Source organism: Cyanobium sp. NIES-981 (assembly GCF_900088535.1).
GTDB lineage: Bacteria > Cyanobacteriota > Cyanobacteriia > PCC-6307 > Cyanobiaceae > NIES-981.
Genome location: NZ_LT578417.1, coordinates 2,700,754 through 2,921,040, shown reverse-complemented (window position 1 = coordinate 2,921,040; position 220,287 = coordinate 2,700,754). Strand labels below are relative to the sequence as shown.

The 220,287-nt window shown below is 68.0% G+C and carries 219 protein-coding genes, 4 tRNA genes, 3 rRNA genes and 7 pseudogenes (2 of these 233 cut by a window edge); 113 read left to right on the top strand and 120 right to left on the bottom strand.

What is annotated here, in order from left to right; genetic code table 11:
• Positions 1-213, bottom strand: the beginning of a protein-coding gene (locus tag CBM981_RS14650; RefSeq protein WP_087068999.1) for a glycosyltransferase family 2 protein. Its footprint begins 1,800 nt before the window's first position; 213 of the gene's 2,013 nt are visible here — the first part of the coding sequence; the start codon lies at positions 211-213; its stop codon lies off the left edge, out of view.
• A gap of 183 nt (positions 214-396) precedes the next feature.
• Positions 397-1,203 carry a hypothetical protein gene (locus tag CBM981_RS15510; protein ID WP_157665488.1) on the bottom strand — a complete coding sequence of 269 codons (807 nt, stop codon included), beginning with the start codon at positions 1,201-1,203 and terminating at the stop codon, positions 397-399.
• Between the two features lie 591 nt (positions 1,204-1,794).
• Here CBM981_RS15510 and CBM981_RS14640 point away from each other — a divergent pair.
• From CBM981_RS14640 to CBM981_RS14625, 4 genes are read left to right on the top strand one after another with little or no spacing between them, the layout of a single operon-like run.
• Positions 1,795-3,369, top strand: a complete 1,575-nt coding sequence (locus tag CBM981_RS14640; RefSeq protein ID WP_087068997.1) for a glycosyltransferase — start codon at positions 1,795-1,797, stop codon at positions 3,367-3,369.
• Positions 3,370-3,373: 4 nt separating this feature from the next.
• Complete coding sequence (locus CBM981_RS14635) at positions 3,374-4,231, top strand: polysaccharide deacetylase family protein (RefSeq protein WP_087068996.1); 858 nt, start codon at positions 3,374-3,376, stop codon at positions 4,229-4,231.
• 4 nt (positions 4,232-4,235) lie between these two features.
• Positions 4,236-4,961, top strand: a complete 726-nt coding sequence (locus CBM981_RS14630; protein WP_087068995.1) for a hypothetical protein — start codon at positions 4,236-4,238, stop codon at positions 4,959-4,961.
• A gap of 36 nt (positions 4,962-4,997) precedes the next feature.
• The gene (locus CBM981_RS14625; RefSeq protein WP_087068994.1) at positions 4,998-5,942 is read left to right on the top strand and encodes a glycosyltransferase family 2 protein; all 945 of its coding nucleotides are present in this window, start codon (positions 4,998-5,000) and stop codon (positions 5,940-5,942) included.
• 56 nt (positions 5,943-5,998) lie between these two features.
• On the opposite strand, the gene cysC is transcribed toward CBM981_RS14625, so the two are convergent.
• Positions 5,999-6,658 carry an adenylyl-sulfate kinase gene (cysC, locus tag CBM981_RS14620; protein WP_087068993.1) on the bottom strand — a complete coding sequence of 220 codons (660 nt, stop codon included), beginning with the start codon at positions 6,656-6,658 and terminating at the stop codon, positions 5,999-6,001.
• Between the two features lie 122 nt (positions 6,659-6,780).
• On the opposite strand from cysC, the gene CBM981_RS14615 reads away from it, so the two are divergent.
• The 4 genes from CBM981_RS14615 (at position 6,781) to CBM981_RS14600 (ending at position 9,881) form a co-directional block, all read left to right on the top strand.
• A complete protein-coding gene (locus tag CBM981_RS14615) occupies positions 6,781-6,975 on the top strand; it encodes a hypothetical protein (protein WP_087068992.1) in 195 nt (64 codons plus the stop codon).
• A gap of 4 nt (positions 6,976-6,979) precedes the next feature.
• Positions 6,980-7,465 carry an aromatic acid exporter family protein gene (locus tag CBM981_RS14610; protein WP_087068991.1) on the top strand — a complete coding sequence of 162 codons (486 nt, stop codon included), beginning with the start codon at positions 6,980-6,982 and terminating at the stop codon, positions 7,463-7,465.
• A 223-nt stretch (positions 7,466-7,688) separates the two neighbouring features.
• Positions 7,689-9,017 (top strand): chloride channel protein, encoded by a 1,329-nt coding sequence (locus CBM981_RS14605; RefSeq protein ID WP_087068990.1) that lies wholly within the window; start codon positions 7,689-7,691, stop codon positions 9,015-9,017.
• A 30-nt stretch (positions 9,018-9,047) separates the two neighbouring features.
• Positions 9,048-9,881, top strand: a complete 834-nt coding sequence (locus CBM981_RS14600; RefSeq protein ID WP_087068989.1) for a sterol desaturase family protein — start codon at positions 9,048-9,050, stop codon at positions 9,879-9,881.
• A 157-nt stretch (positions 9,882-10,038) separates the two neighbouring features.
• Here CBM981_RS14600 and CBM981_RS14595 read toward each other — a convergent pair whose 3' ends face one another.
• A complete protein-coding gene (locus CBM981_RS14595) occupies positions 10,039-11,076 on the bottom strand; it encodes an NAD(P)-dependent alcohol dehydrogenase (protein ID WP_225867427.1) in 1,038 nt (345 codons plus the stop codon).
• Positions 11,077-11,479: 403 nt separating this feature from the next.
• Here CBM981_RS14595 and CBM981_RS14590 point away from each other — a divergent pair, with 403 nt between their 5' ends.
• From CBM981_RS14590 to CBM981_RS14585, 3 genes are all read left to right on the top strand, one after another.
• The gene (locus tag CBM981_RS14590) at positions 11,480-11,755 is read left to right on the top strand and encodes a hypothetical protein (RefSeq protein ID WP_087068987.1); all 276 of its coding nucleotides are present in this window, start codon (positions 11,480-11,482) and stop codon (positions 11,753-11,755) included.
• 122 nt (positions 11,756-11,877) lie between these two features.
• Positions 11,878-12,063: a hypothetical protein gene (locus CBM981_RS15505; RefSeq protein WP_157665487.1), complete on the top strand. Its 186-nt coding sequence runs from the start codon at positions 11,878-11,880 to the stop codon at positions 12,061-12,063.
• A 65-nt stretch (positions 12,064-12,128) separates the two neighbouring features.
• A complete protein-coding gene (locus CBM981_RS14585) occupies positions 12,129-12,614 on the top strand; it encodes a DM13 domain-containing protein (RefSeq protein ID WP_225867426.1) in 486 nt (161 codons plus the stop codon).
• Positions 12,615-12,629: 15 nt separating this feature from the next.
• Here the strand turns inward: CBM981_RS14585 and CBM981_RS14580 are convergent, their stop codons facing one another.
• Together CBM981_RS14580 and CBM981_RS14575 are read right to left on the bottom strand one after the other, a co-directional pair.
• Positions 12,630-13,733: an META domain-containing protein gene (locus CBM981_RS14580; RefSeq protein ID WP_087068986.1), complete on the bottom strand. Its 1,104-nt coding sequence runs from the start codon at positions 13,731-13,733 to the stop codon at positions 12,630-12,632.
• Positions 13,734-13,765: 32 nt separating this feature from the next.
• Positions 13,766-14,404, bottom strand: a complete 639-nt coding sequence (locus CBM981_RS14575; RefSeq protein ID WP_225867425.1) for a phosphate-starvation-inducible PsiE family protein — start codon at positions 14,402-14,404, stop codon at positions 13,766-13,768.
• A gap of 156 nt (positions 14,405-14,560) precedes the next feature.
• Here CBM981_RS14575 and CBM981_RS14570 point away from each other — a divergent pair, with 156 nt between their 5' ends.
• The gene (locus CBM981_RS14570) at positions 14,561-15,514 is read left to right on the top strand and encodes a glutathione S-transferase family protein (RefSeq protein WP_087069473.1); all 954 of its coding nucleotides are present in this window, start codon (positions 14,561-14,563) and stop codon (positions 15,512-15,514) included.
• Position 15,515: 1 nt separating this feature from the next.
• Here the strand turns inward: CBM981_RS14570 and CBM981_RS14565 are convergent, their stop codons facing one another.
• Positions 15,516-16,421: an ion channel gene (locus CBM981_RS14565; RefSeq protein WP_087068985.1), complete on the bottom strand. Its 906-nt coding sequence runs from the start codon at positions 16,419-16,421 to the stop codon at positions 15,516-15,518.
• A 40-nt stretch (positions 16,422-16,461) separates the two neighbouring features.
• On the opposite strand from CBM981_RS14565, the gene CBM981_RS14560 reads away from it, so the two are divergent.
• On the top strand, positions 16,462-17,292 hold the full coding sequence (locus CBM981_RS14560; protein ID WP_087068984.1) for a DUF3598 family protein: 831 nt from the start codon (positions 16,462-16,464) through the stop codon (positions 17,290-17,292).
• A 36-nt stretch (positions 17,293-17,328) separates the two neighbouring features.
• On the opposite strand, the gene CBM981_RS14555 is transcribed toward CBM981_RS14560, so the two are convergent.
• Positions 17,329-17,658: a translation initiation factor gene (locus tag CBM981_RS14555; protein WP_087068983.1), complete on the bottom strand. Its 330-nt coding sequence runs from the start codon at positions 17,656-17,658 to the stop codon at positions 17,329-17,331.
• A gap of 85 nt (positions 17,659-17,743) precedes the next feature.
• Between CBM981_RS14555 and trpB the strand changes: the two genes are divergently transcribed.
• Positions 17,744-19,009, top strand: coding sequence for a tryptophan synthase subunit beta (gene trpB / locus CBM981_RS14550; RefSeq protein ID WP_087068982.1), 1,266 nt, complete (start codon positions 17,744-17,746; stop codon positions 19,007-19,009).
• Between the two features lie 15 nt (positions 19,010-19,024).
• Here the strand turns inward: trpB and CBM981_RS15990 are convergent, their stop codons facing one another.
• The 3 genes from CBM981_RS15990 to CBM981_RS14535 all read right to left on the bottom strand — a co-directional run bounded on the left by CBM981_RS15990 (position 19,025) and on the right by CBM981_RS14535 (position 21,558).
• A complete protein-coding gene (locus CBM981_RS15990; protein WP_087068981.1) occupies positions 19,025-19,990 on the bottom strand; it encodes a 20S proteasome subunit A/B in 966 nt (321 codons plus the stop codon).
• A gap of 85 nt (positions 19,991-20,075) precedes the next feature.
• Complete coding sequence (locus tag CBM981_RS14540; RefSeq protein WP_225867673.1) at positions 20,076-20,996, bottom strand: heat-inducible transcriptional repressor HrcA; 921 nt, start codon at positions 20,994-20,996, stop codon at positions 20,076-20,078.
• A 217-nt stretch (positions 20,997-21,213) separates the two neighbouring features.
• Complete coding sequence (locus CBM981_RS14535; RefSeq protein ID WP_087069472.1) at positions 21,214-21,558, bottom strand: rhodanese-like domain-containing protein; 345 nt, start codon at positions 21,556-21,558, stop codon at positions 21,214-21,216.
• A 76-nt stretch (positions 21,559-21,634) separates the two neighbouring features.
• Between CBM981_RS14535 and CBM981_RS14530 the strand changes: the two genes are divergently transcribed.
• The 10 genes from CBM981_RS14530 (at position 21,635) to CBM981_RS15660 (ending at position 29,749) form a co-directional block, all read left to right on the top strand.
• Entirely contained in the window at positions 21,635-23,332 is a 1,698-nt protein-coding gene (locus CBM981_RS14530) for a DUF3352 domain-containing protein (RefSeq protein WP_087068979.1), read from the top strand.
• Between the two features lie 7 nt (positions 23,333-23,339).
• On the top strand, positions 23,340-23,828 hold the full coding sequence (gene sixA / locus CBM981_RS14525; RefSeq protein WP_087068978.1) for a phosphohistidine phosphatase SixA: 489 nt from the start codon (positions 23,340-23,342) through the stop codon (positions 23,826-23,828).
• A 93-nt stretch (positions 23,829-23,921) separates the two neighbouring features.
• A complete protein-coding gene (locus CBM981_RS14520; RefSeq protein ID WP_087068977.1) occupies positions 23,922-25,106 on the top strand; it encodes a citrate synthase in 1,185 nt (394 codons plus the stop codon).
• Between the two features lie 24 nt (positions 25,107-25,130).
• A complete protein-coding gene (gene nuoH / locus CBM981_RS14515; protein WP_087068976.1) occupies positions 25,131-26,276 on the top strand; it encodes an NADH-quinone oxidoreductase subunit NuoH in 1,146 nt (381 codons plus the stop codon).
• A gap of 82 nt (positions 26,277-26,358) precedes the next feature.
• Positions 26,359-26,982, top strand: a complete 624-nt coding sequence (gene ndhI, locus CBM981_RS14510) for an NAD(P)H-quinone oxidoreductase subunit I (protein ID WP_087068975.1) — start codon at positions 26,359-26,361, stop codon at positions 26,980-26,982.
• The gene (locus CBM981_RS14505; protein ID WP_087068974.1) at positions 26,979-27,581 is read left to right on the top strand and encodes an NADH-quinone oxidoreductase subunit J; all 603 of its coding nucleotides are present in this window, start codon (positions 26,979-26,981) and stop codon (positions 27,579-27,581) included. The genes ndhI and CBM981_RS14505 overlap by 4 nt, the downstream gene beginning before the upstream one ends.
• A 39-nt stretch (positions 27,582-27,620) precedes the next feature.
• On the top strand, positions 27,621-27,950 hold the full coding sequence (gene nuoK / locus CBM981_RS14500; RefSeq protein WP_087068973.1) for an NADH-quinone oxidoreductase subunit NuoK: 330 nt from the start codon (positions 27,621-27,623) through the stop codon (positions 27,948-27,950).
• Positions 27,951-27,968: 18 nt separating this feature from the next.
• A complete protein-coding gene (locus CBM981_RS14495; protein WP_087068972.1) occupies positions 27,969-28,922 on the top strand; it encodes an NAD(+) kinase in 954 nt (317 codons plus the stop codon).
• Positions 28,923-28,970: 48 nt separating this feature from the next.
• Positions 28,971-29,555 carry a CYTH domain-containing protein gene (locus tag CBM981_RS14490; protein ID WP_087068971.1) on the top strand — a complete coding sequence of 195 codons (585 nt, stop codon included), beginning with the start codon at positions 28,971-28,973 and terminating at the stop codon, positions 29,553-29,555.
• Between the two features lie 17 nt (positions 29,556-29,572).
• Positions 29,573-29,749: a hypothetical protein gene (locus tag CBM981_RS15660; protein ID WP_172820906.1), complete on the top strand. Its 177-nt coding sequence runs from the start codon at positions 29,573-29,575 to the stop codon at positions 29,747-29,749.
• Positions 29,750-29,782: 33 nt separating this feature from the next.
• Here CBM981_RS15660 and CBM981_RS14485 read toward each other — a convergent pair whose 3' ends face one another.
• On the bottom strand, positions 29,783-30,052 hold the full coding sequence (locus tag CBM981_RS14485; protein ID WP_087069471.1) for a response regulator transcription factor: 270 nt from the start codon (positions 30,050-30,052) through the stop codon (positions 29,783-29,785).
• A 78-nt stretch (positions 30,053-30,130) separates the two neighbouring features.
• On the opposite strand from CBM981_RS14485, the gene CBM981_RS14480 reads away from it, so the two are divergent.
• Positions 30,131-31,063, top strand: coding sequence for a methylenetetrahydrofolate reductase (locus CBM981_RS14480; protein WP_087068970.1), 933 nt, complete (start codon positions 30,131-30,133; stop codon positions 31,061-31,063).
• Positions 31,064-31,085: 22 nt separating this feature from the next.
• On the opposite strand, the gene CBM981_RS14475 is transcribed toward CBM981_RS14480, so the two are convergent.
• The 6 genes from CBM981_RS14475 to CBM981_RS14450 all read right to left on the bottom strand — a co-directional run bounded on the left by CBM981_RS14475 (position 31,086) and on the right by CBM981_RS14450 (position 38,356).
• Positions 31,086-32,258, bottom strand: a complete 1,173-nt coding sequence (locus CBM981_RS14475; protein ID WP_087068969.1) for an NDP-sugar synthase — start codon at positions 32,256-32,258, stop codon at positions 31,086-31,088.
• A 45-nt stretch (positions 32,259-32,303) separates the two neighbouring features.
• The gene (locus CBM981_RS14470; RefSeq protein WP_087068968.1) at positions 32,304-33,230 is read right to left on the bottom strand and encodes a segregation/condensation protein A; all 927 of its coding nucleotides are present in this window, start codon (positions 33,228-33,230) and stop codon (positions 32,304-32,306) included.
• A 78-nt stretch (positions 33,231-33,308) separates the two neighbouring features.
• Complete coding sequence (locus CBM981_RS14465) at positions 33,309-33,710, bottom strand: LapA family protein (protein ID WP_087068967.1); 402 nt, start codon at positions 33,708-33,710, stop codon at positions 33,309-33,311.
• A gap of 100 nt (positions 33,711-33,810) precedes the next feature.
• The gene (locus CBM981_RS14460; RefSeq protein ID WP_172820962.1) at positions 33,811-35,388 is read right to left on the bottom strand and encodes an NAD(P)H-quinone oxidoreductase subunit 4; all 1,578 of its coding nucleotides are present in this window, start codon (positions 35,386-35,388) and stop codon (positions 33,811-33,813) included.
• 181 nt (positions 35,389-35,569) lie between these two features.
• Positions 35,570-37,573, bottom strand: coding sequence for an NAD(P)H-quinone oxidoreductase subunit 5 (locus CBM981_RS14455; protein WP_087068965.1), 2,004 nt, complete (start codon positions 37,571-37,573; stop codon positions 35,570-35,572).
• An 81-nt stretch (positions 37,574-37,654) separates the two neighbouring features.
• The gene (locus CBM981_RS14450; RefSeq protein ID WP_087069470.1) at positions 37,655-38,356 is read right to left on the bottom strand and encodes an NnrU family protein; all 702 of its coding nucleotides are present in this window, start codon (positions 38,354-38,356) and stop codon (positions 37,655-37,657) included.
• Between the two features lie 125 nt (positions 38,357-38,481).
• On the opposite strand from CBM981_RS14450, the gene CBM981_RS14445 reads away from it, so the two are divergent.
• Positions 38,482-39,465, top strand: coding sequence for a LysR family transcriptional regulator (locus CBM981_RS14445; protein WP_087068964.1), 984 nt, complete (start codon positions 38,482-38,484; stop codon positions 39,463-39,465).
• Positions 39,466-39,504: 39 nt separating this feature from the next.
• Here the strand turns inward: CBM981_RS14445 and CBM981_RS14440 are convergent, their stop codons facing one another.
• Positions 39,505-40,227, bottom strand: a complete 723-nt coding sequence (locus CBM981_RS14440) for a DUF3172 domain-containing protein (protein WP_087068963.1) — start codon at positions 40,225-40,227, stop codon at positions 39,505-39,507.
• Positions 40,224-40,586 carry an NAD(P)H-quinone oxidoreductase subunit M gene (locus CBM981_RS14435; RefSeq protein ID WP_087068962.1) on the bottom strand — a complete coding sequence of 121 codons (363 nt, stop codon included), beginning with the start codon at positions 40,584-40,586 and terminating at the stop codon, positions 40,224-40,226. Before CBM981_RS14435 ends, CBM981_RS14440 begins: the two co-directional genes overlap by 4 nt.
• A gap of 135 nt (positions 40,587-40,721) precedes the next feature.
• On the opposite strand from CBM981_RS14435, the gene pds reads away from it, so the two are divergent.
• Positions 40,722-42,143, top strand: a complete 1,422-nt coding sequence (gene pds / locus CBM981_RS14430) for a 15-cis-phytoene desaturase (RefSeq protein WP_087068961.1) — start codon at positions 40,722-40,724, stop codon at positions 42,141-42,143.
• Positions 42,144-42,324: 181 nt separating this feature from the next.
• On the top strand, positions 42,325-43,275 hold the full coding sequence (locus tag CBM981_RS14425; protein ID WP_369801641.1) for a phytoene synthase: 951 nt from the start codon (positions 42,325-42,327) through the stop codon (positions 43,273-43,275).
• Here CBM981_RS14425 and CBM981_RS14420 read toward each other — a convergent pair.
• The 3 genes from CBM981_RS14420 to CBM981_RS14410 all read right to left on the bottom strand — a co-directional run bounded on the left by CBM981_RS14420 (position 43,263) and on the right by CBM981_RS14410 (position 45,961).
• Positions 43,263-44,207, bottom strand: a complete 945-nt coding sequence (locus CBM981_RS14420; protein WP_087068960.1) for an alpha/beta fold hydrolase — start codon at positions 44,205-44,207, stop codon at positions 43,263-43,265. The two genes, CBM981_RS14425 and CBM981_RS14420, sit on opposite strands and share 13 nt — an antisense overlap.
• A gap of 26 nt (positions 44,208-44,233) precedes the next feature.
• Positions 44,234-44,656, bottom strand: coding sequence for an RNA-binding protein (locus tag CBM981_RS14415; protein ID WP_087068959.1), 423 nt, complete (start codon positions 44,654-44,656; stop codon positions 44,234-44,236).
• 69 nt (positions 44,657-44,725) lie between these two features.
• On the bottom strand, positions 44,726-45,961 hold the full coding sequence (locus tag CBM981_RS14410) for a CCA tRNA nucleotidyltransferase (protein WP_225867424.1): 1,236 nt from the start codon (positions 45,959-45,961) through the stop codon (positions 44,726-44,728).
• Between the two features lie 28 nt (positions 45,962-45,989).
• On the opposite strand from CBM981_RS14410, the gene CBM981_RS14405 reads away from it, so the two are divergent.
• The 3 genes from CBM981_RS14405 to CBM981_RS14395 are packed head-to-tail and all read left to right on the top strand — an operon-like array spanning position 45,990 to position 47,577.
• A complete protein-coding gene (locus CBM981_RS14405) occupies positions 45,990-46,241 on the top strand; it encodes a Ycf34 family protein (RefSeq protein ID WP_087069468.1) in 252 nt (83 codons plus the stop codon).
• On the top strand, positions 46,238-46,879 hold the full coding sequence (tsaB, locus tag CBM981_RS14400) for a tRNA (adenosine(37)-N6)-threonylcarbamoyltransferase complex dimerization subunit type 1 TsaB (RefSeq protein WP_087068957.1): 642 nt from the start codon (positions 46,238-46,240) through the stop codon (positions 46,877-46,879). The genes CBM981_RS14405 and tsaB overlap by 4 nt, the downstream gene beginning before the upstream one ends.
• Before the next feature lie 44 nt (positions 46,880-46,923).
• Positions 46,924-47,577 (top strand): YdcF family protein, encoded by a 654-nt coding sequence (locus CBM981_RS14395; protein ID WP_369801639.1) that lies wholly within the window; start codon positions 46,924-46,926, stop codon positions 47,575-47,577.
• Here the strand turns inward: CBM981_RS14395 and CBM981_RS14390 are convergent.
• The 5 genes from CBM981_RS14390 to rpaB all read right to left on the bottom strand — a co-directional run bounded on the left by CBM981_RS14390 (position 47,477) and on the right by rpaB (position 52,350).
• Positions 47,477-48,211: a 1-acyl-sn-glycerol-3-phosphate acyltransferase gene (locus CBM981_RS14390; RefSeq protein WP_172820961.1), complete on the bottom strand. Its 735-nt coding sequence runs from the start codon at positions 48,209-48,211 to the stop codon at positions 47,477-47,479. The genes CBM981_RS14395 and CBM981_RS14390 overlap by 101 nt on opposite strands.
• Positions 48,212-48,264: 53 nt before the next feature.
• On the bottom strand, positions 48,265-49,155 hold the full coding sequence (gene fabD, locus CBM981_RS14385; protein WP_087068954.1) for an ACP S-malonyltransferase: 891 nt from the start codon (positions 49,153-49,155) through the stop codon (positions 48,265-48,267).
• 55 nt (positions 49,156-49,210) lie between these two features.
• Positions 49,211-50,215 carry a beta-ketoacyl-ACP synthase III gene (locus tag CBM981_RS14380; RefSeq protein WP_087068953.1) on the bottom strand — a complete coding sequence of 335 codons (1,005 nt, stop codon included), beginning with the start codon at positions 50,213-50,215 and terminating at the stop codon, positions 49,211-49,213.
• Between the two features lie 85 nt (positions 50,216-50,300).
• Positions 50,301-51,611 (bottom strand): phosphate acyltransferase PlsX, encoded by a 1,311-nt coding sequence (plsX, locus tag CBM981_RS14375; RefSeq protein WP_087068952.1) that lies wholly within the window; start codon positions 51,609-51,611, stop codon positions 50,301-50,303.
• On the bottom strand, positions 51,592-52,350 hold the full coding sequence (gene rpaB / locus CBM981_RS14370) for a response regulator transcription factor RpaB (protein WP_087068951.1): 759 nt from the start codon (positions 52,348-52,350) through the stop codon (positions 51,592-51,594). The genes plsX and rpaB overlap by 20 nt, the downstream gene beginning before the upstream one ends.
• A gap of 129 nt (positions 52,351-52,479) precedes the next feature.
• Between rpaB and radA the strand changes: the two genes are divergently transcribed.
• Positions 52,480-53,925: a DNA repair protein RadA gene (gene radA / locus CBM981_RS14365; RefSeq protein WP_087068950.1), complete on the top strand. Its 1,446-nt coding sequence runs from the start codon at positions 52,480-52,482 to the stop codon at positions 53,923-53,925.
• On the opposite strand, the gene CBM981_RS14360 is transcribed toward radA, so the two are convergent.
• From CBM981_RS14360 to CBM981_RS14350, 3 genes are all read right to left on the bottom strand, one after another.
• Complete coding sequence (locus tag CBM981_RS14360) at positions 53,926-54,207, bottom strand: hypothetical protein (protein ID WP_087068949.1); 282 nt, start codon at positions 54,205-54,207, stop codon at positions 53,926-53,928.
• The gene (locus CBM981_RS14355; protein WP_087068948.1) at positions 54,208-54,420 is read right to left on the bottom strand and encodes a hypothetical protein; all 213 of its coding nucleotides are present in this window, start codon (positions 54,418-54,420) and stop codon (positions 54,208-54,210) included. It lies immediately after the preceding gene.
• A gap of 67 nt (positions 54,421-54,487) precedes the next feature.
• Entirely contained in the window at positions 54,488-55,009 is a 522-nt protein-coding gene (locus tag CBM981_RS14350) for a photosystem I assembly protein Ycf3 (RefSeq protein ID WP_006910180.1), read from the bottom strand.
• A 155-nt stretch (positions 55,010-55,164) separates the two neighbouring features.
• Between CBM981_RS14350 and CBM981_RS14345 the strand changes: the two genes are divergently transcribed.
• From CBM981_RS14345 to CBM981_RS14335, 3 genes are read left to right on the top strand one after another with little or no spacing between them, the layout of a single operon-like run.
• Entirely contained in the window at positions 55,165-57,567 is a 2,403-nt protein-coding gene (locus CBM981_RS14345) for a cation-translocating P-type ATPase (protein ID WP_225867423.1), read from the top strand.
• Complete coding sequence (tmk, locus tag CBM981_RS14340) at positions 57,557-58,216, top strand: dTMP kinase (protein WP_225867422.1); 660 nt, start codon at positions 57,557-57,559, stop codon at positions 58,214-58,216. Before CBM981_RS14345 ends, tmk begins: the two co-directional genes overlap by 11 nt.
• Positions 58,213-59,166, top strand: coding sequence for a DNA polymerase III subunit delta' (locus CBM981_RS14335; protein WP_087068945.1), 954 nt, complete (start codon positions 58,213-58,215; stop codon positions 59,164-59,166). Before tmk ends, CBM981_RS14335 begins: the two co-directional genes overlap by 4 nt.
• Before the next feature lie 14 nt (positions 59,167-59,180).
• On the opposite strand, the gene CBM981_RS14330 is transcribed toward CBM981_RS14335, so the two are convergent.
• The 4 genes from CBM981_RS14330 to CBM981_RS14315 all read right to left on the bottom strand — a co-directional run bounded on the left by CBM981_RS14330 (position 59,181) and on the right by CBM981_RS14315 (position 61,482).
• On the bottom strand, positions 59,181-59,945 hold the full coding sequence (locus tag CBM981_RS14330; RefSeq protein WP_087068944.1) for a response regulator transcription factor: 765 nt from the start codon (positions 59,943-59,945) through the stop codon (positions 59,181-59,183).
• Between the two features lie 405 nt (positions 59,946-60,350).
• Positions 60,351-60,422 (bottom strand) — tRNA-Asn (locus tag CBM981_RS14325).
• 69 nt (positions 60,423-60,491) lie between these two features.
• A complete protein-coding gene (locus CBM981_RS14320; protein ID WP_087068943.1) occupies positions 60,492-61,208 on the bottom strand; it encodes an ABC transporter ATP-binding protein in 717 nt (238 codons plus the stop codon).
• A gap of 10 nt (positions 61,209-61,218) precedes the next feature.
• Positions 61,219-61,482, bottom strand: a complete 264-nt coding sequence (locus CBM981_RS14315) for a hypothetical protein (protein ID WP_087068942.1) — start codon at positions 61,480-61,482, stop codon at positions 61,219-61,221.
• A 162-nt stretch (positions 61,483-61,644) separates the two neighbouring features.
• Here CBM981_RS14315 and psbD point away from each other — a divergent pair, with 162 nt between their 5' ends.
• Entirely contained in the window at positions 61,645-62,703 is a 1,059-nt protein-coding gene (gene psbD / locus CBM981_RS14310; RefSeq protein ID WP_006909677.1) for a photosystem II D2 protein (photosystem q(a) protein), read from the top strand.
• Positions 62,704-62,746: 43 nt separating this feature from the next.
• On the opposite strand, the gene CBM981_RS14305 is transcribed toward psbD, so the two are convergent.
• On the bottom strand, positions 62,747-63,580 hold the full coding sequence (locus tag CBM981_RS14305; RefSeq protein WP_087068941.1) for an aspartyl/asparaginyl beta-hydroxylase domain-containing protein: 834 nt from the start codon (positions 63,578-63,580) through the stop codon (positions 62,747-62,749).
• Positions 63,581-64,091: 511 nt separating this feature from the next.
• Between CBM981_RS14305 and CBM981_RS14300 the strand changes: the two genes are divergently transcribed.
• Together CBM981_RS14300 and CBM981_RS14295 are read left to right on the top strand one after the other, a co-directional pair.
• Positions 64,092-65,525, top strand: a complete 1,434-nt coding sequence (locus tag CBM981_RS14300) for an iron uptake porin (protein WP_087068940.1) — start codon at positions 64,092-64,094, stop codon at positions 65,523-65,525.
• Between the two features lie 218 nt (positions 65,526-65,743).
• Positions 65,744-66,415, top strand: coding sequence for a J domain-containing protein (locus CBM981_RS14295; protein ID WP_087068939.1), 672 nt, complete (start codon positions 65,744-65,746; stop codon positions 66,413-66,415).
• Between the two features lie 65 nt (positions 66,416-66,480).
• On the opposite strand, the gene CBM981_RS14290 is transcribed toward CBM981_RS14295, so the two are convergent.
• The gene (locus tag CBM981_RS14290) at positions 66,481-66,735 is read right to left on the bottom strand and encodes an NAD(P)H-quinone oxidoreductase subunit O (RefSeq protein WP_087068938.1); all 255 of its coding nucleotides are present in this window, start codon (positions 66,733-66,735) and stop codon (positions 66,481-66,483) included.
• A gap of 89 nt (positions 66,736-66,824) precedes the next feature.
• Here CBM981_RS14290 and CBM981_RS14285 point away from each other — a divergent pair, with 89 nt between their 5' ends.
• Positions 66,825-67,760: a TIGR01777 family oxidoreductase gene (locus CBM981_RS14285; protein WP_087068937.1), complete on the top strand. Its 936-nt coding sequence runs from the start codon at positions 66,825-66,827 to the stop codon at positions 67,758-67,760.
• On the opposite strand, the gene CBM981_RS14280 is transcribed toward CBM981_RS14285, so the two are convergent.
• The 4 genes from CBM981_RS14280 to CBM981_RS14265 form a co-directional block, all read right to left on the bottom strand.
• Positions 67,696-67,974: a hypothetical protein gene (locus CBM981_RS14280; protein ID WP_087068936.1), complete on the bottom strand. Its 279-nt coding sequence runs from the start codon at positions 67,972-67,974 to the stop codon at positions 67,696-67,698. The genes CBM981_RS14285 and CBM981_RS14280 overlap by 65 nt on opposite strands.
• Positions 67,967-69,211 carry a lipid-A-disaccharide synthase-related protein gene (locus tag CBM981_RS14275; RefSeq protein WP_087068935.1) on the bottom strand — a complete coding sequence of 415 codons (1,245 nt, stop codon included), beginning with the start codon at positions 69,209-69,211 and terminating at the stop codon, positions 67,967-67,969. The genes CBM981_RS14280 and CBM981_RS14275 overlap by 8 nt, the downstream gene beginning before the upstream one ends.
• Positions 69,212-69,251: 40 nt before the next feature.
• The gene (locus tag CBM981_RS14270; RefSeq protein WP_087068934.1) at positions 69,252-69,689 is read right to left on the bottom strand and encodes a hypothetical protein; all 438 of its coding nucleotides are present in this window, start codon (positions 69,687-69,689) and stop codon (positions 69,252-69,254) included.
• A 74-nt stretch (positions 69,690-69,763) separates the two neighbouring features.
• A complete protein-coding gene (locus CBM981_RS14265) occupies positions 69,764-70,189 on the bottom strand; it encodes an iron-sulfur cluster assembly accessory protein (RefSeq protein ID WP_087068933.1) in 426 nt (141 codons plus the stop codon).
• Positions 70,190-70,283: 94 nt separating this feature from the next.
• Here CBM981_RS14265 and zds point away from each other — a divergent pair, with 94 nt between their 5' ends.
• From zds to CBM981_RS14250, 3 genes and pseudogenes are all read left to right on the top strand, one after another.
• Positions 70,284-71,792, top strand: a complete 1,509-nt coding sequence (gene zds / locus CBM981_RS14260; RefSeq protein WP_087069467.1) for a 9,9'-di-cis-zeta-carotene desaturase — start codon at positions 70,284-70,286, stop codon at positions 71,790-71,792.
• Between the two features lie 60 nt (positions 71,793-71,852).
• A pseudogene (locus CBM981_RS14255) lies at positions 71,853-72,295 on the top strand (SRPBCC family protein).
• Positions 72,273-72,797 carry a hypothetical protein gene (locus tag CBM981_RS14250; protein WP_087068932.1) on the top strand — a complete coding sequence of 175 codons (525 nt, stop codon included), beginning with the start codon at positions 72,273-72,275 and terminating at the stop codon, positions 72,795-72,797. Before CBM981_RS14255 ends, CBM981_RS14250 begins: the two are co-directional and overlap by 23 nt.
• Here CBM981_RS14250 and CBM981_RS14245 read toward each other — a convergent pair.
• Genes CBM981_RS14245 through CBM981_RS14225 form a run of 5 tightly spaced genes read right to left on the bottom strand, consistent with a single transcriptional unit; the run spans position 72,733 to position 77,068 of the window.
• Positions 72,733-73,581: a uroporphyrinogen-III synthase gene (locus CBM981_RS14245; RefSeq protein ID WP_087068931.1), complete on the bottom strand. Its 849-nt coding sequence runs from the start codon at positions 73,579-73,581 to the stop codon at positions 72,733-72,735. The two genes, CBM981_RS14250 and CBM981_RS14245, sit on opposite strands and share 65 nt — an antisense overlap.
• Before the next feature lie 41 nt (positions 73,582-73,622).
• Positions 73,623-74,816 carry a glycosyltransferase gene (locus tag CBM981_RS14240; protein WP_087068930.1) on the bottom strand — a complete coding sequence of 398 codons (1,194 nt, stop codon included), beginning with the start codon at positions 74,814-74,816 and terminating at the stop codon, positions 73,623-73,625.
• Positions 74,817-74,830: 14 nt separating this feature from the next.
• Entirely contained in the window at positions 74,831-76,483 is a 1,653-nt protein-coding gene (locus CBM981_RS14235; RefSeq protein ID WP_087068929.1) for a glycoside hydrolase family 3 N-terminal domain-containing protein, read from the bottom strand.
• The gene (rbfA, locus tag CBM981_RS14230) at positions 76,440-76,859 is read right to left on the bottom strand and encodes a 30S ribosome-binding factor RbfA (protein WP_087068928.1); all 420 of its coding nucleotides are present in this window, start codon (positions 76,857-76,859) and stop codon (positions 76,440-76,442) included. Before rbfA ends, CBM981_RS14235 begins: the two co-directional genes overlap by 44 nt.
• A gap of 2 nt (positions 76,860-76,861) precedes the next feature.
• Positions 76,862-77,068 carry a DUF751 family protein gene (locus CBM981_RS14225; RefSeq protein ID WP_087068927.1) on the bottom strand — a complete coding sequence of 69 codons (207 nt, stop codon included), beginning with the start codon at positions 77,066-77,068 and terminating at the stop codon, positions 76,862-76,864.
• Between the two features lie 66 nt (positions 77,069-77,134).
• Here CBM981_RS14225 and CBM981_RS14220 point away from each other — a divergent pair, with 66 nt between their 5' ends.
• Positions 77,135-77,854 (top strand): glutathione S-transferase family protein, encoded by a 720-nt coding sequence (locus CBM981_RS14220; protein WP_087068926.1) that lies wholly within the window; start codon positions 77,135-77,137, stop codon positions 77,852-77,854.
• A 75-nt stretch (positions 77,855-77,929) separates the two neighbouring features.
• On the opposite strand, the pseudogene CBM981_RS16280 reads toward CBM981_RS14220, so the two are convergent.
• A pseudogene (locus tag CBM981_RS16280) lies at positions 77,930-78,421 on the bottom strand (DUF6816 family protein); the annotation flags it as partial.
• Positions 78,422-78,524: 103 nt separating this feature from the next.
• Here CBM981_RS16280 and CBM981_RS14210 point away from each other — a divergent pair.
• On the top strand, positions 78,525-78,791 hold the full coding sequence (locus tag CBM981_RS14210; protein ID WP_087068925.1) for a chlororespiratory reduction protein 7: 267 nt from the start codon (positions 78,525-78,527) through the stop codon (positions 78,789-78,791).
• Here CBM981_RS14210 and CBM981_RS14205 read toward each other — a convergent pair.
• The gene (locus CBM981_RS14205; protein WP_087068924.1) at positions 78,745-79,413 is read right to left on the bottom strand and encodes a shikimate kinase; all 669 of its coding nucleotides are present in this window, start codon (positions 79,411-79,413) and stop codon (positions 78,745-78,747) included. The two genes, CBM981_RS14210 and CBM981_RS14205, sit on opposite strands and share 47 nt — an antisense overlap.
• Before the next feature lie 59 nt (positions 79,414-79,472).
• On the opposite strand from CBM981_RS14205, the gene CBM981_RS14200 reads away from it, so the two are divergent.
• The 4 genes from CBM981_RS14200 to CBM981_RS14185 are packed head-to-tail and all read left to right on the top strand — an operon-like array spanning position 79,473 to position 82,856.
• A complete protein-coding gene (locus CBM981_RS14200) occupies positions 79,473-80,507 on the top strand; it encodes a 6-carboxytetrahydropterin synthase (RefSeq protein WP_225867420.1) in 1,035 nt (344 codons plus the stop codon).
• A gap of 30 nt (positions 80,508-80,537) precedes the next feature.
• On the top strand, positions 80,538-81,245 hold the full coding sequence (locus CBM981_RS14195; RefSeq protein WP_087068923.1) for a dihydrofolate reductase family protein: 708 nt from the start codon (positions 80,538-80,540) through the stop codon (positions 81,243-81,245).
• Between the two features lie 26 nt (positions 81,246-81,271).
• Positions 81,272-82,498 carry a GNAT family N-acetyltransferase gene (locus CBM981_RS14190; RefSeq protein WP_087068922.1) on the top strand — a complete coding sequence of 409 codons (1,227 nt, stop codon included), beginning with the start codon at positions 81,272-81,274 and terminating at the stop codon, positions 82,496-82,498.
• Complete coding sequence (locus CBM981_RS14185; RefSeq protein ID WP_087068921.1) at positions 82,443-82,856, top strand: DUF4346 domain-containing protein; 414 nt, start codon at positions 82,443-82,445, stop codon at positions 82,854-82,856. Before CBM981_RS14190 ends, CBM981_RS14185 begins: the two co-directional genes overlap by 56 nt.
• Positions 82,857-82,892: 36 nt before the next feature.
• Here CBM981_RS14185 and CBM981_RS14180 read toward each other — a convergent pair whose 3' ends face one another.
• Complete coding sequence (locus tag CBM981_RS14180; protein WP_087068920.1) at positions 82,893-84,515, bottom strand: B12-binding domain-containing radical SAM protein; 1,623 nt, start codon at positions 84,513-84,515, stop codon at positions 82,893-82,895.
• Between the two features lie 277 nt (positions 84,516-84,792).
• Here CBM981_RS14180 and CBM981_RS14175 point away from each other — a divergent pair, with 277 nt between their 5' ends.
• Complete coding sequence (locus CBM981_RS14175; RefSeq protein WP_087068919.1) at positions 84,793-84,885, top strand: cytochrome B6; 93 nt, start codon at positions 84,793-84,795, stop codon at positions 84,883-84,885.
• Here CBM981_RS14175 and rimO read toward each other — a convergent pair.
• Complete coding sequence (rimO, locus tag CBM981_RS14170; RefSeq protein ID WP_087068918.1) at positions 84,872-86,275, bottom strand: 30S ribosomal protein S12 methylthiotransferase RimO; 1,404 nt, start codon at positions 86,273-86,275, stop codon at positions 84,872-84,874. The two genes, CBM981_RS14175 and rimO, sit on opposite strands and share 14 nt — an antisense overlap.
• Before the next feature lie 88 nt (positions 86,276-86,363).
• Here rimO and CBM981_RS14165 point away from each other — a divergent pair, with 88 nt between their 5' ends.
• A complete protein-coding gene (locus CBM981_RS14165) occupies positions 86,364-87,290 on the top strand; it encodes a vitamin K epoxide reductase family protein (RefSeq protein ID WP_087068917.1) in 927 nt (308 codons plus the stop codon).
• Here CBM981_RS14165 and nadB read toward each other — a convergent pair.
• From nadB to CBM981_RS14150, 3 genes are all read right to left on the bottom strand, one after another.
• Entirely contained in the window at positions 87,287-88,963 is a 1,677-nt protein-coding gene (gene nadB, locus CBM981_RS14160) for an L-aspartate oxidase (protein ID WP_087068916.1), read from the bottom strand. The genes CBM981_RS14165 and nadB overlap by 4 nt on opposite strands.
• Before the next feature lie 93 nt (positions 88,964-89,056).
• Positions 89,057-89,434, bottom strand: coding sequence for a photosystem II complex extrinsic protein PsbU (gene psbU, locus CBM981_RS14155; RefSeq protein WP_087069465.1), 378 nt, complete (start codon positions 89,432-89,434; stop codon positions 89,057-89,059).
• Between the two features lie 114 nt (positions 89,435-89,548).
• Entirely contained in the window at positions 89,549-90,220 is a 672-nt protein-coding gene (locus CBM981_RS14150) for a DUF3120 domain-containing protein (RefSeq protein WP_225867419.1), read from the bottom strand.
• A gap of 172 nt (positions 90,221-90,392) precedes the next feature.
• Here CBM981_RS14150 and CBM981_RS14145 point away from each other — a divergent pair, with 172 nt between their 5' ends.
• The 12 genes from CBM981_RS14145 (at position 90,393) to CBM981_RS14090 (ending at position 104,756) form a co-directional block, all read left to right on the top strand.
• A complete protein-coding gene (locus CBM981_RS14145) occupies positions 90,393-91,259 on the top strand; it encodes an undecaprenyl-diphosphate phosphatase (protein ID WP_172820905.1) in 867 nt (288 codons plus the stop codon).
• A 26-nt stretch (positions 91,260-91,285) separates the two neighbouring features.
• Positions 91,286-92,680, top strand: a complete 1,395-nt coding sequence (locus tag CBM981_RS14140; RefSeq protein ID WP_087068915.1) for a TIGR03279 family radical SAM protein — start codon at positions 91,286-91,288, stop codon at positions 92,678-92,680.
• 146 nt (positions 92,681-92,826) lie between these two features.
• Positions 92,827-94,470, top strand: a complete 1,644-nt coding sequence (locus CBM981_RS14135; RefSeq protein ID WP_225867418.1) for a TolC family protein — start codon at positions 92,827-92,829, stop codon at positions 94,468-94,470.
• Positions 94,467-95,897 carry a BCD family MFS transporter gene (locus tag CBM981_RS14130; RefSeq protein WP_369801705.1) on the top strand — a complete coding sequence of 477 codons (1,431 nt, stop codon included), beginning with the start codon at positions 94,467-94,469 and terminating at the stop codon, positions 95,895-95,897. The genes CBM981_RS14135 and CBM981_RS14130 overlap by 4 nt, the downstream gene beginning before the upstream one ends.
• A complete protein-coding gene (locus tag CBM981_RS14125; protein WP_087068912.1) occupies positions 95,894-96,724 on the top strand; it encodes an inositol monophosphatase family protein in 831 nt (276 codons plus the stop codon). The genes CBM981_RS14130 and CBM981_RS14125 overlap by 4 nt, the downstream gene beginning before the upstream one ends.
• A 701-nt stretch (positions 96,725-97,425) precedes the next feature.
• Positions 97,426-98,911 (top strand): 16S ribosomal RNA (locus tag CBM981_RS14120).
• 324 nt (positions 98,912-99,235) lie between these two features.
• Positions 99,236-99,309: transfer RNA gene (locus CBM981_RS14115), tRNA-Ile, on the top strand.
• A 35-nt stretch (positions 99,310-99,344) separates the two neighbouring features.
• A tRNA-Ala gene (locus CBM981_RS14110) sits at positions 99,345-99,417 on the top strand.
• Positions 99,418-100,015: 598 nt separating this feature from the next.
• Positions 100,016-102,903 (top strand): 23S ribosomal RNA (locus CBM981_RS14105).
• A gap of 142 nt (positions 102,904-103,045) precedes the next feature.
• A 5S ribosomal RNA gene (rrf, locus tag CBM981_RS14100) occupies positions 103,046-103,162 on the top strand.
• The 16S, 23S and 5S rRNA genes sit together here with 2 tRNA genes alongside, the layout of an rRNA operon.
• A 143-nt stretch (positions 103,163-103,305) precedes the next feature.
• Positions 103,306-104,238 carry a YihY/virulence factor BrkB family protein gene (locus CBM981_RS14095; RefSeq protein WP_225867417.1) on the top strand — a complete coding sequence of 311 codons (933 nt, stop codon included), beginning with the start codon at positions 103,306-103,308 and terminating at the stop codon, positions 104,236-104,238.
• Positions 104,239-104,384: 146 nt separating this feature from the next.
• Entirely contained in the window at positions 104,385-104,756 is a 372-nt protein-coding gene (locus tag CBM981_RS14090) for a hypothetical protein (protein WP_087069461.1), read from the top strand.
• Between the two features lie 59 nt (positions 104,757-104,815).
• Here CBM981_RS14090 and CBM981_RS14085 read toward each other — a convergent pair whose 3' ends face one another.
• The 6 genes from CBM981_RS14085 to CBM981_RS14060 all read right to left on the bottom strand — a co-directional run bounded on the left by CBM981_RS14085 (position 104,816) and on the right by CBM981_RS14060 (position 110,196).
• Entirely contained in the window at positions 104,816-105,196 is a 381-nt protein-coding gene (locus CBM981_RS14085) for a DUF2834 domain-containing protein (protein WP_087068911.1), read from the bottom strand.
• Positions 105,193-105,552, bottom strand: a complete 360-nt coding sequence (gene xseB, locus CBM981_RS14080; RefSeq protein WP_087068910.1) for an exodeoxyribonuclease VII small subunit — start codon at positions 105,550-105,552, stop codon at positions 105,193-105,195. The genes CBM981_RS14085 and xseB overlap by 4 nt, the downstream gene beginning before the upstream one ends.
• A 2-nt stretch (positions 105,553-105,554) precedes the next feature.
• The gene (gene xseA, locus CBM981_RS14075; protein ID WP_087068909.1) at positions 105,555-106,769 is read right to left on the bottom strand and encodes an exodeoxyribonuclease VII large subunit; all 1,215 of its coding nucleotides are present in this window, start codon (positions 106,767-106,769) and stop codon (positions 105,555-105,557) included.
• 69 nt (positions 106,770-106,838) lie between these two features.
• Positions 106,839-109,385, bottom strand: coding sequence for an ATP-dependent helicase HrpB (gene hrpB, locus CBM981_RS14070; protein ID WP_087068908.1), 2,547 nt, complete (start codon positions 109,383-109,385; stop codon positions 106,839-106,841).
• A gap of 59 nt (positions 109,386-109,444) precedes the next feature.
• Positions 109,445-109,828 (bottom strand): hypothetical protein, encoded by a 384-nt coding sequence (locus CBM981_RS14065; protein ID WP_087068907.1) that lies wholly within the window; start codon positions 109,826-109,828, stop codon positions 109,445-109,447.
• 59 nt (positions 109,829-109,887) lie between these two features.
• Positions 109,888-110,196 (bottom strand): DUF2973 domain-containing protein, encoded by a 309-nt coding sequence (locus CBM981_RS14060; RefSeq protein WP_087068906.1) that lies wholly within the window; start codon positions 110,194-110,196, stop codon positions 109,888-109,890.
• 282 nt (positions 110,197-110,478) lie between these two features.
• Here CBM981_RS14060 and CBM981_RS14055 point away from each other — a divergent pair, with 282 nt between their 5' ends.
• Positions 110,479-111,618 carry a trypsin-like peptidase domain-containing protein gene (locus CBM981_RS14055; RefSeq protein ID WP_225867416.1) on the top strand — a complete coding sequence of 380 codons (1,140 nt, stop codon included), beginning with the start codon at positions 110,479-110,481 and terminating at the stop codon, positions 111,616-111,618.
• A gap of 25 nt (positions 111,619-111,643) precedes the next feature.
• Here CBM981_RS14055 and CBM981_RS14050 read toward each other — a convergent pair whose 3' ends face one another.
• The 4 genes from CBM981_RS14050 to CBM981_RS14035 all read right to left on the bottom strand — a co-directional run bounded on the left by CBM981_RS14050 (position 111,644) and on the right by CBM981_RS14035 (position 114,734).
• Positions 111,644-111,871 (bottom strand): hypothetical protein, encoded by a 228-nt coding sequence (locus CBM981_RS14050; protein ID WP_087068904.1) that lies wholly within the window; start codon positions 111,869-111,871, stop codon positions 111,644-111,646.
• 121 nt (positions 111,872-111,992) lie between these two features.
• Positions 111,993-113,720 (bottom strand): ABC-F family ATP-binding cassette domain-containing protein, encoded by a 1,728-nt coding sequence (locus CBM981_RS14045; protein ID WP_087068903.1) that lies wholly within the window; start codon positions 113,718-113,720, stop codon positions 111,993-111,995.
• Between the two features lie 383 nt (positions 113,721-114,103).
• Positions 114,104-114,301, bottom strand: a complete 198-nt coding sequence (locus CBM981_RS14040) for a hypothetical protein (protein ID WP_087069460.1) — start codon at positions 114,299-114,301, stop codon at positions 114,104-114,106.
• Positions 114,302-114,482: 181 nt separating this feature from the next.
• The gene (locus tag CBM981_RS14035; protein ID WP_087068902.1) at positions 114,483-114,734 is read right to left on the bottom strand and encodes a hypothetical protein; all 252 of its coding nucleotides are present in this window, start codon (positions 114,732-114,734) and stop codon (positions 114,483-114,485) included.
• A 130-nt stretch (positions 114,735-114,864) separates the two neighbouring features.
• Here CBM981_RS14035 and CBM981_RS14030 point away from each other — a divergent pair, with 130 nt between their 5' ends.
• Positions 114,865-115,224 carry a hypothetical protein gene (locus tag CBM981_RS14030; protein WP_087068901.1) on the top strand — a complete coding sequence of 120 codons (360 nt, stop codon included), beginning with the start codon at positions 114,865-114,867 and terminating at the stop codon, positions 115,222-115,224.
• Between the two features lie 36 nt (positions 115,225-115,260).
• On the opposite strand, the gene CBM981_RS14025 is transcribed toward CBM981_RS14030, so the two are convergent.
• The 5 genes and pseudogenes from CBM981_RS14025 to CBM981_RS14010 form a co-directional block, all read right to left on the bottom strand.
• Positions 115,261-116,445: an anhydro-N-acetylmuramic acid kinase gene (locus tag CBM981_RS14025; RefSeq protein ID WP_087068900.1), complete on the bottom strand. Its 1,185-nt coding sequence runs from the start codon at positions 116,443-116,445 to the stop codon at positions 115,261-115,263.
• 58 nt (positions 116,446-116,503) lie between these two features.
• Positions 116,504-117,139 (bottom strand): peroxiredoxin, encoded by a 636-nt coding sequence (locus CBM981_RS15985; protein ID WP_225867670.1) that lies wholly within the window; start codon positions 117,137-117,139, stop codon positions 116,504-116,506.
• A gap of 105 nt (positions 117,140-117,244) precedes the next feature.
• Positions 117,245-118,291 (bottom strand): annotated as a pseudogene (gene hflX / locus CBM981_RS16275) (GTPase HflX); the annotation flags it as partial.
• A gap of 575 nt (positions 118,292-118,866) precedes the next feature.
• A complete protein-coding gene (locus tag CBM981_RS14015) occupies positions 118,867-119,517 on the bottom strand; it encodes an HAD-IA family hydrolase (RefSeq protein WP_087068898.1) in 651 nt (216 codons plus the stop codon).
• On the bottom strand, positions 119,514-120,701 hold the full coding sequence (locus tag CBM981_RS14010) for an NAD(P)/FAD-dependent oxidoreductase (RefSeq protein WP_369801636.1): 1,188 nt from the start codon (positions 120,699-120,701) through the stop codon (positions 119,514-119,516). Before CBM981_RS14010 ends, CBM981_RS14015 begins: the two co-directional genes overlap by 4 nt.
• Positions 120,702-120,784: 83 nt before the next feature.
• Here CBM981_RS14010 and CBM981_RS14005 point away from each other — a divergent pair, with 83 nt between their 5' ends.
• Both CBM981_RS14005 and CBM981_RS14000 read left to right on the top strand, forming a co-directional pair.
• Positions 120,785-121,552 (top strand): phosphoadenylyl-sulfate reductase, encoded by a 768-nt coding sequence (locus CBM981_RS14005; protein ID WP_087068896.1) that lies wholly within the window; start codon positions 120,785-120,787, stop codon positions 121,550-121,552.
• The gene (locus CBM981_RS14000) at positions 121,539-122,267 is read left to right on the top strand and encodes a type III pantothenate kinase (protein ID WP_087068895.1); all 729 of its coding nucleotides are present in this window, start codon (positions 121,539-121,541) and stop codon (positions 122,265-122,267) included. The genes CBM981_RS14005 and CBM981_RS14000 overlap by 14 nt, the downstream gene beginning before the upstream one ends.
• Here CBM981_RS14000 and bcp read toward each other — a convergent pair.
• Positions 122,245-122,712 (bottom strand): thioredoxin-dependent thiol peroxidase, encoded by a 468-nt coding sequence (gene bcp / locus CBM981_RS13995; protein ID WP_087068894.1) that lies wholly within the window; start codon positions 122,710-122,712, stop codon positions 122,245-122,247. The genes CBM981_RS14000 and bcp overlap by 23 nt on opposite strands.
• Before the next feature lie 164 nt (positions 122,713-122,876).
• Between bcp and CBM981_RS13990 the strand changes: the two genes are divergently transcribed.
• Positions 122,877-123,548, top strand: coding sequence for an alpha/beta hydrolase (locus tag CBM981_RS13990; protein ID WP_087068893.1), 672 nt, complete (start codon positions 122,877-122,879; stop codon positions 123,546-123,548).
• Positions 123,549-123,647: 99 nt separating this feature from the next.
• Here CBM981_RS13990 and CBM981_RS13985 read toward each other — a convergent pair whose 3' ends face one another.
• The gene (locus CBM981_RS13985; protein WP_087068892.1) at positions 123,648-125,879 is read right to left on the bottom strand and encodes an AAA family ATPase; all 2,232 of its coding nucleotides are present in this window, start codon (positions 125,877-125,879) and stop codon (positions 123,648-123,650) included.
• Between the two features lie 110 nt (positions 125,880-125,989).
• On the opposite strand from CBM981_RS13985, the gene CBM981_RS13980 reads away from it, so the two are divergent.
• From CBM981_RS13980 to CBM981_RS13955, 6 genes are all read left to right on the top strand, one after another.
• Entirely contained in the window at positions 125,990-127,108 is a 1,119-nt protein-coding gene (locus CBM981_RS13980; protein ID WP_087068891.1) for an efflux RND transporter periplasmic adaptor subunit, read from the top strand.
• Between the two features lie 36 nt (positions 127,109-127,144).
• Positions 127,145-130,573 carry an efflux RND transporter permease subunit gene (locus CBM981_RS13975; protein WP_087068890.1) on the top strand — a complete coding sequence of 1,143 codons (3,429 nt, stop codon included), beginning with the start codon at positions 127,145-127,147 and terminating at the stop codon, positions 130,571-130,573.
• On the top strand, positions 130,570-130,884 hold the full coding sequence (locus CBM981_RS13970; RefSeq protein ID WP_157665486.1) for a hypothetical protein: 315 nt from the start codon (positions 130,570-130,572) through the stop codon (positions 130,882-130,884). The genes CBM981_RS13975 and CBM981_RS13970 overlap by 4 nt, the downstream gene beginning before the upstream one ends.
• A gap of 72 nt (positions 130,885-130,956) precedes the next feature.
• Positions 130,957-132,063 (top strand): efflux RND transporter periplasmic adaptor subunit, encoded by a 1,107-nt coding sequence (locus CBM981_RS13965; protein WP_087068888.1) that lies wholly within the window; start codon positions 130,957-130,959, stop codon positions 132,061-132,063.
• Positions 132,060-135,335 carry an efflux RND transporter permease subunit gene (locus CBM981_RS13960; RefSeq protein WP_087068887.1) on the top strand — a complete coding sequence of 1,092 codons (3,276 nt, stop codon included), beginning with the start codon at positions 132,060-132,062 and terminating at the stop codon, positions 135,333-135,335. The genes CBM981_RS13965 and CBM981_RS13960 overlap by 4 nt, the downstream gene beginning before the upstream one ends.
• A gap of 1 nt (position 135,336) precedes the next feature.
• On the top strand, positions 135,337-135,624 hold the full coding sequence (locus tag CBM981_RS13955) for a hypothetical protein (RefSeq protein ID WP_087068886.1): 288 nt from the start codon (positions 135,337-135,339) through the stop codon (positions 135,622-135,624).
• Between the two features lie 22 nt (positions 135,625-135,646).
• Here the strand turns inward: CBM981_RS13955 and CBM981_RS13950 are convergent, their stop codons facing one another.
• Positions 135,647-137,308 carry an alpha-D-glucose phosphate-specific phosphoglucomutase gene (locus CBM981_RS13950; RefSeq protein ID WP_087068885.1) on the bottom strand — a complete coding sequence of 554 codons (1,662 nt, stop codon included), beginning with the start codon at positions 137,306-137,308 and terminating at the stop codon, positions 135,647-135,649.
• 140 nt (positions 137,309-137,448) lie between these two features.
• Here CBM981_RS13950 and CBM981_RS13945 point away from each other — a divergent pair, with 140 nt between their 5' ends.
• Positions 137,449-137,937, top strand: a complete 489-nt coding sequence (locus CBM981_RS13945; RefSeq protein WP_225867415.1) for a hypothetical protein — start codon at positions 137,449-137,451, stop codon at positions 137,935-137,937.
• Between the two features lie 43 nt (positions 137,938-137,980).
• Here the strand turns inward: CBM981_RS13945 and CBM981_RS13940 are convergent, their stop codons facing one another.
• The 8 genes from CBM981_RS13940 to CBM981_RS13905 all read right to left on the bottom strand — a co-directional run bounded on the left by CBM981_RS13940 (position 137,981) and on the right by CBM981_RS13905 (position 144,541).
• Positions 137,981-138,391 carry a hypothetical protein gene (locus tag CBM981_RS13940; protein WP_157665485.1) on the bottom strand — a complete coding sequence of 137 codons (411 nt, stop codon included), beginning with the start codon at positions 138,389-138,391 and terminating at the stop codon, positions 137,981-137,983.
• A 23-nt stretch (positions 138,392-138,414) separates the two neighbouring features.
• A complete protein-coding gene (locus CBM981_RS13935; protein ID WP_087068883.1) occupies positions 138,415-139,635 on the bottom strand; it encodes an FAD-dependent monooxygenase in 1,221 nt (406 codons plus the stop codon).
• 73 nt (positions 139,636-139,708) lie between these two features.
• Positions 139,709-139,894 (bottom strand): hypothetical protein, encoded by a 186-nt coding sequence (locus tag CBM981_RS13930; protein WP_225867414.1) that lies wholly within the window; start codon positions 139,892-139,894, stop codon positions 139,709-139,711.
• Positions 139,895-139,922: 28 nt separating this feature from the next.
• Positions 139,923-141,419, bottom strand: coding sequence for a phosphatidylserine/phosphatidylglycerophosphate/cardiolipin synthase family protein (locus CBM981_RS13925; protein ID WP_087068882.1), 1,497 nt, complete (start codon positions 141,417-141,419; stop codon positions 139,923-139,925).
• Positions 141,420-141,475: 56 nt separating this feature from the next.
• Positions 141,476-141,649 (bottom strand): hypothetical protein, encoded by a 174-nt coding sequence (locus CBM981_RS15655; protein ID WP_087068881.1) that lies wholly within the window; start codon positions 141,647-141,649, stop codon positions 141,476-141,478.
• 17 nt (positions 141,650-141,666) lie between these two features.
• On the bottom strand, positions 141,667-142,770 hold the full coding sequence (locus CBM981_RS13915; RefSeq protein WP_225867669.1) for a DUF4912 domain-containing protein: 1,104 nt from the start codon (positions 142,768-142,770) through the stop codon (positions 141,667-141,669).
• Between the two features lie 274 nt (positions 142,771-143,044).
• Positions 143,045-143,803: a phycobilisome rod-core linker polypeptide gene (locus CBM981_RS13910; RefSeq protein ID WP_087068879.1), complete on the bottom strand. Its 759-nt coding sequence runs from the start codon at positions 143,801-143,803 to the stop codon at positions 143,045-143,047.
• A gap of 135 nt (positions 143,804-143,938) precedes the next feature.
• On the bottom strand, positions 143,939-144,541 hold the full coding sequence (locus CBM981_RS13905; RefSeq protein WP_087068878.1) for a phycobiliprotein lyase: 603 nt from the start codon (positions 144,539-144,541) through the stop codon (positions 143,939-143,941).
• 52 nt (positions 144,542-144,593) lie between these two features.
• Here CBM981_RS13905 and CBM981_RS13900 point away from each other — a divergent pair, with 52 nt between their 5' ends.
• Positions 144,594-145,490 carry a DMT family transporter gene (locus CBM981_RS13900; protein ID WP_087068877.1) on the top strand — a complete coding sequence of 299 codons (897 nt, stop codon included), beginning with the start codon at positions 144,594-144,596 and terminating at the stop codon, positions 145,488-145,490.
• Here the strand turns inward: CBM981_RS13900 and CBM981_RS13895 are convergent.
• Together CBM981_RS13895 and sufR are read right to left on the bottom strand one after the other, a co-directional pair.
• Positions 145,453-145,842 (bottom strand): hypothetical protein, encoded by a 390-nt coding sequence (locus CBM981_RS13895; protein ID WP_087068876.1) that lies wholly within the window; start codon positions 145,840-145,842, stop codon positions 145,453-145,455. The two genes, CBM981_RS13900 and CBM981_RS13895, sit on opposite strands and share 38 nt — an antisense overlap.
• 26 nt (positions 145,843-145,868) lie before the next feature.
• Entirely contained in the window at positions 145,869-146,570 is a 702-nt protein-coding gene (gene sufR, locus CBM981_RS13890) for an iron-sulfur cluster biosynthesis transcriptional regulator SufR (RefSeq protein WP_087069457.1), read from the bottom strand.
• A gap of 461 nt (positions 146,571-147,031) precedes the next feature.
• Here sufR and CBM981_RS13885 point away from each other — a divergent pair, with 461 nt between their 5' ends.
• Genes CBM981_RS13885 through CBM981_RS13860 form a run of 6 tightly spaced genes read left to right on the top strand, consistent with a single transcriptional unit; the run spans position 147,032 to position 152,750 of the window.
• Positions 147,032-147,394, top strand: a complete 363-nt coding sequence (locus CBM981_RS13885) for a ferredoxin-thioredoxin reductase catalytic domain-containing protein (protein ID WP_087068875.1) — start codon at positions 147,032-147,034, stop codon at positions 147,392-147,394.
• A gap of 16 nt (positions 147,395-147,410) precedes the next feature.
• Complete coding sequence (gene sufB / locus CBM981_RS13880) at positions 147,411-148,850, top strand: Fe-S cluster assembly protein SufB (RefSeq protein ID WP_087068874.1); 1,440 nt, start codon at positions 147,411-147,413, stop codon at positions 148,848-148,850.
• A gap of 57 nt (positions 148,851-148,907) precedes the next feature.
• Positions 148,908-149,723 carry a Fe-S cluster assembly ATPase SufC gene (sufC, locus tag CBM981_RS13875; RefSeq protein WP_087068873.1) on the top strand — a complete coding sequence of 272 codons (816 nt, stop codon included), beginning with the start codon at positions 148,908-148,910 and terminating at the stop codon, positions 149,721-149,723.
• Positions 149,723-150,853 carry a Fe-S cluster assembly protein SufD gene (gene sufD, locus CBM981_RS13870; protein ID WP_087068872.1) on the top strand — a complete coding sequence of 377 codons (1,131 nt, stop codon included), beginning with the start codon at positions 149,723-149,725 and terminating at the stop codon, positions 150,851-150,853. The genes sufC and sufD overlap by 1 nt, the downstream gene beginning before the upstream one ends.
• 5 nt (positions 150,854-150,858) lie before the next feature.
• Entirely contained in the window at positions 150,859-152,187 is a 1,329-nt protein-coding gene (locus CBM981_RS13865; protein ID WP_225867413.1) for a SufS family cysteine desulfurase, read from the top strand.
• Between the two features lie 8 nt (positions 152,188-152,195).
• A complete protein-coding gene (locus CBM981_RS13860) occupies positions 152,196-152,750 on the top strand; it encodes a DUF1543 domain-containing protein (RefSeq protein ID WP_225867412.1) in 555 nt (184 codons plus the stop codon).
• 18 nt (positions 152,751-152,768) lie between these two features.
• Here CBM981_RS13860 and CBM981_RS13855 read toward each other — a convergent pair whose 3' ends face one another.
• Positions 152,769-153,494 (bottom strand): STAS/SEC14 domain-containing protein, encoded by a 726-nt coding sequence (locus CBM981_RS13855; RefSeq protein ID WP_087068871.1) that lies wholly within the window; start codon positions 153,492-153,494, stop codon positions 152,769-152,771.
• Positions 153,495-153,574: 80 nt separating this feature from the next.
• Between CBM981_RS13855 and mtnA the strand changes: the two genes are divergently transcribed.
• Positions 153,575-154,708: an S-methyl-5-thioribose-1-phosphate isomerase gene (gene mtnA / locus CBM981_RS13850; protein ID WP_087068870.1), complete on the top strand. Its 1,134-nt coding sequence runs from the start codon at positions 153,575-153,577 to the stop codon at positions 154,706-154,708.
• Between the two features lie 25 nt (positions 154,709-154,733).
• Positions 154,734-155,342: a MarC family protein gene (locus CBM981_RS13845; RefSeq protein ID WP_157665484.1), complete on the top strand. Its 609-nt coding sequence runs from the start codon at positions 154,734-154,736 to the stop codon at positions 155,340-155,342.
• Between the two features lie 53 nt (positions 155,343-155,395).
• Here the strand turns inward: CBM981_RS13845 and CBM981_RS13840 are convergent, their stop codons facing one another.
• Positions 155,396-155,581 (bottom strand): hypothetical protein, encoded by a 186-nt coding sequence (locus CBM981_RS13840; protein WP_087068868.1) that lies wholly within the window; start codon positions 155,579-155,581, stop codon positions 155,396-155,398.
• Between the two features lie 283 nt (positions 155,582-155,864).
• On the opposite strand from CBM981_RS13840, the gene CBM981_RS13835 reads away from it, so the two are divergent.
• The gene (locus CBM981_RS13835; protein WP_087068867.1) at positions 155,865-157,388 is read left to right on the top strand and encodes an IS1182 family transposase; all 1,524 of its coding nucleotides are present in this window, start codon (positions 155,865-155,867) and stop codon (positions 157,386-157,388) included.
• A gap of 441 nt (positions 157,389-157,829) precedes the next feature.
• Here the strand turns inward: CBM981_RS13835 and CBM981_RS13830 are convergent, their stop codons facing one another.
• Positions 157,830-159,236: a peptidoglycan-binding protein gene (locus CBM981_RS13830; RefSeq protein ID WP_157665483.1), complete on the bottom strand. Its 1,407-nt coding sequence runs from the start codon at positions 159,234-159,236 to the stop codon at positions 157,830-157,832.
• Positions 159,237-160,111: 875 nt separating this feature from the next.
• Between CBM981_RS13830 and CBM981_RS15495 the strand changes: the two genes are divergently transcribed.
• A complete protein-coding gene (locus CBM981_RS15495) occupies positions 160,112-161,434 on the top strand; it encodes a C39 family peptidase (RefSeq protein ID WP_172820904.1) in 1,323 nt (440 codons plus the stop codon).
• Between the two features lie 300 nt (positions 161,435-161,734).
• On the opposite strand, the gene CBM981_RS13820 is transcribed toward CBM981_RS15495, so the two are convergent.
• Complete coding sequence (locus CBM981_RS13820; RefSeq protein WP_225867411.1) at positions 161,735-162,568, bottom strand: IS481 family transposase; 834 nt, start codon at positions 162,566-162,568, stop codon at positions 161,735-161,737.
• A 92-nt stretch (positions 162,569-162,660) separates the two neighbouring features.
• Here CBM981_RS13820 and CBM981_RS13815 point away from each other — a divergent pair, with 92 nt between their 5' ends.
• On the top strand, positions 162,661-164,187 hold the full coding sequence (locus CBM981_RS13815) for an IS5 family transposase (protein WP_225867339.1): 1,527 nt from the start codon (positions 162,661-162,663) through the stop codon (positions 164,185-164,187).
• 54 nt (positions 164,188-164,241) lie between these two features.
• Here the strand turns inward: CBM981_RS13815 and CBM981_RS13810 are convergent, their stop codons facing one another.
• Positions 164,242-164,394 carry a leucine zipper domain-containing protein gene (locus CBM981_RS13810; protein ID WP_087068865.1) on the bottom strand — a complete coding sequence of 51 codons (153 nt, stop codon included), beginning with the start codon at positions 164,392-164,394 and terminating at the stop codon, positions 164,242-164,244.
• Between the two features lie 341 nt (positions 164,395-164,735).
• On the opposite strand from CBM981_RS13810, the gene CBM981_RS13805 reads away from it, so the two are divergent.
• Together CBM981_RS13805 and CBM981_RS13800 are read left to right on the top strand one after the other, a co-directional pair.
• Entirely contained in the window at positions 164,736-164,861 is a 126-nt protein-coding gene (locus tag CBM981_RS13805; RefSeq protein WP_255376830.1) for a hypothetical protein, read from the top strand.
• 115 nt (positions 164,862-164,976) lie between these two features.
• Positions 164,977-165,297, top strand: coding sequence for a transposase (locus CBM981_RS13800; RefSeq protein WP_157665481.1), 321 nt, complete (start codon positions 164,977-164,979; stop codon positions 165,295-165,297).
• Positions 165,298-166,538: 1,241 nt separating this feature from the next.
• Here the strand turns inward: CBM981_RS13800 and CBM981_RS13795 are convergent.
• The 5 genes from CBM981_RS13795 to CBM981_RS13785 form a co-directional block, all read right to left on the bottom strand.
• Positions 166,539-167,051: a peptidoglycan-binding protein gene (locus CBM981_RS13795; protein ID WP_087068862.1), complete on the bottom strand. Its 513-nt coding sequence runs from the start codon at positions 167,049-167,051 to the stop codon at positions 166,539-166,541.
• A 298-nt stretch (positions 167,052-167,349) separates the two neighbouring features.
• Positions 167,350-168,330 carry an IS5 family transposase gene (locus tag CBM981_RS13790; RefSeq protein WP_087068861.1) on the bottom strand — a complete coding sequence of 327 codons (981 nt, stop codon included), beginning with the start codon at positions 168,328-168,330 and terminating at the stop codon, positions 167,350-167,352.
• 422 nt (positions 168,331-168,752) lie between these two features.
• Entirely contained in the window at positions 168,753-169,781 is a 1,029-nt protein-coding gene (locus CBM981_RS15490; protein ID WP_157665480.1) for an alpha/beta hydrolase, read from the bottom strand.
• Between the two features lie 596 nt (positions 169,782-170,377).
• Positions 170,378-170,875 (bottom strand): hypothetical protein, encoded by a 498-nt coding sequence (locus CBM981_RS15485; RefSeq protein WP_157665479.1) that lies wholly within the window; start codon positions 170,873-170,875, stop codon positions 170,378-170,380.
• Between the two features lie 241 nt (positions 170,876-171,116).
• Positions 171,117-171,500: a nuclear transport factor 2 family protein gene (locus CBM981_RS13785; RefSeq protein ID WP_197686657.1), complete on the bottom strand. Its 384-nt coding sequence runs from the start codon at positions 171,498-171,500 to the stop codon at positions 171,117-171,119.
• Positions 171,501-171,658: 158 nt separating this feature from the next.
• Between CBM981_RS13785 and CBM981_RS13780 the strand changes: the two genes are divergently transcribed.
• On the top strand, positions 171,659-173,185 hold the full coding sequence (locus CBM981_RS13780) for an IS5 family transposase (protein ID WP_225867339.1): 1,527 nt from the start codon (positions 171,659-171,661) through the stop codon (positions 173,183-173,185).
• Positions 173,186-173,370: 185 nt separating this feature from the next.
• Positions 173,371-174,309 (top strand): IS481 family transposase, encoded by a 939-nt coding sequence (locus CBM981_RS13775; RefSeq protein WP_087067884.1) that lies wholly within the window; start codon positions 173,371-173,373, stop codon positions 174,307-174,309.
• 193 nt (positions 174,310-174,502) lie between these two features.
• Here CBM981_RS13775 and CBM981_RS16270 read toward each other — a convergent pair whose 3' ends face one another.
• From CBM981_RS16270 to CBM981_RS13765, 4 genes and pseudogenes are all read right to left on the bottom strand, one after another.
• Positions 174,503-174,688 carry a tyrosine-type recombinase/integrase gene (locus tag CBM981_RS16270; RefSeq protein ID WP_369801634.1) on the bottom strand — a complete coding sequence of 62 codons (186 nt, stop codon included), beginning with the start codon at positions 174,686-174,688 and terminating at the stop codon, positions 174,503-174,505.
• Positions 174,689-174,920: 232 nt separating this feature from the next.
• Positions 174,921-175,007 (bottom strand): annotated as a pseudogene (locus CBM981_RS16265) (hypothetical protein); the annotation flags it as partial.
• Positions 175,008-175,055: 48 nt separating this feature from the next.
• Complete coding sequence (locus CBM981_RS16065) at positions 175,056-175,238, bottom strand: phage integrase N-terminal SAM-like domain-containing protein (RefSeq protein ID WP_255376829.1); 183 nt, start codon at positions 175,236-175,238, stop codon at positions 175,056-175,058.
• Positions 175,235-175,609 carry a hypothetical protein gene (locus CBM981_RS13765; RefSeq protein WP_087068860.1) on the bottom strand — a complete coding sequence of 125 codons (375 nt, stop codon included), beginning with the start codon at positions 175,607-175,609 and terminating at the stop codon, positions 175,235-175,237. Before CBM981_RS13765 ends, CBM981_RS16065 begins: the two co-directional genes overlap by 4 nt.
• Positions 175,610-175,662: 53 nt before the next feature.
• Between CBM981_RS13765 and CBM981_RS13760 the strand changes: the two genes are divergently transcribed.
• The gene (locus CBM981_RS13760; protein ID WP_087068859.1) at positions 175,663-176,322 is read left to right on the top strand and encodes a class II aldolase/adducin family protein; all 660 of its coding nucleotides are present in this window, start codon (positions 175,663-175,665) and stop codon (positions 176,320-176,322) included.
• Positions 176,323-176,343: 21 nt separating this feature from the next.
• Here CBM981_RS13760 and CBM981_RS13755 read toward each other — a convergent pair whose 3' ends face one another.
• From CBM981_RS13755 to CBM981_RS13740, 4 genes are all read right to left on the bottom strand, one after another.
• Positions 176,344-177,714, bottom strand: coding sequence for a sodium:solute symporter (locus CBM981_RS13755; RefSeq protein WP_087068858.1), 1,371 nt, complete (start codon positions 177,712-177,714; stop codon positions 176,344-176,346).
• A 77-nt stretch (positions 177,715-177,791) separates the two neighbouring features.
• Entirely contained in the window at positions 177,792-178,679 is an 888-nt protein-coding gene (locus tag CBM981_RS13750; RefSeq protein ID WP_087068857.1) for a hypothetical protein, read from the bottom strand.
• The gene (locus CBM981_RS13745; protein ID WP_197686656.1) at positions 178,676-179,245 is read right to left on the bottom strand and encodes a hypothetical protein; all 570 of its coding nucleotides are present in this window, start codon (positions 179,243-179,245) and stop codon (positions 178,676-178,678) included. The genes CBM981_RS13750 and CBM981_RS13745 overlap by 4 nt, the downstream gene beginning before the upstream one ends.
• 62 nt (positions 179,246-179,307) lie before the next feature.
• Positions 179,308-181,221 (bottom strand): prolyl oligopeptidase family serine peptidase, encoded by a 1,914-nt coding sequence (locus CBM981_RS13740; protein WP_369801633.1) that lies wholly within the window; start codon positions 181,219-181,221, stop codon positions 179,308-179,310.
• A gap of 55 nt (positions 181,222-181,276) precedes the next feature.
• Here CBM981_RS13740 and def point away from each other — a divergent pair, with 55 nt between their 5' ends.
• The 5 genes from def (at position 181,277) to CBM981_RS13715 (ending at position 183,400) form a co-directional block, all read left to right on the top strand.
• Positions 181,277-181,882 carry a peptide deformylase gene (def, locus tag CBM981_RS13735; protein ID WP_087068856.1) on the top strand — a complete coding sequence of 202 codons (606 nt, stop codon included), beginning with the start codon at positions 181,277-181,279 and terminating at the stop codon, positions 181,880-181,882.
• 4 nt (positions 181,883-181,886) lie between these two features.
• Entirely contained in the window at positions 181,887-182,087 is a 201-nt protein-coding gene (locus CBM981_RS13730; protein WP_006909426.1) for a hypothetical protein, read from the top strand.
• Between the two features lie 68 nt (positions 182,088-182,155).
• Positions 182,156-182,860 (top strand): DUF3747 domain-containing protein, encoded by a 705-nt coding sequence (locus tag CBM981_RS13725; RefSeq protein WP_087068855.1) that lies wholly within the window; start codon positions 182,156-182,158, stop codon positions 182,858-182,860.
• A gap of 62 nt (positions 182,861-182,922) precedes the next feature.
• Positions 182,923-183,093, top strand: a complete 171-nt coding sequence (rpsU, locus tag CBM981_RS13720; RefSeq protein WP_006172073.1) for a 30S ribosomal protein S21 — start codon at positions 182,923-182,925, stop codon at positions 183,091-183,093.
• Positions 183,094-183,202: 109 nt separating this feature from the next.
• The gene (locus CBM981_RS13715; protein ID WP_087068854.1) at positions 183,203-183,400 is read left to right on the top strand and encodes a hypothetical protein; all 198 of its coding nucleotides are present in this window, start codon (positions 183,203-183,205) and stop codon (positions 183,398-183,400) included.
• Between the two features lie 24 nt (positions 183,401-183,424).
• Here CBM981_RS13715 and CBM981_RS13710 read toward each other — a convergent pair whose 3' ends face one another.
• Complete coding sequence (locus CBM981_RS13710) at positions 183,425-184,966, bottom strand: YifB family Mg chelatase-like AAA ATPase (RefSeq protein WP_087069452.1); 1,542 nt, start codon at positions 184,964-184,966, stop codon at positions 183,425-183,427.
• A 103-nt stretch (positions 184,967-185,069) separates the two neighbouring features.
• Here CBM981_RS13710 and CBM981_RS13705 point away from each other — a divergent pair, with 103 nt between their 5' ends.
• From CBM981_RS13705 to CBM981_RS13695, 3 genes are read left to right on the top strand one after another with little or no spacing between them, the layout of a single operon-like run.
• The gene (locus tag CBM981_RS13705) at positions 185,070-185,432 is read left to right on the top strand and encodes a histidine triad nucleotide-binding protein (protein ID WP_087068853.1); all 363 of its coding nucleotides are present in this window, start codon (positions 185,070-185,072) and stop codon (positions 185,430-185,432) included.
• 40 nt (positions 185,433-185,472) lie between these two features.
• A complete protein-coding gene (locus tag CBM981_RS13700; protein ID WP_087068852.1) occupies positions 185,473-187,503 on the top strand; it encodes an ABC transporter ATP-binding protein/permease in 2,031 nt (676 codons plus the stop codon).
• A 26-nt stretch (positions 187,504-187,529) separates the two neighbouring features.
• The gene (locus CBM981_RS13695; protein ID WP_087068851.1) at positions 187,530-187,742 is read left to right on the top strand and encodes a chlorophyll a/b-binding protein; all 213 of its coding nucleotides are present in this window, start codon (positions 187,530-187,532) and stop codon (positions 187,740-187,742) included.
• A gap of 13 nt (positions 187,743-187,755) precedes the next feature.
• Here the strand turns inward: CBM981_RS13695 and CBM981_RS13690 are convergent, their stop codons facing one another.
• The 4 genes from CBM981_RS13690 to psbX all read right to left on the bottom strand — a co-directional run bounded on the left by CBM981_RS13690 (position 187,756) and on the right by psbX (position 189,963).
• Positions 187,756-188,262, bottom strand: coding sequence for a hypothetical protein (locus tag CBM981_RS13690; RefSeq protein WP_087068850.1), 507 nt, complete (start codon positions 188,260-188,262; stop codon positions 187,756-187,758).
• Complete coding sequence (locus tag CBM981_RS13685) at positions 188,262-188,726, bottom strand: Tol biopolymer transporter periplasmic protein (protein WP_225867410.1); 465 nt, start codon at positions 188,724-188,726, stop codon at positions 188,262-188,264. Before CBM981_RS13685 ends, CBM981_RS13690 begins: the two co-directional genes overlap by 1 nt.
• 95 nt (positions 188,727-188,821) lie before the next feature.
• Entirely contained in the window at positions 188,822-189,733 is a 912-nt protein-coding gene (locus CBM981_RS13680; RefSeq protein ID WP_087068848.1) for a Ycf66 family protein, read from the bottom strand.
• Positions 189,734-189,840: 107 nt separating this feature from the next.
• Positions 189,841-189,963, bottom strand: coding sequence for a photosystem II reaction center X protein (psbX, locus tag CBM981_RS13675; protein WP_087068847.1), 123 nt, complete (start codon positions 189,961-189,963; stop codon positions 189,841-189,843).
• Positions 189,964-190,052: 89 nt separating this feature from the next.
• Here psbX and CBM981_RS13670 point away from each other — a divergent pair, with 89 nt between their 5' ends.
• Complete coding sequence (locus CBM981_RS13670; protein WP_087068846.1) at positions 190,053-190,370, top strand: YggT family protein; 318 nt, start codon at positions 190,053-190,055, stop codon at positions 190,368-190,370.
• Between the two features lie 5 nt (positions 190,371-190,375).
• On the opposite strand, the gene accC is transcribed toward CBM981_RS13670, so the two are convergent.
• The gene (gene accC, locus CBM981_RS13665) at positions 190,376-191,728 is read right to left on the bottom strand and encodes an acetyl-CoA carboxylase biotin carboxylase subunit (RefSeq protein WP_087068845.1); all 1,353 of its coding nucleotides are present in this window, start codon (positions 191,726-191,728) and stop codon (positions 190,376-190,378) included.
• Positions 191,729-191,901: 173 nt separating this feature from the next.
• Here accC and CBM981_RS13660 point away from each other — a divergent pair.
• From CBM981_RS13660 to msrB, 3 genes are all read left to right on the top strand, one after another.
• Positions 191,902-191,983 (top strand) — tRNA-Leu (locus CBM981_RS13660).
• Positions 191,984-192,012: 29 nt separating this feature from the next.
• Positions 192,013-193,317 carry a glycosyl transferase gene (locus CBM981_RS13655; RefSeq protein WP_087068844.1) on the top strand — a complete coding sequence of 435 codons (1,305 nt, stop codon included), beginning with the start codon at positions 192,013-192,015 and terminating at the stop codon, positions 193,315-193,317.
• A gap of 24 nt (positions 193,318-193,341) precedes the next feature.
• The gene (gene msrB, locus CBM981_RS13650; RefSeq protein ID WP_225867409.1) at positions 193,342-193,782 is read left to right on the top strand and encodes a peptide-methionine (R)-S-oxide reductase MsrB; all 441 of its coding nucleotides are present in this window, start codon (positions 193,342-193,344) and stop codon (positions 193,780-193,782) included.
• A 24-nt stretch (positions 193,783-193,806) separates the two neighbouring features.
• Here msrB and CBM981_RS13645 read toward each other — a convergent pair whose 3' ends face one another.
• On the bottom strand, positions 193,807-194,907 hold the full coding sequence (locus CBM981_RS13645) for a PRC-barrel domain-containing protein (protein WP_087068843.1): 1,101 nt from the start codon (positions 194,905-194,907) through the stop codon (positions 193,807-193,809).
• Positions 194,908-194,949: 42 nt separating this feature from the next.
• Entirely contained in the window at positions 194,950-198,570 is a 3,621-nt protein-coding gene (gene smc / locus CBM981_RS13640) for a chromosome segregation protein SMC (protein WP_087068842.1), read from the bottom strand.
• 111 nt (positions 198,571-198,681) lie between these two features.
• Between smc and CBM981_RS13635 the strand changes: the two genes are divergently transcribed.
• Positions 198,682-199,134 carry a DUF883 family protein gene (locus CBM981_RS13635; RefSeq protein WP_087068841.1) on the top strand — a complete coding sequence of 151 codons (453 nt, stop codon included), beginning with the start codon at positions 198,682-198,684 and terminating at the stop codon, positions 199,132-199,134.
• A complete protein-coding gene (locus tag CBM981_RS13630; protein WP_087068840.1) occupies positions 199,131-199,523 on the top strand; it encodes a phage holin family protein in 393 nt (130 codons plus the stop codon). The genes CBM981_RS13635 and CBM981_RS13630 overlap by 4 nt, the downstream gene beginning before the upstream one ends.
• A gap of 26 nt (positions 199,524-199,549) precedes the next feature.
• On the opposite strand, the gene CBM981_RS13625 is transcribed toward CBM981_RS13630, so the two are convergent.
• Positions 199,550-200,740: a class I SAM-dependent RNA methyltransferase gene (locus tag CBM981_RS13625; RefSeq protein WP_369801704.1), complete on the bottom strand. Its 1,191-nt coding sequence runs from the start codon at positions 200,738-200,740 to the stop codon at positions 199,550-199,552.
• Between the two features lie 1,007 nt (positions 200,741-201,747).
• On the opposite strand from CBM981_RS13625, the gene CBM981_RS13615 reads away from it, so the two are divergent.
• Both CBM981_RS13615 and CBM981_RS15480 read left to right on the top strand, forming a co-directional pair.
• Positions 201,748-202,041, top strand: coding sequence for a hypothetical protein (locus CBM981_RS13615; RefSeq protein WP_087068838.1), 294 nt, complete (start codon positions 201,748-201,750; stop codon positions 202,039-202,041).
• A 279-nt stretch (positions 202,042-202,320) separates the two neighbouring features.
• Positions 202,321-203,217: a hypothetical protein gene (locus tag CBM981_RS15480; RefSeq protein ID WP_157665478.1), complete on the top strand. Its 897-nt coding sequence runs from the start codon at positions 202,321-202,323 to the stop codon at positions 203,215-203,217.
• 216 nt (positions 203,218-203,433) lie between these two features.
• On the opposite strand, the pseudogene CBM981_RS13610 reads toward CBM981_RS15480, so the two are convergent.
• The 9 genes and pseudogenes from CBM981_RS13610 to CBM981_RS13560 form a co-directional block, all read right to left on the bottom strand.
• Positions 203,434-204,279 (bottom strand): annotated as a pseudogene (locus CBM981_RS13610) (transposase); the annotation flags it as partial.
• Between the two features lie 74 nt (positions 204,280-204,353).
• Positions 204,354-205,880 carry an IS5 family transposase gene (locus tag CBM981_RS13605; protein WP_225867339.1) on the bottom strand — a complete coding sequence of 509 codons (1,527 nt, stop codon included), beginning with the start codon at positions 205,878-205,880 and terminating at the stop codon, positions 204,354-204,356.
• Positions 205,881-205,997: 117 nt separating this feature from the next.
• Positions 205,998-206,618 (bottom strand): annotated as a pseudogene (locus tag CBM981_RS13600) (transposase); the annotation flags it as partial.
• Between the two features lie 451 nt (positions 206,619-207,069).
• Positions 207,070-208,247: pseudogene (grrM, locus tag CBM981_RS13585) on the bottom strand (cyclophane-forming radical SAM/SPASM peptide maturase GrrM/OscB).
• Positions 208,248-208,257: 10 nt separating this feature from the next.
• Complete coding sequence (gene grrA, locus CBM981_RS13580; RefSeq protein WP_087068835.1) at positions 208,258-208,632, bottom strand: GrrA/OscA1 family cyclophane-containing rSAM-modified RiPP; 375 nt, start codon at positions 208,630-208,632, stop codon at positions 208,258-208,260.
• 50 nt (positions 208,633-208,682) lie between these two features.
• Positions 208,683-209,636, bottom strand: a complete 954-nt coding sequence (grrP, locus tag CBM981_RS13575; RefSeq protein ID WP_087068834.1) for an extracellular substrate binding-like orphan protein GrrP — start codon at positions 209,634-209,636, stop codon at positions 208,683-208,685.
• Positions 209,637-209,743: 107 nt separating this feature from the next.
• On the bottom strand, positions 209,744-209,956 hold the full coding sequence (locus tag CBM981_RS13570; RefSeq protein WP_369801632.1) for a hypothetical protein: 213 nt from the start codon (positions 209,954-209,956) through the stop codon (positions 209,744-209,746).
• 120 nt (positions 209,957-210,076) lie between these two features.
• Complete coding sequence (locus CBM981_RS13565) at positions 210,077-210,460, bottom strand: hypothetical protein (protein ID WP_157665477.1); 384 nt, start codon at positions 210,458-210,460, stop codon at positions 210,077-210,079.
• A 101-nt stretch (positions 210,461-210,561) separates the two neighbouring features.
• Positions 210,562-211,011, bottom strand: coding sequence for a hypothetical protein (locus CBM981_RS13560; protein WP_087068831.1), 450 nt, complete (start codon positions 211,009-211,011; stop codon positions 210,562-210,564).
• Between the two features lie 229 nt (positions 211,012-211,240).
• On the opposite strand from CBM981_RS13560, the gene CBM981_RS13555 reads away from it, so the two are divergent.
• The 4 genes from CBM981_RS13555 to CBM981_RS13540 all read left to right on the top strand — a co-directional run bounded on the left by CBM981_RS13555 (position 211,241) and on the right by CBM981_RS13540 (position 216,220).
• Complete coding sequence (locus CBM981_RS13555; RefSeq protein WP_087068830.1) at positions 211,241-212,224, top strand: DnaJ C-terminal domain-containing protein; 984 nt, start codon at positions 211,241-211,243, stop codon at positions 212,222-212,224.
• A 77-nt stretch (positions 212,225-212,301) separates the two neighbouring features.
• A complete protein-coding gene (hemB, locus tag CBM981_RS13550) occupies positions 212,302-213,303 on the top strand; it encodes a porphobilinogen synthase (RefSeq protein ID WP_087068829.1) in 1,002 nt (333 codons plus the stop codon).
• Between the two features lie 56 nt (positions 213,304-213,359).
• A complete protein-coding gene (locus CBM981_RS13545) occupies positions 213,360-213,812 on the top strand; it encodes a VOC family protein (protein WP_225867407.1) in 453 nt (150 codons plus the stop codon).
• Positions 213,809-216,220 carry an endonuclease MutS2 gene (locus CBM981_RS13540; RefSeq protein ID WP_087068827.1) on the top strand — a complete coding sequence of 804 codons (2,412 nt, stop codon included), beginning with the start codon at positions 213,809-213,811 and terminating at the stop codon, positions 216,218-216,220. The genes CBM981_RS13545 and CBM981_RS13540 overlap by 4 nt, the downstream gene beginning before the upstream one ends.
• A gap of 40 nt (positions 216,221-216,260) precedes the next feature.
• Here the strand turns inward: CBM981_RS13540 and CBM981_RS13535 are convergent, their stop codons facing one another.
• Positions 216,261-217,481 carry an ABC transporter ATP-binding protein gene (locus CBM981_RS13535; RefSeq protein ID WP_087068826.1) on the bottom strand — a complete coding sequence of 407 codons (1,221 nt, stop codon included), beginning with the start codon at positions 217,479-217,481 and terminating at the stop codon, positions 216,261-216,263.
• A 49-nt stretch (positions 217,482-217,530) separates the two neighbouring features.
• On the opposite strand from CBM981_RS13535, the gene obgE reads away from it, so the two are divergent.
• Positions 217,531-218,664: a GTPase ObgE gene (gene obgE / locus CBM981_RS13530; RefSeq protein WP_225867406.1), complete on the top strand. Its 1,134-nt coding sequence runs from the start codon at positions 217,531-217,533 to the stop codon at positions 218,662-218,664.
• A 54-nt stretch (positions 218,665-218,718) separates the two neighbouring features.
• On the opposite strand, the gene CBM981_RS13525 is transcribed toward obgE, so the two are convergent.
• Positions 218,719-218,937: a Calvin cycle protein CP12 gene (locus CBM981_RS13525; RefSeq protein WP_087069450.1), complete on the bottom strand. Its 219-nt coding sequence runs from the start codon at positions 218,935-218,937 to the stop codon at positions 218,719-218,721.
• A 154-nt stretch (positions 218,938-219,091) separates the two neighbouring features.
• On the opposite strand from CBM981_RS13525, the gene CBM981_RS13520 reads away from it, so the two are divergent.
• Positions 219,092-219,622: a hypothetical protein gene (locus tag CBM981_RS13520; protein WP_087068825.1), complete on the top strand. Its 531-nt coding sequence runs from the start codon at positions 219,092-219,094 to the stop codon at positions 219,620-219,622.
• On the opposite strand, the gene CBM981_RS13515 is transcribed toward CBM981_RS13520, so the two are convergent.
• Positions 219,554-220,287 carry the 3' portion of an ABC-F family ATP-binding cassette domain-containing protein gene (locus CBM981_RS13515; RefSeq protein WP_087068824.1) on the bottom strand. It continues 1,198 nt past the right edge of the window, so only the last 734 of its 1,932 coding nucleotides appear in the window; its start codon lies off the right edge, out of view; the stop codon is at positions 219,554-219,556. The genes CBM981_RS13520 and CBM981_RS13515 overlap by 69 nt on opposite strands.

The following is a 220,287-nucleotide window of genomic DNA, read 5'->3' as shown; positions in this document are numbered from 1 at the left end:
CTGCAGTCTGGCTTCCAGCCAGGCGCTCCGCTCCTGGGAAGTTGCCGAAGGGATCTCCTGGGTGCAGAGGATGAAATGGGGCCGGATCTGCGCCGGAATGAGGGGGAGGATGCGGCTGTAGGTATCTGCACTCGCAACGATCAGGCAGGCAGAAATCTTTTGCCGTTCGCAAAAGTAGTGAATGATTTCCGCGAGGCTGCTTTCAGTTGGCATGGAGCGATGCCTGAGCTGGCGAAGATGATCGTTGCGATGGAAGGGAGACCACCGAATCTCGCACGAAACGAGTGTTGTTGACGCGCAATAAAATCGACCACTTTGTGGCCTGCCGGCCAGTGTACTGCGCCTCGGTGGAACGGCTGGCCCATCTGACCCTCATTCCCCCTGGGCTGTGGCTGCTCATGGGCCACAGCTGCGCTCTGCGAGGGCATCCATCGCCTTCCTGCAGAGCGCCTTGGCATGGTGCCGCACTGCTGGGGCGACCTCCTGGGGGAGTGGTGGTTCCGTTGGCACCGCAGGGTTGCAGATCAAGGCAATGCGCAGGGCATGGAGGCTTGCCGATGCTCTCACCTGTCGGGGGTCGAGGTGGAGTCGTGAGGCATAAAGGGATGTGATGGCCCTGAATCTTTCCATCTCTTCGTTGCTTCGTTGTGCTGCCGATGCAAAGTGGTGCCACTCTGCTCCTGCTGGCAGATACGAGACCCAGGCAAAGTCGTGGAACTTCAGCGTATTGAAGTCACCGGGTATTCTCAGCCTGATGTTGTGCCAGTAGATGTCTCCATGGGTGCATATCAGCGGGAGGTCTTCGAGGCTTTGCTGAATGGAAAGGAGATTCTCGAGGATCTCTTTGTCGTTAGGGCTCAAGGCGGCTTCAAGGATGGCCAGGTCGTTTGGTCGCAGCGATGTCGTTTCCGAGGTGAGGGTTGTTTTGGCCAGGATCTGCGACAGGGCTGTCTGCAGCTTGACACTGCTGACCACGAGCTTATTCAGCAGCTCTGAGGTGATTGGGGCGTCAATTGGAGCTGGTAAATACTCCATGAAAATACGATGCACTGGCCCCTCAGGGCCTTGGGTTGTGTCTGCCCCGTAGAGATAAGGAAAAACCGAAGACCTGGCCTTCTTTGCTCCTGCAGGCTGAGCCGCTAACATTTTTGTTGCCATCTCATGCTCTTGCCGGTAGCCCGTTTGCTTTTCAATCACCGGCAACCTGCTCCTGCGGTGACGCCGTAAAGAGAGCCTGTGAAGGTAGATCCCCAGGTTATCGGATCCCTCCGGGAGCAACTTCGTTGGGTGTGGTTCCCTCAGAGCCTCCTCCAGGCTGCGTGGTAGCAGCCTGTCCTGCTGCAAGTCCCGGCCGACTGACTCCATGGAAACGCACATTAGAAGTTGACGATAGAAATTGACGATAGAAAGGGTCGTTAGAAAAGGGCGTTAGAAATGCTCGGCCTGGTCCGTTGGCTCAGCGGACGGGCCGGCGTCTTTTCTTTCAGTTTAGGGAGCTTCCTCAGAACCTCTCCTGCAGATGGCCATGGTTTGCTTTGAGGCCTCCCGTGCCTGCTCCCGTGGGTTGATGGCGTGGGCCGCCCCTGCTCACCAGGCCATTCCCCGCCCCATGGCGGCGCCTTGCGGTGATCTGCCCGGGCGCTGCCGGATGGCTCAGCTCAGAAATCCTGGCCGTGTCAGGAGCCGCGTCAGGAGCCCCTCCGGAGCAGGGGCCAAGCCGGTGGTCTGGGTTCGTGCTGCGGCTACGTTGGTCTGGCAGCAGGTGCCTGCAGCAGGTGCCGGCGGAGGCTTCCCATGGCGACATCGGTACTGGACAGCTGGCGGGCAACGGGCTTGCCTCTCTTTTCGATCATCATCACGTGCTTCAACAAGAAGGCTTATATCGAGGAATCCATCCAGAGTGCTCTTGCCCAGAAGCATGACTCCTTCGAGGTGATCGTGGTGGATGACGGATCTCAGGATGGATCCTGGGATGTCATTCAATCTCTGGCGTCCCAGAATTCCAGGCTCACGGCAGTGCGCCATGCCCAGGCTCGCAACCTTGGCGAAGGAGCCACCCGGCAATGGGGCCTGGAAGTCAGTCGTGGCTGTTACAGCCTCTACCTCGATGGTGATGACCGGCTTCTGCCGGGCAGGCTTCAGCACGATGAGGCGGTAATCGCGCGGCACCCGGAGTGCACGTCCATTGTTTCTCGGACACGTTACTTTCATCAAGACATCACCGCGGGAACGCAGATTCTCTGCGAGGAAGAGGAGTCTGTGGATTGCATTGCGCCACTGACCGATCACCTCTATGGGTTGTATGAATTCTTTCTGGCCTGTTTCTTCGATTACGAGCAAGGGCAGCCGGCTTTCAAGGGCCTGCCTTGCGTCGGCGCTGTCACCACGCGGCGGGAGGTGGCGTTGGCTGTGCCATGGCAGCGTGAGTTCAGTTGTGCCGCGGACATCTGCTACTTCGCCGAAGTGCTGATGCGCGAAGGGGTCTACTTTTCGAGTCAGTGCCTGGCGGAATACCGCCTCACGGCAGAGGGCGCCTGGTTCCAGTCCCGTCAGGATGAGTCGGAAGGTTTCTGGCAGCACCTCACCAAACGGCACATCCGCTTTCTTGCCTTGGGCGCCGATCCAGTCCTGCTGGAGGCGGCGCATCAGAGCTTTGCCTCCAAGCTGGCGGGCCGCTTGCCCGAGCCGCTGCCCAATCCGGATCCGCTGCCTGCCGCCGCTGAGTCCATCGCGGCCATTCCCTCCCAGCCCTTCTGCCCCACCTGGGGTCTCAGTCGGGGGTTGCCCGTGGATCGTTACTACGTAGACCGCTTTCTCTCCCGTCATGCAGGGGATATCCGCGGTGATGTGCTGGAGGTGGGCGATGACGGCTACAGCCGCCGTTTTGGCACAGCCGAGCTGGTGAATGTGGATATCCTTGACATCAATCAGAACAACGGGTTGGCCACGGTCATCGCCGATCTCTGCGACCCTCCACCAGACCTTCTGCCTGATCATTATGACTGCATCGTGATCACCCAGGTTCTGCAGAACACCAAGGATCCACTGGCGGCCATCCGAACGCTGCGCGCGATCACCAGGCCCGGGGGTGTGATCCTCTGCACCTGTCCCGCCATCAGTCGGGTGAGCCCGGTGGCTGAGGAGCAGGAGCACTGGTATTGGTCGTTCTACATCCCTACGGTGCGCCTGCTGTTCCAGCAGGCGGGTTTCCGGCCTGCCGATCTGCTGATCGACACCTGGGGCAATCTGCGTGTGACCACGGCCTTCCTCTGGGGCCTGGCCCAAGAAGACCTCACGGAGGCCGATTATCGGGTCCAGGATCCGGGATTCCCTCTCATCACCACGATCCGGGCCACGAAGGCCCTGTGACCTGATGCTGCATGTTCTCTGCTACCACCGTGTGGTGGATGGTCCCATCGGTTTCGACCGCTGGGATCTGTCGGTAAGCCGTGCACGTTTCGAGAGGCAGCTGCGTGTGCTGTCCAACAGGATGCCACTGCTGAATCTCTCCACCATGAGCCTGGATGAGGCTCTTTCCGCACCCGAAAGCTATGCGCTGATCACCTTCGATGACATCTATGCCGATGTTGTCACCGGGGCCCTGCCCCTGATCGAGGCCTGCGGCGCCACTGCCCTGCTGTTTGTCTCCGGGGCCTTTCTCGATCGTGCTTCGTTCTGGTGGGATGACCTTGAAGCCCTCCACCAGCATCTTCCTGAGCCTGAGCGCAGTCAGGCCATCGATACCCTGTGGCTGTGGCTGCGTGATCGCCCCCTCGAGGAGAAGGAGCAGACCCTCCGCCACATGGCCCGGCTTGCTGGCCCAGAACCCTTGTCCCGCCGCAGCCGCCCCCTGCGCCGCGACGAACTGGAGCAGCTGGCGCACCACCCGGCGGTGCGGTTCGGTGGTCACACCATGACCCACCCCTGGCTTCCCTCGCTCTCCCCTGCGGCGGTGGAAGAGGAGATCCAGGCGGGCACCGACCTGCTGCGCCGGGTCACGGGCCAGGAACCGCTGGCGTTCGCCTACCCCTATGGGGCCTGGAGTGATCCGTCCCGGGACGCGGTGGGCCGGCTGGGGTACGGCTTCGCCTTCACCACCCAAGCACCCCCATCCCCCCCCACGCTGCCGGAGCAGGCGGACAAACTGGCCTATCCACGCCTCTGCGTGGGGAACTGGACCGGAAAGGGCCTGGCTTCTAGGTTGACGCGGAACCGGCATCCTTCCTGCTGACTTCATGCTGAATTCCGTCTCCGGCCTCACGCAGGCGCTGACTGCCCTGCCGCGGGATGCCGGTGGGGAGGATTCAGCCTTGCCCAGGATCACGGTGATCCTCTTCCTGCGGCGGCAGGATCAGGCCGCTGCCGCCCTGTCCCTCGCCTCCCTGGAGGTTCAGCACCTGCAGCCCAGCAACGTGCTCCTGGTCAGCCCGCCCCAGCCCGATGCGCAGGAGGAGCCGGCCCGGCACCTGGCCGGCGCAGCACGGCTGACCCGCTGCACCCTGGTGTCCTATGGCGAGCTGGCCCAGACCCTGCTTCGCGACGCGGCCGATGCGCTGGTGTTCCTGCATGCCGGCACGTGCGCGCACCCCTTCCGCCTTGACCATGATGCGCGCATGCTGCAGCGCCATCCCGCGGCCGGCGTGCTGACGCTGCCGATCCTGCACGCGGCGGCCGGGGACTATCCGAGCGTTCCGCCGCTTCCGTTTCCCGAGGATCGCATCCCGGGCCAGCCGCCCCAGCTGGCGGGGAGGGATCTCCTGTCGGGGGGAGGGGGTGTGGCTGACAGCCCATGGCTGCTCGACTGCCTCACGCTGCGGGCGGCTCAGCTGCGGGAGCAGCTCATGCCGGGCGATCTCTCGATCCTGCCGGCGCTGCACCGCTGCCTGCAGCAGGCCGGGCCCATCCTGGTGCTGGAGCGTTGTCTCACGACCTGCCCGCTCCGGCTGGATGGCCAGGGCTGAGCTGGTTCTCCCTCAACCGGTGTTCCCCTTGTGCTTATGCAACCAAAAATCAGCATTGTGGTTCCTTGTTTCAATGTTGAGACCTATCTCGGTGTTTGTCTTGATTCCATTCTCGAGCAAACATTCTCTGATTTCGAATTGATCTGTGTTGACGACTGCAGCACGGACTCCACGGCTGATCTGTTGCGCCGCTACCTCGGCAGGTTCGATGGGCGGATGAAGATCGTCACCCATGCGGCCAACCGTGGTCTTGGCGCGGCGCGTAACAGCGGCCTGGAGGCAGCAAGCTGCGAGTGGATCGCGTCCGTGGATTCCGATGATTGGGTGGATCCGCCCATGCTGGAGCAGCTCTACGGCGCGGCGCTCCGGTACGGCGCAGACATCGTGAATACCGGCTACAAGAAGGTTTCCGCCGATGGCATCGTTGAGGCCGAGTATGGCTATCCAGAGCGCGTGCATCAGCTCACGTCAGGCGACGATCTGTTCACGCTCTGTTGGCCGGCCTTCTGGAACAAGCTCTGGAGGAAGCGTCTGTTCGTGGAGCACGGAATCACTTTTCCGCCCACCCTCCACGATGATCTGGCGACCACTCCACGGGTTCTGTCTTACGCGCAAACCATCGCGTTTGTGCCCGGAGCTCCCTACAACTATCGGCAGCGACCAGGCTCGGAAACCTTCAGTGCCTCATTCAGGCACATCGCGAGCTACATGAGCGTGTTCGGATTGCTCGAGCGCCATTTCGCCACCAGGTTGGCCTCCGACCGTGAGCTGCGGCGACAGTTCTGCACAATGGTGGAGAGCAACATCAGTTATCACGTTGGCAATGCGGGTGCTTTGGCTGCCGCAGAGTCCTATGCTGATGTTGCCTATCTTGCGGCGATGGGATACCTCACCCATGTGGAGAGAACCTACGGTCCGATTGACCGTGAGCATCCCTTCTTCGAGCACTGTTATCCCCCTTCCCCCTCTGCAGTGGGTTGATGGCCTCACGGGATCGTGGCGAGGCCTTCCATCCGCTCCGCCAGGCAGGGATTCGTTCAGCTGCTCTGGGGAACGACCTGCCTGGCTTCGAGCTGCGCCAGCACCTCAGCCACACAGGCTTCCAGGCTCTGGGCACCGGTTTCCACCCGCAGCTCGGGGGTTTCCGGTTCCTCGTAGGGGCTGGAGATGCCGGTGAACTCCTTGATCTCGCCGCTGCGGGCCTTGGCATAGAGCCCTTTGGTGTCGCGCCCCTCGCAGACGCTGAGGTCGGCGGCGCAGTGGATCTCGATGAAGTCGCCCTCGGGCACCAGGGCGCGCACCCGATCCCGGTCGGCCTTGAACGGGGAGACGAAGGCGGTGAGCACCACCACGCCGGCATCGAGGAAGAGCTTCGCCACCTCGCCGATGCGGCGGATGTTCTCCTCCCGGTCGGCATCGGAGAAGCCGAGGTCCTTGCAGAGGCCATGGCGGATGTTGTCGCCATCGAGCACATAGCAGGCCAGCCCCTGCTCGAACAGGGCCGAGTTCACCGCATTGGCGAGGGTGCTCTTCCCCGAGCCGCTCAAGCCCGTGAACCAGAGAATGGCACTGCGATGGCCCCGCTGGTGTGCCCTGGCGGCCCGGGTCACGGTGCTGTGGTGCCACACGATGTTGGTGGACTTCCCCTCATTGGTGAGTGCGCCGTAGGCGGGATTGGAGGCGGGGGAAGGAGCCATGGAACTGGGTGGCGGCGAGGTTCGCAGGCCCATCCTCCCAGGAGGGGTCCTGTGGACTCCCCTGGCCAGAGGGATCGCGGCCGGCGAAGCTGTGGTGGCGCATTGTGGCAGCGTTCCGCGTCATGGCTGCAGATCTGATCCTGGCCCTCGGGCTGCCGCTGGTCCTGCTGCTGCTGGGTGGCTGGCTGCTGCTGCAGAGCCGGGGCCGGCTGCCCGCGTGGCTGGAGCGGCTGCGCCGGCACCAGGGCACGATCTGGAACACCGGGATCGGGCTGCTGATCGGCCTGTCGGCCCTGCGCTGGCTGCTGGGTCGCTGAGGCGATGACCGGGGAGCCACCGCGCAGGACCTGGACCCTCCACGCCGTCCGAACGGCACTGGCGGCGGGACTGTCGATGGCCGTGGCCACGGCGCTGGGGGTGCCGGATCCCTACTGGTCGCCCATCACCACGCTCATCGTGACCCAGTCGGGTGTGGCCGACTCCTGGCTGATCTCCCGCCGGCGCCTGCTCGGCACCCTGCTCGGGGTGAGCTTCGGTGCCCTGCAGGTGCTGCTCCTGCCGAAGGGGATCCTCTCCTACGCCCTGGCCATCCTGGTGCTGGGGTTGGTGTGCGGAGTCAGCCGCATCCACCAGAGCGCGTACCGCTTCGGGGGCATCGCCCTCACGATCGTGATCACGGCGGCACCATCGGATGCGCTGTGGCGCGTGGCGCTGTTCCGGTTCGTGGATGTGGCGATCGGCATCGGCGTGGCCCTGGCGATCACGCGTCTGTGGCCGGAGGCCGTGCCTCCGGACGAGCCCCGTTGACGCCCCGGGCCTGGCGGCGGCTGCCGGGCGGGGCGGGCGCGGATAGCGTTGGACGGCCTGAGGCTGCGATCGGCCCGATGTCTCCCAGGGGTGGCGCAGCCGAAGGGCGGCGCGCGGCAACAGGCGGCAACGGGATGAAGGCGGCTGCGCCGGTTCCCCGGCTCGCCCTCGCTGGGGCGTTCGCGGCGCTGCCGGCGCCGGGACGGAGGGAGCCGCGTACGGCATGAGTGCCCTGGCCCTGGCCCTGTCGCTGCTGCTCGCCGGGCTGCTCATCGGCCTGGCGGAGCTGCCCTACCAGGCCCTCTCCGAGCTCGGTTTCCACCTCCAGGCTCTCTGGCCCCTGGGCTCGGGCCGGATGCCTGATCCGCGGCTGGTGCTGGCCACGGCGCTCGGCACCGCCCTGTTCGTGGGCCTGGCCTGGAAACCCCTGGCGGCCGGCAGGGGCGGGGGCGTCACCGGCGTGCTGCTGCTCCAGGACGCCGGCGGCGATGGCGAGCGGCGCTCGGCCCTGGCCAGCCTGGGGCTGGGCCGCCAGCTGGTGCGTCTGCCCCTGGTGGCCCTCACCCATCTGGCCGGGCTGAGTGTGGGCACCGAATCCCCCTCGGCGGCCCTGGGGGCCTCGATCCTGCTGGCCCTGCGGGCCCGGCTGGCGCCGCTGCAGCGCCTCTCGCTTCCCCTCACCGCTGCCATCGGTGGCGGTGCCGGCCTGGGGGCGGCCTTCCGTGCCCCGCTGCTCGGTGCCGCCTACGCCCTGGAGGAGCTCAGCGCAGAGCGGGGCTTCAGCCTGGTGGCGCCCACCCTCGCCCTGGGGGGCATCGGCACCCTGCTCACCTCGGAGCTGGGGCAGCCGGCCCGCCAGGCCGTGCCTCCGCCGGTGCTGGTGCCCCCCGCCCTGCTGCCGCTGGCCCTGGGGATCACGGTGGCCGCCGCCCTGGCCGGCGTGGGGTTGGTGCGGCTGCTGCTTCCCCTGGCCCGCTGTCTGGGGCCCCTGTTGCGCCGCCGCACTGCACCCATGGCGCTGGCGATCGCTGCGGCGTTCGCGCTGCTGGCGCTGGCCAGCGGCGGCATCAGCCTCAATGACGGTTCCCTCGCCCTCGGGCCTGCCCTGGCGGGGGCTGCCGCCCCCAGCCCCTGGTGGGCACCGCTGCCGCGGCTGCTCGGGCCGCTGCTGAGCCTTGCGATCGGCGCCCCGGGGGGGTTGATGCACGATTCGATGAGCCTGGGGGCGGTGCTGGTCAGTCCCTGGCTCGCGGCACTGCCGGAGGAGCAACGGGCCGCCCTGGCGGCGATCGCGGCGGCGGCGACCTTCAGCGGCGCCTGCCGCACCCCCCTGTTCTGTGCCCTGTTCGTGTTCACCCTGCAGGGTCAGCCCAGCGGCCTGCCCCTGCTGCTCACGGCTGCCGCGATCGCTGCGGCGCTCGGACGCTGGCTCGGGGGAGAGAGCTGGAACGGGGTTCAGCTGGCGGCGGCGAGGGCAGCGGCCCCGGGGCTGAAGGGTGCCGGGGGGGCGGTTGGGGGGGCGGTTGAGGGCGGTCCACCCTCCCTAGGGTGAGACCGGACGCAGACAGGGAGTTCGACCGCCATGGGCCCAGCACCGACCGAGCCCGTGGCCCTGCTCCCCGGGCTGGGCATGCATGGCATTGCGGAGTACGGCGTCAGCGCCTTTGCGATCATCCTGGCCCGCTATTTCCTCGTGGCCGGGTGCGTCTGGTGGCTGCTCTACGCCCGCGGGGGCCCGCAGGGGGGGAGGTCGGGCGACGTCCGGCGCCCCGATCGTCCGGGGGAGATCCGTCGGGACATCCGTCTCTCCGTGCTTTCGGCGGTGGTGTTCGCCCTGGCCACCACCGCGTTGATGACCCTGCATGGCCTGGGCTTGACGCGGCTCTACAGCCAGCCCCAGCACTACGGATGGTGGTATCTGCCGGCGAGCTATCTGGCGGTGCTGCTGCTGCAGGACGGCTTCTTCTACGCCACGCACCGCCTGTTTCACCACCCTGCCCTCTACCGCTGGTTCCACCAGGGCCACCACCGCTCGCGTCAGCCCACCCCCTGGACGTCCTTCGCCTTCGATCCGCTCGAGGCCGGTGTGCAGGCCCTCTTCCTGATGGCGTTGGTGCTGGTGGTGCCGCTCCATCTGGGCACCCTGCTGGCCGTGCTGAGCACGATGACGGTGTGGGCGATGGTGAACCATCTGGGGCTGGATCACCTGCCGCTGCGCTTCCCCCACCACTGGCTGGGCCGCTGGGTGATCGGTCCGGCGCACCATTCGGTGCACCACCGCCGCCAGCAGGTGCACTACGGGCTCTACTTCACCTTCTGGGACCGGGTGTTCGGCACCCAGGACGCGGCCTACAGCGAACGCATCCGCATTGGAGCGCCCGCAACCCCGGCTACGGCCGGGCCAGGGCATCGCTGACCTGCCCGGCCGTACTGATCACCGCGTTCACCGGGCCGCCCGGGGACTGCAGACTCCGGCAGACCCCCGACCGAAGCGGACCTGGAGCACCTCAGCGGGCTCGAGCGCGGTGACGGCACGGATCCCCGGGCTCCCGAGGCAGCGGCCAACACGGTGCTCACGCTTCGCTGGCCGGGAGCAACGCCTCCAGGCTGATCACCACGTTGCCGCGCTTGTGCCCCGCATCGACATGGCGATGGGCGGCGATGATCTGGTCAAAGGGGTAGATCCGGTCGATCACCGGCCGGAACACACCGCTCTCCGCCAGGGCCGCAAGGACCGCCAGATCCTCGGCGCTGCCGCCGGCGGTGCCGGCCACCAGGCGCCGGCCGCTGAGACGCGATCGCAACGGAGCGAGCAGCATCGCCGGCAGGCTGGCCACCACCAGCAGCAGACGCCCTCCCGGGGGCAGGCAGCGCCGGCAGCGCTTCAGCGGGGCATTGCCCACGGCGTCGAGGATCACATCGAAGCTCTGCCCGAGAAGGCTGAAGTCCGTCCTGGTGTGGTCGATCACCTGGGCCGCCCCCAGGGAGCGCACCAGCTCGGCGTTGGCGGGCCCGCAGACTGCCGTGACCTCCGCTCCGGCGTGCACCGCCAGCTGCACGGCGGCCGTGCCGACCGCCCCGGCGGCACCGTTCACCAGCAGCCGTTCCCCGCTGCGCAGCCCGGCGCGCCGCAGGAAATGCAGGGCCGTGGTGCCGCCGAAGCTGAGGGCGGCGGCCTGCGCGAAGGAGAGGTTCGCCGGCTTGGCGGTGATGGCCCCATCCTCCGGCAGGCAGGCGTACTCCGCATGGCACCCCATGGCCATGTCGCTGAAGGCCACCACCGCATCCCCCACCCGAAACCGGCGCACCCGCGGGCCCACCGCCGCCACGGTGCCCGCCAGTTCGGTGCCCAGGATCGGCTGCCGCGGGCGGCGCAGGCCGGCCACCAGGCGCACCAGCACGCCGAAGCCCGCCGGCACCTCCAGGCTGCGCATCCTCCAGTCACCCGAACTCACCGTGGAGGCGTGGATCCGGATCAGCACATCGCGCTCGCCCGGCACCGGCCGGGGGACATCCCGGAACCGGAGCACCTCGGGCGGGCCATAGCGCTCGTAGACCACGGCCCGCATCAGGGTCGGGGTCGCTTGCGGGTCAGGGTGGTGCAGCGTCATGGCAGGCAGATATGGCAGGCAGACATGGCAGGGAGATCGGCTGAAGGGTTGCCGCACCCGCCGACGCGGCGCCACGCCCCCGGCCGCCGGCCCAGGCCGCCTGTCCGCGGGCCGGGAAGTCCGCCTGGGGGATCGCCACCCGCCAGGGAGCGGCGTGCTGGCGTGTGGTCGTGGTCGGTCTGGACACGGGCCGGAAGGATGGTGGACCTGTGGCTCCGCTCGCGTGCTGCATCATCTGCCCGGATGCCACCCCCGAGCCGCAGAGCCGCGATATCGCGACACTGCGATCCGGTATCGGGCCGCACCTGCTGGAACGCAGGCGGACCGCCGGGTCTGTGAAGGCGTGTGAAGGCACGTTCCGGATCCAGCGTGCAGGATGGAATCAAGAGCCAAGGGAACGACCATGGACTCCAGCAGGCCTGCCGCGACGCCCACGGCCACCGGGACGAACCCGGCGGGCACGCCCTCCAGCGAGCGCGTCTCCCACCGCGGCTACGGGCTGGTGATCGAGCCGGGCGCCGAGGGCTGGGAAGCCCGCATCGAAGACCCTGCGGGGCACGTGGCCGACGTGGTGCTGCAGGAGCAGCTGGCCGTGGACCCCTTCCCCAGTGCCGAGCTGGCCCAGGAGGCGGCCGAGCAGTTCGTGGATGACCTCCTCGCGCAGGAGAGTTCCTACTGAAGGGTGGGTTCCAGGCGGCTGGTTCCCGCCCGCGCGGTGCGCTGCGGCACAGCCCCAGGGCGATCCAGCTGACCGCCGCGGCTCCAGGTGGCGTGCAGCCTGGCGCTGTGGCTGTTCCGCCGATGCACGACGTTTCTTCCGCCCCGCGTCCCGTGGTGCTCACCGAGCTCACTGAGGGGGGCCAGCGTCCCGCCTCGCGCCCCCGCTGCAGCCCGGAGCTGCCGCCGTCGCCGCCCCTGTCCTTCACGATCCGCCGCCTGCCGGAAGCCTCGCCACCCAGCTGGGAGGACCTGCTCGGCGAGCGCTGAGCCGGCCGCCCCGGCATCCAGGCACGGGCCTCAGTGGTACTCGGTGTGTCCCCCGCCGATCTGCGGTGTCTTTTCCTTCCCGTCCCGCTGCGCTGCTGGCCCTGCTCCTCGCCCTGGGTGGGGCGGGCTGCGCCCAGGCCTCCCAGCCCACCCCTGCGCCGGCTCCGCCCAAGACCATGGCCGCGAGGAACGACGCGGTGCTGCACAGCGGCGTGTTCCGCCAGGCGGAAGCGCCGGTGAAGGGCGGCTTCACGATCCGCCGTGACGGCGGCCGCACGCTGCTGGTGCTGAGCGACGACTTCAGCACCAATCCCCAGGCCCCGGACCTCAAGGTCGCGATCGGCCGTGCCGCCAATCCCATCGCCGGCAGCAAGGCCCCCGCCTACCCCCTGCAGGAAGGCAGCTACACGGTGATCGCCCCCCTGAAGGCGGCGAGCGGAGGGCAGGTGTATGAACTCCCCACCGGCCTCGATCTGGGCGCTCAGGGTTCGGTGATCATCTGGTGCGAGCAGTTCAACGCCACCATGGCCTGGGCTCCCCTGGCGAGGTGAGCCTCCGCCCCGGATTCAGCCGCCCAGCACCACGGCATCGGGGATCTCGAAGCGCTCGTCGCCGATCTGGATGCGGGTGAGATCCCCCTCCCGGCTGGCCTGGAACGGGCCCGTGGGCGCAGCCTCGGCCGACGCGTTGCCGATGGCCTGGCCCAGGCGGAAGTACACCGTGCGTCTGCGCCCGTCCGGCAGGCTGATCACCACCGTGGCGTAGCCCCCGCCGGCCCGGGCCACCTGGAAACCGCAGCGCCCCATGGGCTGGCCAGACCCCAGGCTGCACGGCAGCTCACCGCTGGCGTCGAACTCTCCCTGGCCGGCCCTGAGCGCTGAGCCATCCTCGCCGTAGTGCACGGTGCCATCCGGGGAGATGGCCGCCTCCAGGTCGTTGCGGAGCAGGTAGCCCCGCGGCCCGCCGCCCAGGCGCTGCACGTCGCACCAGAGGCCAGCGGGCCCCTTGCCGCAGCCCAGGTTGTCCAGCAGCGTGCCGGCGGGGTAGCGGGCCGCCACGGAGGCGGTGGCCGAGGGCACCCGCCGCAGGGCGGCGGTCTGGGCGGTCACCCGCCAGTTGCGCGGCCCGCCCTCCAGACGCTCCCAGAGCAGGATGCCGCCATCGGCGAACAGGCTGAGGGCGAGGCGGTCGCCCTCCAGCCGGTAGCCCCGCACGAAGGCCAGGTCCCGTCCCAGCTGGCTGTCCAGGCTGGGGGGAGGGCAGAGGGCGCGGGTCATCGCCAGGGGGCTGAACCGGAGGCTGCCGCTGCTGCCATCACCGGCCGGCATCGCCGTCCAGGTGCCCGTGGCCCGGTTGCAGTTGAGGCGCAGGGAGGCACGGCCGTCGGCGCCGAGCTCCAGGGTGTAGAGCCGCGGGTGCTCAGGCCTGCGGCTGCCGATGGCGTCGTCCATCGACCGGATGTCCAGCAGCTGCCAATGGGTTGGGGCCAGATTGATCGGTGCCGCTGCCGCCCCCTGCCTCGGCTCGGCTCGGGAAGGGGCGCCTGGCCCCGGCAGGAGGGGCAGGCTCAGCAGCAGGGCGGCGGCAAGCTGAAGCGGGCGCCGCTTCGATCCATGCCCCCGGGCTCGCCAGGGATCGGCACAGGACCTTCGCTGGCGTTGCTGCCCCATGGAGGACCGACGGCAATGGCTGCTGCAGCAACCTACAGACCCTGTTCAGGTGTGGTCAGGGCGAGGCGTGGCGCCTTCATCCGGGCCGACACCTGGGCTTCGGGGTCCACCCCCTCGAAGGTGGGGGGCAGCCACACCCGCACCACCATCAGCACGGCCATGGTGGTGAGGAAGAGGCACACGGCCAGGATCTGGTGCCAGTCGGTTTCGAGAACGCCGTTCACGATCACTTCCCGCAGCACCGACACGATCGCGATCTCCACCGACACCCCGATCGACACCCGCTGTTCCTGCAGATAGATGATCAGCAGGCGGAACAGCTCCACCAGGATGAGGATGAAGAGGATGTCCGAGGTGATGGCGTGGAACTTCGGCTCTGAGAGCAGGGTGGAAAACATCACCTTCATCTGCAGCACCATCACGCCGAACAGGCCCACGCAGAGCGAGATCGCAATCAGGTCCTGAATCGCCTCCAGCGTCTGGACGATCTGCACCCGCCTGAGCTGCTTGTACCAGGGAACGGATCGGGCCCGGGCCGCGTCCCCGCCGGACTGCGGCGCTGGGGTGGCTTCCGTCGCCTGCGGGGGGTGGCTGGTCGTTGCCTGCGGGCGGTCCTCACCGTCGGCGCCGGCGGCAGGCATGGGGAGAAAGGGGGAGAGGCTGGTGGTCATTGCATCGGCTGCGGCAGGACTCCCACGACGGCGTCGGGGGCGAATGAAGAAACATTAAGGGGGCTTTTCCTTATGGGTCAATCTTGCATCGATCAGTCTGGCTGATGACCTCCATAGCGGAGCGCCGCCTACGGTGTGCGCCGCCGGGTCAAGCGCTTGGGTCTGCTCGTCGACGGCATCTGGCACGACCGCTGGTACGACACCGCCGCCAGCGGAGGCCGCTTCGTGCGCTCCGCCTCCCGCTTCCGTCACTGGATCACCCCCGACGGCCGGCCGGGCCCCAGCGGCGACGGGGGCTTCCGGGCCGCAGCGGGCCGCTATCACCTCTACATCTCCCACGCCTGTCCCTGGGCCCACCGCACGGCGATCTTCCGGGTGATCAAGGGGCTCGAGGAGCTGGTGTCGCTCTCGGTGGTGCACTGGCACATGGGCGCCGAGGGCTGGACCTTCCAGCCCGGAGACGGGGTCATTGCCGATCCCATCCATCAGGCCCGCTGTCTGCACAGCGTGTACACCCGGGCCGATCCGCACTACAGCGGCCGCGTCACGGTGCCCGTGCTCTGGGACAGGGAATCGGGCCGGATCGTGAACAACGAGTCTGCCGACATCATCCGCATGTTCAACAGCGCCTTCGAGGCCGTTGGTGCCGCTCCGGGTGACTTCTACCCCGAACCCCTGCGCTCCGAGATCGACGCCCTCAACCAGCGCATCTACGACACCGTGAACAACGGCGTGTACCGCTGCGGCTTCGCCACCAGCCAGAGCGCCTACGACGAAGCGATCGGCCCCCTGTTCGCCACGCTGGATGCCCTCGAGGAGCGTCTGGCCGATCAGCCCTTTCTGCTCGGATCCACCCTCACCGAGGCCGACTGGCGTCTGTTCACCACCCTCGTGCGTTTCGATGCGGTGTATGTGGGGCACTTCAAGTGCAACCTGCGCCGCCTGATCGATTACCCCCACCTCTGGCGGTATGTGCGCCAGCTCTACCGCGTCCCGGGCGTCGCCGGCACCGTGAACCTGCACCACATCAAGGCGCATTACTACCAGAGCCACCCCACCATCAATCCCTCCGGGGTGGTGCCGGCGGGTCCGCTGCTGAGCTTCGCCTGATTCAGCCCTGGCGGTGGGGCACCCGGCGCGGCTCGAGCGGGCAGGGACGGGTGCGATCGAAGGCCGACCAGTCGATGCGGTGCAGGTTCCCCTCGGTTTCCACCATGTCGAGAAAACAGAGGCCGTAACCGATCTGCTCCACCGCCCAGCTCCAGCGGCTGTGCACGGGGCGCTCGATCGTCTCGTCGATGCCGCTGAAGGCCACCACCAGTTCGGCGTTGCGGGCGGTCAGATCGTCCGGCGTGAGGCCGTGCAGCGGGCTGGCGGCATCGATGCGGTGCTGGGCCGTCCACACCAGCAGGAAGGCGATCCCCTGGTCGCGCTCCAGGGGCAGGGCCCGCAGCCGGCGCATCCGGTGCCCTTCCTGGCTGATCTCATCCACGGCCAGAAAGGCCCGCACCCGGGCTTCGAGGATGTGGTTGCCCCGCTCGTTGGCCAGCCGGAAGCTGAGCATCGGCGTGCCGTTGTAGGGGTGCACCACCGCCAGCCGGGAGAAGCGGATGCGGGCGCTGCTGCGCGAGAAGCGGGCGAAGGCCAGGCCGGTGCTGAGGGCGAGGAACAGCACACCGCTGAAGGATTCCGCCGTCACCAGCAGGTTGGTCACCAGGCTCACCGGGTGCAGGGCGCCGTAGCCGATCGAGCCCAGGGTCTGCACGCTGAAGAAGAACGCTTCGGCGAAGCTGGCCCTGCCGCCGGCGGTGCCCGCCAGTCCGCCGGGGTCGAGCCGGTAGAGCCCGGCGAACACCAGGTTGATCGCCAGATACACCAGCGCCAGCAGGCCCAGGAACAGGGGCCAGGAGATCGAGAGGGCCAGGAGGTAGGGCTCCCGCCAGTGGCGCCACCAGCGCGGTTTCCCCTGGGTGGTGAGGAGGCCCTGCTGGCGCCGCAGGTGCTGGACCCTGGCCATCGGCTCCGTTGCCGCTCTGCGCCATCGTTAGCATCCGGTGATGGGCAACCAGTGGGAGAACTTCCGCCGCAACCTCGGTGAGTGGCGCGGCAGCTTCGCCAATCTCGACCGTGAGGGCAATCTGCTGGGCTCCACGGCCTCGATCCTCACGCTGGAGAGCCGGGAGGAGGGCCGCTGCGTGCTGTTCCGTCTGCGCCGCTACGGCGATGGCGGCTACGACACCCCGCCCCTGCAGGACCACCAGCAGGAGTACCGCTCCCTGGGGAAACAGGTGGTGTTCTTCGAGAACGGCAGCTTCTCCAAGGGCTCGCTCCAGGTGGCTCCCGCCACCCGTTCCGGAGCCGAGTTCGGCTTCGTGGGCCACGACCGCCGCTGGCGGCTGGTGCAGCTCCACGGCGAGAGCGGTGCCTTCGAATCCCTCGTGCTGATCCGGGAATTCCGCGCCGGCAGTCAGGCCGTCGAGCGTCCTGCCCTCAGCCCGGAGCAGCTGGTGGGCACGTGGGTGGGCCAGGCGGCCACGGTGGAGGCCGACTGGCCCGTGCCGAGCCAGGCGGAGTGCCGCACCAGCATCGAGGCACTGCCGGGGCAGGGGCTGCGCTTCACCACCGAGCTGGGTGGGACGCCGGAGGTGCTGGAAGGAAGGCTGCAGGGCTCCGTCGTGGCGATCGGAGGTTCCCGGCCCCGGCAGCTCAATCTTCTGCCCGATGGCGGCTCCAGCCTGGTGCCGCTGCAGGTGAGCCACCGGGAGGGTTTCACGGTGGAGGCGGGCTGGCTCAGCTCCCCCACCGAACGGCAGCGCCTGATCCGCCGCTACAACGATCGCGGTGAATGGGTGTCCGCCAGCCACCTGATCGAGACCCGGGTGGCCTGAAACCGATGTCCCCCTGACCGGGGGGCAGGGCTGGGATCAGCCTCCGGCCTGCTTCGGCCGATACCCCGCCTGCTGCAGGGCAGCGAGCGCCACGCTCACCTGATCCCCCTGGAGTTCGATCCCACCGGCCTTGAGGGTGCCGCCGGTGCCGGCGGCCGCCTTGAGCTGCTTCAGCAGGGCCTTGAGCTCGGCCTCCCCGGCCTCGAGGCCGGTGATGGCCGTCACCAGCTTGCCGCCCTTGCCCGCCCTGGTGCGTTGCACCCGCACGCGCTGCTGGACCTTCGGGAGGGGAGCGGAGTCAGGGCGTTCGAGGCTGGCCGGCTGGCTGAGGCTGCCGAACTCCTGCCAGCCCCCCTTGGTGCCCATCGCATCCCGCCCCCGCTTGCGCGCCCATCTTCTCTCAGCCCTGCTGCCTACGCTGAGGCGATCCGATGATTCCGGTGGCCCGCGCGTGACCAGCACCGTTCCTTCTGCCGCCTCCTCGCTCACCGCCGCCTCCCTGCAGCCCGAGGTGCGTCCGAACCCGGCCGGCCGCTTCGGCCGCTTCGGCGGGCAGTACGTGCCCGAAACCCTGATGCCGGCCCTGGCGGAGCTGGAGGCCGCCGCCGCCGAGGCCTGGGCCGATCCCGCCTTCACCGGCCGGCTGGATCACCTGCTGCGCACCTACGTGGGCCGGCCCACGCCGCTCTACGAGGCCGAGCGGCTCACCGCCCACTACGCCCGCCCCGAAGGAGGGCCGCGTCTCTGGCTGAAGCGCGAGGACCTCAACCACACCGGCGCCCACAAGATCAACAATGCCCTGGGCCAGGCCCTGCTCGCCCTGCGCATGGGCAAGAAGCGGGTGATCGCCGAGACCGGCGCCGGCCAGCACGGCGTGGCCACCGCCACGGTGTGCGCCCGTTTCGGTCTCGAGTGCGTGGTGTACATGGGCGCCGAGGACATGCGCCGCCAGGCCCTCAACGTGTTCCGCATGCGGCTGCTGGGCGCCACGGTGCAGCCCGTCACGGCCGGCACCGCCACCCTCAAGGACGCCACCAGCGAGGCCATCCGCGACTGGGTGACCAACGTGGAGTCCACCCACTACATCCTCGGTTCGGTGGCCGGCCCCCACCCCTACCCGATGCTGGTGCGCGACTTCCATGCCTGCATCGGCAAGGAGGCCAAGGCCCAGTGCCAGGACGCCTTCGGCCGGCTCCCGGATGTGCTGGTGGCCTGCGTGGGCGGGGGCTCCAACGCCATGGGCCTCTTCCATCCCTTCGTGCAGGACACCGCCGTGCGGCTGGTGGGCGTGGAGGCCGCCGGCGAGGGGGTGGCCAGCGGCCGCCATGCCGCCACCATCACCGAGGGGCGGATCGGGGTGCTGCACGGCGCCATGAGCCTGCTGCTCCAGGACGGCGAGGGCCAGGTGCAGGAGGCCCACTCGATCAGCGCCGGCCTCGACTACCCGGGAGTGGGCCCCGAGCACAGCTATCTGCGGGAGATCGGCCGGGCCGAGTACCTGGCCGTCACCGACGAGCAGGCCCTTCAGGCCCTGCGCCTGGTGAGCGAACTGGAGGGCATCATCCCGGCCCTGGAAACCGCCCACGCCTTCGCCGCCCTCGATGCCCTCTGCCCCACCCTGGCGCCGGGCACCGAGGTGGTGCTCAACCTCTCCGGCCGCGGCGACAAGGACGTGAACACCGTGGCCGATCGCCTCGGCGCCCAGCTGGGCGGCTGAGCGCGGCCGCTGCGCTCAGAGCGGGTCCTCCTCCCAGGCGAAGCGCGGCAGCCGGCGCAGGCCCTCCTGCATGCAGGCCGCCCACACCTGCATCGAGCGGCCGATCTCCGGTGCCCCCTTGGCCAGCTTGATCCGGCGGGTGATCTTCAGGCCATTGGCCGGCATCAGCGCCAGCTCGAAGGGCGGGCCCACCGAGAGGTTCGAGCGGCGGGTGATCACCTGGGAGATCAGGCAGAGCCGGGCCGCATCCTCCAGCGACAGGCCGCAATGGCCCACGAAATCGAGCGGCGGCTTGCCGTACTTGCTCTCGCCGATCTGCAGGAAGGGAGTTTCCCGCGTGGCCATCACCGCATTGCCCTGGGGGTAGATCAGGTAGAGGCCATGCCGATCGCCCTCGATCTGGCCGCCGAGGATGAAGCTGGCCTCGGCACTGGCTCCGGACTGGTGCAGCGAGGCCTTGTGCTGGTCCTGCACGGCCACGCTCATGCGGCCCACGTAGTCGGCGGCTTCGAACAGGTAGCGGGCCGTCACCAGATTGGCGGGTTCGCCGTCCTCCTCCGGCGGGGGGATGGCCGCAGGCGGCCGGCAAGGCGGCGTGCTGGTGCCCATGGGCTGGCCGGCTTCCGGTGCCACGGTCACGGCCGCGGGCGCCGGATCGCTCAGCCCCACGAACACGGAGGTCTGCAGTGGCGGGTCCCCCGCCTCGCCGCTGATGCCAGGGCCGCTGCCCACCGGCATGCCCGGGACGGCGTTGCCCATCGGTCCGACACCATGGCGGCGCAGATCCCGCTGGATCTGGTTGAGCACCGCCTGGGTGGTGGCGAGATTGCCGGCCGCCAGCAGCACGAACAGCCGGTCCGGGGCCGGCTGGAACACGTGCATCTTGCTGTAGGTGGAGATGTAGTCGACCCCGGCGTTGGTGCGCGAATCCGAGGCGAACACCAGTCCGGCATCCAGCAGGAATGCGACGCAATAAGTCATGCCTGGAACCTGGAAGGAAACCTGCGGTCCTTGATGATCGCCCCTCCCGGTCTCCGGATCACAGGACGGCCAGGTGCTGCCCGGGTCAGCTGAGCAGTCGCGACAGGGTGGAGGCCACCGACTGCACCGCCGCCCGGGCCGTGGCGTAGGCCATCCGCATCGGTCCCACCAGCGCCACGTGGCCATGGGCGCCATCGCCGGTGGCGTAGGCGGCCTGCACCACCGCGCAGCGCTCCAGGGCACCGTGGGGATGCTCCTGACCGATCCAGATCGCATCGGCCCGGGGGCCGAGCAGCTGCTGCGGAGTGTCCTCCACCAGTTGCACCAGGGGGCGCAGGCTGGCGGTCTGGCTGAATTCCGGCTGGGCCAGCAGACCGCCGAGGCCGCTCGCCACGGCGGAGCCGCCCTCCCTGTGCAGCGGTTTCTGCACGTCCAGGGCCTGGCGCAGCAGATCGCCGCTGCGGCGCAGCTCCGCCGGCAGCAGGTGCCAGGGGATGGGGGCCTCGGGATGGGCGCGCAGCTGGCGGTTGGTCCAGGATTCCAGCCGGCTGAGCTGGGTCGCGGCCTCCGGGGGGAGCCGCAGATTCAGGCTGCCGCCGCTGGCCGGACCTTCCACCAGAAACACCAGCAGACGATCGCCACTGGGCACCAGGCGGAGTTCCTGCAGCCGCTGCTGGGGGCGTTGGGGCCGGGTGATCAGGCTCAGCAGGCCCGTGAAGTCCGCCAGACGGCGGCTGAGGTGCAGCAGCAGATCGTCGAGCGCCGTCCAGGTGAGGCTCAGCCCGGCCAGCTCCCGTTCGAGCTGCTGCGCCGCCACCCCCGGGGCCGGCAGCAACCGGTCCACGTATTCCCGGTAGCCCTGCTGACTCGGCACCCTGCCGGCCGACGTGTGCGGCTGGGTGAGCAGCCCCCGCTGCTCGAGAGCCCCCATGGCGGAACGCACGGTGGCCGAGCTGGCGGGCAGACCGAAGCGACGCACCAGGGTCTTGCTGCCCACGGGCTCCATGGTGTCCACGTAGTGACGCACGGCGAGCTGCAGCACTTCCTGCTGGCGTCGGGAGAGCTGTCGGGGGGAGTGGTTCCGGGTCAACCCAGCCGCCCGCGGGGGGTTGCCGGATGGTAGGGAGGGGCAGGGGCCGTCGGGCCAGAGCGTGTGGGGTCAGTAACGCGGCGCACACCCCGCTTCAGCCCCGAGCTTCACTCCTGCGCTTCGCTCCTGCGGGTCAGTACCGCGGCACGGTCGGATCCACCTGGTTGCTCCAGGCGTCGATCCCGCCCACCAGATTCCAGACGTGGGGATAGTGGTGCTGCTCCATCAGCCAGCAGGCGAACTGCCAGCTGCGGATGCCGGCGTGGCAGAGCACGGCCACGGGCCTGTCGCGCTCGAGCGTCTGCTCCAGCCGGCTCAGCCAGAGGTCCGACTGGCTCAGTGGCAGGTGGATCACCGGGTGGGGCAGCCTCGCCAGCTCCAGCTCCGCCGTCTCGCGCACGTCCACCAGCTGGATGGCCTCTCCGGCCTCGAGGCGCTGGTGCAGCGCAGGGGCCGTGATGCTGACGGGCGTGGGCACGGGCGTGGGTTCGGTGCAGGATGGGGCCATCCTGCTTTGGGCGCATGTCCGGGCGCATCCATGCCCGCTTGAACGGATGAGGACCCGCCCCTTCCTGGCGGTGGTGCTGGCCGTGACCCTGTCGCTGCTGGGGCTGGCCCTGACGGCCGGCTGGCTGCTCTGGCAGCGATCCCCACTGCAGCTCCAGGTCCAGGCGCCCAGCCTGCCCCGCTCGGCTCGCTTCGTGCCGCGGGATGCGGCCCTGGGGCTCTTCCTGCAGGCGGATGCCGAGCTGCCGGTCGACTACGCCAGGGCCCTGGCGCCCACCCGCCAACGCCGCCAGGCCGCCGAGGCCGTGGCACGGCTGCGGGATGGAGCCTTCGCCGCCGCGGGACTCGACTACCGCGGCGAGCTGGCCGGCTGGCTGGGGGGGGAAACCGGCGTGGCCCTGCTCGCCAGCGAGCCTGGCCAACCCCCGGACGGCTGGCTGCTGGCCCTGCAGAGCCGGGACGGGGATGGAGCCCGCCGCTTTCTGCAGCGCTTCTGGCAGACCCGCAGCCTCGCCGGCACTGGTCTCCAGGTGTCGAGCTACCGCGGCATGGGCCTGATCAGCGGCCAGGGCGCCCTGGTGGGCCGTGAGCCCGTGCCGATCGCCACGGCCCTGATCGATGACGACCTGGTTCTGCTGGCCTCCGGGCGTGGGGTGCTGGAGCAGGCCCTGGACGTGTCCCAGATCGATGAGCTGAATCTCGCCGCCGATCCGGCATTCCGGCAGGCACTGGGGCGCCTTGCCCGTGGTGCCGTGCTGCTGCATGTCCGTCCTGCAGGTCTGGAATCCTGGCTGGGGCTTCCCCCGCCAGCACCGCAGGGGGGGGCTGGCGGGGGCATCCAGTCGGTGGTGGCGGCCCTCTCGCCCCGGGGCCGCCAGCTCCAGCTGGAGGCCCTGGTGGCGCTGGCGGCCGATCCGCAGGAGTCCACGACCCCCTCGGCATCTTCGCTGGATCCCTCCCTGGATTCCCCGCCGGATCCCTCCCCGGCTTCCCTGCCCGGGCCTCCGCGCGCCTGGTCGTCGCGCCTGGATCCGGAGCATGCCGCCGCCTTCACCGCAGGGCTGCATGGGGAGCTGCACACGGTGGCCCTGCTGCAGGATCCCGCCCACTGGCCCGCCCCCTGGCGCGCCCTGCTGCAGCGGAGCCTGGATCCCGACACCGACGGCCCCCTGCCGGCCCTGCTGGCCGCTGAGGATTCCGGCCCCCTGCTGTGGAGCCGTGGTCCCCTGGGCTGGTTGATCGCCACACCGGCCGGGGATCCCGATCCCACCGTGCTGGAGCCGGCCCTCGGGCCCCTGGGCCTGGTGACCTCCAGCCTTGATGGACCCAGCCACCAGAGCCTGCAGGTGTGGACCCATCTCGACGCGCTTCCCCGTCCCCGCCGCCGGCGCGATGCCACCACCCAGCTGGCGGTGAGCGTTGCCGGTGCCCGGCAGGTTGAGGGCGCCCAGGCCTGGTGGGGCCAGACCCTGGCCGTGCTGGAGGAGCGGCAGGCGGGTGGCGCGGGCCCCCGCCCGCAGTGGCGGGCCCTGGAGGGCCTGGGGCTTCCCGGCGCTCCGCTGCAGTGGGCCTCCGATGGGGGCCCGGCCCAGGCGGCCCTGCGCCGGTGGCCGGCCTGGCGCCTGCTCGCCGGCCTCGCCGGTCAGCCCCTCGAAACCCCGGTGACGGGGCTGGCCCTGGCGCTGGAGCCCGCAGCGGGCCCCGGCCCTGGCGTCCATCTGGTGGCCGCCCTGCGCTACGCCTGAGCGCAGGATGAACCTCTTCCTGCTGCGCCATGGCCTCGCCGAGGAACGCCGAGCGGATCGTCCCGACGCCCTGCGGCCGCTCACGGCCGAGGGTGTCGAGCGCACCAGGGCTGTGGTGGAGAGGCTGGTGGCGCTGGATCTCCGGGCCGATCGCCTGCTCACCAGCCCCCTGGTGCGGGCCCGCCAGACCGCGGCGCTGGCCGTCGAGGCGGGGCTGGCGCCCTCCCTGGAGGAGGCTGCCGCCCTGGAGCCGGGAGGGTCTGGCCTGGCCGGCCTGCGGGGCCAGCTGGCCGGGCTCCCCGCGGAGGCGCGGCTGGTCCTGGTGGGCCATGAGCCGGATCTCGGGGATCTGGCGGCCCACCTGATCGGGGCGGCGCCAGGGACTCTCCTGCTCAAGAAGGCGGGTCTGGCCTGGCTGCAGTCCTCGTCCGCCTCGCTGGAGGGTCCCTGGCGCCTGCGTCTGCTGATTGGGCCGCGGCAGCTGCTGGGGACCTAGGCGGGCGCCGGGCCGCTGCCACTCCGGTGTGGCCGGGCACGGCGGGGCCACCGGTCCCAGCCGTAGGTTCTGGCCACTTGTGTTCCTCCCGGCATGGCAGGCAGCGTCAGCGACAGTGTCCCCGGCAGCACCGCTGGTGCCGCTGCCGCACCGCCGTTCCGGCCTGGGTTGGAGGGGGTGCCGGCCACCCAGTCGGCCATCTGTGACATCGACGGCCAGAAGGGGCGGCTCACCTACCGGGGCTACGACGCCGGCCTGCTGGCGGCCCACAGCACCTTCCTGGAAACCACCTACCTGCTGATCTGGGGTGAGCTCCCCACCGCCGAGCGGTTGCGCCAGTTCGAGCACGAGGTGCAGATGCACCGCCGGGTGAGCTTCCGCATCCGGGACATGATGAAGTGCTTCCCGGCCACCGGCCACCCGATGGATGCGCTCCAGAGCAGCGCCGCCTCGCTGGGGCTGTTCTATTCGAGGCGCGCCCTCGACAACCCGGAGTACATCGCCGAGGCGGTGGTGCGGCTGATCGCCAAGATCCCCACGATGGTGGCGGCGTTCCAGCTGATCCGCAAAGGGCAGGATCCGATCCAGCCCCGCGACGATCTGGCGTTCGCCTCGAACTTCCTGTACATGCTCACCGAACAGGAGCCCGACCCCCTGGCGGCCCGCATCTTCGATGCCTGCCTGATCCTGCACGCCGAGCACAGCCTCAACGCCAGCACCTTCAGCGCCCGCGTCACGGCCAGCACCCTCACCGATCCCTATGCGGTGGTGGCCTCGGCCGTGGGCACCCTGGCCGGTCCCCTGCACGGCGGCGCCAATGAGGATGTGCTGGCCATGCTGGAGGCGATCGGCAGCGACGACCAGGTGGAACCCTGGCTCGACCAGGCCATCGCCCAGAAGCAGAAAATCATGGGCTTCGGTCACCGCGAATACAAGGTGAAGGATCCGCGGGCCGTGATCCTGCAGGGGCTGGCCGAGCAGCTGTTCGACCGCTTCGGCCACGATCCCCTCTACGACCTGGCCCGCAAGCTGGAGGAGGTGGCCGCTGAACGCCTGGGGCCGAAAGGGATCTATCCCAATGTCGACTTCTACTCGGGCCTGGTGTACCGCAAGCTCGGCATCCCCCGCGACCTGTTCACCCCCATCTTCGCCATCGCCCGCACGGCCGGCTGGCTGGCCCACTGGAAGGAGCAGCTTGGTGCCAACCGCATCTTCCGGCCGTCGCAGATTTACACCGGCGCTGATCCCCGCGACTGGGTTCCGCTGGAAGCCCGCTAAGTTGCTGCGATCCGAGCCAATCCGATGCTGAGCTCTGCAACCGGCCTGGACACGGCCGTGGGCCTGGACCTGGAGTCCAGTTTCGTGTCAGCCCTGCAGGGGCTGGGGCTGAGCCCGGGGGCGGCCCATCTGCTCTGGCTGCCCCTGCCCATGGTGCTGGTGCTGGTGGCCGCCGTGGTGGGCGTGCTGGTGAACGTGTGGCTGGAGCGCAAGATCTCGGCTGCCGTGCAGCAGCGCATCGGCCCTGAGTACGCCGGCGCCCTCGGGGTGCTGCAGCCGATGGCCGATGGCCTCAAGCTGCTGTTCAAGGAGGACGTGATTCCGGCCCGGGCCGATGGGCTGCTGTTCACCCTGGGGCCGGTGCTGGTGCTGATCCCTGTGATCCTCAGCTGGCTGGTGGTGCCCTTCGGCCAGCACCTGCTGATCAGCAACGTGGGCATCGGCATCTTCCTCTGGATCGCCCTGAGCTCGATCCAGCCGATCGGCCTGCTGATGAGCGGCTATGCCTCCAACAACAAGTACTCCCTGCTCGGTGGTCTGCGGGCGGCCGCGCAGTCGATCAGCTACGAGATACCCCTCGCCCTGGCGGTGCTGGCGGTGGTGATGATGAGCAACTCGCTCAGCACCGTCGACATCGTCGATCAGCAGACGGGCGCCGGCATCCTCAGCTGGAACATCTGGCGCCAGCCGGTGGGCTTCGTGATCTTCTGGATCTGTGCCCTTGCGGAATGCGAGCGCCTGCCGTTCGACCTCCCCGAAGCCGAGGAGGAGCTGGTGGCCGGCTACCAGACCGAGTACGCCGGCATGAAGTTCGCCCTGTTCTATCTGGGCAGCTACATCAACCTGGTGCTCTCGGCCCTGCTGGTGTCGGTGCTCTACCTGGGGGGCTGGGGTTTCCCCCTGCCGGTGGAATGGCTGGCCGGCTGGCTGGGCCAGCCCATCGATGCTCCCGCGGTGCAGGTGATCACCGCGTCCGTGGGCATCGTGATGACCGTATTGAAGGCCTACCTGCTGGTGTTCCTGGCGATCCTGCTGCGCTGGACGACGCCCCGGGTGCGCATCGACCAGCTCCTTGATCTGGGCTGGAAATTCCTGCTGCCGATCGCGCTGGTGAACCTGCTGGTCACCGCCGGCCTCAAGCTGGCCTTCCCCGCCTTCTTCGGCGGCTGACCCTCCAGGCCAAGGACGCCTGGGCCATCATGGCCCGGGTGGCGCCAACCTCTCGCCTCTCCCCGTTACCTGCCTTCCGCTCATGTTCGGGTTCCTCAAGAAAGTCGGTGACTACACCCGCGATGCCGTGGGTGCTGCCCAGTACATGACCCAGGGGCTGGCGGTCACCTTCGATCACCTGCGCCGCCGCCCCGTCACCGTCCAGTACCCCTACGAGAAGTTGATCCCCTCGGAGCGGTACCGGGGCCGGATTCACTACGAGTTCGACAAGTGCATCGCCTGCGAGGTGTGCGTGCGCGTCTGCCCCATCAACCTGCCGGTGGTGGATTGGGTGATGAACAAGGCCACCAAGAAGAAGGAGCTGCGCAACTACTCCATTGATTTCGGGGTCTGCATCTTCTGCGGCAACTGTGTGGAGTACTGCCCCACCAACTGCCTTTCCATGACGGAGGAGTATGAGCTGGCGGCATTCGATCGCCACAGCCTCAACTACGACAACATCGCCCTCGGCCGCCTCCCCACCAGCGTCACCAGCGACCCGGCCGTGGTGGCCCTGCGGGAACTGGCCTACCTGCCCAAGGGCGCGATGGATCCCCATGGCGTGCCCGACACCACACCCCGGGCCGGCCAGTTGCCCGAGCAGGTTCTGGCCGGCATGCAGGCGGCCGAGCCTTCCGCCCCCAGCTCCGAGGGAGACGCACGATGACCATCGCTTCCACCACCCAGTTCATCTGTTTCGCGGTGCTCTCCACCACCCTCGTGCTGGGCGCCCTGGGCGTGGTGCTGCTGCCCAACATCGTCTATTCCGCCTTCCTGCTGGCCGGTGTGTTTCTCTCGGTGGCCGGTCTCTACCTGATGCTCAACGCCAGCTTCGTGGCCGCGGCCCAGGTGCTGGTCTATGTCGGCGCCGTCAACGTGCTGATCCTGTTCGCGATCATGCTGGTCAACAAGCGGGAAGACCTCTCGGTGATCAAGGGGCTGGCCCTGAGACGCGCCCTCTCCGGACTGGTGTGTGGCGGGTTGTTCGTGCTGCTGATCCGGGTGGCCGTCACCACCCCCTGGGCCCTGCCGGGGCCGCTGCCCGTGGGCGAGGAGGCCACCATCCGCATCGGCGAGCACCTGTTCTCCGATTACCTGCTTCCCTTCGAGCTCGCGTCGGTGCTGCTGCTGATGGCCATGATCGGTGCCATCGTGCTGGCCCGTCGGGACGTCTTCAGTGCGGACATCGTCACTGGGGAAGCCGTGGATCAGGGCCTGATCGAGAAGGCCCGCACCCCCCTGTTGCTGGATCAGTCCGGCCGCTGATCCTCTCCCACCTTCGCTGTTCCGCCCCGTCTGCGCCCCATGGAGCTGAGTCTTCCCGCCGCCATCCCGCTTCAGGCCTACCTGGTGCTTGCCGCCGTGCTGTTCTGCACCGGGGTGTGGGGCCTGATCAACAGCCGCAACGCCGTGCGGGTGCTGATGAGCATCGAGCTGATGCTCAATGCCGTGAACATCAACCTGATGGCCTTCTCCAGCTACCTCGATGGTGCCCTGGTGCGCGGCCAGGTGTTCGCGATCTTCGTGATCACGGTCGCCGCAGCGGAGGCGGCGGTCGGCCTCGCCATCCTTCTCTCCCTGTATCGCAACCGCGAGACCGTGGATATGGAGCGGTTCAACCTCCTGCGCTGGTGATCCGGCCCCCCAGGTTTCATGCGGCTGGATCGCGTCTGGCTCATCGCCCGTTCCGGCAGCCAGGCTGCCCAGCGTCAGGCCCAGCGCTGCGCCGCTGACCTCCGCTCCCAGGGGGTGGCCGTGGTCACGGCCACCAGCGGACAGGCCCAGGATCCCTTTCCCGGCCTGCTGGCCACGGAGGGGGAGCTGCCCGACGTGGCCCTGGTGCTCGGTGGGGACGGCACCGTGCTGGGGGCGGCCCGCCATCTGGGCCCCCTGGCCGTGCCCATCCTCTGCTTCAACGTGGGCGGCCACCTTGGCTTTCTCACCCACCACCGCAGCCTGCTGCGCCTCAGTGGCGAGCAGCCGCGGCGACGGTCGGACGATGACGACCAGCGCAGCCTCTGGCAGCGGCTGCGGGACGACAGCTTCGCCATCGAGAGCCGCATGATGCTGGAGGCCCGGGTGGACCGCGGCGATGGGGTCGGACCGGCCTCCCAGCCCCGCCATCTGGCCCTCAACGACGTCTACTTCCGGCCGGGGCTGGATGAACGCTCCCCCACCTGCGTGCTGGAGCTGGAGATCGACGGCGAAGTGGTGGACCAGTTCCGCGGCGATGGTCTGATCATCGCCACCCCCACCGGCTCCACGGGCTATGCCATGGCGGCGGGCGGCCCGATCCTGCACCCGGGCATCGAGGCGATCGTGGTCACGCCGATCTGCCCGATCAGCCTCTCCAGCCGCGCCCTGGTGGTGCCGCCCCGGGCCCAGCTGTCGGTGTGGCCCCTGGGGGAGTCGAGCCGTCGGGTGAATCTCTGGCAGGACGGCGCCCATGCCACCACGCTGGAACCGGGAGACCGGGCCATCGTGCAGCGCTGCGGCCATCCGGCCAAGATGCTCATCCTGGAGCGCAGCCCCTCCTACTACCGCACGCTCACCCACAAGCTGCACTGGGCCGGCAGCCTGGTGGCGGCCGAGCCCTCCCATAACTGAGCCCCACGCCACTGGGTTCCACAATGGGGACCTCCCTCAAGTTCACCGATGGGCCTGGAGATCGAGCGCCGGTTCCTGGTGGATGGCGACGGCTGGCAGCCCCATGTGTGCTGGCGGGCCCGGCTGGACCAGGGTTACCTGGTGGCCCGCCCCGACGGGATGACCCTGCGGGTGCGCCGTACGGTCTTCGACACGCCCGGGGCCAGCGATGGGGCCTGGTTGACGCTCAAGGCCCGTCCCCCGCAGTCGATGCCGGCCGCCCCGGCGAGGGAGGGCATCGTGCGCCAGGAGTTCGAGTACGCCATTCCGGCTGAGGATGCCCTGGCCCTGATGGCCATGGCGAGCGAGCGGATCAGCAAGTGGCGCCATGGCCTCGATCTGCCGGGGGGGGCCTGGGTCGTGGATGTGTTCGAGGGGGAGAACGCCCCGCTGGTGGTGGCGGAGGTGGAACTGGAGAGCCACGATCAGCACGTGAGCGTGCCGTGCTGGTGCCGTGAGGAGGTGACGGGCCGGCACGAACTCAGCAACGCGGCGCTGGCGCGGCAGCCGCTGCTGCGGTGGAGTTCGTTGCAGCGGGCGCGGTTGCCGGCGTGGTTCGCCGTTCCCCCCGTTGCATCGGATACAATCAGCTGAGTTTCTTAAGGATCGTCTTGGTCGGCCTCTACGACAGCCAGGGAGTGCTGCGCTTCTCCGGGCGCGATCGGGACGACTGTCTGGCCTACGCCGAGCTGTTCGCTCTGCCTGAGGACAGCTTCAGTCTGGAGAGTGTCGCTGTGGTGGTTCATCCCCTCGATGCAAGGGCCGAGGGCGCCCCGGCCATCGCCTGACGTCCTGTCGCCTGGGGTCCTGGCTGTCCGGACTCACTCGTCCTCTGGCTGGTCCAGCGCACAGCAGTTGAACCCGTCCCGGCAGATCTTGCCGTGGTCCATGGCCCAGTTCAGCAGGGCCACCCGGTTCTTCGCGCCGGTCTTGGTGAAGATGTTGCTCACGTGGTTGTCCACGGTGCGCTTGCTGATGGTGAGCGAGCTGGCAATTTCCTGGTTGGTGAGCCCCTCGGCCACCAGCCCAATGATCTCGAGCTCCCGCTCCGAGAGGTCCCGCTCCTGAGACTGCTGGAGCTCTCTGCCCATCGACCAGGCTCCGCACAGGCGCAAGCCCACTCTAGGCAGTGCCCTGCCGCATGATGGGCCTGCAACGCGAAGCTTGGCTTGCTGCTCCAACAGGCCCTCACCCGTGGTTTGCCGGCGATCACGGCTGAGGTCACTCCGCCCCGCGGCGCTGATCCCGCGCGCACCCTGGCGGCGGCGGCCTCGCTGCGTCCCTGGGTGCATGCCGTCAATGTCACCGATGGCAGCAGGGCGGTGATGCGGATGAGCAGCCTGGCCATGTGCCGCCTGCTCCTGGAGGCCGGCATCGAGCCGGTGCTGCAGATGGCCTGCCGCGATCGCAACCGCATTGCGCTGCAGGCGGATCTTCTGGGCGCCCATGCCCTCGGCCTGCGCAATCTGCTCTGTCTCACGGGCGATCCGGTGCGCGCCGGCGACCAGCCCGATGCCCGGCCCGTGAACGAGCTGGAGTCGGTGCGGCTGCTGCAACTGGTGGCCAGCCTCAACGCCGGTCAGGACCCGGTGAAGGGCTCCCTGCCGGATGGCGGCACAGCCTTCTTCGCGGGGGCGGCGGCGGATCCCCAGAGCCCCAGCTGGAGTGGGCTCAAGGCACGGATGCGCCGCAAGCAGCGGGCCGGGGCCCGCTTCGTGCAGACCCAGATGGTCACCGATGCCGAGGCCCTGCGCCGCTTTGTGGAGGAGATCGCCGCTCCGCTGGGCCTGCCCGTTCTGGCTGGGGTGTTCCTGCTGAAGTCCGCCAAGAACGCGCTGTTCATCAACCGGGTGGTGCCTGGGGCCAACATTCCCCAGACCCTGATCGATCGGCTGGCAGCCGCCTCTGACCCCGCCGCGGAGGGCGTGGCGATCGCGGCGGAGCAGGTGGCCCGTTACCTGGAGATCGCCCAGGGGGTGCACGTGATGGCGATCAAGGCGGAGGAGCGCATCCCCCTGATCCTGGCCAGGGCGGGCTTGGCCCCGTTGCCAGAGACAGCGGGCGGCACCGGGATTCCCGCCCGTGCTCCCCAGCTTCTCTGAGTGAGGCTGGGCGCCACGGTGACTAGGTGAGGCTGAGGTCGCTGCCGAGCAGTTCGGCCATCGCCTTCTGCTGCGGACTTGGCGACACCACGTCCAGCCGGCGTGCGTCGGTGATCAGCCAGTCGAGGGCGGCTTCCTGAAGGTCGAAGTGATCCCCGTTGCGGTCCACGCAGTAGCGGCCGAACACCAGCTTCTCCACCAGGCGCACACCGGGACCGATGCGGGAGTAATCAAAGATGATGGAGTTGTCGATCGTGGCGCCCTCACAGATCTGGCAGCTGGGGCCGATCATGGCTGGCCCGATGATCGTGACGCCGTTCTCGATCTTGGTCATGCCGCCCACGTAGATCGGGCCTTCCACGTGAATCTTGTCCCAGTCGGCAGCCACGTTCAGCCCGGTGAAGATGCCTGGCCTCACCTCTTTCCCTGGAATCTGCACCTGGCGCACCTGGCCCTGCAGCACGCTGCGGATCGCTTGCCAGTAGTCGGGCACCTTGCCGATGTCCACCCATTCGAACTCCATCGGCAGGGCGTAGAAGGGGGCCCCCGCCGCCACCAGCTTGGGGAACAGGTCGGAACCGATGTCGAACGGTACGTTGCTGGGGATGAAGTCCAGCACCTCCGGCTCGAAGATGTAGATGCCGGTGTTGATCATGTCGCTGGCGGCCTCTGCCACCGAGGGCTTCTCCTGGAAGGAACGCACCCGTCCATCGGCATCGGTCACCACCACGCCGTAGCTGCTCACCTGGTCGGGCGGCACCCGCTTGGTGATCAGACTGGCCATGGCGCCCTTCTCGCGGTGGCGCCGCACGGCCTCGGTGAGATCCAGATCGATCAGGGCGTCACCGCAGAGCACCACGAAGGTGTCGTCGAAGAACGTCTGGAAGTTCTGAATCTTCTTGAGACCTCCAGCCGAACCGATGGCATCGCCGATCAGTTCACCGTCTTCGATGCGGCCCTCGAAGCTGTAGGCAATCTCCACGCCAAAGCGTTGGCCATCCCTGAAGTAGTTCTCGATCTCTTCGGCAAGGTGGGAGACATTCACCATGATCTCGGTGAAGCCGTGCTGCCGCAGAAGCTCCAGCAGAAACTCCATCACGGGTTTCTGCAGAATGGGGATCATGGGCTTGGGAATCGTGTGCGTGATCGGACGCACCCGGGTTCCCTTGCCAGCCGCCAGGATCATCGCCTTCATCGGCGCGTACTCTCATTGGTCGGAGGCCCCACCTTAGGCGCCGGTTCATGCCACGAGCTGTTCAGCGGCCGGCCGGGGAGCTGACCCGGATGCGGCCAGGTGGGACAGGCCTGCTCCGGTCTGGGCGTCCACCAGGGGCTCCGCCCGGGTCTCCGCGCATCGCCTCAGGCTGAGGCGGCCAAACAGGCCGCCCTGCTGCTCCAGGTCCACCTTGCCCTGATGGCAGAGGAACAGCAGGGCCCAGAACACCCCCACCCGGTCCCTGTCCAGATCGTCCTCACCGGCCTGGGCGGGCTCCAGCGCGGCCTGGCTCCAGGCTCCCACCAGCCGCTCGAAATCCACCCACTCCTGGGCCGGAGGCCAGCGCAGCAGGAAGCGGCTGAGGGCCGCGGTGGTTTCCGGCAGCTTTTCGCGGTGGGCCAGGGCGGCCACCTGGGCAATCGCCGCCCGCTCGCTGTAGCGGCGCTGGCGCTGGCGCTGCCGCGGGCGGCCTGCATCCTGTTCGAGCCGTTCGGCGATGTCCTCAAGCTGGCGGATCAGCTCGCCCAGGGTCACCGGTCGCTGCAGGGGGGGCGGTGCCACGGGCCGCCGCCACAGGTGCCGTTCCGGCCGGCGCGGCAGCTGCAGGGCGGGATCGATGATCCAACCCTGGCCCTCCGCTTCGAAGCCGAGGTCGAAGTCCGCCTCCGGTGGCGCTTCCTGGGGGAAGGTGCTGGCCTCCAGCACTTCAGCCTTGAGGCTCACCAGCACGGAAGCGGCCAGGAAGGCCTCGCTGGTTTCCGCCAGATCCTGCTCGTAGCTGCCGCCCCTGGCGGTAGCCGCCACCAGGCGCGGCACGGCGATGCGCTGGCGCAACTGGTCGAGAAAACCGTCGATCACGGCAATCACGTCCACGTCCCAGGGGTCGAGATCCCCCCGTTCGGCCGCATCCTGCAGCAGCCGGATGGCCAGCCTGGCGCCCCCGTCGGTCAATCCTGTGCCGCTGTCGCAAGGGTGAGCCGCCTCAAGCTACCGGTGCTGGAGCCGGGGGACCACCCCTGGCAGGCAGGCTCAGCCTCTGCTGCTCCCGTCGTCCGTGGAGCTCGGCTCGCCATCGCGGCCAGCCGCCTGGGCGGAGCTCTGGCCCGCCGCCGGCAGCAGCCCCAGCTGGGCATCCACCGTGGCGCGGTAGCGCTGCAGGTCGTTCTCCAGCTCCTGGATGCGCACCTGCTGGGCGTCGAAGTCGCTCTGGTTCTGCATCGCCTCCACCTTGCGCACCACGCCGGTCCACACCGCGAACACCCAGGCGGCCGTGGCCCCGATGCCGCCCACCACCAGCAGCAGGGCCGCCAGGGGCATGGTGGCGGACAGGCCCGGCAGGAAGTGCACGGTGGTGGCCGCCGTGTTCTCCAGGGTGAACATCACGGTCGCCAGACCGAAGCTGAAGATCAGCAGGAAGTTCAGCTGTTTCATGCGGGCACACCCCACGCACTGGGATCAGGAGCGTACGCAGTTGGGCTGCCAGCCGAAAGGGGGGCAGGGCAACCGCAGGGTTCTGTTACGCCGGCAGGGGTCATCCCGGCAGGCCCGGGGCCTGCAGCAGGGGCTGGCGGATCAGGCTGCTGGCCGGAGGGTGAATCACCCGGCCCATGGCCAGGGTTTCCCGTTGCACGAGGGCCTCGATCGACGCCCGGTAGCTGTCCGTCATGATCCGGGGGTAGAGGCCGATGCCCACGATCGGCACCAGCAGGCAGCTGATCACGTAGATCTCGCGCGGTTCGGCATCCACCAGATGGGTGTGGGAGGAGAGTTCGGCGTTCTCCTTGCCGAAGAAGATCTCCCGCAGCATCGAGAGCAGGTAGATCGGCGTGAGGATCACGCCAACGGCGGCCAGAATCGCCATCACCACCCGGAAGCTGAGGGTGTAGGCCTCGCTGGTGACGAAGCCCACGAACACCATCAGCTCCGACACGAAGCCGCTCATGCCGGGCAGGGCCAGGGAGGCCAGTGAGCAGATGGTCCAGAGGGCGAACATCTTGCGCATCTTCTGGCCCACGCCGCCCATCTCATCGAGCTGCAGGGTGTGGGTGCGGTCGTAGGTGGCGCCCACCAGGAAGAAGAGGCTGGCGCCGATCAGGCCGTGGCTGATCATCTGCAGCATTGCTCCGCTGGTGCCCAGGTCGCTGAAGCTGCCGATGCCGATCAGCACGAAGCCCATGTGACTGATCGAGCTGTAGGCGATCTTGCGCTTGAGGTTGCGCTGGGCGAAGGAGGTGAGCGCGGCGTAGATGATGTTCACCACCCCCAGCACCACCAGCAGCGGGGCGAACTGGGCGTGGGCTTCCGGCAGCAGCTGCACGTTGAAGCGCAGCAGGGCATAGCCGCCCATCTTGAGCAGGATGCCGGCCAGCAGCATGTGCACCGGCGCCGTGGCCTCGCCGTGGGCGTCCGGCAGCCAGGTGTGGAGCGGCACGATCGGCAGTTTCACGCCGAAGGCGATCAGCAGGCCGGCGTAGCAGAGCACCTGGAACCTGGTGCCGAACTCCTTGGCCATCAGCGTCGTGTACTCGAAGCTGGTGTCGCCGCCGTAGAAGGCCATCGCCAGCCCCACGATCAGGATGAACAGGGAGCTGCCGGCCGTGTAGAGGATGAACTTGGTGGCGGCGTACTGGCGCTTCTTGCCCCCCCAGATCGCCAGCAGCAGATACACGGGGATCAGCTCCAGCTCCCAGGCCAGGAAGAAGAGCAGCATGTCCTGCACGGCGAACACCGCGATCTGGCCGCCGTCCATGGCCAGCAGCAGGAAATAGAAGAGCTTGGGCTTGAAGCTCACCGGCCAGGCCGCCAGCGCCGCCAGGGCGGTGATGAAGCTGGTGAGCAGGATCAGCGGCATCGAGAGGCCGTCGGCCCCCACCGACCAGGCCAGCCCCAGGTCGGGCAGCCACTCCACCCGCTCCACCAGCTGCAGACCCTCCACCGCGGGGTCATAGCCGGTGAGGTAGCCCGCCACCGTGAACAGGAAGGTGGTGAGGGCGATGCCGAGGGCGTACCAGCGCACCTGCTTGCCGTCGCCCTTGTCGGGCACGAAGGGGATGAGCAGGGCCGCACCGATCGGGAACAGGATCGCGGCGCTCAGCCAGGGGAAAGGCACTGAATCCAAAGGGCTCCGTTGGCCGGAGTGTAGAAATGCCGGCTAGGTGATCACTCCTACGGTGGGGGGAGGCACACAGTCCGTAGGCTCCTGCTGAGGGTGCGCTCGCTGCGGCGCGAGGCTCGCTGGGCAGAGGCACTGAGTGCGTGTGGCGCGCCCCGCGCGCTCTCGGCCGAAGCCCTCAGCCCAGCGAGCCGAACAGCACCACCAGGGCGATCACCCCCCCGAACACGATCAGGGCATAGAACTGGGCCCGGCCGGTCTCGAAGTACTTGAGCCCCTCGCCACTGCCCAGGGTCACCAGGCCGGTGAGGTTCACCACGCCATCCACCACCTTGGAATCCACCTCCAGCACCGAGCGGGCCAGCTTGCGGCTGCCCTGCACGAAGAGCTTCTCGTTGATGGCGTCGAGATACCACTTGTTGGCGAGGAAGGCGTTCACGGCCGGGAAGCGCCCGGCCACGGCCTGGCCCAGATCGATCCGGCGGAGGGCGTAGGCCAGCACCGCCAGGCCGATGCCGGCGGTGGAGATCGCCACCGAAGTGCCGGCCAGGGGAAGGAATTCCCCCCAGCTGAAATGGGCTGCCATGTGTGCCGCCTCCTCCGGGTCGAGCAGGGTGGCGAAGCGGTTGTTCCAGGGCGTGCCCAGCAGCCCGATCAGCACCGACGGCACGGCCAGCACGGCCAGGGGCATGGCCATCTGCCAGCCCGATTCATGGGGATGGTCGGCGTGGCCGTCGTGGTGGGCTTCCTCGGCGCTGCGGCCCGCGGCCAGCATGAGCTGGGCCTGGATGGCCTTGTCGCCCCCGCGGAACGGGCCCTCGAAGGTGAGGAAGTAGAGCCGGAACATGTAGAAGGCGGTCATGCCGGCGGTGATGAACCCCATCGCCCACAGGATCGGGAAGCTGTTGAACGCCTGGCCGAGGATCTCGTCCTTGCTCCAGAAGCCAGCCAGGGGCGGGATGCCGCTGATCGCCACGCAGCCGATCAGGAAGGTGGCGCTGGTCACGGGCATGTAGCGGCGCAGGCCGCCCATCAGGCGCATGTCCTGGGCCAGCACCGGCTCATGGCCCACCACCTCCTCCATGGCGTGGATCACCGAGCCGGATCCCAGGAAGAGCATCGCCTTGAAGAAGGCGTGGGTCACAAGGTGGAACATGCCGGCCACGGGGGCGCCGCAGCCCATCGCCAGCATCATGTAACCGAGCTGGCTCACGGTGCTGTAGGCGAGGCCCTTCTTGAGGTCCATCTGGGTGAGGGCGATGGAGGCCCCCAGGAACAGGGTGATGGTGCCCACCACGGCGATCACCAGGTTCACCGCCGGGAAGGCGTCGTACACCGGCTGCAGCCGGGCCACCAGGAACACCCCGGCGGCCACCATGGTGGCGGCGTGGATCAGGGCCGAGATCGGGGTGGGGCCCTCCATGGCATCGGGCAACCACACGTGCAGCGGGAACTGGGCCGACTTGGCCATCGGACCCATGAACACCAGCAGGCAGAGCACCACCGCCACAGCGGTGCTGAGGCTGCCGGCGTTCACGGCCTCGGCGAGGCGGGAGCCGATCTCCTCGAAGCCAAAGCTGCCGGTGGCCCAGAACAGGCCCAGGATGCCCAGCAGCAGGCCGAAGTCCCCCACCCGGTTCACCACGAAGGCCTTCTGGGCGGCGTTGGCGGCGCCGTCGCGGTCGTACCAGAAGCCCACCAGCAGGTAGGAGCACATGCCCACCAGCTCCCAGAACACGTAGATCTCGAGCAGGTTGGGGCTGATCACCAGACCCAGCATCGAGCTGCTGAACAGGGCCAGGTAGGTGAAGAAACGCACATAGCCCTTGTCGTGGGCCATGTAGCCATCGGAGTACACCATCACCAGCAGGGCGATGGTGGTGACCAGGGCCAGCATCACGGCGCCGAGGGCATCCACGCGGAAGCCCATCTGCAGGTTGAACGTGCCGGCGCTCGCCCAGTTGAACAGCACCTCGGTGGGGCCGGCACCGGCGAGCTGCTCGGCCAGCAGCGCGAAGCTGAGCACAGCCGCGGCCCCCACACAGCTGATCAGCAGCAGGGCCACGGGCTTGCGCAGCCGGTTCACGGTGCGGTTGAAGCTGATCAGCCCAAGGCCCACAAGGCAGGCCCCCGCCAGGGGCAGCACCGGGATCAACCAGGCGAGTTCAGCGGTTGAAGGCATCCGGCGGGCTCGGGCTTGGCAGAGTGTAGGCAGCGCGCCGGTGCCCGCCGCTCCCTGTGGGCGATTACGAGCAGGCCGCCCTCACCCGAGCCAGTGGGCCAGGCCGGTGCGCGAGAAGGCGGTGGCCCCCAGTCCGATGTAGCGGTGGGCCCACCAGAACACGCCCACGGCGATGGCGATCCCCAGCTGGGCCGGCCGCAGGAATTCGGTGGCCACCAGCTGCTGGCGGCCATCCAGCACGGCCCGGAAGGGCAGAACGGAGGTGTGGGCTTCCAGCTCCTCGAAGGCGGCGCCGAAGCGGTTGCGCAGGCGGCGATCCCCGTTCCATACCGCGAAGAGGTGATGGGCGATCAGCCCGGCGCAGGTGACCACCATGAAGCTGGTGCCGAGCCAGAGCAGGTGGGTGGCGCACCAGAGCACCTGTCCCACGGCCTGGGGGTGGCGGCTGATGCGGATGATGCCGGTGGCGTACAGCCTCACCTGGGGTTTGAGCACCGCCGGGATCTCCAGCAGGTTGTAGGTGGCGGGGTAGAGAAAGAGAAAGCTGATGGCGGTGCCCGTCCACACCACGGGAATGATCCAGGGCTGCTCCTGCAGGTTCCACAGGCGCACACCGTCGTAGCGGTGCGCCAGGAAGTAGCCCACCACCACCACGGCGGCGGGGATGCTCACCCCAGCGAAGAGCAGCCGCCAGGCCCGCTCCCCGATCCGGGCCACGCCCCAGAACCGCAGGGAGGCGCCCCCGCTGTGCAGCACGGCGAAGGTGAGCAGCAGGGCGAGCATCACCCAGCTGCTGTGGTGGAGGGGGCTGGAGGGCAAGGGGGAGATGGATGTGAAGTTGGCGATTCTGCCGCCGGGAAGGCCACCTAGAGTTCCGGCTTGCACCCTGGTGCTGGCCGGCGGGCCCTATGGCAGATCTGCCCTTCACCCTTGACCAGCTCCGGATCCTGCGGGCGATCGCCAGCGAGGGCAGTTTCAAGAAGGCTGCGGACAGCCTCTACGTGACCCAGCCCGCCGTGAGCCTGCAGATCCAGAACCTGGAGAAGCAGCTGAGTGTCTCCCTGTTCGACCGGGGCGGCCGCAAGGCCCAGCTTACCGAGGCGGGCCATCTGCTGCTGAGCTACTGCGACCGCATCCTCAGCCAGTGCCAGGAGGCCTGCCGGGCGCTGGAAGACCTCCACAACCTCAAGGGAGGCTCGCTGCTCGTGGGCGCCAGCCAGACCACCGGCACCTACCTCATGCCCCGCATGATCGGGCTCTTCCGCCAGAAGTATCCCGATGTGGCCGTGCAGCTCCAGGTGCACAGCACCCGGCGCACCAGCTGGAGCGTGGCCAACGGCCAGCTCGACCTGGCGATCATCGGTGGGGAGCTGCCGCCCGAGCTGGCCGAGCTCCTTCAGGTGGTGCCCTACGCGAGCGACGAGCTGGCTCTGGTGCTGCCCACCAAGCACCCCCTGGCCCGCCTGGCTGAACTCACCAAGGAGGATCTCTACCGCCTCTCCTTCGTCTGCCTCGACGCCCAGTCCACCACCCGCAAGATGGTGGACCAGTTGCTGGCCCGCTCCGGACTCGATCTGGCCCGGCTCAAGATCGAGATGGAGCTCAACTCCTTCGAGGCCATCAAGAACGCCGTGCAGTCCGGCCTGGGCGCGGCGTTCCTGCCAGTCGTCTCCATCGAGCGGGAGCTGGCCGCCGGCACCCTCTACCGCCCCCAGGTGGCCGATCTGCTGGTGCGGCGCCAGCTGAAGCTGATCAGCCACCCCGCCCGCTACTGCTCCAGGGCTTCGGACGCCTTCCGCCGGGAGGTGCTGCCGGTGTTCGCCAGCCCGGACAGCCCCCTGCGTCGCCCGCTGCAGGCCGCTGTGCCCGAGCCGGCACCCGCCGCCGGCTGAGCGGCGAGGGCCAGGCTCCCGATCAGGCCTGATCCAGGGTCAGAACTGGCCGGCCTCCGGCGTGATGCCCACCGTGTCGTCGGCCACGCCCTTGGTGACGAACTTGTTCTCCGTGATGTCGGTCTGGTAGACGCAGCGCACGATCGGCTTGTCCTTCACCGAGCCGATGTAGGCGAAGGTGTTCATGCGTTGTTTGCACTGACGCATCTGCTCGGAGGTCACGGCTCCCTCCTTCTGCAGCACGCTCCAGTTCTCCCGGCGAATCACGCAGCCCGGTTTGAGGGATGGCTGGGTCACGAAGCTCGAGCTCGGGTTCATGGTCGTGTAGAGCTCGATGTCCATCACGAAGGCGCTCGCACCCCACTGGCGGCAGAATTCCGGGTCGGGCACTGCCATGTCGAGCTGCTGGGAGCTGGCGATGTTCCCCTGGTTGCCCTGGGTGGTGCTGGAGATGGCGGTGCCGATGCCGATGCCCACCACCAGCACGCCGGCCAGAACGGCCAGGGTGCCCACGTTGAACTGAATCGGACCGCCCCCCTGGCCATTGCCCCCGGGGCCTCCGGGAGCACCACCTCCCGGACCGCCCCCTCCGCCGCGGCGCCGGCTGGGTTCGGCGTAGCGGCCGTAGCGATCGGCGCCCCGCTCGGCCCCCCGCTCGGAACTGCGGCCCGCATAACCCCGGTCGTAGGCATCGGCGTCGGCACGACCGCCGCGGCGGTAACCGCTGGGGCGCTCGTCGTAGCGGCTGGGCGAGCGGCTCACAGGGTTTCGGGGGTACGGGGCAGGCCCATGGAGTAGTTCTGCACCCGGCAATCCGGGTTGTAGCGGAGTTCGCCGGCCTGCAGCAGCTGGCGGATGAACCCCTCGAGCTCGGAGCCGATGCGGCGCAGGTTGTACTCGCTCAGATCGGCGCCGGCCTGGGCGTCCACAAGAGTGCGGAAGTGCTGCTGCACCTTCTCGAGCACAGGCTGATCCCAGAGGAATTCATTGTCCGGGTCCACATCCAGGGTGAGCTGGCCCGGATCGGGCACCAGGTCGGCCCCCTCCACGCGGGCGGTGAACAGGCGCACGTGGCGGGTGGTGGACTTGAGCAGGGTCGCGGCAGGACCGGAATCAGCCATGGATCGGCGAGGACATCTCCATGGCCCCGACTCTAGGAACACCCGCGCGGGGCAGAGCCCAAGCCTTCGCGCCCGCGGCCGGCCGCGTCCGCCGCGGAGCCACCCCTAAGGTTGACCTTCCCTTCATGCGTGGCTATGCGCGTCGCGATCGCCGGTGCCGGACTGGCGGGCCTGTCCTGTGCCAAGTATCTGAGCGATGCCGGCCACACCCCGATCGTGGTGGAAGCCCGCGACGTGCTCGGCGGCAAGGTGGCCGCCTGGCAGGACGAGGACGGCGACTGGTACGAGACCGGCCTGCACATCTTCTTCGGGGCCTACCGCAACATGCGCCAGCTGTTCAAGGAGCTGGACATCGAGGACAGGCTGCAGTGGAAGAGCCATTCGATGATCTTCAACCAGAAGGAGACGCCCGGCACCTACAGCCGCTTCGACTTCCCCGAGATCCCAGCCCCCTTCAACGGGGTGGCGGCGATCCTGGGCAACAACGACATGCTCACCTGGCCCGAGAAGATCGCCTTCGGGCTGGGTCTGGTGCCCGCCATGCTGCGGGGGCAGGGTTACGTGGAGGAGTGCGACAAGTATTCCTGGACGGAGTGGTTGCGGATTCACAACATCCCGGAGCGGGTGAACGATGAGGTGTTCATCGCCATGGCCAAGGCGCTGAACTTCATCGATCCCGATGAGATCTCCAGCACCGTGGTGCTCACGGCGCTCAATCGCTTCCTGCAGGAGAGCGATGGCTCGAAGATGGCCTTCCTCGATGGCAACCCCCCCCAGCGGCTCTGCCAGCCGATCGTGGACCACATCACCGCCCGCGGCGGTGAGGTGCACCTCGAGGCTCCCCTGCGGGAGATCGCCCTTGGCGCCGACGGCAGCGTGGCCGGCTTCAGGATCGGCGGCATCAAGGGGCGGGAGGGCTACACCCTGGAAGCCGACGCCTACGTGAGCGCCCTGCCGGTGGATCCGCTCAAGCTGCTGCTGCCGGAGCCCTGGAAGACCCTCCCCTACTTCAGCAAGCTGGAGGGGCTCAACGGGGTGCCGGTGATCAACATCCACCTCTGGTTCGACCGCAAGCTCACCACCATCGACCACCTGCTGTTCAGCCGCAGCCCCCTGCTCAGCGTCTATGCCGACATGAGCAACACCTGCCGGGAATACGAGGATCCGGATCGCTCGATGCTGGAGCTGGTGTTCGCGCCGGCGAAGGACTGGATCGGCCGGCCGGATGCCGAGATCGTGGCCGCCACCATGGAGGAGCTCAAGCGCCTCTTCCCCATGCACTTCACCGGCGACGATCAGGCGAAGCTGCGCAAGTCGATCGTGGTGAAGACCCCGCGTTCGGTGTACAAGACCGTGCCCGGCTGCCAGCAGCTGCGGCCGGACCAGACCTCCCCCATCGCCAACTTCTTCCTGGCCGGGGACTACACCATGCAGCGCTACCTGGCGTCCATGGAGGGGGCCGTGCTCAGCGGCAAGCAGTGTGCCCAGGCCATTGCCGCCCAGGCCGCGCGTCTGGAGGCGGAATCCCAGGGGCGCCTCCTGAGCCCTGTGGCATGAGCGGGGGGGGGGCCGACGGCGCTGGGTCAGGATGGGAGCCACTGGTTGGCCCGGAGGGCTTCCACCCTGCCCGATGTTTTCCGCTTGAGGCTCTCCGCCCCCTGCCCTTGCCCCTCTGCTTCCGGCAGCCCCAGGGGCCCGGCCGCATTGCGCAGGGTTTCCGTCCATGGCGGGTAGCGCTTTGAACGACACCCGGCTCTGCCACCATGGCCAGCGCCCCGGTGCTCCTGTGGTGCTTCCCAGCCTCGACCAGGCCTACGAGGATTGCCGCCAGGAGACAGCCCTCTGGGCCAAGACCTTCTACCTCGGCACCCTGCTGATGCCGCCCGCCAAGCGCCGGGCGATCTGGGCCATCTACGTGTGGTGCCGCCGCACCGATGAGCTCATGGACAGCGCAGAGGCCCAGGCGCTGCCCCCCGAGCAGCTGGAGCGGCGGCTGGATGCCTGGGAGCAGCGCACCCGGGGGTTCTTCCGCGGTGAGGTGCACGATGGCCTCGATCTGGTGATGTGCGACACGCTGGAGCGCTATCCCCAGCCGCTGCAGCCCTACCTGGACATGATCGAGGGGCAGCGCATGGATCTGCGCCAGCACCGGTACTCCACCTTTTCCGAGCTGGCTCTGTACTGCTACCGGGTGGCGGGCACCGTGGGCCTGATGACCCAGGAGGTGATGGGGCGCGACACGGCGTACACCTCGGCACCCTGGAGTGATGCCCCCGATACGTCGGAGGCGGCGGTGGCCCTCGGCATTGCCAACCAGCTGACCAACATCCTGCGTGATGTGGGCGAAGACCGCTCCCGGGGGCGCATCTATCTTCCCCAGGACGACCTGGTTCGCTTCGGCTATGGCGAAGACCAGCTGATGACCGGTGTGGTGAATGACAACTGGCGTGCCCTGATGCGCTTTCAGGTGGACCGGGCCCGGCAGTGGTTCGCCCGATCCGAAGCGGGCGTGCGCTGGCTGGCGCCCGACGCCCGCTGGCCGGTGTGGGCCTCCCTGCGTCTGTACCGCGGCATCCTCGATGTGATCGAGCAGCACGATTACGACGTGTTCAACAAGCGCGCCTACGTGCCGCGCACCGGCAAGCTGCTGGATCTGCCGCTTTCCTTTGTGGTGGCTCAGGTGCGCTGAGGGTTCCCGCTCAGGGCGGCCAGAAGCAGGGGATTGGTTGCATCCGGTGCCTCGTCATGGGGACAGTGACCGCACCCTTCCAGTTCAAGAAATGCTTTCACGCACGCAAATCTTTGCCATGTTCGTGCTTCCTGGATGGGCTCCCAAGGGTCATCCACTCCAGCGATCAGGGTCACGGGTGTTGACAGCCGAGCAAGCAGATCAGGGGCAAGAATGTCGTTGAACAGATTGATGAATCCCCGAAAGGCCTCGCTTGCCCCCGGTTGTTGTGCGGGAGCCAGCAACAGCCCCACCAGCTGGTCGTCAATGTTCTGTCCGGATGGATAGGCCTGCTTCAGCACGCTGCGGATCATCCCTGCTGTGGCAAAGGACTGGAACAACCGCCTGGTCAGCCAGCGTTGACGCACGACGGCCTTGAGCAGCGGCCGCAGCGTGCGCAGTGCCTGTGGCTGATCCCGCAGCCGTTTGTCATCCAGCGCGCGCTGAGCGCAATTCAGAACCATGACCCCCCGGGCGGGGCGCCCGGCCTGTTCGAGCCGTTCGACCGCCGCCAGGGCGACCACGCCGCCGATCGAATTGCCCACCAGGTGCACAGCCTCGAGCCCCTGGCTGACGATGAAATCGACCACCTGGTCGGCCCACAGATCCATGCCGTAACGGACGGATCCCGGGGTCAGGGGCTCCTGCGGGAGGGTGGAACGGGGCTTGTCGCTGGCCCCGAAGCCGAGCAGGTCGAGCGCGAAGACTGAATGCTGCCGGCGCAGCGGATCCACGTTGTGGCGCCAGTGTTCCTTGCAGGCCCCGAAACCATGGATCAGGAGCACGGCGCCCGCGGGCCGTTCAGCCAGGGAGGGGGCCGCCAGATAGCTGACGCGCCAGTCCCTCCAGACAAGGGTCCTGATCCAGGTTGAGGGGTAGATGGGGTTGCCCATGCAGGCGGGCGGAAGGGAGCCCGGGCTCAGACGGTCGCCTTCTGGGTGTCGAGCAGCTGCTTGAGCTTGGCCAGCTCGCCGGCCCAGCGGGGATCGGGGGCCTCGCTGTCCACCTGGTCGGCATGCACCACCTTGTCGGCGGCCTTGCGCAGGGGGGCGGCGGTGCTGCCGCGGCGCTCGGCCGCTGCGGTGGGGCGGGCATCCCGGCGCTCCGACAGCTCGATGCGGAGGGTGTTGCCGCCGAAATCCCTGCCGTTCAGCTGCTCGATCACGGCATCGGCCAGCTTCTGATCCTCCACGTTGGCGAAACCGAAGCCCCGGCAGGCCCCCGTTTCACGGTCGTTGACGGCTTTGAAGCGCACGCCCTCCCCAACAGCCGTGAACAGAGCCTCGAGCTCTTGGGCATCAAAGGACTGCGGCAGGTTGCCGACGTAGAGACGGATGCTCATGGATGGGGAGGGGAGAAGAAAGCTCAGCAGGCGAGGAACAACCTCTGATTCACGCCTTACATCAGAAAGTTAATCACGTCGTCGGCTCAGCCAGGCTCGGGCGGTGTGAATCGCGACAGCGCCGGCAGCCGGATCCGCTACTGGAATGCGGCCAAAAGCCCGCTCCAGGGTGAGGTGACGGATCAGTTCTCCCAGCAGGGGGCCAGGCGGCAGGTTCAGAGCCTGCTGCAGCTGCCGCCCATCCAGCGGCGATCTGGGGTGAAACAGGCAGTCCTCCGGTTGTCGCCAGCGGGCCATCCAAGGGCGGGCCACGGCGGGGGGAAGCCGCAGCAGCAGGGCGGGCAGGTCGGCCTCCAGCTCACCATGCAGCTGCAGCCGCCTCGGCTCCGCCAGCGCCTCGGGGCCGGGCCGGGCCTCCAGCTCCTGCCACCAGCAGCGCAGCCTGGCGCTGCGCTGCTGCCACTGCCTGCTGGCGCGCAACCGCCCCAGCGCGGCCGGTGGCAGCAGGGTGGCGAGCCTGGCCAGCGGCAGTGCCCAGGCCCGTTCCGAGGCGTCGAGGCCGCAGGCGCCGGCCTGCTCGGGGCCCAGACCCGTCAGGGGCCGTCCGGCGTTCGGGTCAGCCCCCCAGGCGGCCAGCAGGTTGTGCCGCAGGCTCCAGGCCAGCCCCTGGTGGCCTCTGGGGTCCGCGGCGAGCTTCTCGAGCTCGGTGAACACCCGCTCGCCCGCGACCTGCCCCAGGGTCTGGGCGTGATGGCGGATCCAGTCCTGGCTGAGCGCCGCGAGCGGCAGGTCCAGGGTGTGGCTCAGCCGCACGCCCCGCAGCAGCCGCAGGGGGTCGGCCAGCAGGTTGGCCTCGCTCACGGCGGCCAGGCGGCCCGCGGCCAGATCGGCCAGCCCGCCGGTGGGGTCGACCAGCACCGTGGGGTTGTCCAGGCGAAGGGCGATCGCGTTGGCGGTGTAGTCGCGCCGCTGCAGGTCGCTCTCCAGGCTCGGGCCGTCCCGGCCTGCCAGATCGAGCGTCCAGCCGTTCACCACCAGGCGTGCGATGTCGCGGGGCTGGTCGAGCACCACACAGGTGCCCCCGAGGCGTTGGGCCAGGCGCCGGCAGAGGCCGATGGCGCCGGCGGGCACCACCAGGTCGAGATCCGGCCGGGAGCCCAGGCGTCCCAGCAGCGCATCCCGCACCGCGCCCCCCACCAGGGCACTGCCGGGGGGCAGCGCATCCGGGGATACGGGCCAGCCTTCAGGCGCCAGGCGATGCCAGACCCGCCGCGCCAGCTCGTCAGGCGGCAGTTCGCCCGTCACAATGGGCCCCTGGCGCGGCCTGGCCGGAATGTGCATCTGTGTGGACTGCCGCTGGGTCGACCGCTGTCAGGCCTATCACGCGGTGGAGCGCCAGCACGGCGCCCCCCATCTCACCCCCCACCCGGACTTCCGGCCGGTTGAGCCGCGCATCCACGTGCAGGTGCTGGATCTGGCCGCTGGAGGGGTGGGCGTGGAATGGGATGTGCGCGCCTGCGCGTCGTTCGCGCCCGATCCGGGGCGGTGGCAGCGGCTGCGTCCCGGTGAGGCCTGCCCCCGATGAGCTGGCTCCTGGCCCTGCACAGTTCCAGCTCCGCGCTCGGCGTGGGCCTGCGGGATCTCGACGCTGACCCTGGCTCCGCGGGCAGCGGAGCCGGTGCCGGCGATCAGCTGAAGGAGTTTCCCCTCGGCCGGGACCTTTCCGGAGCGCTTCTGGACTGCGTGGAGGCCGTGCTGCCCGCCCGCCAGTGGCCCCGCCTGGCGCGGCTCGCCGTCGCCACCGGCCCGGGGGGATTCACCGGCACCCGCCTCAGCGTGGTGATGGCCCGTTCCCTGGCCCAGCAGTTGCAGATCCCCCTCGACGGCGCGGGGAGCTTTCTGCTCATCGCCCGGCGCCTGGGGGTGGATCGACCCACCTGGCTGGTGCAGGAGCTTCCCCGCCGCGGGGTCGTGGCCGGTCTCTACGGGCCTGACGCCGCGGCCCTGGGGGGAATGGGGGAGTGGCGGGCGCCGCGGCTGTACGCTGATCGCCAGGCCGTGCAGGCCCTGGAGCCCCAGGCCCCCCTGGCTCCGGCCGAGGTGGCGGTGATCCAGGACGTGGCCCAGCTGCTGGAGCTGTCCGCCCTTGCCCATCGCCAGGCCCTGCCAGGCCCCTGGGAACCCGTGCTGCCCCAGTACCCCACCGCGCCGGTGGCCGTCTGATGCCCACCGGAGCCCGCCCTCGCCGGCCTGTCGGCCACCCTCCCGTGCCGGCCGGCACGGGCACGGGCCGGCGACGGGTCCGGCGCCCCCGCCGGAGCTGGCGCCGCTGTCTGGTGCTGACCGGCGGTATCGGCCTGCTGTGGTTGTCGCGCGGCTGGTGGTGGCCGGCGCCTCCTCCTCCCCAGATGATCCTCGTGCTGGGGGGCGATGTGGAGCGGGAACGCCGGGCCGCCGAACTCGCCGCCGAGCGGGGTCTGCCCGTGGTGGTGAGCGGCGGCAGCAACCCGGAGTACGCCCATTGGCTGTTCGAGCAGCGGCAGGGTCTGGCACCGGATCAGGTGCGCCTGGACTACCGCGCCAGCGACACCCTCAGCAACTTCACCTCGCTGGTGGACGATCTGCGGCGGGCCCGCATCCGCCATGCCCTGCTGGTCACCAGTCAGGACCACATGGACCGGGCGCTGCTGGTGGGCCGGATCGTGGCCGGCAGCCGCGGCATCCATCTCACCCCCGAGCCGGTGGCCTGTGGCGAGCGCTGCCACCCCGAGAGCCGCAGCAAGATCTGGGGGGATGGCCTGCGGGCGGCCGTGTGGGTGCTCAGCGGCCGGGATCTGAAGCGCTGGGTGGCAGAGCGGCTGAGCCTGGCGGAGGCGGCAGGGCCTGTCGCCCGATCAGGCCCTGGTCCAGCAGGGCGTTGATCTGGGCCTGGCAGGCGGCGGTGGCGGCCTCCAGGTCGGGGCGGCGGCGGGAGGCGGGGGGCGGGATCGGCGTGCCGATGCGGATGTGCACGGGCACCAGGCGCAGGCCCTTGCTGCCCGGGCCCAGGGCCCGGTGGCTGTTGAGGATCGCCACGGGCAGCAGGGGAACGCCGGCCCTGGCGGCCAGCAGGGCCGCTCCCGGCAACGGCCTGTTCACCCGGCCGTTCTCCTGGCGGGTGCCGTCGATGAACACGCCGGTGGCCCAGCCTTCCTCCAGCCGGTCGGTGGCGGTGCGGATGGCCTCCCGGTCGCTGGCCCCGCGGGACACCGGATAGGCCCCGCAGGCCCGGATGATCGGGCCCAGGATCGGCACCTTGAACAGCTCGGCCTTGGCCATGAAGGCCACGGGCCGTCCCAGGGCATGGCCCAGGAGCGGCGGGTCGAGGTGGGAGCCGTGGTTGGCCACCACCACCAGCGCCCCGTCCTGGGGCACCTGGGCATTGCCGGCGGTGCGGCCCCGGAACAGCAGCCGGTAGACCGGAAACACCAGCAGGTAGCTGATCAGCCGGTACACCAGGCTGGGTTTCGGCGTGCGGATCAGGGCCGGGGGTTCGCTGCGCTTGCGGCGCCGCAGCACCCGCTTCACCGCATTCACCGGCCGGCTGCCGGGTCGCCGTCCCGAGCCGCTCACAGCCCCAGGTCGGCAGTGCCGGCGATCTGGGCGGTGGTGAAGCCCGGGCAGCTGCGTTTGAACAGGCCGCTCAGCACCGAGCCGGGCCCGATCTCCACGGTGGTGTCGATGCCTTCGGCCTGACAACGCTGCATCGTTTCGCGCCAGCGCACCCCGGTGGTCATCTGCTGGCGCAGGCGTGCCTTGAGGGCCTCGCCGCGGGTTTCAGGTGTCGGGTCGGTGTTGCTCAGCACGGGTACGCGGGCCTCGGCGAAGGGCACGGCCTCCAGTTGCCGCGCGAACGCATCGGCGGCCTCGGCCATGCAGGGGGAATGGAAGGCGCCGCTCACCGCCAGGGGGATCGCCCGCTTGCAGGTGAGGGCTCCGCTCACCTCGGCCACGGCCTCGGGGGTGCCGGAGAGCACCACCTGGGCGCTGCTGTTGTCGTTGGCGATCACCACCCCCTCAGTGGCCGCCACCAGCTGCTCCAGCTCGGAACGCTCGAACCCCATCACCGCCGTCATCGCGCCGCCGCCGCTGGCCGCCATCAGGGTGCTGCGGCTCTGAACCAGCTCCAGCCCGGTGGCGGCATCGAACACCCCCGCGGCGTAGAGGGCCACCAGCTCCCCGAGGCTGTGGCCCGCCACCAGATCCGGCTGCCGCCCCTGGGCGTGCAGGGCATCCACCAGCAGGCTTTCCACCACGAAGAGAGCCGGCTGGGTGTTGCGGGTGTCGTTGAGGTCAGCCAGGTCGCCTTCGGCCTCGCCCGCACAGATGGCCAGCAGGTCGCGGCCCAGCTGGGCCGAAGCCTGGGCGAAGCGCTGCCGGCCCCCCGGCAGCTCCAGCACCCCGGCAGCCATGCCCACCTTCTGCGAACCCTGGCCGGGAAACACCCAGGCAATCCCCATCCCGCTGGCACCGATCACTGCGGCAGGAGGCTACGGCGGCAGCTCTCCGCGGCTGTCAGCCAGCGGCCGGGGTGCCGGGGCCGCTCCAGCGCAGCAGGGCCGCGCCCCAGCTGAGCCCGGCGCCGAAACCGCTGCTGGCAAGCAGATGGCCCGGCTGCACCCGGCCATCGCGCACGGCCTCATCCAGCATCAGGGGAATCGTGGCGGCTGAGGTGTTGCCGTAGGCGGCGAGGTTGCTCAGCACCCGTTCCCTGGGCATGGCGAACCGCTCGGCCACCGCGTCGAGGATCCGCTGGTTGGCCTGATGCAGCAGCAGCCAGTCGAGCTGGTCGGCACGGAGGCCCGTCGCTTCCAGCAGGTCGCCCAGCACCGCCGGCACCTCCCGCACGGCGAACTTGTACACCTCCTGGCCGTTCATGTGGATGGCTCCGAAGCCGCCGCGCTGGGTGGTCAGCCCCCCGAGCAAAGGCACGTGCTCGGCGCTCTGGGCCAGGGTGAGACAGCCGTTGCGACGCCCGTCGGAGAGCATGCGGAAGCCGAGCAGCCCGCTGGCGGCGGCCTCGCAGGCCTCCACGGCCACGGCTCCTGCCCCGTCGCCGAACAGCACACAGGTGCTGCGGTCGTCCCAGTCCACCCAGCGGCTGAGCTGGTCGGCACCGATCACCAGGGCCCGGCGCACGGCGCCGGAGGCGATGTACTGCCCGGCGGTGATCAGGGCGAAGAGAAAGCCGCTGCAGGCGGCCGTGAGATCGAAGGCCACGGCGTTGTCGGCCCCCAGACAGCCCTGCACCAGCGGGGCCGTGCCGAAGAGATCGTCGGGGCTCGAGGTGGCCAGCAGGATCAGGTCCACGTCCTCCGGCTGCCAGCCCGCATGGGCAAGGGCGGCCGCGGCGGCCCCTGTGGCCATGGCGGTGAGCGGTTCGTCGGGTCCGGCGACACGGCGCGCCGCGATCCCGGTACGGGAGCGGATCCAGGCATCGCTGGTGTCGACCCGCTCGCTCAGCTGGTCGTTGCTGATGCTGGCCGTCGGCACCGCGCTGCCGCACCCCACCAAGGCCATGCCGAAGGCGGGCCCCGGCCGGGTTGTTGCCAGGCTGAGCGAAACGCCGAGCGCCAAGAGGGGATCAGCCCGCGGGTGGGCTCAGTCAACCACAGGCAACGACCCCGGTTTCCTCGCTCAGGGCATGGAGGTTGTCCATCACACCATGGTTGGCGGCGGAGTGGGCCAGGCGCAGGGCGCTCAGCACGGAGAGCGCCTTGCTGCTGCCGTGGCCGATCACGCACACGCCATCCACCCCGAGCAGCAGCGCGCCGCCATGTTCGGCGTGGTCGAGGCGTTTCTTGATGCGCCGCAGGTTGTTGATCAGGAAGGCGGAGCCCACCTTGCCGCGCCGGCCGCGGGGCAGTTCCACCTTGATCACATCCAGCAGCACGCTGCCCACGCTCTCGAGGAACTTCAGCAGCACGTTGCCGGTGAAGCCGTCGCACACCACCACATCGAACTGGCCCGAGAGGATGTCGCGCCCCTCGCAGTTGCCGGTGAAGCGGAAGCGGCTCTCGGCCGCCAGCAGGCTGTGGGTACGCAGGCACAGCTCGTTGCCCTTGCATTCCTCCTCGCCGATGTTCACCAGGCCGATGCGGGGCCGGGCCACCTGCAGCACGTCGCGGCTGTAGATGTTGCCGAGCAGGGCGAACTGCAGCAGCCACTCGGGTTTGCAGTCCATGTTGGCCCCCACATCGAGCACCAGCACCTGCTGCTCGGGGTCCTTGGTGGGGAAGAGGGCGCCGATGGCCGGCCGGTCGATGCCCTTCAGCCGGCCGAGACGGAAGATCGCCGCGGCCATCACGGCGCCGGAGTTGCCGGCGGAGTACACCGCGGTGGCCCGGCCCTGCTTCACCAGGTCCATGGCCATGTTGATGCTGGCGTCGCGCTTGCGCCGCACCACCGTGGCCTCCTCGTGCATCCCCACCGAGGGGCCACTGGCCACGAGCTCGATCAGGCCGCTGGCGAGGGCGGCATCGAGCTTCTCCTGCAGCCCCAGTGCGGCGACGGCCGCCCGCAGCGGCACGGTTTCCGCCACGAACCGGATCCGCAGCGGCAGCCGCTCCACCGCCTGGAGGCAGCCCTCCAGGATCGGCCCGGGGGCGTGGTCCCCGCCCATGCCGTCCACGGCCACCCAGAGCCGATCGGCGTCGTTGATGGGCGTGTTTTCATCCGGGCCCCCCAGCCCCCGCTGCAAGCGCCGCAGGGGATCGAACACCAGGGGCTGCAGCACCGTGTTGGCCGCCGTGGTGGCCACCCCGGCCACGCTCCCCGCCCCGGACAGGGCGGTGCTGGCCGCAGTGCTGGCGGTCCCCACCAGGCTGGTCACGGCCGCATTGCGGCGGTACCAGATCACCAGCCGGCGGACCGCCCGACGGGGCTTGGTGCGCTTGTCAGGCTCCTTCGGGGGCAACGGGATCCACGATGCGTTGGAACAGATAGCCGGTGCCCCGAGCCGTGAGGATCAGCTCGGGGTTGGCCGGATCATCCTCCAGTTTGGAGCGCAGCCGGGAGATGTGGACATCCACCACCCTGGTGTCGACGTGACGCTCCGGGGTGTAGCCCCATACCTCCTTGAGGATCTCGCCGCGGCTGAAGGGCTCGCCGCTGCGGCTCACCAGCAGCTCCAGCAGGCTGAACTCCATGCCGGTGAGGCGGATGCGCTCGTCGCCGCGGTACACCTGGCGCTTGTTGGTGTCGATGCGCAGGTCGCCCACGGTGATCACTCCCGAGTTGGGGATGCCGGCCACCTGCTCCTTCTCCACCCGCCGCAGCACGCAGCGGATGCGGGCCTCCAGCTCCTTCGGGCTGAAGGGCTTCACCACGTAGTCGTCGGCGCCGAGCTCCAGCCCCGTGATCCGGTCGGCCACATCGCCCAGGGCGGTGAGCATCACGATCGGCACGTCCGATTCCTTGCGGAGCTCCTGGCACACGCCGTAGCCGTCGAGCTTCGGCATCATCACGTCGAGCACCACCAGGTCGGGGTGGCTCTCGCGGAAGCAGTCGAGGGCCTCCATGCCATCGGAAGCGGTCACCACCTGGTAGCCGATCATGGACAGCCTGGTCTCAAGGATGCGGCGGATACTGGCCTCGTCGTCGACGACCAGGATCGTCTCCTTCTCCTTGGCTGGACTGATTGGGGACGCTGTCATCGCCTCCTGGGGCCTCCCTGGGGCAGCTACATCGGATCGCCCTACTGAAAAGGCCCGAGGGGTCAACATTTCATGCAAAGCCACCTTTCTTCATAGTCCTAACCGAATCGCCCTCCCCGATCCGCTCCCTTGGCCAGGCCCGCTTCCCTCTTCGTGTGCAACAGCTGCGGGGCCCAGACCCGCCAGTTCTTCGGGCGCTGCAGCAGCTGCGGCAGCTGGAACACGCTGGTGGAACAGGCCGGGGCGGTGGACGGCCGCAGGTTGCGCGCCCAGCCCTCCAGCTCCGGTGCCCGCGCCGAGCCGGCGCCGCGACGCTCCGCCCTGATCCGGGATGGGGGGGAACGTCCCCTGCAGCGGCTGGCCAGTGGCTACGCCGAACTCGATCGGGTGCTGGGCGGTGGCCTGGTGCCGGGCTCCCTGGTGCTGGTGGGCGGTGATCCCGGCATCGGCAAGAGCACCCTGCTGCTGCAGAGCGCCCAGGCCATGGCCGAGCGGGCCTCGGTGCTCTACGTGAGTGCCGAGGAGTCGGCCCAGCAGGTGAGGCTGCGCTGGCAGCGGCTCGGGCCTGCGGGGGCCGCGGCCCCGGAGCGCGAGGCCGAGGCCGATCTGCGGCTGCTCGCCGAAACGGATCTGGAGCTGGTGCTGCAGGAACTCGAGGCCCTGCGCCCGGCGGTGGCCATCATCGACAGCATCCAGGCCCTCCACGACGCGGAGCTGAGCAGCGCTCCCGGCTCGGTGGCCCAGGTGCGGGAGTGCGCCGCCGCCCTCGCCCGGATCGCCAAACGGCAGAACACCGCCCTGCTGCTGGTGGGCCACGTGACCAAGGAGGGGGCAATCGCGGGGCCCAAGGTGCTGGAGCACTTGGTGGATGCGGTGCTCACCTTCGAGGGCGATCGCTTCGCCAGCCACCGGCTGCTGCGGGCGGTGAAGAACCGCTTCGGCGCCACCCACGAGCTGGGGGTGTTCGAGATGCGGGACCGGGGCCTGGCGGAGGTGACCAACCCCAGCGAGCTCTTCCTCGGTGGTGAGGAGCCCAGCAGCGGCAGCGCCACGATCGTGGCCTGCGAGGGCACCCGGCCGCTGCTGGTGGAGCTCCAGGCCCTGGTGAGCACCACCAGCTACGCCAGCCCCCGGCGCAGTGCCACCGGCCTGGCGGTGAATCGGCTGCACCAGATCCTGGCCGTGCTGGAGAAGCACCTGGGCCTGCCCCTCTCCCGCTTCGACTGCTACCTCGCGGTGGCCGGCGGGCTGGAGGTGGAGGAACCCGCCGCTGACCTGGGCGTGGCCGCCGCCGTGGTGGCCAGCTTCCGCGATCTCACCCTCCCGGCGGGCACGGTGCTGGTGGGGGAGCTGGGGCTGGGGGGGCAGCTGCGGCCCGTGGGCCAGCTGGAGCTGCGCCTGCAGGAAGCGGCGCGGCTGGGTTTCGTGCGGGCGGTGGTGCCGCGGGCCAGTGGCCTGGGGGGAGCCGCCCGCGCCCTCGGGCTGGAGCTGCACGAGGCCGGGGATGTGGCCCAGGCCCTGGTGGCGGCCCTGGGGGTGGAGCTGGCGGAGGATCCAGGCGGTCCGGGGGGCTGATCAGCCGGGTCCCCCCCGGCGCTGCGGTCGGGAGAGGAGCAGCCGGCGGCGGTGCAGCAGCGCTGCGAACGCCACCAGGGCTTCGCCGGCCAGTTCGAGATTCTCCTCCAGTCGCATGCTGTGGTGCTTCTCCGCGATTGATCCGGCGATCAGCAGGGTGATGGCGGCCGTCCAGGTGATCAGCAGCGGCCCGTGGACCCAGGCCTTCACAGCCAGGGGGTGATGCCGCAGCCCGGCCAGCAGGCAGAGCACGGCGGCGGCGATCGCGATCCTGTAGGTCACCTACCGCCCCAGCCAGCTCCACCACACGAGGCTCGGGTCGGTCATCAGATCGGGATCGAGTTCGCGGCAGAACCCAGCCAGGACGGCCATCGCCAGCAGCAGGCTCCAGGGTCTGTCTTCCCTCCTGCCGCGTCGGGCCGTATCGAGGTGGATGAGTCCGGCGGCACCCAGGAGCAGCAGCTGCAGCAGTTCCTGGGGGAGGGTGTCCTGCAACAGGTTCAGAGGATGGGGAAGACGCCGCCATCCTGTGGGACTGCGCCGCGCCAGCCCAGCAGGGAGCTCAGAAGTAGACGTCGACGCTGCCCCGGCCGCTCGTCTTGAGCCAGTTCTGGGCCTCGATGTAGTTGTTGGGTGCCAGGCGGATCGCCTTGCCCCAGCAGTCCGCCGCCAGGTCGTAGCAGCGGTCGGCCTCGTCGGCGTCGCCGTTCTCCTCGGCGATCGAGCCCAGGTGGTGGTGGATCACCGCCATGTTGTTGAGCACCTGGGGCATCTTGCTGTTGAGCTCCAGGGCCCGGCCGTAGAAGTCGAGCGCCTTCTGGTGCTCGCCGTTGGAGGCGAACACCAGGGCCATGTTGTAGAGGATGAAGGCCTTGTCGTTGGGGTCATCCTCGAGCTTGAGCGCCTCCTCGTAGTTCTCCAGCGCTTCGGCGTATTCCCCGTCGGCCTGGGCGCTCATGCCGTCGCGGTAGTACGCGAAGGCCTCCTTGGCCCGGCGGTTGGTGGGCAGCACCTTGAGGATCAGGTCCGCCATCACCGTGAAGCTCTTGTCGATGAAGTTGTCGTTGCGTTGGGAGCGGGGCACCGGCGGTTAAGCGAGCTTCAGGGTTTCCCATCCTGGCCGATCCCTCCCGGGGTGGCCTGCCTAGCCTCGGGAGCGACATGCGCCAGTCCCTGGCTCTGACAGCCCAACCCCAGTCCCCTGCCTGCGGGCCAGCCCAGGCCCGGCCGGAACCACCGATGCCGCGGAGCGGGCCGTTGGAGCCCCTGCTGCTCGACATCGAGGGCATGAAGTGCGGCGGCTGCGTGCGGGCTGTCGAGCAGCGTCTGCTCGCCCTGCCGGCTGTGCGCCAGGCCAGCGTGAATCTGGTCACCCGCACCGCCTGGGTCGCGCTCGACCCGCCGGTGGCCCAGGGCGAAGGCGCTCCCGATCCCCTGCCAGAGTTGCAGCAGTCCCTGGCCGGGCTGGGTTTCCAGGCCAGCCTGCGGGACACCTCCGGCCCTGGGCTCTCCCTGGCCAGCCGGCAGCGGGAGCGGCATTGGTGGAACCACTGGCAGCAGCTCGTGCTGGCCCTGCTGCTGCTGCTGGTGTCCGGGGTGAGCCATCTGGCTCCCCAGCCCGGCTCGTTCTGGCCCCATGCCCTGGTGGCCACCCTGGCCCTGGCCGCTCCCGGCCGCCCCATTCTGGTGGCGGGCTGGCGCGCCGCCTGGGCCGGGCTGCCCTCGATGGACACCCTGGTGGCTCTGGGGGTCGGCAGCGCCTACCTGGCCAGCCTGGTGGGCCTGCTCTGGCCGGCCAGTGGGCTGCCCTGCTTCTTCAACGAGCCGGTGATGCTGCTCGGCTTCGTGCTGCTGGGGCGCTTCCTGGAGGAGCGGGCCCGCTACCGGACGGGCCTGGCGCTGGAGCAGCTGGCGGCCCTCCAGCCCGACACCGCACTGCTGGTGATGGACGGTGGTCCGCCGCGGGACGTGCGGGTCGGCGGCCTGCGCCGCGGCGACAGGATCCGGCTGCTGCCGGGCGACCGGGTGCCGGTGGATGCGGTGGTGCTGGAGGGTGTCTCGGCTCTCGATGTCTCGAGCCTCACCGGCGAACCGCTGCCCCAGCTGGCCGACCCGGGGGTGGAAGTCGGGGCCGGCGCCCTGAACCTGCAGGGGCCGCTGCTGCTGGAGGTGCTCCGGCCCGGCTCGGAGAGCGCCATCGCCCGGATCATCCAGCTGGTGGAGCAGGCCATGGCGCGCAAGGCACCGATCCAGGGCCTCGCCGACCGGGTGGCGGGCCGGTTCACCCTGGCGGTGCTGGCCCTGGCCCTGGCCACCTTCCTCTTCTGGTGGCTGTGGGGCGCCCATCTGTGGCCGGCCGTGCTCCAGCCCGTCGTGCCGGCCGAGCGGGCCATCCATGGCAGCCATGGGTTGCTGGGGGCCGGAGCCCCCAGCCCGCTCTCTCTTGCCCTCGAGCTCGCCATTGCCGTGCTGGTGGTGGCCTGTCCCTGTGCCCTCGGCCTGGCCACCCCCACGGCCATCACGGTGGGCACCGGCCTGGCGGCCCGGCACGGCTGGCTGTTCCGGGGTGGCGGGGCCATCGAGACCGCCGCGGCCCTGCGCACCGTGCTGTTCGACAAGACCGGCACCCTCACCCGGGGGCGGCCCCTGGTCACCGCCGTGGTGCCGCTGCAGGGCCAGGAATCCACTCCCGAGGCACCTGCGCCCCAGGCACCTGCTCCAGAGGGAGCCGGTGAGGGGCTCACACCGGCGGATCAGCTGGTGCAGTGGGCCGCCAGCCTGGAGGCCAGCACACGCCATCCCCTGGCCTTTGCCCTGTTGCAGCAGGCCGAGGCCCGCGGCCTGCCGCTCCTGCCGCTCGAGACGGCGGACACCCTGGCCGGAGCCGGTGTGCGCGGAGTGATCGCGGGGGAGGCCTTCCGGCTCGGGCGGCTCGACTGGGTGCTTCCCGGCGCCAGTGCGCAGGCCCGCTCACGCCAGCAGGAGCTCGAAAGCCAGGGGGCCACGGTACTGGCCCTGGCCCGTGGCCCGGAGCTGCTCGGGCTGATCGCCGTGGAGGACGAGTCCCGGCCTGATGCGGCGCTGGTGCTGCAGCAGCTGCGGCAGCTGGGGTTCCATGTGGGGCTGCTGAGCGGTGATCGGGCCGAGCCGGTGCGGCGTCTGGGTGCCCGTCTGGGGCTGCGGCCCGCCGAGCTGGCCTGGGAGCAGACCCCGGAACAGAAGCTGGCCGCGATCGTGCAGCGGCAGGAGGAAGCCGGCCCCGTGGCCATGGTGGGCGATGGCATCAACGACGCCCCGGCCCTGGCGGCCGCCGATCTGGGCATCGCCGTGGGCACGGGCACCGGGGTGGCCCGCGACAGTGCCGATCTGGTGATCCTCGGCGACCGTCTGGAGGGCATCCCCCAGGCCCTGGAGCTGGCCTCGCGCACCATGGCCAAGGTGCGCCAGAACCTCTTCTGGGCCTTCGGCTACAACCTGATCGTGCTGCCGATCGCCGCCGGTGCCCTGCTCCCCAGCCGTGGCGTGCTGCTCAACCCCCCCCTGGCGGCCCTGCTGATGGCCCTGAGCTCGATCACTGTGGTGGTCAATGCGCTGCTGCTGCAGGATGGCCTCAGGCTGCGGGGGGGCAGCAGTGGCGGTTGATCACGTCCAGCCCGGTCGTTTCGTGGTGCTGGAGGGCATCGACGGCTGCGGCAAGACGACCCAGCTGCAGGCGGTGAGCCGCTGGCTGGAGAGCCCCGAGGCGGGTTGCCTGCCCCCGGACCGGCAGCTGATCGTGACGCGGGAACCGGGGGGGACGCCCCTGGGCCTGGCGTTGCGGGAGCTCCTGCTTCACCCCCCGGGCGGCGCGGCCCCGGGCAGCACCGCCGAGCTGCTGCTCTATGCCGCGGACCGGGCCCAGCATGTGGAGCGCACGATCCGCCCGGCCCTGGCGGCGGGCCACTGGGTGCTGAGTGACCGCTTCAGTGGTTCCACCGCGGCGTACCAGGGCCATGGCCGCGGCCTCGACCTGGCCCTCATCCAGCAGCTCGAGGCGGTGGCGACCGCCGGGCTGCAGCCCGATCTCACCCTCTGGCTGGATCTGCCCCTGGCGGAGTCCCTGCGCCGTCGTGGCGGCCGGGCGGCCGATCGGATCGAGGCCGAGGGAGCATCCTTTCTGGAGCGCGTCGCCGAGGGCTTCGCCACCCTCGCCGGCCAGCGGGGTTGGGTGAGGATTGATGCCATGGCCCCCGTGGACCGGGTCACCGCCGCCTGCTGCGCGGCCCTGCGCGGTCTGGTGGACGTGCCATGACCGCCCTGTTCGCCGATGTGCTTGGCCAGCAGCGGGCTGTTGCCCTGCTGGAGGCCTCCCTGCGCTGCCGGCGCCTGGCCCCGGCTTACCTGCTGAGCGGGCCGGAAGGGGTGGGGCGTCGGCTGGCGGCGCTCCGCTTTCTCGAAGGGGTGATCGCCGGTCCAGAGGGATCCTCCCTGCTGCGCCGGCGGCTGGAGGCGGGGAACCACCCGGATCTGCTCTGGGTGGAGCCCACCTACCTGGACAAGGGCCAGTTGGTGCCGGCGTCCCAGGCCCTCGACCGCGGCATCAGCCGCCGCAGCCCACCCCAGCTGCGTCTGGAACAGATCCGGGAACTCACCAGGTTCCTGGCCCGTCGTCCGGTGGAGGCCGCCGGTTGCCTGGTGGTGCTGGAGGGAGCCGAGGCGATGGCCGAAGCGGCCGCCAATGCCCTGCTCAAGACGCTGGAGGAGCCGGGGCGGGGGATGGTGCTGCTGATCTGCTCGGCGCCCGAGCAGCTGCTGAGCACCATCCGCTCCCGCTGCCAGCAGATCCGATTCGGCCGCCTGGGCGCGGACTCCATGGCCCGGGTGCTGGCGGCAGCGCCACCGCCTCCTTGCCCCGATCCCCCTGAGCTGCTGGAACTGGCGGCGGGATCGCCAGGCGCCCTGCTGGCCCACCGGCTGCAGTGGCAGGGGCTGCCGCAGGGGCTGGTGGATCGTCTCCAGCACCTGCCGGGGGGCTCGGACCCGATTGAGGCGCTCAGCCTGGCCCGCGACCTCACCGATGCCCTTGATGGGGAGCAGCAGCTCTGGCTGCTGCAGTGGTGGCAACTGGTGTTGTGGCGGCGCCGGCCGGACGCGGCGGTGGCGCACCGCCTGGAACGGCTGCGCAGGCAGCTGCTGGCCTATGTGCAGCCGCGTCTGGCCTGGGAGGTGGCTCTGCTGGACCTGGCCGGCCTGGCGGCCTGAGGGCCCGGGCCCTGCTAGCTGGCCTGGGCGGTGCGTGCCTCCTGAACCACGGGAGTCAGGGCGGCCAGCTGGTCACCATTGGGAAGTTCGAGGCAGTAGCCCGCGCCATACACCGTTTTGATGAAGCGCGGTTTGCGCGGATCAGGCTCGAGCTTGGTGCGCAGATGGCGCACGTGCACCCGGATGGTCTCGATGTCGTCGTCGGGCTCGTAGCCCCACACCTCCTTGAGAATGAGGGAGGGGGATACGGTCTGGCCGTGACGCTGCAGCAGGCAGTGGAGCAGTTCGAACTCCAGGTGGGTGAGCCGCACCGGCTGGTCGAACCAGATGGCCTCGAAGCGCTCCGGCACCAGGGTGATCGGCCCGAAGCTCAGGATCTCGTTGTGCTGGGTGGAAAGCGGCGCGTATTCGGTACGGCGCAGCAGTGCCTTGACCCGCACGGTGAGCTCTTCGAGATCGAAGGGTTTGGTGAGGTAGTCATCGGCGCCGGAGTTGAATCCGCTCACCTTGTCCTTGGTGTCGGCCAGGGCCGTGAGCATCAGGATGGGGATCCGGGCCGTGCGTTCGTCGCGGCGCAGCCGCTGGCACAGGGTGAGGCCGTCCACCTTGGGCAGCATCAGGTCGAGCAGCACCAGATCGGGGGCGAACTGCAGGGCCAGGGCCTGCCCCTTGATGCCGTCCTCCGCGCGCTGGACATCGAAGCCACCGTGCTCGAGGTGCCCGGCGACCAGGTCCCGCATGTCGCTGTCGTCCTCGATCAGCAGGATGCAAGGTTTCATGGCTGGTGCAGGAGCGCTCTGCTGGCTGAAGGGGACGACCCCCTGGCGGGCTGGTCGACGAGAGGGTCGGAGGCCGTACAGGAGGCCCCCATTTTCCCAGCTCTGTCTCCCTGCCGAGGGACGGGGCTGCGGCGGCCGCGCGGCCCCTGGCTCGGCCGGCCCTGTGGGACCCAGTGCTGGCCTGCACTCTTGGTGCAGCGCCGACGCCAGGCCGGCATGGATCTTCAGAATCTTTTCCGGCGCATTTGTTGTGAAACTCCCGTTTCTCTGGCAAGCATCCGCCGCCGGGCTTCGCGGCCCAGCTGGCCACCCACGCCAAAGCGCAGCGGTTCAGCCCCTCCGGCCTGGGCCATTCCACACCACATGGGCCATTTCAGAGGGCCTGGGCCATGGAATCAGACAGAACTCCCCGGGCGGGATTCGAACCTGCGACCAATCGGTTAACAGCCGACCGCTCTACCGCTGAGCTACCGAGGAATACGACCCGCGCTGGAACCCGAACGGGGAACCGGGCAGGGGAAGGCCGGTGTTGCCGGCCCGATGAACTTACCCCTCAGGCTTGCCGCCCTGCAAGGGGCCATGGCGCAGCGGCGCCACCCGCGCGGCCACCGCCGATCCGGCGTCCCAGCCTCCAGGGTGGCCGTGTTCCATCAGCGCGGCCCCATCGCAGCACTGCAGCTCCTCGAGGCGATGGGTCACCCAGAGAGCGGTGAGCTGCCGGGGCCCCGCGGCGGTGAGACGGCGGATCAGGCTCAGCACCTCCTGCTGGCTGTCGGGATCGAGCAGGGCCGTGGGTTCATCCAGCAGCAGCAGTTCTGCGCCGCTGGCCAGGGCAGCGGCGATCGCCAGCCGCTGTTTCTGACCACCACTGAGGCTGTGGATCGGTCGTTCGGCCATGCCGGGCAGTCCCACGGCCATCAGCACCTCGGCCAGTCGTGCCTCCCGGGCGCTGCGGCTGAGGCTGGGATCGATGGCCAGCAGCAGGTCACTGCCGCAGCTGGGCAGCAGCAGCTGGTGGTCTGGGTTCTGGAACACCAGAGCGGTGCGCCCGGAGGTGGCGATCCGGCCGCTGCGGGGCTCCAGCAGGCCGGCGATCAGACGCAGCAGCGTGCTCTTGCCGCTGCCGTTGGCCCCCACCAGCATCCACAGACCGGGCCGGGGGATCTGCAGGGAGCAGTGCCGCAGGGCGACATGGCCGTTGGGCCAGGCGAAGCTGAGGCGCTCCGCCCGCAGGGGGGGTGGGGGATTCCCAGGGGCAGCCATGCGGGAGGGATCAGCTGTCGAAGCTGAAGCCGGGGCGCTTGCCGCTGCTGGCACTGGCTGATTTCTCGTACATCTGCACGGCCACCACCTCGCTGGTCAGCAGACTCACTTTCTTGTCGGCCTCCTTCTCGCAGGTGAGTTCCAGCACCTTCGGCCCCTCTCCCTCCAGGGCCTGTCTCACCGTGGCGTAGAGGCTCTGGGCGTCGGTCAGCTCCTTGCGCTGAACCGCGACCGGCATGGGGCTGAGCTTGAGGGAGAGCTCGACGATGTACATGGCAGCGACAGGATTGGCTCCCACTCTGGCCTCTGGCGAACGGGGCTGTGCGCCCAGGTCTCCCGGCCTAGGTGGTTCTACCCAAATGCACCGGCGAGCCCACGCGGTTCGGCTCTCCACCCCGTACGATCGGGGTGTAACGCTTCATGAAGTCCGTTTCTCATGACGATCGCTGTAGGGCGCGCGCCAGCGGCACGGGGATGGTTCGACGTCCTCGATGACTGGCTCAAGCGCGACCGCTTCGTATTTGTGGGGTGGTCCGGTCTGCTGCTGTTCCCCTGCGCCTACCTGGCGCTGGGCGGCTGGCTCACCGGCACCACCTTCGCCACCTCCTGGTACACCCATGGCATTGCCAGCTCCTACCTGGAGGGCTGCAACTTCCTCACCGCGGCGGTGAGCACCCCGGCCGACGCCATGGGCCACAGCCTGCTGCTGCTCTGGGGCCCCGAGGCCCAGGGTGACTTCGTGCGCTGGGTGCAGCTCGGCGGCCTCTGGCCGTTCGTGGCCCTGCACGGTGCCTTCGGTCTGATCGGCTTCATGCTGCGCCAGTTCGAGATCGCCCGCCTGGTGGGCATCCGCCCGTACAACGCCATCGCCTTCTCCGGGCCGATCGCGGTGTTCGTCAGCGTGTTCCTGATGTACCCGCTGGGCCAGAGCAGCTGGTTCTTCGCCCCCAGCTTCGGGGTGGCCGCCATCTTCCGCTTCCTGCTGTTCCTGCAGGGCTTCCACAACTGGACGCTGAACCCGTTCCACATGATGGGCGTGGCCGGCATCCTGGGCGGTGCGCTGCTGTGCGCCATCCACGGCGCCACGGTGGAGAACACCCTGTTCGAGGACGGGGAGCAGTCGAACACCTTCAAGGCGTTCGAGCCCACCCAGGAGGAGGAGACCTACTCGATGGTGACGGCCAACCGCTTCTGGAGCCAGATCTTCGGGATCGCCTTCTCCAACAAGCGCTGGCTGCACTTCTTCATGCTGTTCGTGCCGGTGATGGGTCTGTGGACCAGCAGCATCGGCATCATCGGCCTGGCCCTCAACCTGCGCGCCTACGACTTCGTGTCGCAGGAGATCCGCGCCGCCGAGGACCCCGAGTTCGAGACCTTCTACACGAAGAACATTCTTCTGAATGAAGGCATCCGCGCCTGGATGGCACCGGCTGACCAGCCGCACGAAAACTTCGTCTTCCCTGAAGAGGTCCTGCCCCGCGGCAACGCTCTCTGATTCCGCACCCTGTGCTCTGAGCGCCCCCGCGGGGGCGCTTTTTTCATGGGTGCTGGGTGCTGGAGGGGTTGCCAGGGCCGGCCAGCCGGCCCCAGAAACTGCGTTCGGCGGCCTGCTGCTTCTGGTTCGCCTCCCGCAGAAAGGGGGCCAGGGCCGCCAGGTTGAGCAGCCAGGTGTTGAACAGCGAAACGGGCCAGCGCAGCGGGCGGGCGAAGTCCACGAACAACACCACCCGGTAGCCCTCGGTGTCATTCCACACCTGGTGGTTGTAGGTGTCATCGAACACCAGGCAGCGGCCCTCTTCCCAGGTGTGGAGCTCATCGGCGATACGGATCCGGCAGCGCTCGCGGGGCTCTGGCACGATCAGACCCAGGTGCAGCCGCAGCACGCCCGCCCAGGCGCCCCGATGGGGAGGGATGTGCTTGTGGGGGGACAGGATCGAGAAGAAGGCCGTGCTGCAGCCGGGGATGCTGTCGAGCACCTGCATGGTGTTCGGGCAGCGGCAAGCGTTCTCCCGGCAGTCCATGCCCACGCCCTTGAGAAAGAACGTCTTCCATTGGTCGTCGTTCTGGATCTTCCCCACCTGGGAAAGAATCTGCTGGAAGTTCGGCATCGCCTCGCGATGCTGCATCACGGCATCCAGTTCCCGCCGCACGGCCGGCCACTCCCGTTCCACGGCTGCGATCCAGGGGAACTGCCCGGCGTGGAACACCGGCACATCCCCGGGCAGGGAAGCCCAGCCCACAAGCCGTTCGAGGGCATCATGCAGGGCCCGCTTCAGCCGGTTGCGGCGGGTGCGGGCCGGGAAGGTCCAGTGGCGGCGTCGCAGGTCGTCGGGCAGGCCAGCTCGGCTGTCACGGGGTGACGGACGCTTCAAATCGTTCCGGTGTCCGGGCCGATCAGGTTACCCAGGGCGCTCGTGCGCTCCCGTTGTCCCGGCCCGGATCGCGGGAGCGGCAGACTTCCTGGTTAGGATCTCACCGTCCCGTCAGCAGTGACGTGGCTTTTGGCCTTGCGCCGAACGCCGAAGACGTCACCGGTTGACATCATTCCCCAAGGAGGAGGTGCCCGTGAGTTCCAGTTGTTTCATCAAGGGTCTGCTGATCGCGGAGAACGCCGCCTGATTACGGCGCCTCAACCCTGATCAAACGGTTCCGCACCCGCGGACCCGGCGAGAGCCCCCGGTGAGCTAGGCATGTCCTGGTTCACCGGGGGCATCGTTCTGTCTGGCTGTTGCCTGCTGATCGGCTGTTTCGCGCTGTCCGGCTCCGTGCCGTGCAGCTCTGGAAGGGGCCATTGTGCCCTCTGGCACACGGGGGGATGGCAGGGGCAGGGGGAGCGGCCACCATTGATGCGCGGCGCATTGCGCCCTTTTGTGTGAGGACCCCATGAAACTCTTCCAGCAACTGCTGGTTGCCCCTGCGGCGCTCGGACTGCTGGCCCCCGTGGCCGCCACTGCCTCCGAGCTCAACATGGACGGCGTGAACCAGTACGCCTCCCAGGAGCAAGTCACCAGCATCTCCCAGTTCTCGGACGTGCAGCCCACCAGCTGGGCCTACCAGGCACTCTCCAACCTGATCGAGCGCTACGGCTGCGTGGCCGGCTACCCCGACGGCACCTACCGCGGGGAGAAGGCCATGACCCGTTTTGAAGCCGCCGCGCTTCTGAACGCCTGCCTCGACCGCGTCACCGAGGTGACCGACGAGCTCAAGCGCCTGATGGCCGAGTTCGAGAAGGAACTCGCCATCCTCAAGGGCCGTGTCGATGGCCTCGAGGCCAAGGTGGGTGAACTGGAGGCCAATCAGTTCTCCACCACCACCAAGCTGAAGGGCATCGCCACCATGGTGCTCGGCGGCGCTGGCGAGACCGGCTTCGGCGACAACGTCACCGCGAATTATGACGTTCGCCTGATGTTCGACACCAGCTTCACCGGTAAGGACCTGCTCCGCACCACCCTGCGGGCCGGCAACTTCGGTGATTCGGTGTTCGGCAACGGCAACACCGCCATGGAAGTGGCCTTCCAGGAAGAGAGCGGTGCTGACTCCGTCGGCATCAACCGCCTCTTCTACCAGTTCCCCGTTGGCGACTCCTTCACCGTCACTGCCGGTGCCAAGGTCCGTCAGGACGACATGCTGGCCATGTGGCCCAGTGCCTACCCCGCTGACACCATCCTCGACCTGTTCACCTACGCCGGTGCCCGGGGCACCTACAGCCTCAACCTCGGCGCCGGTGTCGGTGTGTGGTGGCAGAACGAGGGCTTCAGCTTCAGCGCCAACTACGTCTCCAACGAGAACGCCGCTGAGGATTCCACCCGCGGCGTGGGTGAGGACTACACCGCCACCGCTCAGCTCGGGTATGCCGGTGACAACTGGGGTGTGGCTTTGGCTTACACCTATGCTGACTTCAACATCTTCAGCAACAGCAACGTTGGCCTGAGCGCCTACTGGAGCCCTGCCGAATCCGGCTGGATTCCCTCCATCAGCGCTGGTGGCGGCTGGTCTGATGGCATCTTTGATTCCTCCGACGATGCCTGGAGCTGGATGGTCGGCATCCAGTGGGCCGACATGTTCGTCAAGGGCAATGCCCTCGGCATGGCCCTGGGCTCTGCCGGCCAGGCGAACCCCGGCAAGTGTGCCGATCTCGGCACCTTCTGCACCGGCGGCATCTGGACCGATGGCGGCCAAGAGACCCTGGCTTACGAGCTCTGGTACAAGTTCCAGGTCACTGACAACATCAGTGTGACCCCTGCGTTCTTCTACATCGAGAACGACGGCGCCAGCGACACCTACGGCGGTCTCGTCAAGACCACCTTCAAGTTCTGATCGCCTGATCAGTTCCATCGCACGGATCCTTTGATCCGACCGGGCCTGGTTCCTCACACAACTCCAGGCCCTCCCTCCTCCTCTGTCCGCACTCCTCTACGCGCACTTCTGTTCCTCCCCAATGCCCCGGCCTTCGGCCGGGGTTTTTTGTTGCCATCTCCCTGGCGGCATCGCGTAGCTTGCCGAGGTGAGCGAGCCATCGCGTCCGGAGGTGCCCCCTGTCTCCTGCTGATCCCTATGCCGTGCTGGGCGTGGCTCCCGAGGCCAGCCGCGCCGAGATCAAGGCGGCCTACAGGGCCCTGGTGAAGCGCCATCACCCCGATGCAGGTGGCGACACCACCACGATCCTGGCCCTCAACGCCGCCTGGGAAGTGCTGGGCGACAGCGAGAAGCGCCGCCGCCACGATCGGCGGCGGGAGCCTGAGGCGGTGGCCAGCACGGCAGGTGCTTCCCGCCCCGCCGGACAGGATGGGGGCCGTGCGGCCGATTGGGATGGAGCCGTGCAGACCTGGTTCCAGCAGGTCTATGGCCCGATCGATCGGCTGCTCGGCCAGGTGATCAATCCCTTCGCGGCCCAACTGAAAGCCCTCTCCGCCGATCCCTATGACGATCGGCTGATGGAGGCGTTCTGCCGCTTTCTGGAACTCAGCCAGACCAAACTGGCGCGGGTGGAAACCCTCTACCAGTCGCTGCCCTGCCCGCCAGCCCTGAAAGCCTTCTCCCTCGATCTCTACCACTGCCTGAGCCTGGTCAAGGACGCCCTGGTGGACCTGGAGCGCTACACCATGGGCTACGTGGATTCCTACCTGCGCGACGGGCGCGAACTGCTGCGCAAGGCCCGGATGCGGCGGCGCCAGCTCCAGCACGACCGCCGCCAGCTGATCGCCTGATCACTGCAGCTGCCCAGACTGCAGCCGTCCAGATAGATGGGGGCTGGAGATCTGGGGGCTGGAGATCAGCCGGGGAACGGTTCCAGCGCCGTGAGGGGCAGCCACACATCGGGCACCGGCCGCCTCCAGCGCAGCTGGGCATAGGCGCCCTTCACCACCAGCACCTCGCCGGGACCTTCCAGGATGTAGGCGGGGGGCTGGGGATCACTGGCCGACGCCTCGGCACTGCGGCCGTAGGCCTCGCGGTTGACCCGCACCAGGCTGCCTTTCTTGAGGGCGGGCTGGGTGGTGGAGGACGCGGTGGAGGACGTCTCGGCCATGGCGAGCCTGTTGGGATGGGCGCAGATTAGGGCCGTCTGCCAAGCCCTGTGCGGCTTAGCCTCCTGGCGAGCTTCGGGGTCTGGGCCGCATGCGTCTTCTGCTGTTGGGCTGCTCCGGTTTCGTGGGGCGGGAACTGGTGCCCTTCCTGCTGGAGCTGGGGCACGAGCTGATCCTGGTGAGCCGCCGCCAGCAGCCGTTCCCTGCCCTGCTGAGCGAGCGTTTCCGCAGCCTTCAGCTCGATCCTTCCGATCCCGCCTCCTGGCGGAGTGGCCAGATCCCCGAGGCTCTGGCGATGGTGGACGGGGTGGTGAACCTGGCAGGGGAGCCGATTGCCGAGAAGCGCTGGACACCCGCCCACCGCCAGCTGCTGCTGCAGAGCCGCCTGCGCACCACCGAACTGCTTGTGGCAGCCATGCAGCAGATGCCCAACCCGCCTCGGGTGCTGGTGAACGGCTCGGCGGTGGGGTTCTATGGCACCAGCCCCGATGCCACCTTCAGCGAGGAGAGCCCGGCCGGCTCTGACTATCTCGCGGAGATCTGCCAGCAGTGGGAAGCCGCGGCGTCAGGCTGTCCGGAGGCCTGCCGGCTGGTGATTCTGCGCATCGGCATCGTGCTGGGCGGCGATGGCGGCGCCCTGGCGAAGATGCTGCCGGTGTTCCGGATGGGCTTCGGTGGTCCGATCGGTTCGGGGCGTCAGTGGATGAGCTGGATCCATCGGCACGACCTCTGCCGGCTGGTGGCCACCGCCCTCGACGACCCTGCCTATGCGGGCGTGTACAACGCCGTGGCTCCCGAGCCTGTGCGGATGGCCCAGTTCGCCTCCTGCCTCGGCAAGGTGCTGGGCCGGCCGAGCCTGTTGCCGGTGCCCGCGCCGATTCTGCAGCTGTTGCTCGGGGACGGTGCCCAGGTGGTGCTCGACGGGCAGCAGGTGGAATCCCGGCGCCTGCGGGCCCAGGGGTTCAGCTTTCAGTACGCCGGGCTCGATTCTGCTCTCGCCGCTGCCACCAGCCCAGCAGCCCGCTGAGCACCGCCGCCGCCATCAGCAGGCCGATGGCCGGGGTGAACAGCGGCTTCCAGAGGGTCTGGAACAGCCGGAGGGGAGCCTCGATCTTCTGGCTGTGGCACACCACCGCCACGGCGAACCATCCGGCCGCGGCAATCACCAGGAACACATCGGCCACCAGGATGGCGTCCATGGCCCCCTTGAGGCGCTGGAGGGGTGGAACGGCGTCAGCCATGGCAGGAGGGCAGCAGGTCCATGATCGCCGCCGCGAGCCGTTCCGTGCCGCCTGGCGGGCCGATCCGCACGGCGGCGTTGCGGGCCAGGTCACGCCGCAGGCGGTTTCCCTGCCCGGGCTGGGCCAGTTCCTCCAGCAGCGAGCTCGTCAGCTGGGCACTGCGGCGCAGCATGGCCTCCCTGTCGCCGCCCCACGGGGCGCAGTACACGCCGCTGCCCAGCAAGCGCCGCTGCGCCTCCGCGAAGCCCGCCGTGAACTGGGGACCCTCCCCCACCAGCTGCACCACCGGCTTGGCCAGCCCCACCGCCTGCTCGGTCGCCGTGCCGGCCATCGCCAGCACCAGATCCGCCGCCTGCAGGGTGGCGCCGAACCCGGACCAGCTGAGCACCAGCTCCAGGCCGTTCCGTCGCAGCCGATCGGCACCGACCCAGCGCCAGCCCCGCGCCGCCGCCAGCTCCCCGATCCGCTGGCGGTCCAGGGCAGGCACCAGCGCCGCCTGCGCCAGCAGGCGGCGCTGGTGCAGGGCCGCGGGCAACAGCTCCAGCATCTGCAGCATCAGGGCCAGGTTGTCGCGGGCCTCCGGCAGCCGGCTGCCGGGCAGCAGGGCGAGCCGCTGCGGGGGGGGCGTGTGGTGAGCTGCGGTCGCCCGCGCCGGGCCGTCAGCCGCTTCGGCCGCGATCTGGAAGGGCGCCAGGGCCGCATCCAGAAAGGGATTGCCCCGAAAGGTCACCGCTCGCCCCAGCTGCTGGCTGAGGTCCCGGGCGGTGAGGGCATCGCGGCTCCAGATGGCACGCACCGCGGGGCGACGCAGCAGCCAGCCGCAGGGCCACGGCAGCCGCAGCCGGCCTTCGTAGTGGCTCGAGTAGGCCACCAGGTAGACCGCCGCGCGCTGCCCACCCAGCCAGGCCCCGAGCACGGCCACCAGATCGCCCACGGCCACCACGAGCTGGTGACGCCCCCGGTGGCGCAGCAGCCGCCCCAGGTTGGCCAGCACATGGGCCACCTGGCCATCCAGCAGTTCACTCAGCTGGCCCTGGAAGCTGGTGAAGCCCAGGCCACCGGTGCGGCATTCCCGCGTGGGCGCCACCACGGCGATGCCGCGCTGCCGGTAGGCCTTGCCGTGGCCCACCAGGGGCAGAGCCTCCACCGACACGCCACGCGCCATCAGGGCCGAGCCGATCAGGGCGCCACTGAGGTCCTCCCCATGGCCGTTGCTCAGCAGCAGAACCGCAGCCACCGGCCTCAGAGCGCCGTTGCCGTGTTGAGCCGTGCGGTGCTCACCCGTTCAGCCAGCTCTGAATCTTGAGCATGGCGGGCCAGCCGGGGCGGCGCTGCAGACCATCGGCCATGGACTGCTGCAGCTCGGAGGCCAGGTCCGGTGCCATCACCATCACCCGCTGCACGATGGCGATGTGTTCGCGCACGCCGGTGGTGCCGGTTTCCAGCAGGGCCAGGCTGAGGTTGAGGCGCGCCTGGGGATCCTGGGGGTTGAGCTTTACGGCGGTGCGGGCCGAGCGCAGTGCCAGCAAGGGCTGATCGGTGAGCAGCTGCAGCCAGGCCAGGCAGGTCCAGCCGGCGGACTGGCGGGGGGCCTGCTCGGTGATGGCCTCGAAGTCCGCCAGGAGTTCGGCGGGATCGGCGCCCTCGTTGTAGCGGCTGATCGCGGCCTCGAAGAGCGAGGTGGTGGGGCTGCCCTCAGCGGAACTGGCCGACATGGCGTGGGGGGCACGGGAACGGATCCCTCAGGTTCCCATGCGAGCGGAAGCCCGCCGGCGCCGCCGGGCCGGGGTCAGACCGCGAAGGAACTGCCACAGCCACAGGTCTGGCTGGCGTTGGGGTTGGTGAAGTTGAAGCCGCCGCCGATCAGGGCGCTGGAGAAGTCCAGCTGCATGCCGTAGATGTACAGCAGGCTCTTGGGATCGCAGACCACCTGGAAGCTGGGAGCTCCTTCGGGTTCGTAGGTGTACTGCTCGTCGTCCGCACGGATCGCGTCAGCACCGATGAAATCCATCGTGTAGCTCATGCCGCTGCAGCCGCCGGAGCGCACCCCCACCCGCAGCACCCTGCCTTCGCCCTGCTGGCTGATCAGGGCCCCCAGCTGCTTCATGGCGGGTTCGGTGATCAGGATGCCCTTGCCGTCACGGGCGGTGAAGGTGGCCGGAGCTGGGGCGGCGGCGGCGGACGGGGCGCCGGCGGTGGTGGTTTCGGTGCTCATCGCAGGGGCCAGAACGGCAGAGGCCAACTCTATGGACCAGCACCCGCCGCTGTCGGATCCATAGAGTCTGGGGCGACATCAGGGAGTGGACAGGGTGCGGGTCGCCATCGTCGGTGCGGGTCTGGCTGGTCTGGCGGCGGCCGTGGATCTGGTGGATGCGGGCCATGCCGTGGACCTCTACGAGGCCCGGCCGTTCATGGGCGGCAAGGTGGGCAGCTGGGTGGATCCCGACGGCAACCACATCGAGATGGGGTTGCATGTGTTCTTCTTCAACTACGCCAACCTGTTCGCCCTGCTGCGCAAGGTGGGGGCGATCGAGAATCTGCTGCCCAAGCAGCACACCCACCTGTTCGTGAATGCGGGTGGCGATCTGCGCGAGCTCGATTTCCGTTTTCCGATCGGGGCTCCCTTCAACGGTCTGAAGGCCTTCTTCACCACGCCCCAGCTGGACTGGATCGACAAGCTGCGCAATGCGCTGGCCCTCGGCACCAGCCCGATCGTGCGGGGTCTGGTGGACTACGAAGGGGCGATGCGGGTGATCCGCGACCTCGACCGCATCAGCTTCCAGCAGTGGTTCCTCGGCCATGGCGGCAGCCGCCAGAGCATCGAGCGGATGTGGAATCCGATCGCCTACGCCCTGGGTTTCATCGACTGCGAGGCCATCTCGGCCCGCTGCATGCTCACCATCTTCATGATGTTCGCCTCGAAAACCGAGGCCTCCAAGCTCAACCTGCTCAAGGGTTCGCCCCACCGCTGGCTCACCGGTCCGATCCTCGACTACATCACCGCCCGGGGGGGACGCCTGCACCTGCGCCACCGCGTCACCCAGGTGCACTACGACGCCATTGCCGCCGCCTCCGGCGACCACGGCGCGCCTGGGCAGCCGGCCTTCCGGGTGAGCGGCCTCACCCTGGGCACGCCGGACGGGGAGCGGCAGGTGGAGGCCGATGCCTATCTCGCCGCCTGTGACGTGCCCGGCATCCAGCGCATGCTGCCGGAGGCCTGGCGCCGCCTGCCCCTCTTCGACGCCATCTACCGGCTGGAGGCGGTGCCGGTGGCCACGGTGCAGCTCCGCTACGACGGCTGGGTGACCGAACTGGGCGACTCCCCGGCCCAGCAGGCCTCCCGCGCCGACCTCAGCCGGCCCTCCGGCCTGGACAACCTGCTCTACACCGCGGACGCCGATTTCAGCTGTTTCGCCGACCTGGCCCTGGCCAGTCCCGAGGACTACCGCAAGGAGGGGCTCGGTTCGCTGCTCCAGTGCGTGCTGACCCCCGGGGATCCCTGGATCACGCAGAAGACCGAGGCGATCGTGGCGGCCACCGATGCCCAGGTGCGCCGGCTGTTCCCCTCGGCCGCCAACCTCACGCTGGTGTGGAGCAACGTGGTCAAGCTGGCCCAGTCGCTCTACCGCGAAGCCCCCGGCATGGAGCCCTACCGGCCCACCCAGCGCACGCCGGTGCCCAACTTCTTCCTGGCCGGCAGCTACACCCGGCAGGACTACATCGACTCGATGGAAGGTGCCACCATGAGTGGCCGCATGGCGGCCGCGGCCATCCTCGATCGGCCCGTCCAGCTCGCCAGCAACGCCGCCACCGGCTGAAAGGCCCGCGACCCGCTGGTTTCAGGCCCGATCCCCCAAGCCCAACGCAGGAGAAGCCCCATGGGCCGATGGCTCGAGCACAGCGTCACCACCCTGATCGCCGCACCCGCGGACCGCGTGTGGGCGGTGTGGAGCGATCTCGAGGCCATGCCCCGCTGGATGCGCTGGATCGAGTCGGTGGTCACCGAGCCGAACGACCCGGACCTCACCGACTGGACCCTGGCGGCACAGGGATTCCGCTTCCACTGGAAAGCCCGCATCACCCAGCGGGTGGAGGCCCAGCAGCTCCACTGGGAGTCGGTGGGGGGGCTGCCCACCCGGGGGGGGTGCGCTTCTACCCGCAGCCCGATGGCAGCACCGCCGTGAAGCTCAGTGTCAGCTACGAATTGCCGGGGGTCTTGGCACCGCTCATGGAACCCAGCATCCTGGGTGGCATCGTGACCAAGGAGCTCCAGGCGAATCTTGACCGCTTCCGAGATCTTGTCGAACAGCCCACGGCCTGATCGCCTGCTGCTGGGTTCCCTGCTGGCGCTGCTGCTCTCCGCCTGCGGCGGCGGTGGCGACGCTCCCCCTGAGGCCAGCACGCCTGCCCCGCCTCCCGCAGCCCAGGCGGCGTCCCCGGCTGCGGATACCCCCCAGAGCACGGGCCTCACGCCCCTTCCCACACCGAATGAGGTGCTCGCGTCGGTGAAGATCGGCCGGGATGACCCCTTCGCCGCCATCCCCAGCCCCTCCAGCGGGGGCGCTGCAGCCCGGCGTGGCGCCACCACCCAGGCCCGTCTCACCCTGCCGCCAGCCTTCCGGTTCAGTGGCGTCATCCGCTCGGGGGGCGCCTCCCAGGCCATCGTGGAGTACGGCGCCACCAGCGGGGCCCTCAGCGTGGGTGACCGTGGCGGCCGCACCACCGACCTGCTGCCGTCCGGCTGGACGGTGGCCGCCATCAATGTCGATCGCGGTCAGCTGACCCTGCGTCAGGGGAAGCAGACCGTCTCGGCCGAGCTCTGAGCGCTTCTCCGCAGGCCCGTACCAACCCCTCCAGGTCATGGGGGTCCGCCTCGGCGTCCACCCGGCCGAGGGCGCTCCGGAGCCTGAGGCTGGTCTGCGGGCCGATCGAGACCAGGGCCACATCCTCCAGGCGCCCCTGCCAGGTGGCGCCGAAGGCCCCTTCCAGGAGCCGGGCCGTGTTCGACACGGTCTTGGCGCTGCTGAAGGTGATCGCGTCGAGCTGGCCGCCCTCGAGCGCCGCCACCGCGGCGGTGGGCAGCCCCTCCGGGCAGCGGGTTTCGTAGGCGGCCACCTCCACCACCCGGGCTCCGGCCTCGGCGAAGGCTTCGGCCAGGAGCGTGCGGCCGCCGCTCTGCACCCGGGGCAGCAGCAGCCGCAGGCCCCAGCCGGAGACGGGGAAGTGCTCCAGCAGGCTGTCGGCCACGAAGCGCGGCGGGATGAAGTCGGCCGGGGCTCCGATGGTGTCCAGCTGGGCGGCGGTCTTGCGGCCCACGGCGGCGATCCGCAGGGAGCGTGGCCGGCCGGCCAGGCAGCGGCCCCGCCGCTGCAGGCGCCGCTCCACCGCGTCCACGCCGTTGCCGCTGGAGAACACCAGCCAGTGGAAATCCTCCAGCTCGGCCAGGGCGTCATCCAGCGGCCCCCAGGTGTCGGGGGGCGTGACCACCAGGGCGGGCAGGTCCACCACCCTGGCGCCCGCCTGCTCGAACAGCTGGCGGGCCTCCCCAAGCTGGGTTTCGGCCCGCGTCACGGCCACGGTCCGACCGGCCAGAGGTGGGGAAGGCATGGGGGAGGGAGGGTGGTGCGTGTTCAGCGGGGAAGCCTGGCTCAGGGGTCCAGCTTCACCAGGGCCGTGGCCCGTTGCCGCAGATCCTCGGCCTCCGCGGTGCGCCCCTGGAGCCGCAGCAGGCTGATGGCCCGCCGGAAACCGTCGCGGGCTGCGGCGATGTCGCCGCCCATCAGCAGCGCCACGGCCAGGTTCTGCTGGGCCTCGGCATGGTTCTCATCCAGGCCGATGGCTCTGCGGTAGGCCGCGATCGCAGCCGGCAGCTGGCCGCGACGTCGCTCGATCAGCCCGAGGTTGTACCAGCCCAGGCCCACTTCGGGAGCAACGACGGTGGCCTGCCGGCACAGGGTGGCCGCCTCCTCCAGCTGCCCCTGCCCGCACAGCAGGGCAGCCAGGTTCAGCCGGGCGCCCAGGCTCACCCGGGCCGGCAGCGGCAGGGCCACGGCCTCGCGGTAGAGCGTTTCGGCCCGGCCTGGCTGCTCGGGGGCGACAGCCATGGCCAGATGCAGCAGCAGCTCGTAGCGCACCGGTGCCGCCGCGCTGGGGCAACGCGCCAGACCCCGCTCCAGCAGGGCGATGCCGCGCTGTTGATGCCCCTCGCTCACATCCAGGCTGCCGAGCTTGGCGCAGGCGTAGGGGTCGTCGGGATCGGCCAGCAGCTCCTGCTCCATCGCCTGGCGCAGCCGCCGGGCCTTGTCCCGCTCGCCCAGCAGTGCGGGCGCGTAGCCGTCGTGCACCAGGGCGGGTTCCTGGCAGTCCTCCAGCCGCAAGTGGGGTTCCTGCTGCAGCAGGGTCAGCACGCTGTCATCCACCTGGGCGTGGTAGGCGCCACTCCACTGGATGGCGGGATGGCGCCGGAACAGGCGACTCACGCTCGAGTACGGCGACTGCCGGGCGCCCCGCTCGAAGCGCAGCAGATTGACCAGCAGCAGGTCGGGCTCCTGCAGCAGCTGGCGCAGGGGACGGCGGGCGCTCTCCAGCAGCTGCTCATCGGCATCGAGCACCAGCACCCAGTCGCCCGAAACATGCCGCAGCGCCTCGTTGCGGGCCGGGGCGAAGTCCCCGGGCCAGGGCAGGGAATGCACCACGGCGCCGCAGCGCTGGGCGATGCTCACGGTGGCATCGGTGGAGCCGGTGTCGAGCAGCACCATCTCGTCGACGAAACCGGCCACGGAGCTGAGGCAGGCCTCGAGCCGCGCTTCCTCGTTGCGCACCACCATCGACAGACTCAGCATCGGCACGTCCCGGATCAGTCCGTGAATCCCTGCGGGCCGCCAGGCTGACCCAGGCCCAGGGCCGCCAGCACGGCGCTCTGGGCGCGGGGCATCTGGGCGGGGCTGTAGGCCGCCGGCACCGCCTCGGGCAGGAGGGGGCGAAGCCGCTCCCACAGATAGGGGCTGCCGTACACCGCCAGCCCCGCCAGGCGGCCGCAGCGGAGCAGCTGGGTGATGGCGGCGGGCCAGTCCTCCTCCGCCTCTGCGCTGCCCCGGAAGGGATTGCCCCGCACGAAGAGCTGCAGCAGCACCGGCCCGGCGGGCAGGTGCTCCAGCTGGAGGGGGGCTTCCGGATCGCTCCGCCACAGGCGGGGGCCCAGGCCATCCAGCAGGCAGGGGGCGAGCCCCGCCGCGCCCGGCACCGTGACGGCCGGAGCGGCGGGCCCCAGGAACGGGGCCTGAAGACAGCTGTCCAGACGCACCAGATTCACGCCCCTGGCGGTGCTCCAGGCACGCCGGTCTGGATCGGCGCCCAAGCCAGGGCGGGTTTCCAGCGTGGCGTCCACGAGCTCCTGCTCCAGCCGAACGTCCGCCCCAGGGGCGGCCAGGGGGTCGGGGATGGGCTGCTCGATCCTGGTGAGGGCATGGCGCCGGCGTTGCGCGCTGGCCTCGAGCTGCTCCCGGTGCAGGCGGCCGTTCTGGACGGCCGCCTCGATCGCCTCGATCGCCTGCCGGGCGTCGGCGGGCATCAGCACCAGGTCGGCGCCGGCCTCCAGGGCCAGCACCGCCGCCTCGCCGGGGCCGTGGTGACGGCTGATCGCTTCCATCACCAGGGCGTCGGTCACCACCAGTCCACCGAAGCCCAGGTCGTGGCGGAGCAGGCCGGTGAGCACCGCGGCGGAGAGGGTGGCGGGGCGGCGGGGGTCGAGCGCCGGCAGCAGCAGGTGGGCGGTCATCACCGCCGCCACCCCCGCCGCAATGACGGCCTGGAACGGGGGCAGTTCGATCGCCTCCAGGCGCGCGCGGCTGTGGGGCAGCACCGGCAGCTCCAGATGGGAGTCGCCGCTGGTATCGCCATGGCCGGGGAAGTGCTTGGCGCAGCCCAGCACCCCGGCACGGTCGAGTCCTCGGCAGAAGGCCGCCGTGAGGGCGGCCACCGTGGTCGGGTCCTCCCCCCAGGCCCGCACGTTGATCACCGGGTTGGCGGCGTTGTTGTTCACATCGCACACCGGTGCCAGGACCCAGTTCAGGCCGAGGCGCCGGGCATCCCGGCCGGTGCAGGCTCCGTAGCGCTCGGCCAGGGCCAGCGCCCGGGCTGGATCGCGGCCATGCAGGCGCCCCACCCCCAGGGGGGGCACGAGCCAGCTGGCGCCCTCGAAGCGCTGCCCCACGCCCTCCTCCACGTCGGCGCACAGCAGCAGGGGCTGGCCTGCCCAGCGGCGCAGCTGTCCGCAGCGCAGGGCCACCTCGGCCGCTGCCCCTCCCAGCAGGATCACTCCCCCGACGCCGAGCTCCAGCAGCTGCCGCAGCTCGCTGTTCGGCAGTTCCCACTGGGGATAGCGCCTCTGGTGGTCTGCCAGGTGGCCACTCGCCCGCACCACCAGCAGTTCGGCCACCAGCCGGCGCAGCCCCGGATCGCCCGACCTAGTCAAGGCTGGCGAGGTCCTCAGGGCCAGGGTCAGCCCCATCTTGCCCGCCGGCCTTGGCCTGCCGCTCCGCCTCCAGCCTGTTGATCAGCCCCAGCACGGAGGCGCCCTCCTCCAGGCCGCGATCCAGCCGGAACACCACCTCCGGCGTTCGCCGCATCTTCAGGCGGCGGCTCAGCTCGCCCTTCACGAAGGGGGCGGCGGACTGGAGTCCGGCCATGGCCTGCTCTCGGTCGGCGTCGCTCCCGTAGACACTCACGTAAATCCTGCAGTGCTGCAGGTCGCCCGCCACCTCCACCCGGGTGACGCTCACCATGCCCTGGGCCACGCGATCGTCCTTGATCCCCGCCACCAGCAGGTCGCTCACCTCGCGCCGGATCAGGGAGGCCATCCGTTCCACCCGTCGCCCCTGTGCCATGGCTACGCCACCGGAGTGGGAATCACCATCGCACGCAGCACCAGGACCAGGCTCAGCATGCCGCTGATGGCCGCCCCGATCAGGGCCACCGCCGTCACCGGGTTGCGGCCGCGGGCGGCGAGGGGGGCCAGCACCGAGTTGGCCACACCGAGACCGAAGGCGATCAGGTAGCGCGGGTAGCGCGTCACGTTGAGCAGGAAGTCCTTCATTGCCTCCGGAAACGCCTCGTGCGATGCCTGCTCGCTACTCTGCCGCCTGGGCACCCGGCTTGACGCATGCAGCTGCACCAGTTCCGGCACTCGGCCTTCTGCGAGAAGGCGCGCCTGGTGCTGGCCGCCAAGGGCCTCGACTACACCATTGTGGAGGTGACCCCCGGGCTGGGTCAGCTGGAGCTGTTCCGCCTCTCCGGGCAGCGCCAGGTGCCGGTGCTCGTGGATGGGTCTGAGGTGATCGCCGATTCCACGGCCATCGCCCTCCATCTGGAGCACAAGCACCCCCTCCCTGCCCTGCTGCCGGCCGATCCGGTGGAGCGGGCCCGGGTGTTGCTCCTCGAGGACTGGGCGGACACGTCCCTGGCCTCAGGCGCGCGCCTGGCCCTGGTGCAGGCCCTCGCCTCCGACCCGGTGCTGCGGGCCGGCCTGCTGCCGGAGGCCACCCCCGGGCCCCTGCGCCAGCTGCTCTCCATCCTGCCGGGCGGCGTCATGGCCGGGGTCGGTGACACGCTCACGGGCCTAGTCGGCGTCCAGGAGCGGCAACAGCTGCAGAGCAACCTCGAACATCTGGCCGTGCTCGTGGCCGGTCGGGGGTATCTGGTGGGAGAGGCGCTCAGCCTGGCTGATCTGGCCGTGGTGGCCCATCTGTCCGTGCTCAGCTTCCCGTCCAGCGCCGGTGCCCCCCTGGCGGGCCATGGCGTCAGCGGTGTGGCCGACCATCCCCTGCTGCAGCCCCTGTTCCAGTGGCGCGACGGCATCCTCGACCAGCTCGGCCGCCTCTGAGGGGTCGGGCCGGAGGGGATCGAGCTGCAGGTGGTGCCGTTCGGTGCTTGCCGCGGCGGCGGTCAGCCCCTCGCCCGGTGCGGGATAGGTGGCCTGCCATTGCTCCACCGCGATGGCGCCGTCCGAGCGGCGCTCGAAGCTGCTGAGCACCTCCACCCGGCTGATGCGGGGCGCGCCCGGCCCATGCAGCACCTGCAGGGCCAGTTCGTCCGCCAGAAACCGGTCGGGGGAGGGCTGGGCGCTGCCCCGCGCCACCACCGTGGATTCCAGCTGCAGCACCCGGCCCTGGGGCCCCCACAGCCGGGCCACCTGCCGGTTGGGGTTGGCCGGGTCGTTCTCCACGGCCAGCAGGGCCTTGCCGAGCATGGCGGCACCGATGGCGCGGGCGTTGAAGGCACGGTCGCCGGCGACTGCGCCCCCGGCCACCGGCAGGAAACGCAGCTCGAACACCCTGCCGGCCTCGTCGCAGGCCCTCCAGCGGCCCTGGAACCAGGCGGGGTAGAGCAGGTCACGGCGGCCGGGCCGGGGCAGCGGTGCCGGCAGGCTCCAGTCGGGCCAGGTCGCCATCCGGGCCTCCAGCGCACCATCCGGGCTCGCCTGCGCCGCGCCGGCTGCCGCAGGTGTCAGCAGCAGCCACAGCGCCAGGATGGTGCCCACCAGCCGCTTGCCCATGTCCGATCCCCTGATCCGGGAGCTCGATCATTACGTGGTGCTGGAACCCGGCGGCACCGAGGAGATCCTCACGGCGGCCGACACCGTGCTCTGGCTCGAGCGCCAGCTGGCCCGGCTGCCCCGCGTCCCCGCCGACCTCGCCGCCCTGTCCGGCGGGCGGGAGCGGGCCGAGCGTCTGCTGGAGACGGCCTGTGAACTCGAGCTGGAGCCTGGTCTGGTCATCCAGTGGTTCGCGGTGCGGCTGGATCCTCCGGGTGGAGGTTGAGCGAGGTGGTGAGGTGGCCCCCGGCATCGCACAGCAGCACGGGCTGCTCAGGGGCGGCCGGGCGCTGCCGCAGGATCGCGGGGAGGGCGGCGATCACCTCGGCGGCCACGGCCTCGGGGGGGGCTCCGTTCTGGAGGATGCGCAGGTCGGCCTGGCTGTAGAGGGGGCGCCTGACCTGCAGCAGCTCCTCCAGGCGGGCCGCCGGATCCGGGTCGGCCAGCAGCGGGCGCGGGGTGGGGTCGTGGCGCAGCCGGTGCAGCAGCAGCTCGGGCGGCGCATCCAGCCACACCACCACCCCCTGGTGCAGGTGGCCCCAGTTGCGGGGACGGGTGACCACGCCCCCGCCGGTGGCCACCACCAGCGAGTGCCAGCCGCTGATCTGCCCCAGCACGGCCGTCTCCAGCTCGCGGAAGCGGGCCTCGCCGTCCTGGGCGAAGATCTCGGCGATGCCGCAGCCGGCCGCCTGCTCCAGCACGGTGTCGGCATCCACGAAGTGGTAGCCCAGGGCGGCGGCCAGGGGAGCGCCCACGGCGCTCTTGCCGGTGCCCATCATCCCCACGAGGTAGAGGTTGAGCCCCTGCAGCCGCCTGGCCAGGTCCTGGTTCGGTGCTGGAGCAGCCATCGCTGACCGTCGGCTCAGGAGATTGCGTTTCTAGGATGGTCCCACGTACGACGAGCCCCATGACGGCAAGCGCCCGCCCCAGGCTGGCCCGGGAGGCGGCGAGCGCTTCCGGCAGCCCGCGTCCTTCCGCCGCCGCGGCCCACGGCAAGGGGCGTCCCTGCCTGATCACCCGCCGCGCCACCTTCAGCGCCAGCCACCGTTACTGGCTGCCGGAGCTCTCCCCCGAGGAGAACGTCGCCCGCTTCGGCCCCTGCAGCCATGCCCCCGGCCACGGCCACAACTACGAGCTGATCGTGGCCATGGCCGGGCCGCTCGACGGCCACGGCATGGTGCTCAATCTCTCGGAGGTGAAGCACGCCATCCGCTCGGCGGTCACCGCCCAGCTCGACTTCCGCTACCTCAACGAGGTGTGGCCCGAGTTCGATCTCTCCCGTCCGGAGGGATGCCTGCCCACCACCGAGGCCCTTGGCCGGGCCATCTGGGGGCGTCTGGCACCGCTGCTGCCCCTGGCCGGCATCCGCCTCTACGAGCAGGCCGACCTCTGGGTGGATCTGATCGCCCCGCCAGCCCCTGCCCCTGCCCCTGCCCCTGAGGCCTCCGCCCCGCTCCCTGCCGCCCCGCTCCCCATGGAAGCCTTCCTGTCGATCCGCACCCACTTCGCCGCGGCCCACCGCCTGGCCCGTCCCGAGCTCAGCCAGGCCGAGAACGACGCCATCTACGGCAAGTGTGCCCGTCCCCACGGCCACGGCCACAACTACCTGCTGGACGTCACCGTGCGCGGTGCCATCGACCCCCGCACCGGCATGGTGTGTGATCTGGCCGAACTCCAGCGCCTGGTGGAGGATCTGGTGGTGGAACCCTTCGACCACACCTTCCTCAACAAGGATGTGGAGCACTTCGCCCACTGCGTGCCCACCGCCGAGAACATCGCCCTCCACATCGCCGATCTGCTGGCCGCACCGATCGCCGCCACCGGAGCCCGTCTGCACAAGGTGCGTCTCCAGGAGAGCCCCAACAACGCCGCCGAGGTGTTTGCCGAAACGCCCCAGCTGGAGATGGTGCCGGCGGCTCTGGAAGCCCTGGTGGCCGGCTGAGCGCCGCGCCTGCCCCCTGCCGCCACCGCCTTGCCCACCACGCTGCGCCTCGTCCTGGCGGTGAGCCTGGATGGGCGGCTCGCCCCTCCCGGGGGCGGGCCTGCCCAGCTCGGCGGGGCCGCTGACCGCCGGGCCCTGGAGGAGGCCCTGGCCTGGGCCGACGCCTGCCTGCTCGGCGCCGAGACCCTGCGGCTGCACGGCAGCACCTGTCTGATCCACCACGCTGATCTGCTGGAGGATCGGCGCCGTGCCGGACGTCCGCCCCAGCCGGTGGCCGTGGTGGCCAGCCGCTCCGGCCGCTTCCCCGCCACGCTGCCCTTCTGGTCGCAGCCGCTGCAGCGCTGGTTGCTGGGGCCTGCATCGGCCGCCGGGCTCAGCGGGTTTCACCGGCACCTGCCCCTGGCCCCCTGGCCGGAGCTGCTGGCCGCGCTGGCGGCGCAGGGGCTGGACCGGTTGGTGCTGCTGGGGGGAGCGGCCCTGGCGGCTTCCCTGCTGGAGGCCGGCCTGGTGGATGAGCTGCAGCTCACCCTCTGCCCCCTGCTGCTGGGGGGGGAGCATCTGTGGCTGCCCGCGGCGACCCGGCTGCCGCAGCCCCAGCCCCTGGCCGGAGCCCTGCGGCAGGCGCCCTGGCATCTCCAGAGCTGCCGGCCGCTCGAGGGCGGCGAGTGCCTGCTGCACTTCCGCCGCGAGCCGGTGTTCTCGGCGGGCCTGCCGCCTCCGGGCCCAGCCGCTGGTTAGCTTGCCCGCCCCGGAGGCACCCCGCCTTGGTTGAGCTGCGCGCCCGCTGGCACCGTTCCCTGGCGGAGATCCCCGAAGAGGCCTGGGACAGCCTGCTGGCCTGTGATCTCCCCTTCTACCGCTGGCGCTGGCTGCGGCAGCTCGAGCAGAGCGGCAGCGTGGCGCCGCGGGAAGGCTGGCAGGGCTGCCATCTGGCCCTCTGGCGCGGCGCCATCCCCGTGGCCGTGGCGCCCCTGTACCTCAAGGGGCACAGCTACGGCGAGTTCGTGTTCGACCAGAGCTTCGCCCAGCTCGCCGGCCAGCTGGGGCTGCGCTACTACCCCAAGCTGGTGGGCATGAGTCCGGTCAGCCCCGTGGAGGGCTACCGCTTCCTGATCGCCCCGGGGGAGCCGGCGGCCGATCTCACGGCCCTGCTGCTGGAGCTGATCGACGCCTTCTGCCGGGAGCACGGCATCCTCAGCTGCAACTTCCTCTACGTGGACCCCACCTGGCGGCCGCTGGCCGAGGCTGCCGGCTGCGCCGCCTGGGTGAACCAGCAGAGCCAGTGGAGCAATCCCGGCCACCGCGATTTCAATGGGTATCTCGCCAGTTTCAACGCCAATCAGCGCCGCAACATCAAGCGGGAGCGCAAGGCGGTGCAGGCGGCCGGGCTGCAGGTGACCCCGCTGGAGGGGGAGGGGATCCCCGCCGCGATGGTGGAGCGGATGCACGGGTTCTATGCCCAGCACTGCGCCCGCTGGGGTCCCTGGGGGAGCAAGTACCTCACCGAAGACTTCTTCTCCGCCCTGGCGCAGGATCCCGCCCTGCGGCGCCACCTGGTGCTGTTCAGCGCCCACCGCGGCGATCCCTGCCAGCCGGTGGCCATGTCGCTCTGCGCCCGCGGTGGAGATCATCTGTGGGGCCGCTACTGGGGCAGCGACGTCGCCATCGACTGCCTGCACTTCGAGGTGTGCTACTACGCACCGATCGAATGGGCCATCGCCGCCGGAGTCCGCCACTTCGACCCCGGCGCCGGGGGCAGCCACAAGCGCCGGCGCGGTTTTGTGGCCCAGCCCCGCATCAGCCTGCACCGCTGGAGTGATGCCCGCTTCGATGCCATCCTGCGCGAGTGGTTGCCGCGGGCGAATGCCGAGACGGCGCGCGAGATCGAGGCCATCAACGCCGAGCTGCCGTTCACGGCTGACTACGATCCCCCCCATGTCCCAGGCTCCATCGTCCCCGCCCAGGCCCACCGCGCCGCCGCCGACCCGTGAGCAGCTGGACGCGGAGCTGTCGCGCCGCTGCATCGACCTCGATCCAGCGGGCTATTTCCTGATCAAGCTCGATCGCGAGGCCGGTGAGCTCGTGGCCGAGCACTACGGCAACGGCATCGACGAGCGCGGCCTGGCCACCGATCCCGAAACCGGAGAGGTGCTCAGCTGCCGGGGAGGAGAGCCGCGCCAGCCCCTGGCGGTGTACCGGGGCTGCACCGCCAAGCAGCTCGGCATCGCCCTCACCGAAGGGCCTCTGCCCCTGCCGGTGAGCCGCTTCGACCACGCCCTGTACCTGGGGCGTGAACTGCAGAAGGCGGAGTGGTGCCTGGTGAACGGTCTGGACTACATCCAGGACTGACCTGCCCCGCCGCGAGCGCGGGGTCCGCCGCCGACCTCAGGCAGAGATCAGTTCGGGCACGGGTGACGGGCTGGTGGCGCCGGCGGGTTCGGGGGGCAGCTGGGCCAGCTGGGCGGCGATCTCCTCGCGCACGATCGCCCGGTACTCGAGGAAGTGCTCGTTGTGGGCCAGGATGGAGATGAACCCCTTGAAGCGTTTGGGGTTGTTCCTGGCCATCCCGTACAGGGCCCTCCAGAAGCGCCAGCGGGTGCTGCGGCGGAATCCCTGGCGCCACACGATGATGGCCAGGGCGCGGAGATCCACCCAGTTCACCCCTTCATTGATGCCTCCCTTCTCGGGCTTCTGCTCAACCAGAAACTCCTTGTACTTCTGAGGAGGCAGTTTCAGGAAGTAGTTGTAGACCCGGTCGATGTAGGCATGCGGTTCATACAGCCTGGAGAAGGCCTCCACGTACTCATTGGCGATGTCCCGGATCGGGCGGGTGGGCACGAAGTTGAGCAGGTTGGTCTGGTTCACACCCTTGGCCGCGGCTGAATCCTGGATCAGCCGTCCTTCCCGCTCGAGGCGATGCCACAGGGCCGTGTTCGGCAGCGCCTGGAGCATGCCCATCATGGCGTGGGGGATGCCGGTGCGGGTCACGAACTCCACGATGCGGTCGCCGGCGCCCTGCTTCTCGCCGTCGAAGCCGATGATGAATCCGGCCATCACCCGCAGCCCGTAGGAGGTGATGCGGTTCACCGAGTCCTCCAGGGAGCTGCGGGTGTTCTGGCGCTTGCCGGCCACCTCCAGGCTCGCTTCGTCTGGCGTTTCGATGCCGAGGAACACGCTCTCGAAGCGGCATTCCACCATCATCTGCATCAGTTCGTCATCGGCCGCCAGATCCACCGAGGCCTCGGTGGCGAAACTGAAGGGATAGCCGTGCTCGATCTGCCACTGCTTGAGGGCGGGCAGCAGTCGCTTCACGTTGCGCTTGTTGCCGATGAAGTTGTCATCCACCAGGAACACCGAGCGGCGCCAGCCCAGGTCGTAGAGGCGTTGCAATTCGGCGATCAGCTGGTCGGGCTCCTTGGTGCGGGGTTTGCGCCCATACAGCACGATGATGTCGCAGAACTCGCACTGGAACGGGCAGCCCCGCGAGAACTGCACCGACATCTCGGAATAGGCGTCCATCTCCAGCAGGTCGAAGCGGGGGATGGGCGTGCCGGTCACGTCCGGCTTCTCGCCGCCGGAGTTGAAGCGGCCCTGCCGTTCGCCGCGCTCCAGGGCCTCGATGAACAGGGGCAGGGTGATCTCCCCCTCGTCGAGCACCTTGAAGTCGGCGAGATCCAGTTCGGGAGCGTCGGGCGTGGAACTGGCGAAGGGCCCACCCACGGCCACCGGCAGGCCCCGTTGCTTGGCCCTGGCGATCTGCGCGGCCATGTCGGCCTTCTGCACGATCATCCCCGACATCACCACCAGCTCGGCCCAGTCCCACTCGGCCTCGGTCACCTCCCGCACGTTGCGGTCCACCAGCTTCATCGGCCAGCTCTGGGGCAGCAGTGCCGCCACGGTGACCATGCCCAGGGGCGGCAGGAGCACCTTGCGGTTCACCAGTTCGAGGATCTTCTCGTAGCTCCAGAACGTCCTGGGGAATTCCGGATAGATCAGCAGGGTGCGCATACGGGGATCGGGACGAACGCAGGAAAGGCCCATGGCCGGACCAGGACGTGCCTGCCAGCAACCTCATCCGGTGGGGTCGGCACCGTGACGACACGAGACCGCGGAGAGGGCCGGAGCCTGGGGCGGTGTCCTGGAGGGAGCTGGAGAGCGGGTTGGCGGAGAGCTGTCGGACCCTCTGATCCCGAAGTGGCCAAAGCCTAGGCAGATGGTCTCCGGGATGCCTGATGAGGCATGGCCTCTGCTGTAATGGGGCCACCTTCAGCAGCAGAGGCCCTCCATGGGTGCAGCGATCTACCTGGGTCTGGTCGGCGGCGGTCTGGTCGCCGCCTTCGTGGCCTCCGTGGTGCTGCGCGGCGTCAAGCTGATCTGAGCGAGCGGGCCGCCTGCGCCTCGTGCACCATGGCGCCGGCGCCCACCACCTCGCCGATCAGGTCGTAGGTGTCGGCGGCGGTGAGCCGCACCGGCACCATCGTGCCGGGGGCGGCGCACAGGCCCCCGGGCCCGGGATTCACCCGCACCTCCCCATCCACCTCCGGGGCGAATCGGCTGCAGCGGCCGAGCATCTCACCGGTGGCCGGGTTCTCCTGCTCGATCAGCACATCCACGATCCTGCCCACCCAGGCCTGATTGCGGGCGGCGGCGATCGGTTGCTGCAGGGCCATCAGCCGGTCCTTGCGGGAGGCGGCCACCTCGGGGGCCACCGCATCGGGCAGGTCCGCCGCCGGCGTGCCGTCCTCGGGGGAGAAGGTGAACACCCCCACATGGTCGAAGCGCTGTTCGGCCACGAAGTCCAGCAGGTGCTGGAAGTGCTCCTCGGTCTCACCGGGAAAGCCCACGATGAAGGTGGTGCGCAGCACCGCATCGGGCAGCTGCTCGCGGATGCGCTGCAGCAGTCCGCCGGTCACGTTCGCCTGCCAGGGCCGGTTCATGGCCCGCAGCACGTCCGGGTGGCTGTGCTGCAGCGGCAGATCCAGGTAGGGCACCACGTTCGGCACCTCCCGGTAGGCGGCCAGCACCTCGGAGGTGAGGCCGGTGGGATAGGCGTAGTGCACCCGGATCCAGGGGATCTCCACCTCAGCCAGGGCCCGCAGCAGCTCCGCCAGTTGGGGCTTGCCGTAGAGGTCGAGGCCGTAGTTGGTGGTGATCTGGCTGATCAGCACCAGTTCCTTCACCCCCTGGGCGGCCAGTTGCCGCGCCTCCGCCACGATCGACTCGATCGGCCGTGAGCGCTGATCGCCGCGCAGCCTGGGAATGATGCAGAAGGCGCAGCGGTAATCGCAGCCCTCGGCCACCTTCAGATAGGCCACGGCCTCGGAGGTGGTGCGGTAGCGGGGCAGGTGCTCGTCGCCCACGAAGGTGGGGGTGGCGCTCACCTGGTTCACCCGCTCGCCGGCCTCCACCTTCTCCAGCACGCTCACGATGTGCTGGTAGTCGCCGGTGCCCACGATCGCCTTCGCCTCCGGCAGCGATTCGAGCAGCTCCTCCTGGAAATGCTGGGCCAGGCAGCCCGCGATGATCAGTTCCTTGCCCTGTTCCGCCAGTTCCACCAGGGTCCGCACCGATTCCTCGCGGGCGTCCTGGATGAAGCTGCAGGTGTTCACCACCACCACGCTGGCCTCGCCTTCATCCGCGCTCACGCCGTAGCCGGCTTCCGCCAGCAGGCCGAGCATGTGCTCGGTGTCCACCCGGTTCTTCTCGCAGCCGAGGTGGGCAAAGGCGATCGTCTTGCGCGGGGATCCGCTCTGGCGCGGGGAACTCATGGGCGATGGCTGGCCGATCCACCACCCTATGGGGCGGCTGCCGGGCGCGGCTGCGAGAATCCCCCCAAAGCCCACCACTCCATTGTCCGTGACCTCCAGCCGTCTCAGTGAACGCCTCAGCAGCTCGCGCCGTCGCGGTGATCCCGGGCAGCGCTGGGTGCGGGTGGTGCTGTCGGTGCTGGCCACCATCGGTGTCATCGACACCGGCACGATCACGCTCAAACGCTGGGGAATGCTGGGCCCCCTGGTCTGTCCCGGAGGGGCGGAAGGCTGCGACAAGGTGCTGAACAGCGCCTGGGGCAGCCTGTTCGGCCAGCCGCTGTCGCTGTTCGGCTGCCTGGCCTATCTGGCGATGCTGCTGATGGCCGTGCTTCCTCTGGTGCTGAAGGGCGACCTGCGCGACAGGCTCGGTTCCCTGAGCTGGTGGGGGATGCTGCTCACCAGCACCGGCATGGCGGTCTTCAGCGTGCTGCTGATGGGCGTGATGGTGTTCAAGATCCAGGCCTTCTGCTTCTTCTGCGTGCTCTCGGCCGTGCTGAGCGTGGCCCTGCTCGTGTTCACCCTGATCGGCGGCGACTGGCAGGACCGGGGCCAGCTGCTCTTCCGTCTCATCCTGGTGGCCCTGGTGGTGGGTCTGGTGGGCCTCGGCTGGGCCACGGCGGTGGATCGGCCGGCCCTCGTCACCGGGCCCGGCACCCCACCGGCTGTGGTGAGTGAGAGCACGCCCCAGACCCTGGCCCTGGCGGAGCACCTCACCCGCACGGGTGCCGTGATGTATTCCGCCTACTGGTGCCCCCACTGCCATGAGCAGAAGGAGCTGTTCGGCAAGGAAGCCACCGACAAGCTGAAGGTGATCGAGTGTGCGCCCGACGGCCGCAACAGCCAGAAGGCGCTCTGCGACAGCAAGGCCATCCAGGGCTTCCCCACCTGGGAGATCAACGGGAAGCTGGATTCCGGCGTCAAGCCCCTCGAGCGCCTGGCCGAGCTGAGCGGATTCAAGCCTGAGGGCCCTTAACTCCCGGCCCGTGCGCCGGCCGGGAGCACCGCCGCGGTGCTGATGCCGGCCCCGTGGGTCTGGCAGCTGTGCACCTGCCAGAACGGCTGGTGTGCCGGCGCATCGGTGCGGAAATGCCCTCCCCGGCTTTCGACGCGGAACAGGGCCGCCTCGATCAGCAGCTCGGCCAGCACCAGCCGCTGGTGCAGCTCCTGAAGAAGCCGCAGGGCGGGCAGCGCGGCGGGCCTGACGCTGAGCCGGCCCGCTTTCGGGAGGTGGCTCACCTCCTGCCAGCAGGGATCGGCTTCGAGCTCCCGGCGCTCCCGGCGCAGCTGCGGCAGCGCGGCCGCCAGCGCATGGCCCCGGCGCTCTACGCCCGCCACCTGCCAGCAGAGCTCGCGCAGGTTTCGGATCCGGGCCTTCAGCTCCAGGGTGGTGGGGCCCGGAGGGATGGGCTCCTGGGCCGCCGTGGCCGGCTGCGGCGAGCCCGACCCGGGGCCGTCGCAACCCGGTGGCGCGCCAGACTCCAGCTGGATGTGGCGCAGCTGCCTGGCGAACACCAGGCACTCCATCAGGGAGTTGCTGGCCAGCCGGTTGGCGCCATGCACGCCTGTGCAGGCCAGCTCCCCCACCGCGTAGAGGCCCGGCACCGTGGTGCCGGCCTTCAGGTCGGTGCGGACCCCGCCCATCCAGTAGTGGGCGGCGGGAGCCACCGGCAGAGGGGCGGCCGTGGGCTCGAGGCCGAGTTCGCGGCAACGGCCCAGGATGGTGGGGAACTGGCGCTGGAGGTGCTCGGCCCCGATCGGGCGCAGATCCAGCCACAGGTGGTCCACCCCCTGCTCCTGCATCCTGCGGGCCAGGGCCCGGCTCACCTGGTCCCGGGGGGCCAGATCGCCGCCGGCCAGCTCCGCCACCGGGCTGGTGCCGTGCGCATCGATCAGCCGGGCCCCCTCCCCGCGCACCGCCTCCGAAATCAGGAAGTGGGGGGCTCCGGGGAGCATCAGGGCAGTGGGATGGAACTGAACGAATTCCAGGTCGCGCACCTGGGCGCCGGCCTGCCAGGCCATCGCCAGACCGTCGCCGCTCGACTGCACCGGGTTGGTGGTGTGGGCGAACAGGTGCCCGCCTCCTCCAGTGGCCAGCACCACCGCCCGGGCCGCCAGCCAGTGGATGCATCCCTGCTCCAGCACCTGCAGGCCGCGGCAGCGTCCCGCTTCCACCCACAGCTGCAGGGCCACCACGCCCTGGCGCTGCTCCAGGCCGGGGCGGCAGCGCACCTCCCGCTCGAGCGCATCCACCAGGGCTCCCCCGGTGCGGTCCTGGGCGTGCAGCACCCGCCGGTGGCTGTGGGCCGCCTCCAGGGTGGTGCTGAGGCTCTGGCCGCTTCTGTCGAAGGCCATGCCGAGCTCCAGCAGGCGCTCCACGCACCGGGGCGCCTCATGCACCAGAAGGTCCACCGCCGGGCGATCGCAGAGGCCATCTCCCGCCGCCAGGGTGTCATCGCGATGGCTGGCGAAGCTGTCGTCGGGATGGGTCACCGCGGCGATGCCGCCCTGGGCCCAGCGGCTGGCGGACCGGGGGGTTCGCTCCTTGTTCAGCAGCAGCACCTTCAGCTGGGCCGGCAGCTCCAGGCAGGCCATGAGCCCGGCGGCACCGCCGCCGACCACCACCACATCCCAGTCAGAGTGCGCCATCGCTGCAGCGGGCTTCCGGATCCTGCCGGCATGAAAAAAGCCGCCGGAAGGCCCCGACGGCTTTCAACGGTGCTGGAAGCTTAGGGAGGGGGCTCAGCGGTACTGGCCGTCATTGATGCGGTCGAAGCCCTCGTTGAGGGCGATGGCCGGAGGGGTGACGGTGAAGTTGTCCTTGTACTTGTTGAACAGTTCCTTCTGGCGATCCGTCAGGTCCAGGTTGAGAACGTCGTCCACGTTCTCGTAGGGACCACCGAGCACGATCTTGCCGGCCAGGGTGGGGTACATCCCCGGGTAGCTCTGGAAACGGCGCACGGAGCTGTTGTTGAGATCCACCTTGTCGCCCCGCTCGGCGATCTTGTCGTCGGCCAGGTTGCGCAGCTGCTCCGCCGACGCCGCCGGGGGCAGCAGGAGGGTGGCCAGGAGGCCGGCCAGCACAAGACCGTTCATCAGCCAGGCAACCAGCCGTTTCATCACGAGCACACTCCGGAGAAGGACAGGAAACAGCGGTGGCCGGGCCACCGACCGCCAACGCTACAGAAGCGGATCTGCTCCAGCCCTCTCGGCCCAGCAGGCTTTTGCAGATCTTCAGATCAGGCCGCTCAGGCGCGGCGCGAGCAGGGCAGCCAGCAGGAAGATCCCATCCACCGCCAGGGTGGTGGAGAGCGCCGCACTGGCCACGCGGCCCACCTCGCCCCGTTGCCAGAGCCAGCGGCTCAGCAGCAGCAGCAGCGCCGCGGCGCCGGCCACCACCAGAAGGCTGGAGGGTTCAAGCACCCGCAGACCGGCCCCCTGCAGGATCCGGCCGGCCTGGCCCGGGGCCGCGGCCAGGGCCTGGGGCCAGAAGGGCATCAGCCCGGTGGCGGCGATGGCGGCGTCGGTGGCGGCGGTGCCGAGCAGGGATCCCAGGTAGAAGCCGCAGCCCAGCCGCCAGCGTCCCCCGAGACCGGCCAGGGCCAGCGGCAGGGCAAAGGCCTCGATCGGCAGGTGCCAGAGGGGATGCAGACGGGCCCAGCCCCAGAACAGCGAGCCGGCCAGCCAGCTGCCGGCGAACCCCACCAGCAGGCTCCCGAGCCGCTGGCGTTGGGGCTCCGGGCTGTCGGCGAGCACCACCCCCACCGCCACCAGAACGGCCGTGAACACGGTGGCGCTGGCCGGAGACAGGCGCACCCAGGGGGCCTGCAGGAACACCGGAAGGGTGACCAGCAGGGCGCTGCTCACCACCAGGACCCTCGGCTGGGCCCCCAGGGGAGGAGCCACGGGCCGGATCGGTGCCGCCGCAGGGCGCGCAGCCTGAACCAGGGGGGGCGGAGGTGCAAGCAGTGCGCTGGGTCGGGCCCCGATCACCTGGGTTGTGAAGAAAGTTGTCCAACCTTAAGGGGTGGATGGTGGCCGCCTGGCCATAGGGTCTCCCCATGACGTGGTCTCGCTGATGCAGTCCGCTGGTGTGATCGGCGATCCCGGCCTCTGGGAAGCCTGCTGGCGGGCCCTGATCCTGGGGGTGGTGCAGGGTCTCACCGAATTCCTGCCGATCAGCAGCACGGCGCACCTCAAGGTGGTGCCGGTGCTGCTGGGCTGGGGGGATCCCGGCGTGGCCGTCACCGCGGTGATCCAGCTGGGCAGCATCGCCGCGGTGGTGGCCTACTTCCGCCGCGACCTGGCCAGCGTGTTCCGGGGGGTGGCGCGGGCCTGCCGCCATGGCCGCTGGAGCGATCCCGCCGCCCGGCTGGGGGTGGCGATCGCCCTCGGCACGGTGCCGATCGTGGTGGCGGGTCTGGCGATCAAGCTCTGGGTGCCGGACTACGACAACTCGCCGCTGCGCAGCCTCACGGCCATCGCCATCGTGTCCATGGTGATGGCGCTGCTGCTGGCCCTGGCCGAGGTGCTGGGCCATCGGCGGCGGGAATTGCCCGCCGTCCGCCCCTGGGACGGCGTGGTGGTGGGGCTGGCCCAGATGCTGGCCCTGGTGCCCGGGGTGTCGCGATCGGGCAGCACGCTCACCGCCGCCCTCTTCGACGGCTGGGAGCGGGCCGATGCCGCCCGCTTCTCCTTCCTGCTCGGCATCCCGGCCATCACCCTGGCGGGCGTGGCCCAGCTCAAGGATGCCCTGGCGGCACCCTCGGGCGGCGGCGTGATCCCGATGCTGGTGGGCATCGCTTCGGCGGCCGTGGTCTCCTGGGCCGCGATCGCCTGGCTGCTCCGCTACCTGCAGCGCCACAGCACCTGGGTGTTCGTGGCCTACCGGCTGATCTTCGGTATGGCCATCCTCGGTTGGCTGCGCGCCACAGTGGTTCCGTGACAGCGGCACCCTGATCCCCGGCAGCCATGTGGAAGGAACCATCCGCCGGCATCGCCCTCGCCGCTCCTGATGGCCAGCCCCTGCGCCTGCCCCAGCCGGCGGTGGTGGCCAGCGTGGAGCCGGGATCCATCGGGGCCGAGCTGGGCTTCGAGCCGGGTGACCGGCTGCTGAGCATCAATGGCCGCCGCCCCCGCGACCTGATCGACCTCCAGTTTCTGGTGGGGGAAGAGGACCTGGTGCTGGAGGTGGAGGATTCCGGCGGTGCGCTCCACACCGTGGAGCTGGAGAAAGACCTGGATGAGGGCCTGGGGCTGGCCTTCACCGAGGCGCTGTTCGATGGTCTGCGCCAGTGCAACAACGCCTGCCCCTTCTGCTTCATCGACCAGCAGCCGCCGGGCCGGCGCCGCAGTCTCTACCTCAAGGACGACGACTACCGCCTGAGCTTTCTCTACGGCTCCTACCTCACCCTCACCAACCTCACCGCCGCCGACTGGCAACGGATCGAGGAGCAGCGCCTCTCGCCGCTCTTCGTGTCGGTGCATGCCACCGATCCGGAGCTGCGCAGCCGGCTGCTAGTGAATCCACGGGCCGGCCAGCTCCTGGAGCAGCTGCGCTGGTTCGATGCCCGCGATCTGCAGATCCACGCCCAGGTGGTGGTGTGTCCGGGCCTCAACGACGGGGCCGCCCTGGAGCGCACCCTCACCGACCTGGCCGGCTTCGGCGGCGGCCCGTGGCCGGCTGTGCTCTCCGCTGCGGTGGTGCCGGTGGGGCTCACCCGCTTCCGGCCCGATGGCGATGCCCTCCGGCCGGTGGACCGGGCCTGTGCCCGCCGCGTCGTGGCCCAGGTGGAGGCCCTGCAGGAGCGCTTCAGGGCTGATCTGGGCAGCCGCTTCGCCTGGCTGTCCGATGAGTGGTATCTGGTGGCAGGGCTGCCTCTGCCTCCGCGGGGCCAGTACGAAGACCTCCCCCAGCAGGAGAACGGCGTGGGCAGCATCCGGGCCTTCCTCGAAGAGCTGGACCGGGCCACCACCTCCCTGCCGGAGCGGCTGGACCCACCCCGCCGCCGCAGCTGGGTGGTGGGCAGGCTGGTGGCGGAAGCGCTGGAGCCGGTGGTGGAGCGCCTCAATGCCGTGGAGGGCCTCGAGCTGGTGCTCCACGGCCTGCCCAGTCCCTACTGGGGCCAGGAGCATGTGGTGACGGGGCTGCTCACCGGTTCCGACCTGCTGCACGGTCTGCGCGGCCAGGATCTCGGTGAGGCCCTGCTGCTGCCGGCGGTGATGCTGCGGCAGGGGGAGCCGGTGTTCCTGGATGACATGACCCTGGAGCAGCTGCAGTCGGCTCTGCCCGTGCCCGTTGCTCTGTTGGGGAGTGCGGCCGACCTGGTGACCCTCTGCGTCGGCACTCCGGATCGGGATCCTTAAACTCCGCCCATATCCGTAGGGATTTCAGCGTGGCTCATCTCGCATTCCGACTCACGCTGCTCGGAATTCTGGGGCTCCCTCTGGGCGCGGACCCGGCCTGGGCCGAAGCGATTGCAGGCCACCCGTCCGCGGGTTCAGCCGCTGCCGTGAAGCACACCGGATCCAAAGCCCCCACCCGTCTGGCCCAGGCCGAACCGCCTTCCCCAGCCGGCGGGGCTGATCCTGAGGCCACCGCGGCGGAGCCGCCCAAACAGGCCCTCCCCTTCGCGCCGGACGTGAAGGGAACCCGTCCGCGGGTCAAGCCCGAGCTGGTCGCTCCGGCCGCCAATGAACTGCAACCCGCGGTCGAGGATCTCCCCGCGCCCGACTCCCTCGCCCTGCCGACCAAGCCGGAGCAGGTGGTGATCGAGGAGCTGCGTCCGCTGAGCCTGCAGCAGGTGGAGAACCTGGCCGAGGTCAACAACCCCAACCTCAAGGCCATCGCCAGCCAGGTGGATCAGGCCCAGAGCAACCTGCGTGCCCAGATCGCTCTCTGGTATCCCAACCTCAACCTCGACGCCAACGCGCTGCCCACCTACACGACCGGGCAGCAGCGCAGCAACCTGGCGGGAGGCGGAACCCAGGTGAGCAACCAGGATCGCTGGGCGGCAGGCGTGGCGATCACGGCCCAGTGGGCGCTGATCAACCCCCAGCGCAACCCCACCATCGCCGCCGCCCGGGACCAGTTCGAGCGGGCGAAGTATCAGTACGTGATCGCCCTGAGGGATCTGCGCCTGCAGGCTGCCCAGGCCTACTTCTCCCTGCAGGAGACCGATGATCAGGTGCGCATCGGCCAGCAGTCGGTGCGGGCCTCCCTGGTGAGCCTGCGGGATTCGCGGGCCCGCTTCCAGGCTGGCGTGGCCACCCGGCTGGAGGTATTGGAGGCCGAGACCCAGCTGGCCCGTGATCAGCAGCTGCTCACCACGGCCCTGGCGCAGCAGTCGATCGCCCGCCGGTCCCTCGCCTCCCTGCTGGACCTGCCCCAGAACGTGACCCCCACAGCTGCGGACCCCTCCCGGGTGCTGGGGGTGTGGCAGCCCTCCCTCCAGGAGAGCATCGTGGCCGCCTATGCGTTCAGGGAGGAATTGGATCAGGTGCTGCTCGATGTCTCGATCGCCAACAGCCAGGCCAACATCGCCCTCGGCGAAACCCAGCCCTTCCTCAACGTCTTCGCCGGCTTCCAGAGCGATTGGTTCAACGCCAATGCAGGCTCTGGAGGTGGGGGGATCAGCTCCGGCAGCTCCTACGACACCTCGGTGGGTCTGAGTCTGCGGTGGAGTCTCTTTGACGGAGGCGCCTCCTCGGCCCAGGCTCGCCAGAGCCGCCAGCGGGCCCAGGAGAACACCTTCCGCTTCGCTGAGCGCCGGGATTCCATCCGCCGGGAAGTGGAGGAGAGCTTCTACAACCTCGACAAGAACAACCGCAACATCACCACCACGGCCCGGGAAGTGATCTCGGCCCGGGAGTCTCTGCGCCTCGCCCGCCTGCGCTTCCAGGCCGGCGTCACCACCCAGCGGGAAGTGGTGGACAACCAGCGCGACCTCACCCAGGCGGAGGTGCGCTACGCCCAGGCCATCACCGAATACAACGTGAACCTGGCGGAGCTGCGCCGCAGGACCGGGCTCGACCAGATCACCACCTGCCCCGCCCAGGCGTTGTCGCCGATCAAGCCGGAACCCGCAGCGGACATTCCGGTTGAGCCCACGCCGCTGCTGCCGGCCTGCCAGGCCTCCAATCCGGGACCCGTCTGAGGGTGGCCAGCGACCGCCCCCAGCTTGCCCAGACCGGCTCACTGGGCCTGGCCGGCACCCTGCGGCTCGGCTTGTTCCAGGGTTGCCTGGGCTGCCTGGCCGTGATCTTCGCCGGCATGCTCAACCGCGTGATGATCAGCGAGCTGGGGTTTCCTGCCCTGTGGGTGGGAGGCGCCCTGGCCTTTGAGCAGTTCGTGGCCCCAGCCAGGGTGCTGGTGGGGCAGGTGTCGGATGGCTATCCCCTGGCCGGCCGCCACCGGCTGCCCTACATCTGGCTGGGCAGTCTGGCCTTCTGCGGCCTGGCGGTGCTCTCCATCCCCCTGATCTTCCAGGTGGCCGCCTTGCTGCAGGCCGATGATTCCTCCCGGCTGGCCGGTGGGGTTCTCGCCCTGTGCGGGCTGTTCGCCGCCTATGGCCTGGCGATTTCGCTGGCCTCCACGCCCTACCTGGCCCTGGTGATCGATCGCACCACCGAGCAGGAGCGGCCCAGGGCGGTGGGGATCATCTGGTGCCTGCTCACCGTGGGGATCGTGGTGGGGGCCATCAGCATCGCCATCGGCCTGCGCAGTCTGGATGGGGTGCGGGATCCGGCCCTGCTCGAGCCTGCGCTGCTCGGCTTCATGCTGCGGGTGGCGGCTGTGGTGCTGCTGCTCACGCTGGTGGCCACCCTGGGCATGGAGCCGCCGGCCCGCCGCAGCAGCGGCCGCAGCCAGGCCAGCTCCCGCGACGACGCCATCACCCTGCGGCAGTCCTGGGCCCTGGTCACCTCGAGCCGCCAGGTGCTGGTGTTTTTCCTCTTTCTGGTGCTGTTCACGCTGGCGCTGTTTCTGCAGGACCCGATCCTCGAGAGCTACGGCGCCGACGTGTTCGGCATGCCGATCGCCGCCACGGCGTCCCTGAATGCCCTGTGGGGCATCGGCACCCTGGCGGGACTGCTGCTGGCGGGCCTCTGGATCGTGCCCCGGCTCGGCAAGCTCGCCACGGCGCGGCTGGGCTGTCAGCTCATCCTGGCCAGCCTGCTGCTGCTGCTGGTGAGCGGGATGGTGGCCCAGATCCCCCTGCTGCGAATTGTGATGGTGCTCTTCGGCCTGGCCGCCGGCATCGGCACCAACAGCGCGCTGGTGCTGATGCTCGATCTCACCCTGCCGGAAGCCGCCGGCACCTTCGTCGGGGTCTGGGGGCTGGCCCAGGCGATGTCCCGGGCCCTGGGCAAGGTGATCGGGGGCGGACTCCTGGATCTGGGCCGTTGGTTGCAGCAGCTCTTCCCCCTCCCCCCCGGGCCTTTTCCCCCCTACGCGCTGGTGCTCGGGGTTGAAGCGCTCGTGGCCCTTGTGGCGCTTGCGGTGCTGAGCCGCGTCAATCTGCGCCAGTTCAGGGAGGATACGGGGAGAAGTCTCAGCAAGGTCCTTGCCCTCGAGATTGGATGACCACAACCCCCACGCGCTCTGCCCTGGATCCAGGCCTGGTGGCGTTGCTCGATCGGGTGGCGGAACGGCAGCGGGCTGATTTCGGCCATGCCGTCTCCGATGTCAAGGCGGATGGGAGCCTCATCACCGCCTGTGACCGCTGGAGTGACAGCACCCTGGTGCAGGGGCTGGCGGAGCTCTACCCCGGCGAAGGGGTTCTCAGTGAGGAAGGCGACAAGCGCGTTCCCCTCACCGAGGCCTTCTGGGTGGTGGATCCCCTGGATGGCACCACGAACTTCGCGGCGGGGATTCCCTACTGGGCCATCTCGCTGGCCCGCTTCGAGGGGGGACGCCCTGTGCTGGCCGTGCTGGACGTGCCTCCCCTGCGGCAGCGCATCGTGGCGGTGCGGGGGCAGGGGGCCTGGCGCAATGGCAAACCGCTGCATCCCCCCTCCCTGCAGAGCCACCCGGCGGGCTGCGCCTCCCTCTGCAGCCGCTCGATCGGAGTGCTGCAGCGACTGCCCCGCCAGCGCTTTCCCGGCAAGATCCGGCTCCTGGGCGTGGCCAGCCTCAATCTGGTGAGCGTGGCCATGGGGCAGACGGTGGCGGCCCTCGAGGCCACGCCCAAGATCTGGGATCTGGCGGCCGCCTGGCTGGTGCTCACGGAACTGCACTGCTCGGTGCGCTGGCTGCTGCGCAGTCCGGAGCAGCTGGAGCCGGGCAGCGACCAGGCCACGGCCGACTATCCGGTTCTGGCGGCGGATCGTGCCGAGACGCTGGCGCGCTTCATGCCCTGGGGTGAGGCACTGCTGCAGCTGGGCGGGCAGGAGATGGTTGACCCCGGCTGAGGGGAGGGTGCTACAGTTTTGGACTGCGCCCCAGGAGCGAGAGCTGCGGGGTTAGCGGGCTTACGGAGGGGAAGCGAGGGCCGCAAGGCAGGAGCCCCCCGGTGATGTAAGTTTTCTGAGTTGCCGGAGCGGGGAACCGCGAGGCAGCGTCCACCGAGAGCACCGGGGTGACTGGTGTGGAGGTGGAGGAACCTGGACAACCGAAACGTTTAGGAACTGACGCTTCCACTGCGTCATGGTCCTGGAGTGAGCTGCTGGCTGAAGAGCCTGGACCTTGAGGGTCTGGGTGCAACGGGTGGGAGTGAGCTGCGGGAGGGTGACGAACGAGCAGTGGGGGTGTGAGGTCCCGTCAAAAGAACACAGCGACCGGCGAGAGCGGGCGAGTGCTGCCGAGCTTGATCACGAAGCGAGGGAGCATGCAAAGCGTCTGCTGAAGCTGGAAGCGAACCGGATCTGAGATCTGGGAAAGCCACGGGAAGCCTGAGATGACGGAGGAGCCATGGGAATGGGAATTCTTGTGGTGAGGCCTGAGTTGAGGGACGAGCGTGCACTCTTTGAAACCATTGTGAAGACAATGGGGCGACGACTGAGTTTGGTACGCCAGTGCCGAGCTTGGGAGTGAGCAAGCCGAGTTGAGGGCCAGGGCTTGACTGGGTGCCGCGAGGCATCTGGTGAGGTGACTGGTTCAAGAGGACCGGACTACAACGGAGAGTTTGATCCTGGCTCAGGATGAACGCTGGCGGCGTGCTTAACACATGCAAGTCGAACGCACCTTCGGGTGAGTGGCGGACGGGTGAGTAACGCGTGAGAATCTGCCCTCAGGAGGGGGATAACGGCTGGAAACGGCCGCTAATACCCCATATGCCGCGAGGTGAAATGAGTTTTCGCCTGAGGATGAGCTCGCGTCTGATTAGCTAGTTGGTGGGGTAAGAGCCTACCAAGGCATCGATCAGTAGCTGGTCTGAGAGGATGATCAGCCACACTGGGACTGAGACACGGCCCAGACTCCTACGGGAGGCAGCAGTGGGGAATTTTCCGCAATGGGCGAAAGCCTGACGGAGCAACGCCGCGTGAGGGATGAAGGCCTCTGGGCTGTAAACCTCTTTTCTCAAGGAAGAAGATCTGACGGTACTTGAGGAATAAGCCACGGCTAATTCCGTGCCAGCAGCCGCGGTAATACGGGAGTGGCAAGCGTTATCCGGAATTATTGGGCGTAAAGCGTCCGCAGGCGGTCTTGAAAGTCTGTTGTTAAAGCGTGGAGCTCAACTCCATTTAAGCAATGGAAACTACAAGACTAGAGTGTGGTAGGGGCAGAGGGAATTCCCGGTGTAGCGGTGAAATGCGTAGATATCGGGAAGAACACCAGTGGCGAAGGCGCTCTGCTGGGCCATAACTGACGCTCATGGACGAAAGCCAGGGGAGCGAAAGGGATTAGATACCCCTGTAGTCCTGGCCGTAAACGATGAACACTAGGTGTCGGGGGAATCGACCCCCTCGGTGTCGTAGCCAACGCGTTAAGTGTTCCGCCTGGGGAGTACGCACGCAAGTGTGAAACTCAAAGGAATTGACGGGGGCCCGCACAAGCGGTGGAGTATGTGGTTTAATTCGATGCAACGCGAAGAACCTTACCAGGGTTTGACATCCTGCGAATCCCTGAGAAATCGGGGAGTGCCTTCGGGAGCGCAGAGACAGGTGGTGCATGGCTGTCGTCAGCTCGTGTCGTGAGATGTTGGGTTAAGTCCCGCAACGAGCGCAACCCACGTCTTTAGTTGCCAGCATTAAGTTGGGCACTCTAGAGAGACCGCCGGTGATAAACCGGAGGAAGGTGTGGATGACGTCAAGTCATCATGCCCCTTACATCCTGGGCTACACACGTACTACAATGCTACGGACAAAGGGCAGCAAACTCGCGAGAGCTAGCAAATCCCATAAACCGTGGCTCAGTTCAGATCGTAGGCTGCAACTCGCCTACGTGAAGGAGGAATCGCTAGTAATCGCAGGTCAGCATACTGCGGTGAATACGTTCCCGGGCCTTGTACACACCGCCCGTCACACCATGGAAGTTGGCCACGCCCGAAGTCGTTACTCCAACCCTTGTGGAGGAGGACGCCGAAGGTGGGGCTGATGACTGGGGTGAAGTCGTAACAAGGTAGCCGTACCGGAAGGTGCGGCTGGATCACCTCCTAACAGGGAGACACAACTGATTGTGATGTCTGAGCGCCACGAGGACGAAAGTCTGAAGGGCCCAATTGTCTCAGGCCACGGTCCTGTCATCTCGAAGGTCGATCGGTACCTCAAGGAGAGAGTCAGCGAACTGAAGCAAGGCTGAAGCAGGGAGATCCGCGAGGGTCAAGCTGTGACGGTGCTGGATTTGGTGAGGCTGTGCGATCTTTTTCAGTTCCTAAACGTTGTCTAGGTCACCCCACGAGCTCCCAGACCGTGGCTTGCGAGAGGAGAGGGTCCGAGAGGACAATCTCTTGGAGGAAGACGTGTTGCGGGAGATTCCTTCCTGGGCCATTAGCTCAGGTGGTTAGAGCGCACCCCTGATAAGGGTGAGGTCCCTGGTTCAAGTCCAGGATGGCCCATTCGCCGCCTGCCCAGCAGGCAGGACTTGCCGGCTGGGGGTTTAGCTCAGTTGGTAGAGCGCCTGCTTTGCAAGCAGGATGTCAGCGGTTCGAGTCCGCTAACCTCCACTGACGCAGCGCGGGAAGGCAAGGGAGCACGATGATGTTGCTGCCGAGCCGGAATGCAGGCGGGACACCCCGAAAGCCAGAAACCCGATCGCCAGGAAGCAAGGCGTGAGGAGGTGACCAGACAGACGGTAGGTTTCAGCAGCATCAAGAGAGATTTTGATGGCTGCGGATGATAGCTGCGGAGTTCAGCCTCTGCTCATTCCTGATCATCAACGGTGATCAACGATTGAGCCGATGCTGGATTCACTCTGTGAGCGTGAGTTGACAGAGAGAAGACAGCAGAACCTTGACAACTGCATAGGTGAGTCTGGAAAGAAAGCATCTCATGGAGGCTTGATTTCCTGCGCTGGAGGGATTGGCGATGAGCCAGTACCAAGAGCGTGCGGGAATCGGCAATTCTATGGAGACAAGAGCCGAGAGCTTTCAGTGTTCTTTTGCCTTCCGCCGAGGAGGGGAGAGTCTGATCCAGCATTCCAGCGAACGCGTGAGGGCAGTGGCAACGATCATCCGATGAGGGTGATGGAAGCTGTTGCCTGAGCGTGTGAATGGAATGGTGAGAGAATAGGTGTCAACAACCTGAAGCACTGGGAGTTTAAATGGTCAAGCTACAAAGGGCTCACGGTGGATACCTTGGCACACAGAGGCGATGAAGGACGTGGTTACCTGCGATAAGTCTCGGGGAGCTGGAAACACGCTTTGATCCGGGAATTTCCGAATGGGGCAACCCCTAGAACGGCCGCCTGAATCCATAGGGCGGTGCGAGCCAACCCAGCGAACTGAAACATCTTAGTAGCTGGAGGAAAGGAAAGTAAAAACGACTCCCTCAGTAGCGGCGAGCGAACGGGGACAAGCCTAAACCGATGCTTTCGAGCATCGGGGTTGTGGGACAGCAACGTGTATCAGGGAGATTAGGAGAAGCGTTTGAATGGCGCGCCACAGAGGGTGAAAGCCCCGTAACCGAAAATCGAACTGAGCTAGCTGTATCCCGAGTAGCACGGAGCACGTGAAATTCCGTGTGAATCCGCGAGGACCACCTCGTAAGGCTAAGTACTCCTGTGTGACCGATAGCGCAACAGTACCGCGAGGGAAAGGTGAAAAGAACCCCGGGAGGGGAGTGAAATAGAACATGAAACCGTGAGCTTACAAGCAATGGGAGCCCGACTGATCGGGTGACCGTGTGCCTGTTGAAGAATGAGCCGGCGACTTATAGGCACTGGCAGGTTAAACCGGGAATGGTGGAGCCATAGCGAAAGCGAGTCTGAATAGGGCGATCGTCAGTGTTTATAGACCCGAACCCGGGTGATCTAACCATGGCCAGGATGAAGCTTGGGTGATACCAAGTGGAGGTCCGAACCGACTGATGTTGAAAAATCAGCGGATGAGCTGTGGTTAGGGGTGAAATGCCAATCGAACCCGGAGCTAGCTGGTTCTCCCCGAAATACGTTGAGGCGTAGCGTCTCGTGCTCCAGCAGGGGGGTAAAGCCACCGTTTCGGTGCGGGCTGCGAGAGCGGTACCAAATCGAGACGAACTCTGAATACCCTGTGTGAAGCGAGGCAGTCAGACTGTGGGGGATAAGCTCCATGGTCGAAAGGGAAACAGCCCAGACCGCCAGCTAAGGTCCCCAAATCAATGCTGAGTGATAAAGGAGGTGGGATTGCCCAGACAACCAGGAGGTTTGCCTAGAAGCAGCCATCCTCAAAGGAGTGCGTAATAGCTCACTGGTCGAGCGATCCTGCGCCGAAAATGAACGGGGCTAAGCATTGTACCGAAGCTGCGGATTTAAATGTTCTTAGGAACATGTGAATGGTAGGGGAGCGTTCCATGTGGGGTGAAGCGTTAGCGTAAGCGGGCGTGGACTGCATGGAAGTGAGAATGTCGGCTTGAGTAGCGAAAACATGGGTGAGAATCCCATGCCCCGAAACCCTAAGGGTTCCTCCGGCAGGCTCGTCCGCGGAGGGTTAGTCAGGACCTAAGGCGAGGCCGAAAGGCGTAGTCGATGGACAACAGGTCAACATTCCTGTACCTGTCATGTTTTGGGAAGGGGGACGGAGAAGGCTAGTCCAGCCAGACGTTGGTTACTGGTTCAAGCGTTCGAGGTGTTGAGGGACGGCGAAAACGTCCTGAGCTGAGGCGTGAGTACGAGCGGCTACGGCCGCGAAGTGGATGATGTCAAGCTTCCAAGAAAAGCCCTATACCCGTTAAGGCATGATGGCCTGTACCCGAAACCGACACAGGTGGGGTGGTAGAGAATACCGAGGGGCGCGAGGTAACTCTCTCTAAGGAACTCGGCAAAATGGCCCCGTAACTTCGGGAGAAGGGGTGCCACCGCGAGGTGGTCGCAGTGAAGAGGCCCAGGCGACTGTTTACCAAAAACACAGGTCTCCGCTAAGTCGCAAGACGATGTATGGGGGCTGACGCCTGCCCAGTGCCGGAAGGTTAAGGAAGCCGGTCAGCGAAAGCGAAGCTGGCGACTGAAGCCCCGGTGAACGGCGGCCGTAACTATAACGGTCCTAAGGTAGCGAAATTCCTTGTCGGGTAAGTTCCGACCCGCACGAAAGGCGTAACGATCTGGGCGCTGTCTCGGAGAGAGGCTCGGCGAAATAGAATTGTCTGTGAAGATGCGGACTACGTGCACCCGGACAGAAAGACCCTATGAAGCTTTACTGTAGCTTGGTATTGTGCTCGGGCTCGGAATGCGCAGGATAGGTGGGAGGCTATGAACCATTGCTTGCGGGTGATGGTGAGCCACTGGTGAGATACCACTCTTTCCGAGCTAGAGTTCTAACAGCAACCCGTTATCCGGGTGCTGGACAGTATCAGGTGGGCAGTTTGACTGGGGCGGTCGCCTCCTAAAAGGTAACGGAGGCGCGCAAAGGTCTGCTCAGGCTGGTTGGAAATCAGCCGACGAGTGTAAAAGCAGAAGCAGGCTTGACTGTGAGACCTACAAGTCGAACAGGGAGGAAACTCGGCTTTAGTGATCCGACGGTTCTGAGTGGAAGGGCCGTCGCTCAACGGATAAAAGTTACTCTAGGGATAACAGGCTGATCTCCCCCAAGAGTTCACATCGACGGGGAGGTTTGGCACCTCGATGTCGGCTCATCGCAACCTGGGGCTGAAGTCGGTCCCAAGGGTTGGGCTGTTCGCCCATTAAAGCGGTACGCGAGCTGGGTTCAGAACGTCGTGAGACAGTTCGGTCCATATCCGGTGCACGCGCAGGAATATTGAGAGGATTTCTCCCTAGTACGAGAGGACCGGGAGGAACGCACCTCTGGTGTGCCAGTTATCGTGCCAACGGTAAACGCTGGGTAGCCATGTGCGGAGAGGATAACCGCTGAAAGCATCTAAGTGGGAAGCCCACCTCAAGATGAGTATTCCCATGGCATAAGCCAGTAAGGTCACGGGAAGAACACCCGTTGATAGGCTCTACGTGGAAGCGCAGTAATGTGTGAAGCGGAGGAGTACTAATAGACCGAGGGCTTGACCATCAACTCGAGCTCTTGTGCTTGATTCCAGAGGATGTTGATCACAGCCAGGCCTGGTGCCCCTGCAGAGGGGAGTCAGGTGGGGCAGGTGATCAGGATCTAACCTATGCAGTTCTCAGGGTTCACCTGGGAGCGCGACGACTATCCTGGTGTCCATGGCGCAGTGGAACCACACCGATCCATCTCGAACTCGGTTGTGAAACGCTGCAGCGCCGACGATATTTGGGGGGTAGCCCCCTGAGAAAATAGGTCGATGCCAGGTAAAACTATTGCTGCTCCAAAGAAGAAGGTCCTGCGTGAGGCAGGCCGGAAGCCACCTGCGGGTGGCTTTTTTTGTGGCTTGGTTTGTGGCCCGGACCCCGGAGGCGGGGCGGGTCTGGAGTACTGAACTGCTGGAGTGGTGGAGTGGGCGAAGCTGATCTGCGGCAGAACCGATCGCACCGGCTGCTGCGCCCGTGGCAGGTGTTCCTCCAGGCCTCGAAACTCTGGTTTCGGCATGACTGTGTGGATCTCAGCGCCGCTTTCGCTTACCACGCGATGCAGTCGCTGTTCCCGATTGTGCTGATCGCCCTCTCCCTGGCCGCCAGGGTCCTGGGCCAGGATGAAGGATTGGTGGAGCGGGTGCTGAGCGGAGCTCGGCAGGTGCTGCCCGGTTCCGCCATGCCTGCGGTCACAGCCGGTCTGAATGCTTTCCTGCGCCAGGGTGTGGGCGCTGGGCTGCTCGGCGTGCTCGTGCTGGTGCTCACCGCCAGCAATGCCTACCTGACGCTGCAACGCGGGGCGGATCGCCTGTGGTGGGACAGGCCGTTCGGACTTGAAGGGCTTCCCTGGCTGCAGCTGGTGCTGCGCTACTGCCGCTTGCGGCTCAAAGCCCTGGGCCTGATGGCTCTGATGGCCCTCGTGATTGTGCTGGACCGTGTGGCCACCAGCTGGCGGTTGCCGGGCTCTCCGGCGCTGGTGGAGCTGTTCCCCAGGATTTTCCCGCGGGTCCTCGACCTCCAGCGTCCTTTCAGTTCGGGTTTGGACCTGCTCTCCACCCTGGGGTTCAGCCTGCTGGCTGCCCTGTTGCTGCTCTGGATGCTGCCCTCGCGGCGGGTCTCCTGGCGCAATCTGCTTCCTGGAGCGGCCTTCCTCGCTTCGGCTTTCACCCTCCTGAACCTGCTGCTGGGCCGTGTGCTGGTGGTGCTGGGGGTGCGTTTCCAGGCCTACGGGCTGGTGGGGGGGGTGTTGGTCTTCGGCCTGTGGGTCTGGATGATCGGCGTGCTGATCTACTACTCCCAGTGCCTCAGCGTGGTGTTGAGCCGACCCGGCAGGGCGCCGGTGGATCCTCGATCCTGAGCGGGCCACCCGGAGGGGACGCCAGCGGACTGGCCCGGGAGAGGCAGCGGCGGGCCAGGATGGAGGCGGTGGGACGTCCGCTCCCCCCCCCCCTCCAACCACCTCACCGACGTACCCGCATCGTTATGCAGAGGCAGATCCCATGGGTGTGGCTTGCACTGCTGGGGTTGCTGCTGCTGGCCCCCTCTCCCGCCGGACGGGTGTTGCTGGATGTGGTGGGCGGCATCACCCTCACCCTGTTGCTTCTGCCGCTGCTGCTGGGGGGCCTCGGCCTGATCGCCTGGCAGGTTCTGCGGCGTCGGCTCACCGTCTGCCCGGCTTGCGGTTTCATGAGCGTGGGCGCCGAGGTGTGTCCGGCCTGTGGCACTGCCCTCGGCCAGGACTCTGCCTCGCCGGGAGACGAAACCCAGGTCTTCGGTGGTCGTGAGGTGGATCAGGAAGCCCGCAACGTCAAGGCGTCGTCAGCCACCATTGACGTGGAAGTGGTGTCGTCCCAGGCCATCGACGACGAGAACTGACGACACCGAGAACTGGCGACCCAGGGAACTGACGACGGCAGCATCGGATCGGGAGTGGCTCACGAGCGCGCCAGCTCAGCGAGCCGCCGCTCGCGCAGATACAGGAACAGCGGCGCGCCACAGGCGAACGCCACCGTGACACAGGTGAGCAACACGATGGCAAGCCCGCGAACCTGCAGCCGGCGGGCCTCGTGCACCATCCAGATCACCACTGCTGTGGATCCAATGGCCAGATCGCGGGACAGGGATGCCGCCGCCGGATTGACGTTGGCCAGCTGGATGAACTGGACGAGATCGAAACTGCCGCCGTACTCCTTGATGTAGGCCAGGTTGGCAAGCCAGGGCAGCACGGCTCCGGCGATGGCCAGCACCAGGTAGACCCAGCGCAGCCAGGGCGTGGGAGGCGGAACGCTGGCGGCGGGGGGCTCGGGGGGGGTCATGGGGTGTACGGAACGGGATCGGTTTCGGTGCTGGGGTCCCAGATCAGAATCTCCTGCTCCACCTCCCCCAGGATCTGCTCGCAGCGTTCGGCATAGGCCTGGGCTCGGCGGTGCAGGGCAGCCATCTCCTCCACCTGCAGCGTGCTGCTCTGGAGTTCGGCAAGGATCAGATCCAGCGCGCTGCGTGCTTCGTTGTAGCTCAGCCCTGCCGCCGTGCGCCTGGCCTGGGCACTGTCCTTGTGCACCGCCGGAGTGCTGGGCTCCGCCGCGGCGCCGGGCTCACCTGCCGCCCTGCCGGAGGTCCTGCGTGCCTTGGACCGTGCGCGATCACCGTCGCCGCTGCTACTGCCGGGCATGGTCAGCTCTCTGCCGAGGGTCGGGTTGGTCCCGGCTGAATCTCGCGCACCCGGGCTTCGGCCTGGCCGTCGGCCAGCACGAGGCTCACCAACCCCTCCGGCTGCAGGGCGGCGACGGAGCGCACCACCTGGCCATCGGGGGAGCGGATCAGGGCGAAGCCGCGCTGCAGCACCTGCTCCGGGGAGAGCGCACGCAGCAGGGCTCGGGCCTGCTCCAGGCTCTGGCGCCGCTGCAGCAGCAGATCGTGAGGCTGCAGTTGACGCAGCCGCTCCTGAAACCGGCCGAGCTGCTGCCGTTCGGACTGCAGGCGCAGGGCCACCAGCTGCATGAGGTGGCGCCGGGTCTGCTGCAGACCGTGGCGCACGGCCTCACGCTCGGGCAGGAGGGCCACCAGGGCAGCGGTGGGGGTCGCGGCCCGGTAGTCCGCCACCAGGTCGGCGATGGTGGTGTCGTCTTCGTGGCCGATGCCGCTCACCACAGGCACCGGAGCCTGGGCCAGAACGCGTGCCAGCTCGGCGCCGTCGAACACGGCGAGGTCTTCCCGGCTGCCACCGCCCCGGGCGAGCACCACAGCCTCGATGCCCTCGCTGCGGCAGCGGCTGAACAGCCCTTGCAGGGCCCCACAGATCTGGGCCTCCACGGCACCCTGCACGGGGATGGGCACCACCAGCACGCGGGTGGCGGGCCAGCGCTCTGCCGCGGTGCGCAGCATGTCCGCCAGGGCCGAACTCGGTGCGCTGGTGAGCAGGGCGATCCGGCCTGGCGCCTGTGGCAGGGCCCGCTTGCGGCTTGCCTCGAACAGCCCCTCCGCCACCAGCTCGCCATACACCCGCTCGAATCGGCGCATCACGCTGCTGAGGCTGGGCCTCAGATCGAGCACCTGCACGCACAGCGAGGCCCTGGCGGCCCAGAAATTCAGCTTGCCCACCACCACCACGCCATCGCCTTCGGCGGGTTCGACGGTGAGTTTCTGGCGCTGGGAGGCCCAGACCACGGCTGAGATGGAGGCCTGCTCATCCACCAGCGTCATCCAGAGGTGGCCTTTCTTGAGCTGGGGACGGCTCACGGTGGCTTCCAGGAGAAAGCGCGGCGCGAAGCCCCGTTCGATCAGTCCGCCCAGCGCCGCATTCAGGTCGCTGACGCTGTAGCGGGGCAGGCCATTGGTGCCGGGTGGGGCAGTGAGGGTTCGATCACCGGTGGCTCGGAGTGCAGGCATCGGCTCAGGCCTGCAGCCGCCGGTGGAGATGCCCCCGGCTCTGCCGCGCCGGGTCGCAGGCCATGGCGTTCATCCCTGCATCCGAACGGACCGCAGTCTGGCGGACCGTTGGCCCTGCCGGGCGTGGGTCAGGGCGGTGGGGCTGGCGTTGGCGGCGTCTTCCGGCCAGGGATGCTTGGGGTAGCGGCCCCGCAGTTCCCGGCGCACCTCCCGGTAGCTGCCCGCCCAGAAGCCCGCCAGGTCCTGGGTGATCGCCGCCGGGCGCCCGGCCGGCGTCAGCAGATGCAGCGTCACCGGCAGGCGCCCGTTCAGCACCGCCGGCCCCTGTGCCGCGCCGAACAGCTCCTGCAGCTTCACGGCCAGCACCGGCTCGCCCGTGCTGTAGTCGATCCGCACCAGGCGGCCGGTGGGCACGGGCAGCCGTTCGGGCAGCAGCCGCTCCAGCTCCAGGCGCAGCGTCCAGTCGAGGCCCTGCCACAGGGCTTCGCTCAGGTTGAGCTTGCCCACGTCCTCCAGGCTGCGGCATCCCTCCAGGTGCGGACCCAGCCAAGCGTCCAGCTCCGAGGCGAGGTGGCTGTCGCTGCGGTCGGGCCAGGGAGGTCCGAGATGACGATGGGCGAGCTGGAGACGGTGCTGCAGCTGGCGGACCGGCGGCGTCCACGGCAGGGCCCCGATCCCCTTCTGCCGCAGGCCCTCCAGCAGCGCCGCGATCACAGCAGCGCCTCCGGCATCGGGCCAGGGGCGCGTCTCCAGCACCAGGGCATCGAGCTGGAGACGCTGTTCGCAGCGCACCCGAGCGGCATCGGCATCCCAGCGGGCCTCGGCACGGCGGCATCCATGCTCCTCGGCCAGGCGGCGCAGCTGTTCCCGCTCCATGGCCACCGCCAGCTGGATGCGGGCGTTCTGATCGCCCCCGTCGGCGCTGGCGATGGCCAGGGCTTCGGCCCCCAGCAACGGGTCATCCGGATGCAGCACAGCGCCACGACCATTGCGCATCAGATACCGCCCCCGCCCCTCCCGGCGGGCCAGCGCCACCCGCTCCGGGTAGGCAGAAGCCACCAGTCGGGCGGCCCAGTCGCTGTCGGAGCCAGGTCCTGTCACCGCACGGGCCGGGCCCCGCTCCCGCTCTCCGCTGCGCTGCAGCCACTGGGCCTGCAGCCGGCGCAGGGGGTGTCCCGCGGGCTGCCGCCGCAGCCAGTCGAGCCGGGCCAGAAGATCGCCGCCGGCTTCGCTGCGCTCCAGCGGGTCCCGCTCACTCAGCAGCACAGCGAGTTCACTGGCCAGGTCCTCCGCACCCCAGCGTTTCGCCACCAGCAGCATGTGGCCCAGCCTTGGCGGCAGGCCCAGCTCCGCCAGACGGCGGCCGTGGGCGGTCAGCGTCCCCGTGGCATCGAGGGCTTCCAGTTGCGCCAGCAGCTGCCGTGCCTCGGCCAGGGCCGCAGGGCGTGGGGGGTCCAGCCAGGCGAGCTGCTCACCGAGGGGATCGCCCCACCAGGCCAGCTGGAGGGCCAGCGGCAGCGGATCGGCTTCCTGCAGGGCCGGGGTGTCGTGGGCAGGGCGTCGCCGCTGGTCCGCCGGTGACCAGAGCCGCACGCAGGTGCCCGGTCCCAGCCGGCCTGCGCGACCGGCCCGTTGGTCGGCGCTGGCCAGGCTCGCCGGCACGGTCACCAGGCCGTCCATGCCGCTGGCGGGGTCAAAGCGGTTGCGCCGGCTGAGCCCCGCATCAATCACCAGGCGCACGCCTGCGATCGTGAGGGAGCTTTCGGCGATGGAGGTGGCCAGCACCACCTTGCCCCGGCCAGGGCGGGCGGGGGCGATCGCCTGGCTCTGCTGGGCCAGCGGCAGGTTGCCATGCAGCCCCACCCAGTCGACCGAGCCGGCCCAGGACGTGGCGCCGATCGCCCGCGCGCAGCCCTGGATCTCCCGCTGGCCCGGCAGAAACACCAGGGTGGTGTCCTGCGGCTCACCGTCCCCGAGCCAGTGGGTCTCCAGGGCCCGCACCACCTGCTGCTCCAGGCGTTCGGCGGGCCGGGGCGGCTGGTGCTCCACGGCCACCGGATGGCTGCGCCCCTCGCTGCGCAGCACGGTGGCCTCGGGGAGCTGGGCGGCCAGGGCCTCCAGCTCCAGCGTGGCCGACATCACCACCAGCCGCAGCTCCGGCGTCAGCAGGTCGCGGGCCTGGCGCACCAGGGCAAGGGCCAGGTCGGTGTCGGCGTGCCGCTCGTGGAATTCATCCAGAATCAGGCAGCCCACCCCGCTCAGGCCAGGATCGGCCTGGAGCCGCCGCAGGAACAGCCCGCCCGTGAGCACCTCGATCCGGGTGGCGGCGCTGACGCGCCGCTCCAGGCGAACGCTGTAGCCCACCTGCTGCCCCACCGCCTCCCCGCGTTCCTGGGCCAGCCGCTCCGCGGCGGCGCGTGCCGCCAGACGCCTCGGTTCGACCATCCAGACGCCGCCGGCAGTGTCCTGCGCCCTCTGGAGGGCGGCCAGGGCTGCGCCCGGCACCCGCGTGGTCTTGCCTGCCCCGGGCGGAGCCTGCAGGAGCAGCGTGGCGCCGGGGACCTGCAGCACCCTTTGGATCCGCTCCAGCAGGCTGTCGATCGGCAGCCGCTGCATCTCAGTGCAACCGGCTGCTGGGCGCCATGGCGAGGAGGGTGAGGGGGATGGTCCGGTGTTCAGCGCACATGCCGGGCGCCGTCCACGGGGTGGTAGGCCTCACCCGTGAGTTCCTCGTAGACGATGGCCGGCAGGCCGGTTTCGAACATCGTCTGCAGGGCCTCCTTCAGGTAGGGGTTCCAGCCGCCGGTGCTCACCTTGCCGTGGCGCACGGTCCAGTCCCACGTGCCCTGCAGGTCGCGCGGGATGCGCCCCTCGCGATCCCGGCGTGCCACCAGATCCTGCGACTCCACCAGTCCCACGAGCACCGGATCCTTGCCGTAGGCCGGGGTCAGACTGAGCTCCAGCCGGATCGGGTCCTCCTTCACCAGCTTGAGACGGAAGCGGGGCGGCAGCTTGAGGTTGCGCAGTAATGCGGCCACGATGCGCGTGCGTTGATCCAATGCTCGCCCTCCCTGAAGTCACGTGCTCAACGGTGAGCCTATTCAGCAGGGGGGACCCCTCAGCCGGCCTCCCCGGGGAAGCTGGGTCGCTCGTTGTCGCCGCTGAAGCGCACCGTGAGCAGATCTTCCCGGGTGAGCTGGCCTTCCGCGTCGAGCAGCTCGGGGTGGATGGTGAGGCGGCCGGTGCGGTCCTGGGCTTCGGCCTGGGCCGGCCCGCTCGGACGGCTGGAGCTGCCGGGTGCAACGCCGTCACCGGGCCGGGGCACGGCCTTGAAACCCTGCCCCATCACCCGGAAGGCCTGCCAGAGCAGCACCAGGAAGCAGGCGCCGTAAAGGATCGGGAAAAGCTGGGAAAGAAGGGCGTTCATGCCTGGGCTCCTGCCGCAGAAGGACTGGGCCGTACCACAACGCCCATCATCGCCCGGACCGGCTCGAACTGCCGCCGGCGTTGGCCAGCATCCAGGCCCACAGGGTGGTGCAGGCGGCACCAAAGGCCAGGAAGGCCAGAAGTAGGCGGCTTGTGTCCATGACTCGATACAATTCTTTGCCTACCCTAGGGACGAATGTGGCGCTGTGCAGGCTGGTGCGCCTGCCCGGCTCCCTCCGAAGCGTTCTGCCTACGGTGAACCGATGTCATGGCTGTCCAGCGCATGAGGTCCGTACGTGCCCTGTCCCTGACGGTTGTCTCCCTGCTGGCTCCGGCCCAGCTGGCCCCCGCCGCCTGGCTGCCGCTCCCGGCCGCGGCCCAGCCCAGAGGCGCGCTGACAGGGGCCCTCAGCCGGGAGTCGTTCGTGGCCGCGGCGGTGCGCCGGGCCGGCCCCGCGGTCGTCACCATCGACACGGAGCGCACCGTGCTGGTGCCGGGATCCCGGGGCCGGTCCTCCGCCAGTCCCCTGCTCAACGATCCGATCTTCCGGCAGTTCTTCGGCCTGCCCCAGCAGCGCGCCGTGCCTCCCTCCCAGCGCACCGAACGGGGCCAGGGCAGTGGCGTGATCTTCCATCCCGATGGGCTGATTCTCACCAATGCCCACGTGGTGGAGAAGACCGACAAAGTGACCGTGGGACTGCAGGACGGCCGCCGGCTCGAGGGCACCGTGGTGGGGCTGGACCGGCTCACCGACATGGCGGTGGTGCGGCTGGCCGGAGCTGGCCCCTGGCCGGTGGCCCCCCTCGGAGACTCGGACTCCCTGGAGGTGGGGGAATGGGCCATCGCCGTCGGCAATCCCTATGGACTCGACAACACCGTGACCATGGGGATCATCAGCAACCTCAACCGGAACGCCGCCAAGCTGGGCATCACCGACAAGCGGTTGGATCTCATCCAGACCGATGCGGCCATCAATCCGGGCAATTCCGGAGGGCCCCTGCTCAATGCCGACGGCGAGGTGATCGGCATCAACACCCTCGTTCGTCAGGGTCCCGGCGCGGGACTGGGCTTTGCGATCCCGATCAACCGGGCCCGGGAGATCGCCCGTCAGCTGCTGATCACGGGCAAGGTGAGCCATCCGATGATCGGAATCGGGCTGGATCTGGTGCGGCCTGGCGACGGTTCCGGCTTGAGCCGGGGGGTGCGGGTGGCTTCCGTGATGGCCAATGGACCCGCGGAACGTGCTGGCCTGCGTCAGGGGGATGTGGTGATCGCCGCACAGGGGAGGGACATCTCCCAGCCCTCCGAGGTGGTGGCCGCGGTGGAGCGGGCGGGGGTGGGGGGCAACCTCACCCTCAGCATCAACCGCCAGGGTCAGCTGCTGAAGGTGACCCTGGTGCCTGTGCAGATGGGCGGAGCCTGACGCAACCGCCCTTGCCCAGGGCCGCTCATGCGTCCTGACCCCAGGGCTGCGGCAGGCCTGCGGCGAACTGGGAGGGAGCACCGAGCTGCTGCCGCATCACCCACTGGGTGGCGGCTTTCTGGCTGTGCCAGGCCTGCAGCAGTTGCTTGGCGATCCCCTGCAGGGCCTGAAGATCTGCCGTGTCGTCGATGGCACGGCTCATCCGCTCGATCTCGAATTGCTGACCGAGGGAGAGGGCGAGTGGTTCAGACATGGCGGGCGTCGCAATGGGGCGATGGACCACCGCAAAGCTACAAACTGTTTCAGTTCCGCTCGTAGCCGTTGCGACAGGGGCGCCTTGTTGTGCGGATTTGCTGTTCCGCGGGACACAGCCCTCAGGCCGCCTTCGCCTTGCGGGCCGCGTCGCGGGCACGCTGTTTCTCGCGGTTGGCGGCGGTCTTCGCGGCCCGGGCCTCCGCCTCCGCCTCCTGCCTGGCCAGCTCGGCCTCCTCCTCCTTCTTCTCGAGGTAGTAGGCGTAGTCACCGCGGTAGAGCACCAGTTCGCCGTCCCGCAGCTCCACGATGCGGTTCGCCACCCGGGAGATGAAGTAGCGGTCGTGGCTCACCAGCAGCGCGGCCCCTTCGTAGGCGATCAGGGCGTCTTCGAGCATCTGCTTGGCCGGGATGTCGAGGTGGTTGGTGGGCTCATCCAGCACCAGCAGGTTGCAGGGCTTCAGCAGCATCAGGGCCAGGGCCAGCCGGGCCTTCTCCCCGCCCGAGAGCTTGCCGGCCTCCTTGAACACGCTCTCGTTGGAGAAGCAGAAGCTGCCCAGCAGCGAGCGCACCTGGGTCTGGGTCCAGTCCGGCACCACCTCGAAGATCGTGTCGATCACTGTCTTGGAGAGGTCGAGGGCCTCGGCCTGGTTCTGCTCGAAGTAGCCGGCGATCACGTTGTGCTCCCCCAGGCCGGCCCGGCCCTCCAGGGGCTGCTCCATGCCCATCACCAGGCGCAGCAGAGTGGATTTGCCGGCGCCGTTGGGGCCCACGAAGGCGATGCGGTCGCCCCGCTCCACCTCCAGGTGGGCCCCCAGGAACAGGATCTGCTCGCCGTAGCTGTGGCTGAGGTCGGCGATCTCGGCCACCAGCCGGCCCGAGCGCGGCGCCGCGGGGAAGTGGAACCGGGGGCCGCCGACGCCCTCGATCGGCGCCTCCACCCGCTCCACCTTCTCCAGCAGCTTCTCGCGGCTCTTGGCCTGGGTCGAGCGGGTGGCGCTGGCCCGGAAGCGGTCGATGTAGGCCTGCTGGGCGGAGAGCTCCTTCTGCTGGCGCTCGAAGGCGGCCTGGGTGGCCTCCCGCTCCAGCGCCTTCTGCTCCAGGTGCTGGCTGTAGTTACCCAGGTAGGTGCGCGACACTCCCCGTTCGGTTTCCACGATCTGGGTGCAGACCCGGTCCAGGAAGGTGCGGTCGTGGCTGATCACCACCTGGGCGGCGCTCTGCTCGATCAGGTAGCCCTCGAGCCACTGGATCGTCTCCACATCCAGGTGGTTGGTGGGTTCGTCCAGCAGCAGCAGATCGGGTTGCTGCAGCAGGATCTTGCCCAGGGCGATGCGCATCTGCCAGCCACCGGAGTAGTCGCCCACCGGCTGCTCGGCGCCCTCCGGCGAGAAGCCGATCGTGGGCAGCAGCTTGTCGATGCGGGCATCGAGCTCGTAGCCGTGCAGGGCCTCGAAGCGGCTGTGCAGGCGGCCCAGTTCGTGGATCAGCTCGTCGAGGTGGTCGGGGTCGGTGGCGGCCCGCTCGCCGGCCATGGCCTGCTCCACCTGGTGCTGGCGCTCCAGCACCTCGGCCGCCTCTCCGAAGGCCTGGAACAGCTCCTCGCGCACCGTGCGGCGCGGGTCCACATCGAATTCCTGCTGGAGGTAGGCGATGCGCGGCTCGCCCTGCCTCACCACCTGGCCGCTGCTGGGCTCCTCCAGGCCGGCGATGATCTTCAGCTGGGTCGACTTGCCGGCCCCGTTCACCCCCACCAGGCCGATGCGGTCGCCCGGCTTCACCTCCCAGGTGACATCGCGCAGCACCTCCCCGGTGGGATAGATCTTGCCGATGCGTTCGAGGCGGAGCACAGGGGGGAGCGGGATGAGGGGCGGTGGAGCTGGCTCAGGCGGCAGTTCCGCAAGAGGCAGTTCCATCCTCATCATTTCGCATCCTTGCCAGGGGTGCCGCCAGGGGACTGTGCCGGCAGGCAGGCAGGGATTGCCCCGCCGCTGCCTGCCACCCCTGCAGGACAGCGTCCCGGGCAGACTTCGGGGAGCCGCACGGGGCCGGGATGATCAAGCGTCTGGAACAGGTCGCCGCACTGATCGTGGCAGCGGGCCTGGCCATCGTGAGCTACTGGCTCTTCTTCAGCTGGGCCCAGGGAGGCGGCATCCGCAAGCCTGCCGGCACGCCGCGGTCCGCCCGACCCATGCCGGAGTGGGCGTCGGCCGGCCGGCCGGCCGGCCCTGGCTCAGAGTCCACCCCGGGCCTTGAGCAGCCATTGCTTGCTGGCGCCGTCATCGAGCGAGGCAATGTGGGTCTTCACGGCCTGCCGGCTCACCGGCAGGCCGAACTCATCACCCAGACCCACGATGCGGTCGAGGGCGCCATGGGGGTCCTGTAGGGCCTGGCGGAACAGGTCCTGGGTGAGGGCGCTGTCGGCGCTGATGCGCGCGTAGAGAGCTTCGGCGCGGGCCTCTTCCGTGTCAGGAAGGGCACCGTCCGGAGTGGGCGTGGGAGAGGGGGTGCTGCTGACCATGGCGCTGGCCTGATTGCTCAAACCCTATGGAGGCCGGCGCCCGCTGGCATCCACCCGTAGCTGTCTGTTGCTGGAGCGCCGGCTGCGGAACTCAGGCCGCCTTGGGGTTGTCGCTCACGGGGGTGCCGCTGGCGGATGCGTCCTCCATGCTGCGGGCATCGAGACAGAGCACCTTGCGCAGTTCCGCGTAGTTGGCGGCCAGGGCTGTGTGGCCCTCCTTCTGGGCGCCGAATTCGGCGCGTTGCAGCACGTGATGCAGGTGGGTCAGCAGGTAGGTGCTGATCACCGCCGACACCAGCACGTCGCTGCGTTCGGCGGTGCGGCGCTTACGGCTCTGGGGCATGGGGCCACCTCCGGGGGATCGGGTGCGGATGGGCTGCGTCCAGCATAGGCATGGATACTATCCATGCGCATCTGAGTACACTCCTGGGTAACACGGCTGAACCGTGCGCACCGGTTCCTCTTCTTCTGGCGTGGCGACCCGGCAAACCTCTTCCAGCGGGCGTCCGAAATCGCCCAGGATCCAGGTGGTTCTGCCTGAGGAGCTCTGTGCGCGCCTGGCAGAGCTGGCCGCCGCCGATTCCCGAACCGTGAGCAACATGGCCCGGGTGCTGATCCAGCAGGGGATCGAGCGCCTGGAGCAGCTCCGGCAGTCCGGTGCGGCGGCCCAGCCTCCCGCGCTGTCCAGTGCCCCACCGCGGCCGGCCGGGTCCGCCACGCTTCCCGCGCGCTCCTCCGAAGAGCTGCGCCAGCAGCTCGAGCAGCAGCAAGGGCAACGCCCCAGACGATTGCGGGGGGCGCCGAGGCGCCTGCGGCTGCTGAGGCCCCGCTAACAGGAGCCCCGCGCGCCGCGTTTGAGGTGCGGCGGTTCAGGTGCGGCGTGCGCGGGGCTCCGCCCGTCCGGGAGGGTCGGCGCGCATGCCGAGCACCGTGGCGGCCCTGGCCCCGGTCACCGAGGCTGCGTTGCCTGGCTGCCCGCAGTGATGCCACCAGGCCAGCAGGGCGAAGCCCAGCGCCTCACGGTCACTGTCGGCGATGCCGAGATCGGCGAGGGGGCGCACCACCATGCCCCGGCAGCGGTGACGCAGCTGATCGAGCAGGAACCGGTTGCGGGCGCCGCCCCCCGCCACAAGCAGCTCCACAGGTCTTGGGCACCTCTGGAGATCGTGGGCCACCACGGCCGCCGTGAAGGCCGTGAGGGTGGCCAGGGCCGTGGCCGGGGCCACCTCGCCGGCCCGGCCCGCTGCGACCTCGGCTGCAGCGAGATCCTGGAGCCGGCGGTCCAGGTCGGCCCGGCCGAACAGCTCCCGACCGGTGGATTTCGGCGGAACCTGCTGAAAGTAGGGCTCCTGCAGCCAGCCCTGGATGGCGGCGTCGTTCACCTGCCCCTGGCGGGCCCAGGCCCCATCGGCGTCATAGGTCAGCTCGCCGCCGCTGAAGCGCTCGACCGCCAGATCCACCAGGGTGTTGGCGGGGCCGCAGTCCCAGCCCTGCAGCAGCTGGTGGCGCTCCGGACCGCAACCGGGGGGAATCAGGGTGAGGTTGGCGATGCCACCCAGGTTGAGCACGGCGCGCCAACCGGCGATGCGCCCCACCAGGGCCTCATCCGCGGGGCACACCAGGGGTGCCCCCTGGCCTCCGAGCACCAGATCGGCCGCGCGGAAATCGTGCACCACCGGCCGCCCCAGAAGCCCCGCCAGCAAGGGGGCCTGCAGCAGCTGCCAGCTGCTGCCCCGGCGCTCGGGGCCTGGGGGGCGGTGCCACACCGTCTGCCCGTGGCAACCGACCAGTTCCGCCTGGCCCCCGGGGTCACAGGCCCGCGCCGCCGCCGCCTGCACCTCGGTGACGGCCTCCGCCAGCTCCAGGATGTCCGCAGCGCAGCAGGTGGCTCCCTGGCCGAAGGCGATCAGGCTGTGGCGGAGCTCCGGGGGGTAGGCCAGGGTCGCCCGGCTCAGCAACCGCCACCGTGGCCGATGGACCGGGGCCCGGAAATCCACGAGAACGGCATCCACGCCATCGGCGCTGGTGCCGCTCATCAGCCCCAGAACGCGCATGCCGCCGGCCAGGTTCTCCAGGGTTATAGGCCGGGGGCGGTGCCCCCGGCCCGGACGCTCACTTGTTGGGCTGGGGCGTCATGCGCAGGTAGGGCTTCACTTCGGTCACGCCCTTGGGGAATTTGGTGCGGGCTTCCTCGGTGGGGATGGAGGGCACCACGACACAGTCGTCGCCATCCTTCCAGTTCACCGGGGTGGCCACCTGGTGGTAGTCGGTGAGCTGCAGGGAGTCGATCACCCGCAGGATCTCATCGAAGTTGCGGCCCGTGCTGGCGGGATAGGTGATCTGCAGGCGCAGCTTTTTGTTCGGGTCGATGATGAACACCGAGCGCACCGTGAGGTTGTTGAGCGCGTTGGGGTGGATCATCCCGTAGAGGTCGCTCACCTTCTTGTCCTCATCGGCGAGGATCGGGTAATCAACAGCGGTGTTCTGGGTCTCGTTGATGTCGCAGATCCAGCCCTTGTGGCTCTCGGCGGAGTCCACGCTCAGGGCGATGGTCTTGACGTTGCGCTTCTCCCATTCGGGGCGCAGCCGGGACACCTCGCCCAGCTCGGTGGTGCACACCGGCGTGTAGTCGGCGGGATGGGAGAACAGCACCACCCAGCTGTCGCCGGCGTAGTCGTAGAAGTGAATCGGACCCAGCTGGGAGTCCTGGGTGAAGTCGGGGACGGTGTCGCCGAGTTGAAGAGCCATGGGTGTGGGGGTGGCAGGGATCGAAGGGGCGCCAGGGCCCGTGACCGCCGATGCTGCCACAACAGGCTCGTCGATCGGCGGCGGCCAGTCCAGCAGGGCCTCCCGCAGGTGTTGCAGCCCCAGGGCGCTGGTGGCGGAGACGAACAGGGCGTCGGGATCGAGGGCCCGGGCCCTGGCGATTTCCCCTGCCGGGCAGCGGTCGATCTGGTTGGCCACCAGCCGCCGGGGCATGGTGGCCCCCAGGGCATCGAGGATGGTGTGCACGGTCTGCCGTTGTTCTGGCCAGGCCGGGTCGCTGAGGTCCACCACGAGCAGCAGCCCATCGGCGTCCAGGGTTTCCTCCAGGGTGGAGCGGAACGCCTCCACCAGGGGTGGCGGCAGGTCGCGGATGAAGCCCACCGTGTCGGTGAGGAGCAGCGGCACGGGCCTGCCGCCGCCGTCCGGGGAGCGCAGCTGCAGGCGGCGGGTGGTGGGATCCAGGGTGGCGAAGAGCTTGTTCTCGGCCAGGGCTGCCGCCGGGCCCTGGGCGCCGGTGAGGGCGTTGAGCAGGGAACTCTTGCCCGCATTGGTGTAGCCCACCAGGGCCAGCCGGCGCTGCCCCTGGCGGCCCTGGCGCAGCCGCGCCCGGTGGGCTTCCAGCTGGCGCACGTCCCGTTGCAGGCGTTCGATCCGGCGGGCGATGGCGCGGCGGTCCTTCTCCAGCTGGGTTTCCCCGGGGCCACGCGTGCCGATGCCGCCGCCCTGGCGGGAGAGGCTCCGTCCGCGCCCGCTCAGGCGCGGCAGGCGGTAGCGCAGCTGGGCCAGCTCCACCTGCAGCCGCCCGGCGGCGCTGGAAGCCCGTTGGGCGAAGATGTCGAGGATCAGCTCGCTGCGGTCGCTGATCGGCAGATCCAGCAGCCGTTCCAGGTTGCGGGCCTGCACCGGCGTCAGTTCCCGGTCGGTCACCACCAGGCTGGCGTCCAGCCGCCGCGCCTCCAGGGCTGCTTCGGCCAGCTTGCCCTCCCCCCACACCGTCTGAGGGGCGAGCTGGCTGCGCCGCTGTTCCACCACCCCCACGGGCACGCCGCCGGCGCTGCGCACCAGGCCCTCCAGTTCGGCGATCAGCCGTTGGGCGGCCGACCGATCCCCAGGGGTGAGCGCCAGCAGCAGCACCCGTTCCCCCTGGCGCCGGTTCGCCTGGCCCAGGCTCGTCTCCGCCCCCGGCGCGGCTCCGGTGCCGCCGCCCTGGGCGGGATCCACGGCACAGAGGCTGGCCAGATCGCCCTCCAGAGCGCTGACCCAGGGCGTGGCGGCGGTGGCCCCCGGCGTGTACACGGAGGCGGCCCAGTGCCCTCCCGGTTCCGGTTGGGCGCCATACCGCAGCCAGAGGGTCGGTTGCAGGTCGAGTCCCACCACGCCTTCCTGGGAGGAGGGGGCCAGCTGCCTGGTGCGGCCGCAGCAGGTGAGCAGGCGCAGGCCGCGGCCCTGGCGGCGCGGGGAGCCGGGCAGCTTCTCCAGCAGGCGCCCCGACTGTTCGAGGGGGCCGACCCAGAGCAGACGGCAGAGTCCGCGGCCATCCACCACCAGGGTGATCGGCAGGCCCAGCTCGCGGCTCTCGGCGGCGAGGCGTTGCAGGCCCAGGGGTTCGGCGATGCCATCCTCCGGATGGCGCCTGTGACAGAGCCGCTCCAGACGGCGCCGCTGGGCCGGCCGCAGCCCCGTGGTGCGTCCCGCGACGGTGCCCTGTCTCAAGGCCGCCTGATCAGCACACAGGGAATCCCTGCTGCCGCGGCGCCCGCTTCGTCCTCGGGGCTGTCGCCCACGTGCCACACCGCCGCGGCGTCCAGGCCGAGCTGCTGCAGGGCCTGCCGGAAGGGCGCCGGATCGGGTTTCGCGGCTCCGGCGCTGCTCGACACCACCACGGCATCCAGCCAGGGCGCCAGCTCCAGCTCTTCCAGCAGGGAGTGCAGGCGGCTGTCGAAGTTGCTCACCACGGCCAGCCGCAGGCCCCGCCGATGCCAGCGCTCCAGCAGCCCCGGCACCTCGGGGTACACCCTCCAGGGGGCCGCCGTGGCGAAGTGGTCGAACAGCGCATGGCACAACCCCGGCGGCACCTCGGTGGCCCCCGCCGATTCCAGGCTCGAGCAAACCACGGCGGACCACCAGGCCAGCTCCGCTGCTGCCAGGTCAGCCCCCGAGAGGGTCGGAAACGCCAGCGGCGGCGCCGAACGGTAGGCCCGGCGAAAGCCCTCATCCAGGGCCGCCGGATCGAGGTGGATCCCATGCTGGCTGGCCTGGGCCGCATAGGTGGTGCCCACCGACTGCCTCAGGCCGACCAAGGTGCCCATCGCATCGAGCAGCAGCCCCTGCGGGCGCCGTCCGGGGGGCGGGGCGGTCATGGCTGCCAGTCCGCCAGCCAGCCGGCTGCCACCCGCAGTTGATGGGTTCGCCCCGGCAGCCGGGTCAGGTAGGCCAGCCGCCGCAGCTGGTAGGCGGCCGCACCGGCCAGGGTGAGGCCGCTCCCCACCAGGCTGGCCTCACCCACCCCGAGGCTCACCATTTCACCCAGATCCCTGTAGCGAAAAGGCTCGAGCGGTTCACCGGCGCCGGCCCGCAGCAGATTCGCCGCCAGGCAGCTGGCCTGTTGAAACGCCACCTGGGCGGTGGCGGGCAGGGGACCCTCCTCGCCATCGAGGGCGGCGATGTCGCCGGCGGCGAACAGGTGCTGGAAGCCGCGCAGTCGCAGGCTGGGCTCGCAGCACAGTCGCCCGCGCCCTTCGCCCACGGCCGCGGGCGTGATGGTGGGGGGCTGGAAGGCGAGCCCGGCGGTCCACACCACGGCCCTCACCGGCAGACTCTCGCTGCCAGCCGGCCCGTGCAGGTCAAGCTGCGAGGCGCCCACCGCCTGGACCCGGGTGCCGGTGCGCAGGCGCACATCCCTGCTCTGCAGCGCGCGCAGGGCCTGCTCCCGGTTGAAGGCCCGGCACTGGGGCAGGGCTTCGCCCCCCTGCTCGATCAGTTCGATCAGGGCGGCCCCCTCGAGCAGGTCGGCCAGCTTGCAGGCGAGTTCAACCCCGCTCGGACCGGCTCCCACGATGGCCAGCCGCTGCAGGGGTAACTGCTGGCTGCGCAGTTCGGCGATCAGCTGCTGCAGGCGTTCCACATCCGCCAGGGTCCGGAATCCCAGGGCGTGCTCCCGTACTCCGGCAATCCCGAAACTGCTGGTGGTGCCTCCGGTGCCCAGCACCAGTTGCCTGAATCCCAGCCGGCGGCCCCCCTCCGTGCTCACCGTCTGGGCAGTGGCGTCGATGTGGGTGACGCGATCCCGCAACCAGGCAATCCCCTTGCCCGCCAGCAGGGCGTCGTAACGGGGGGCGATCTCCCAGCGCCGCAGCTCGCCGCTGAGCAGTTCGTAGAGCAGGGGCAGGAAGAGGAAGCGGTCGTGGGGTTCGATCAGCAGCACCGGAGGGGGCTGGCGCTGCTCGGCGAGGGCCAGGGCGGTGTACAGGCCGGCGAAGCCGCCGCCCACGATCACGATCGGACCGTGGGACGGCGCTGGGGTTCCCTGCGCTGGATCTGTCATGGCCGACATGGCTCTGTAGGGGGCCGCCCACACGCAGAAACGAACCCTAACCAGGGGTCCATCCCAGAGGTGATGATGGATGGATGGTGACAGCCCAGGCTCCGACCCTGCCCACCGACCGCGATGGCCAGCCGGTGCTGGTGGAGGCGGCCCGCCAGCGGCTGACGGGTCTGTCGCCGCTGGATCAGCTCGGCTGGGCCCGGAACACGTTCGGGGATGGTTTCGCGGCGACCACCAGCTTTGGGATCCAGTCCGCCGTGCTGCTTCACATGGTGAGCCTGCTGGGCCGCCGCAGCGGCTCGCCGGTGCCCGTGATCTGGGTGGATACCGGCTATCTGCCGGCGGAAACCTACCGGTACGCCGAACAGCTTTCCGATCACCTGGGCCTGGTGCCCCACGTGGCCCAGGCCCGCCTGAGTCCTGCCCGCATGGAAGCGCTGCATGGCCGCCTCTGGGACACCGGCAAGGTGGAGGATCTCGAGTTGTACCACCGGCTGCGCAAGGTCGAACCCCTGGACCGGGCGATGCGCGATCTCCAGGTGGCCTGCTGGGCCAGCGGGGTCCGCGGCACCCAGACGGACCACCGCCGCTCCATGCACGTGCTCGATGTGGTGCGGCAGCGCTGGGCCCTGCGGCCGCTGCTGAGCTGGACCAACCGCGATGTGTACTACTACATGGAGGAGCACGGTCTTCCCCAGCATCCCCTCTTCGCCCTCGGCTACTCCACCGTGGGTGACTGGCACTCCAGCGCTCCCGACGACGGCACCACCAACGGTCGAGCCACCCGTTTCGGCGGGCTCAAGCAGGAGTGCGGCATCCATCTGCCTGGCCTGATGGGTGAAGGCATCTGAGCGGGGTGCCGATCCCGGCCGCAACCGCTGGCTGCTGATCGGCAACAGCCGCTGGCACTGGGCCATGGCCACCCCTGACGGACTGCAGTGCTGGAGTGGGCCTCCGCAGACGGGGGAGCCACAACCAGGGGAGCCGCTTCCTGGCGAGGGCCCGGTGGCGTGGGCGGCGGTGGGCCCGCTGCCGGCGCGGAGCGGCCTCGACCCGGCGCGGCGCCTCACGCTGGCCCACATTCCCCTGGCGTCGGCGCCGCCCTGGCTGGGGGTCGACCGGGCCCTGGTGGCCTGGGAGGCCTGGCAGGACTGCCGTCTTCCGGTGCTGGTGGCGGACGCGGGCACGGCCCTCAGCCTCACCCGGGTGGATGGGGCCGGCCGCTTCGCCGGTGGGCGGATCCTGGCCGGAGCGGCCCTGCAGTGGAGGGCGCTTGCGTCGGAAACCGCCCAGCTGCCGCGGCTGCATGCGCAGGCAGGGGACGCGGGCAGCGCCGGCACCGACTGGCCCTCCGACACGGTGACGGCGATGCGGGTGGGGGTGCTCGCAGGTCTGGCGGCAGCCGTGCAGGCCGCCTGGCAGGACGCCTGCCGCGAGTTTCCAAGCTGCCAGCTGCGCATCACCGGCGGCGACGGGGCCGTGCTGGCCGCGCGACTCGGGCTCAGCCCCGATCCCGATCTGGCCCTGCGGGCCCTGGTGCGACTCAGGCCAGGCCCAGGTCCGTGAGGATGGTGTCCGCCATGGTTTCGGCCTTCACCTTGGTGTAGATGCGCTCCAGTTTGCCTTCGGGGTCGACCACGAAGGTGTGGCGCATCATGCCCATGTACTCCCGCCCCATGAATTTCTTGAGGCCGTAGCTCTCGTAGGCGCTCGCCACGGGACAGGGCTCGGCGTCGGTGAGCAGGGTGAAGGGCAGGGAGTACTTGGCGATGAACTTGCTGTGGCTGGCGGCCCCGTCCTTGCTGATCCCGAGCACCTGGATGCCGTGCTCGGCAAAGGCACTCCACTGATCGCGGAAGTTGCAGGCTTCCTTGGTGCAGCCCGGGGTGTCGTCCTTCGGATAGAAGTAGATCACCACCCGCTGGCCCCGGAGCGCGGCCAGGCTCACGGGCCGTCCCTCCTGGTCCGGCAGGGTGAAGTCGGGGGCGGCTTCGCCGATCGCGAGGGCCATCGTGGAGTGACACAGCTTGTGTCAGAGCCTACGGGCTGCCGTCCCATGCCCCCATGCCTGCGGCGTGGGCTCCGCTCAGGTGTCGGTTTGTAGACCCGTCTTGCCCATCAGAGTCAAGGCCGAGGGTGATGGCTAGCTTTAAATTGAAGTGATCTTCAAGTCTCGTGATCAACCGCCTGCTGGCCGGACTGTTTGTTGGTGCGGCCCTTTCCACCGCGGCACTCCCCGCCTCGGCTGCCGTCGACAACGATCTGCCGGTGCGCTGGAACACCGGCGGTGCCGTCTGGTCGACCAATCAGGATGCCTTCAACACCTATCTGGAAACCGGTGAGGTGACCGATCGCGGACTCCAGGGGGGGCTCAACGGCTCCGGCTGGACCGCCGATGAGGTGCGCGACGGCATGAACAAGACCTACGACGTCGATCTGATCGGCGTTTCCCGCTTCCTCTACTCCGATGAGGGGGTGAAGTTCCTCAAGAACCAGACCACCAGCTACTTCCCGTACTGGAGCATGACCAACTACTCGGTGCAGGCGCTGCGGGCGGCCATCATCGAGGACGCCCGGGACGGCCAGATCTCCTCGGCCGGCATCATGACCGCCCTCCCCACGGACATGCGCCTGGCTGACTTCTGCAACACCTACACCGGTGCCCAGAACGTCTGCGCCGAAGGCCGCTGCCAGGGGGATGCCCAGTGCACCTCCCTGCTCTCCTGGTACGTCTTCCTGCCCGCCTGCATCCAGGCCAACCAGATGAGCGACCCCGTGGCCGAGGTGCGCACCGCTCCGGCTCCCGCCCCCATGGCCCAGCCCGAGGTGATCCGCGGCCTCTGGTGACGGCGTCCACCCGCGTGGGCCGGCGGCTGCGCTGAGCGCCCGCCGCCCCTTCTGAGCCCCGGGTCACCCCGGGGCTTTTGCGTGCCAGGCACGGCGCCGCTATCCGGAGGGGGACGCAGTGCCGATCAGCAGGGTGTGGAGCAGCTGCTGCGGCAGGTCGCGGCCGATCCGGCCCTCCAGCGCCACGGCCAGGGCGCGGAGGGCCTGCCCATCCAAGGGGTTGGCCGCCCCCTCGGCGAGCTCGCGGCGGTAGCGGCTGCCAGCAGCCATCCAGCGCTGCACCAGTGGCGCGTCCAGGCGCAGCTGCAGCTGCTCGCTCCACTGCTCCGCACGGATGAGCTGGTGGTGGGCCCGGAGCAGCTGCTCCAGCAGAGCGGTCCTGCCGTGCTGGCGGCTGAGGGCTGCCTGTTCAGCCGCTACCACAGCCGCCAGAGCGGGCGGCTGGGGATCCCGGTCTGGCCGGCTGCGCTGCAGGGCTTCCGCCGGACCGAGCTCGGGATGGCTGAACAGCAACCGCCACTGGCCCCGCGCGCTGAGCAGGGGCGCCAGGGTCCCCACCCAGGCCGCCAGCACGTTTTCGCTGACCCCACGCCAGGGATGGCGCGCCCCGATCCACTCGAACCGGCCGCTCGGGTTGCGGCCCAGCGCCCGCATCAGGGCCTGGGGTTCATCGACCGGCACCACCAGAATCTCGGGCCGCCGCAGCGCATCCAGCACCTGCAGCTGGGCCTGCAGCCGCTCCTCTTCGGCCCGACTCGGCACCGTGATCACCACGCCGCCCTCCGGCGTGGCCTCGAGGGGGTCGAGGGCCCAGAGCAGGGAACGGGCCTCCAGGATCAGCACCCGGTCGTGCCGCTGCCAGCGGGCTCCGCTCCACAGCTTCCGCCTGAGCTGGTCCAGCCTGGCGCCCTCGGCCGCGGCCTGACGTCGCAGCCAGCGCTCCAGCTGGGGATCATCCGGACCGCTGCTGAGGATCTCCCCCTGCTCCGCATCGGTTTCAGCGGCCGCGGCCAGCTGGGCGGCGCGCCGCTGCTGCTGGCGGCTGCGGATCTGGCCCTCCCAGCCGAGGCCGCCGGGCTGCCAGAACAGCTCTCCCTGCAGGGCTGCCGGCAGGTACTGCTGGGCCACCCAGTGCTCCGCATAGGCGTGGGGGTAGCGGTAGCCCACCCCGTCGCCGAAGGCCTGGCCATCCCGGTTGGCATCGCGCAGGTGGGCGGGCACGGCCTGCCGCTGGGCCTCGCGCACGCTGCGCAGGGCGTCGAAGAAGCCCAGCACGCTGTTGCTCTTGTCGGTGCCGGCCAGATAGAGCGCCGCCTGGGCCAGGGGGTAGAGGCCCTCCGGCAGTCCCACCCGCTCGAAGGCGGCGGCACAGGCCTCCACCACCACGATCGCCTGGGGGTCGGCCAGGCCGATGTCCTCGCCGGCGGCGATCAGCATTCTCCGGAAGATGAAACGGGGGTTCTCGCCGGCCTCCACCATCCGCGCCAGCCAGAACAGGGCGGCATCGGGATCGCTGCCCCGCAGCGACTTGATGAAGGCGCTGATCGTGTCGAAGTGGGCGTCCCCCTGCTTGTCGTAGAGCACGGCCCGCTGCTGGATCGATTCCTCGGCGATGGCCAGGTCGATCCGCACCACTCCCTCCGCATCGGCTTCCGTGGTCTCCACCGCCAGCTCCAGGGCATTGAGCAGGCTGCGGGCGTCACCTGCGGCCACGTCCACCAGATGGTCGGCGGCTTCGGGGGTGAGTTGCACGGCGATCCGGCCGTAGCCCACCTGCTCGTCGCTGAGGGCCCGCTGCAGCAGCTGATGCAGATGCCTGGGCTCCAGGGGCTGCAGGCGGAACAGCCGGGAGCGGCTCACCAGGGCCTTGTTCACCTCGAAGAAGGGGTTCTCCGTGGTGGCGCCGATCAGGGTGACGGTGCCGTTCTCCACCCAGGGGAGCAGGGCATCCTGCTGGGCGGCGTTGAAGCGGTGCACCTCGTCGATGAACAGCAGCGTGCGCAGGCCGTGCTGCTCCAGGCGTGTCCGCGCCTCGTCCACCGCGGTGCGCAGGTCCTTCACCCCGGCCAGCACGGCGTTGAGGCTGGTGAAGTGGGCCCGGGTGGTGCCGGCGATGATGCGGGCCAGGGTCGTTTTCCCGGTGCCGGGCGGACCGTGCAGGATCAGGTTGCCGACCCGGTCGGCGGCGATGGCACGGCGCAGCAGCCGGCCGGGGCCGAGAATTCCCTCCTGACCCACGAAGTCATCGAGGCTGCGCGGCCGCAGCCGCTCTGCCAGAGGCGCCAGGGCCTGGCGCCGTTGCTCACCGTGATGGCTGAACAGATCGGCCAAGGGAAGCGACGCCAGGAATGGGGCTGTTGTGGACGATCCTGACGCCTGCCACGCCGGTTGGCATCCGGTGGGCCGACCCCCCAGACTGCGCCCATTGATGCGGGAATCCCGTGCTGGTTCGGCCCACAGCCAACGCAGGAGCCGGAACAGCCCTGGCCGCCGGGGCCGCCGGTGTGCTGCTGCTCACGGCCTGCGGGCCGGCGGCGCCGCCGCCGCCGCGGGTGGTGTCCGTGTCGGCCATCCCGGTGGAAACCGCGCCCTTCCAGGAGGTGGTGGACACCATCGGCACCCTGGAGGCCCTCGATGAGGTGTCCCTCGCCACCCGGGTCACCGGCCGGATCGAACGCCTGCTGGTGCGGGAAGGTCAGCTGGTGCAGAAGGGCCAGCCGATCCTGCAGCTCGATCAGACCCAGTCCCGCGCCCAGCTCGCCAGCGCCCGGGAGGAACGCGACAACCTCTGCATCGACTTCCGCCGCTTTGATTTCCTGGCCGCCAAGGGGGCCGCCAGTGTGCTCCAGCGGGACAGCTTCCGGGCCCGCTGCCTGCAGGCCAATCAGGACGTGAAGGCGCGGGAGGCCGATCTTGCCTTCAGCAACCTGACGGCCCCGATCGCCGGGGTGGTGAGTGATCTGGAGGCGAAACAGGGGGATGTGCTGCAGGCCAACACGCCGTTCACCAAGGTGATCCGCAACGACCGCCTGCTGATGCGGATCGACATTCCAGCCGTGCAGTCGGCGCGGGTGAAGCTGGGCCAGCCGGTGGTGGTGCGCAAGCCGGATGCCAGCGGCACCCTGGCCCGCGGCACGATCAATTTCGTGGATCCCAACGTGACGGCATCCAGTCAGGGTCTGCTGGTGAAGGCGGAACTGCCCAATGCGTCGGGGCTGCTCCGCACCGGGCTGCGGCTGCAGACCCTGGTGGAGCTGGATCGTCAGATCCTGCCGGCCGTGCCGTTCGCCGCCGTGACGCAGACCTCCGGCCAGAGCTTCGTGTTCCGGGTGGGCACCATCGACGACCTGCGCCGCGAGCCGGGCAAGGCGCCGATCGCCCAGCTGGAGAAGCTGAGCCAGGCCACCCCGGGCACCCGCTTCGCCCTGCAGACGCCGGTGAAGCTCGGCCCGCTCCAGAACAACCGCTATGCGGTGCTGGACGGGGTGGGCCCGGGCAGCCAGGTGATCACCACCAACCTGCTCAATCTGCGGCACGGCACACCGGTGAAGCTCAACTGAAGCCACAGCTCTCCTCCGGCCTGTCGATCGCCTCCTGTGTCTCCCTCCAACAGCTTCATCATCCGGCCGGTGCTCACCACGGTGTGCAGCCTGATCATCGTGATCGCCGGGTTGATCTCCATCCCGGTGCTGCCGATCGAGAATCTGCCGGATATTGCGCCACCCACGGTGAACGTGAGCGCCCTCTATGGCGGTGCCGACGCGATCACGGTGGAACAGGGCGTGACCAATGTTCTGGAGCAGCAGATCAATGGGGTGGAGAACATGGACTTCATCAGCTCCAGCAGTTCCGCCGATGGCCGCAGCGAAATCACGGTGTCGTTTGCCAGTGGCACCAATGCGGACATCAACCAGGTGAATGTCCAGAACAAGGTGGCCCTGGCCACTCCATCCCTGCCGGATGAGGTGCGCCAGTCTGGTGTTGTGGTCAACAAGGCCTCCAACCAGATCCTGTTGGTCTATAACTTCGTCAGTGAGGATCCTGACAACATCAGCTATTCGGCTGAAACCATCAGCGGCCTGCTCGATCAGAACCTCACCGATGCCATCCGCCGGGTTCCCGGCGTGGGAGAGCTCACCTATTTCGGGGAACGCCGCCTGGCCTTCAGGCTGTGGCTCGACCCCGACAAACTGGCGGCCTTCGGTCTCACGTCCAACGATGTGGTGGCTGCCCTGAGCAGCCAGAATAGGCTGGTGCCCGCAGGGCAGGTGGGAGGGGAACCGGCGCCCAGCGGTCAGCAGTTCACCTTCACCGTGCAACTGCAGGGGCGCCTGATCAGCGTGGAGGACTTCAACAATCTGATCATCCGCACCACCCCCGAGGGCAGCATCGTGCGCCTGCGCGATGTGGGCGAGGCCAGTCTGGGGGGTGAGAACTATGCCCTGCGGGCCACCGACATCCGCGGCGTGCCCTCGGTGGGCATGGCGGTGTACCAGCTCGGCGGCACCAACGCCCTGGAGACCTCCAGGGGCATCAAGGCGGTGCTCGATGAGTTCCAGAGCACCATGCCGGTGGGGCTGAAGATGGAGAAGATCTACGACAGCACCGACTTCATCAATGCCTCGATCCAGGGGGTGGTGAGCTCGCTGCGGGATGCGGTGATGCTGGTGGTGCTCATCCTGTTTCTGTTTCTGCAGGACTGGAAGGCCACGCTGGTGCCTGGCATCGCCATTCCCGTGGCGTTGATCGGCACGTTCGCCCTGGTGAATGCGTTTGGTTTCTCCCTCAACCAGCTCACCCTGTTCGGATTGATTCTGGCCACCGGTCTGGTGGTGGATGACGCGATCACCGTGATCGAAGACACCTCGGCGAAGAAGGCCGAAGGGCGCTCGGCCGTGCAGGCGGCCATGGGCACGATGGATGAGCTGTTCAGCGCGGTGATCGCCACTTCGATCGTGCTGTTCGCGGTGTTCCTGCCGGTGCTCTTCTTCCCCGGCGCCACCGGAGCGATCTACAAGCAGTTCGCCGCCACCATCATCTTCTCGGTGGCCATTTCCACCTTCAACGCCCTCACCTTCTCCCCCATGCTGGCGGCCCTGCTGCTGGCCCAGGAGGGCGAGCCGCCGGGGCGACGCACCTATGCCATCGCCGGCGGTTCGATCGGCTTCGTCTACGGGGTGCTTTCGGCCGGATCCGGCGTGCTCGGTGCCCTGGGGGCTGTGGTGGTGGGCCTGGGCGTCGGCTACGGGGCCAAGCTGGTCACGGGGTTGCCGTTGCGTCTGCCCTTCGTGATCGGCGGTGCGATCAGCGGTCTGCTCTTCGCCGGCGTCGCCCGGCCGCTGCCGGTGCTGCTGTTCACGGCCCTGGGGATCGCCGCCGGCTGGTTCACGCCGGTGATCTTCCGCCGCTTCAACCGCCTCTATGCCGGCCTCGAGGGGAGGTACCACGGCCTGCTCGAGTGGGTGCTGGGGCGTCGCGGCCTGGTGATGGCCGTGCTGGCGGGCGGCATCGTGCTCACCGGGTTTGCCTTCACCGCCATCCCTGGGGGCTTCGTGCCGGTGGAGGATCAGGGCTACGCGGTGGGGATCCTGCAGTCCCCCGATGGCGGTTCGATCCAGGTCACCGAGGCCATCAACCGCAAGGTGGGGGCCATCCTGCGCGAGGAGAAGGACATCACGGCCGCCTCGCTGTTCAGCGGCGCCAGCCTGGATGGCAACGCCCCCAACAACGGCCTGTTCTTCTTCGGCACCCGCAACTGGTCGGACCGCACCACCAGGGACCAGGAGGTGGGCGCCATCGTGCAGCGCCTCAACCGCCGCTTCGCCGAGGAGATCCAGGAGGCCCGCGTGGTGGTGGTGGAGCCCCCCGCCATCCCCGGCTACGGCCAGTCGGGCGGCTTCGAGTTCCAGCTGCTGGACCGCAGCGGCGGCAACCTCGACCTGCCCGGGTTCGCCCAGGCGGCCGGCCAGATCATCGAGGCGGCCAACGCCGATCCCACCTTCAGCCGCCGGCCGCCGGTGCGGACCCAGTTCTCCCCGGCGGCACCCCAGCTGGCCATCGATGTGGACCGCGACCGGCTGGCCTCCCTGGGGGTGGACTTCGGCGAGGCGATGCGCTCCTTCAGCGTCAACTTCGGCGGCCTCTACGTGAACGACACCTTCCAGGAGGGCAAGGTGCGGCGGGTGTTCGTGCAGGGCAGTGACACCAGCCGCGCCACCCCCGAGCGGCTCAAGGCGCTCTACGTGCGCAATGCAAGCGGCGAGCAGATTCCCCTCTCCGAATTCTTCACGGTGCGCTCCAGTGAGGGCCCCTCGGTGGTGCCCCACTTCAATCTCTACCGCTCGATCAAGGTGGAAGGCGAGGCGGCGGCCGGCAAGAGCTCCGGCCAGGCGATCAATACCCTGCGGGGGATCTTCAAGGCGCAGGCGATTCAGGGGCTCGGCTTCGACTGGACCGGCATCTCCCGCGAGGAGGTGAAGGCCGGCTCGCTGGCGGTGGTGATCTTCGCCCTCGGCATCCTGGTGGTGTACATGGTGCTGGCGGCCCAGTACGAGAGCTATGCCGACCCCCTGATCATCCTGATGACCGTTCCGACGGCCATGCTGGGGGCCCTGGCCTTCCTGGCGATCCGCGGCGAGGTGCTGAACATCTACGCCCAGGTGGGCCTGGTGATGCTGATCGGGCTGGCGGCCAAGAACGGCATCCTGATCGTCGATCTCGCCAACCAGCGCATGGCGGCCGGGGCCCGGGCCATCGAGGCGGCCCGGGAGGCGGCCCGTTCCCGTCTGCGGCCGATCATCATGACGGCGATCTCGTCGCTGTTCGGCTTCCTGCCGCTGGTGGTGGCCAGCGGCGCCGGCGCCCGCAGCCAGGCTTCGCTGGGCACCGTGGTGTTCGGAGGCCTGCTGGTGGCCACCGTGCTCTCCCTGCTGGTGGTGCCCGTGTTCTACGTGGTGGTCAAATCGCTGCTCGGTGACGATGCTGAAGCACGGGAACCTGCCCCCGGCGCGCCCTCTGGGTCATGAGTCAGTCTCCTCCCCCTCCCGGCCAGCCTGAGGCGGAGGACCACCCACCGCCGGCGCCGCGGCCGATGAACGGCCGCAAGGTTCTGCTGGCGGTGCTGGCGGGCCTGGTGATCGGCTGGCTGATCGGCATCTTCATGGAGTCGATCGTGGCCAACACCCCCAACGACATCGACCCCGACGAGCTGCACTGGCTGCGCCGGCTGCTGGCCGCCGCCGGCGCCTTCAGCGGGCTGGCGATCGAGGCGATCCGGCAGCTGCAGGCGGCGGCCACGGATCCGGCCTACCGCCGCCGCCGCCGCCTGCGCCGCTGAGTCGGCACGACCTGCCGCCTGCCTCGTCACGGGTTGGGAACGCCGGTACCCTTCGAACGACTTGTGATCTGAGTGAGCAAGCAGGTGCGGCACGTCTCCGTTGGAACGGTTTTCGGTGCCGTGGCCCTGCTCGGCGGGCTGGTGGGATGCACGCGACCCGCCGCACGGGCACCGGAGCCCCCCCAGGTGCGGCTGGTGAACCCCCGGACTCAGACCTTCGGTGACGTCGCCACCTACCAGAGCACCCTGGAGGCGATCCGGGAGGTGAAGCTCTCCCCCGAGATCGATGGTCGCATCGTGGCGATGCCGATGCGCGAAGGGGAGCAGGTGCGGCGCGGCCAGCTGCTCTTCCGGCTCGATCAGGTGCAGCAGCAGGCCGCCACGGACGCTGCCCGCTCCGAGGCCCGCAAGGACCTGCAGAACGCCGAGCGGTACATCTTTCTGAACGAGCAGGGAGCCGTCTCCACCAAGGAGCGCGACTTCTACGTGACCCAGGCGCTGCAGAGCCGCGACCAGTTCGCCTCCAGCCAGGCGACCCTGGCCTACAAGAACGTGACGGCGCCGATCGATGGTGAGGTGGGCAGCATCCAGGCCAAGGTGGGCGATGTGGTGCGCGCCGGTGGGATGGTGACCAGCGTGATCGACAACTCACGGCTGTGGGTGCGGCTCGACGTGGCCGGTGAGGACGCCCCTCGGGTGCGGATGGGCCTGCCGGTGCTGCTCCAGGGAGCCGGCGTTTCCGGCCCGGCGGCCCGGGGCTCCGTCACGTTCGTGGCCCCCTCGCTCGATCGGGAACGCCAGACCCTGCTCGTGAAGGCCACCTTCGAGAATGCCGACCGCGCCCTGCGCAACAACCAGCGGGTGGGGGCCACCCTGGTGTTCGATCGTCAGTCGGCCCTGGCGATCCCGGAGCAGGCGGTGCTGCTGCAGGCCGGCAAGACGTTCGTGTTCCTGGCCGTGCCGGCAGATCAGGCCGCCAAGACGCTCGGGCGAGCGATCACCCCGCCTCCGCCGGAGGGCTCGCTGGTGGCGATCCAGGTGCCGGTGAAGCTGGGGGAGTTGCAGGGTGGTGTGTTCCCCGTTCGCTCGGGGCTTACGGCCGCTGACCGGGTGATCGTGGGGCGGCTTGCCCAGCTGCGCAGTGGCCAGGCCGTGCGCGTGCAGACGGTCCGCCCATGAGCCTGTCGGACACCTTCATCCGACGCCCCGTGCTCAGCACGGTGTGCAGTGTGCTGATCCTGCTGGCGGGGGTGATCAGCCTGCCCCTGCTGCCGATCGAGAACCTCCCCAACATCGCGCCGCCCACCATCCAGGTGAATGCCAACCTGCCCGGCGCCAATGCGCTCACGGTGGAGAGCGCCGTGACCGGTCCGCTGGAGGAGCAGATCAACGGCGCGCCGGGGATGGACTACATCACCTCCAACAGCACCGGCGAGGGGGTAAGCCAGATCAATGTGTACTTCAAATCCGGCACCAATCCTGATATCGATCAGGTGAATGTGCTGAACCGGGTGCAGACGGCCACGCCCCAGCTACCGCCGCAGGTGGCTGCCCAGGGGGTAACGGTGCAGCAGACGGCCAGCAGCTTCCTGCTCGTCTACAACCTCACCTCCACCCAAGGCCAGTTCGACCGCAACTACCTCAACGGCCTGTTCGAGCTGAAGCTGCTCTACCCCCTCACCCGGGCCGAGGGGGTGGGCCAGGTGACGGTGTTTGGCGCCAGCTCCCCGGCCTTCCGGCTGTGGGTGGACCCGCTGCGGCTGACCCGCTTCAACCTCAGCGTCACCGATGTGGTGGATGCCCTCAAGGCCCAGAACGTGGTGGTGGTGGCGGGCAGCATGGGCGGCCCACCATCCGTGCCGAACAACCGCCGCACCTTCCCCCTTCTGGTGGATGGCAACCTGAAGACGGTGCAGGAGTTCGAGCAGCTGATCCTCGCCAAGGGCCCCGATGGCGGCCTGATTCGCCTCGGTGATGTGGGCCGGGCGGAATACGGCTTCCAGAACTTCTTCCAGTCGTCGATCAATGCCATCAGCGGCCACCCGGCCGTGGGTTTCGGGGTGATCCAGCTGCCCGGCAGCAACGCGATCGCCACCGCCCGTGCCGTGGATCAGGTGCTGGAGGGCTTCGCCAGCACCCTGCCGCCCGGCGTGAAGCTGGAGAAGGTGTTCGACCAGACCGACTTCATCAACGCCTCGATCGAGGGCGCCCTCGACGCCCTGCGCGATGCGGTGGTGCTGGTGCTGCTGATCATCTTCCTCTTTCTGCAGGACTGGAAGGCCACCGCCGTGCCCGCCCTCGCTCTGCCGATCGCCCTGCTCGGCGCGATGGTGTTCGTGAAGGCCTTCGGCTTCTCGATCAACGAGCTCACCCTGCTGGGGATCATCCTGGCCACCGGCCTGGTGGTGGACGACGCCATCGTGGTGGTGGAGGCTGTGTCGGCGCGCATCGAGGCCGGCGATCCCCCGTTCGTGGCGGCCTCCAATGCCATGAAGGAACTCACCGGGGCCATCCTGGCCACGGCGCTGGTGCTGCTGGCGGTGTTCGTGCCGGTGGCCTTCTTCCCCGGCGCCACCGGCGTGATCTACCGCCAGTTCGCCCTCACGATCGTCTTCTCGATTCTGGTGTCCACGTTCAACGCCATCACGGGCAAGCCCCTGCAGTCGGCGCTGCTGCTCGGCGGCGGCAAGACCGAGCCTCGGGGCCGGCGCTGGACCCTGATCAGCGGTCTGCTGGGGGCGGGCTACGGGGCGATGGTGGGCGGCTGGCTGCCGGCAGTTCTCTTCGGCCTGGCGGGGGCGGTGGTGGGGAGCTTCCTGATGCCCATCTTCCGTGCTTTCAACCAGTTCTTTGATGCCCTGGAGCGGGGGTATGCCCGCCTGCTGGCCCAGGTGATCCGCCTGCGGCGTCTGGTGGCGTCGGCGTTGCTCGGTGGAGTGGTGCTCACCGGGATCGCCTTCCTGGCCATCCCCACGGGCTTTGTGCCCACGGAGGACCAGGGTTACGGGCTCGGCATCATCCAGCTGCCGCCGCAGGCCTCCCTGGAGGCCACGATGGAGGTGGCCTCCAGGGTGCAGGCGATCATCGCCAAGGAGCCGGACATCGTCTCCGGCCAGGTGGCCGGCGGCGCCGGATTCAATGGCGGCTCGGTGAACCAGGGTGTGTTCTTCTTTGGCTTCAAGCCGATCGAGGAACGCCATGGCCCGCAGCAGTCCGCCGCGCGGATCATCGCCCGCCTCAACAAGGAGTTCGCCACGATTCCGGGGGCCCTGGTGCTGGCCCAGCCACCGGCGGCCGTGCCCGGCTTCAGTGCCCAGGGCGGGCTCTCGTTTCAGTTCAACGATCTCAGCAACGGCGGCTACACCCCCACCGACCTCAACCGGCTCGCCGATGAGCTGATCGCCAGGGCCCGGCGCACCGGCGCCTTCCGCAACCTCTACACCCAGTTCGTGAGTGATGCTCCCGTGTGGCGGCTGGATGTGGACCGCGATCGCATGGCTTCCCTCGACATCGACTACAGCCAGGCGATGGCCGTTCTCGGCACCCTCACCGGCGGCACCTTCGTGAACCAGACCTACGAGGATCAGCAGTACCGCCAGGTGTATGTGCAGGCCGATGCCGAGCACCGCCGTGTGGTGCAGGACCTGGCCAATCTCTCGGTTCCCAGCCGCAGCGGCCAGCTGATTCCCCTCTCCAATGTGGTGTCGGCCACCCTTGACAGCGCGCCGCCGATCATTAGCCACTTCGACCTCTACCGCACCGTGCTGATTCAGGGCACGGAAGCCCCCGGGCGCAGCAGTGGCCAGGCGATCGCCACCCTCGCCGCCACCTTCGGCCGCCTCGATTACAGCAACATCGGCTATGCCTGGTCGGCGCTCACCCGCTCGGAGGTGCAGGCCGGTGCTCTCGCCACCCTGGTGTTCGCCCTCGGCATCGTGGTGGTGTATCTGGTGCTCTCGGCGCAGTACGGCAGCTACATCGACCCGCTGATCATCCTGATGACCGTGCCGCTGGCGATGCTGGGCGCACTGCTGTTCCTGGTGCTGCGCGGCCAGGTGAACAACGTGTATGCCCAGGTGGGTCTGGTGACGCTGATTGGTCTGGCCGCCAAGAACGGCATCTTGATCGTGGATCTGGCCAATCAGCGGATGGAGCAGGGGCTGCCGGCGGCCGAGGCGGCCCAGGGAGCGGCAAGTTCCCGCTTGCGGCCGATCCTGATGACGGCGCTGGCCGCGCTGGCCGGCTTCTTCCCCCTGCTGGTGGCCAGCGGCGCCGGTGCCCTCAGCCAGCAGTCGCTCGGGGCGGTGATCTTCGGCGGGCTGCTGGTGGCCACCGGCCTGAGCCTGTTCGTGGTGCCCAGCTTCTATGTGCTGATGAAAAATCTCGAAGCGGCCTGGTTCCCCGCCAGCCAGCAGAGCGAGCCTGTGCTTCCCCCGCAGACGCCCGCCTGAGTTGCCGCTGCCCAAGCCCCCTGGCTACCGACCCCGGCGTCAGCTGCGCGTGGACCGCCGTCGCGTCGTACTCGCCGCACTCGTGCTCATGCTGCTGGCGGCCGTGCTTCTGGTGCTGCTGCAGCGGGCAGCTCTGGCGCCGGGAACGCCGATCCGCCCCCTTCCCCCTCGCTACGTGGTGGCCATCGTGCTGATGGCCGGCTTCTGCGGGGCATGGGGTGAGTCGATGCGGCAGATCAGCCTCACGCGCCGGGGTCGATCGGGCATGGAACCTCCTCCAGGTGGCTGAGGTGCGGCCCGGTGTCAACCCCTCAGGTGATCACGGTGGGTCGCTCCATGCCGGTGCGGCTGCGGATCTCAGCCAGGACGTCGATGGCGCCGATCAGATCCCCGAGGGCGGCCTGGGGATCCTGGCCGAGGTCGCCGCTGGCCGGCACATAGCTCTCGAGGTACACCCGCAGCGTGGCGCCCTGGGTGCCGGTGCCGGAGAGCCGCAGCACCACCCGGCTGCCGTCATCCAGCAGCAGCCGCAGGCCCTGGCCCCGGCTCACGGAGCCGTCCACCGGGTCGGTGTAGGCGAAGTCATCGGCCAGCTGGATGGTGCGGCCGGCGAAGGCCTGGCCCACGAGCGCCGGCTGCATCTCCCGCACCCTGCCGTAGAGGCCGGCGGCGGCCTCACTCGGGATCGCTTCGTAGTCGTGGCGGGAGTAATAGTGCCGCCCGAAGCGGGCCCAGTGCTCCTGCATGATCGTGGCCACCGGGCAGCGGCGCCGCGCCAGGATCTGGAGCCAGAACAGCACGGCCCACAGCCCGTCCTTCTCGCGGATGTGGTGGCTGCCGGTGCCGAAGCTCTCCTCGCCGCAGAGGGTGATCCGGCCGGCATCCAGCAGGTTGCCGAAGAATTTCCAGCCGGTGGGCGTCTCGAAGCAGTCGATGCCGAGCGCCTGGGCCACCACGTCGGCGGCGGCGCTGGTGGGCATCGACCGGGCCACCCCGGCCAGGCCGTCGGCATAGCCCGGCGCCAGGGTGGCGTTGGCGGTGAGCACGGCCAGGCTGTCGCTGGGATTCACGAAGCAGCGATGGCCCAGGATCATGTTGCGGTCGCCATCGCCATCGCAGGCTGCCCCGAAGCGGTAGCTGTCCCCCTTCAGCAGCAGGTCGGCCAGGTCGTGGGCATAGGTGAGGTTGGGATCGGGGTGACCGCCGCCGAAGTCTTCGAGGGGAACGCCATTGCGCACCGTGCCGGCGGGAGCACCGAGCAGGCCCTCCAGGATCCTGTGGGCGTAGGGCCCCGTGACGGCATGCATGGCGTCGAAGGCCATGGGGAAGTCGGTTCGCAGCAGATCGGCGATGGCGTCGAAATCGAACAGGCCCTGCATCAGGCTCACGTAGTCGTCGACGCCATCGATCACCTCCACCGCGAGGCTGCCCAGGCTCCACTGGCCCGGCGCCTCCAGCCAGCCCCCCGGGCCGGGCTCCACAGGGGCGGCGTCCTCGGCGATGCGGTAGCCCTCCAGCTGCTGGGTCACCGCATAAATGGCTTCGGTGAGCGATTCGGGCGCGGGCCCGCCGTTGGCCCCGTTCAGCTTGACGCCGAAGTCGCCATCAGGGCCGCCGGGGTTGTGGCTGGCGGAGAGGATGATGCCGCCGATCGCCTGCCGCTGGCGGATCAGGTGGGACGCCGCCGGGGTGGAGAGAATGCCTCCCGTGGTGGTGACCACGCGGGCGACCCCATGGGCAGCGGCCATGCGGCAGATCACGCCGATGGCCTGGCGGTTGCCGTAGCGGCCGTCGCCACCCACCACCAGCGTGCCGCCGGCCACCCCGGGCAGCACCCGGAAGATCGCCTCGATGAAGCTCTCGAGGTAGTGGGGGGTCGCGAACTGGCGGCTGCTCTTGCGCAGGCCGGAGGTGCCCGGCTTCTGGTCGCTGAACGGTTGGGCCAGTGACACCTGCCGGACGTTCATGGCCATGGGGGAAAGCAGCCTTGCTGGGCCCCAAACTACGCCGCGCCCCACGCCGCGCCGGTGTTCGCGCCTACGGCACGGTGCCTGCACGGTGGGCGATTCCCGGCGCGCTGCCTAGCCTGGAATCTCTGCCCAGCTGCGCCCGGATGCACACGCACCACACCCTGGCCCGGCACACCCCGGCCCATGACACACGGGCTCCCGACACCCGGGCCCATCGCATCCTGCCCAGCGCCCCGCCGGGCCGCGTCGCCCTGGCCCCAGCCCGCGCCGGCCGCCGTGTTCCGGGGGCCGGCGCCACGGTTCTGCTGGGCCTCCTGGCCTGCTGGTCCGTCCTGGGTGTCGCTCCTGCAGAGGCCGCCGTGATGGGCGGAGCTCGCGTTCGCCCCTACGCCGAATCGGTGCAGGCAACCCGCAAGGCCGCCGAGGCCGTGCTCGCCCGCAGCGGCGCCGAGAGTTGCCTGCGCGGCAAGCTCACCAATGCCCTGCTGGGTCTCTCGGCCAGCTGCGGGGCCTCCGGCGAGAGGAATGCCCTGTGCCAGCTGGCGGATCAGGCTGTGGTGCAGCTGCACTGGCCCTTGTCGTTCATGGACGACACGGCCCGCCGGCTTCTCGAGCTGATCGCATCGACTTGATCGCATCGACTCGCATCGATCTGATCCCACGCTGATCCACGCCTCAGCGGGGATTCCCTGCCGGACGCTCGGAGCCGCTGCTTCCCAGGGGCTGGGTGAGCGGCCGGCAGAACGCCACCACATCGGCAGCGACGGCGGTGAGGCTCTCCCGCCGTTGAAAGCTGTTCTGCGCCGCCACCCTGGCCTCCAGGCCGATCTGCCAGAGGGCGTCCTTGCAGTTGGCGCTCAGGCGCGGGTGGTCGAGCAGGGGATCGGCGGCGGCACGTGCCTTGTCGCACAGGTCGGCACGGTTCTCACGCCCGCAGCCGATCGTGTCCAGCTGCAGCTGGCGCAGCAGCTCCTGGCTGGGGTAGGGGGGGTCCTGCGATCGGGCCGAGGCCGCGGCGGCCAGGCCAAGGGCCTGGGCCGCCAGGACCGCGAGGGCGGGCAGGACCCATGGGCTGGAGCGGGCCATCGCTCGGTTGCGAAAGGTTTCCATCATTGCCAGGCTGCTTCCAGGTTGCCGAGACCGTGCCGCAGGGCCTGCTGGCTGTGGCTCCAGTGGCGGGCCAGCGGCGGCCCGAGCCAGGGGGCTGCCGCTGCCAGCAGGCTGCGCAGCGCCGCATGCCGCTGCAGCAGCAGGCCGCGACCGGCCTCCCGGGCCTGAAGCCGTTGCAGGGCCTGGGTCTCCCCACGGCGGACGGAGGCGATCCGGGCGAGCACCGCATCGAGCTCTCCGGGTTCGGCTGGCCCCTGGCTGAGCCGCTCCCCCAGGAGCTGGCCGGCCACACAGGCATCGCGAAGCGCCAGGTTGAGCCCCTGCGCCCGCACCGGGCTCATCGGGTGGGCGGCATCCCCCAGCAGGAGCAGGCCGGGGCACCACCAGCGCGGTGCCAGCCCCACCTCCACCCGCAGCCGCACCGGCTCGGCCGCGGGGCCTGAGTCCTGCAGGAGCCAGCGGGCCAGCTCCGGCGGGCTCTGGGCAGCCATGCGCTGCCGCCAGGCCTGCGGCGACAGCGCCGGTGTCGGGGCGTCCGCCTCCAGCACCCAGCCGAGCTGCAGCCCGCCGCTCGCACTGCTGAAGACACTGAAGATCCCCTCCCGCCCGACGCTCGTCAGGAAGTCCCCCCCCAGGGGGTCCGGAGAGTCGCCACCGTTGCTGATCAGCTGGAACCAGAGCAGATCGATCGGGCTGCCGGCCAGCTCCAGGTTGAGACCCGCGAGCTGGCGCAACTTCGACTGGCGCCCATCACAGGCCAGCACCAGGGCGGCGCCGAGCGTCTCCCCGCTGGCCAGCCGCACGCCGCTGATCCGCTCCGCGTTGCGCACCAGGGCGCTCACCCGCTCCCCGAGCAGCACCCGGGCGTGGGGCAGGTGCCGTAGCTGGGCGATCACAGCCTCCAGCAGGGCCGGCTGGCTCACCAGGGTGCAGGGCCGATGCCCCGCTCCCTCCAGGGGCTCGGCCACCCGGAACAGGGGCTGCCCATCCAGGCAGAAGCGCCACCCCGCCAGCGGACGGTGGGGCACCGCGGCGACCACCTTGGCCAGTCCCATGGCCTCCAGCGCTGCCAGGCCATGGGGCATCAGCCCCTCGCCGCGGAACTGACGGCCGAGGCTGGAGGCGGCCTCCACCAGCACCACCGGCAGCCCGCGGCGGCCGAGCATCAGGGCCAGACACGCCCCCGCAGGGCCGGCCCCCACCACCACCAGCGGGTTCATGGCCGCCAGCGGGTTGATGGCCGCAGCCCTGGCCAGGCGCGGCCGGGTCGGGGGGGCGGAGGAAGGACCAGGATCAGAGGAAAGCGTTGTAGTTCCGGTTGGTGAGGCTCTCGCGCTCGCTCTGCCCCATCAACTGGCTCTTCTTGGTGAGCAGGTAGTCCACGAGTTCCTGCTGCACGTCCAGGAGCTCCTTGGTGCAGCCACGGAAGGCGGCCCGGTGACGGATCTCATCGTGGCGGGTGTGAAGGTCCCGCAACATCAGCTGAATGGCATCCAGTGTGGCCGATTCAGCCTTGGCGGCCGATCGTGAGTCCATCAGCACCATGGCTTGTCGGATCCGATCGTAGGTGGGCAGGTGTCGGGGGCCGTTGCAGGCCGCTGCCACACCGCAGGCGCTGCCGCTCGCGCTTGCGCTGCAGGCGTGCCGTGATCCCCAGCTCGGCCCCCTTCCAGAGGCGATCCACCTCGTCGGTGAAGTGCCGGGCCAGCAGCGGGGAGTGGATCACCAGGAGCGTTTCATCGTTCTGATGGGCCGCGGAGGGGCTCCAGTTGAACGATCCCGTGATCACGGTGCGCTGATCCAGAACGGCGACTTTGTGGTGCATCTTGTCGCCCGCCGCGAGCCTGGGCGTGCCCACGCCCTCCAGCGGTTGCTTCAGGGGGGCATTGTTCGCCTCGATGCCACAGCGGTGATCCGGCAGCGCCACACCGAGAAGATCGAGCACTTCACTGAACGATCGGGTGGCGAAGCCGGGATCGGCCAGCACACGGATGGCCACGCCCCGGGCCTGCAGCTGCCCCAGGGCGGCGGCCAGCCGTTGGTCGGAGAACACGAACAGGGCCAGATCGGCGCGCTGGCGGGTGTCGAGAAGCAGGGTCTCCAGCAACTGCAGCCCGTGCCGGGGATCGCTGCGGCGATGGGGAGCAAACAGCACGCTCACCCCGGTGCCGCCCACCTGCACCGTCTGGAGGCCGCCACTGTCCTTGGCGATTCCGAAGCGGCTGTCCGCCGCGCCGCCTGGGCCGTCGCCCCAGAGGCGTCTGAATTCAGCGGTGAACAGGCTGGCCAGCTCCGGACTCGCGATCCGGAGCAGGTGGTTCACATTGCCGCGGCTCTGGGGGGCACCGGCGTCGCCGTGGATCCCGGAGGCCGTGAAGTTGGCGGAGCCCGTCACCACCACCTGCCCGTCGATGACCATGAACTTGTGGTGCATCAGGCCGCTGCCAGCACTGCCGTCGGCGGTGTCATCGAGCATGGGCACGCCGCCATCGCGCAGGAGCGCCACCGCATCCCCCCATCCCAGGGCCCGCAGCTGGGCCTGCCGCTGCCGCTGATGTGGCTCCAGGTCGGCGGGGTGCTGCTCTGACCAAGGGCTGCTGTAGTTGTTCTCGAGCACCACCTGCACGCGAAGGCCGCGGCGCTTCTGCTCCACCAGGGCCTCCGCCAGGCGGGGCAGGGACAGCTCCTGGACGGCCACCAGGATGCTCCGGCGGGCCTGACGCACGTTGTCCAGCAGGAAGGCCTCCAGGTCATCACCCGAGCGCCACTGGCCTGTCACCGGGCTGCGGTAGCGCGGTCCCACGCGGTGGTTGAACACCACCTGGAAGCCCGCCGGCAGGGGAGGGGCCGCTGACGGAACGCCGCCGAGCCGGGCGGCCGCGCTGCATCCCAGGCCCAGGGGGGAGGCCAGCAGCAGCAGCGCCAGACCGTTGGGGCACCAGCGCCCCAACGGCCTGCACCCCTGCGGGGTGGACGTGGTGCCCGCCGGAGGGGGGAGGGCCATGGAGGCAACAACTGCTGCGGGCAGTGTTGCCTCAAGCGCTGCTCAAGAGCGGGAGTTCAGTGGTGACCGGGCATTTCGGCCGTGCGCAGCATCAGCACGAACCAGAGGGTGCCCACCAGCACAGCCGAGAGCACGGCCGCGGGCAGGCCCACCCAGCGCAGCACCAGGGGGACGATCAGCGGAAAGGCGAGCGCCCCGGCGACCGGGGTGAAGGCGACGACGAGGCGCATGGGAACAGGCGACCGACTCAGAACCACTCAGCCACAGCCTGGTCGGCCGGATTGCTGTTGTCTTCCGGCGTGGTGCGGCTGAACTCGAGGGTGATGCTGCGTTTCTGCACCCCATCGGCGGCGACGGCTTCGATCGGATAGATCTGGCGGCCGTCGCGGAATGGCACCTGAACCCGGAAGGTGCCATCGGCGGAGAGAGGCACATCCTCTCCGCCGATGCTGAGCTTGGCGGAGGGGTCGGTGGCGCCGTACACGATCAGTTCGGCATCGGCCACGAGCCAGAAGGAGCGCTGCCGGGGAGCGACACCACCGATCCCCGAGTCGCTGCGCCCGCTTGCCCAGATGCCCAGACCCGAGGCATTCAGATCGGAGGAGTCCAGCCCACTGGTGTCGAGCTCATGGAAGGCCTCCGAGCCCCGGCTGATCCGGCGCCACTGGGACGTGGCGGTCTGATACAGGCGCTCATGCAGGCCGGTGTCAGCCGGCGGAGCCGGCGGTGCGGCGGGCGTTGCCACGGCCACAGGGGCGCTCGACTCCAGCGTGAAGGGAACGAACTGGTCCAGGATCTGGTCGCTGGGATGGAGGGCCGGAACCCGGGCAACGGAGGAGAAGGCCAGAGAGATCCAGCCGCCGCCGGATCCCTTGCGGTAGCCCAGCTCCACCCGGTAGTCGCGATCGCTCAGGGGCACCGGCAGATACCACTCGGTGGCGTGGCTGTCGACCACGACTTCCTGGAGGGTGTGGGGATGGGCGGAACCGCCGGAGAGCCCGGTCACGTCGGCGACGCGCAGGCAGAGCTGGTTGGCGCCGGCGGCGAAGGCGGCGGCACGGTCATCCTCGGAGATGTCCCAGAACACATAGGCCCACTGGGGATCCCGGGGCAGGAAGACCACGCTGGTTTCCGCGGTGGGTCGCGGCGCGGGGGGCATCGAGGCCTCGATGCTCTTCAACGGTGGCGGCTCATCGAGCGGAACCTCGGCTGACGGAGCGGCCTGGCTGAGGTTGTCGGCCGGCTCATCCTTGCGGGAGCTGATCTCGGCCACCAGCTCGTCCTTGGATTTGCGGCTGTAAAGGGTCACGCCCAGATCACTGGCGATTTGGCGCAGCTGCCTGAGCGTCATGCGGGCCAACGAGGACAGGGCTTGGCTCACAGCGAAAGATTTCGTTTGGGATCAGTGTGGTCCACTTTCCCGCGATGCGGCGGCCCCGGCATGGCAGGGTCAGCATCCACTGACCCGGGTGCGGCGTCTGGACACGCCTGGACGGGCCTCGCCACGCCTGGACGCGCCAGCAGCTTTCTCGCAGGGTTGGGCTGCTCCAGGGAGGGACGCTCCAGCAAGCCACAAAAAAGGCGACCCGTGGGTCGCCTCCGGGACGCATGGATGTGCTGGGGGTCTACCGGCCGATGCTGCGGTAGGGAACCTTCGCCAGGTAGTTGATGTCGGCCGAGGCCGCGGCGCTGGTGGCGCGCATCGCCGGCAGGCTCCGCACCCAGGGGAGGTAGTCCTCGGGGAAGCCGCCCCGGCGCTGACGGGCGCGCTCCGGGTAGGCCTTGACCGTGCCGGTGTACACCACCTGGGGGAAGCCCAGGATGCTGCGGTAGTAGGCGTCGTAGCGGGGGCTGGTGATGTTGAAGGGGGTTTCGCCCAGGTCCCGGCTGCCCACCACGCGGTTGCGGTGGTAGGGCACCGTGTCGTAGCCGAAGGCCTCCAGGTATTCCTGAGAATCAAGGATGTCGTCCACCATGCCCTTGACGCCGCGGGTCATGAGCACGGCGGACCAAGCGATCTCCTCGGATTTGCCGTGGGTGGGGCGGCCCAGCAGCTTCTCCACCAGGTGGCGGGCCACCCGGTAGTTGCTGTTGAGGTTGTAGAAGCTGCGGGTGAACGTGTCGGAGAGGCAGAGCGAGCGGATGAAGTCCCGCACCGTGATCTGGCCGTCCCGCAGCTGGGACTCCAGGGTGCGGTCGCGGTCCACCTTGAAGGCGTGGAAGAAAATCTGGCGGTAGGCCGCTTCGATCACGAAGTTCTGATCTTCGCGATCCATGGCCTTCTCCATGGAAACGGCCTTGGGGTCCTCATCCGAACCCACCCGCAGAGCATTCACGCGCGAGTTCTGGGTGGTGGGCGCGTACTTCAGGAGGGGCAGGGCCACGCGAATTCAGCATCCGTCGCCAGGGATCGTAGAAGTGCCGTCGCTGGGGAACCGGTGCCGCTCAGGCAGGGCTCACAGTCCGTAACGTTCGGCACAAACGTTTCCAACGCGCCGGATTTCCGTCCCGGCCGCCCGTCACCAGCCCAGGGGAGACAGGGTCGCCTCGGCCCGGGGGGCGGCCGGAGCGGGTGGCGAGGCGGCATCGCTCGCCAGGATCCGGGTCTCCACACAGAACGAGGCGGTGTTGGAGAGCCCCTCCACGGTGCTGGTGCGCAGCCGCACATTGGGGCCGGCGAAGCTGAACCGCTCCAGGCTGTTCATCGTCTCGTAGCTGGTGGTGAGCAGCAGGCCGTCGCGCTCGTCCATGGCGAAGTGTCCCGCCACCGGAGCGGTCTCCGCGTAGCCCCGGTCGCGCAGCAGCAGACCGGTGCGGCCGCTGGGGTCGGTGGGAATCAGGCCGAACACGCTGTCGCCCTCGTGGGCTTCCCCGGCCTTGTCCCAGGCCATCGAGGCATTCCAGGTGACGCGGCAGCCGCCCACCAGCGCAGCGGGATCCTGGCCGTGCAGCGTGGCCACGGCGATCAGGCGGGGGTCGTCGGCGTCCAGCTCCACCACCTCGATCCAGGAGCCCCCGGCCTCGGCGCGGCGGTGCAGCAGGTGGTGGCTGCTGCGCTGGGAGCGCCAGCGGCCGCAGCTCAGCCGGAAAAAGCTGATGGCGTCAGCGATGGCTTCGGTCACGGTCGGGGCGCAGCTGGGGCCACGATGATCGCAAGGCAGCGGACGGAGCGGGGTGGCACTCGGTGTGGCGGCGGCCCTGGCGGCTGCCCTCTGCTGGACCCTCGCCAGCATGCTGTGGCGCCGCCTGCCCACCTCCCTGGGGGCCGGGCAGCTGAACCTGCTCAAGAACCTGCTGGCCCTGGCGATGCTTGCTCCCGTGCTGCTGCTCGGCGGCCGAGGCGGCTGGCCGGAGGGCGGCACAGCGCATCCCTATGGGTTGCTCAGCCTCAGTGGCGTTCTGGGCATCGCCCTGGGGGACAGCCTCTTCTTCGCCGCCCTGCGCCGCCTCGGCACCCGGCGCACGCTCACGTTCGAGGCGGGAGGCCCTGGCCTCACCGGGGCGGCCGCCGGACTGGTGCTGGGGGAAATGCCGGCCCCCGGGCAGTGGCTCGGCATCGCCCTGATCAGCCTCGCCCTGCTGCTGGTGGCCCGCCAGAGCGAGGAACCGCCGCCGGGATCGCTGGCGGCCCAGCAGGGCGCCGGACTGCTGCTCGCCCTGGGGGCGCTGTTGGGGGGCAGTGGCGGCGCGCTGCTGGCCCGGGCGGCACTCCAGGGCGGGCTGGTGACGCCGATGGCGGCCGCGGCGATCCGCCTGGCGGCCGCCAGCCTGGTGATGCTGCCCCTGCTGCCTGGCCTGCTGCAGCGCCTGGGCCGGCCCCAGCTCGGGCCCTGGCCATCCCGGCGCCGCTGGCCCCTGGTGCTGGGTGCCACCCTGCTGGGCACCACGGCCGGCATCGCCCTGCAGCAGCTGGCCCTCAGCCGCTTGCCGGCCGGTCTGGCCGTGGCCCTGCTGGCCACCGCGCCGGTGATGGCGGTGCTGCTGGCCCGCTTCGAGGGCGACCGTCCCCGCGCCGCCGGCTGGCTGGCGGCGGTCAGTGCTCTGGTCGGGGTGGTGCTGGTGGTGCGCTGAGCCGGGCGTCGGCCTGGCCTCTGGCCCACTGGGCGAGCTGGCCGAGATCGAGGCCCAGGGCCGTGGTGCCGAGCTCGGCGGCGATGGCCTCGAGCTGCCTGGCGGCTGCCTGGAGCTGGAGGAGATATCCCGAGCGGAAGCCGGGATCATCCCGAAGGGCGGGAACGGCCGCGGCCCAGGTTTCCAGATGGCTGCCGTCGGGCAGGGGCCCCTGCTCCCGCCCAGCGATGGCTTGCAGGGTGCGCAGGCTGTGGGCCAGCAACCGCAGGTGGTGCCGTTCCACGGCCGGCAGGAGGGTGGCCTCCAGCTCAGCCAGCTCGGCCATGGTGAGGGGACCGGTGGCAGGGTCCATGGCAGGGGGCACGTCGGATGGAGGGCTCAGCCGGGTTGGGAGGGCTGGAGACGGAAGCCGCAGGAGTGACCCTTCTCGAGGCGCCACTGCACCCGTTCCACCTGGCAGTCGGGGAAGGTTTCACGAATCAGTCGCAGCTCCTGATCGCACACGCAGGGGAACTGCTCGGCGATGCGCATCACGGAACAGTGGAATTCCTGGATCACCCACGACTGGCCATCGGGGTGGGGCGAGCACTCGGCCACGTACCCCTCGCGCCGCCGCAGATCCACCAGCCGCTCGAGGCGCTCCTGAAGGCAGCCGTCGCCCACCTGTCGCCTGTAGAGCCTGGCCTGCTGGCTGCCCTGCTGGGCGAGCAGCAGGCTGAGGGTGTCGGCGGGGAGGTTCTGGGCGATCGATGCCAGCAGGCCGAGGGCGAAGGCCTCGCTCCCATCAGGAAACTGATCCTGGCCCCGGTCTGTGAGATGCCACCGGTTGGTGGGGCGGCCCGGACCGTCGGAGGCGGTACAGGAGGCCACCAGGCCTTCCTCCTCCAGGCTGCGAAGATGGCGCCGCATCACCTGCACCGACACCCCGAGGCTCTTGGCGAGGGCGGCAGCCGTGGCTTCGCCGTGGCGCACCAGCAGCGCCAGGGCCGCTTCCCTGGTGGAGCCCGGCGAGGGGGGAGGGGACGAGGCCGGAGCCTGCCCGCTCGCCTCAGCACCCGAGCCCTCGGAACGCGAGCCCACGGAACCCGGGCCGTCGGGGCGGTCCGAAGCTGCCACCCTGGGTGGGCTCGGCTCGGAGCCCTGTGCTGGAGCCGTGGTGTGGGGGGCGATGGTTGGACGCATGACCGACACCAGGCCTTCACACGATGCCACGTTCAGTTGTGGGTTGGGGCTCCCAGGGGCGCGTCACACACGGGCCGGCGCAGCCGAACGGCACAATGGAGGCTCACCCAAGCGCCGGACGCGTGCCCTAGGCTCCGGATAAAGAAACGCCAGAGTTTCGTAATGTCGGGAGGCTGGAGACCGATCAACCCGGGAGGCTGTTGCCGATCCGGCGATCGGCTTCCCTGCGGCCGCGGCCGTCCGGCCCTGGTCTTCCCCCCGGGCGGGCCCCCCTGAATCAGGGGCAGGCCCATCCACAAGCGGCAGCTCCTTTCCGGGCTGCCGCCAGCACTCCTCCCCGCCTCGTCTTGTTCCCCGCCATGGCCGACACCCCCGCGAGCAGCTCCACACCCAGCGCCGACAGCCTGGAGGTGATCCGCAAGTTCGCGGAGACCTACGCCCAGCGCACTGGAACCTATTTCTGCAGTGATCCCGGGGTCACGGCGGTGGTGCTCGAGGGCCTGGCCCGCCACAAGGACGAGCTGGGCGGTGCCCTCTGCCCCTGCCGCCACTACGAGGACAAGGAGGCGGAGGTGGCCCAGGCCTTCTGGAACTGCCCCTGTGTGCCGATGCGTGAGCGCAAGGAGTGCCACTGCATGCTCTTCCTCACGGAAGACAATCCGTTCCGGGGTGAAAAGCAGACCATCTCGCTCGACGACGTCAAATCCCTCACTGCCGGCTGATCCCGCCCTTTTCACCATGTCCACTGCCACCGTCGGAGATCTGGTTTCGCAGCCGTATAAGTACGGCTTTGTCACCGACATCGAAACCGACAAGATTGCCAAGGGCCTCAGTGAGGACGTGGTGCGGCTCATCTCCGCCAAGAAGAATGAGCCTCAGTTTCTGCTTGATTTCAGGCTGAAGGCGTTTCGCCACTGGCTCACCATGGAGGAGCCGGAGTGGGCCTCCCTGGGGTATCCCAAGATCGACTATCAGGACATCATCTACTACGCCGCTCCCAGGCAGCAGGAGAAGAAGACCAGCCTCGATGAGGTGGATCCCAAGCTGCTGGAAACCTTCGACAAGCTCGGCATCCCCTTGAGCGAGCAGAAGCGGCTGTCCAACGTGGCCGTGGACGCGGTGTTCGACAGTGTGTCGATTGCCACCACCTTCAGGGAGCAGCTGGCCGAGCACGGCGTGATCTTCTGCTCCATCAGCGAGGCCGTGAAGGACCATCCCGAGCTGGTGGAGGCCTACCTGGGCACGGTGGTTCCCACCAACGACAACTATTTCGCCGCGCTCAATTCCGCGGTGTTCAGCGATGGCTCCTTTGTGTTCATTCCCAAGGGGGTCGAATGCCCGATGGAGCTCTCCACCTATTTCCGGATCAACTCCGGCGATACGGGCCAGTTTGAGCGCACGCTGATCGTGGCCGAGGAGGGCGCATCGGTCAGCTACCTAGAAGGTTGCACCGCGCCGATGTTCGACACCAACCAGCTGCACGCCGCTGTGGTGGAGCTCGTGGCTCTTGATGATGCCTCCATCAAGTATTCCACCGTGCAGAACTGGTATGCCGGGGATGAGAACGGCGTTGGCGGCATCTACAACTTCGTGACCAAGCGCGGCCACTGCCGCGGTGATCGCAGCAAGATCAGCTGGACCCAGGTGGAAACGGGTTCCGCCATCACCTGGAAGTACCCGAGCTGTGTGCTCCAGGGTGCCGATTCCGTGGGTGAGTTCTACTCCGTGGCCCTCACCAACAACCGCCAGCAGGCGGATACGGGCACCAAGATGATCCATGTGGGCCCCCGCACTCGCTCCACGATCGTGAGCAAGGGGATCAGTGCCGGCCATTCCTCGAACAGCTACCGCGGCTTGGTGCAGATCGGCCCCAAGGCCGTGGGTGCCCGCAACTACAGCCAGTGCGATTCGATGCTGATCGGCGATCAGGCCGCGGCCAACACCTACCCCTACATCCGTTCCCAGCAGCCCGATGCTGCCGTGGAGCATGAGGCGAGCACCTGCCGCATCTCCGAAGATCAGCTGTTCTACCTCCAGAGCCGTGGCATCGGTTTCGAAGAGGCCGTTTCGATGATGGTGAGCGGGTTCTGCCGCGATGTGTTCAACCAGCTGCCGATGGAATTCGCCGCCGAAGCCGACAAGCTGCTGGCCCTGAAGCTCGAGGGATCCGTGGGTTGATTCCCCAGCCCCTGGCCGCCATCCCCCTTCCGTTCTCCCTTCCCATCCCCTAGTTCAGTGATCTGCCCCGACGCCCCGGTTCTGCTTGAGATCCACGACCTGCATGCCTCGGTGGAGGATCAGCCCATCCTCAAGGGGGTGAACCTCACCATCCGTGCCGGCGAGATCCATGCCGTGATGGGCCGCAATGGCAGCGGCAAGAGCACCCTCTCCAAGGTGCTGGCGGGCCACCCGGCTTACACCGTCACGGGCGGATCGGTGCACTACCGCGGTGAGAACCTGCTGGACCTGGATCCCGAGCAGCGGGCCCGGGTGGGCCTCTTCCTCGGCTTCCAGTATCCGGTGGAGATTCCCGGCGTCAGCAACCTCGAGTTTCTGCGGGTTTCCACCAATGCCCGCCGCGCCGAGCGCGGTGAGGAGGAGCTCGACACGTTCGCCTTCGAGGACGTCGTGAAGGAGCGGCTGGCGGTGGTGCAGATGGACCCCGCCTTCCTCGAGCGCAGCGTGAACGAGGGGTTCAGCGGTGGCGAGAAGAAGCGCAACGAGATTCTGCAGATGGCCCTGCTGGAACCCGTGGTGGCCATCCTCGACGAAACCGATTCGGGCCTCGACATCGACGCCCTGCGCATCGTGGCCGGAGGGGTGAACCATCTGGCCGGCCCCGACAACGCCACGCTGCTGATCACCCACTACCAGCGCCTGCTCGACCTGATCACCCCCGACCACGTGCACGTGATGGCCGCCGGCCGGATCCTGCGCAGCGGTGGCAAGGAGCTGGCGCTGGAGCTCGAGCGCATCGGCTACGACTGGGTGGACGAGGAGATCGCCCGGCTGGAGGGCCCGGCCGCCCGCCAGCCCGTGGAGGTGGCCTGATGCTCTCGACTCCCGTGGCACCGCAGGGATCCGTCACCACGGCCGACTGGCTCGCCGGCCTGGCAGGAGCCCCCCTGCCCACCCGCCGCCAGGAGGACTGGCGCTTCACCGATCTGGCGGCGCTGCGGCGCCTGCAGCCCTGCCTCGCTGATGCGGCGGCTGCGCCCTGGACCGTGCCGGCTCTGCCGGAGGGGATCTCCCCGCTGCCCCCGGAAGACGTGGTGAACCACCTGGACGGCTGCCTCGCGGCCGCCGGCTGCCTGGACCACTGGCCGGTGCGCCTCAACCGGGGGGCCTGCCCGGCCGTGCTCGCCCTGCGGGTGTGCGGCGCCGCCGCCCCCCTGGAACTCGGCTGGGATGCGGCCGCCGGCGCCGGCCTGCAGGCCCGGCGTCTGCTGCTGGTGCTCGAAGCGGGCGCCAGCCTGGATCTGCTGCAGGTGATCCGGGCCTCGGGCCCGCAGGCGCTCAGCCTGGTGGTGGAAGTGGAGATGGGCGCCGGCAGCCGCCTCAGCCTGGGCACCCTCGCGGCCGGTGGCGATGGCCAGGCCAGCCTGCTGGCCCACACCGCGGTCCGTCAGGCCCGGGAGAGCAGCCTCCAGCTCGTGACGGCCAGCGTCGGCTGGGCGCTGCTGCGCCAGGAGCCCCGCATCGTGCAGGCCGAGGGGGAGGCCAGCACCAGCCTGCGGGCGCTTCAGCTCGTGAAGGGCGACCAGATCGCCGACACCCACAGCCAGGTGCGCTTCGATGGACCCGCCGGCACCCTGGACCAGCTGCACAAGGCCGTGGCCGACGAGCGGGGCCACAGCATCTTCAACGGGGCCGTGCAGGTGCCCCGTGCCGCCCAGCGCACCAACGCCTCCCAGCTGAGCCGCAACCTGCTGCTCTCCGACCGCGCCCGGGTGGACACCAAGCCGGAACTGGAGATCGTGGCCGACGACGTGAAGTGCGCCCATGGGGCCACGGTGACGCGGCTGGAGCGGGAGCAGCTCTTCTATCTGCAGAGCCGCGGCATCGGCGCCGCCCAGGCCGCCGCCCTGCTCCAGCGGGGCTTCTGCGAGGAGGTGCTGCGGGCGCTGCCCGCCGCCGCCGCCGCCCACCAGCCGCTGCAGACCCTGCTGGGAGCCGCCTGAAGCCCATGCCCTCCCCTTCGGCCACCATCCACAGCCTGCACAGCAACGCCCCGCCTGCGGCTGCTGCGCCGCCCGCTGCCGAGGCTGCGGCGGAGAATCTGGCGACGCTCACCCGCCCCGATTTCCCCCTGCTGGCCCAGACGGCCTGCCTGGGGCAGCCCCTGATCTATCTCGATCACGCGGCCACGAGCCAGAAGCCGCGCCAGGTGCTGGATGCGCTGCAGCGGTATTACGACCACGACAACGCCAACGTGCACCGGGGCGCGCACCAGCTGAGCGCCCGGGCCACGGAGGGCTTCGAGGGGGCACGGGCCAAGGCGGCGGCGTTCGTGGGAGCGGCCAGCCCCCGCGAGATCGTGTTCACCCGCAACGCCAGCGAGGCGATCAACCTCGTGGCCCGCACCTGGGGTGAGGCCAACCTGCGGGAGGGCGACGAGGTGCTGCTCTCGGTGATGGAGCACCACAGCAACCTGGTGCCGTGGCAGCTGCTGGCGGCCCGCACCGGCTGCGTGCTGCGCCACGTGGGGCTCACCGCCAGCGGTGAACTCGACATGGACGACCTGCGCGCCCAGCTGAATGAGCGCACGCGGCTGGTGAGCCTGGTGCACGTGAGCAACACCCTCGGCTGCCTCACCCCCATCGCCGAGATTTCCGCCCTGGCCCACGCGGTGGGGGCGCTGGTGCTGGTGGATGCCTGCCAGAGCCTGCCCCACATGCCGGTGGATGTGGCCGAACTCGGCTGTGATTTCCTGGCGGCGAGCTCCCACAAGCTCTGCGGCCCCACGGGCATGGGCTTCCTCTGGGCCCGGGAAGCGCTGCTGGAGGCGATGCCCCCCTTCCTGGGCGGGGGCGAGATGATCCAGGACGTGTTCCTGGATCACAGCACCTGGGCGGATCTGCCCCACAAGTTCGAGGCCGGCACCCCGGCGATCGGCGAGGCCATCGGCATGGGAGCCGCCCTCGACTACCTCCAGACCCTCGGCCTGGACCGGATCCATCGCTGGGAGCAGCAGCTCACCCGCCGCCTGTTCGACCGGCTGGGGGCGATCGACGGAGTGCGGATCCTCGGCCCCACCCCGGAGCAGCAGCCCCACCGCGGCGCCCTGGCGGCGTTCACGGTGGAGGGCCTGCATGCCAACGATCTGGCGGCCCTGCTGGATTCCGCCGGCATCTGCATCCGCAGCGGCCACCACTGCACCCAGCCCCTGCATCGCCTCTACGGCATCCCCGGCTCGGCGCGGGCCAGCCTCAGCTTCACCACCACCCCGGAGGAGATCGACCGCTTCGCCGAGGAGCTGGAGGGCACGATCGCGTTTCTGCGCGAGCACAGCTGAGCCCTGCCGTGGCCTCGCAACCGCTGGAGGCGCCGCTGCTGCTGCTGGCGGTGCTGGGCGGCCGCGCGCCCGGCTGCCACATCGAGCTGCACGACGTGCGCTTCGTGGCGGCGGCCACGATCGAGGCGGCGATCCCGGCGCTCCGGCGCCAGTGGTTCGGGCGGCGCGAGGGCCTGCACCTGGATGCCTGGATGGCGGTGCGGGCGGTGGATGGCTGGACGGTGCACCTGGGGCGCGAGCCCGCCGCGCCCCGGAGCGAGCGGCTGTGGTTCGTGAACCTGGGCGCCTACCGCCCGGATTCCCTGGCGGAGCTGCACCACTTCGGCCTGGTGGTGGCCCGCTCGGCCCAGGCGGCCAAGGCGGCGGCCAGAAGGCGCTGGCTGAGCGGGGCGCTGCAGCAGCACAAGGACGATCTGGCGGCCGTGGATGACTGCCTGGCGCTGGAGCAGCTGGAGCTGCTGGAGTCCCGGGGTGAGGGGCGCTGGCACGTGGTGCTGGAGCCCCACCCCGAGGGCCTGAGCCAGCCGCAGGTGCCGGACTGGTTCGGCTACCGGCCGATCTGACGGCGGCCGGGGCCGCGCTCAGGCGGCGTGGATCCAGAGTTCGGCCTGCTCGTGGTGGGCGGCGTCGAAGAAGCGGCACTCCGCCGGCAGGAGGCGGCGGATCAGGCGCTCGGCCAGGTGCTGCCAGGCCTGGTTGCCCACCACCGCCACCCGGCTCAAGGAGCGGCGGTGCTCCCGCACCAGGGAGAGGTGATCGCCCAGGGCCGCCAGGCCCGACCAGCCGTCGAACTCCCGCAGATCCACCAGCAGCTTCAGGGGGGTGGGGCGGCTGAACAGGCTGGCGATCTCGGCCTCGCGGGCCTCGTAGGCGCTGGGCTCGAGCTGGCCGATCAGGCGCACGCGCAGCACATCGCCCTCGGCCTCCAGGTGGAGGCTGCCCAGGGATTCCCCGAGCCAGCGGCGGGCTTCTTCTTCCTCCGCTGAGGCAAAGAGCCGCACCGGGCAGGGCATCAGGGCGCCGATGGCCCGGATGGCGGTGCGCAGCCAGCCCACATCGCTCACCACGGCGATGCGCTCAAAGCCCTGCCAGTGGCGCAGGCCGAGCAGGGTGTCGTCCCAGGCGGCGGCAAGGTCGTAGCCCTCGAAGTCGGCGTCGAAGCAGAGCAGGGCCTTGATGCGGTCGTGTTCGGCGATGGCGCTCTCCATGGCCGGCACGAGCACCTGGTCGTAGTCGTCGCCGCGCACCTGGCCATGGAGGCGGAAGCCCACCGTGCCGGCCGGCAGCCCCTGGATGGTTTCGATCATGGCGGCTGCTCTCCTGCGGGCCGGAGCCCGCGTTGCCCTGCTCGCAAACTAGGAAGCATCCGCCGCAGGGGCTCCTCCGCATGAATATCGATGGCAGGCCCTGGCGCACCATCTGGCTGGAGCCCGATGACCGCTCGGTGGGCGTGATCGACCAGACCCTGCTGCCGCACCGCTTCGCCACCCGCACCCTGCGCAGCTGCGCAGAGGCGGCCGAGGCGATCCGCACGATGGTGGTGCGGGGGGCGCCGCTGATCGGGGTCACGGGGGCCTACGGGCTGATGCTGGCCCTGCAGGCCGATCCCTCCGATGCGGCCCTGGCCGCGGCCTTCGCCGAGCTCGATGCCACCCGGCCCACGGCGATCAACCTGCGCTGGGCGCTGGAGCGGGTGCGGGCGCGGGTGCTGCCCCTGCCGCCGCAGCAGCGGGCCGAGGCCGCGAAGGCTGAGGCCGCGGCGATCGCCGAGGAGGATGTGGCCATGTGCGCCGCCATCGGCGAGCACGGGCTGGGGATCCTGCAGCAGCTGGCGGCGGCCCGGCCGGCGGAGCGGCAGCACGAGCCGCTGAATGTGCTCACCCACTGCAATGCCGGCTGGATCGCCACGGTGGACTGGGGCACGGCGCTGGCGCCGCTCTACAAGGCCCACCGCGCCGGGCTGCAGGTGCACGTGTGGGTGGATGAAACGCGGCCGCGCAACCAGGGCGCCAGCCTCACCGCCTGGGAGCTGGGCCGGGAGGGGGTGCCGCATACGGTGATCGCCGACAACGCCGGCGGCCATCTGATGCAGCACGGCCGCGTGGACGCGGTGATCGTGGGCACCGACCGCACCACCCGCTGCGGCGACGTGTGCAACAAGATCGGCACCTACCTCAAGGCCCTGGCCGCCCACGACAACGGCGTGCCCTTCTATGTGGCCCTGCCCAGCTCCACGATCGACTGGACGATCGACGACGGCGTGGCCGGGATTCCGATCGAGGCCCGCAGCGCCGAGGAGCTCACCCACATCCAGGGCCTGGGCGCCGATGGCGCCATCACCGGCGTGCGGCTCACTCCCGAAGGCAGCCAGGCCTTCAACCCGGCGTTCGACGTGACGCCGGCGCGGCTGGTGACGGCGCTGATCACCGAGCGCGGCGTGGCCCCGGCGAGTGAGGCGGGCCTGCGGGGGCTCTATGGCGAGGTGGCGCTGCAGGGCGGCGCTGCGGGGGCGCCAGCCTGAAGGCCTGTTCAGCCCTCCCCGCGCCATGTCCCTGATCAATACGGCCGTGGGCCTGGTGGCGTTGACCGATCCGGTGGGCGTGCTGCCTCTCGTCATTCAGGCCGCCAGCGCCAACCCGCACACCGTGCGCCGCATCAGCCGTCTGGCGGCCACCACCTACCTGCTGACGCTGGTGCTCTCCTGCTGGTGGGGCCAGCCGCTGCTCGACCTCTTCGGGATCAGTCTGCCGGCCTTCCGCATTGCAGGAGGTTTGATCCTGCTGCCCTATGGCCTGCGGTTGATCGAGGGGATCTCCATCGGCAGCAGCCCCATGGCCCTGGACCACGAAGGCGATGTGCGCATGATGGCCGTGGTGCCCATCGGCCTGCCCATGCTGGCCGGGCCGGGAACGATCTCCCTGGTGATCGCCGAATCACCGGCTGATCTGCCTGGAAGGCTCCTGCTCAGCGGGTTGATCGTGGCGCTGGCCCTTGTGGTGTTCCTGGTGCTGAGCAGCGCCATTCGCCTCCACAGGACGCTGGGGGAGCTGAGGGTACGGCTGATCTCGCGGCTGATGGGGGTGCTGATCGCCTCCGTGGCCACCCAGATGCTGGTGAGCGGGCTGCGGGAGAGCTTCCCCGTACTGGCGGGCTGAGACGGATCCGTTCACCAACGCCGCACAACGACGCCGAAGCAGCCGTAGGGGCTTCAGGCTCCAGACGCCAGGTGGCATCCGAGGTTGAGTGCTCCCCGCTGAAGCAGGCGGATCAGGCGGATCACAACCTGGCGTTCCGTGTCGGTGAAGGAATCCCGGTGGCGGGCAAGCCAGTGGATCTCCTCAACGCTGAGGATGCCTGATGTCATGGCCTGCTGGTGCAGCTGGGAGACAGTCATGGCTGTCAATTGTGAACTCACGTAAAGCTGGCGCGCCGTTCGCCTCAGCGCGGCCGGTTAACCGCCCTCCCCAGGGCCGCGTGCTCCCGGAGCCGGGTGTGGATCGGGAGGCCCCGAGGCAGCCATCGGTGCCTCGGCCCGGCGTTGCAGTGAGACCTGGGCGATTACATCTATAGGGACTAGGAGCGTGTCGCGCATAGATCCGCGCGTGTCCTCTCCACAGCCGCCCCTGAATCTGCCCAGATCCCAGTGACCGCAATGGATCTGGACGTGAAAATGGGGCATGGTCAAGCCCAAGTCCTTCCGCCCCTGGAACCCCGAGCAGACACTGCTCTTCCCACCGTCGCCGGTGGAGTGGCTGCCGGAGAATCACCTGGTGTTCTTCCTGCTGGATCTGGCCATTGAGCTGGATCTGGAGGCCATCCATAGCCACTACCGGCAGAAGGATCCCCGGGGCGAGAAGGCCTACGACCCGCGGATGATGGTGGTATTGCTCCTGTACGCCTACTGCGTCGGGCTGCCCAGCTCCCGCAGGATCGAGAAAGCCTGCTGGGAAGACGCGGCCTTCCGGGTTCTCACCGGCAATCAGCAGCCCGACCACAGCCGGATCAGCGACTTCCGCCGCCGGCACCTGGATGCTCTGGCTGGCCTGTTTGTTCAGGTGCTGCGGCTCTGCCAGAAGGCGGGGCTGGTGAGTCTGGGCCAGGTGGCACTGGATGGCACCAAGGTGAAAGCCAATGCCAGCAAGCACAAGGCCATGAGCCACGAGCGGATGCTGAAGTCCGAGCGGCAGCTGGAGGGCGAGATGCGGGCGCTGCTGCGCAAGGCGGAGCTCCTCGACGCTCAGGAAGACGGGCACTACGGCAAGGGCAAGCAGGGCGATGAGCTGCCCGAGGAACTGCAGCGCCGCGCCAGCCGGCTGGAGTGGATCCGCAAGGCCAAAGCGGAATTGGAGGCAGAAGCCGCAGCTGCCAAGGCACGTCAACGAGCAGGGCAGGCTGAGGTGGCTGAGCAGGAAGCAGCCGAGGCAGAAGCCAGTGGCGACGAGCAGCGTAGCAAGCGGACCGCACGCCGCGCTCGTGGTGCCCAAAAGCGGGCGGATGACGCCCAGAAGCTGGCGATCGAGGCAGCCCTGGCTGCTGGCCTGGAATCACCTGCTCTCGTGGCAGATCGTGATCCTCTGGTGATGCCCAGCCGCCAGCTCCCCACCGATGCAACCGGCACCCCCAAACCCAAAACCCAGCGGAATTTCACTGACCCCGACAGCCACATTCTCAAAGGCGCTGACAGCTGGATCCAGGGCTACAACGCCCAGGCCGCCGTGGATGGCGACCACCAGGTGATCGTGGCCATCGGCGTGAGTAATCAGCCCAGCGACGCGGTGCACCTCCTGCCAATGCTCAAGCGGATCGAGGCCAATACCGGCCAGCAGCCAGATGCCTTGATCTCCGACGCCGGTTACTGCAGCAGCGCCAACCTGATGGCCTGTGAGGCGAGGGGGCTGGAGGCCTACATCTCCACGAGCCGCCAGCAACACGACCAGCGGCCCCGGCCATCGCGGGGGCCGGAGCCCAGAGATCTCGATGCCAGGGGCCGGATGGATCGCAAGCTCAGGTCCAAAGCTGGCCAGGCGATCTATGCCCTGCGCATGACGATCGTGGAACCTGTGTTTGGTCAAATCAAGGGCGCCAGGGGCCTGGATCGCTTTCGGCTGCGGGGACTGGAGAAGGTGAACGGAGAGTGGGCGCTGATAGCCACCACCCACAACCTGCTGAAGTTGTTCCGGGCATCGGTGGCAACGGTCTGACGGGCCTGGTTCTTGTTTGCCAGATCTGTGAGCGGGCAGCCCTGAATTACAGGGGCGCAATCAGAAAGTTCTGACCTAGGTGCAACGAGCGACACGCTCCTAGCCCCTGTTGCTCGAGCACACCTGATCAGTAAGGTGTGCTGAATTGGCAACGAGACAATGTCGCTGACACTAACAGAAGCCGTAGTCCAATCAGCGCAGAATGTGGGCAAGACTCTGGCAGACACGTGAACATCATACAGTATTTCATGGATCAAATTGGAGGACAGGTCGCTCCGAGAAGAAACTAACTCCTTGACCATGCCCAAGCAGCCAAAACTATTAAGTATACAGCCTACCAGTGATATCTTTGGGTATGCTTCGGTTGTTCATGCGTTCAAGCTTTGACCTTGGCACATGACCAACGGAGAACTTGATCTGGGATGTGTTAGTAAGCGTATGTCAGCTGAACTGCTCGGAGAATAGACGCCTCAGGATTTCGGTAACTTCTGTGGCCATACGGGCGTCGTGCCGTAGACCGGCACCTGGCTTGGTGGGGATACGAAGTGCCAATGCGACGCTGCGTTGGCGACCAGGGTTGGAGCGGATGTCGATGAACTGGGCGAAGGCGGCGTAGGTAAGGGCAGGGGAGTCGGGGAAGTCTCGAGCGGTGGTGCCGTAGCCGAGCTTGGAAAGCACAACAGGCGAGCGAACCTGATTGAGAAGGCCTAGCCGATCCAGTGCTATATCAATATAGCGGGCGGTGTCCTGGGCTAAGGCGTTGATGGCGGTGGTCAGACTCGACCACTGGACTGCGGGTAGTCGCTGGCCTTGGGTGAGGTGGAGGTGCCATCCGACCATCGCCAGCGAACGGGTGAGATCGTAGGCAGAGACGATGTTGCGAGTGCGGTCAAGACCGCTGTGGGGCACCAACGTGCCATTGGGTCCCACTAGGCGGGCTTCGCTTAGATGTGCATCTTCGCCATACCATCCATTGAGAAAAAGGGTGCTGTTGCCACTGATCCCTCTAAGCCAGCTCTGCGTATCAGGTTGGCCGGTCAAACGGATCTGCTTGAGCATCCAAGCCACGGCGTTGGAGTGGGCCACGCCCTTGCTGTAACTCACCATTTGAGTGAATAGGTCGGCCAAGGATTCGCGCTGCTGGCTGCCGCCCCGCTTGCCCACCACATCGCAACGGTCGACAGGTGTGCCAGGGCTGCGTCGATTGGACTGGCAGATCAGGTTCAGGGCTGCCACGAATTTCGTGGCACTCCAGAACTGCACATTGGGCGCTGCCGCCCGCCGCCCAAACCAGCGCACACGCAGGGGGCTGCCATTCTCGAAGCTGCCCACAGCAACGCAGGCCTGTGCAACCTCGTCGCTGAGGAACTCGAGCCCACCGCGACCGTTCTCTCCCTCCACAAACTGTGGAACCACTCCGAGCGTTGGGAAGAGTTGAAAGGTGACCGGGGGGGCCGGGTAGGCGATGGTGGACACCCCATCGGGAGCGTCGGTTAATGACTTGGCAAATCTCGGTAGCTGATCGCGGAAGGGAGAGCTGTCGAATCCTTTATCCAGCCCTGGTAGTTTTTCGTCACTGAAGCCGACAGCGTCTATGCGCAGCTGACGGTAGGGACTGGTGGGGAAGGGCACGGGAGCGCTAAGTGCTTGGCTGAGTGCCGCCGCTGTTCGGTGCCCTAAGATGGCATCAGGTTTGAGTGGGACCCGCCGCTGGAAGTCGCGCAATGACTGGGCAGTTGCGGGGCCGAAGTCTTCGTCTGCTTCACCGAACAGAAAGCCAAGCTGTATCAGCTGATTCTGCAGGGCTGCTACAGCAGGACCTTGGTCGCCTTGTTCAAGGTTGATCATCGGGTGCAGTTGAAGGAACCAGAGAAGAAACCTCAAGTATGAAGCGGAAGGCTGGAGCTACCTAAACGTAAGCCCTCAGCCTCTGCGGAAGAAAGGCCTAATAGCACACTACTACTTTATTTTAGCGATAGATAGCGACCGGTGGTTGCTGCGTTCGTTGGCCCTTAAATTGCCAGCATCAACTGGCAATTTAAGGGCCTACAGAGGAGTATGCAATGTTCTAAACAAAACTTCGTAGCATTTATGCTTGATTCCCGAGGCCCCACGCCTCAGGCGCATGATCATGTCCCGATCCCATGTCCTGTCCCCGAGACTTGCCAACAAAGTAGCAAAAGCTTCTACAGGATAAAATCCGCCGTGGCAGTTGAGCCGATCTGGGTTATGATCTTGTTGCAAGATGCCGCGAAGTAGCCGAACCAGTGGTCATACTCGGGCGTAATTCCTGAGTCATCTTCCACCTTACTCAAGAGGCCCTATTCAGGGCCTCTTGAGTAAGGTGGAAGATTGCCCTGCGACAAATCCGAGCAGTCTACGAACGTTGAATATGCGTGACTGGGTCACATGTTGTCGAAAGCCGCAGAGCGTATGCCCATATGTGGTGGAGTGGCCATGGTCATGGTCATGGTCATTGGCTTTCATTTGAGTATATCTTCTTCTCGTGTACCGACAAATTCTCTGACGAGAACCAGTGAATCAAGCTGTCGGGGTCGTGACGCTCGGACAATCTGAATCACGAGTATGCATCCCGTTGAGCCTTGCCTCCACTCGATTCAACACATAGCCACTGCAATTTAAGAATTGCTACGGTTTAGGCGCTCAGTCGGGGGCGGAGATAGTTTTTTCACTACCTACAGTTTTTTATGAAACGCTCTTCAGTGGCCGACCAACTTTGTCAAAAATGGGAAGGCTACAACAAAAAGCTTGCCAACGGAGACTGTAAAGCATATCCAGATCCTGGACCCAGTGGATTGCCGATCACGATTGGATTTGGAACAACCTACTACCCATCGGGCACATCTGCAGCCCGTAAGTATGGCAATAGACCGGTCAGGCTCGGTGATGTTCTTACCCGTGAGCAAGCCGAGGAATGCTTTGTGATCGTGATGAACGAACGAGATAAACTTGTAAGTGAAAGGCTAAAAGCGCCAGTGACACAAGCGATGTACGACGCTCTCGTTAGCTTTTACTATAACTTGCATCCTGTCTCGTGGCCACAACAGATTAATCGTTGCAACGCTGGAAAATATGCAGAATGCGCTGATAGTTTTGATTTGTATATATTTGCAGGAGGGAAGAGGCTAGAGGGGCTTGTAAATCGACGGAATGAAGAAGAGAGGCTTTTCAGATCAGAAGGCCTAAGCCCCGCAGGAGCTAGTCTAACCAGCACCTTATTGGTCACAGAAGAAGCAGCGGCATCCTTCGACTTATTTCCTTATAGACCACTTCGCCTGCCCTGGCAGCGCGATGATGATCACCTCGCTTTGGGAGATAAGAGTGCTGATGTCATTGAACTGCGTTGCGGCTTGATAGGCCTTGGGCTAATTCCCAAGAGTGAGCTAGTAAGCGACACTTTTGACATTGAACTTGAAAATGCAGTAAAGAAGTTCCAGCGTTTGGCTGGCGTTAAGGATGATGGAATTGTTGGCCGCATTACAGCATCCGCTATTGAAAACTATCTAGCTGCAGCTAGAGGAAATAGTACGACAAGGCTATTAAGCGCTACCTACTACTCGCAGAGGGTCAACTTGAACGAGCCGGATGCGACATGTGGTGTTACCAGCGCAGCGATCTTGCTCTCAGCGAAGGGAACAAAGGTAACACCGGATGAACTCTATAATCGATTTGGCAAGAATGCTGGACAAAGCCCCAGCGGCCTTGCCAACATCTACAAATCCTTTGGCTATAACGCTAAATACTCTTACTCTGGGACTTTCGCTAATATCCGGAGCGCCATTAACCTAGGGTCCCCAGTGGTTATCCACGGTTACTTTACCAGATCTGGTCACATTGTATGCGTGGTCGGATATGATCGTTTTGGCCTTGTCGTTCACGATCCTGCAGGCGCATGGAACGGAGTCCCAAGGACAAGCTACGAATCCCTTCCCAAAAATGGCAAGACCAGATCATACTCATACGATTGGCTAAGGCCTATTGAGATTTATGATGGTATTATCTGGTTTTCTCATGTCACTGCGTGAATTCTCCCAATTTCCAGCGCCACTCACCGATTCCCTGGACTTAGTGGCTACCGCTTATAGATCTTACAGGGTCAGCGCTATTGGCTTTCTGGGGAATTTTCCGACCAGTTGCTCCGACAACCGTGTATCCATACAGGAAGTATCTTTCATTCATACTGTAGCAAGACCGGTTTCATTCTGGAATGATGTTACCTTCTCGCATGTATCCCAAAGCCACTTGAAACTTAGACATTTGGCCACACTGAGATTCTTGATTAGGCACAAGCCTCCGCTGAGTCCTAGGTGTGTTTTCTCACCAGGTCATTCAGCGATCAGCAATCGCTGGAGGGACTGCTGAGGCGTGAGGCCACCGAGAGCCATGTGGCACCTGTTGCCGTTATAGATGGCCAGATAGCGACGTAGCCAGCGGTTGCGTTCCTCTGATGTCTGGTAGGCGATCACGTAGGCCCATTCCGCCAGGATCGTTTTGATAAACCGCTCGGCCTTGCCGTTGGTTTGCGGCGTATAGGGCTTGGTGCGGATGGGTTTCAGATCCAATGCCCGGCAGGCTTTTCGCCAATCCCCTGAGCGGTAGGCGGAGCCGTTATCCGACAGGATCCTCCGGCAGGTGATCCCCTGCTCCGAGAACCAACCGACTGCACGGGCCAGGAATCCAACAGTCGTTGCCCTCTGCTCGTCGGCCAGCACCTCCACATACGCCAGGCGGGTGGCGTCGTCGATGGCGACGTGCACCTTCTCGTAGCCGGCGCCTCGGGAAGAGCCTTGACGACGGTCACCGGTGATCCGGTGACCGACCCGCTCAAACCTGGCCAGCTGTTTGGTGTCGACATGGATCATGTCGCCAGGCCGCTCCCACTGGTAGCGGCGAACTGGAACCTTGGGTTCAAGATTTCTGAGCCGTCCCAGCCCCAGGGCATTCATCACACGTCCGACGGTCGAGAGGGGCGCCTTGACGGCCCTGGCGATGCGCCGGAGAGTGCAGCGCTGGTGCCGTAGATCCACAGCCTGCTGCAGTTGCTGCGGATCGAGCGTCCGCCGCTGGGTGCGGCGAACACTCCGTCGATCCGCCAGTGCCGTTACGCCGCCATCACGGAAACGCGCCAGCCACTTGGGGCCTCCTGAGAAAAGCCACATCCACTGCAGCGCAATGGATGTGAGCAGTTTTCTCGGCTAAAATGTACGAGATTGGGCTCGTTTGCGCCCAAAAGCCGCCCAGAGTTTTCCACATGTACCGACGTGAGCATCGTGATCAGCTCTCGTTCGAGGACTTCTTCCTGCCGTTTGGAGGAAAGCTCTCTGGTGACAATCGCTGGATCAAGCTGGCTGAGCTGATCCCATGGGATGAGCTGGAAGGTGACTATGCAGCTCAGTTCTGCAAGGGCTTTGGCGCCCCGGCAAAGCCATTTCGCATGGCACTGGGCGCCCTGATCATCAAGGCCCGCATGGGGCTGACTGATGAAGAACTGGTTGAGCAAATCAAAGAGAACCCCTATCTCCAGTTCTTCATCGGCCTGGAGGCATTTCAGTACTCGGCTCCGTTTGACCCATCAATGATGGTGTACTTCCGGAAGCGGCTGCCAGATTCGGTCGTGAATGACTGCAATGAACGAATCGTGCGTCACGGTCTGAACGTGATCCGTTCGTCTGCAGTTGATGAGCACGACAGCAGCGATGGAGGCGGAGCCGGGAGCGCAGCTGATCAGAAGATTGAATCCAAAACGCCACGGCCAAATCAGGGGTCACTGCTGATTGATGCGACATGCGTTCCGGCAGATATTCGGCATCCAACGGATCTCTCGCTGCTCAATGAAGGCCGAGAGCTCACCGAGACTCTGATCGATGCCATGTATTCGCAGGTCAGAGAGTCCTTTGGTCACAAACCACGAACGCATCGGAAGCAGGCCAGGCAGCAGTTCCTCGCCGTGGCCAAGAAAAAACGCCCTCGGTTTCTCAAGATCCGCAAAGCGATCAAGCAACAGCTTGGGCATCTCAAGCGCAACCTTGCCAACATTGACGCCCTGACAGCCTGTGGCGCAAGCCTTCTGGCGGCTGGGCGGCATGCCTATCAGAAGCTGTTGGTTGTCAGTGAGCTGGTCCGCCAGCAGAACATTCTCTATCGCTCAGACACCAGAAGTATTCCCGCTCGCATCGTCAGCCTCTGTCAAGCGCACATCAGGCCAATTGTTCGCGGCAAGGCGAGGTGCAATGTTGAGTTCGGCGCCAAGATCTCACTTTCTGTCACCGATGAAGGATTTGCTTTCCTGGATCGGCTGAGCTTTGACCCCTACAACGAAGGGGAAGATCTGAAAGTTCAGGCCCAAGCCTATCGTCGTCGATACGGCTGCTATCCGGAGGTGATCTGCGCTGATCAGATCTACCGCACAAGATCAAATCGGGCATTCTGCCAGCGTCACGGCATTCGGCTGAGTGGGCCTCGTCTTGGTCGCCCGAAGAATGATCCGGAGTTGGTGGCAGCCGAGAGGCGGCAGTTCGTTGATGATCAAAGGCGGCGCAATGCTGTTGAAGGCAAGATCGGTCAAGGCAAGCGTCGCTATGGATTGGGATTGATCCGAGAGAAACTGCCGGCAACACAGGGTTCATCCATCGCGATGAATGTCCTGGTCATGAACCTCCAGAAGCTCCTGGAGCTTCTTTGTCTCTATTTTGTGCTCTGCTGGCAACTCTTGGTCTCCGCCGCACGGGCTCTGAGCTCCAGCAGCAGAGAGCTGAGTTGTCAGCTCAGCGGGGCCTGAGGATCACTCAGAGGTCGCCCGGGCAGGCTCATTGTGGTGCGCATTGCCCGCGGCTCACTTTCTCAGGAGGCCCCACTTGTAGGCGCTGCGCAGGCTGATCCCGGCTTGTGCCGCAAGGGCCTTGAGCGGCACGCCCTCATTGAGGTGCCGACGAATCAGGCGTTCCCGACTGATCGGCGTCAGTCGGGCATTGGGGTGGCTATGCATGGGGTGTGAGGTCTTGGGATGGGCGGTGACACCCCGACCCTGGCGACCTCACACCCAATCGTCAGCTGAACAACGTGGTGGGACTACACACCTAGGCGGTTGCCCGGACGGGACTTGACCTGTGAGCTCAGGCCAAGACTGGACTGACGAGCGGCAAGCAGCTCGGCTAATCTGACTACGAGCAAACGACCACCAAGAAGCAGACCAAGCGCGAGAAGTTCCTGGCGGAGATGGAGGTCGTTGTGCCCTGTGATGCTCTGATCGCGCTGAATTACTTTATAAACGGATAGAATCGCGGGAGACCTCCGTACTCGCAGGCCACCATCCTGCGCATCCATCTGTTGCAGCAGTGTTACTCCCTCAGCGATCCGGCCATGGAGGAGGCCCTGATCGAGGTGTCTACCATGCGCCAGTTTTCAGGCATCGACCTAGTCACCGACTTTATCCGCGATGGGGCCATGTACTGACCTTTCGCCACCTCCTGGAAAAGAACGGACTGGGCGAGCAGATCTGTGACACCGACGACGCGCATCTCACTGCGCCGGACATGACTATCCGACAAGCACGATCGTCAATGCCACGTTGATCCCCCCCCCAAGCTCCACCAAGAACAAAGAGGGGACGAGATATCTTGCGATGCACCAAACCAAGAATGGCAACCAGTCGTGCTTCGGCATGAAAGACCACGCAGGTGTCGATAGGGGCTCGGGCCTGCTCTATTCGGTGGTGGTCACTGCCGCTAACAAGCACGTCCTCACCCCGGCTGCTGAGCTGTTGCATGGCGATGAGAAGATCGTCTACGCCGATGCCGTCTCAGGGCATCGGCAAAAGAGCTCAGAAGGCAGGCAAAACAACGGACATCAGATTGGCGATGCGACCCAGAAAACCCCCCGCCTTGCCTAACCAGCCTCAATTCTCGCAGATGCTAATCGCCTTTTCCCGAACCTTCGAACGCTGACCTTGAGTGGCAGGCAAGGCGATTGGGGTGGCGAACCTGAGTATGATCGGTGACTTGGCCACTCGAACTGCTTGTTCGAAGTTGCACCTCTACACAGACAACGACCGCATTCGTTCGGCTGACGAGCAGTTTGCATACACCCCTGCCGGCAAAGGCTTTATCGTTCCTGGCAGACGGGGCACCGGAGGGCTGCGCATTCAAAATAGCAGAGCAGTTACATCATGTAAACAGCCGATTCCCCCTTCTTGCGGCAACCTCTAGGCTCAGACTAATAATAGCAACTTTAGAACAATGAGAGCTGTGGGTGCGCTTCTGCTAGGAGTACCCTTATTCCAATCAATCTTCATTCTGCCTACAGCCACTGCGCAAGAGACTCTACGCGATATCACCACGATTCCTATCAGCGAAGGAGAGTACTGGGTATCCAACTGGAGAGTGGTCAGAGATTCCCTGCCTTGTCATTGGCGACCTGGTTCCTCAGAGGTGCTATGGAACTTCAAGACAAACGACGAACTATTTGTTCCAACTTCCTTCGCACGAGCATCTAATGTCGACCCAATCTTTTTGGATGCCGATAAAAGGCCATGGTTTATAGTTACCAGAAGCAATGGAGATCCCCTGCCGAATAGCGGCATTTGCTTCATCAGGGGAAACAGCACTAATGTGACACCCATTCGATAAGCCCTGAGTCACTTAAGTCGGATATGCATAAAGCGAATAAAGATGAAAAGAGAATCACTGACCAAGCTCTCTTGATGTTATAGATCTCTGACCTTTAATTCTAATTATACGACCGGATATTATCTCTGCTTTAAGCTTGCAGCTTCCACATTAGCAGAAACTTATTTTTGGGCACCCGTAACAATCATGCCATGGGCTAGCTGATCTCAAATAAGAGCTAAGCTCACCTTGAAAAACTGCCTATGGTTCGTCATGGCCGGCCTAGTCAAGCCGGTGAATGCAAGTAAATCTGCTCAAGTATGATTCGTGGCAGTTGCATGTGATTACGCCACCCTTTATGCCGAACGTCTTGCCATCATTATAGCAGGTCTACAATTCAACCTGATTAATCTTTTAGGTGTGCTATGCCGATACCGAGATGCTACCAGAGTCTAATCAGATATCAGTCATCTGCCGCAGGATCTCCAACTACAGCACGCCACTTCTCTGTGAATTAACTAAAGTCTCAGTTGTCTTTCTCAGTGACAAGGCGTTCAGGAATCCTGGATGGTGTATCAGATTCACTCTCAAACTCAGACTGAGTAAACCCAACTATCTTCAACTCCCACGTTGCATTCCAAGAGACTGGACCGATTACTCCATCCAATTCTAGATTATGAAGCTCTTGGAACTGCTTGAGGGCAGAATGAGACTTCTCCCCAAAAATACCATCTGCTCCGTTCGCTCCTAAATTATACCCACGCTTCAGCATCTGGCTCTGCCAAGTTTGAATGTCTTCACCGCTCATTAGTGGAGAAGTCAGTGTTATATACCTACCTGGCCATGTAGGATATTCTGCTAATGGATCAGACTCTCCGCCATCATCGTCATCATACTCAGGGCGACCGAATCCCAAGATTAATTCTCTTGACCCTCTCCTGCGCATAACTCTGCCACCATTAGAGTCGTTTCCCAGCCCAGTATTACCATCAATTGCAATAATGGTGCTGTCTTGATTTAGACTTTCTACAATTCCCATGTGATCCGCGACTCCATCCCCAATATTAGGAAAAAATACAATATCCCCATCTTTGGCAGATCAAAAAACTTGCCTCTCTCGCGAAACCAATCAACGCCGTAAGGGCAGTAGGCGAACCCTATAGGCTTAGGGAAGCTCTGAGCAACAAGGGCTTGAGCCGCTCCTGAGATGAGACCTCGCTGGATTGCTCCTCCGCCTGTGCTCAGTGGTTGATCTGTGCCCAATCCAGGTGATCGTATGCCCTTTTGTACGGCCTTGCACCTGTAAGTTGCCTCATTCGGGCACACCACTCCCCTCATCATGGAGTTGCAAGCAGCTGACGCCGCGCCAGAAATAGGTTCGTGAGTGCAGCGATCATATTGACCTTGCAGCGGTTCTTGGCCATGCCACGCAGCCGGGTCTTCTGGAATGCGAATTGCTGTTTGAACACCCGGAACGGATGCTCAACCTTGGCGCGAATGTGTGCTTTGGCAGTTTCGACCAGATCATCCAGTCGGCCCTCCGGCGTATCTGGCAATACTCGGCGCTTTCCGGGTCGCATGGCGACGCGGAAGCCGATCCCACGTGCTTTCATCTGGTCTCGCTTCTCGATTCCCTGGTAGCCGGCGTCGCCATAAACCACTTCCTCATCGCCATGCAACAGCTCGGCGGCTGGGGTGAGGTCATGCACGTTGGCGGCCGTGGTGACGACCGAGTGGATCAGGCCGGAGTCCTTGTCAACGCCGATGTGGACCTTCATCCCGTAGTACCACTGGTTGCCCTTCTTGGTCTGGTGCATTTCCGGATCCCGCTTCCCATCTTTGTTCTTGGTGGAGCTGGGCGCTGCGATCAGCGTGGCATCCACGATCGTGCCCTGACGCATCGTCATTCCCCGCTGGCTCAAGTGGTCCTTCACCGTCTCAAAGATCCGCTCGCCGAGCTTGTTCTTCTCCAACAGGTGACGGAACGCCAGGATCGTTGTCTCATCGGGGATCCGGTCACTGATCAAGTTGATGCCCGCAAAACGGCGCATGGTGGGCACCTCGATCAGGGCATCCTCCATCGCTGGATCGCTCAGCGAGTACCAGTGCTGCATCAAGTGGATCCGCAGCATGGTGGCCAGCGGATAGGGCGGACGGCCGCCTTTGCTGCTGGTTCTTGGGTAATGGGGCTCGATCAGAGCGATCAGGGCCTGCCATGGCACCACCGCGTCCATCTCAGCCAGGAACTTCTCCCGCTTGGTGCGCTTCTTGGCGGTGGACTGCTCGTAATCAGATAATCCAAGCTGCTTGCCGCCCATCACCCCAACCAGGCCTGTGATTGCAGCACCATTGTCCCGCGGTTGGGCTGGGTTTTCCAGGGTCTCCTTAGTAATAGGAAGCGGAATACCAGCATTAAAGGTACAGTAAGATACAAATATTGCGCACCACCGTTGTCCATTTAGGCCGTACCAAGTGCAAAACTCTGTATAAATACTGTCTGGCGGACTTTCTACGTATCCAACTTCCCTGATTGCAAGTCGAAGTACGCCTTCTCTTGTTCCCATTACTGATACACTAAGGAAGACAATTAGCAGTCTTGCCCCGAAAAACCAGCCTTAGTTCCAAATCTGCGGCAGAAGTTGCAATTCTTATTGGTTTAAAAGGTCCCTCGGCTTTACGGCAGTAATGCTGTAATGCTGTAATGCTGGTCAGTATCAATCTTGTCCAACTACAACTCTGGCTAACTGCATTTCATTTCCCAGCAGTTTCTGACCGTGTCAAAACAAAAGCCGTTGGGTCCACCTAGGTCGAATCGTCCATCGAGGCCATGCAGGCCATCTTCTCCTCTCAGAATACGTCTACAAAGCAGTTCAATGATCTTATTTCCTGTTACACCTAGGAGAATGTTGTGGCTTGTCCCAACTAATCTCCCACCGCTAAAGTCTATGTAGACGGGCCGGGCTGCAATGAGGCCAGTGCTGCTTGACCCAAGTGCTTCAGGGTTAACCACATTGTAGCTACTGCGAAGCACGGAATCGAATCGGTTGAGTGTAACATATATCTTTTCTGCACAGCCAAGCCTATCAATCCACTCGTTATGATTGCGCCGAGGAACGGCGGCTTGATGGATTATAATGTTGCTGAGGAAAAGATTGCTGTAGAGTGAGCTTCCATCAAAGGGCAGCCACTTCAGCATGCTGCATCCTAGGCTGTGCAGGTGAATGGATAGACTAGGCGTGCCATTAAGGTGTGTGAACTTTACAACAGTGGGTCTAACAAAAAACGCATAGACTCTTTCAAGAAGCTCATGAAATGCGAGTGCCGAGAGCTGTGCAGCACGCTCAGCTTTCTTAAATGAATTAATAGGATCAATTACCGAACCGATGCTGCCACCAGGATCAGCTGGCCATGAAAATAAGATAATATTTGCATCCATGTACCGAGTCTGCAACTCCCATGCTCCCTCTAGACTCTCTTTAAAATCTGCAGAATAGCCATGAACGCTTATGACCCAGTTGCGTCCAAGTCCACCCTCTGAAACGGCTCGTAGAAGCTCCTGAAATAAGTGCTTGCTGGGGAGATTCTCAACCGATAAAACTTCAGGCTCTTCAATGGGGCTTACGGACCATTCTCCAGTATCAGGGCTATAATCTGCATAAAGAAAACGCAGTTCTGCCGGACCCTTGGGATTAAATGAATCCCCAAAGCACAATGGGCAATTCTCATCGGGATTCCGATTTGTCGCAACAAGCAGGCGTTTGGGCTTCATCAGTGTGGAGCGGACTGCTATGAACTCTGATTCAGAACAGGGTTGGATTGTGCTTCATGACTCCTCTGCTTAGGTAGGCTATATGGGTCTTTGAATCTAATCTCACTAACTCGCTAAAATTTAAAAACCTTACACTTGCTTTTTATCAGGCTTTTCTGTAGTTGTCAATATGGAAACTGTGAGTTTTTATGAACCATATACTTCAGCACGTAACCCCTCTCTCTCTCTCTCCAGAGATCCCCGGAGGTGCCTGGCCGGGCCAAGTTCAGTGCACCGAGACGGTGCCGAGCCCTTGGGCCATTAGCTGGCGGTCCAGCGGATGGGCCAGATCAACCGGGAGGAGGCGGGGCCGGTGAGTCGCGATATCTCGTCGGATCTTCTGCCATCAACAAAGCGGGGGCCCTTCGAACGCTTGAGTTAAGCCGGCCCGCAGCGGGGCGACGGACGCGTGCTGGCGTAGCGCAAGCACGTGGCCGACGCCACGATGCGGGGTCGGCTTGAACGAATTGTTAGAGCCGCTAACGGCTTGGCCAACAGAACTCATCGTGAAGAAATGATGATTTACCGGAAAAGTTCTGAATGTGCAATGACAATGGTCAAGATGTATTGTCTTTGTGGACATGAGCTGAATTTAGTTCTGGTTTAAACCAGTGGATTAACTGTGCTTCTATGCTTGAGAGTATTCGCTCGGCAGCTTCAAGCGGTTTTACCCATTCGAGCGGTTGGTATGATTTGTCTGCAGCTAGTAGAGTGACTCCACCCAGATATACGCGCTTTTCCCAACCTTCATAATATGGAGCCAACAACTTGGTGAATGCGGCGTGTCCACCTCTGAATCTGCTGCTGTTGGATGATGTCTTTCCAGCGTATACAAGCCGTTCTTCCTCTCCTTTTGCAACTGTGACTAGATAGATGGGATAGCAAAGAGGCGGCGGTTCTCCGAGCTCTTCCCGAATCATCTCGACTTCCTCACTGTCGAGCCATATGGGTTCTCCTGCACCTATAATCTCAAGACTTGAGGAGACATACTCGTGCGTCTTTCCCCATGATCTTGCTAGTGACTCTGATTCTAGAGTGATGGTTTCGTGAGCCATGATGCATACGTCGAGGATTAGAAAACCTCCAAGTTCTTGCTCTGGCGGACGACCATCCAAGTCAATAAATGAGCTTAGAGGATCTCTCCGAGCTAGCCATGCGGATAAGGGTGAGAATTTAGGCATCTGTCATGCGGCGCTAACGCTCCAAATCAGAAGCGGGCAGGGCTGCATTGCCTTGATCGGGTCCCCTTGATCCCGTCTTCTGCATCTGGGTGTTAGGCGACGCCGTTTGTGCGGTCTAGCTACTTCCTAAGGCGTGAACACTCCCAGCGACAACTCGCCATCCAGTTGGAGTCTGGTGCCAAACGCGCAGATAGCGAAAGTTTCCCGCGAAAGCGCTGCCTTTGAACACGCCCGAGACGAAGGCCGAGGCAGTGACAAACGCCATTCCTCCCAAGAGACGCACACGCGTCTCTTGGAAATCGATTGTCGTCAGGTGTTGCGCTTCGGTGCGGTAAAGGCCTAGATCGCCTTCCTTGGAGAGTACGCTGCCATCAGGGCCAATGAACAGAAGCTGGTCGTCGATCAAGTCGTCGAGGATTGAGACGTCGCTTGCAAGCATGGCTTCTCGAAGAGCTTGTTCTGCGCGGTTGATATCAGGCTGAGTGTTGATCATGTGCATTGACAGCTGTCGGAGCGGACATGGGGGAGGTGGCACGTACTTGGGGCCTCCTGAGAAAAGCCACATCCACTGCAGCGCAATGGATGTGAGCAGTTTTCTCGGCTAAAATGTACGAGATTGGGCTCGTTTGCGCCCAAAAGCCGCCCAGAGTTTTCCACATGTACCGACGTGAGCATCGTGATCAGCTCTCGTTCGAGGACTTCTTCCTGCCGTTTGGAGGAAAGCTCTCTGGTGACAATCGCTGGATCAAGCTGGCTGAGCTGATCCCATGGGATGAGCTGGAAGGTGACTATGCAGCTCAGTTCTGCAAGGGCTTTGGCGCCCCGGCAAAGCCATTTCGCATGGCACTGGGCGCCCTGATCATCAAGGCCCGCATGGGGCTGACTGATGAAGAACTGGTTGAGCAAATCAAAGAGAACCCCTATCTCCAGTTCTTCATCGGCCTGGAGGCATTTCAGTACTCGGCTCCGTTTGACCCATCAATGATGGTGTACTTCCGGAAGCGGCTGCCAGATTCGGTCGTGAATGACTGCAATGAACGAATCGTGCGTCACGGTCTGAACGTGATCCGTTCGTCTGCAGTTGATGAGCACGACAGCAGCGATGGAGGCGGAGCCGGGAGCGCAGCTGATCAGAAGATTGAATCCAAAACGCCACGGCCAAATCAGGGGTCACTGCTGATTGATGCGACATGCGTTCCGGCAGATATTCGGCATCCAACGGATCTCTCGCTGCTCAATGAAGGCCGAGAGCTCACCGAGACTCTGATCGATGCCATGTATTCGCAGGTCAGAGAGTCCTTTGGTCACAAACCACGAACGCATCGGAAGCAGGCCAGGCAGCAGTTCCTCGCCGTGGCCAAGAAAAAACGCCCTCGGTTTCTCAAGATCCGCAAAGCGATCAAGCAACAGCTTGGGCATCTCAAGCGCAACCTTGCCAACATTGACGCCCTGACAGCCTGTGGCGCAAGCCTTCTGGCGGCTGGGCGGCATGCCTATCAGAAGCTGTTGGTTGTCAGTGAGCTGGTCCGCCAGCAGAACATTCTCTATCGCTCAGACACCAGAAGTATTCCCGCTCGCATCGTCAGCCTCTGTCAAGCGCACATCAGGCCAATTGTTCGCGGCAAGGCGAGGTGCAATGTTGAGTTCGGCGCCAAGATCTCACTTTCTGTCACCGATGAAGGATTTGCTTTCCTGGATCGGCTGAGCTTTGACCCCTACAACGAAGGGGAAGATCTGAAAGTTCAGGCCCAAGCCTATCGTCGTCGATACGGCTGCTATCCGGAGGTGATCTGCGCTGATCAGATCTACCGCACAAGATCAAATCGGGCATTCTGCCAGCGTCACGGCATTCGGCTGAGTGGGCCTCGTCTTGGTCGCCCGAAGAATGATCCGGAGTTGGTGGCAGCCGAGAGGCGGCAGTTCGTTGATGATCAAAGGCGGCGCAATGCTGTTGAAGGCAAGATCGGTCAAGGCAAGCGTCGCTATGGATTGGGATTGATCCGAGAGAAACTGCCGGCAACACAGGGTTCATCCATCGCGATGAATGTCCTGGTCATGAACCTCCAGAAGCTCCTGGAGCTTCTTTGTCTCTATTTTGTGCTCTGCTGGCAACTCTTGGTCTCCGCCGCACGGGCTCTGAGCTCCAGCAGCAGAGAGCTGAGTTGTCAGCTCAGCGGGGCCTGAGGATCACTCAGAGGTCGCCCGGGCAGGCTCATTGTGGTGCGCATTGCCCGCGGCTCACTTTCTCAGGAGGCCCTACTTGAATTGCGACGCCTAACTGTGTAGTCCCACCACGTTGTTCAGCTGACGATTGGGTGTGAGGTCGCCAGGGTCGGGGTGTCACCGCCCATCCCAAGACCTCACACCCCATGCATAGCCACCCCAATGCCCGACTGACGCCGATCAGTCGGGAACGCCTGATTCGTCGGCACCTCAATGAGGGCGTGCCGCTCAAGGCCCTTGCGGCACAAGCCGGGATCAGCCTGCGCAGCGCCTACAAGTGGCTGGCGCGTTTCCGTGATGGCGGCGTAACGGCACTGGCGGATCGACGGAGTGTTCGCCGCACCCAGCGGCGGACGCTCGATCCGCAGCAACTGCAGCAGGCTGTGGATCTACGGCACCAGCGCTGCACTCTCCGGCGCATCGCCAGGGCCGTCAAGGCGCCCCTCTCGACCGTCGGACGTGTGATGAATGCCCTGGGGCTGGGACGGCTCAGAAATCTTGAACCCAAGGTTCCAGTTCGCCGCTACCAGTGGGAGCGGCCTGGCGACATGATCCATGTCGACACCAAACAGCTGGCCAGGTTTGAGCGGGTCGGTCACCGGATCACCGGTGACCGTCGTCAAGGCTCTTCCCGAGGCGCCGGCTACGAGAAGGTGCACGTCGCCATCGACGACGCCACCCGCCTGGCGTATGTGGAGGTGCTGGCCGACGAGCAGAGGGCAACGACTGTTGGATTCCTGGCCCGTGCAGTCGGTTGGTTCTCGGAGCAGGGGATCACCTGCCGGAGGATCCTGTCGGATAACGGCTCCGCCTACCGCTCAGGGGATTGGCGAAAAGCCTGCCGGGCATTGGATCTGAAACCCATCCGCACCAAGCCCTATACGCCGCAAACCAACGGCAAGGCCGAGCGGTTTATCAAAACGATCCTGGCGGAATGGGCCTACGTGATCGCCTACCAGACATCAGAGGAACGCAACCGCTGGCTACGTCGCTATCTGGCCATCTATAACGGCAACAGGTGCCACATGGCTCTCGGTGGCCTCACGCCTCAGCAGTCCCTCCAGCGACTGCTGATCGCTGAATGACCTGGTGAGAAAACACACCTAACTAGTCATTGGAGGGTTCCGTGAACCACGCTCCTCGTCTCCTTGCTTTCCGGTAACCACAAGGGGATCCGCTCTTCGCATCCTGCTGAGCCCTTTAGCGCCAATTGGTTTCCGTGGACGAGTTCAAAATATAGCCGTGGTTCACGGGTCCGCAAACCACATGTTCTGTTTGCTACAGATTGTCGGCGGGGCTGCGGACACCCAGTGGCCCGCGGTTGAGCATGTGGGTATAGATCATCGTGGTGCTCACATCCTTGCGGCCGAGCAGTTCCTGGATTGTCCGGATGTCCTGCCCGCGCTCCAGCAGGTGGGTGGCGAACGAATGGCGGAAGGTGTGGCAGCTGGCCGCCTTGGACACGCCAGCTGCCGTGGCGGCCCTGGGTGCCTGAGGACCGCTCGTGCCAGCGATGCTGCTGGGGGAACACCCACTGCCAGGCCCACTCCCGAGCGGCATTGGGGTATTTCCTGGCCAGGGCATAGGGCATCAAAACCTCGCCCCACCCAGCTGCCAGATCCAGTTGATGCAGGCGTCGCACATCCAGCAGATGGTGCTGCAGCTCTGCCACCAGGCTCTGGGGCAGCAGGGTGAGTCGGTCTTTACCGCCTTTCCCATCCCGCACGGTCAGTTCCCGTCGCTCGAAATCAAGATCCTTCACGCGCAGCCGCAGGGCTTCCATCAGGCGCAGGCCGCTTCCTTACGGCGCGCCCTTCCGCTTCGCTCAGCACTACTGGCAGCCGGCGCCGGTTCCGGGCCCGCACCACCCCATCCAGCTCGAGGTCACGATCCAGTCCGGGTTGCCCATCTCCCGGGGATGCCTCAGGTTGTGAAAGCGGAGAAAGCGGCGCAGCCAGAGTTCGTAGGTCTTCACCGTCCGCCGCGCGTAGTGGCGGGCCTGCAGGCGCCTCAACGCAGCACGAAGCGCTCCTGATGCACCAGTCGCCCGTCGGCCCGGATCTCCAGCCGGTAGAGGCCCGGGGGCCAGGGCGTGCGGCTCGGGGCCAGGGTGAAGAACACTGACGCCTGCCCTGGCTTGGTGTCCACGGCAGCGCTGTCGATGCGTTGATCGGCGGGCACGCCTTCCACCGTTTCGGCGAACCAGGTGCCCTCGAAGCGGCGGCCGCTCAGGTTGCCGGTGGGGAAGTGATACGTGAAGCGGGGGGTGCTGAGCGGAAACGCGAAGCCGTCTGGGATGTAGGTGCGCGTGGGCTGGGCCGGCAGGGGGGCTGGGGCGAGCAGCGCCAGCGCCACCACGGCCGCAGCTCTGGGGAGGTGGGGCATGGGGAGGGGGCACACACGTCTGCCTAGCCTCAGCCGCTCAGGGGTGCATCGCCATGGCGGCCACAGAGCAGGAGTTGCGGCAGGAGCTGGTGGCCACGGCGCGGGCCATGGGCGCCGCCGGCATCAACCAGGGCACCTCCGGCAACCTCTCCGCCCGGATTCCCGCTGGGCTGCTGATCACCCCCAGCGGTGTGCCCTACGAGGCCATGGCCCCCGGCGATCTGCTGGCCATCGGCTACGACGGCCAGCCCCTGGCGCCGCCTGGTGCCAGCGGCCGGCGGCCCTCCTCGGAGTGGCGGCTCCATGCCGACCTGCTGCGTCGCCGGCCCGATGTGGAGGCGGTGCTGCACTGCCATTCGATCCAGGCAACCGCCCTGGCCTGCCACGGGCGCCCCATTCCCCCCTTTCATTACATGGTGGTGATCGCCGGCGGCGCCGACATCCGCTGCGCCCCCTACGCCACCTTCGGCAGCCAGGAGCTCTCCGACCTCGCCCTGCAGGCGCTGGAGGATCGCCGCGCCTGTCTGCTGGCCCAGCACGGCCAGGTGTGTCTGGGGGGCAGCCTGGCCCAGGCCCTGCGGCTGGCGATCGAGGTGGAAACCCTCGCCCACATGTACCTGCAGGCGCTGCAGCTGGGGGAACCGCCCCAGCTCTCGATGGAGGAGATGGGGCGGGTGGCCGAGCGCATGGCGGCGCTGCACTACGGCCGCTGATGCTCTCGGTCCGGTCCGGGCTCAGGCCGCCACCTTTGGCGCCGTGCCCGCCAGCACCAGGCCCGTGGTGGCGAAGATCAGCACCAGGGCGAGGCACACCCCCGTCCACACCGGCAGCCCCCAGCCGGCCACCGCCAGCGGCGCCACCACGGTGATCACCCCGCCGGCCAGGAAGGGCTGCAGCATCAGCTGCTTGATCGAGAAGGCCGGCAGCGCCGTGCTCTGGTCGAACGGATCAGCCATGTGGAGCAGCACCAGGCCGCTGGCCGACACGCCCGTGGCCTGGCCGAACTCGATCACGGCCCGCTCGAACCAGTCGCGCGGCAGGATCCGGGGCCCCAGGATCAGCACCACCGCCAGATTCCAGGCCAGGCCGGCGGCGATCAGCACCGAGAGGGGCAGCCAGTCGGCCCGCAGCAGCCCCAGATCGAGCCCCGCCGTGGCGGCCGTGATCAGCAGATCGGCTGAGGTGGTGCTCACCCGGGTCTGGATCGGGGCCGAGGCCCGGTGGGCCTGGCCGCTGCGCTCCAGCAGCAGCCGCGTGAGCAGCGAGCCCAGGATGGCGAAAGGGAACACCGGCAGGTCGTCCACCACCGCATCCACGCCGCCGCCCACCAGCCCGCCGATCAGGCGCAGCAGCCCCAGCAGGGCCAGGCCCACCAGCACCGCAACGCCGGAGAGGGCAAGATTCACCAGCCAGGCGGCGGCCCCGGGGTGGCTGGGTTGCTCGAGGCCGCCCGTGCGCGGCGGCTGCCGCAGGTCTTCGGGGTGCACCGACAGCCAGCCCAGCTGCCGCCCCAGCAGCACCACCAGTCCCCCCACCAGGGTGGAGGCCACCAGGCCGGCCGAGGCCAGGGTGAGCCCCAGGGCCTGCCCGCCGGGGAAACCCAGCGCCGCATAGCTCGGCCCCATCGCAGCGGCCGAGCCATGGCCGCCCTCGAAGGCCACCTCGATCAGGCAGGCCATCATCGGGCTCACCCCCAGCCGCGGGCCGAGCACCAGCAGCACCGCCAGGCCCCCCACCACGTACTGGCCGAAGGCGAGCACCAGCGCCAGGGAGATCTGGCCGCTCACCGGCCGCCACAGCCCGGCCAGCTTCGGCAGCGGCTTGCCCAGCATCAGGCAGGCGAACACCAGAGTGAGCAGCACCTGGGGCAGCTCCGCCCACACCCGCATCACCCCCTCGGGCAACAGCGGCAGGGGGCCATCCGGGGCCATCAGCAGGCCGAGAACGCCGGCCAGCAGAGCCTCCGGAATGCCCCACACCACCAGGGAGAGCCGCCCGGCCACGGACCGGGCGATCAGCAGCAGCAGGGTGAGCAGGGCGAGGGCAAGGACCACCCAGCCGCTCTCGAGCAGCCAACCGGGGGCCTCCAGCTCCAGAAGGCTCATGGCTGCGCCTTCGCAGGGACGGGGCCCCGGATCCTAGGCAAGGCGAAGCCTTCGTTTCCGGAGCTGGCCTTGCCCGTTCAGATCTCCGCGGCGGCCCGCTCCACCAGGCGCCGGGCCACCGCCTGGGTGCCGGTGTGCTGGTACGTGTCGGTGAAGGCATCGAGGAAGGTGGCCAGCTGCTCGAAGCGCCCCTGCCAGGGGCCCACCGCCCCCTCCAGGGCCTGTACGGCCTTCTGGCCACTGAGCCCCAACGTGCTCACGAAACCCCCGGCCCACCCCAGCCAGGAGTCCACGCCTCTCCGCAGGAAGCCGAGGTGGGCCTGCTCGCCCCGCCCCGGGATCAGCGGCGCCATGGCGCGGTAGCCCGGCAGCTGCTGCAGGTCGCGGCTGCCCACCTGGCCGAGCAGGTCGTCCAGCCGTTCCAGCGCCCGGTCGCCCAGGGGCAGCAGGGCGTCGAAGCACAGCAGCGCCGCCATCCGCACCCGGGCCTCGCCGGCGTACTCGCCCAGGGAGGCGGTGAAGTCGCCGAAGCTGTCGCCCGGCAGGCCGTTCACCTGGGTGAAGGCCAGCAGCTCGGCCGACACCTTCAGGGCCAGATCCGCCGCCTGCAGCGTGTCGCTGGGTGGGGTGAGGTTGGCCAGCCCCTTCACCAGCGGCAGGGCGCCGCCGATGTTGGCGGCCAGCCGCAGCCCGCCCGCCGCCTTCTGGGAGCGGTTCACGGCGTCGTAGAGGCTCATGGCGCGGCCATAGCCCTCATGGCGGGCCCGGCTGAGCGTGTCCGCCCGGGCGCGCACCTGGGCGATCAGGGCGGGATCGCTGCTGCCCAGCACCTCGGCGATCAGCACCTCGGGCTGGGTGATGTTCTGCCAGCCCCCCGGCACCAGCGTGCTGATGCCCTTGAGCGCCAGCACCGTGAGGTTGCGCTTCGGCAGGCGCTCCAGGCGTTCCAGAACGGTGCGGCTCATGCGGGGTTCGGCGCGGGGGCGAGGGAGGGCCGGACGGTGCCCGGCGCGGGGGCCAGCACCCGGCCGCGGGCCTTCGGCTGGGGCAGGGCGGCCAGGCCCGGCAGGTCGAAGGCCTCCAGCAGCTCATGGCGCTGGGTTGGATCCAGCCCGGGCCCCTGGCCGATCACCTTCACCTGGAAGCGCTCGGCCACCAGCAGGGCGCTGGCCTGCTCGCCCTGCTCCACCAGGGGCCAGCCCTTCAGCTGCTCGGCGCTGCCGCGGAACTTGTCGCGGGCTTCCGGGGCCGTGGCGGTGTCCGAGATGGCCAGCAGGGCCAGGGCGGTGCCCCCCTGCTTCAGGCGCGCCTGGCTGAAGCCCCGCTTCTCCTGGGTGAACACCAGCTCCTCGCCGGGCCCTGCGGCAGGAAACAGCCGGTTGAAGGCGCTGCCGTTCACCACGGCGCTGGTGGGGATGTCGCCCACGGTGCCGCCCGGCATCCACGGCGAGAAGGGCAGCAGCAGCACGGCCCCGATCAGCAGGGCGGCGGCCACCGCCAGGGCCAGGCCCCAGCGCAGCAGGCGGGTCATCGGCGGCTCCCGGACAGGTCTGCGCCCGTGATAGCCGGGGTTGAAAGCGGTGGCAGCGCCGTTCAGCTCCGGCGCAATCCAAAGTGATGGGCGAAGAACGCCTCGGTGGCCTCCAGCACCTCGATCTGCACGGCGCCGCTGCGGAAGCCATGGCCCTCGCCGGCGAACCGCCGCACCTCCACCGGGATGCCGTTGGCCGCCAGGGCCGCCGCCATCCGCTCGGTCTGCTGCGGCGGCACCACCGGATCCTCCAGTCCCTGGAAAAAGATCACCGGGCAGCGGATCTGCCAGGCATGGGCCAGGGGCGAGCGGGCTTCATAGACGGCCCGGGCCTCGGGCCAGGGCCCGATCAGTCCATCGAGGTAGCGGGCCTCGAAGCGGTGGCTCTCCTGCGCCAGCGCCGCCGGGTCGGCCACGCCATAGCGGCTGGCGCCGGCGCGGAACACGTCGGTGAAGCACAGCGCCGCCAGGGCGGTGAAGCCCCCGGCGCTGCCGCCCTCGATGGCGATCCGCTCCGGGCTGGCCAGGCCCGCGGCCACCAGCGCCCGCGCGGCGGCGGCGCAGTCGGCCACATCCACCACGCCCCACTGGCCATCGAGCCGTTCGCGGTAGGCCCGGCCGAAACCCGTGGAGCCGCCGTAGTTCACATCCACCACCCCCCAGCCCCGGCTCGTCCAGAACTGCACCGCCAGGCTGAGCCCGCGCCGGGCCATGCCCGTGGGGCCGCTGTGCCCCTTCACCAGCAGGGGCGTGGTGGGGGTGGCCCCGCCGGCCGGCGGATGGAACCAGGCGTGGGTGGGCCGGCCGCCATGGCCGCTGAACCAGAGCGGCTCGGGGGGCGCGATGGCCTCCGCCGGCAAGGGTGAGGGGGCCACGGGGGTGTGCCGCCAGCTGCCGCTGGTGAGATCGAGCTCCAGCAGCCCCTGGAGGGTGGTGGGGTTGCTGGCCACGGCCACCAGGCTGCCGGCCTCGGCGCTGAGGCCCGCCAGATCGTCGAAGGGCACGGCCAGCGGCTGCCAGGCGTCAGGGCCGCCGGCGGCCGCACCACTGAGGGCCACCCGGCCCAGTTCCCAGCGACCCTCCCGGCAGGCCGCCGCCACCAGCTCGCGGCCATCCCAGCAGGTGGTGCGCATGCCGTAGACCCACTGGGGCATGGCGAAGTCCGCCGCCATCGGCAGCAGCGGCTGCCAGGCCGGCTCGGTGGCGAGATCCAGCCGCTGCAGGTTCCACCAGCCGCTGCTGTCCTCCGCCACCACCAGCTGCCGGGGGCCGATCCAGAGGGGCTGGAACACGGCCACGGCCGGGCCCTCGCCGGGTGCGGATCCGGCCACCGGCCGGGGCTGGTGCAGCGCGCCGTCCTGTCCCACCGCCGCCAGCCACAGCCGGCTGCGCTCCCAGGGCATGCAGGGCTGCTGCCACTCCACCCAGGCCAGGTGACGCCCATCCGGGCTGAGGCAGGCGTAGCCGCAGAAGTCGGCCGGCTGGTGCAGCAGCTGGGGTTCTCCTCCCTGCAGCGGCACGGCCACCAGCTGGTCGGTGCCCTCGCTCTCCATCACGCCGATCCAGCGCTGCCGTGCCGGGTCGATCAGGCCGTCGGCGAAGGCGCGCTCCGGGGCCGGCGAGGGGGTGGTGAGGCGGGCCGGGGCGCCCTGGGGCAGCCCGGTGGCCGGGTCCAGGGGCAGATGCCAGAGGCAGCGATCCCCGTCGTGCACGAACACCACGGCGCCGCCGCCGATCGCATAGGCGCCGCCCCCATAGGTGTGCACCCGGCTGCGCAGATTCCAGGGGGCCGGGGTCAGCTCGATCGCCTCGCCGCCGTCGCCGGAGCGCAGCATCAGCGTGGTGCGGCCGCCCTCGGCGGGACGTTGCTCCAGCCAGTAGCGATGGCCGTGCCAGAGCAAGGTTTCCTTGAGGCTGGGGGTGGCCCCCACCACGGCGGCCGCGCTGAGGGGGGGGAGAACCGGTGCGGGGGTCAAGCCGGGGCCTGGGCGAAGCGCCCTAAAGTTGGCATCACCCGGCAGGAATCGATCGTTGGCTCGCAGCTTCGCCCAGATGGCACGCTCGGCGGAACTCAGCAGCCGCAGTGTGCAGGTGCCCAAGCAGGCGCTGGATCATCCCCCGCTGGAGATCCACACCCTGGGCGATGCCGTGCTGCGCACCCCCGCCAAGCGCATCAGCAAGGTGGATGAATCGGTGCGCGAGCTGGCCCGCGACATGCTCCGCAGCATGTACACCGCCAAGGGGATCGGCCTGGCCGCCCCCCAGGTGGGGGTGCACAAGCAGCTGCTGGTGATCGATCTGGATCCCGACAATGCGGCCGCGCCGCCGATGGTGCTGATCAACCCCGAGATCCGTTCCTACGGCGCCGCCATCGACACCTACGAGGAGGGGTGCCTCAGCATTCCCGGCGTGTACCTCAACGTGGTGCGACCCACGGCGGTGGAGGTGAGCTTCCGCGATGAGATGGGCCGGCCCCAGAAGCTGCGCACCGACGGCCTGCTGGCGCGCTGCATCCAGCACGAGATGGACCACCTCAATGGGGTGCTGTTCGTGGACCGTGTCACCGACGAGATGAGCCTCAACGAAGAGCTGAAGCAGCAGGGCTTCGACCGCAACGCCGTCCACACGATCCGCTAGACCCATGCCGATGAAGCCCCTGGCCGGCGTCTTCCTGGCCCTGGCCTGTCTGCTGGGCATCGCGGCCACGGGCTCGGTGTTCGAACTCGCCTATGGCGATCCCGATCTGGGCGTGTCCACCACCCGCTGGATCCTGGGGCTGTGTGCCCCTGGAACGCTGGCCACGCTGCTGGTGGCCATCCGGATCAACAAGCCGGCGGCCTGATCCGCTCCCACCCGAACAGCCCGGCCTCTGGCCCTTCACCCTGGCTTGGAGGGCTCCGGCTGCATACCATGACGAACGTTCTGGCCCGAGCCGTGATGGAGTTCTCCGCACTGCACCCTCTCCAGGCCCGCCGCGCGACCGGCACCCTGGCCACACGACGGGCCCGTCGCTGCTCCCTGGCGCTGCTGTCGCTGCTGGCCCTCGGCGCCGCCGCCCAGCCCGCCGCGGCTTCAGGGCTCTTCGAGGCTTCCGATCTCAAACCCCAGAGCTTCCTGCTGGTGGCAGCGCCGATCGGCAACGGGGAGCGGGCCCAGCTGAACATCTACGAGCAGATCCGCGACACCCGCCCCTGTTTCGCGGTGAACGGGGCCCAGCCTGGTCAGGTTGACCCGCTGCTGTCCACCTTTGATTTCACCGGGATCTGCGGTCGCTTTCTCGATGCGAACGGCTACTCGGTGCGGGTTGGCGCCACCGACCTGGGGTCCAGCTACCGCCTCAGTGTCGTGCGCAGCCAGAACGACAACCTGCTGCTTGCCGTGCCGACCAAACCTGGCGCAGGCCCGGAGATGATCGTGGCGCGCACCCAGGGGCCAGGCAGCGGCTTCCTCCAGCTGGTGTTCGAATCCGGCTGGCAGCTCAAGCGTCGCGCCTACCAGGGCCGCACCCTGGGCCACCTGTACCTGTACCGGGACACCTGGCCTGATCAGCTGGCCGGCCAGCCAGGCCCCGGCCCGGCGGCCCCCCCAGCGGTGTCCGACTCCAGTGGCAGCTGAGCCGAGGGAGGCATCTGCCTGCCTTGCTATGGTGTCCAACTCTGTGCGTGTCATCCCGCTACATGACCCAGGTCACCGTCGGCGAAAACGAAGGAATCGAGTCGGCGCTGCGCCGCTTCAAGCGCCAGGTGTCCAAGGCGGGCATCTTCGCGGATCTCAAGCGCCTGCGTCACCACGAGACCCCCACTGAGAAGTACAAGCGCAAGGCCCAGCAGCGCCGCCGCCGCCGCTGAGCCGCTTGAGCTCCCTTCTCCGTCTGGGGGCGGGGCTCAACCGGTAGAAACACCGGTTCCCCAAACCGTTGGACAGGTCCAGGATGGAACCACCTTCCCGGTGACCGCCATGGACGACCTGCGATCCACAGCCCGTTTCGCCCCAGGCCGCATCGGCACCCTGCTGGCGCTCGGTGGCAATTTTCTGGCCTGGTTCGGTGAAAGCCTGATCCATGCCATGGGCAACCCCGAGCAGGAGCGCCGGCTCCAGCCTCCGCTGGTGGGCGTCCAGCCCTACTGCGATCGTCCCTACCGGGCGGCGCGCTGAGATTCCTGGCGGTTCCGTGGCGCTTCATGGGCCACCCTCCAGGCCGTCGAAGCTGCGGTAGGTGAGGGCCTCCGCCACGGCCCCCGGGGCGATTGTCTGCTCTCCCTGCAGGTCGGCGATGGTGCGAGCCACCCGCAGCAGGCTCTCTCCGCCCCGGGCCGTGAGCCGCCGCTGCCGCAGGGCCCCCTCCCAGAGTTCCAGGGCGTCGGCGTCCAGCTGGAGCACCGGGCGCAGCTCCGCGGTGGGCACCTGGCCGTTGCCGAGCCCACCGGGATTGCGCCGGGCCATGCGCCGGCGGGCCGCCTGCACCCTGGCCGCCACCTGGGCGCTCGCCTCGTTTGCGGCGGCGGGTGCGCGGCGGTAGGCGTCGCCGAGGCTGGCGGCATCCGGCCGACGCATCACCACCTGCAGGTCGAGCCGGTCCAGCAGCGGCCCCGACAGCCGGCTCCAGTAGCGGAGGCGCGCCGCCTCGCCGCAGCTGCACTCCCGTTCCGGATCGCCGAACCAGCCGCAGCTGCAGGGATTCGTGGCCGCCACCAGGCTGATGGTGCAGGGAAACCGGGCGCTGTGGCGCGCCCGGTGGATCCAGATCTCACCGCTCTCGAGGGGCTGGCGCAACAGGTCGAGCACCTCCCGGCGGAATTCCGTGAGTTCGTCGAGGAACAGCACACCGTGATGGGCCAGGGCCAGTTCGCCGGGGCGGGGATTGGCGCCACCGCCCACCAGGGCGGCCCCGGAGCAGCTGTGGTGCGGGCTGCGGAAGGGCCGCGCCCGGACCAGACCCACCCCCGCCGGCAGCAGGCCCGCCACGGACTGGATCCGGGTGAGTTCGAGCGCCTCGCTGTGCCGCAACGGCGGCAGCAGCCCGGCCAGGCAGCGGGCCAGCATCGTCTTGCCGCTCCCCGGCGGGCCCACCAGCAGCAGGTGATGGCCGCCGGCCGCGGCGATCTCCAGGGCCCTGCGCCCGTGCCCCTGTCCCTGCACCTCCGCCAGATCGGTCCCACCCTGGAATGGGGCCTGGGCTTCAGGGGCGGCGGGCCTGGCCGCAGGCGGATCCGGTTGGCCCAGCAGCTGCACCGCCTCGGCCAGGCTCCCGGCTGCCCACGTGCACAGCCCGCTCACCAGGGCCGCCTCGGCCGCATTCCCGGCCGGCACCAGCAGCCCCCGGGCTCCGGCCTCCTGGGCCTTGAGGGCCACGCTCAGCAGGCCCCGCACCGGCCGCAGGCGCCCGTCGAGGCCCAGTTCCCCCAGGCTCCACACTCCCTCGAGGGCCGCCGGCTCGAGCTGGCCACTGGCCAGCAGCAGCCCGAGGGCGATCGGCAGGTCGAGGCCCGGGCCCTGCTTGGGCAGATCCGCCGGGGCCAGGTTCACCACCACCCGGCTGAGGGGCACGCGGAAGCCGCTGTGCCGCAGGGCGGAGCGCACCCGCTCCCGCGATTCCTGCACCGCCGCATCCGCCAGTCCCACCATCTGGAGAGCCGGCAGGCCGGGGCCGATGTCCACCTCCACCGTCACCTGGTGGGCTTCCAGGCCACGCAGGGCCGCACTGGTGCAGCGTGCCAACATCGCCGGGGTGGTCGTCTGCCTGTCCAGTGCCACGGCTGTCCCAGGCGGCCTGGGCAGGCCCCCCACCGCCGCCACCACCGCCACCGCCGCTGCCCCGCTACCGATGTCGCCTGCTGTCCCCGACCCTTCCCAGGACACGATCTTCGGGCGGATCCTGCGGGGGGAGATCCCCTGTGATCAGGTGCACGCGGATGAGCACTGCCTGGCCTTCCGCGATGTGGCGCCCCAGGCACCGGTGCACATCCTGGTGATTCCCCGCCGGCCGATCCCGAGCCTGGCCGAAGCCCAGCCCGAGGATGCCGCCCTGCTCGGCCACCTGCTGCTGGTGGCGGCCTCGGTGGCGCGGCAGCAGGGGCTGGAGGCTTTCCGCACCGTGATCAACAGCGGCGCGGCTGCCGGTCAGACCGTGTTCCATCTGCATGTCCACGTGATCGGGGGAAGGCCCCTGACCTGGCCGCCCGGCTGAGCCCCCAGACCAGTCACAATGCCTGGATCCGTACGGCTCCATGACCCCCTTCCAGGCCCTTCGCCGTCAGCTGGGCAAGTTGCAGCGGCTGGCGCAGCCCTACTTCCTGCCGGTGGAGGACACGCGCAGCTGGCAGTTCCTGCTGCTGGTGGTGGCCCTGCTGGTGGTGGTGGTGGGCCTCACCCTGCTTCTCCTCACCGGTGCTGTCGCCCTCTCCGGTGCCCTGATCCCGGAGTTGCGCAGCCGCTTCCTGCCGGGAGTGCCCGAGCAAGTGGGGGCCATCTGGGGCAGCCCGATCGGCCTCACTGTGATGGTGTTGATGGCGGCGGGCCTGGGTTGTTTCGCCGCCTTCCGGGGGAAACTGCGTCAGGGTCGGTGGCTGCCCTGGGTGTTGCTGGGCGTGATCATCCTGCTGATCCTTGTGATCAACGGGATCAATGTGGGCATCAGCTACATCGCACGCAACGTCGATAATTCCCTGGTTGCCTACGACCAGGACAACTTCTGGAAGATTGTCGGCATCTATGCCTTCTGCCTGGTGCTGGCCCTGCCGATCCGGGCGATGCAGAGTTACCTGATCCCCCGGCTGGGCCTGCTGTGGCGCGAGTGGTTGAGCGGCCGCCTGCTCACGCGCTACCTCTCCAACCGGGCCTATTACATCCTCAACCCCAACGATGAGTCTGCTGAGGAGATCGATAACCCGGATCAGCGGATTTCCCAGGACACCGCCAGTTTCACCGCGACCAGTCTGAGTGTCACGGTGGAAGTGCTCTCCGCTCTTCTCACCTTCTTCAGTTTCATCCTCGTGCTCTGGAGCATCAGCACCGAGCTGGCCCTCTGGCTGTTGATCTACTCCGTGGGTGGCACGGCGGTGATCATCTTTGCCAGCCGCAAGCTGGTGGCCCTGAACTACCAGCAGCTCAAGCTCGAAGCCGACTTCCGCTATGGCCTTGTCCACATCCGCGACAACGCCGAGTCCATCGCCTTCTACCGGGGCGAGAAGCAGGAGACCAAGGAGGCGGAACGCCGGCTGGGCGGGGCCATCCGCAACTACAATCGCCTGATCATCTGGGAGGCGCTGATCAGCGTGATCCAGCGCTCCTACGACTACTTCTCACGCTTTCTTCCCTGGTTGGTGATCGCCCCGATCTACTTCGCCAAGGAAGTTGATTTCGGTGTGTTCGGACAGGCCAGCATCGCCTTTTCCCAGGTGTTGTTCTCGGTCAGTTACATCGTCAACAACATCGACAGGCTCGCTTCGTTCTCGGCCTCGATCAGTCGTCTGGAAGGCTTCCAGGGCAAGGTGGATGAGATCAGTGGCGCCAGCGGTGGCGCAGGCAGTGGCGCCAGCACCGGTGCCGGTCACGCCAACGGCGTGGTCATGCCGCCTCGCCAGCCTGAGGCGGTTCCCAGCAACGCGATTCTGGTCAGCCACGTGGATCTGGTGCCGCCGCGCTCGAACCGCACCCTGATCCGGGACCTCAGCCTGGAGATCGACCGCGATCAGCGCCTGCTGGTGGTGGGGCCGTCCGGTTGCGGCAAGACATCGTTTCTGCGGCTGGTGAGCGGGCTCTGGCCCGCGGTTTCCGGCAGTGTGCAGCGCCCGCCGGAAGGGGAGCTGCTGTTCATCCCCCAGAAGCCCTACATGCTGCTGGGCAGCCTGCGGGAACAGCTCTGCTATCCGCTGCCCCCCAGCCGCTTCAGCGACGAGCAGCTGCGCCACGTGCTGGAGCGGGTGCGCCTGCCCGATCTGGTGCACCGCTATCCGGATCTGGACATCAAGCAGGACTGGCCCCGCCTGCTCTCCCTGGGGGAGCAGCAGCGGCTGGCGTTCGCGCGGCTGCTGCTCAACGGCCCCCGCTTCGTGGTGCTCGACGAGGCCACCAGCGCCCTGGACGTGGCCACGGAGCGCCACCTCTACCAGCTGCTTCTGGAGCGGGACATGGCCTTCGTCAGCGTCGGCCACCGGCCCACCCTCACCGCCTTCCACGACACCGTGCTCGAGCTCGATGGGCAGGGCGGCTGGCGGCTGTTGCCGGCGGCCAGCTATGACGTTGGCCACTCCGCCTGAGCGGATCTTCCTGGAGACCTGCGCTGATGAGTTCCGCCGACGCCACCCCCGCCCCCGCGGCGGCTGCCGCTCCCGCCCCCGGCACCAGTGCCACCACCGCCGATGTGCCGGCCTTCGGCTGGAGTGCCTACGCCGAGCGGGTCAATGGCAGGTTCGCCATGGTGGGTTTCGTGGCGCTGCTGCTGATCGAGGCGCTCAGCAGAGACACTTTCCTCCACTGGGCCGGCCTGGTGCCCTGAGGGGCAGGGTCCTTCAGGGCAGCGGGATCAGGTCGATCTGCCAGAGCCCGTTGCGGCTCACCTGCACGGCCAGCTGCCGCCCATCGGCGCGCACCTGCACCTGACGTGGCACCCCTGCGGGCACCATGGGGATCGGCCGCAAGCCCTGGCTGGAGCGGCGGTACAGCACCAGCTCGGTGCGGCCCTCCAGCTGACGCACCAGGGCCAGCTGATCGCCGCGGCTGTCGACGGACACGCTGATCGGCTGGGCATCGGGCCGGTTCAGGCCAGGCAGCGCGACCGGCCGGCGGTTGCGCAGGTCGATCAGGATCACCCGCTCCCGGCCGCCGCTGCCGTTGATCAACGCCAGCCAGGTGTCGCCCAGGGAGGGGTCACGCTGGCTGCCCAGCTGCGCCAGCTGGCGGCTGAGGGCACCGTCCGGTCGGGGCTGGTTCCCCAGGCCCAGGCACCCCGCCAGCAGAACCGGCAGTGCCGTGAGGCCCAGGGCCCAGGCCCACCGCCTGACGGCGTGGCGCGCCATCAGCTGCGGCTCCCCGGGCCCAGCCCGCCACCCACGGCACCGCTGCCGGCTGGGGGATCCGGTTCCAGTACACCGCTGAGGTCCAGCACCTCCACCTGCCACTGGCCCTGGCTCACCAGCTGGATGGCCAGACGGCTGGCATCAGGGGCCAGGCTCAGCCGCACCGGTGATCCCTGGCCCGGCAGCCGCAGGCGCAGCAGCCGGCCGGTCAGTCGGTCCTCCAGCAGCGCCAGCCGCTGGGGCCCCTCCTGGACCAGGCCGGCCACATAGCGGCCACTCCAGCTCAGGGCGGGGGAGCTGTGGGGTTCACGGCCGCGCCAGTGGCGCAGCGGCACCACGGCGCCGCCGGGCTGCTCCTGCAGAACGAGGCGGGCCTTGCCGCCGCTCTCCAGCACCGAGGCGAGGTAGCGGCCATTGCCGCTGAGGGCGGGATCCAGCCGGTTGCTGCTCGCCGTGAAGCCCACCGGGGCGGCCTGACGGCCCCCCAGCCAGCCCGAGCTGCACCCCGCCAGGCCAGGACCCAGGCTCAGCAGCAGCAGCGGGAGCCAGGTGGGCGGGCTCAGTCGTCGAAGCGGGAGGCGTTGTCCCGTGGCCGTGACCGGGGCGGATCCTGGGGCACGCCGGCCGGTGGCACCGGCCGGTTGGAGCCGATCGGGCTGTAGTCGGCGTCGCTGATCGGCGCCGAAGGGCGGGGCCCAGCGGCGCCGCCGGAGCGGATCGGGGTTCCCTGGGGAATGCCGGCGCGGTCGGGCCCGGGCCCGGCGGCAGGGGCGGCACCGCCCCCACCGAAGGGGGGGCGGCGGCTGGAGCGGGGTGGGGCCTCCGCGGCAGCCGTGGGACGGGATCCACGCCGGGGCTCCGGCTGGTTCTCACGCTCGCGCCGGCGGGTGCCGAAATCGCTGGAGGTCCGGCTGCCGCCGGCCGAGTAGCGGCTGGGTTCGGCAGCGGAGGTGCTGCTGTCCCACCCCGGTGGCTCGTCCCTGCGGCTGGCGGCCCGCTCGGGGATGGCGGCACGGCTGGAGCGGCGCATCCGGTAGAACTCGTCGTCGGGCTCCCGGCTGGGGATGCGCCGGCGCAGGGGCTCGGGTTCGTCGAAGCGTTCGCGCTCGGGTTCGTCCCAGCTCCGTCCGCCCATGCGGGGCCTGTAAGGGCCGGCGGGGGCCGGCTCGTCGTCGTCGAAATAGGAGGAGCGACGGGCCTGCTCGGTGGTGACCCCGCGCAGCCGAACGCTTTCGTAGGCGAAGAACACCGTGGTGCCGGCCAGCAGGAACTGGCCGAACTGCAGGATGGGATCGAGGCGCCAGCCCTGGAAGAAGAGAATGCCGCCGCAGAGCAGGCCCACGGCGGCGAAGAACACGTCGTAATCGCGGGCCAGCGCCGGCTTGAAGCTGCGCATGAAGTAGAGCAGAGCTCCGCCCACGGCCAGCACGATGCCCACGATGCTGGCCCAGTTGAGGCTGGCGTTAACCACGGAATCTCATCCTGGTGCTGGGGGCACTGTAGGCAGGCGAGCTGAGTGAGGGCCGGACCCGGGGAGCCGGCCTTGCCTCGGCGATGCGGGCAGGGCCGGAGATCGGCTCAGAGGCGGCGATCCACCTGGTCGTTCTGGCTGATCAGCACCAGGCCGATCGAGATCGGCACCACCACGATCACGGCGCCCCAGACGAGGCTGCTCAGGAAGTTCGCGAGGGAAGGAGTCATGGTGCGGCCGCGGGTCGGCGTTAAGCGTCGGCAGATCCTAGGCAGCAGCGGCTGCTTCCTACGCTGAAGGGGCCCCTGCTTAGAGCTTTGTGACGGCGCTTCCCGCTTCCCCCCTGGCCTGGGCGCACCTGCTGCTGGGGCTGGTGCTGGCCCTCTGGACCCTGCTGTTCCTCTTCCGCATCGTGCTCACCTGGTACCCGCAGGTCGACCTGAGCCAGGGGGCCATGCGCCTGATCGGGGCACCCACCGAGCCGCTGCTGGCGCCGACCCGTCGGCTCATCCAGCCCATCGGCGGCGTGGATGTGACCCCGGTCATCTGGGTGGGACTGATCAGCCTGCTGCGGGAGCTGCTGGTGGGCCAGCAGGGTCTGGTGACCCAGGTGATGCGCCAGTCCCTGCTGGCCTAGGGCCCCTAGGTCAGGGGCAGCATCTCCTGCTCCACGAACTTGGTGTGCACATCCCCAGCCTGGAACTCCGGCCGCTCCAGCAGCTGCAGGTGGAAGTCGATCGTTGTGGGAATGCCGGTGACGGCGCATTCGGAGAGGGCCCGGTGCAGGCGCCGCAGGGCGTGGTCGCGGTCCACGCCCCACACGATCAGCTTGCCGATCAGGGAGTCGTAGAAGGGCGGGATCTCGTAGCCGGTGTACACGTGGCTGTCCACCCGGACGCCCGGGCCGCCGGGGGGCAGCCAGCCGGTGATCTTGCCGGGGGCTGGCCGGAAGTTCTGCCGCGGATCCTCGGCGTTGATCCGCACCTCGATGGCGTGGCCCCGCAGCTGGATGTCCTCCTGTTTCACCGAGATCGGCTCGCCGCCGGCGATCCGCAACTGCTCGGCGATCAGGTCGACACCGGTCACAACCTCGGTGACGGGATGCTCCACCTGGATGCGGGTGTTCATCTCCATGAAGTAGAAGCTGCCGGAGCGATCCACCAGGAACTCCACCGTGCCCGCCCCCTCGTAGCCGATGGTGCGGGCGGCGGCCACGGCGGCGTCCCCCATCTGCCGGCGCAGATCGGCGTCGATGGCCACGCTGGGCGCTTCCTCGAGCAGCTTCTGATGGCGCCGCTGGATCGAGCAGTCGCGCTCCCCCAGGTGCACCACGTTGCCGTGGCGATCGGCCAGCACCTGCACCTCCACGTGGCGGGGCCGGTCGATGAACTTCTCCATGTAGAGGCCGGGGTTGCCGAAGGCGGCCTCCGCCTCACCCTGGGCCGCCCTGAACAGGCCCTCCAGCTGCTCCGGGCCGGGCACCAGGCGCATGCCGCGGCCGCCCCCTCCGGCGGTGGCCTTGATCATCACCGGGTAGCCCATGGAGGCGGCCAGGCCGGCGGCCTGCTCCGGAGAGGTCAGCAGCCCCTCACTGCCGGGAATGGTGGGCACGCCCACCCGCTGCATCGTGGCCTTGGCCGTCGACTTGTCGCCCATCGCCCGGATCGCCTCCGGCGAGGGGCCCACGAAGGTGAGGCCGTGGTCGGCGCAGATCTCGGCGAAGCGGTCGTTCTCCGCCAGGAAGCCGTAGCCCGGATGGATGGCGTCAGCTCCCCGGGAGGTGGCCGCCGCCAGGATGTTGGGGATGTTGAGGTAGCTCTTGGAGCTGGGCGCCTCGCCCACGCACACCGCCTCATCGGCCAGCTGCACATGCAGGGCGTTGCGGTCCACCGTGCTGTACACGGCCACCGTGGGGATGCCCAGTTCGCGGCAGGTGCGCAGGATGCGCAGGGCGATTTCGCCGCGGTTGGCGATCAGCAATTTGCCGATGGACATCCGCAGCAGCTCAGCTGGTACAGGCCAGGCCGGACTGTATCAGTGCTCACCGCAGCGGCCGGAGGGGAACCCGGGGCGGTGCGCGGGACCGGCGATGGGTATATTGCTGGCCCGGTGGTCCGCAGGGATCCACCGAACCACCCGGAGGGGCCCGCGCCCAGCCGTTGCATCATGCGGATGTGGTGGAATTGGTAGACACGCACGTTTGAGGGGCGTGTGGCTTCGGCCTTGCGAGTTCAAGTCTCGCCATCCGCACTTTTTTCTGGCTCTCTCCTTCTGGTCCGGTGCACGCGGTGCAGCCCCACACCGCGACGCCGGACCCCGTTCCCCAGGCCGGGATCGTGCTGGTCAGCAACGGCCCGGGTGAGCTCTCCACCTGGGTGCGGCCGGTGGCCCAGTGCCTCCAGCGCCGCCTGGAGGCCGCCGGTCGCGCCCGCAGTTTCTGCGCCCTCTATCTGGTGCTGGTGCCCTGCCCCAACGGCACCGGCCGCGAGCACCGGGCCGCCGCCCCCTGGGGACTGTTCGAGCGGATCACCCCCGCCAGCCGCTTCTGGCCGCTGCTGCTGAGGCCGCGGCGCTTCGGCCCCTGGCCGCGGCAGGGGGTGGTGGTGTTCCTCGGCGGCGACCAGTTCTGGAGTGTGCTGCTCTCGGCCCGGCTGGGTTATCGCCACCTCACCTACGCGGAATGGGTGGCCCGCTGGCCCCGCTGGAACGACCGCATCGCGGTGATGGGGCCCGGGGCGGCGGCCCGGCTGCCGGCCCGCTGGCGGTCCCGCTCCCGCATGGTGGGGGATCTGATGGCCGACCTCTCCGAATCGGCCCGCAGTGAGCAGCCCCTGCCACCGGGGGAGTGGGTGGCGCTGCTGCCGGGCTCCAAGCCCGCCAAGCTGCGCGTGGGGGTGCCGTTCCTGCTGGAGACGGCCGACCGCCTGGCCTCCCTGCGCCCCGGTTGCCGCTTCCTGCTGCCCCTGGCCCCCACCACCAGCGTGGCCGACCTGCTGCGCCAGGCGGGACCGGCCAACCCGATCGCGGCCCAGTACGGCGGCGGGCTGCCGCAGCTGTCCCCCGCCGGCGACGCCCTGATCAGCCAGGCCGGCACGCGCATTCAGCTGGAGCGCCGCAGCCCCGCCCATGCCGTGCTGAGCCAGTGCGCCCTGGCCCTCACCACGGTGGGGGCCAACACCGCCGAGCTGGCGGCCCTCGGGGTGCCGATGCTGGTGCTCGTGCCCACGCAGCATCTGCACGTGATGCAGGCCTGGGATGGCCTGGCGGGTCTGCTGGGCAGGCTGCCGCTGCTGCGCTGGTGCTTCGGGGTGGTGCTCACCCTCTGGAGGCTGCGCCACAGGGGCTATCTGGCCTCTCCCAACATCAGCGCCGGGCGGGCGGTGGTGCCCGAGCGGGTGGGGCCGATCACGCCGGCACAGATCGCCGCCGAGGCGGCGGACTGGCTGGCTGCACCGGGCCGCCTGCAGGGGATGCGGGACGACCTCCACAGCCTGCGGGGGCAGCCTGGGGCCGTGGCGGCCCTCACCGATCTGGTGGAGGAGCTGCTGCCCGCCAGCTCCGCCGATGGCCATCCCGATTCCTAGGCTCACTCCAGATGCCCTGCCGCCATGTCGGAGATCCGTGATCCCCAGAGTTCCGCCTGTGGGCTCGACAGCGGGCTGGCCCGCGATGCCAGCGAGGAGCAGTGGCGCCAGAAGCTCACCCCGGAGCAGTTCCGGGTGGCGCGCCAGGGGGGCACCGAGCGGGCCTTCACCGGCGCCTACTGGAACCACAAGGGCAGTGGGATGTACCACTGCATCTGCTGCGGTGCCGAGCTGTTCAGCAGTGCCACCAAGTTCGAGTCCGGCACCGGCTGGCCCAGCTTCTGGGATGGGGCGAAGCCGGAGGCCATCACCACCCTGGTGGACCGCAGCCACGGCATGGTGCGCACCGAGATCCGCTGCGCCAACTGCGATGCCCACCTGGGCCACGTGTTCGGGGATGGCCCGGCCCCCACGGGTCAGCGCTACTGCGTGAACTCCGCCTCACTGGACTTCAAGCCCAGCTGATCCAGGCACCCCCCGCCGGCGGCTTCACCAGGGGTCGCCGAAATCCTCTGCATCCACGTCGAGCGGTTCGGGGTTGACTGCACCGCCGGCGGGGCGACGGAGCTGGTCGTAACGGCGTGGCTCACGGTTGCCGGCCCCTGCTGGCGGACGGTCATACCGGTCGGGGTCCGTTCGGTAGCGCTCGGACCACTCCTCCCTGGATCCCGTCCGTGAGATGTCCCGTTGCCGCGGTGGGACCGGTTCTTCCATCGGTTCACGTTCTTCGCCGTAGCGCTCGCCCGTGAAGCGCTCATCGGCGAAGCGGTCATCGTTGAAGCGCTCCTCCTCATCGAGGTAGCGGCGCTGGCGCAGCGGAGCCCGCTCGCGCCGCTGTTCCACCTCCACGTAGTCGAGTTCCTCGTCCGGCAGGAGGGCCTGGGTGGCCGCGGGCTGGATCCGGCGCTGCTCCTGCAGGCTGGGCATGCCTGGCGCCAGCTGGTTCTCCACCGGCACCGCGGTTCCGCGAAACCGCTCCCGTTCCTCCTGCTCCCAGCTGGCGCCGCCAATGCCGAGCTTCTCCAGCAGGCCGGTGCCCAGCTGCTTGAGCTTGTCCTCGGCCCCCTCGTACACGATGATCCGGTCCGGACCGCTGCTCACCACCTCCACCACGGGCAGTTCCCAGGTGCTCAGCACTCCCTCCCCGAGCAGGGGCACGCCCAGGGCACCGAGCACCAGGGTGGTGAGCTCCCCGGTTTCGATGTCGAAGCTGAATCCCAGCACCTTGCCGAGCTGCTGGCCGGCCTCGGTGACCACATCGCAGTTGATCACCTTGCTGTAACTCTCCGGGCTGAACCCTTCCGCCAGGGAATCGGCCGAATCCACCAGAATCACATCACCCACCTGGCGGATGCGGTCGAGCGGCATCCAGCGCGGCAGCCCCGGCAGAAAGCGGGTGAGGGGGTTGTCCCGCAGGCCGAGGGCGATCACCTCGCGGCGGTCGATGTCCACCACCACTTCGCCCACCACACCCAGCCGGCGGCCGGTGTCCCGGGTGATCACCTGGGTGCCCATCAGCTCCGAGCGCAGCCAGAGGCGATCACTGGGGGTGGCGGCGGGATCGCTGCCCGGCGGTGGTGTGGTCGTCATCGGCGCATTCTCACCCAGCAGGCGGTGTGGCGGGGGCGGCCATCAGGCGGCCGGCGGTAATCCCACCACCTGGGTGTGGGCTCCGCGGGCCTGGGTCACGCCGATGGTGCGGGTGGCGGCGGCGATCATCGGCCGCCGGTGACTCACCACCATGAACTGGGCCTGATCGGCCTGGCGGGCGATCAGGCCGGCCAGCCGCTCCACGTTCACCCCATCGAGAAAGCTGTCCACCTCGTCGAGGGCGTAGAAGGGCGACGGCCGGAAGCGCTGCAGGGCGAACAGGAAGCTCAGGGCCGTGAGCGACTTCTCCCCCCCGCTCATGGCCGCCAGCCGACGCACGGCCTTCCCCTTGGGATGGGCCACCAGGGTGAGGCCGCCGTCGAGCGGAGCCTCGGGATTCTCCAGCTGCAGATGGCCCTCGCCCTCGGAGAGCTCCGCGAAGATCTCGCGGAAGTGGCCATCCACGGCGGTGAAGGCTTCAAGGAAGGCCTCCTGCCGCAGCGTGGCCACGGTTTCGATGCGCAGCAGCAGCTCCTCCCGCTCGCTGCTGAGCACCTCGAGGCGGTTCTCCAGCTCCGCCAGGCGGCCTTCCAGCTGCTCGAGCTCCTCGAGCGCCAGCATGTTCACCGGCTCCAGTGCCTCCATCCGGGCCTGCAGGCTGCGCAGGTCCGCGGCCAGGGCCTCGAGGCCGTTGTCGCGCACCTCCTGCGGGATCTCCGGCAGGGGATCGGGCAGGTCCCGCTGCAGCTGCTCCAGCCGCAGCTGATCGCTGCGCTGCTGCTCGGCCAGCCCCTGCAGCTCCTCGGCCAGACGCTGCAACTCCCACTGGCGCTGCTGCAGCGCCTGGCGCTGCCCGGCCAGGGCGGCCTCGGCGGCATCGCGGGCCCGGCGCCGCTCGCCGAAGCGGGTCTGCAGCTCGGCCTGCTGCCGTTCGAGGGCGGCGCGGCGCTCCTGCTCGGCCTGATGGCGCTCCTTCCACTGGGTCCGTTCGAGCACCAGGGCGTTCACCGCGGCGATCAGCCGCTGCTCCTCGCCGCCCAGGGCCTCGAGCTGGTTGCGCAGCCGCTCCACCGCCAGCGCCCTGTCCCGGCGGGCCGCCAGCAGGCCGTCGCGCTGCTGGCGTGCGGCCACCAGGGACTGGTCGGCGGCCTCGAGCTCCTGTTGCAGACCCTGCCAGCGGGCCGCATCGCCGGACGCCTGGGCTCCGGCCTCCTCCTGGTGGAGGGCGGCGAGCTCCTGCTGCAGGGGCTCCAGCTGCTGCGAGAGCTCCTGCTGCCGCAGCTGGTCGGTGCTGAGCACGTGGTGCAGCTGGGCCAGCCGCTCCTTGAGCAGGTGTTGGCGCTGCAGCTGCGGGGCCAGGGCCTTGCGGGCGCCGCCGCGCTGGGCTTCAAGGGCGGCGAGCCGTTGCTGCAGCTGCTGCAGCTGGGGCCGCAGCTCCTCGAGTTGCTGACCCAGCTGGGCTTCACGGCGCCGGCAGGCCACCAGGCTCTCGCCCAGCTCCAGCAGGCGGCGGCGCAACGGCTCGGCCTCGTCGCCCTCCTGGCTGCGGCCGAAGCCCAGCTGGTTGCCCCGCTGCTGCAGGCTGCCGCCGGTCATGGCGCCGCTCTTCTCCAGCAGCTCGCCCTCGAGGGTCACCGCCCGGCAGCGGCCCAGCTCGCGGCGCGCACTGGTGAGGTCGCTGAACACCAGGGTGTCGCCGAACACGTAGCGGAACACCTCGGCGTAGACGGACTCATGCCGCACCAGGTCCACCGCCCGCCCCACCAGGCCTCCCGCCTGGCCCCGGTCCGCGGAGCCGCCGCCCCGCTGCAGGGCAGCGGCTCCGCTGGCTGCCTGGCTGCCGCCGGGGGAGCGGATGCGGTTGAGCGGCAGGAAGGTGAGGCGTCCGGCGCGGCGCTGCTTCAGCAGCTCGATGGCGCGGGCGGCGATGCGGTCGTCGTCCACCACCACCTGGCCGAGGCGGGCTCCGGCCGCCACCTCCAGGGCGGTGCGGTGCCGCTCCTCCACCTCGCCGAGCTGGGCCACGGGACCATGGATCCCCTCCAGGCCGGCCTCCAGCAGCACCCGCAGGGCCCCGGTGCCGCGGCTCTCCTGCAGCGTTTCCCGGCGGCTGTCGAGCCGGGCGATCTCGCGCTCGAGCTGCACCTGCTCCTGGTCCAGCCGCTGGCGGGTGCGCTGCTGCAGGGCATAGGCCTCGGCCAGCTCCTGCAGCTGCGCCTGGCGGCTTGCGCAGGAGCTGGTGAGCTGCTGCCATTCCGCCTCGGCCTGCTCCAGCTCCTGCTGGGCGCTGGCCTGGCTGCTGCCCTCCCGCTGCTCTTCGGCGAGCAGCTCCGCCAGGCGCTCCTGGTTCTGGCGCAGCCGCTCGGCCAGCTGCTGCCGCTCGGCCTCCAGGGGGCTGAGGCGGGAGGCGAGCTCCTGGCGCCGCAGGCTGCGGCGTTTCTGCTCCTCCATCCAGCTGCCCGAGCGCCCGGCCACCTCGCCGAGGCGCCGGCGGGAGAGCTCCACCGCGGCCTCGGCGGCGCGGCAGGCAGCTTCGGCCGCATCGAGCTCGGCCTGGTCGCCGGCGGCCTCCAGCCGCTGCTGCTCCTGCTGCAGCTCCCCCCGGCTGCGGGCCAGCTCCTGCCGCTGGCGCTGCAGATCTTCGGCCTGCAGCTGGTGCTTCTCGGCCTGCCGGGCCAGTTCGCGGCTGCCCGCCTCCAGGCCGGCGAGTTCGGCCTGCACCGCCAGCAGCTGATCCTCCCCGAGGGCCTTCACCTCGGCCTGCAGCTGCTCCAGGGCTCTGCCGCCGGCTTCCACGGCGGCCTCGGCCGCGGCGATCGCCTCCCGCTCCTGCAGCTGCTGCCGTCCGAGCGCGTCCTGCCGGCTCACCAGGGCCCGCAGGCCGGCCTCGGCCGCTTCAAAAGCCAGCACCTGCTCCTGCAGGCGCCCCAGGTGCAGACGCTCGCGCAGGGACTGGTACGTGCGGGCCTTGGCGCAGTCGCGCTCCAGCTTCTGGCGGTTGGCCAGCAGCTCCTGCTGCACGATCGAGCAGCGCTCCTGGCGGTCCTGCACATCGTCGAGCTTGAAGCGGGTCTGTTCGATGCGGCTGTCGAACAGGGCCACGCCGGCCAGCTCGTCGATGACGCCGCGCCGGTCGCGGGCACTCATCGACACGATGCGGGTCACATCGCCCTGCATCACCACGTTGCTGCCCTCGGGATCCACCCGCAGGCGCCGCAGCTGGGTCTGCAGCTGCTGCAGGTTGCAGGGCACCCCATCGGCGGTGTAGCTGCTGGCGTAGGTGCCTCCAGGAGCCACCCGCAGGCGCCGGCTCACGGTCCAGCTGCGCTGGCCCGGTCGGATCCATGGGCCCTCCTCCGGGGCTTCCAGGCCGGCTTCGGCCTCGTCCGGCTGCCAGTCGCCCAGGTCAAAGCGCACACTCACCGTGGTTTCGGCGGCCCGCCCCGCCCGGAGCATGGCGCTGTTGATCAGGTCGGGCAGGCGCTCGGCCCGCATGCCCCGGCTGCTGGCCAGACCCAGGCAGAAGAGCACGGCGTCCAGGATGTTGCTCTTCCCCGAGCCGTTCGGCCCGGTCACCACCGTGAAGCCAGGCTCGAGCGGGATCGTCATCGATCCGCCGAACGATTTGAAGTGGGTGAGCTCGACCTGATTGATGAAGACCAACAGGCCCGTGCGCCGAGCCCCCGAAATGTAGCGGAGGGTTCCGGAAGCTCAACCCTGTTCTTAGGTTGAAGACAGACGACCCCATGCCAGGCCCCGCCGCCCCGTATCCCGATGACGAGCACCCCGCCCCAGGACCGAACCTCCGAAGCCCAGGCACCGGAGCCGGAGCAGCACCAGGACACGTTCCGCGAACGCTTCGATGCCCTCCTGCCCACGATCCAGCGCGAGTGGCCCCAGGTGGCCCGCCAGACCCTGGAGGCCACGCGCGGCAGCTTCGATGAGGTGGCCGAGGTGATCGCCTCCCAGACCGGCCGCACGGTGACCCTGGTGAAGCACCAGCTGGTGGAGCTGCTCGATGTGGCTGGCGCCCAGACCAGCCGCATCGCCGATCATCTGGCCCCCCTGGAGAAGCAGCTGGAGGGGGTGCTCGATGACCTCAACGCCACCCTGCGGCCCCGCATCGAGAAGCCGGTGCGGGAGCGGCCGCTGATGGCGATCGGCATTGCAGCCGGTGTGGGTGTGCTGGTGGGCCTGCTGCTGTCCTCCGGCCGTCGCTCGGCATGAGCCAGCAGCGGCGCGAGAGTGGCGGCAAGGCCCGTGAGGCGATGGGGCGGGTCGGCGCCCTGCTGAGTTCGGTGATGGACCTGCACGTGCGCATCGCGCTGCAGGAGGCCGACCACGAGAAGCGGCGGCTGATCAGCGGCGCCCTGCTGCTCAGCGGCGGGCTCACCATGATGCTGCTGGCCCTGATCGCGGCGGAGGTGGCGCTGCTCCTCTGGCTGCATGAGGGGGTCAGCCTCAGCTGGATCCACAGCACCCTGGCGGTGGCCAGCCTCAACGTGGTGGTGGCCGGGGTGTTTCTGCGCATTGGCGGTGGTCTGCTCAAGGGCCCCTACCTGCCCCAGACCACCGCCGGCCTCACCAAGACCACCCGCGCCCTGTTGGGCCGCTGACAGTGCCTGGTCAACCGGGCGTCAGATCAGCGGATCTGGTAGTGGAGCCAGCGGCAGTCGATGCCGCCGTTGCTCACCGGGATGCGCCGGCTGGCCTTCATCCGCAGGGCACCGGTGAGCTCGGGGTTGCCGCTGAGCAGCCACAGGCTCCAGCCGCTGCAGCGCTCCTTCACCATGCGGCCCAGGTCGGCGTAGAGGCTCTCCAGCTCGGCCGCCTCGCCCAGGCGCTCGCCGTAGGGCGGGTTGCACACCAGCACGCCCGGCTGCGGCGGCGGCACGAAATCGCGGCAGTCGCCGCCGCGCAGATCGATCCAATCCGCCACGCCGGCGGCCTCCGCATTGGCGCGGGCCTGGGCCAGCACGGCCGGATCCTGCTCCATGCCCAGCACGGGGGCCAGGGGCTGGCCGTCCGGCAGGTCCTGGCGTGCCAGGGCCGCGGCGGCGTCCACCTGCTCCTGCCAGAGAGCGGGCTGGAAGTCGGGCCAGCGCTGCAGGGCGAACGGCCGGGGGCCATCCGGGCCGAGACCCGGGGCCCGGCCGAGGGCGGCGCAGGCGGCTTCGATCAGCAGGGTGCCGCTGCCGCAGAGGGGATCGGCCAGGGGCACGGAGCCGTTCCAGCCGGTGAGGGCGATCAGGCCGGCGGCCAGGTTTTCCTTCAGCGGTGCCAGGCCCATGGCGGCGCGGTAGCCGCGGCGGTGCAGGCTGCTGCCGCTGCCGTCCACGCTGAGGCTGGCCAGGCCGCCGCCCAGGTGCAGGTGCAGGCTGAGGTCAGGGGAGTCGAGGTCGATCGAGGAGCGCTGCCCCCACCGCTGGCGCTGCAGGTCCACCAGGGCGTTCTTCACCTGCAGGGCGCTGTAGTGGCTGTGGTTCAGCCCCGGGGCGGTGCCGCTCACATCCACGCGGAAGCTGGCACGGGGCGGCAGCCAGGTGGCCCAGTCCACGGCCTGCTGCACGCCGCTGTAGAGGTCGTCGCGGCCGCGGCAGGGAAAGCTGGCCAGCTGACGCAGCAGCCGGAACGGCAGCCGGGCCTGCAGATGCAGCCGGTAGAGGCCGGCCAGGTCGGTGTCGCAGCGCACCGCACGCCGCAGCGGGGCCACGCCGTCACAGCCGAGGGCGGCGAGCTCCTCGGCCGCCGGTTGCTCCAGCCCCGGCGGCACCACCGCGATGGCGTGGATGGGCGTGCCGGCGGAGGACCCGGCGGACTGTGGTTCGGTGATGCCCACCCCTGCACCGGTGACTGGCTGCTGCCACAATGACGGAGTCCGGTTTCGGCCGGACTAGGTGGCTCACACCAGTGTTTCGGACAGCGGTTCGATTCCGCTCAGCTCCATTTCCGCCCTCGGGCGGAACCCACAAGGGGCTGCAATGGTTTCGACGGGGCATGAGGAGGGTGACTGAAGCCTGCTCGGTAAGAGCAAACCCGTAACAGCGAACAACATCGTTCGTTTCTCCCGTCAAGCTGCCCCCGTGGCCGCCTGACATCTCTAAGGGAGATGGGGTGAGGTCAGCCTTATCACCCAAATGACCCATGGGGCCTGGAAGGGCCCCTTTCACGTGTCTGGGACTGGGGTCCTGTGGGTGTCGCCACGGCGTGGGTGAGTCACTGTGTGAAAGCCCTGCGCAAGCCGTGTGGAAAAGCGGCTGCAGTCGCCACCCTTTGGGCCAGGGTCGACTGCCTTGCGGTGGGTCCGGGATGGGGAGGTGAAAGGGAAGGGGCCAGCCCGAGTATTCGAGGGCGCTCCCGCTCTGGTCTGGTTGATGGACCCCTGGAAGCGAGACCCCGATGGTGCACACGATCACAGGCCGCGGCATTCCGTGAATGGGCTTTCAGGAGGCAATCCAGGAGTAGAGCTGCGGGCCGGAAAGTTCTGATCAGGCAGCTTCGGCATATTGCCGGTCCACAGCACGCTGAACAACACCGCGTATCCATCTCGATGCTGTGATGGTGGGGGATGGATTGGTATGACTGATGACCCCACCGCTTCCTGGCACGGCTTTTCCCCCAGGGCCCATGGCCAATCTGGTGCTCTGCTTGCCAGTCAGTTTCAGGTGCGGCTTCCCGTATTTCAAGCCGGACCGGAGCTGGCAGGACTTCGTTGAATCAGATGGCGTTGAGGTGTTGAATGCCCATCAAGCGGCAGGTCGCCAGGGATCGGGTCTGCGGTCAATGCCGATGTGATGAGCGTCACCCTCGGTATGAGCCTGCTTCGTCGACGCCTGCCTGGTGGAGCTGCTGCTGCTGCTGGCTGCCGTGGTGACGTTGGAGTCCACGGCAGTGGCTGTTGCCGCCCTGATAGCCCTGGTGCTGACGCTGGCCGGTTGTAACCGCCGCCGCACCATCTACCAGGTGAAGATCACGCCGCCCGGTCAGGTGACACTGCCCGATCCCATGCTGGAGCTGGCGACGCTCACGGTGAACGAGGCTCTAGGCCTGGCGCGTGAGCACGACCTCCCACGTTGTGGTGGCTGCACCAGGTGGAGAGTGGATCTGTTGGTAGCGCTGCCTTTGGCCTGGTGAGGCCAGCAAGAGAAAGCCTTTCCATGTCACCTAAGAGCTAGTGATAGTCATTCACAACTGCCCTGCCGTGCTTTTCGTTGATATTTATGTAGTCTCTTGGTTGTCGCGTTAGATGTGTCTAGGGTGCAAGTAGTTCCAAAAGAGTTGATACAGCAAGCTGTGACAACTCAAGGTAGTTCAGTGAGGTTTTCGGCCATGGGTATTCGAACTGTGTTGCGGAGGCCGCTCAGGGGAACAATACTGGGCACCCCTGGCAGGGATGTGGTGCGGTCTCGGCGCTTGATCATTTCGAAAAAGGGAGTTATCAAGCTCTTTGGTGGAAATGATAAAATCAGTAGTGGTTTCCGCATGGAAGTGTATGGAAGCATCAAAATGGGAGCGGGCAATGATGTTATTACGGGAAGGAGAAGTGCTACATTCTTTGAGACCGAATTGCTCGGGATAAAGGCTGGAGTCATCAGCATGGGGCATGGAGATGATCTGATTAAAATGGGGGGCTTCTTGGCGTTTGGTAATTCCATTCTTAACACTGGAAAAGGAAACGATAGGATAGATGCAGACTATGTGTCATTTAATGGCACGCCGGTCTTCATGGGGGCAGGCAAAGATACTATTAATGCTAGGGGCGACATGGAGCATGGTCTTGGCTACTTAAGTCTGGGCTTGGGATCAGACCGTGTGCAGGTCGAAGGCCGGCTAAATTTATACGACGGCGGTAATGTAGTCATGGGGCCTGGGAATGACGTCCTAGAAGTGCATGGTGGCCTGCGAATGCTCGCTTCGCTTTTGGCTATGGGGCCGGGTGATGACACGCTGGATGTCCGTAATGGCGGAGTTGAACTTGACGACGTAGATTCACCTGTCGATATTAAACTCGGCGATGGGAATGATCGGTTTATTGGCTTTGGTAAGGCGATTGCAAATCCAGAGTCTTCAGGCATACCAAGTACAGCCTTCAATGGTGTTATAGACGGTGGCGCAGGTATCGACCAAATGGTTCTTCCACAAGGCGTCTATACCGTGACTCCGAACCAGCTCAGCTCCTCCCTGGGTTATCTGCCAGTAAAGAATTTTGAGATCTTGGCAGGCATCAATGGCAATAGCTTTCCTTATGCGTCTGGCGTCCTCACAGTAGACAACAACGGCATGGCTTCATTTTCTCCTGCTTTCTCTTAAGCAAGGCCTGATCATCTTCCGTGCAGGCAGCCAATGCTGTTTGCACCCGAGCCCCATGCCGGAGCTGCAGGTTCTACCTGGGGCCTCCTGAGAAAGTGAGCCGCGGGCAATGCGCACCACAATGAGCCTGCCCGGGCGACCTCTGAGTGATCCTCAGGCCCCGCTGAGCTGACAACTCAGCTCTCTGCTGCTGGAGCTCAGAGCCCGTGCGGCGGAGACCAAGAGTTGCCAGCAGAGCACAAAATAGAGACAAAGAAGCTCCAGGAGCTTCTGGAGGTTCATGACCAGGACATTCATCGCGATGGATGAACCCTGTGTTGCCGGCAGTTTCTCTCGGATCAATCCCAATCCATAGCGACGCTTGCCTTGACCGATCTTGCCTTCAACAGCATTGCGCCGCCTTTGATCATCAACGAACTGCCGCCTCTCGGCTGCCACCAACTCCGGATCATTCTTCGGGCGACCAAGACGAGGCCCACTCAGCCGAATGCCGTGACGCTGGCAGAATGCCCGATTTGATCTTGTGCGGTAGATCTGATCAGCGCAGATCACCTCCGGATAGCAGCCGTATCGACGACGATAGGCTTGGGCCTGAACTTTCAGATCTTCCCCTTCGTTGTAGGGGTCAAAGCTCAGCCGATCCAGGAAAGCAAATCCTTCATCGGTGACAGAAAGTGAGATCTTGGCGCCGAACTCAACATTGCACCTCGCCTTGCCGCGAACAATTGGCCTGATGTGCGCTTGACAGAGGCTGACGATGCGAGCGGGAATACTTCTGGTGTCTGAGCGATAGAGAATGTTCTGCTGGCGGACCAGCTCACTGACAACCAACAGCTTCTGATAGGCATGCCGCCCAGCCGCCAGAAGGCTTGCGCCACAGGCTGTCAGGGCGTCAATGTTGGCAAGGTTGCGCTTGAGATGCCCAAGCTGTTGCTTGATCGCTTTGCGGATCTTGAGAAACCGAGGGCGTTTTTTCTTGGCCACGGCGAGGAACTGCTGCCTGGCCTGCTTCCGATGCGTTCGTGGTTTGTGACCAAAGGACTCTCTGACCTGCGAATACATGGGGCCTCCTGAGAAAGTGAGCCGCGGGCAATGCGCACCACAATGAGCCTGCCCGGGCGACCTCTGAGTGATCCTCAGGCCCCGCTGAGCTGACAACTCAGCTCTCTGCTGCTGGAGCTCAGAGCCCGTGCGGCGGAGACCAAGAGTTGCCAGCAGAGCACAAAATAGAGACAAAGAAGCTCCAGGAGCTTCTGGAGGTTCATGACCAGGACATTCATCGCGATGGATGAACCCTGTGTTGCCGGCAGTTTCTCTCGGATCAATCCCAATCCATAGCGACGCTTGCCTTGACCGATCTTGCCTTCAACAGCATTGCGCCGCCTTTGATCATCAACGAACTGCCGCCTCTCGGCTGCCACCAACTCCGGATCATTCTTCGGGCGACCAAGACGAGGCCCACTCAGCCGAATGCCGTGACGCTGGCAGAATGCCCGATTTGATCTTGTGCGGTAGATCTGATCAGCGCAGATCACCTCCGGATAGCAGCCGTATCGACGACGATAGGCTTGGGCCTGAACTTTCAGATCTTCCCCTTCGTTGTAGGGGTCAAAGCTCAGCCGATCCAGGAAAGCAAATCCTTCATCGGTGACAGAAAGTGAGATCTTGGCGCCGAACTCAACATTGCACCTCGCCTTGCCGCGAACAATTGGCCTGATGTGCGCTTGACAGAGGCTGACGATGCGAGCGGGAATACTTCTGGTGTCTGAGCGATAGAGAATGTTCTGCTGGCGGACCAGCTCACTGACAACCAACAGCTTCTGATAGGCATGCCGCCCAGCCGCCAGAAGGCTTGCGCCACAGGCTGTCAGGGCGTCAATGTTGGCAAGGTTGCGCTTGAGATGCCCAAGCTGTTGCTTGATCGCTTTGCGGATCTTGAGAAACCGAGGGCGTTTTTTCTTGGCCACGGCGAGGAACTGCTGCCTGGCCTGCTTCCGATGCGTTCGTGGTTTGTGACCAAAGGACTCTCTGACCTGCGAATACATGGCATCGATCAGAGTCTCGGTGAGCTCTCGGCCTTCATTGAGCAGCGAGAGATCCGTTGGATGCCGAATATCTGCCGGAACGCATGTCGCATCAATCAGCAGTGACCCCTGATTTGGCCGTGGCGTTTTGGATTCAATCTTCTGATCAGCTGCGCTCCCGGCTCCGCCTCCATCGCTGCTGTCGTGCTCATCAACTGCAGACGAACGGATCACGTTCAGACCGTGACGCACGATTCGTTCATTGCAGTCATTCACGACCGAATCTGGCAGCCGCTTCCGGAAGTACACCATCATTGATGGGTCAAACGGAGCCGAGTACTGAAATGCCTCCAGGCCGATGAAGAACTGGAGATAGGGGTTCTCTTTGATTTGCTCAACCAGTTCTTCATCAGTCAGCCCCATGCGGGCCTTGATGATCAGGGCGCCCAGTGCCATGCGAAATGGCTTTGCCGGGGCGCCAAAGCCCTTGCAGAACTGAGCTGCATAGTCACCTTCCAGCTCATCCCATGGGATCAGCTCAGCCAGCTTGATCCAGCGATTGTCACCAGAGAGCTTTCCTCCAAACGGCAGGAAGAAGTCCTCGAACGAGAGCTGATCACGATGCTCACGTCGGTACATGTGGAAAACTCTGGGCGGCTTTTGGGCGCAAACGAGCCCAATCTCGTACATTTTAGCCGAGAAAACTGCTCACATCCATTGCGCTGCAGTGGATGTGGCTTTTCTCAGGAGGCCCTACATGGCATCGATCAGAGTCTCGGTGAGCTCTCGGCCTTCATTGAGCAGCGAGAGATCCGTTGGATGCCGAATATCTGCCGGAACGCATGTCGCATCAATCAGCAGTGACCCCTGATTTGGCCGTGGCGTTTTGGATTCAATCTTCTGATCAGCTGCGCTCCCGGCTCCGCCTCCATCGCTGCTGTCGTGCTCATCAACTGCAGACGAACGGATCACGTTCAGACCGTGACGCACGATTCGTTCATTGCAGTCATTCACGACCGAATCTGGCAGCCGCTTCCGGAAGTACACCATCATTGATGGGTCAAACGGAGCCGAGTACTGAAATGCCTCCAGGCCGATGAAGAACTGGAGATAGGGGTTCTCTTTGATTTGCTCAACCAGTTCTTCATCAGTCAGCCCCATGCGGGCCTTGATGATCAGGGCGCCCAGTGCCATGCGAAATGGCTTTGCCGGGGCGCCAAAGCCCTTGCAGAACTGAGCTGCATAGTCACCTTCCAGCTCATCCCATGGGATCAGCTCAGCCAGCTTGATCCAGCGATTGTCACCAGAGAGCTTTCCTCCAAACGGCAGGAAGAAGTCCTCGAACGAGAGCTGATCACGATGCTCACGTCGGTACATGTGGAAAACTCTGGGCGGCTTTTGGGCGCAAACGAGCCCAATCTCGTACATTTTAGCCGAGAAAACTGCTCACATCCATTGCGCTGCAGTGGATGTGGCTTTTCTCAGGAGGCCCTACCTGTCCGAGAGTGGCGCCGCCTGGCCCGTGACCATGGCCTGCCGAATTGCCTGTGGGTTACTGGTGCTCATGGCTTGCGTGGCCCTGGTGCAGAGCTACTGGCTGTGGCGTCGCGGCTGGTTTCAGGACTGGACGGCACTGCGGCGTTGAGTCAGCGCAGCGATTGAGTCGGCGCAGAGACACCCGCCTGGGCCCGTCCCCCTGCGGGCCGGGCCATCCTTCAGGCACGGGGCCGCAGCACCAACCATGTCACCACCAGAATCCCGCTGATGCTCATCACCGTGAAGATCCAATCGGCGTAGGGAGTCCAGACCATCACATCTGCGTTCTGGCTCAGGTTGGCGCCGCCTCAGGCCGGTGTTGGCTCGGGGAGAGCGGGCACGGCTCCAGCGTCAGCTCCCGCTCCAGCTTCGCCATCACCACATCGGCCACATGCTGAATCCGGTAGCGGCAGGCCTGGGTCTCGCTGGCGCGGAAGCTGCCGGTTTCCCAGTACTTGTTGCTGCCGGCGCCGCCGCCGCAGAGGCCGAAATAGCTGCAGCTGCTGCGGCAGGCCGCGATGCCGGCCTGCATGTCGGCCCACATGCGCTGGAAGCGCGGATGGCTGCAGGCCGCTTCCAGCGAATCGGTGCGCACGTTGCCGAGGTTGAAGCGGCCGTAGCTCGTGTCCACCGACAGCAGTTCCGGATCGAAGGTGGAGAAATTCCCCTGATGGTCCACGCTCACGATCGCCATCGGCCGGTTGAGATCGGAATGGTCCACCCGCGAGCGGCTGGCGATGAAGGCGAAGAGGTCGTCGAACTCGCGGATCCGCAGGGCTCCTTCCGCCTCCACCACCCGGTCCCACACCCGCTCCAGGAAGCGCCGGTACCGGGCTTCACAGGAGTCGCCGCTCAGGCTGGAGCGCTGGTGCACCCCCTCGGTCTCCTCCATGTTGAAGCCCACCTCGCCGATGCCGTGCTCCAGGTAGAAGTCCACCAGGGCATCGGCGTGCTGCAGGGAGTCCTCGGTGAGCACGCTGATCACCGAGAAGGGAATGCCGGCGTCCTGCAGGGCCCGGATTCCGCGCATGGTGTCGGCATGGCTGCCTTTGCCCAGCCGGTTGCGGCGGTGGCGGTCGTGCAGGAAGGCCGGCCCGTCGAGGCTCACCCCCACCGTGATGCCATGGCGCAGGAAGCAGTCGCACCAGGCGGCGTTGATCAGCGTGCCGTTGGTCTGCAGCGCCTGCACCACCTGCAGCCCGGGATGGGGTGCCAGCGCCTCCTGCAGGATCTCACTGGCCCGTGTGTAGAAGGCGGGGGGCGGGTGAGCGGTTCGCCGGCGTGCCACAGCAGCGTGAAGCCATCGCCGAGAAACGGGCTCTCCAGAACCCGCTGCAGGATGGGGCGCAGCAGACCGTCGGCCAGCAGGTGGCGCTGGTGCCGCTCCGGCAGATAGCAGTAGGAGCAGTCCAGATTGCACAGCGAAGTGGGCTGGATCACCAGCAACCGAATCGGCCCGAAACGGTTCACGACGGGCTGCTCACCAGTTCACGAAGCCCACGCCGGGGCGGGCCGCATTCACGAAACCGCCGCCCCGGTAACCGCCGCCCCCATTCACGAAGCTGCGGCTGCCGCCGTAGTAGCCGTGGTTGTTCACAAAGCCGCGATTCACCCCGTTGGCGAAGCCGCGACCGGGACCGCCGTTGACGAAGCCCCGTGCCACGGTGCTGTCCGCGCTGCCGTCGTGGGCGGCATCGCCCCCGAAGCGCTGCAGCAGGGCCAGGCTGATCCGCTCCAGTCTCGCCTCCACATCCCCGCTGGCGGGGGGGGAAGCGGTTCTGGCCGCCGCGGGTTCGGCCAGCGCCGCGAAGGCCATCAGCAGCACCAGAAGGGAGAAGCGGGAACAGGTGACCATGATCAGCGGCGGGCGGAAGGGACTTTGGAACGACGGTTCAGACGGACAGCTCAGGGCTGGGGGGGAAGGGCGATCTGTTCGTAGTTGAGCAGCACGCTCTGGAAGTAGAGGCTGATCATCGCTTCGGGCAGGCCCAGTTCACTGTCAGGACCGAGCCAGCGGTTCACCAGCTGACGGGACGCGGCGTCGCCGTTCACATACCCCTGCAGCATCTTGGCGATGGCCAGATTCACCAGGTTGCGCAGGGTGGAGTTGTTTTCAGGCATGGCGCAGCCCACGGCGTAGCGGTTGAGGGCCACGGTGGGCACGAGGGTGGGCTCCCGCAGACGTGCCGCCTGTGCCGCCGTGGCCAGAAGCACCGAATCGCCGCCCACCGCATCCACCTGGCCCTGGCCCAGGGCCTTCAGCCCAGCGGCGAGCGTAGGGACGGCCACCAGGCGGGCGGCGGGCTGCAGGGCCTTCACGGTGGCCTCTCCGAGGCTGCCCTTCACCACACCGATCCGCTTGCCCCGCAGGGAATCAGGCGTTCCATCGAGTGTGCCGCCCTGGGTGAGCAGGCGGATGCCGGAGAGGGCGAAGGGAATCGAGAAGTCCACGAACATTTCCCGCTCCCAGGTGAACTGGGCACCGCACATCAGATCCACCTCGCCGTTGTGCACCTGACGGAACAGGGCCTCCGGGCCCTCGGTGGTCTCGCTCACCACCTTCACGGGTCTGCCGAGGTAGTCCGACACCTCAGCGGCGATCAGCCCCGCCACGTCAATGGCATACCCCTGCAGCTGCCCGTTGGCGCCCTCCTTGAAATAGGGCGCTGCCGTTCCCGGCACACCCAGGGCGAGTTCACCGGTGCGGGCTGCCCGCTCGATGGCCGTCTCCGCCAGGGCGGCCGGAGCTCCCGCCGCCAGAGTGAGCAGGGCAGCGACGCTGAGCACGGCCTGCCGCAGGCTGCGCCGATCGGACCCGAGCCTCCGACCCAGTCGCTCGATCACCCGGAGAGAACCCATGGCCCTGTGCCTGCCGTTCCCTGAGCATGGCGTGGTGGGGGGGTGCGGCTCCAGGCCCCACACGCTCTGTCATGGGCCCGGAGCGCCGGGGCGCCAGAGCGAGGACCTCAGATCACCCGGTGGCGCCGCACCTGCAGGTCGTTCTTGACCTGGAGGGCCTTGTTGTGGAGATCGAGGCCCTTCACCGAGGCCACCTCCCCCTGCAGGCCCTGCGCCGCCATCTGCTCCACCAGCTGCTTCATCAGTTCGTCTTCCACCTTGTTCTGGTCGAAGCCGCTGGGCGTGAGATCGGCCAGGAAACGCCCAATGCGCGAAGCCACGACATCGGAAGGGTTGGTGACCTTGATGACGATCATGGCCGCGGGTGTGAATGAAACGACATTTTAAGTGCCCTGTCATGGATCCCCAGCCCTGGCATGGAACAGCGCCAGGGCTGGGGATCAGTTGATGCCCATCGCCCGCAGCAGGGCGCCGTGGCAGAGCCCGCCGTGGGAGCAGTACGGCACGCTGCGCCCGTTCACCCGGGCCGGGGTCTGCGCCGGCGGCTGGGGAGCGGCGGGTTGGGGACCCGCCGCCGGGGACGATGGGGCCGGCGGGGGCGCGGAGGGATCGGCGCTGTCGACGCTGCGCACCGCTGCCGTGTTCTCACGCACCTTGTTCAGGGTGGCGTTGGCCCCCGGCACGTTGATGCTGGTCACGCTGCCCTGCATGGAGGCAGCCGCGGTGGGATCGAGCAGCATCTGGGCGTTGCCCGGGCTCGACTGAAGCAGTGGGCCGAGCAGCAGCAGGGCCCAGGGGAGGGACCGGCGGCCGAGACAGTCCATGATCTCCAACCCTCCACTGCACGTCTGGCCAGCCCAATTGTGGTGGGCTGGCCCCGTTCTGGCGGACATCGTGGTGACAGCCATCGCGGTTGCTGTGCCGGTCAAGGCCTCTGGGCCCGTCCCGTGCCGGGGAAGTCGCTCCATCGCTTGAGTTCCTCGAGGTTCTGCACCCCCTCCAGGCGCGGTTTCCCCTTCAGATCCCAGGTGGGGAAGGCGCGGACCTCCGCCGCCATGCAGCGCTGGCGGCCTTGGTCGCTCTTGTCGCACTCCACGTAGGGAAGGCTGTTCCCAGCCTCCTTGCCGAACAGGTTCTTCTGCTGGAAGCAGGCGGGGCACCACCAGGCGCCGTAGAAGATGGCGCCCCGGGCCCTGAGGTGGTCGCTGAGGGCGCGCTGCTCTTCGCTGGAGTCGGTGAGCGGTTCGCCGACGTGGGGTGAGGTGGACGGTGGCGACGGCGCCTTGCTGCCGCGGGCATCGGCACTGGCCGTGGCCATCATCCCCAGCAGCACCACCACCACGGGGGTGAGCCAGGCAGAGCGCCGCGATCCCATCGTTCAGTCAGCCATCGTGCCTGCGGGCAACCTAGGGGCGGGACGCAGGGCCGGGGGCTGTGCAGGGCAGCTTGACGGCTGGCCCGCCCTGGCCCGGGGTCGCGGCGGCGTTCGGCCTTCCGCCCCGTGGCCGGCCTGCGCAACCCGACAGTGGCTGAGAGACTGGCCAGGATCCGGGGCCTCCTCTGCCCATCGCCCCTTCGTCCTGCTCACCGATGAGCGCCTGTTGATGACCGCCAACGGCTACCGCGACTACTTCAAGGTTCTCGGTGTCGACCGGGGGGCCGACGCCGACACGATCAAACGTTCCTTCCGCAAGCTGGCGCGGCAGTACCACCCGGACGTGAATCCCGGCGACAAGGCCGCCGAGGCCCGCTTCAAGGAGATCAGCGAAGCCTACGAAGTGCTCTCCGATCCCGACAAACGCCGGCGCTACGAGCAGTTCGGCCAGTACTGGAGCCAGGCCGGGGCCGGCGGCGGGGTGGGCGGCGTGGACGTGGATTTCGGCCGCTACGGCAACTTCGACGACTTCATCAATGATCTGCTCGGCCGCTTCGGCGGCGGCGGTGCCTCCTCGGCCCCCGGTGGCTTCGGCTTCGGCAGCGGCTTCCCCGGTGGCTTTGCGGCCAGCGGCTTCGGTGGCGGCTTCCCCGGCGGTGGACGCTCCGCCCCGGCGAATCTGGACGCGGAGGCCAGCATCAGCCTCGCGATGGCGGAGGCCTTCCGAGGCTGTGAGCGCACCCTGGCGGTGAACGACGAGCGGGTGAAGGTGCGGATCCCTGCCGGGGTGCGCCATGGCAGCCGGCTGCGGCTCAAGGGCAAAGGCAACATGCAGCCCGGCACCGGCCGGCGCGGCGACCTCTACCTCAATCTCCAGATCCAGGCCCATTCGGTGTGGAAGCTCGATGGCGATCAGCTCCGGGCCGAGCTGCCCCTCAGCCTCGACGAGCTGGCCCTCGGCGGTGAGGTGCGTGTGGCCACCCCCGATGGGGAGGCCACGGTGCAGGTGCCCCCGGGCATGACCCTGGGCCGCAGCCTGCGGCTCAAGGGCAAGGGCTGGCCACTCAAGGAGGGCCGCGGCGATCTTCTGCTCACCCCGGTGCTGCGCATGCCCGACAGCCTCAGCGCGGAGGAGCGGTCCCTGCTCGAGCAGCTGCGCAAGGTGCGCAGCGCCGATCCCCGGGCGGGCTGGGTGCAGGCGGCCCGTCTGTGAACGCCTCGCCGCCGCCCGACCATCGCCGGGTTGCTCCGTAGGATCCGGGCGACACACCCCCGAGCACGACGGTTTCCATGGAGCTCAGCTACCGCCCCCGCCGGTTGCGCCGCACGCCGGCCCTGCGGGCGATGGTGCGGGAGTACCAGCTCAGTGCGGCTGATTTCATCTATCCCCTCTTCGTGCATGAGGGTGCCACCAACGAACCGATCGGCGCCATGCCCGGCTGCCGGCGCTGGAGCCTGGAGAGCCTGGTGGAGGAAGTGGGTCGGGCCTGGGAGCTGGGCATCCGCTGCGTGGTGCTCTTCCCCAAGGTGGCCGACGGCCTCAAGACGGAGGACGGTGCCGAGTGCTTCAACGAGCACGGCCTGATCCCCCGGGCCATCCGCCGCATCAAGGAGGTGCATCCGGGGATGGCGATCATGACCGATGTGGCCCTGGACCCCTACTCCTGCGATGGTCACGACGGCATCGTGAGCCAGGACGGGGTGGTGCTCAACGACGAGACCGTGGCGATCCTCTGCCGCCAGGCGGTGGCCCAGGCCCGCGCCGGCGCGGACCTGATCGGCCCGAGCGACATGATGGACGGCCGGGTGGGTGCGATCCGCGAAGCCCTCGACGAGGAGGGTTTCGAGCACGTGGGGATCATCAGCTACACCGCCAAGTACGCCTCCGCCTACTACGGCCCCTTCCGCGAGGCGCTGGATTCGGCGCCCCGTGCCGCCGGCGGCAAGCCCATCCCCAAGGACAAGAGCACTTACCAGATGGATCCGGCCAACGGCCGGGAAGCCCTGTTGGAGGCCCAGCTCGATGAGGGTGAGGGCGCCGACATCCTGATGGTGAAGCCGGGCCTGGCCTATCTCGACATCATTCACCGCCTGCGGGGCGAAACCGAACAGCCGATCGCGGCCTACAACGTGAGCGGGGAGTACGCGATGGTGAAGGCCGCGGCCGAGCGCGGCTGGATCGACGAGCGGGCCGTGGTGCTGGAAACCCTGCTCTGCTTCAAGCGTGCCGGCGCCGATCTGATCCTCACCTACCACGCCTGCGACGCCGCCACCTGGCTGCGCCAGGGCTGAGCCTCCCGCGCTGCGGCGGCGCTCCCGGGAGAATGCACAGCGCCGACTGTTCCACCATGGCCGCTTCCCCCGCTCCCCGTTCCCCCGCCCCTGGCCACCGGCTTGGCCATGTGGCGCTGCGGGTGCAGGACATGGAGCGCGCCATCGCCTTCTACGCCGCCCTCGGCCTGCGGCTCACCTGGCAGGCCGACGACTGGGCCTACCTGCAGTGGCCCCACACCGGCGAGGGGCTGGCGTTGCTCAGCCCCGGCTACACGGCGGCGGGGCCGCACTTCGCGCTGCACTTCCAGGACCGGACCGAGGTGGATGCCGTGCATGCCGCCCTCACCGAGGCTGGCCACAGCTGTGGGCCGGTGCACGACCATCGCGACGGCACCGCCAGCTTCTACCTGCGCGATCCCGAGGGGAACTGGCTCGAGATGCTCTTCGAGCCGCCTGCGGGCATCCCGAGCAACGTGGCGGGCCAGGCCCCCATCCCGCCCCCGCCCCTCGCCCCGCCAGCGCCGTGAGGAGCGTGGAGCAGGAAGCCCTGGAGCTGCTCGAGTGGCCCAGGCTCAGTGAACAGCTCTCCGGCTTTGCCAGCACTGAGGCCGGCCGGCGCCAGTGCCGGGAGCTGCCCCTGCCCGGCAGCCTCGAGCAGAGCCGCGCACTCCTGGCGGAAACCACCGAGATGCTGGCCCTCGATGGCCTGCTCGAGGGGGGCCTCAGTTTTCAGGGTGTCGCGGACATCACGGCCGTGGTGGCGCTCTGTGCCAAGGGCGGCACGGCGGCCGGGGAGGCCCTGCTGGCGCTGGCCACCACCCTCGCCGCGGCCCGCCGCCTCCGCCGCCGCATCGACGATCCCGCCCTGCGGCCGGTGTGTTCGGCCCTGGTGGCGGACCTGCGCACCCTGCCGGAGCTGGAGCAGCGCCTCCATTTCGCCCTGGAGGAGGGCGGCCGGGTGGCGGACCGGGCCAGTGCCCCGCTGGAGGGGGTGCGGCGCCAGCTCAAGGGGCTCCGCGCCGAGCGCCGCGAGCGGCTGCAGGAGCTGCTCCGCCGCCATGCCCCGCTGTTGCAGGACACGGTGATCGCCGAACGCAACGGCCGGCCCGTGCTGGCGGTGAAGGCCGGCGCCGCCGCCCAGCTCCCCGGGCTCGTGCACGACAGCTCCGCCTCGGGCAGCACCGTGTTCGTCGAACCCCAGGCCGTGATCAGCCTCGGCAACCGCCTGCGCGACCTGGAGGGGCGCGAGCGGGATCTGGAGCAGGCCGTGCTGGCGGAACTGAGCGCCCTGGTGGGAGCGGAGGCCGAGGCGCTGCAACAGCTCCATGCCGTGCTGGTGCGGCTGGATGGGGCGCTGGCCCGGGCCCGCTACGGCGCCTGGCTCGGGGCGGTGCGCCCCGAGCTGGAGGCCGACCCCCACGCCCCGTTCTCCCTGGAGGATCTGCGCCATCCGCTGCTTCTGTGGCAGCAGCGCCGGGACCAGGGCCATGCGGTGGTGCCCGTGAGCATCGCCGTGGGGCCCGAGCTGCGGGTGGTGGCCATCACCGGCCCCAACACCGGCGGCAAGACCGTGACCCTCAAGAGCCTCGGCCTGGCCGCCCTGATGGCCCGGGCCGGCCTGTTCCTTCCCTGCCGCGGCACGCCACGGCTGCCGTGGTGCGGGGCAGTGCTGGCCGACATCGGCGACGAGCAGTCGCTGCAGCAGAACCTCTCCACCTTCAGCGGCCACATCCGCCGCATCGCCAGGATCCTGGCGGCCCTGGCCGAGCCCCGGCAGGGGGGCACCCTGGTGCTGCTCGATGAGGTGGGAGCAGGCACCGATCCGGTGGAGGGCTCAGCCCTGGCCACGGCCCTGCTCCGCCATCTGGCCGACCACGCCCGTCTCACGATCGCCACCACCCACTTCGGGGAACTCAAGGCGCTCAAGTACGCCGATCCCCGCTTCGAGAATGCCTCGGTGGCCTTCGATGGGGAGACCCTCTCCCCCACCTACCGGCTGCAGTGGGGCATCCCGGGCCGCAGCAATGCCCTGGCCATCGCCCAGCGCCTGGGCCTGGACCCGGGGGTGCTCGAGCAGGCCCAGGCCCAGCTCGAACCCCGGGGGGAGGGGGAGGTGAACCAGGTGATCGTGGGGCTGGAGAGTCAGCGGCAGCGCCAGCAGGAGGCCGCCGAGGAGGCCGCCGCCCTGCTCGCCCGCACCGAGCTCCTGCACGAGGAGCTGCTGTCCCGCTGGCACCAGCAGAAGCAGCAGAGCGCCGAGCTGCAGGAGCAGAGGCGCAGGGAGCTGGAGCGCTCCATCCGCCAGGGGCAGCAGGAGGTGCGGCGCATCATCCGGCGGCTGCGCCAGGGGGGAGAGCGCCCCTCGGGCAGCAGCAGTCATCTGGGCGAAACGGCGCGCCAGGCCGGCCAGCGTCTCAAGCAGCTCCAGCAGCAGCATCGCCCCGCCCCCGAGCGCCGCGAGCACGGCGGCTGGATGCCTGCGGTGGGGGAGCGGGTACGGGTGCTCTCCCTGGGCAAGGCGGCCGAGGTGCTGGCCCTGGCCGAGGGGGGCCGCGAACTCACGGTGCGCTGCGGCGTCATGCGTCTCACCGTGCCGCTGGAGGGCATCGAGGGTCTGCAGGGCGAGAAGCCGGTGCCCCCTCCCCCCGAGGTGCGGATCAGGGCCACGCGGGGGTTGGGCAGCCGCGGCCCGGATGTGCGCACCGACCGCAACACCGTGGATGTGCGCGGCCTGCGGGTGCACGAGGCCGAGGCGGCGGTGGAGGAGCAGCTGCGAACCGCCACCGGCCCCCTGTGGGTGATCCACGGCATCGGCACCGGCAAACTGAAACGGGGCCTGCGCCAGTGGCTCACCACCGTGCCCTACGTGGAGAGGGTGGCCGATGCGGCCCAGGGGGATGGCGGCGCTGGCTGCAGCGTGATCTATCTGCGCTGAGCCGCCGGTTCCGCCTGCCCGCCGTCCGGAGGTCCTGCGGCTAGAAGCTCGGCAGCAGCGGACCACCGGACACCGGCTCCGGCGGCGGCAGAGCCTGACCCTCCGCGTCAAAGAAGCGCCAGCCGCCGGGATCCGGTTCCAGGTGGATGGTCTGGCCCGGGCTGAGCTGCTCCTCCGGCCCGACCCGCACCTGCACGAGGTGACTGTGCTCCGCCAGCCGGCAGGTGAGCAGCTGCTCATTGCCGAGGGCTTCCACGTTCTGCACCTCGGCGGCCAGGTTGCGGTTGGTGGCGGGGGCCAGCCACAGATGCTCCGGCCGCAGGCCCGCGGTGAGGGTCTGGCCGGCCCGGCTGGCCAGGAGCTCCGCCAGGGGACCCTCGACCGGCAGTTTCCGCCCTCCGAGCTGCACCTGGCCTGGCCCCACAACGGTCACGGGCAGCAGATTCATGGGCGGACTGCCGATGAACTGGGCCACGAACAGGTTGGCCGGCCACTGGTACAGCTGCATCGGTGTGCCCAGCTGCTGCAGGTGCCCGTCGTTGAGCACCGCGATCCGATGTCCCATGGTCATGGCTTCCACCTGATCGTGGGTCACGTACAGGGTGGTGGTGCCGAGCTGCCGCTGCAGGGCCACGATCTGGGCGCGGGTGCCGGCGCGCAACTTGGCATCCAGGTTGCTCAGCGGCTCATCCATCAGGAACACCGCCGGCTGGCGGGCAATGGCGCGGCCGAGGGCCACCCGCTGCTTCTGGCCGCCGGAGAGTTCCTTGGGGAGACGCTGCAGCAGCGGCTCGAGCTCCAGGCTGCGTGCCACCTCCTGCACCCGCGCGGCGATCCGCTCCTCCCGGCGCGAAGGGATCCGCAGGGGAGCCGGCAGGCGCCGGCTGGCCAGGTGCAGGGCGTCCTGCACCTGCTCACGAAGCGAGCGGGCCCGGCTGCGCCGCAGCCCGAAGCTGAGGTTGCCCGCCACGGTGAGATGCGGATAGAGGGCATAGCTCTGGAACACCATCGCCACATCCCGCTGGGCCGGCCGCAGCCGGGTGACCTCGCGCTCACCCACCAGGATGGCGCCGCCGCTGGGCTGCTCCAGTCCGGCCAGCAGCCGCAGCAGGGTGCTCTTGCCGCAGCCCGATGGCCCCACCAGCACGAGAAACTCGCCGTCCTGCACGTGCAGATCCAGCCGTCGCAGCACCTCCACGGGGGCACCGCCGCGCCGGGGCGGGTAGGTCTTGCTGACCGCCTGGAAACGAACCTCCGCCAAACCTGCTCCCATGGGGCCGGGTGATGGCCGGAATCCTAGGTTTGAGGCAATGCAGTTCATTGATCAGGCCCGCATCGCCGTCAAGGCCGGCCGCGGTGGCGATGGCATCGTGGCCTTCCGCCGCGAGAAGTACGTTCCGGCCGGCGGTCCCTCCGGTGGCGACGGCGGCCGCGGCGGCGACGTGCTGCTGCTGGCCGACGCCAACCTCCAGACCCTGCTGGATTTCAAGTACAGGCGGCTGTTCCAGGCCATGGACGGACGCCGTGGCGGCCCCAACCGCTGCACGGGTGCCAGCGGCGAGCATCTGGTGATCCGGGTTCCCTGCGGAACCGAGGTGCGGGATGCCCGCACCGGCATCCTGCTCGGCGATCTCACGGCTCCAGGGGACGAGCTCCTGGTGGCCGCCGGCGGGCGGGGCGGGTTGGGCAACGCCCATTACCTCAGCAACCGCAACCGCGCGCCCGAGAAGTTCACCGAGGGGAAGGAGGGTGAGGAGTGGATGCTGCAGCTGGAGCTCAAGCTGCTGGCGGAGGTGGGGATCATCGGCCTGCCCAACGCCGGCAAGAGCACGCTGATCTCGGTGCTGTCCGCCGCCCGTCCCAAGATCGCCGACTACCCCTTCACCACGCTGGTGCCGAACCTGGGGGTGGTGCGCCGGCCCAGCGGGGACGGCACCGTGTTCGCCGACATCCCGGGGCTGATCGCCGGGGCCGCTCAGGGCGCCGGCCTGGGCCACGATTTCCTCAGGCACATCGAACGCACCAGGCTGCTGATCCATCTGCTGGATGCGGCCTCCGCTTCACTGCTGGATGACCTTGCCGTGGTGGAACGGGAGCTGGTCGCCTACGGCCACGGCCTGGCACGCCGCCCCAGGCTGGTGGTGCTGAACAAGATCGAACTGCTCAATCCCGGGACCCTCGCCGAGGCCCTCACGGCGGTGCAGGCGGCCGTGAACGCCCCGGACGGGCTGGGTGGGAAACCGGGTGAAGTGGCCCCCCAGCGCGAACGCCCCGTGCTGGCCATCTCGGCGGCGGCCTCCCGGCACCTGGACGAGCTGCTGAACGTGGTGTGGCAACAGCTTGAGGCTGCCACGCCGCAGGCCGGGTCCGGGGAAACGGAGCACGGTGGACTTCTGGAGCGTGAACCTCAGGACCTCAGGCCACTGGGGCTGCCAGGGTCCTGACACGGGGCTGACGCGACAACCGGAGCTTGGGCGGTCTGGGCCCGTCGCTCAGGCTCAGTCGTCGTAGACGCGGCACTCGGGTGCTTCGGGGTTGAGGTCGCAGTACACCTCGAGCGCCGTGGGGTCGTGGCTGTCTTCCGGGTGGTGGGCCTTGTACTCCTCAAGACCCTTGAGCTCGTCCTCGAGGTGACGCACCTTGCCGAGGTCGCCGGAAGCACGCGCGGCTTCGATCTCGGTCTTGTCCTTCTGGATGTGCTCGTCGATGTTGTTCATGCAGATGCCGGCCGAGTCGGTCCGAAGCGCATTGACGCCCACCATACGGGTGCTGCAACCCCTTCTGCCTCTGCTGCAGCTCCTCTGTGGTGGGCTGCTGATTCCGCCGGCCGTAGCTACCAGCAGGGGGAGCCCATCGCGGAGCCCCACCCCCATGACGCGCATCAGCAAGCGGCGGGACCGGCACTTCATGGATGAGAGCGGCCGTCTGTTCTGGATCAATGGCCCGGAGCACCACTGCTACCTCTCCGAGCAGCGGCAATGGCGCAGCGGCCTCAGCTTTGAGGATGTGTTGGATTGGAAACAATGTGCCCCCAGTGGCCTGGTCAGTCAGCGCTTCCCCTCCCTTCGGGCGGCCTGTGAGGCCTTTGAGCACAACCAGGTGGCCTGGAGCCGCGATCTCTATCTGCTGCGCATGGGCGAGCGCATGGAGGCCCGTCGCAGCGACCCCGACTACAAGCCCACGGCCATGGCGGTGGCCGAGAGCCAGGGGGCCCGGCCCCGCGTCCAGCCCTGGCGTCTGCCGGACCCCCTAGGCCCCTGCTGCGGCCTGCCGCCCCGCTCACAGGTGCTCGAGATGCCCCACCCCCACCGCCGGCGCCGCAGCGCGGCCGCCTCACCCCGCCAGCTCGCTGAGCTCCAGCCAGCGCTCCTCGGCGTGGGCGATCCGCTCGCTCAGCTCTGAGAGCTCCCGGGTGAGGCTCTCCAGGCTGGCGTAGTCCCGGTCGCCCTGGCTCAGACACTGCTCCAGCTCGGCGCGGCGGGCCTCCCACAGCGGCAGGTTCGCATCGATCTCACCGAGTTCCCGGGTTTCCTTGAAGCTGCGCCGCCGGGGCCTGCCGTCGGCGCAGTCCTCCACTGCTGCGGCAGGGGAGCTGAGCTGATCGGCTTGGCCCCGCTGCTCGGGCTGCCGCTGCCGGCGTTCCAGGTAGGCGCTGTAGTTGCCCTCGAACCGCTCCAGCCGGCCGTCCTGGAAGGCGAAGAGACGATCCACGCAGCGGTCGAGGAAGTAGCGGTCGTGGGAGACCACCACCACGCAGCCGCGGAAGTCCTCGAGGAAGTCCTCCAGCACCGTCAGGGTCTGCACGTCGAGGTCGTTGGTGGGTTCGTCGAGCAGCAGCACGTTCGGAGCCTCGATCAGCAGGCGGCAGAGATGGAGCCTGCGCCGCTCCCCCCCGGAAAGCCGGCTCACGGGCTGACGCTGCTGGGCGGGCGGGAACAGAAAGCGCTCCAGCAGCTGGCTGGCGCTCATCCGCATGCCCTCCACCTCCACGCTGGTCGCCGCGTCGGTCACCACGTCGATCACCTTGCGCTCGCGTCCTGCGGCATCGCGCTGCTCCGCCAGCACGT

Bases quoted from the DNA above. Each gene is read 5' to 3' on its own strand.
- CBM981_RS13820 (WP_225867411.1), bottom strand. From the start codon at position 162,568: ATGTGGCTTTTCTCAGGAGGCCCCAAGTGGCTGGCGCGTTTCCGTGAT.
- CBM981_RS13930 (WP_225867414.1), bottom strand. From the start codon at position 139,894: ATGTTGCGGGACCTTCACACCCGCCACGATGAGATCCGTCACCGGGCC.
- CBM981_RS14615 (WP_087068992.1), top strand. From the start codon at position 6,781: ATGGCTGCAGATCTGATCCTGGCCCTCGGGCTGCCGCTGGTCCTGCTG.
- CBM981_RS14140 (WP_087068915.1), top strand. From the start codon at position 91,286: ATGTGGAAGGAACCATCCGCCGGCATCGCCCTCGCCGCTCCTGATGGC.
- fabD (WP_087068954.1), bottom strand. From the start codon at position 49,155: ATGGGGATTGCCTGGGTGTTTCCCGGCCAGGGTTCGCAGAAGGTGGGC.
- CBM981_RS14465 (WP_087068967.1), bottom strand. From the start codon at position 33,710: ATGAAACAGCTGAACTTCCTGCTGATCTTCAGCTTCGGTCTGGCGACC.
- CBM981_RS13630 (WP_087068840.1), top strand. From the start codon at position 199,131: ATGAGCCAGCAGCGGCGCGAGAGTGGCGGCAAGGCCCGTGAGGCGATG.
- CBM981_RS14505 (WP_087068974.1), top strand. From the start codon at position 26,979: ATGACCATCGCTTCCACCACCCAGTTCATCTGTTTCGCGGTGCTCTCC.
- grrP (WP_087068834.1), bottom strand. From the start codon at position 209,636: ATGGGTTCTCTCCGGGTGATCGAGCGACTGGGTCGGAGGCTCGGGTCC.
- CBM981_RS14200 (WP_225867420.1), top strand. From the start codon at position 79,473: ATGACGGCAAGCGCCCGCCCCAGGCTGGCCCGGGAGGCGGCGAGCGCT.
- CBM981_RS14630 (WP_087068995.1), top strand. From the start codon at position 4,236: ATGCTGAATTCCGTCTCCGGCCTCACGCAGGCGCTGACTGCCCTGCCG.
- CBM981_RS14600 (WP_087068989.1), top strand. From the start codon at position 9,048: ATGGGCCCAGCACCGACCGAGCCCGTGGCCCTGCTCCCCGGGCTGGGC.
- CBM981_RS13775 (WP_087067884.1), top strand. From the start codon at position 173,371: ATGCATAGCCACCCCAATGCCCGACTGACGCCGATCAGTCGGGAACGC.
- CBM981_RS14235 (WP_087068929.1), bottom strand. From the start codon at position 76,483: ATGGGGCTGACCCTGGCCCTGAGGACCTCGCCAGCCTTGACTAGGTCG.
- CBM981_RS13695 (WP_087068851.1), top strand. From the start codon at position 187,530: ATGAGTTCCGCCGACGCCACCCCCGCCCCCGCGGCGGCTGCCGCTCCC.
- CBM981_RS14300 (WP_087068940.1), top strand. From the start codon at position 64,092: ATGAAACTCTTCCAGCAACTGCTGGTTGCCCCTGCGGCGCTCGGACTG.
- CBM981_RS13945 (WP_225867415.1), top strand. From the start codon at position 137,449: ATGCACACGCACCACACCCTGGCCCGGCACACCCCGGCCCATGACACA.
- CBM981_RS15505 (WP_157665487.1), top strand. From the start codon at position 11,878: ATGCACGACGTTTCTTCCGCCCCGCGTCCCGTGGTGCTCACCGAGCTC.
- CBM981_RS14335 (WP_087068945.1), top strand. From the start codon at position 58,213: ATGACCGCCCTGTTCGCCGATGTGCTTGGCCAGCAGCGGGCTGTTGCC.
- CBM981_RS14590 (WP_087068987.1), top strand. From the start codon at position 11,480: ATGGACTCCAGCAGGCCTGCCGCGACGCCCACGGCCACCGGGACGAAC.
- cysC (WP_087068993.1), bottom strand. From the start codon at position 6,658: ATGGCTCCTTCCCCCGCCTCCAATCCCGCCTACGGCGCACTCACCAAT.
- nadB (WP_087068916.1), bottom strand. From the start codon at position 88,963: ATGGCGCACTCTGACTGGGATGTGGTGGTGGTCGGCGGCGGTGCCGCC.
- nuoK (WP_087068973.1), top strand. From the start codon at position 27,621: ATGGAGCTGAGTCTTCCCGCCGCCATCCCGCTTCAGGCCTACCTGGTG.
- CBM981_RS15490 (WP_157665480.1), bottom strand. From the start codon at position 169,781: ATGAAGCCCAAACGCCTGCTTGTTGCGACAAATCGGAATCCCGATGAG.
- xseA (WP_087068909.1), bottom strand. From the start codon at position 106,769: ATGCCTGCACTCCGAGCCACCGGTGATCGAACCCTCACTGCCCCACCC.
- sixA (WP_087068978.1), top strand. From the start codon at position 23,340: ATGAACCTCTTCCTGCTGCGCCATGGCCTCGCCGAGGAACGCCGAGCG.
- CBM981_RS14060 (WP_087068906.1), bottom strand. From the start codon at position 110,196: ATGAACGCCCTTCTTTCCCAGCTTTTCCCGATCCTTTACGGCGCCTGC.
- CBM981_RS14625 (WP_087068994.1), top strand. From the start codon at position 4,998: ATGCAACCAAAAATCAGCATTGTGGTTCCTTGTTTCAATGTTGAGACC.
- CBM981_RS13780 (WP_225867339.1), top strand. From the start codon at position 171,659: ATGTACCGACGTGAGCATCGTGATCAGCTCTCGTTCGAGGACTTCTTC.
- CBM981_RS14420 (WP_087068960.1), bottom strand. From the start codon at position 44,207: ATGGGCAACCCCATCTACCCCTCAACCTGGATCAGGACCCTTGTCTGG.
- obgE (WP_225867406.1), top strand. From the start codon at position 217,531: ATGCAGTTCATTGATCAGGCCCGCATCGCCGTCAAGGCCGGCCGCGGT.
- CBM981_RS14610 (WP_087068991.1), top strand. From the start codon at position 6,980: ATGACCGGGGAGCCACCGCGCAGGACCTGGACCCTCCACGCCGTCCGA.
- CBM981_RS14345 (WP_225867423.1), top strand. From the start codon at position 55,165: ATGCCGCGGAGCGGGCCGTTGGAGCCCCTGCTGCTCGACATCGAGGGC.
- CBM981_RS13710 (WP_087069452.1), bottom strand. From the start codon at position 184,966: ATGTTGGCACGCTGCACCAGTGCGGCCCTGCGTGGCCTGGAAGCCCAC.
- CBM981_RS13865 (WP_225867413.1), top strand. From the start codon at position 150,859: ATGCCCTCCCCTTCGGCCACCATCCACAGCCTGCACAGCAACGCCCCG.
- CBM981_RS13725 (WP_087068855.1), top strand. From the start codon at position 182,156: ATGACGAACGTTCTGGCCCGAGCCGTGATGGAGTTCTCCGCACTGCAC.
- CBM981_RS13960 (WP_087068887.1), top strand. From the start codon at position 132,060: ATGAGCCTGTCGGACACCTTCATCCGACGCCCCGTGCTCAGCACGGTG.
- CBM981_RS14035 (WP_087068902.1), bottom strand. From the start codon at position 114,734: ATGCCCCAGAGCCGTAAGCGCCGCACCGCCGAACGCAGCGACGTGCTG.
- CBM981_RS14490 (WP_087068971.1), top strand. From the start codon at position 28,971: ATGGGCCTGGAGATCGAGCGCCGGTTCCTGGTGGATGGCGACGGCTGG.
- rpaB (WP_087068951.1), bottom strand. From the start codon at position 52,350: ATGACAGCGTCCCCAATCAGTCCAGCCAAGGAGAAGGAGACGATCCTG.
- CBM981_RS14245 (WP_087068931.1), bottom strand. From the start codon at position 73,581: ATGCCTTCCCCACCTCTGGCCGGTCGGACCGTGGCCGTGACGCGGGCC.
- psbU (WP_087069465.1), bottom strand. From the start codon at position 89,434: ATGAAACGGCTGGTTGCCTGGCTGATGAACGGTCTTGTGCTGGCCGGC.
- CBM981_RS14265 (WP_087068933.1), bottom strand. From the start codon at position 70,189: ATGAGCACCGAAACCACCACCGCCGGCGCCCCGTCCGCCGCCGCCGCC.
- CBM981_RS13845 (WP_157665484.1), top strand. From the start codon at position 154,734: ATGTCCCTGATCAATACGGCCGTGGGCCTGGTGGCGTTGACCGATCCG.
- CBM981_RS14290 (WP_087068938.1), bottom strand. From the start codon at position 66,735: ATGGCCGAGACGTCCTCCACCGCGTCCTCCACCACCCAGCCCGCCCTC.
- CBM981_RS14575 (WP_225867425.1), bottom strand. From the start codon at position 14,404: ATGACCACCAGCCTCTCCCCCTTTCTCCCCATGCCTGCCGCCGGCGCC.
- CBM981_RS13935 (WP_087068883.1), bottom strand. From the start codon at position 139,635: ATGAACCCGCTGGTGGTGGTGGGGGCCGGCCCTGCGGGGGCGTGTCTG.
- tsaB (WP_087068957.1), top strand. From the start codon at position 46,238: ATGAGCTGGCTCCTGGCCCTGCACAGTTCCAGCTCCGCGCTCGGCGTG.
- CBM981_RS13690 (WP_087068850.1), bottom strand. From the start codon at position 188,262: ATGGCGCGCCACGCCGTCAGGCGGTGGGCCTGGGCCCTGGGCCTCACG.
- rbfA (WP_087068928.1), bottom strand. From the start codon at position 76,859: ATGGCACAGGGGCGACGGGTGGAACGGATGGCCTCCCTGATCCGGCGC.
- CBM981_RS14175 (WP_087068919.1), top strand. From the start codon at position 84,793: ATGGGTGCAGCGATCTACCTGGGTCTGGTCGGCGGCGGTCTGGTCGCC.
- CBM981_RS14475 (WP_087068969.1), bottom strand. From the start codon at position 32,258: ATGAAGGCGATGATCCTGGCGGCTGGCAAGGGAACCCGGGTGCGTCCG.
- CBM981_RS14025 (WP_087068900.1), bottom strand. From the start codon at position 116,445: ATGCGCGTTCTGGGGCTGATGAGCGGCACCAGCGCCGATGGCGTGGAT.
- grrA (WP_087068835.1), bottom strand. From the start codon at position 208,632: ATGGTCACCTGTTCCCGCTTCTCCCTTCTGGTGCTGCTGATGGCCTTC.
- CBM981_RS13705 (WP_087068853.1), top strand. From the start codon at position 185,070: ATGTCGCCTGCTGTCCCCGACCCTTCCCAGGACACGATCTTCGGGCGG.
- CBM981_RS14205 (WP_087068924.1), bottom strand. From the start codon at position 79,413: ATGGCTGCTCCAGCACCGAACCAGGACCTGGCCAGGCGGCTGCAGGGG.
- CBM981_RS13895 (WP_087068876.1), bottom strand. From the start codon at position 145,842: ATGGACCCTGCCACCGGTCCCCTCACCATGGCCGAGCTGGCTGAGCTG.
- CBM981_RS13555 (WP_087068830.1), top strand. From the start codon at position 211,241: ATGACCGCCAACGGCTACCGCGACTACTTCAAGGTTCTCGGTGTCGAC.
- CBM981_RS14315 (WP_087068942.1), bottom strand. From the start codon at position 61,482: ATGTACATCGTCGAGCTCTCCCTCAAGCTCAGCCCCATGCCGGTCGCG.
- CBM981_RS13885 (WP_087068875.1), top strand. From the start codon at position 147,032: ATGGCCGACACCCCCGCGAGCAGCTCCACACCCAGCGCCGACAGCCTG.
- CBM981_RS14220 (WP_087068926.1), top strand. From the start codon at position 77,135: ATGCAGCTGCACCAGTTCCGGCACTCGGCCTTCTGCGAGAAGGCGCGC.
- CBM981_RS13970 (WP_157665486.1), top strand. From the start codon at position 130,570: ATGAGTCAGTCTCCTCCCCCTCCCGGCCAGCCTGAGGCGGAGGACCAC.
- CBM981_RS13830 (WP_157665483.1), bottom strand. From the start codon at position 159,236: ATGATCAACCTTGAACAAGGCGACCAAGGTCCTGCTGTAGCAGCCCTG.
- sufB (WP_087068874.1), top strand. From the start codon at position 147,411: ATGTCCACTGCCACCGTCGGAGATCTGGTTTCGCAGCCGTATAAGTAC.
- CBM981_RS13940 (WP_157665485.1), bottom strand. From the start codon at position 138,391: ATGGCCCGCTCCAGCCCATGGGTCCTGCCCGCCCTCGCGGTCCTGGCG.
- CBM981_RS13950 (WP_087068885.1), bottom strand. From the start codon at position 137,308: ATGGCCATGAACGTCCGGCAGGTGTCACTGGCCCAACCGTTCAGCGAC.
- CBM981_RS15655 (WP_087068881.1), bottom strand. From the start codon at position 141,649: ATGCGCCTCGTCGTCGCCTTCACCCCGGTCGCCGGGGCGCTCGCCTTT.
- CBM981_RS14225 (WP_087068927.1), bottom strand. From the start codon at position 77,068: ATGAAGGACTTCCTGCTCAACGTGACGCGCTACCCGCGCTACCTGATC.
- CBM981_RS14145 (WP_172820905.1), top strand. From the start codon at position 90,393: ATGCAGTCCGCTGGTGTGATCGGCGATCCCGGCCTCTGGGAAGCCTGC.
- CBM981_RS13795 (WP_087068862.1), bottom strand. From the start codon at position 167,051: ATGGGAATTGTAGAAAGTCTAAATCAAGACAGCACCATTATTGCAATT.
- CBM981_RS13715 (WP_087068854.1), top strand. From the start codon at position 183,203: ATGGACGACCTGCGATCCACAGCCCGTTTCGCCCCAGGCCGCATCGGC.
- CBM981_RS14180 (WP_087068920.1), bottom strand. From the start codon at position 84,515: ATGCGCACCCTGCTGATCTATCCGGAATTCCCCAGGACGTTCTGGAGC.
- hemB (WP_087068829.1), top strand. From the start codon at position 212,302: ATGGAGCTCAGCTACCGCCCCCGCCGGTTGCGCCGCACGCCGGCCCTG.
- CBM981_RS14005 (WP_087068896.1), top strand. From the start codon at position 120,785: ATGGTGACAGCCCAGGCTCCGACCCTGCCCACCGACCGCGATGGCCAG.
- CBM981_RS14185 (WP_087068921.1), top strand. From the start codon at position 82,443: ATGTCCCAGGCTCCATCGTCCCCGCCCAGGCCCACCGCGCCGCCGCCG.
- CBM981_RS13790 (WP_087068861.1), bottom strand. From the start codon at position 168,330: ATGGGCGGCAAGCAGCTTGGATTATCTGATTACGAGCAGTCCACCGCC.
- CBM981_RS14445 (WP_087068964.1), top strand. From the start codon at position 38,482: ATGGCAGATCTGCCCTTCACCCTTGACCAGCTCCGGATCCTGCGGGCG.
- CBM981_RS14540 (WP_225867673.1), bottom strand. From the start codon at position 20,996: ATGGAGCCCGTGGGCAGCAAGACCCTGGTGCGTCGCTTCGGTCTGCCC.
- sufD (WP_087068872.1), top strand. From the start codon at position 149,723: ATGCTCTCGACTCCCGTGGCACCGCAGGGATCCGTCACCACGGCCGAC.
- CBM981_RS14055 (WP_225867416.1), top strand. From the start codon at position 110,479: ATGAGGTCCGTACGTGCCCTGTCCCTGACGGTTGTCTCCCTGCTGGCT.
- CBM981_RS14455 (WP_087068965.1), bottom strand. From the start codon at position 37,573: ATGCCTTCAACCGCTGAACTCGCCTGGTTGATCCCGGTGCTGCCCCTG.
- CBM981_RS14560 (WP_087068984.1), top strand. From the start codon at position 16,462: ATGGGCAACCAGTGGGAGAACTTCCGCCGCAACCTCGGTGAGTGGCGC.
- CBM981_RS14415 (WP_087068959.1), bottom strand. From the start codon at position 44,656: ATGAGCATCCGTCTCTACGTCGGCAACCTGCCGCAGTCCTTTGATGCC.
- CBM981_RS14050 (WP_087068904.1), bottom strand. From the start codon at position 111,871: ATGTCTGAACCACTCGCCCTCTCCCTCGGTCAGCAATTCGAGATCGAG.
- pds (WP_087068961.1), top strand. From the start codon at position 40,722: ATGCGCGTCGCGATCGCCGGTGCCGGACTGGCGGGCCTGTCCTGTGCC.
- nuoH (WP_087068976.1), top strand. From the start codon at position 25,131: ATGCTGAGCTCTGCAACCGGCCTGGACACGGCCGTGGGCCTGGACCTG.
- CBM981_RS13755 (WP_087068858.1), bottom strand. From the start codon at position 177,714: ATGAGCCTTCTGGAGCTGGAGGCCCCCGGTTGGCTGCTCGAGAGCGGC.
- CBM981_RS13855 (WP_087068871.1), bottom strand. From the start codon at position 153,494: ATGATCGAAACCATCCAGGGGCTGCCGGCCGGCACGGTGGGCTTCCGC.
- psbX (WP_087068847.1), bottom strand. From the start codon at position 189,963: ATGACTCCTTCCCTCGCGAACTTCCTGAGCAGCCTCGTCTGGGGCGCC.
- CBM981_RS14015 (WP_087068898.1), bottom strand. From the start codon at position 119,517: ATGACCGCCCCGCCCCCCGGACGGCGCCCGCAGGGGCTGCTGCTCGAT.
- CBM981_RS13915 (WP_225867669.1), bottom strand. From the start codon at position 142,770: ATGACGCTCAGGCAGCTGCGCCAAATCGCCAGTGATCTGGGCGTGACC.
- CBM981_RS14495 (WP_087068972.1), top strand. From the start codon at position 27,969: ATGCGGCTGGATCGCGTCTGGCTCATCGCCCGTTCCGGCAGCCAGGCT.
- CBM981_RS14125 (WP_087068912.1), top strand. From the start codon at position 95,894: ATGACCACAACCCCCACGCGCTCTGCCCTGGATCCAGGCCTGGTGGCG.
- ndhI (WP_087068975.1), top strand. From the start codon at position 26,359: ATGTTCGGGTTCCTCAAGAAAGTCGGTGACTACACCCGCGATGCCGTG.
- CBM981_RS13765 (WP_087068860.1), bottom strand. From the start codon at position 175,609: ATGCCCCACCTCCCCAGAGCTGCGGCCGTGGTGGCGCTGGCGCTGCTC.
- mtnA (WP_087068870.1), top strand. From the start codon at position 153,575: ATGAATATCGATGGCAGGCCCTGGCGCACCATCTGGCTGGAGCCCGAT.
- accC (WP_087068845.1), bottom strand. From the start codon at position 191,728: ATGTCCATCGGCAAATTGCTGATCGCCAACCGCGGCGAAATCGCCCTG.
- CBM981_RS14485 (WP_087069471.1), bottom strand. From the start codon at position 30,052: ATGGGCAGAGAGCTCCAGCAGTCTCAGGAGCGGGACCTCTCGGAGCGG.
- hrpB (WP_087068908.1), bottom strand. From the start codon at position 109,385: ATGCAGCGGCTGCCGATCGACAGCCTGCTGGAGCGGATCCAAAGGGTG.
- CBM981_RS13560 (WP_087068831.1), bottom strand. From the start codon at position 211,011: ATGGGATCGCGGCGCTCTGCCTGGCTCACCCCCGTGGTGGTGGTGCTG.
- CBM981_RS13840 (WP_087068868.1), bottom strand. From the start codon at position 155,581: ATGACTGTCTCCCAGCTGCACCAGCAGGCCATGACATCAGGCATCCTC.
- CBM981_RS14320 (WP_087068943.1), bottom strand. From the start codon at position 61,208: ATGGCTGCCCCTGGGAATCCCCCACCCCCCCTGCGGGCGGAGCGCCTC.
- CBM981_RS13565 (WP_157665477.1), bottom strand. From the start codon at position 210,460: ATGGACTGTCTCGGCCGCCGGTCCCTCCCCTGGGCCCTGCTGCTGCTC.
- CBM981_RS15985 (WP_225867670.1), bottom strand. From the start codon at position 117,139: ATGGCTCTTCAACTCGGCGACACCGTCCCCGACTTCACCCAGGACTCC.
- CBM981_RS14635 (WP_087068996.1), top strand. From the start codon at position 3,374: ATGCTGCATGTTCTCTGCTACCACCGTGTGGTGGATGGTCCCATCGGT.
- CBM981_RS14240 (WP_087068930.1), bottom strand. From the start codon at position 74,816: ATGCTGAGTCTGTCGATGGTGGTGCGCAACGAGGAAGCGCGGCTCGAG.
- psbD (WP_006909677.1), top strand. From the start codon at position 61,645: ATGACGATCGCTGTAGGGCGCGCGCCAGCGGCACGGGGATGGTTCGAC.
- CBM981_RS13745 (WP_197686656.1), bottom strand. From the start codon at position 179,245: ATGACCCGCCTGCTGCGCTGGGGCCTGGCCCTGGCGGTGGCCGCCGCC.
- CBM981_RS14435 (WP_087068962.1), bottom strand. From the start codon at position 40,586: ATGGCTGATTCCGGTCCTGCCGCGACCCTGCTCAAGTCCACCACCCGC.
- CBM981_RS14330 (WP_087068944.1), bottom strand. From the start codon at position 59,945: ATGAAACCTTGCATCCTGCTGATCGAGGACGACAGCGACATGCGGGAC.
- CBM981_RS14450 (WP_087069470.1), bottom strand. From the start codon at position 38,356: ATGCTCGCCCTGCTGCTCACCTTCGCCGTGCTGCACAGCGGGGGCGCC.
- CBM981_RS14555 (WP_087068983.1), bottom strand. From the start codon at position 17,658: ATGGGCACCAAGGGGGGCTGGCAGGAGTTCGGCAGCCTCAGCCAGCCG.
- bcp (WP_087068894.1), bottom strand. From the start codon at position 122,712: ATGGCCCTCGCGATCGGCGAAGCCGCCCCCGACTTCACCCTGCCGGAC.
- CBM981_RS14530 (WP_087068979.1), top strand. From the start codon at position 21,635: ATGAGGACCCGCCCCTTCCTGGCGGTGGTGCTGGCCGTGACCCTGTCG.
- CBM981_RS14605 (WP_087068990.1), top strand. From the start codon at position 7,689: ATGAGTGCCCTGGCCCTGGCCCTGTCGCTGCTGCTCGCCGGGCTGCTC.
- CBM981_RS13645 (WP_087068843.1), bottom strand. From the start codon at position 194,907: ATGACGACCACACCACCGCCGGGCAGCGATCCCGCCGCCACCCCCAGT.
- CBM981_RS14580 (WP_087068986.1), bottom strand. From the start codon at position 13,733: ATGGGGCAGCAACGCCAGCGAAGGTCCTGTGCCGATCCCTGGCGAGCC.
- CBM981_RS13810 (WP_087068865.1), bottom strand. From the start codon at position 164,394: ATGCATAGCCACCCCAATGCCCGACTGACGCCGATCAGTCGGGAACGC.
- CBM981_RS14285 (WP_087068937.1), top strand. From the start codon at position 66,825: ATGCGTCTTCTGCTGTTGGGCTGCTCCGGTTTCGTGGGGCGGGAACTG.
- CBM981_RS14085 (WP_087068911.1), bottom strand. From the start codon at position 105,196: ATGACCCCCCCCGAGCCCCCCGCCGCCAGCGTTCCGCCTCCCACGCCC.
- CBM981_RS14270 (WP_087068934.1), bottom strand. From the start codon at position 69,689: ATGTCGGCCAGTTCCGCTGAGGGCAGCCCCACCACCTCGCTCTTCGAG.
- rpsU (WP_006172073.1), top strand. From the start codon at position 182,923: ATGACCCAGGTCACCGTCGGCGAAAACGAAGGAATCGAGTCGGCGCTG.
- CBM981_RS14010 (WP_369801636.1), bottom strand. From the start codon at position 120,701: ATGACAGATCCAGCGCAGGGAACCCCAGCGCCGTCCCACGGTCCGATC.
- CBM981_RS13520 (WP_087068825.1), top strand. From the start codon at position 219,092: ATGACGCGCATCAGCAAGCGGCGGGACCGGCACTTCATGGATGAGAGC.
- CBM981_RS14520 (WP_087068977.1), top strand. From the start codon at position 23,922: ATGGCAGGCAGCGTCAGCGACAGTGTCCCCGGCAGCACCGCTGGTGCC.
- CBM981_RS14210 (WP_087068925.1), top strand. From the start codon at position 78,525: ATGTCCGATCCCCTGATCCGGGAGCTCGATCATTACGTGGTGCTGGAA.
- CBM981_RS13525 (WP_087069450.1), bottom strand. From the start codon at position 218,937: ATGAACAACATCGACGAGCACATCCAGAAGGACAAGACCGAGATCGAA.
- CBM981_RS13785 (WP_197686657.1), bottom strand. From the start codon at position 171,500: ATGCACATGATCAACACTCAGCCTGATATCAACCGCGCAGAACAAGCT.
- CBM981_RS13835 (WP_087068867.1), top strand. From the start codon at position 155,865: ATGGTCAAGCCCAAGTCCTTCCGCCCCTGGAACCCCGAGCAGACACTG.
- CBM981_RS13700 (WP_087068852.1), top strand. From the start codon at position 185,473: ATGACCCCCTTCCAGGCCCTTCGCCGTCAGCTGGGCAAGTTGCAGCGG.
- CBM981_RS15485 (WP_157665479.1), bottom strand. From the start codon at position 170,875: ATGGCTCACGAAACCATCACTCTAGAATCAGAGTCACTAGCAAGATCA.
- CBM981_RS13815 (WP_225867339.1), top strand. From the start codon at position 162,661: ATGTACCGACGTGAGCATCGTGATCAGCTCTCGTTCGAGGACTTCTTC.
- CBM981_RS13605 (WP_225867339.1), bottom strand. From the start codon at position 205,880: ATGTACCGACGTGAGCATCGTGATCAGCTCTCGTTCGAGGACTTCTTC.
- CBM981_RS14565 (WP_087068985.1), bottom strand. From the start codon at position 16,421: ATGGCCAGGGTCCAGCACCTGCGGCGCCAGCAGGGCCTCCTCACCACC.
- CBM981_RS13635 (WP_087068841.1), top strand. From the start codon at position 198,682: ATGACGAGCACCCCGCCCCAGGACCGAACCTCCGAAGCCCAGGCACCG.
- msrB (WP_225867409.1), top strand. From the start codon at position 193,342: ATGTCGGAGATCCGTGATCCCCAGAGTTCCGCCTGTGGGCTCGACAGC.
- CBM981_RS15990 (WP_087068981.1), bottom strand. From the start codon at position 19,990: ATGACTTATTGCGTCGCATTCCTGCTGGATGCCGGACTGGTGTTCGCC.
- CBM981_RS14640 (WP_087068997.1), top strand. From the start codon at position 1,795: ATGGCGACATCGGTACTGGACAGCTGGCGGGCAACGGGCTTGCCTCTC.
- rimO (WP_087068918.1), bottom strand. From the start codon at position 86,275: ATGAGTTCCCCGCGCCAGAGCGGATCCCCGCGCAAGACGATCGCCTTT.
- CBM981_RS13730 (WP_006909426.1), top strand. From the start codon at position 181,887: ATGCCGATGAAGCCCCTGGCCGGCGTCTTCCTGGCCCTGGCCTGTCTG.
- CBM981_RS14280 (WP_087068936.1), bottom strand. From the start codon at position 67,974: ATGGCTGACGCCGTTCCACCCCTCCAGCGCCTCAAGGGGGCCATGGAC.
- CBM981_RS13925 (WP_087068882.1), bottom strand. From the start codon at position 141,419: ATGGCCCTCCCCCCTCCGGCGGGCACCACGTCCACCCCGCAGGGGTGC.
- CBM981_RS13545 (WP_225867407.1), top strand. From the start codon at position 213,360: ATGGCCGCTTCCCCCGCTCCCCGTTCCCCCGCCCCTGGCCACCGGCTT.
- CBM981_RS14595 (WP_225867427.1), bottom strand. From the start codon at position 11,076: ATGACGCTGCACCACCCTGACCCGCAAGCGACCCCGACCCTGATGCGG.
- CBM981_RS14380 (WP_087068953.1), bottom strand. From the start codon at position 50,215: ATGGCCTTGGTGGGGTGCGGCAGCGCGGTGCCGACGGCCAGCATCAGC.
- xseB (WP_087068910.1), bottom strand. From the start codon at position 105,552: ATGCCCGGCAGTAGCAGCGGCGACGGTGATCGCGCACGGTCCAAGGCA.
- CBM981_RS13760 (WP_087068859.1), top strand. From the start codon at position 175,663: ATGGCGGCCACAGAGCAGGAGTTGCGGCAGGAGCTGGTGGCCACGGCG.
- CBM981_RS14405 (WP_087069468.1), top strand. From the start codon at position 45,990: ATGTGCATCTGTGTGGACTGCCGCTGGGTCGACCGCTGTCAGGCCTAT.
- CBM981_RS13750 (WP_087068857.1), bottom strand. From the start codon at position 178,679: ATGAGCCGCACCGTTCTGGAACGCCTGGAGCGCCTGCCGAAGCGCAAC.